Source organism: Vibrio scophthalmi LMG 19158, assembly GCF_000222585.1.
In the GTDB taxonomy this organism is placed as follows: domain Bacteria; phylum Pseudomonadota; class Gammaproteobacteria; order Enterobacterales; family Vibrionaceae; genus Vibrio; species Vibrio scophthalmi.
This window is the reverse complement of sequence record NZ_AFWE01000144.1, coordinates 1-168,529: the sequence shown is the minus strand read 5'-3', so window position 1 is coordinate 168,529 and position 168,529 is coordinate 1. Positions and strand designations below refer to the sequence as shown.

Sequence of the window (168,529 nt, the reverse complement as noted above, 5' to 3'; positions counted from 1 at the left end):
AAAAACCAAAGGGGTCAGGTCTTTCCTTTTGTCACTATGCGGCTAACTCTAGAATAATGAAGTCCAAAAAATTCACCAATTTCTTTTTGTGTATAACCTCCACTATTAAATGCCGCAATGATCGCGCCATCCCTCGTCTCTTCCATTTGCTGATAGTCAACTAATGCTCGTGGCTGCTTTCGACGTTGACACGCTGGCACCTCACTGATATCTCCAGATTCAACTGACAAATCCAGTTGATGACGGGCTATAAACTCATCGCTCCCTAAATACATCTGCTGTTTTAGCTTATCCCATAAACTATCACCGGCTCCTGCATGTACAAACTGTCGATATTTTTCTCTCGCTACAGCACGCTTGCGCCCAAATGGCAGTAAGGTTTGATCAACAGCGAACCAATTTGGCGTTTCTTGATTTCCCATCGTAAAATGCCAACTGCTCCATGGGTATTCTTCTGGAGAGTCCACCATATATGCACGAACGGGGTTAAGTACAATGTATCGACCGACTTCGAGCAGATATGCATATTTATCAACGAGTACCGCTTTATAGCGGCCTTGATATAAGTGGCCGACTCGGCAGTGTTTACGGTTAAATTTTTGGGTGTACACTCCATTCAATTGGCGCATACCTTTGCTTAGATTCCCATCAGGTGTTTCAAGTAATAGATGGTAATGATTAGTCATCAAACAGTAACTGTGTATCACCCAGTTAAATCGCTCACAAGTTTGGGAAAGCACCTCAAGAAACAAGTCAAAGTCTTGCTCATCAAGATAGATGGGCTGCCGAGCATTACCGCGTGAGGTTACGTGATACAGCGCACCTGCATACTCTATCCGTAATGGTCTACTCATCCTCTTCTCCCTTGAACAAAAAACGGACTAATTAAAAACTAGACCACCCTAAACAAGAAAGCAAAAAGCAAGACCTGACCCCGATCTTATATTACATGGTGCTCTCTCTTTATTACGGCGCATTAATTCACTACCTTTAAATTTGCATAAAGATCTGGGATTCGCAGTGAAGACATCAAAAAAACTTCTTATCTTCGTTCGCTTGTCTACTCACGTTCTTAACGTAAATATCAACAAGTGCGTGCTCACGCTTTAACACTTCTTCAAGTCGCTGTTCAAAATCTTCAGGTTTAGGGTCTTCACGTAGAAAGAAATATTGAGAGCGATGGAATTCATCACCTTTAATAATCGCATTTTTCCCCTCTTCCATAAACTTAAGCGCGGTGGCAAGAAAGTAGCTGTTATCGTCTTCAGTAACAAAGTAGCCTTTTTCTGTTGGTTGCATAAAACGGTGTACATGTTGATATGTCCCTCGCTTTGGGAACTCTCCATACATAAACATCGACAACCCGAATTTATTCTCCATAATGCCTAAATTCTCGAATCTACAGGCTATCACTCTATTTTGATGCCACGTGTAAACTATTTTCCGCTCTCGATCAAAATAGAAATCCGCTAGGCGAGGTAAGAAAACCACATAATATGTTGCATACAGTGCAAGCAATAGAGCCACGATTGAACATATCAATTTTATTATCAAACTTTGATATCCGCCCTCTTGATTTTTACGATAATCTAGGTACTCATGAAAGCTCATTTTCCCATCTTCGCCAACCTCTTGATAAATCTCAAGCACTACCTCATCCTTAGTTATTTCAAAATAATCATTACCATATTTTTTTTTCGACATTTCTATAAAACGATTTGTGCTTTTTTCTATATTTTGAATATTAACCGGATAAAGAATGTCCACACTGATATAGAATACAAACCAAGTGAGTAAGACTAACGGTAAAATATAAACAAGACGCGCGATTTGAGTGACACCTTTCACCGCCATAATCGTATCTGTTACTGACATAACCGGTGGTAACGGTTTGTCCATCGGTTCAATATTTACATTGCTGCGTAAATCATTCCACCAAGTAGACAAGGGGCGAGCATATATAAGCTTCCACGGTGCTCTTTGAGGGCTACGGCGCATTAACGTTCCTCCATAAACTGTTCATTTACCATTCCTACAGCAGGTGATTCTAATTCACCATCATCATTTAGCCAACGCAGGGGAACAATGACCCCCGAAGTAGGCGCATACGTCCACACTAATTTAATCTCTTGTTTCGTCCGCATGGTTATATCTAGGTGCAGTTTGCCATTTTCGTACTTCGATTGAGATGTATTTCCTAGCGCTTGTCGGACAAGCTCCTTAAAGGCACTAGTGAGCTCAGCATCGTACGCGCTGACTGTTTTGGGCAGATACTCATTTGAGGTGGAACGAGTATATATACCTGCATGTAGCTCTGAAATTCCAGGTTGAAATTGTGGTAGCACAAATTGAAAACGGTAGGTTCGTTCTTCCTCAATCATGTCATTCCAATGATTGTACGTTGGTTTATTTTTGAACAGCGTATCGAACGTGAGTTGGGGCATTGCTAATAAATTCATAAACTCTTGTAATTCGATCTGATAAGCATTGTTAACCAACTGATCTGTATTCAACAATCTGGCTCGAGGAATTCTCTTACCAACTGAAAGTTCATTACCATTCGTGAACTCCCAAAACGGATATCGTTTGCTTTTTCCCCAAAAGCAATAATAAAGAAGCGTCTCAAGCGCATTTTTCTCAAAGGTGAACACTAATCCTACCCCCGCAATCATGATTGCAATCCCTGCACATGCCACAGCAGCCGGCACTCCTACACCACTAATCGTCAGGCCCCCCGCTAAATTCATGAAAAATTTAGTGCTGCCAACAAATAGAAGTGACAAACCAATCCCTGTTGCTGCTTGGCCAATTGCCACCTCAGTCTGACCATCATGAAAACTATGCCAAGAATCATAAAAAGATGTTGCTGCCGCTGTAAAATTGGCCACCGCAATTAATCCTAGAGCGATTCTACCCGCCAATAGCTTACTCAGCTGCTCTGCACCACTGTTCAAGCCTGGTAGTAACCGAAGTGCTATACCCGAAGGTAACAGTTTGGTTGCCACTTGCCCTACGACCATTCCCGTTCGCGCAACGGCTAATGTATCAACAGTAAGAGCCGAAATAGTAGAAACCATCTGAATTGCTTGATAACGTTGCCCTGCATGTTTTAAAGGTTCTCTCTCATCGTACTCAGTCTGAAAAACAATCGATTTTATGGTCGTGATGTTGAAAAAAGCAGATAAGCCAGCAAAGCTGCCATCAAACAGTATGCCAATTTTTCCCGTCGTCGATTGATTTGTCGAATCTGTAATATCAGTTAGAAAAGCAATACGCTCTGAAGATGAGTGAATTGATTTGACCTGCGCCAATGCCCACTTTTTAACCTTGCTATCATATTCAGCCATTGCGCCATGTTTTTCTGACTGCCCCCAATCAAACAGATATTGACCCGTTTTCATTTTGCTTTTGGCTGCCTCTATAATCGATTCACTCGCTTGATTTCCTTTGCTAGTGCCGTGTTTTACTTGCTTATTAATCGCATTCGCTAATGACTTCCCCAACTCATCGCCAGTGAGTTTAACTGTAGAACCATCAAGTTTAAGTCCGAGTACTTCTAATACCTTTGGTATCAATACATCGGCAGTGTGTTGCAATGCATTCGCCTTTGCTCGGCTCCATTCGCTCGGTTTTCCATATAAGTAATCGGCATACATCAATGCCCACTTTGGACCGATCCATAACAGCGTTTTATCAAGCGCTTTGTGAATCGTTTTGTCCCAATCAAATCCACTTTGAGGTGTGGTGACTAAACGCCCAAGAGACTGCGTGAATAGCGCATAAGAATTAACCGTGTTTGCTGCTTTAAGATCTTCATCATAGGCCTGATAAATCATTTCGGTGAATTGAGAACCACCTTCCGACGAAGTCGCAATACCTTCAAAGATCGCACAGCCAAGCTCTGTTAGTTTTTGAATTTCCTGCTCTCGGTTAGTCTTAACTGAAGGTTCTAAATCGATAAAGTTCACCAAATAGGCCGACAATGACCCAATATCACTCTTTTCTGTCTTTCCGGTAGCAAACTTTTTGTATAGATTAAAAACTTCCTCTCTCCGTAAACGGAATAGCTCACGCTCCTGATGCATAGCTGACCAATACTGCTTGTGGCTAACAGTGTCGATATTCTCAGCAGCCATTTCCCTAACATCTGGATTTTGGTGGGTTAAAAATTTGTTTACTATTTCTCCGATGGTATACGGGTACAAATTCATCGCGTTGTAGTCATTTTCCCAAATTGCCAACTTGGCATGAGTCTGAGATAGCTCCATTTGCCTGCCAACCGGATCAAATAGCGTGACTATTCGCGCTCGTTCTTGGCTACAAGAATCTTTCTCTAGCTGCTTAACGATTAAATCGGTAGCAAGCTCATAACTTGGTTGAGTGGTAAGAATATCAAGGCTAAATTGTTCTAATTTGTCACCATCGCCTGCTATTTTCGTTAACATTCGATCCTGGAAATCACGGTAATCTTCAACCAAACTTTTTAGGTTGTCAGCCGTGGCTGAAATAGAATGGTTACTTTGCTCTGGTATCAGATCGATTAACTGCATCGAGCGAGTGCGCACCTCTTGATTGCTGTGCATCTTGTCAATCAAGTTGGGGGACAATTCATGCTCAGTGTAGACGATGGAGATTTTAGACGTGTTAGCAGAAACAAAGGCAAAGGGCAGTTGTTTTACTGAGCTATCAAGCGTTAAGCCATCTTGCGCATTGGTTTTGTTTTTAAATAGATATTTTTCGAAGCACTCAGTAACCGACTTTCCATTCTGTTTTTGCGTGTATTTGAAAATATGCAGTAATTGATTACTGTCTTCTTCTCGTATATATACCCACCCCTCACGCAGCAACCGAATGGCATAACCTTTTGTTTTAGAGGCTTCTCTACTATTCATCATCGCGGCGACATCTGGCGGATTATCAGCGGGAACAAGGTCATCAAATATGTTGATATACGCGTATCGGACAGGGTAAATAGGGATAATCGGTGCACACGCGGGGTTAGAGGCAAATTTAGCTGACATGATTGATGTCCTTCATCCTTGTTTCTAATAAGTCTACTTTTTGGCTGTCTGATAACGTCTTGATATCACTCATCTCTTCTGAAAAGTTAGGTATCGCTTTAGCGCTACCAGTAACAAATGAAAAAATTCGCTTAACGTCATTTAATTGCGTTATATCCAATTGATCCGACAGCACGTAGGCACTGCGTAAACGATCCCAGTCTACAGAAGCCACCTGCTCAGCTTGTGCCCATTGCGCGATGAGTTTATCTACCCATTGTTGATTCAGTTTTTCTTCTTGAGCGGGCGTTAAAAGCCAATCCTTACTTTTTTCTGAATACCATTCATTGTTGATATTCAGCCATTCTGGTTCTTGGCCTGCAATTTGATTAAACCATTGCACTCCCGTTAACATACCCAGCCAGTCCGCGGTGTCATTCGAATTTGCCGAAAAAAAGTAGCTCGCTATTTCAGGCAGATAGTAGTGCAACAGTCCTTTTTTATTGCCATCAAAAATAATGGTCATTCGCTGGCGTAAGTGATCAACAACTTGCCTTGAGGTAACCTCTGTAGATGCTGCGAAAAGAACCATTTTTTCCTTAGGCAAGGTATTAATAATCTCATCATTTTCTAACAGTTCAACAATATAGGGGCTATGTTCGAGTAACCTGTCTAAGGCGGTTTTTACATACAATGGCCAAACGTTATGGCCTTTTATCGAACGAAATAATATTTGATGCATCTCCGGATAAAAACCGATTAAGGCGTACCAGCGAATTGATTCATTTTTACTGTTGTGCCATGCGAGTTGAGCTTTCATTGGTTTTTCCCACATGGGCAATCAGATAAAGGACAGGTGTCGTCTGGCCTTTTTTGGCAAACTTGTGTGATGGGTGTACCGGCTGCTAAGTCCGCTAAAACCTGTTGATGCAGTAACATTGTTTTTTCTGGCGACATCGCCAACGGCGTAGCGGTTGACGAGCCAATTAGCGGTGATTGAACCTCTAAAGCCTGCACTTGAATCTGCTGGATCTCGAGTGGATTATCTGGCGATTCTACCCCCAGCGGCAGCGCTGCCACTTGCCCTGCATAGCCACTACCGCTACTTGCGCTGCCGCCTGAATTTAGATTGATTGCTGCGCCAACAATGTGCACGCCCGCGGGGTCGATTTTGACAAAGCTGCCGCCCGCTTTGACGGTGATCTCGCTACCCGCTTCTATGACGACTTTTTCCCCGGCTTTTACATGAACTTCACTACCGACATCATTGACCCATAACTTGCCCGTTTTAATGTGCATGGAGCCATCAACAATCAGCGTCTGATCTTTGCTGATCTTGCTGCGGCTTTCACCTGTTACTGTTAGGTGATGATCGTTTTTTATTTCGCTAAAACGGTCGTTATCAATGGTGAGGTGCTTGTCATGTTTAATGTGGGTGGTACTGTCGTTAAGTACATCCGCTTCAAAGTCTTTTTGCGCATGCAGGTAGATTTTTTCTGCATCCGATTGATCTTCAAAACTGAGTTCGTTAAAGCCTTCACCTTGGTGGGTTTCGCTGCGTAGCACCGTTTTGGTTTTGTGATCAGGTAACGTATAAGGAGAGACGTTGGTGGCATGATAAGTTCGACCAGTCACAATCGGCTGATCAGGGTCGCCATTGAGAAACTCAACAATCACTTCATGACCAATCCGCGGTATTGCCATCATGCCATATTGCGAGCCCGCCCAACCTTGTGAAACTCGTACCCAGCAGGAACTATGCTCATTGCCGTTGGAATAGCGATCCCATGGGAAATGCAGTTTTACGCGGCCATGCTCATCACAGTAAATTTCTTCACCTTCTGGCCCCACCACCAGCGCAATCATCGGCCCATCCACTTGTGGTTTGGGTTGAGGAACGGCGCGCCATACTTGCGTAGCTGGGATTAGTTTGAAATTATTGGTATAAGTTGTTGCGCCGCTGCCAGCCCCTTCTTCGAGTGCTTGTGGTTGTTCGCCTTTATGCGTAACAGAAACTACCAGCCACTCGCGGTTAAACTCTGGGTTTAAGTAATCTTGCAGATCAAATCGGTAGCCCGCTCGAAGCAAAGGCTGATTACTTTGTCCATTGGCGGTGTGCGCTTCTCTTCTCAGGTAATCCAATCGAATCTGGTTAAACGCCTTACCACTTTGATCCTGTTTATAACGCCCTGGAAAATCAAAGTGCTCGTAGTCATCACGCTGATAATCCAGCTCGCTTGCTTGGGCATGTTGGGCAAAACGGTAGGTTGGTTTTTTAAAGCTACGATCATGCAGCGTCACTTGCGCCACTTCTGCTTGCGTTTGGCTTTGTAGAGCATGGATATACGGCGTGTCAGCAACCCCACCAGCCTGCGCATTATAGGTAATGGGCATCTCCAAACTCGGCAACAACTCGGTTGCATCACTAAAAATTACCGAGTGTTTCCCATCAACATGTTCAAAGTTGTATACCAGCCCCTCTTCAGCCGCTAGGCGCTGAATAAACGCTAAATCAGTTTCTCGATATTGAATGCAGAACTCTCGCGGCAAACACTCTCGCGTTAAGGCAAAGGCGTAATCTTGAATACCCATCTCTTGCAATAGCACCGAGATGATTTCAGGTACGGTTTGCAACTGGAAAATACGGCTATTTTGCCTTAAAGATAAACGCTCTAGCGCGGGGACTATCGTAAGAGAATAGAAAGTATGATGATGACCAATATCCCCTTGAGAAAAGCTGCGCACAATACCATGCACCCGCTGCACACATTGGCCATTGCGATACATTGTTAACTCGACGGGTTGATCGACGATGTCATCCGGCGTTAAGTCTGAACGGCGACTGGCAAGCTCAACTTGGTAGCGAAAGCCATAGCAAGACTTATTGGCAAACTCACCCTCAGAGAGCGTCTCATGACCTTCAAATTGACGAACAACTAAAGTGTCATCTTCCAAGCCATTAATTTTAATGGTGAATGCTAATGTTGCCATCACTATTCCTTATGATCTAAACAGCAAAATCTCTCAAGAAAAATGAATCTTAAGAGGTAACGGCCACTTCGATATTTAGACATTCGGTACAAAAACCACCGATTTAGAAATAACGTTATGCTATTGATTAGCGATTGGGTTAAGTGACACTCCGTTTGATGAGTAAATTCAAGAATAATGCCAAAGAAAATAACAATTAATATCAATCAGTTAGACTTGGCCGCTAGTTTTACTGAGCAAGTTATTGCCCTAACAAGCAAGATCTTGCCCAGCAGGGTAAGAACTTGCTTGCGGATCTTCACCCACAGCATAAGATGACACTCGTCGATCACAACGATTGATTAGCCTACAGATGCATCCGCCCGTGAGGAGACTCCAAATCTAATTGCGGCCCTTGCGGCACAATTTGAGTGGGATTAATACTGGTATGGCTAAAATAATAATGACGCTTGATGTGGTAAAAGTCTGTCGTTTGCGCGATCCCATCTACCTGATAGAGCTCTTTAAGGTAGCCATTTAGATTAGGATAGTCTTGGATGCGCTGCTTATTGCATTTGAAATGACCTACATAGACCGCATCGAAACGAATCAATGTGGTGAACAAACGCCAATCCGCTTCGGTGATTTGGTTACCCGCAAGGTAACGATGCGTTTCAAGATGACGATCTACTCGATCAAGCGCCTCAAACAACTGCTGATACGCTTCTTCATAAGCCTCTTGGGTAGTGGCAAAACCACAACGATACACGCCATTATTAATGGCCGGATAAATATAATCATTCCACTCATCAATTACGCTACGTAGATGCTGCGGATAGTAATCATCCACATTACCAGTAAGGCAATCAAACTCGCGGTTAAACATGCGGATGATCTCTGATGACTCATTACTCACAATCGTTTGAGTTTTCTTATCCCATAAGACGGGCACCGTCACTCTACCCGTGTAATCAACCTTCGCTTGGGTGTAAATTTGATGCAGCAGGGTGTGACCAAATAAGGGTTCAGGCAAGCCCATTTGCCAGCCTTCACTGAGCATATCAGGGCAGACAACCGTCACATCGATGTGTGGCTCTAGCCCTTTTAGCGTTCGTAAGATAAGCGTGCGGTGAGCCCAAGGGCAAGCAAGGGAAACATAAAGATGGTAGCGACCGGATTCTGGTTGAAACTTGGCTTGTGGGTTGTCCTGCACCCAATCACGAAAACCCGCGTCTTCACGGACAAACTTGCCGCCATTATTTTTGGTGTCATACCAGGTATCGTGCCAAACGCCGTTAACCAATTGTCCCATTTTATTCGCTCCTTAATCGTATTCACTATTAATCAGTATAATCAGCGAATCACGATAGATAAGCGGAAGAAATTGCCGAAGATGGTCAGTTTTTTCAAATGAAGCGAGGGTAAATACGTCGCTGGATCCCCAAATAAAAAAACGCCCACTTAAAGTGGGCGATTATCATGCATTCCGTATTCAGAACTGACTTACGCTGGAGAGTTCATATAACCATCTAATACTGCGACTGTATTATGGCCAAGGTCATCCACCGCATAACCACCTTCAAATACAAACAAGGTTGGCAATTGCAACTGGCCTAATTGACGACCAATTTCAGCATAGTTATCGCGATTTAGTTTGAAGTAACTGATTGGATCGTGCTCGTAGGTATCCATACCCAAAGAGATCACCAAAGCATCCGCGCCAAACTGTTGGATTTTTTCCAACGCGGTTTGTAATGCTGGGCCATACAACGTCCAGTCGGTTTTACCTTGTGGTAACGGCAGATTGAGGTTATAGCCTTCACCTGCCCCTTCTCCCACTTCATCAGCAAAGCCAATATAGTGCGGGTAATCGTAGTCAGGGTCGCCATGAATCGACACAAACAACACATCATCACGTTCGTAGAAGATGCTTTGCGTACCATTACCATGATGGTAATCAACGTCCAAAATCGCGACTTTCCCTTTGCCTTGACGACGCAGTGATTCAGCAGCAATCGCAGCATTGTTGATGTAGCAGTAACCGCCCATTAAATCAGGCGCTGCATGGTGACCCGGTGGGCGGCACAGTGCGAATACTGCTTGCTCACCTTGCATGATCAAATCAGCAGCGGTTAAAGCACAATCTGTTGCAGACTGAATCGCTTCCCAACTGGTTTTGGTGATCGCAGCCGTCATGTCGAAACTGTAATAGCCCAACTTTCCTTCGATATCTTTCGGGATACGATGGCGCAAATGACGTGGGCTAATAAAACAATAAGGCGAAGCATCGTGTTCGCTACCAAAACGCGCTTCCCACTCTGACCAAGCCGATTGCAGGAACTCAACATAATCAGCGGTATGAACCCACTGCATTGGTTCGGTGCCATAACTATTAGGCGCAATCACACTAAAACCACCATGCTGATCAATCGCGTTTAGCACCATGTCAGCACGTTCAGGTTTTTCAAAGCACGCGGTTGGTTCACCGGAAAGAAACTCATACTTCACTCGGTGTAAACGCTGCTTCTCGCTGTAAATAACTTTCACTACTTTTTGAGCTCCATCCAGTAACGCTCATAAGATCCTACTGCGTCACCGACACTACCAAGAAATTGGCCTTTTTGTTTAACGTCCGCTGGCGGGAAAATGATTTCGCTATCGCGAATTTCTGTCGGCAAATGTGCCAGCGCCTGTAAATTTGGCACAGCATAACCGATCTCTTTTACCACCGTCGCCTGATTTTCTGGCTCAAGTAAGAAGTTAATGAAAGCGTAAGCCGCTTCTTTATTCTGTGCTTTTTCTGGAATCACGATGTTGTCCATCCAGAAAATCGCCCCTTCGCGTGGGTAAACAAAGCGAATCGCTGGATTTTCTTGCTGGGCGCGGTAAGCCGTACCATTCCACTGCATACCCACATTCACTTCACCGGTGATCAGTGGCACGTGCGGTGCATCGGAGTTAAACACCATAACGTTAGGTTTTAAGCTGGTTAAGCGCTCATACGCTTGTTGCAATTCATCGGTATCTTGGGAGTTCACGCTATGACCGCCTAAGATCAATGCCATGCCCATTACATCACGCACGTCATCGGTCAGCAGCAGTTGGCCTGCGTACTCACTGTTCCACAAATCTGCCCAACCAGTCAGTTGACTACCGTCGATCACTTCAGAATTATAACCGATGGCAGTACTGCCCCACATGTAAGGCAAAGAGTAGTTGTTCTGTGGATCAAAGCTTTGATTCATGATGCTTGAATCTAGCTGTGCGAAAGTGTCGATTTTCGATTTATCAATACGATGCAATAGTCCATCGTTCGCCAATTTGGATACATAGTAGGTCGATGGCACTACGATATCGTAACCTTCACCATCGATAAGCTTAAGCTTAGCGTACATGGTTTCATTACTTTCAAACGTAGCGTAATTAACTTTAATACCGGTTTCTTTTGTGAAATCTTCAATGATCGATTGAGGAAGATACTCAGACCAGTTGTAGATATTAAGAGTGGTAGCGGACCAAACAGGAGAAGAAGAAAGAAGGCCGACTAGGGCCGAAGCAACAAGAGTATTTTTCATTTACGTTAACATGCTATCAATGTGTCATAACGCGATATTGCGCGCCGCGGATTAAATAGCAGTCTAAGAGTGAGATCAAGCGCACGCCATACAGATTGTTGATATAGTTCACAATTATAATAAAACCACAATTTAACAGTGGCTTTTAGTACCAATTTAACGTTTGCATTATCATCAGATAAAAAAAGCGCGACCTACAAAGAAGCCGCGCTTATGCCTGTCACAGGCGAAATCATCACAATGATTTAATGCAAACCACCTAAACGCTGACGTTCAAACAAGCCACAGCGTGAACATCTGAACCTTGTAATTGTGGCTTTTTCTGCGCACAAATCTCGGTAGCTTGTGGACAACGGGTGCGGAACACACAGCCAGATGGAGGATTGATTGGCGATGGCAAATCACCTTCCAGCATTTGTATTGTCTTCTCGCGTTCCAACTTTGGATCAGGGATTGGTACAGCCGACATCAAAGCGCGCGTGTAAGGATGCTTAGGATCGGCAAATAGCGCGTCCGATTCACCCAACTCCACTTCGTTACCCAAATACATCACCAACACGCGATCAGAGATATGCTTCACCACGGATAAGTCATGAGCAATAAAGACCAGCGACAAACCAAGCTCTTTTTGCAACTCTTTCAGCAGGTTAACTACCTGAGCTTGGATTGAAACGTCCAGTGCAGATACCGGTTCGTCACAAATGATCATTTTTGGTTTTAAGATCAGTGCTCGTGCGATACCAATACGCTGACATTGACCGCCAGAAAATTCATGCGGATAGCGGTTAATCACGTTCGGTAGCAGGCCAACCTTAGTCATCATCTCTTTTACGCTATCTTTGACCTGTTGCTTTGAAAGCTCTGGGTAGAAGGTTTCTAGTGGCTCAGCAATGATGTCGCCAACGGTCATACGCGGGTTGAGTGACGCCAGCGGATCTTGGAAGATCATCTGGATTTCTTTGCGCGTTTCACGGCGTTGCACACTGCGCATTTTAGTCAAATCTTGACCTAGCCACACCACTTCGCCTTCCGTCGCTTCAACCAAGCCGATAATGGCGCGAGCAAAGGTGGATTTACCACAGCCGGACTCACCCACAACGCCTAAGGTTTCACCCTCATACAGGCGAACATTGACGCCATCCACCGCTTTCAAGCTGGCAGGTTTAGCCCATGGCCATGCCGATTTAGAGGCAATGCTGAAGTGAACTTTAAGATCTCTAACGTCCAGTAGTAATTTTTTATCTGTGCTCATCGGTTCCAAGCCTCCCAATCAGAAAAACACGCGCGCTGACGATCATCGCCAAATGGCAACAAGATAGGCGCTTCTTTAGAGCAACGCTCGGTAACTCGGTGACAACGCTCTTGATACGGGCAGCCAGTTGGCAAACGTAGTAAGTTTGGCGGGTTACCCGGGATGGTTGGGAGTATTTCACCTTCCGTATCTAAACGCGGGATCGCTCTTAACAGACCTTCCGCATACGGGTGGCTTGGGTTGTAGAAAATATCGTCCACCGAGCCATATTCCATGGTACGGCCAGCATACATTACCAGTACTTTGTCACATGAACCGGCAACCACACCCAAGTCGTGCGTGATCATGATAATCGCCGTGTTGAACTCTTGTTTCAGCTCATTAAGCAAATCCATGATTTGCGCTTGAACCGTCACATCCAGTGCGGTGGTTGGTTCATCGGCAATCAGCAACTTAGGGCGACACAGCAGTGCCATTGCAATCATCACACGTTGGCGCATACCGCCTGAAAACTCGTGCGGGTACATGGTGATACGTTTACGCGCTTCAGGGATTTTTACCGCTTCCAGCATGCGTACTGATTCTTCAAACGCTTCTGCTTTCCCCATACCTTTATGCAGCATCAGTACTTCCATAAGCTGGTCACTGACTTTCATGTATGGGTTAAGTGAGGTCATTGGATCTTGGAAAATCATCGCAATTTGCTCAGCACGAACTTTGTTTAGCTCTTTTTCTGGCAAATTAAGAATTTCACGACCTTCAAACTTAGCACTACCGGAAATAATGCCGTTTTTCGCTAGCAGACCCATAATGGCAAACACCGTTTGTGATTTACCAGAGCCTGACTCACCCACAATACCAAGGGTCTCACCTTGATTGAGTGAAAAATTCAAATCGTTAACTGCGGTTACAATACCATCTTGAGTGGTAAACTCGACGCGCAGATCTTTGACATCTAATAAGCTCATCTTCGCTTCCTTATCATCGTTATTATTGATTATCTGTCTTTAGGATCCAGCGCATCGCGCAGGCCATCACCAACGTAGTTGAAGCAGAATAGAGTCACAACCATGAACGAGGCTGGGAACGCCAGCTGCCAGATTGCAATTTCCATCGTTTGCGAGCCTTCTTGTAGCAGCGCGCCCCAACTTGTCATCGGCTCTTGAACACCAAGACCAAGGAATGAAAGGAAAGATTCCGTCAAAATCATACTTGGGATAAGTAAGGTTGAGTAAACCGCTACAATACCCAAAACGTTCGGCACAATATGACGAGTGATGATCTTCCAGTTACTGACTCCACACACATGCGCCGCTTCGATAAACTCTTTGCTACGTAAACTCAGTGTTTGACCACGTACAATACGCGCCATGTCGAGCCACGCAATCGCACCGATCGCAACGAAAATCAGCACGATATTACGACCAAAGAAAGTGACCAAAACAATCACAAGGAACATGAATGGTACGGCGTATAGAATCTCGAGAATACGCATCATGATGCGATCCACTTTACCGCCAATAAAACCAGAAGCAGCGCCGTAAAGCGTACCAATAAGGACGGCAACAAAAGCGCCCATCACACCCACCATCAAGGAGATGCGACCACCCACTAACGTACGTACGTATAAATCACGACCCAAACTGTCGGTACCAAACCAGTGTTCAGCATTCGGCCCAACGTGCATCGCATACCAATCAGTATCATCAAAGGCATACGGTGAAAACATTGGCAAAAAGACTACTGCCAATGTCATCAACACTAAAATAAACAAACTCACCATTGCCGCTTTGTTACGCATAAAGCGGATACGAGCGTCTTGCCATAAACTGCGACCTTCAATTTCTAAGTTCTCTGAGAACTTTTCGATCGCTTCAAGGTTTTCTTTTTTCGTCAACATAACCATACATCCCTGCTAGTAGCGAATTTTCGGGTCGATCATTGCTAGTAAAATATCAACGATGGCGTTGAATAAAATAAAGAGGAAACCAATTAAAATGGTGACACCCATTACTAGCGAATAGTCACGGTTGAAGGCAGCATTCACAAACAGCTTACCTATACCTGGCAGACCAAAAATGGTTTCTACCACAACCGAACCGGTGATAATGCCGACAAACGCAGGCCCCATGTATGACACAACAGGTAACAATGCAGGTTTCAGAGCGTGTTTCACCACGATATACGGGTAGCTCAAACCTTTCGCACGTGCGGTACGAATAAAGTTACTGTTTAAGGTTTCAATCATTGAACCACGCGTAATACGAGCGAAGGTTGCAACGTAAAGTAAAGACATGGCGATAACAGGCAGAACGAGATATTCGAAACCACCATCTTGCCACCCACCAGCAGGGAATATTTTCCAATGCAGTGAAAATAGATAGATCAGTGCTGGCGCTAATACAAAGGAGGGCAATACCACCCCAAGCATCGCCGTCGACATAATGGCGTAGTCAACGATGCTATTTTGCCGCAGGGCAGCAAAAGTACCGATCGAGACACCAAGAATGACGGTGAAGATAAAGGCAATCACCCCCACTTTCGCCGAGACAGGCAGTGCATCCGCCATCAACTCGTTAACTGAGTAATCAAGGTATTTAAAAGACGGGCCAAAATCACCTTGGATAACGTTTGTTAGGTAGGTGAAATATTGCTCAGCGACCGGCTTATCTAGGCCGTATTTCGCTTCAATGTTAGCCATGACTTCTGGTGGTAAAGGACGTTCGCTTGAAAATGGGTTACCCGGTGCGAAACGCATGAGAAAGAAAGATACTGTGATCAACACCAACATAGTTGGGATCGCTTCAAATATCCTTTTTGCGATGAATTTAAGCATAAACTCACTCTTTCAGTCTGTGACAGTAAAATGTATGAATGTGTACCTGGCGACAGGCGCAGCTATCCTGCTTAGCCTCTCGATAAACCAAGGTACAATTGGCCACTGCATGCGCTTAACGCGTTATGCAGTGGCTCTATTTTTATAGTTCTATCGGGTGAAGAATTACTCGATGATGTACAGATCTTTCGAGTAGATTTTCTCTTCTGGGTTGTTTGCTGGGAAGCCACCAACCTTAGGAGAAAGTAGACGTGATTTCACGTACTGGTAGATAGGAGCGATAGGCATGTCTTTCGCCATCAACTTCTCAGCTTCACTATAAAGGGCTTTACGCTCTTCTTCAGATGTTGAGGTGATCGCGCGTTCCATCAAATCGTCGTACGCTTTGCTATCGTAGTGAATACCACCGGTCGTGTTACCACTCTTCATTAGAGTTAGGAACGAAGACGCTTCGTTGTAGTCACCACACCAGCCAGCACGAGCAATTTCGAAGTTGCCTGAATCTTTAGTTGATAGGTAAGTTTTCCACTCTTGGTTTTCAAGCGTAACATTAAGGCCCAGTGATTTTTTCCACATAGAACCTAATGCGATCGCCACTTTTTTGTGGTTCTCTGACGTGTTGTAAAGCAGAGTGAATTTCAGAGGGTTATCTTTTCCGTAACCCGCTTCTTCCAATAGACGCTTCGCTTCAGCGTTGCGCTCTTGTTGACTCATCTGACCGTATGCTGGCATTTCAGGATCAAAACCAGCAGTGATTTCAGGTGTTAGGAAATATGCAGGTTTTTGACCTTGTCCCATGATCGCATTCGCAACGATGTTACGGTCGATGGTGTAAGAAACTGCCTGACGAACGCGAACGTCATCAAACGGGGCTTTCTTAGTGTTAAATAGGTAGTAGTAAGTACAAAGGTTACCCACGACAGAAACTGATTCTGGGTGCTCTTTGCTTAGGCGTTTGAAATGCTCCAACGGCAGTTCGTTAGTAAAATCAATTTCGCCTGACAAGAAACGGTTCATCTCCGTTACTTGGTTTTCAATTGGCAAGAACGTAACTTGGTTCAGTACGGTCTTATCGTTATCCCAGTATTGCTCGTTACGCTTAAGAACTAGACGCTCATTCACAACCCATTTATCAACGACAAATGCACCATTACCAACAAAGTTTTCTGGCTTCGTCCATTGATCACCAAACTTTTCAACGGTTGCTTTGTGAACCGGTTTGGTTGTGGTGTGCCCCATCATCATTACGAAGTATGGTACTGGCGAGTCTAACTCAACCACCAAAGTTTGGTCATCGAGCGCTTTCACACCTAAGGTGCTCTTATCGGCTTTACCTGCAATGATATCCTTTGCATTTTTCATCTTGGTGTATTCCATGTACCAAGAGTAAGGAGATGCGGTCATCGGATCGACAGAACGCTGAAAACTGTAGACAAAATCGTGCGCGGTTACTGGATCACCATTTGACCACTTCGCATCTTTGCGTAGGTGGAAGGTAAAGGTCTTGTTGTCTGCCGTTTCCCAACTATCGGCAACACCAGGAATAATATTACCGTTTGCATCTTGACCCACTAGGCCTTCAAGCAAATCAGCAATAACATGAGACTCTGGTACACCTTGAGATTTATGTGGGTCGATCGTTGCAACTTCAGTCCCGTTACCACGAACCAACTCTTGTACTTGCGCAAGTTTAGTACCAGCAGGAACATCTGCCGCGATTGAAACAGTCGAAGTGGCAGCTACGGCCAGACCAGCGCCTAGAAGAAGGGCTTGGGTGATTTTATTCTTATACATGTGTAAAAACTCCAAGTTTTTTTATTGCATCCATGACTCCTTTGCAAGCCCACCTGAACGATAGTGGTTTAGTTTTAAATAGCTCAATAAACAAGCATAAATAACTAAAACCTTACAAAGGTTGTGGCACACATTAGCAATCCCCAAAGTAATTTTCCATAAAAATGTATTAAAAAATTGAATAATTCCTCACAATTCGTTAATGACCACAACAAACAACCACATTAAACCCAAAAGTAGGCATATAACTCCGACTTACACCAGAGTTACAGCTTGAGGCTCTAAAATCACCTGTTTTGTTGAGATTTTTCGCACAAACCACAACCAAAGCCCGACAGGTATTAACATCAGGCTTACAAGGCATTCATCAATCACCGTCATTTCTTTAAAGTCAGCTAGAATTGGCTGATAAAAACGAAAATAAAACCAAAGTATATAAATCCTATAAATGTATAATTATTTAGATTTAGTCACTAATTACTCACAAACAAAAAAGCCCCTCATATTGAGGGGCTCAATTTTAGATCTCTCATTAACTAGAGCGATCGATTAAGGTTGTTGACGTGTTGGCGCGATAACTACTTCACGTACACACACGCCTTGCGGCTGTGCATAAGCATACTCAACAGCACGGGCAATATCGTCAGCCGCGAGTACACCACCCATCTCTTCTTTCCAGTCACCATAACCATCTTTGATCTGTTGATTACTCGTGTGTGACAGTAGCTCTGTCTCAACCGCTCCTGGAGCGATAGTGGTAACACGTACATCGAAATTAGCCACTTCTTCGCGCACATTTTCAGAGATAGCATGTACTGCAAACTTGGTTCCACAGTAAGCTGCATGATTAGGGAAGGTTTTGCGGCCAGCCACAGAGCTAATATTAATAATCGTGCCGCTACGACGTGCTTTCATTGGTGCCAATACCGCTTGCATACCATTCATCAAGCCGATCACGTTCACATCAAACATGCGTTTCCATTCATTAGGATCTTGCACATCTAATTCGCTCAACAGCATCACACCCGCATTATTAACAATACAATCTGCAGGACCAAATTGCGCTTCCGCTTTAGTGATCGCCGCTTCAAATGCAGCTTTATCGAGTACATCGACTTTTTCACACAGAGTATTCGGAAGGTTAAGAGACTCTAAGCGTTCCAAACGACGCGCAATCAACAACAGTGGATGGCCAGCATCGCTCATGCGACGTGCGATTGCTTCACCAATACCAGAACTTGCACCTGTAATAACAACGAGCTTTTTCATGTTGTTCTCCAATGAGTTAAACCATTTTAATAAGAAGTCAGGGCTTATCCCCTGCTGATGGCGCTATATTACGAAAGCCTTTATCGTTGATATATAGCATTTAAGTTCACTCACTGTTGCCTCTGTGCAACAATAAGAGAATAACGCTATTAAACGAAAGACTTGCTGAACTGCCTACCGCTGCTATGTGCCCAGTGATAGGCAGCTATTGCTTTGCCATTAAAAGCGTCCGTTACCACTAAATTTAGGCCAATATGATGCTCAATCAAATTAACCTTGCCGATATCCGTTCGTTCGTACTTATTGCGCAGCTTGGCAATTTCACCAAAGCAGCCGATGCCTTGGCTGTTTCGCGCTCACATGTTTCGCGGCAAATTACCGCGCTAGAAAAACAGATGGGAGTAACACTTCTCACACGTACCACGCGGACTTTACGTTTAACACAAGCCGGTGAACGTTTTTATCGTCAATGTGAAACGGCGTTACATCAAATTGATCAAGCCTTAATTGCCGCGATTGACGACACTGAACAAGTGCAAGGCTTATTGCGCGTTAACTGTGTTGGTGGCTATTTAGGAGAAGAAGTGATCGCGGCAGCCATTGCTGATTTTCTCTCGATCCATCCTCAGGTAACGATAGATTTAGATTTTTCCAGCCATCGGATTGATCTCATTGATGATCAATTTGATATCGCTTTTCGCATGGGCAATTTGGAAGATGCGGGTTTCGTCGCCAAGCATTTAATGGATATCGACATGGTGACACTCGCAAGCCCTGAATACGTCACCAATTACGGTGAACTCACCCATCCTAAACAGCTCCAACAACATCGAACACTTACTGGCTCTGTCACCAAGTGGAGCTTTGTGGACCCTGAATCCACCAATAAATCAGTTGAGATTCACGTTAAAGGAAAGCTGACCTGTAAAAATGGTCGCGCCTTAATTAAGGCGGCCAAAATGGGTAACGGTATTATTCGAGTTCCTAAGGTGTATTGCGAGAAAGAGATTGAAAGTGGCGAACTCATTGAGCTCATGCCAGAGTGGAAAATCGCCTCCGTGCCTTTTTCAGCGATTTTTCATAAAGACCGCTATCAACCTAAACGTTTGCGATCATTCCTCGATTTTATGCGCCACCGATTTCATTAAGAGCAACTTGAAATAAATCTATTCGCTTGCGCAACAAAACAGCAGAACCAGGACGTGTAAGTTAATTCCCACGAACTATAAGCCACTGTTTTTAAAGGTTAAATTTAAGCTTCAATTTTCCTTTGCCCTTGGGGTATTAGCTGATAAAATCGCCGACCGAATTTATCCTGAGTACCCCCCTGAACGTGTTTCGATTTGTCTTAATTTTCTTCACCATTTTATACTCCATCATACTGACTACTCCAAGTTATGCAGACGACGTTAATAGCGATCGTTTGGTAGTTGGCATGCCCGAAGCAAAGTGGGCTCCTTATTGGGGGGGAATCGATAAACCATCAGGGCTATACCATGATTTTCTCATCACTTTAACGGAGGTATTGAATCTCGAGTTGGTCTATCGCGGCTACGATGATTTTGAGCCGCTTTTTAGTGCATTAGATAATCATGAGGTTGATGTCACCATTGGGTTTGCGAGTAGCGAATTACGTCGGAAACACTTCCAATTCTCCGAACCTCTGATCTCCCTCAAGAAAATAATCTGGTTGGCAGATGAAAAACTGCAAGATCAAGACCCAGCTTCGTGGACTTGGGTTTGTGTACGTGGCGGTGAAGATTGTGAAGCATTAGAAAAGTTTGGTGTAACCAAATTCGTTACTTCAAACAAATTAAATGTCGTGGCTCAGATGTTACGCCACAACATGGCCGACGCTACTATTACGACATTGACCGAAGTGAATCAGTACATTCTTGACCCTCGACATTCTAGCGGCCGTATTTTCCTAGATTACAATATGGGCAGTGCTGATATCGGCCTAATGATGGCAAAAGATCGCACAGAATTAAAAAGGACGCTTGATGATGCGATTGAAAATCATCAACTCGCGCTCACTAACATCAAGTTGTCAAACCTCTATGTGCTTAACGAAATAGCCCATTGGCAACTACTACAAAACCAACAAAAAAATTCAACGATTCGCTACACAATTCAAGAGCACAGTTATCCTCTTTCATACCTAGATGAGCAATCAGGTGACATTAGAGGCTATGTGCATGATTTAACCAATCTTTTAGAAAGAAAAACACTCTTTGAGTTTGAATATGTACCGGCTAATGGTCGAAACATAGATGAGATGCTTGAACAAGGTTTGGTCGATGTATTGCCTGGGAAAAATATTTTTAGTGTTGACCTTGAAACACAACTGATGACTGAACAGTACACTGCCGTAGAATACGGCTTAATCAAAGCCAAAAACTCCGGCACCAAAAGAATACTGGCAGTATTAGATCGTACTAATACACTGCAACCGCAAATTGCCGAAATTGAGCGACATGAACCCGTTATCGTTTATTCGAGTGCAGCGGATATGTTGGTTGATTTTAACGCCGGTAAAATTACGCATCTTTTGTTAGACCGCGAGATCATAGAAGACTATTTGTACAGCAACGGTACGAGTACAAGTCATCAGTTTGAATCATTACCAAAACCGAGCTACATGGATTTTGACATTCCACTGGTGATGTCGGTTAGAAAAGATTCCGCACTACTGCTTAATATGCTATCTCGCATGTTGGTTATTACTGACCAAAGCGAAATTGAAACGCTCAAACAGGGCCATAGTAAGCTATTTGTAAACTATGGATACAGCAAAGATATGGTCAATTACTATGTCGTTTTGGCGTTAGTACTGGTGACTGTCTTTGTCCTCATTGGTATTGCTGTCCTTGGGGTATTGTCTGGTCGACTAAAACGTACCCAGAAAATTAACCAATTATCACAAAGTGAAATCAGTTGGCTTTCGACGCTACTCGATAATATGCCCAGCATCATTTTCATTACCGATGAGAATGAAGAGATTGTTTTTACTAACTCCGTTTACAGTGACAAAGTAAAAGATTGTCAGATGAACGCCGCCAATAGCCCCGTAACACCCTGCGGTTTTACTCGTGATGTACTGAGCACCGAAAGTAACGAAGTTTTGTACTACGACGTGAGCGACGGCTCGTTAAGTGGTCGTTATTTTCATATTCGTCACCAAGCGATTATTCATCCTGAGTTGGGCTCAAACCACCGTATGACGATAGTCGATGATATTACCGTCGAGAAACAGTTCGAAGCTGATCTACAACTCTCAAATCAGCAAGCAATGCAAGCCATCGAAGCAAGAAATCATTTCCTTGCAGTGGTTAGCCACGAACTACGCACACCGATTGCTGCGATGCTCGGATTGATGGAGCTACTGCAATTTAACTTAAAGAAACCACAAGATGCGGAGCTGCTCAAAAACGCCGTTCATTCTGCGCAACGTTTAAAAAGTCAGGTCAACGAGATCCTTGATTTTTCGAAAATCGAAGCTCGACAGCTGCAAATAGATATTCGTAGTCATAACGTTTACCAAGAGCTGTGCCCCTCTCTACGAAGTTTTGAGACCGTCGCAAAAGTGAAAGGCTTAAATTTCGTTTTAGATTGGCACCCATCGGCCATCCATCAAATTGAAATGGATGCGATGCGCGTCAATCAAGTGCTGGCTAACTTGTTGTCAAATGCCCTCAAGTTTACCAAGTTTGGTTCGATTACTGTCTGCATCAGTAACACTGAAGAACTGATGACGATTAGTATCGCCGATACCGGCTGCGGCATGACCAGCGCACAGCTTGAAACGGTATTTGAACCTTTTGTCCAAGCAGATAAAGATATTTCACGTCGCTATGGTGGTACAGGACTTGGTATGAGTATTACCAAGAACCTGATTGCTCTCATGGGTGGCGAGATAAATATTTACAGTGATTTTGGCATTGGCACTACCGTGATGTGTATGATCCCAATCATCAGTAAGCCAAGCACGATCCATTTGGGTGAAAACTTGCTAGCTGATACAGAGAGAGAAGCACAATGGCTATCAGCCTGGCTAGGCAAACGTGTGAACGCGACTAATGAGCACAAATGTTTGGGTAATATTTATCCTGACCGACTCTTTGAACGCTGGACAGCAATGACACGTCAAGATGATATTGTCGCAACCAAAGCGATCGAAGACGCTCAAGGCTTAATCCTCGTAGCTGATGACGATCTGATCAACCAGATGCTACTGCACAAACAATTGGCACGGCTTGGGGTTGAGTTCCACATCGTCAGCAATGGCCAAGAAGCTCAGGAATACTTAGAGCAATTTACTGAGCACGTCTCACTAGTATTAACCGATTGTCATATGCCACTGATGAGTGGCTTCGAGCTAGCCAAATCGATTAAAGCGCAGCCTGATAAGTTTGGCTCGCTGCCCATTATTGGATGTACAGCGGAAGATTCTCGAATTATTGCAGAAAAAGCACAGGCTTGCGGTATGAATGATGTACTATATAAGCCATACACGCTCAATGAACTTAGCCAAATATTGACTCAATATATTGTGGCTAAACCGCCTACAGCAGACTCGAGTGAAAATATGAATTGGTTGAATTCTGGCGGCGAAAAAGAACAGATGGAAATGGCTTTGGTGGTTTTTGAAACCTTCCAGAAAGAGATCAAAGCACTAGAAAAAGGAAGCATGGATGACAAAGCGATCATTCATCGAATAAAGGGGTCATCCGCTTTACTTGAGATGAATACGCTTACTGAAGCAGCAAAACAGTACGAAGCAACGGATATTGTAGAAGATAAAGCGGATTTAAAACAAAGCATTATCGAAGAATTACAAGCTATAAATAGCAAAGTAAAATTGTGGCTAGAAACAAGGCAATAACCATGCAAATACTTATAATTGAAGACGACATTATTCAAGCAACTAAGCTTAAGTTGTCACTCATGGCGCTCGGATATCATCACATTGCACTCACTCGTGATGCTCAATCAGCGCTTGAGATCTGTCAGCAACAGAACATCGAATTCATTATTTGTGATATCAACTTGCCAGACATGGATGGTATTCAATTTCTCGCAACGCTCTCTAATCAATCGCTCAATATTGGCATAGCGATCCACAGTGCTATGCGTGAGGACGTGATTGAGTTGACCAGCAACATGTGTATTGCTGCTGGTTTTAAGTTTGTCGATACCATCAATAAGCCCCATTCAGTCTCCGCTTTGCAAGCCATGTTCGAGCGCTACGAAAGCCGTAAGCTACTATCTACTGAAGATGCCAATCATATTTGCTTGAGTGAACAAGAAGTCATTGATGCTTTCGAACAAAATTGGTTCGCTAACTACTATCAACCGCAATTCAGTGTTCATAGCAAACGTATCATCGGTGTAGAGTCACTGATTCGCTGCTTACACCCGCGTTTTGGGGTACTCACCCCTGCCAGTTTCCTAACGACCATTCATAAAATGGGCCTAAGTGACCAATTGTTTTGGCACGTAGCAGAAAAAGCGATCGCTGCTGTGGCACTTCTTCAGCAAGACATCAGCCTATCAATCAATGTTAGCCAATCTAATTTTGAAGATGACATGTGCGACCGCTTACTGGCGTTATGTGAACGATACCAATTCTCGCCAAAACGCCTCGTACTCGAACTAACCGAATACGAAGTGTATGATTACTCACGCAATTCACTGGCCAACTTGGCTCGTTTGCGCATGCATGGCATTTGCTTATCGATCGATGATTTTGGCACTGGCCATGCCTCGCTTAGTCAGTTGGCGTTATTGCCTTTCACCGAACTCAAAATTGATCGTAGCTTTATTAAGGATGTAACGAGTAACTATCGTAATCAACAGTTGACTAGCATGTGTGTGCAATTAGCCAATTCACTTGGCTTACATTGCGTTGTCGAAGGTATTGAAGACGAAGCAACACTGCAATATCTCAACAGTTTAGGGGTCGACAGCTATCAGGGCTTCTATGCCTGTAAACCACTCCCTATTGCTGCCTTATGGGAGTTTGTCTCGCATTATCAGGACTTTGAACGTGAAGCGGAAGATCTGCAACCATTGCATGATGCCGTGATTCTTAGCCCAAACACCTCATCCTCTCACGCCATTACCAAAGCGATGGGTAAGGATGCGATCTTCGGCCGAATCTTTACTTACAAAGGTATCAATCAATTACTTGAAAATGACGAGATACAAAAAGTCAGCTTATTAGTGATTGATATCGATTTTCTTGATTGTGACGTTAACGAATTACTCGCCAACTTGAACTCCACCAATTTCATTGGTTCTGTATGCTTGTTGGAAGGCAACAACCCCGTTGAAATCACGATCACTAATCACAATTACCATTGCTTTAAAGCTAATAAAAATCCGCGCTACATTCAGACAATCGCATCGATATTAAGCGACCGTGATAAAAGCAGTATTCAGAAAATCTATCAATTACTGTCGACGCAAGAAATCAACGTCGCCAATTTATTGCTAAAAGGCTTTAACAACAAAAAAGTCGCCACCACGCTCGACATCAGCGAGAAGACGGTGAGTACCTATAAAAATAGAATTTTCAAAAAGCTGGAAATTCAATCTATTGTCGAGTTGGCACAGTTTAGATAAGAACCAATGAACCACTTTTCCTCCTTAAAGGTACTGATTGTTGATGATGCCTCAATTGTCGTCGTCACAGTAAAAAGCATGCTACTCAAGCTCGGGTTTCATGACCGCAACATTACTTACTGTTCAAGCGCCAAAGCGAGTATTCAACTCGCTCGCCAAGAGCAATATGATCTGATCTTGTGTGATTACAACTTAGGTCGTGGCATCAACGGTAAACAAGTGTTTGAAGAGATGAAACACTACAATTTGCTGCATGAAAAAGCGGTGTTGATCCTAATTACCGGTGAGAGCTCTTCAACTGTCGTCCATTCAATTATCGAATTGAAACCGGATGACTACTTACTCAAGCCGTTTAATATCATGTCGCTTAAAGAGCGTATTCATTCTGCCGTCGCTCGTAAGCATGCCTTATATCAACTCTATACCGCGCAGTTGACCCATCAATATCAAAAAGGCATTGAGCTGTGCGACGAATTATTGCCCTTCTACCCTGAATATCACTTTACTATTTGCCGCTTTAAAGGCGATTTTTTAAGCCGTTTGCAGCTACACGAACAATCTAAAGTTCTGTATGAAAACATATTGATCCGTAAAGAATGTGACTGGGCGACGATTGGTTTGGCTAATTCGCTGATGAACTTAGGTGATAAAAAAGCGGCTAACGTAATGATCAATAAGCTATTAGCAACGAAGCCTAATAGCACTTTGGTTCGCACCGCTGCCGCCAGCATCAGCTTAATGAACAGCGAGATACCCACCGCTATTCGCCACTTTGAATTGGCGAGTAAAATGGTGCGAGGCAACTCAGAGCGCGAACTGGTGATTTCCAACCTGTGTATTTCAGTTGGTGACTATCAAAACGCCCTGGATCACTATCGTGTCTATATGGAAATCAACAAAGACACCTATCGCAATACTATCTTTGCCAAAATCAACTTGGCTCGCATGATTCTCTACACTTGTTTTAACTGCGAACCAGGGCTTAAAGTCGCCCGATTGAACGAGGCAAAGAGCCTTTATAGCCAAATTATTGGTATGCGAGAGGCGACAAAACTCGAAGCTGAGTTAGACCTATTGCTCGCGCATATTGCATTGGAAGAAAGCCAGTATGCATTGGCCGTTAGCAAGCTCAATGAAATACACCGAGGGGCATCATTTAGCCACTTCTATCCATTGCATCAGTTTGCTTGGATATTAAATCGCATGAATTTTGACAGTGAGTTTGCTCGCCTTATTCCTAAATGTACTGAAGCCATTCATAGCAATCAGCATGAGCATATTTTTTCTAGCCAAGTCACTATGCTAAAACAGATCCAACAAGCGAATATCGAAAAGTTGGAGTGGCTCGAGAGCAAACACAAATACATTCAAGCCAACCGTATGACGCTAAGTGAATTAATTAAAATATACATTGAAATTAATCAACGCTGCCCGTTCTTACAATCAGTTTGCATGAGTATTATCAAGCTACTTGCACGCCGTTGGCCCAAAGATGCTGATATGGAATTTTTACTCAAAGTCGTTCATCAGTGTGACACCGTGATTCGTCAGATGATGGATGAACAAGAGCGTGAAAAAGCCAATTACGAACAGCTCTATCAAAATATTTTGGAAGCAAACTGACACTTTTCGCCCCACTCCCTGTGGGGCGATTCATATCCCACGGAACACCTTTTGAACACCCTGCCCAGCGTTGTAAAATAATTCACCACACCCCTCTTATTTTGTCAGTCATTTCCGACAAAATACGCCCACAACAAAAACAACCACCTATCGACACGGTAAATTCTATTAATTGGTTAATTGCGTGCCACACACTTAATATTCATTAAAATTAGATACTTATTATATTAAATGTAATTAATGAAAATAAAAATTATTGCCGCTTTTATTAGCTCAACCCTCCTGCTTGGTTGTCAAGATGAGAACTTACAACTCTCAACTGAATTACCTGAACAACCATTGCCTGAACTGCCAGAACCTGAGTTACCAAATCCAGACCCAGAATTACCTACTATTGTCCGACCAACTCATTACACCACTATTATTAAAAGTGGCACCAAACTTGTGACTGGTCATGTGAAATGTAATGGGCAAACTTTGGGGGAAACTGGCGAGGTACGTCTCAAATTTGATGAAAGCATCACTTGTCAATTAGGTGATGTTGTTCTTGCTGAGTTTAGTCCTATTTGGTCTCAACAGCCTCTCGGTAATTTGCACCGAAATGACGAAGTCATTTTCGAGAGGGTCATTACTCATACAAATGAGAATGAAACGGAAAACTCGCAAGCTATCCTAAACAAAATTGACACCTGCCCGACAGAGAGTAAATTGTGTCTGGATCAACTCAATAGCTTCGACATCAAAGAGGTCTACGCTCAACTTGGCAACGAAGATATCATCGCAGAGTTTTTAGCTCCAAAGCCTGAAGATAACGCAGGCGAAGCACCTTCGTCTCACGTCGATAACACCGTTGTTCCAGAGGTATCTACGGGCACTCAAGATCAAAACTTCGGTAATCCTGACGCCTTTGTCTCTGCAAATGTTGAGGATAGTTTAGCTTATAAACCTACGGCTGATAGCTCAGTTGCGACCAGTGCAGCGCTCACCGATCAAGCGGGGCGTGCTCTCGGTGGCGTACAATTCTATACTCGCTCTCGCCAAGGTATGACCGATAATAACGGTGGATTTGAGTTCATCTGGGGCGAAGAGATCACTTTTGGTATCGACACGTTTACTTTTGGTAAAGTAAAAGGTAACCAAGTTGAATACAAACTAGCCGATGTAAGCAACAACGTTATCACTCAAGCGAACATTCAGCATATCATCGAGCGCTACACCACGACGAATAGTGAAGGTGGTCTCACATTCAATGCCCGAGTACACGAAGTTTTCGCTCTTTACCCTAACGTCATTAACGAAGCGATCAATTTAAGCCTACCGAATGGTGCTCCGCTGAATGACAACGCAGGTAAACCAACCGGATTCTTCACACCTGATGAGTTTACTAATCAATTTAAGAATGGCATCGCCGCATTAATCGATGCCGATTTAAAGAAAACGTCTCGTACTTATGATTCATTCTATTCCGCTCCTACTGCTATTTCGATGGCATCAGGCACTTATGTCACCGATACCTTAAAAGCACTTTTTAATGGCGTTGAACAATTTCATGTCTTCCATGATAGTTATTCATGGTACTACGCGAGCGGAGATGCACGCGGAATACGCGCCTTAAATCTGTCTAACCGCGCCTTTCCAATTATGATGGCACGTAACGACAATAGTCATTGGCTGGCTTTTGGACAAGAAGCCGCTTGGACTCGAGGTTCAGGAAAAGATCAAAAAGCCTATTTTGTTGACGCGACCATTCTGGACAAAGAATCAACCGTCGTTTTACATCGTCCAATGAAATTGGCAAAAGACAATGTTACCTTTAACTTCCCATTTGTTACCGCTGGTCAAATAGGTAAAGGCAACGTAGTTTACTTGGGTAATTCAATGTACCCAAGCATCCTATCCTGCCCAACAAATTACTGGGCAGGGGCTGAACTGACGATTGATAGTACCGATCAAAGCTGCCTTTATACTGGTGGTGATTCCGCACAGTTTACTGACAAGCGCAATGACCATGGTTCAATGGGGTTGTTTTTCACTAACTTATTTAAATGGTTAGATCCAAACTATGTTGGAAAAACTATCGGTAGCAACATTGAACTAGGGCACGCATTCCAAGCATGGAAAGCCAATAAAACTTACCCGTTTTTTGTTCATCCTAGCTTCCAGTTCGAAGGATTTACTTCATACGCTAGCGGCCAGTATGCAGATATTGACCCAGTTACAACACCCATATTGATTATTCAAGGCTATGAACAACTTACCTCCGGCTACGAAACAAAGGCGACTCAAGCTAATATCGAAGCCCCACTGCTCGACCAAGATGACATCACCGATTTAATCACCTATGTCTCTCAAGGTGGGAACATCATTGTAATGGAGGCCATTGGGCCACGAAACCCAGAACCAATCGCACGACTATTTGATTCAGCGGGCATGGCGGTAGGGGGTAGCAATACTGTAATAACACGCCAAGCGTATTGCGGTTCGAGTTTTTTCTGTCCAGACTCCATCCCAAATCTTCATGCCCAACTCGAACATGATATTGTGGTATATGAACGTTATGATGACACATCAAAATTCGTCGTTAATGCAGATGGTTCGATGACTTGGCCTGGAGATGTCGATATGCCATCGTTGTCTATTGCTCGCTTCAAAGATGAGAATGGCGAAGCAAATGGCCGTTATGCATTCTACGAAGTCATAACAGAGCAAGACAAGCTTGATGCTATCGCCGCTATCCAGGCGGAGTTCCCTAACGTTCCAGTTTGTAAAGATTCGTATCAGTACGAAGTCAACTGTATCGAATATCGTCAAGGACACGGCCTAACGACAAGAGGTAACTATGCTCGTCCAGATTTCACCCGTTATCCTATGAACAACGATGTTGTTGAAGCGATGGTTAAAGCAGCTAATTTGGGCGATAACATCAAAGCGCTATACAATCATGAGCTCTATTACCGAACCAAAGCGGTACAGGGTACACGTTTAGCTAGCGCAGAACTAAACGCTGTCTATGACAACCTATCAATTTGGCTATGGAACGACGAACAATACAAATATGAGAGCAATATTCAAGACGAGCTAGGATTTGATACACTAACTCAATTCCTAAACTGTTATACCGACAATAAACATAATGGCGGAAACTTTTGCCCTGAAGCCTTACGTCACGAATTAGTTCGTAACGATATGGTGCACGAAAATGGTGAACTAAACCCAAGTTACCCATTAAACTACATGGAAAAACCATTAACGCGAATAATGTTAGGCCGCTCATTCTGGGATCATGATATCACGGTCGATACCTCCGCCTATCCAGGACGTCCTCTAGCAAATGGTAGCTCTGAAACCATTGATATTCAGACCTATAAAAAACCAGTTACGTATACAGCAAGTAACCGACAACCAACGGGGCTATGGGCTCCACAATTGCAAGATGTCACTGTATCCGGTGGTGTTGCCGCGACGATCACAGTGGCTCTTGTTGATGATCTAACTGGCCGTAATACACACGAGCAAGCTCTGAACCGACCTCCTCGCGTTGAAAAAAGCTTCTCTTACGATGGCTCATCGTTAACGCTTTCCGTGCCTTACGGTGGTTTAATTTACATCACTCCAGAAGCCAACAACGAATTAGGCACCGTCAGTTACCACTTTGATAACGTACTAAAAGCCTCTTATTGGAAACAAGGGCAATGGGTACACCCATTTAATAGTGACGTTCCACTTGCTGATATTGATACTGGCCATTTTATCTATACAACGCCAGTAAATAACGTAAGCAACAGTGAGAGTGTCGCTGAATTTGCCCAGCAAATTAACCGATTCGCTGAAGCTGCCAGTGATTTCTATGGTCGAGATCAAGTACCTGCGATTGTAAATCAGCAGGATAAACACCGCCGTTTTACTTATTTCGATTTACCAGAACATCGCCATCATTTTGTGAACGACCGACAAATTTCAATCGGTGCCGCTCACTCAGGCTATCCAGTTCAAAGCTCTAGCTTTGATGTAAATCGAAATTCGATTCCAACTCAGCCTATGGATGACTGGTTACTATGGCACGAAGTAGGACATAACCTTGCCTCTGCACCTTTTTCTGTTGCAGGTTCAACGGAAGTGACCAACAATATTCTGGCGCTATACATGCAAGAAATGCGACCAAATAATCCAACGATGACGCGAATCTCTGCAGATATCCAAAAGGTGCCAACATGGATGGCCTTACATAGTGGTCACGCCTGGAGTGAAGCAAACTCAGGAATTCGCTTGGTCATGTTTGGGCAATTGAAGTTGTGGGCAGAAGAGCATTTTACGATCGACGACTGGTACTCTAATAACTCTCGTCCTGTCATTTTTAACCAAGATCAAGGTTGGAACCTATTCAAACTTATGCATCGAATGGCTCGCGGAGAAGTTTTTGGCTCAGACCAAAACTACTGCACACCGCAAGATACTGGTTTAAATGCCAGCGACACAATGATGCTTTGTGCTTCATATGCATCTGGCTATGATCTGTCTGATTTCTTCCAACTATGGAATCCGGGTGAAACCAAAGCTGATATGCCAAATGGAGAAAACGATTACAGTGGCGGTATTACTAATGAGGGGATCTCTCAGGTTAAGGGCTTGAAGCTGCCAAAACCACAACGTTCACCACTCTCCTACACACAATTGTAAGTGTTTGATCGCCATAGGGCGGTTGTCTAAATATAAAAAGGCCGATAGATAATTCTATCGGCCTTTTTATATCAATGCTATTGGCGGAGTTTCTTTGGTTATTCACTTAGCCTAGTTAAAAAGCCCACTAAACCATGACGTTTCGACAACCTCTACCTCTTCGTCAAACACGTAGCGGCTTTCTTCTATCATCGCTTTTGGTACAGCAACTCGGGTTAACGGATTATCCTTAAATGCAGAAGGATAGATCTCGGTCACCGACTTTGGAATGGTCACAGTGGTGAGCTTGTTTTTATAGAAAGCATACCGACCTATCGTTTCCAGCTTGTCATTCAACATCACGGTTTCTAACTCGTTTTCAGCAAAGACTTCATCTTGGATATAAATAAGCTCATCAGGTAACTCTACGTTAACCAGTTTATTTTGATAAAAAGCGCGAAAACCAATCACTTTCACAGAATCAGGAATCACAACACTCGTGAGATCATTTTCAGAAAAAGTATAATTATGAATATGTGATATCGAGTTAGAGATAGTCACACTGGTGAGCTTATTTTTAGCAAACGCTCGGGTCAGTATCGTCTTAACCGAGTTAGGGATGACCACATGGCTCAGCTTATTTCTCTGAAATGCGTAGTTATCTATCAATTCTACGGAGTCAGGAATAATGACTTCCGTGAGTTCATTGTCAGCCAACATTCCGTGGCTGATCGCACGTAGTGAGTTTGAGAGTTTGATGCTCTTGAGATCATTTTGAATAAAAGCCCCGTCCCCGACAAAAGTGACTGAATCGGGGATATCCAGATGAATAAGATTATTGTTTTGAAACGCTTGATGCCTTATTGATGTTAGAGAATCCGGCAGGATAATATTGGTCAAGTAGTTATTGGCAAAAGCCTCATCATCGATTTTCTTGATCGTCTCAGGCAAAACAACCTTGGTGAGTCCTTGATTTCTGAACGCCCTTTTGCCAATGATCGCCACTGGGACACCGTCCAAATGAGTAGGAATGATGATATCCCGATACTGAGCTAGATACGCCCTTATCGTACCTTTCGACCTATCAAACTTAACATCGTCTATCGTCAGTACCTGTGCTTGCACACTGCCAGTGGCAAACGCGACCATGACTATCAAGAAGCTCCACAAAGAATGAGGCTTTTTCATCTGTTATCCTTAACTCAATCAAATCAAAAGCAAAATTTGCGGCAGTATAGCACTGGCAAGAAAAACTGCGGCCTATCCGCTTGAGTTAATTGAATATATAAGGAATCAGTCGCAAACTGTTGTGGTGAATAACAATAATGGCTAATTGCAAGGTGATTGATTCATGATTAAAAATCATAAATGTCAGATAGCAAAAAGCCGCTCATAGAGAGCGGCTTTTCTAAATTGGGTGGAGACCCAGCCACATCCCGGCACACAAGTCACTCGCTGCGGCTGCTTCCTTCCGGACCTGACCGAGTTCACGAGTTATTGTTGCGGGAGGACCAGGCCTCCATTGAGCATCTCTGTTGTTCCAGAGAGTGCGAGAATTATCAGGCATAGCCGTTAGCTTTGCAACCCTATCTTATTAGAAAACTTCCAATTTCGAGCCAAGTGAACACAGAACAACCAACAACCACCAAAAACGTCGCTTTTACCATCACTTATTATGGTTGAATCATATTGAGTTCTTGTTCTATCTGCTGTTTGGCCACGTTAATCTCACGTTCCGTCACTTTACGCTTATGCGAATACATTGAAAGATCGGCTTGATGCATCACATCTTCTAACGTCATTGCCTCGCGTCTTGGCTTGGAGACCCCAAAAGCAACCGAGACATCTAAAGTGATACGATGATCTTGTGAGGTGAATTGCAGCTTCTGTAAATTCAATAACGCATAACTGAGCGTAACACTGTCGACGGAGCCGATCAGAATGAACTCGTCACCACCAATGCGGTAACTCTGGCCTTTCCAATAGCGCGATATTTGCTTGGCGATGTGCTTTAACACTTGGTCGCCGATTTCATGGCCAAACGTATCGTTAATCGGTTTGAAGTTATTAACATCTAGATAGACCAAGGTTAAATGCGGACTGATATCTTTGCTATAGCGACGCTGCAATGCACGGCGATTCTTTAATCTCGTCAAGTTATCTGTATTGGATTGATGGTGCAGATACAAACTGACGAGAATCGAAGCAATCAGTCCCAATGCGACCACGGCAATACTACGACGAGCTAAGCGCTGTTCACTCTGTAAGGCGGCTTTCCAATCAGGTTGAACGTAGTGCGTATTGGTGATTTTTTCCAAATCGAGCATTTTGATCGCGCGATCAAACAGTGGTACGAGAGCCTTACCACGCGCATTCTTGGTAAAGCCAATGGCCACATTAGATGTATAAAATTCACCAATCAATTTATCTTCAGCCAACGGCAACAAGGTTTTCGATTCACGCAGTATCTTGTTATAGCTTGAGCGAGTGATAATTACATAATCAATTTCTTTTGCCAGTAGCGCAGCAATTTGCTGTTCAGCATTACGGTAGGTAATCAGTGTTTTCTGGGGTAGCAGACTTTCTAATAACTCTTGATAAAAGTCATCTTTTACCACGCCAATACGTTCAACAATTAATTCCGACACATTGCTGTAGACGTTATTTTTATAACCCTCACGCTTGATCATGATTGCCGTGGATTGATAATACGGCACACTGAAATAGGCGAATTGCTTCCGCGGTTCAGATTTCGCAAATGGCGAAATTAGATCAATTTCTTGTGCAAGAAAATCAGCATACATATCTTCCCACGTTTCATCACCACGACTGACCAATTTACAATTCAGCATCAAAATATCACATGCAGAAAAAAGCACATCAGGAGTAATTCCTGTGACCTGACCATCGTTATGGTAAGTGGCATATTGACCCGCGTGTTCAATTTTAACTTTTAACGGGCGGTTACGATCAATCCCGCTCTCTAACACCAAATCACGCAACGATTTTTGGCGAATATCAAACTGGTATTGATTCACTGTTTCACGCAATAGCTTTTGCACTGGCGCACTGTGTAAATGCTGCTCGAACGATTTGAGCTGCGATTGAAACTTGTCTTTGGTACCGATCAAGGATACGGGCTTAATGGATATTTGATGATTAAGGAGTTGTGCATCCAATCCAGCCAACAACATCGGCTTAAGCTGGTTAATGGCATCGACAACACCATCAACCTGACCACTATCAAGGAGATGGCGCGCTTGTTGATGACCGCTATATTCTATTTGAGTTAACGAAGGAAAATACTTTTTGATCAGTTCACCATAAATAGTCCCTTTAGGGATCCCGACTCGCTCAATTGTTTCTAATGTGGCATTGGTATAGCTGTAGAGGTAGGTATATTCGATATTGGTCGGGCTAGAATAATCAAATCGTTCCGCACGCTGCGGTGTATAGGTAACGTTGGCAGCAAAATCACTCTCGCCACTTTCAACTGCCGTAAGAATATCATTAAAGCTTGGGTAGTAAACGTAGACAATATCTACCTCAAAGCGCTGAGATACGGCATCAAATAAAACGCGAGTGACTACATCATCCGCTTCTATCGCAACTCGATATTGCTCGCTCGCATACGCTGACATGCTCAAACAGCAAGTCGCAAATACAGAAACAATCGCGAGAACAAATCCTCGAAGTAATCCTAACCTAACCATATATTTTTGCTTTTGGTTACCCTGTTGGTATGGTCTTACACTTCTTATTTAAGCCGCCGCCAAGGCGGCACAAAGTAAATGCAACATTCCATTGAGCATTAATCGAACAATTCTGTCATATTCTTGTCACCATTCCAATTATTGACAGCAATACGATTCATATTTCTTCGTTATATTCGACGCTCTGCAAGATATAGTCAGTAATCCATGCCGTACCAAGTAAACACAACCAAACCACAAAAACAGGATTGGGGACTTCCACATGAGGACTAATCACCAAGGCAGCAAAGGCGACCGTAGGGAGAGTCCAACACAACAATTTACCCCAACGAAAATCTTTTAGTTTGGATAAATTTTCTAACGCACCCACAATACCAATCACCGCCAATGCAAACAGTACCGCGTAAGCCATTTGTGTAATCCATAACGGTAAGAGCAACAATAATGCCCACCAGCGATGCTGTTTGATTGGCTTCCAATGGCTCATTGACCACCAAATCATCACTACCGCGACCGTTTGAATAGCAGTCAGCGCAGCATCGCCTTCAAGCTTGCCTGCATTTTGCGTAACCATAATGCCTACTTGTAAGGTAATTACGATCAAGGCAGCAACAAACACGACCCAAAAGTGACTTCGGTGTGAAAACGCGACCATCATGAGTGGAAATAATATCCACACACTGACCGATAAGGTGATGGGTTGATGAGGCAGCGTTAATCCATACGCCAGTACACTGACGAGAAAAACTGCTGAGGCAAAACCTCGTTGAGGAATAAACCAGAGAACGGGCGCAACCATGGCTAATAGCGGTATATCACCCTCGCTAAAACCAATCACCCGCGCACAGATGACCGCCAATAAAGTCGCAATAAAAAATTGTAAGGTAGAAAATAGCATTCCTGCTCCTTATTCCATCCTGGAATCGACGAGTTAGGATATGATGACCATAAATCACAATTATCGCTGCTGAAAGTCATCCTGCTAACAGCAACTATCGAAAACTAAATTATCAATAAATGAGTATGGACCAGTTTTTAGTGCAAATCTTTGCTGTAATTCACCAAATTCCGCATGGAAAAGTCACAAGTTATGGTGAGATCGCAAAATTAGCCGGTTATCCCGGTTATGCCCGTCACGTTGGGAAAGCGCTTGGCAATTTACCTGAAGGTTCAAAATTACCTTGGCACCGAGTTGTGAACAGCCAAGGGCAAATTTCTCTCAAAGGAGAGGATTTACAAAGACAACGCCGTCAGTTACTGGCGGAAGGAATAGAAGTGAGTGATAGCGGGCGAATTAGCCTCAAGAAACACAAATGGCAGCCCTAAAGCTGCCATTAACTTATCCTAGTTATTCTTAGGCTATTTGATTAACGCGTACCAACCAACATTAGGTTTAGTTGCTGAGTTTGGTTCTCATCGGTAATTACCGCATTCATCGTATCCGTGATGAAACGTAGCTCACCCGCAACTTCAATGCGTGCGCTTACACTGTAACGGTGGCCAGGTTTGATATCGTTTGGATTGTAGCTTAACTCAAACGCAACAGGCACTTGTGCGCCGTTGGTTTCGATCACTTGCTCAGAAATCAGCTTAGCAGGCGCATCCATTAGCGACACATCTTGCAGACGAACCGTTACCACTGCGTTATCAGGCAGCATAATACGTTCGCGGTAAGCGACATTACCGGTAATGGTTTGCTGTGCTTGTACTTGTTCCTGCTGTGCTGCAGGCTCATTTTGACAACCCATTAAAACAGTCCCAAATAAAACCGACGTTGCTAACATCAGTGTCTTTTTCATAACGCCTCACAATGAGAATAGTATAATTAACTTGCTGAATTATAGTCGTAGTTTTGCATACTGTCATGAGAGGGAATTCACTCTTGACCAATTTCTGACGCAACGCCGTTATAATGAGCTTTTACTCTATACTGGTGTTAACCGTGAGTGGCTTTAGCCATGATCATTGCGTGCAATAATGACACTACGTAGAATGCTTAAAGAATTAATTTTGGATAATACATGATGAGTAAACCACTGAACGAGCTGCTAAATCTTCTGAAACTTGAAAAGCTAGAAGAAGGATTGTTTCGCGGCCAAAGTGAAAACCTAGGCTTGCCTCAAGTTTACGGGGGCCAAGTCATTGGCCAAGCGCTCTCTGCAGCGCGTTATACCGTCGACGACGAACGCACCGTCCACTCATTTCATAGCTACTTTCTCTACCCAGGCGATCCGGAAAAGCCGATTATTTATGATGTCGAAAATCTACGTGATGGTCGTAGCTTCAGTACTCGACGCGTTAAAGCGATTCAAAATGGCCGTCCTATTTTCTACCTCACCGCCTCTTATCATGGCGATGCGCCTGGTTTTGAGCACCAAAACACCATGCCAGATATCCCTGGGCCAGAAAATTTCGCATCAGAATCAGAGCTCGCAGCACGCGTTGCCGACTTCTTACCCGAAAAATTACGCCAAACCTTTTGTGGCGAAAAGCCCATTGAAATGCGCCCTGTCGTCGTGGTAAATCCGCTAAAACCAGCTAAGACAGAAGCTAAACAATATTTGTGGATCAAAGCGAATGGCGCGTTACCAGACAATCAGTTGATTCATCAATACCTGTTGGCTTATGCGTCAGACTGGGGCTTTTTAACAACTGCACTTCATCCTCACGGCGTATCGCTGCTCACGCCTAAATTCCAAGTTGCGACCATTGACCACTCAATCTGGTTCCACCGCCCATTTAAGATGGATGAATGGTTGCTGTATGCGATTGATAGCCCAACCGCAAGCAACACTCGCGGCTTAGTCCGTGGCGAGATTTATGATCGTCAAGGCAACTTGGTGGCCAGCGCAGTACAAGAAGGTGTGATGCGCTTTATTGACTAAATCAGCACCTCGTACCACAGCGTCTACCGGATTAAATCGGTAGCGCTGTGGTGTATTTTAAAGGTTCCATCGCAAACGTCGACGTCACATCCGAAATCCCTTTCACTGAGTTAACCAGTTTTTTGTAAAAACGGTCAAAGCTTTGCATATCTTTAACCAGCACTTTCATCATGTAGTCGTACTCACCCGCCATACGATAAAACTCCATCACCTCTGGAAATTCAGTCGCAGTGGCAACAAATTGGCTATACCACTCATGAGAGTGATCACGCGTTTTTATCATCACAAAAGCATTAAATGATAAGTCGAGTTTATCTGGATTGAGCAACGCTACCCGCTTTTGGATCACCCCGCTCTCTTCCAGCTTTTTGAGCCGCTTCCAACACGGTGTCGTGGTTAGATTCACAGCATCGGCCAGATCACTTAAAGACAAGGTGGCATCACGTTGCAGCAAAGCGAGTATTTTTCGATCAATTCCATCCAGTTCCATTTCACAACCCAATCAATTTGGAGAAAATATTTCTCTAATATAAGAAAAATAGAACAAAAAATGCAAAGGTTTTCTCCCTAATTGTAGGTAAATTATCAGCATAACGATATTTAAGGAGATAGCCTAATGTGTACCGATCATGATTGGATTAACAATGCGGTTAGAAAAATCGAAGCCGACTACCAACGCTCAGCAGATACCCACCTAATTAAACTCGACCTACCAAGTGTTGAGGGTATCGACATCTATCTAAAAGATGAAAGCACTCACCCAACCGGTTCACTAAAGCATCGCCTTGCTCGTTCCCTGTTTCTTTATGCCATTTGTAACGGCTGGGTTGGTCCTGAAACAACCATCATTGAATCTTCATCAGGTAGCACCGCTGTTTCTGAAGCCTACTTCGCTCGCTTGTTAGGATTGCCGTTTATTGCTGTTATGCCAAAAAGCACGGCATGTAAAAAGATTGAACAAATCGAATTTTATGGCGGTAAAGCGCACTTGGTTGAGCGTTCAGATCAGATTTATGCGGAATCACATCGCCTAGCCGAAGAGCTAAACGGCCACTATATGGATCAGTTTACCTACGCAGAACGCGCAACTGACTGGCGTGGTAACAATAACATTGCCAATTCCATCTTTGACCAAATGCAACTGGAAGATCATCCAGTTCCAGCATGGGTTGTGATGAGCCCTGGTACAGGCGGTACATCGGCAACCATCGGTCGCTTTATTCGCCATCAACAGCACGATACCAAATTATGTGTTGTTGACCCTGAAAACTCAGTGTTCCACGAATTTTATCGTACCGGTAACAAAGCGATCACGGGCGAAAACGGCAGTAAAATTGAAGGTATTGGCCGCCCACGTGTGGAGCCAAGCTTTATCCCTGGGGTAGTGGACGAAATGCGCACCATTGAAGATGCAGCTTCAGTAGCGACGGCCCATTGGCTAGAAAAAATTCTCGGCCGAAAAGTCGGAGCCTCAACAGGTACCAACTTATATGGCGTATTGCAACTTGCCGGAGAAATGAAACTGCGCGGCGAGAAAGGGTCAATTGTCACGTTATTGTGTGATAGCGGCGAACGTTACCTAGACACCTACTACAACCCAGAATGGGTACAAACAAACATTGGTGATCTACAACCGTTTATGGCAAGACTTGAGCGCTTTGAGGCTACTGGCCAGCTTGATTAATTGACGCGATATTCCAAGCTCAATTAGCAATACAGCAAGGTGGGCGGGGAAACTAGTACAAAATAAAATGGCACTCACAGGAGTGCCATTTTTTATCTCTGTCGTGCAAACACCGCAGCTATCGGTTAATTACTTTGCTTTTTCACGCGCTTCAAATGCTGCGAGTTGCTCTGGGGTTGCCGCGGGTTGATGGTTTTGTTTCCACTCATCATATGTCATGCCATACACACGTTCACGCGCATCATCAATATCCAGATCTAACTGCTGATTTTCAGCTTCGGCTTTGTACCATTTACTAAAGCAGTTACGGCAAAAACCCGCCAAAATCATCAAATCGATGTTTTGCACATCTTTATTATCATCAAGATGCGCGAGCAAACGGCGAAAAACCGCGGCATCGAGTTTGTCTTGCTGTTCTTGCGTCAGGTTTTTATGTTTGAATTCAGCCACTTTACTTTCCTTATCTTTCTAATTCTTCAGAGAGCTAGTATACGCGATAGATAAAAAAACGCCCAAGCGTTCGGCTCGGGCGTTTTTGAAAACTGTGCTCTCAGTAACGAAGGATTATCCTTGGATGCCCACAATCAACCATGGTGCATTCTCAACCGTTAGGTCACGCTCTAAGTGCCATACGTCTTCGATATCTTCTTCAATACCTTCCGCAGCATCACGGTAGCGGCCACTAAACTGTAGGCTTAGCTGTGCTTTGTTTGCATCGTAATCAGCACGAACAATTTCTGCATCGACGTACATTACGTCGGTGTGCTGTTCGCCATCCAATTTTGCGCGCTCTTCTTGCAGGTCTTGATACAAGCTCGGAGAAACATACTCTTCGATCGTTTCAAGCTGGTTGTGGTTCCACGCACCTTGGATAATACGGTAGTGTTCACGAGAACCGTTTACAAATGCCGCTTGATCAAAGCTTGGTGGAAAGTTATGTGGTACGTCTGTTTGCGCACCAAAACCACCAAAGCCACCTTGGTTTACGTTCTGTGGTTGCTCAAAGTTATGAACATTTGGCTGTTCAAACTTAGGCGCAGAACTACCGAAAGCTGGTTGCTGTCGATGCTGATTCATACTGCCCTGCTTCGCCCCCAGCATACCGCGCATGAGTTTGAAGATCACAAAGGCAATAAGGCCGATGATCAGAATATCCATGAACTGGATACCTTCGAATGCGCCACCGCCAAGCAACGAACCAAGTAAACCACCAACCAGCAGACCACCTAGAATGCCACCCATCAAACCTTTTTTGCTTGATGACTGCTTCGCTGCTTGCTCTTTACCAATGGTATTGGTGTTCTGTTTTTGCTGTTTAGGCGCTGGTGCTGTCTTAAAGCTTTTACCGAAAGACTTGCCACCACCAAACTTCTTAGCTTCCGCTACAGGCGTGATGGCTACAGAAACCATCAATAACGCCACTAGAGAAAAAAGTCGTTTCATGTTTTTCCTTTAGGGTACTTTATTTAGTTTAATATCCAGCCCATTGAAGGCTCTGGTTCTTTAATCTTAGCGCTCTCTACAAGAGAAAGATACATCCCACAATCGAATTCATGTATCAGAATATTGCAAATTTGATAATTGAGGTTGTTGACGCTTGAGGTAGTAGCTCATTAGAATATCGAACAATGTTCATTTTTGATTTTCCATTATGGCACGAAGAAACGATCACACACGCGAACAGCTTATCTCACTGACCTTAGAGACGGTAAAGCGCTTTTTGGACGAGCACTCTTATCATGAGCTAAGCTTGCGCAAAATCGCCAACATGATTGGCTATGTACCGAGCACGCTGGTGAATGTGTTCGGGAACTACAACTTATTGCTACTTCATGCCGTAGCACAAACGCTGGATGAACTGTCAGCGGAAGCAAAAGCGGTGGTGACGAAAAGCCAGGATCCGAACCAAGCTCTGTATGAGCTCGCTTATTGCTATCATGAGTTTGCTCAGCGCCATCCACATCGTTGGCAGCTTATTTTTGAGCACAACATGAATGGAGAAGTACTGCCAGAGTGGCAAAGTGCGCGTATTGATAATATGACCGGTATGCTCGAGCATTTATTACGTACCCTCGCCCCTGCGCGCAGCGACACAGAAGTTCTTCAAGCTAGTCGTGTTCTATGGTCGGGTGTGCACGGCATTACTCTGCTCAGTGTCGACGACAAATTTTTCGCCGCGGAACCGATTGATGGTAAAGAGTTGATTGAAAATTTACTGTCGAACTACTTGAAAAACTGGTAACGCACAAGGATCTGCAATGCCACAGCAAAGCCAAACCTCACTGCTGACTCAACGTCGCTTTCTGCCCTATTTTATTACCCAATTTTTTGGCGCATTTAACGACAACATTTTCAAAAATGTCCTGCTGTTGTTTGTTGCGTTCGCAGGCGTTGGGGTTTTGCCCGTTTCAAGCCATCTGTTTATCAATCTGGCTGCTGGTCTGTTCATTTTACCGTTTTTTCTGTTCTCTGCCTCCGCTGGAGTACTGGCCGATAAGTATGAAAAATCGGGCTTTATTCGTAAGGTAAAATTGGCTGAAATTGGCATCATGTTGCTTGGTGCTGTTGGCTTTATTACCGAAAGCTATCTGGTACTGTTAGTGCTGCTGTTCTTAATGGGCACCCAATCGGCCTTCTTTGGTCCAGTCAAGTACGCCCTCTTGCCACAGCAACTCAAAACTAAAGAGCTAGTCCCAGGCAACGCGCTGGTTGAAACCGGTACTTTTTTGGCCATTTTACTCGGCACGCTAGGCGCAGGGGTGATTGCCTCTGCTGACAATGCTAACTACCTTGCCGCCGGCTGTGTGGTGCTATTCGCCTTGTTGGGTTATTTCGCCAGCCGTTCGATTCCCGAAGCCGCCGCTTCAGCGCCTAATATAAAATTCCGCTGGCAACCGATTAAGCACACTAAGAAAACCATCGCTATCGCCAAATCGGATCGCGTTATCTTCCAATCCATCATGGCCATCAGTTGGTTCTGGTTTTTAGGCGCAGCCTACCTCACCCAGTTCCCTAATTTTACGAAGATCTATCTTAATGGCAGTGAAAGTGCCGTTTCCTTTCTATTGGCACTATTTTCTGTCGGTATCGCCTTTGGTTCATTGGCGTGTGATAAGCTCTCTAATCACCGAATTGAAATCGGCATCGTACCGCTGGGCAGTTTAGGTATCACTATTTTTGGTTGGCTGATGGCCAGCTCAGTACCTGACTCATTACCTACCTTCGACAATTTTAGCGCGTTTATTACCTATCAACCCTTGTGGCCTGTCTTTGCCTATTTACTGTTACTAGGAGCTTCTGGTGGGATATTTATCGTACCGCTCTACGCCATGATGCAAAAGCGAGCCAAAGTGACTGAACGAGCTCAAGTGGTTGCGGCATTGAACATCTATAACTCATTATTCATGGTTGGCAGTGCCATCTTAGGCATTGTCTGTCTGAGCATCATTGAGTTATCGATACCACAGTTTTTCCTGCTTTTGGCGGCGTTAAACTTATTGGTTGCGTTCTACCTATTTGCTCAAGTACCGATTTTTGTGGTGCGCTTTTTGGTTTGGATCATCACTCACACCATGTATCGCGTCACCCATAAAAACTTACACAACTTGCCAGAACAAGGCGGTGCACTGATTGTTTGTAACCATGTCAGCTATATGGATGCACTGCTACTTAGTGGCGCTTATCCACGCTTGATCCGTTTTGTGATGCAAGAAGAGTACGCCAATTTACCGCCAATTCGTCGTTTTTTAAAACGAGCTGGCGTGATCCCTATCTCCTCGACCAATCGTGGTTCAATTCGACGTGCATTTAATCAAGTAGAACAAGATCTCAATAACGGTCACATCGTATGTATTTTCCCTGAAGGGCACCTCACCAGCAGTGGCGAAATCGAAAAGTTTATGCGCGGAATGGACATTATTTTGCGTCGTAGCCCAGTCCCCGTTATTCCGATGGCGCTTAAAGGCTTATGGGGTAGCTATTTTAGCCGCTACAAAGGTCACGCTTGTAAGGGGCGACCAACACGATTTTGGTCTAAGGTTGAGATTGAAGCGGGAGAGCCCGTCATGCCAGATCAAGCAACAACTCAAACAATGCATCAAAAAGTCAGCCAGTTACGCGGCGATTGGCGCTAATCGATAACCAGTGACTGGACAGTTGTTTAATTTTTCTGAACAGCTGTTCAATTCATTCAGACTTACTGACCGAGCGCTATTATGTAAAATGGCGTTCTTTATAAGTGAGCAATGATGTTCACTGCCCCCTTTAGACGCATAAGCGCATGTAAACCATGAAACCATATCAACAAACTGTTCCTTTTATTATTGGCCTGCTTGCCTGCCTAACCCCTTTCGTTACATCACCAACCGCCTTAGTGATTGGCTTTCTATTGGCTTCCTTCGGTTTAGTCCCAAGCCACGTTAATCTCGCGAAAATCACTAAAAAGCTCTTAGCTTATTCGATTGTCGGCCTCGGTTTTGGGATTCACTTTGAAGAAGCTCTCACGGTTACCTCCGATGGTATTGGCATTATCATTACCACTATTGTCAGCACTTTAGTTGTCGGTTGGTGGCTAACCAAATTATTAAAACTGGATAAGAAGCTCGGCTATTTGATTTCAGCAGGCACTGCCATTTGTGGCGGTAGCGCGATTGCGGCAGTTTCACCCGCGATTCAAGCGGAAGATGAAGAGATTGGTCTCGCTTTAGCAACGGTCTTTGTGCTCAACTCTATCGCTCTGTTTATCTTCCCGGTAATTGGCCATGCGCTCAATTTGGATCAGCACACCTTTGGCACTTGGGCGGCGATTGCTATCCACGATACCTCGTCTGTTGTTGGTGCAGCCTCTGCCTATGGTGAAGAAGCACTTACCACCGCGACAACCTTAAAGCTGGCGCGCGCATTGTGGATCATTCCCGTTGCTTTCGTTAGTGCGTTTATCTTCCGTAGCGATTCGAAAAAAATCACCATCCCATTCTTTATTCTTTTTTACTGTCTAGCGATTGGGGTTAGTGACGCTCTACCGCAATTTGAGGCGATCTATAACGTTATTTTTGATGTCGCTAAACGCGCGTTGGTGGTGTGTTTGTTCTTGATTGGTTGCGGGATCTCAGTCAGCAAACTCAAAGCTGCGGGAGCAAAGCCGTTACTGTTTGGCGTGACCTTGTGGGTATTGATCTCGACCAGTTCGCTGGCTTGGCTAACACTGGCATAGAAAAAACACTCCAAGAGCCCTTAAATATCTTCAGGCTCAATCGATATTTTTTGGCGTTTCTCTTTGCGGTAATGAATCACTAGCGCTGCCACGAAGAGAAACGCAGATAACTCGGCTAACGCTCGATAGAGTCCTTCTACTTGCGTTGCCGTAGCAATCAGTAACACCGCACCTACTGTCAGTATCAACTTCATTTTTATATCCTTATCGCTATCCATCGGGTTTTATTATGAGTCAGCGTTATAAGGTTGAGAAATTCGGTTTTGTACTATGACATTGCTAAATTAACTAAGTTGGCTTTCCAACCACTTAATGAAGGTGTGCACTTTCGGTCTTTTCTCTGCGCCTAATGGGCATAACACATCATAACTCATCTCAGTTTCCATACTCGGATAAGGTGTCACAAGCTCGCCAGTATCAATGTACTGCTTCACAAACTGATAGCGCCCCATCGCCACACCAACGTCATGCAGTGCGCTTTGTACGCCCATATCACGGTGACTTACGCAGTAGAAATGTTTGAATAAATTAACGTCCAGATCAAAGTGCTTAATCCAGCGTTGCCAGACATTGGATTCTAAGGCGTGAATAAAATTCACTCGATGCAGCGAGGCTAATCCATCATCATAGATCTTAAGCTCTTTCGCATAGGCAGGGGTGCACACCGGAACATATTTCTCGCCAAACAGACGCTGTCGATACATATCTTTTAACTCACTTTCACCATAGTAAATTGCGATATCTAAATGATTTTTATGAAAGTCTTGCTCTTCTTGAGAAAAGATATTGAGGTTAAATCGAGGGTAACGACGCTTAAAATCCCCAATCCGAGGCAGTAACCAGCCATTGGCAAATGCCGGGCTCATGCCGATGTTTATTTTGCCATGCAATTCCGTGCAATTAATGTCTTCAATTTCGCCAAAAATAGAACTGAGCGACTTCGACAAGGTGTGCTGAAAACGCTCGCCTTCAGCGGTTAGCTCCAGCTTGCGAGTGCCGCGCACAAACAAATTAAATCCAAGTTCATTCTCCAACACTTTGATGCGATGACTCACTGCCCCTTGTGTTAAGTGCAGCTCTTTTGCCGCCAAGGTAAAACTCATGCTTTTCGCGGCGACATTAAAAGTATGTAGGTTGCGCAGCAACAGTTGTTGGTTAGCCATCTTAATCCATGCATTAAAAATTTTAATTCATGCTACTAGCCAATTGGTTTGTTTGCAGTAACAAATAAGTTTTAAATATACCCAGTTGCTTAAATTGTTAGCCAGATCAATTAATGACTTACAGTTCGATTTGGCCATTAGATTAAAAATTTTGATTTATTAAACACTTTCTAAATTACTAGGGGCATACATGAATATACTCGGATATATGCAAAAAGTCGGTAAAGCACTGATGGTTCCAGTGGCAACCTTACCTGCCGCTGCGATCCTTATGGGGGTTGGCTACTGGCTCGATCCCGTCGGTTGGGGTTCAGAGAGCATTCTCGCGGCATTTTTGATCAAATCAGGCAGCGCCATCATCGATAACATGGCGGTCTTGTTTGCCGTCGGGGTCGCTTTTGGTTTGAGCCGCGATAAAAATGGCTCTGCGGCGTTGTCAGGCTTTGTGATGTTTCTCGTTGTCACCACGCTACTTGCGCCCGGTTCGGTAGCGCAGTTGATTAACGTGGAGTTAAGTGAGGTGCCAGCCGCTTTTGGTAAGATCAGTAACCAATTTATCGGCATTATCGTCGGTATTATCTCGGCTGAAATTTACAACCGCTACTCAACTGTTGAACTACCACAAGCGTTGGCGTTCTTTAGTGGTAAGCGCTTAGTGCCAATTCTTACCTCAATTGCTGGCATGTTCTTATCGTTTGCGCTGCTTTACGTTTGGCCTGCAGTATACGATGCTCTGATCCTACTCGGCATCAAACTGGAAAGTATGGGCGCCATTGGCGCGGGTCTATTTGGTTTCTTTAACCGCCTATTTTTAGCCGTTGGTATGCACCATGCTCTATACCCTGTGTTCTGGTTTGATGTGGTGGGTATCAATGATATTCCTAATTTCCTTGGTGGCGCACAGTCTATTGCCAACGGTACCGGTATTCCGGGTAAAACAGGCATGTACCAAGCCGGTTTCTTCCCAATCATGATGTTTGGTTTACCGGGTGCGGCATTGGCGATGTACCACTGCTCAGATGCGAAAAACAAGAATCAAGTGTTTGCTATTATGTTGGCAGCCGCGATGGCTTCATTCTTCACTGGCATCACAGAGCCACTTGAGTTCAGCTTCATGTTCTTAGCACCACTGCTGTTCCTATTGCACGCAGTACTAACAGGCCTTTCTCTTTACATCGCAGCAAGCATGGAATGGATGGCAGGCTTTGGCTTCTCGGCAGGATTTGTTGACTTAGTCCTATCAAGCCAAAACCCATTGGCGGTGAAATGGTACATGTTGATTGCACAAGGCATTGTCTTCTTTGCGCTTTACTATGCGGTCTTCCGCTTCGCAATTATCAAGTTCAACCTCAAAACGCCAGGGCGTGGTGAAGAGATGGAAGCGGAGAAAAAAGACGCGACACCTGAATCACTCAATGGCCTGGCTTATGACTATATCGAAGCTGTTGGCGGCGCAGACAATATTCTTGAAGTCGATAACTGTATAACCCGTTTACGCTTGAGCGTTAAAGATTCAGCCAAAGCAGACAGCGCGAAACTAACCCAACTAGGCGCTATGGGTGTGGTGCCGATTGGCAAAGGCGGTTTGCAGGTTATCGTTGGTCTAGGCAAGGTGGATAAAGTGGCTGAGCAAATGAAGAAGGTGCTCGCCAGTTAAAGAAAAAAGTGATGACTCACCATCATCACGCCCCCCTAAGTGCAGAGCGATTAGTCACCGCATCTGCACTTTTTTTCGTCGCAATGTTTGTCTCAACATTTTTCCGGGGCATATAGCAAGAAGAAAGGTTATATGATCAGCCATTGCATATTGGGTTATTTAGCAAGCGTTACCGATTAACCACAGAGATTGAAATTAGCGACTGCCTTTTAGCTGAGTGGCAAGCCAATCTTTAACTTGCTTACGCGACACTTTAATCCCGCTACCTAATAGAGACTCGGGCAGCAGAAAGTACGCGACTGGCCATTTAAATTTCACCAGCTTTTGCTCAAGGTGCTGTTCAATGCGCTTTTGCTCTGGAAGCCCATCAGTTTGCAATACGGCGACTGGCCGTTGACCAAATTCTTCATCGGCAACAGGCACGACAATTGACTGCGTGATCGCCTCCATCTGATTAAGTACCGCTTCAATTTCCTCGCAGTGAACGTTCTCTCCACCAGAGATGAATTGATTGTCTGCCCGTCCTTTGATCACCAGTTCGCCATTAGCAAGTTGCTCGCCGAGATCTTTGCTGTCAAACCAGCCCTGTGCATCCACTATTGGGGTTACAACACCTTGTTCAAAGTAACCACTGGCCAGCGTTTCACCACCAATGTAAATTCGCCCGTCTCTTAATTCTAAACGACGATTAGGCAATACCGTTCCAGCACTGTAGGTCGCATCAATTTGCTTTGCGGTCACGGTGGAGGCCGCTTCCGTCATGCCGTAACCGAGCCAAGTTTCAATCCCTTGCTCAGCCGCTTGCTGACTTAACGTCAATGGCACATGGCTACCACCTAACAATACATGGCTTAAATCAAGCGACGTGGCTGAATTCAGTAATCGATCTAATTGAGTAGCAACGAGAGAGGCGTGCGTCACACCTTGAATATCTTGCAACAGGTCACCACCACCCACTTTCAATTGTGCCCCCGCAGCCAACCAACGATAGACAATGGCCAAACCAGAAACGTGATACATAGGTAGGCTGAGTAACCAGCAGTCTGAAGGCTTAAAGTGGAACTTTAGCAGCAATCCTTTAGCGGAGGCGAAATGCTGAGCATGAGTGTGGACTACAGCTTTGGGTTTACCCATTGAGCCGGAGGTAAAGATGATCGAGGCAAGTGAGTCAGTATGGTAGCGACTGGTTATCTCTGCTTGAGAACATGATTGCACCGTTTCTATTTGAGGGACTGCGATTTGAGTCGCCTTCAGTAACGAGTCATCGATCCCATCACTGGCGTCATGCCGCCAAACTTTGGCTGATTGGCTCGACGAATAGAGCGTACCCAACTTGCCATCAAGAGCCAACTGAGGTTGTGGCATGGTGAGCGCACAAATCGCTCCAAGCTCAGCGCAAGCTAGATAGATCAGCAGCATCTCTGGGCTGTTTTTCCCCACGCAAGTCACGACACTGCCTTGGGTGACTTGTTGATCAACTAACGCTTTAACATAAAGGGAGACCACTTGTTCTAATTCAGACCAAGTATAACAACGCTGGGGAGTCATCAGCGCTAAACAATCTGGGCTCATAAGAGCCCAGTATTTTAAAGGTGAATCGTGCATTATGCCTGCCAAATCAAAGCCTGATCGGATAGCTTTTTCAGTGGTAGTGGGCTCTCAGGCCATGGTACTTCCAACTGTTCAGCGTATAAACCGATAGTATCTAAACCGGGTACTTCGTCAGGTAACTGCCACTTGGCAAAGCGCGCTAACTGAGTTAAACCTAAACTCGTTTCAATACTTGAGCTGATCACCGTTTTGATGCCTAGGAGTTTCGCCGCCGCAATGAGCCCAATACAAGTTTGTACAGAACCAATTAAGGTTGGCTTTATCACGATAGTTTTTACACCAGTGAAATCCGTCAGCTTAAATTCAGGTTTACGCACTGCATGTTGCAGCGTCTCATCCCACGCTAAAGCAATCCCCGTATCAATAGCAAAAGAGAAACTGTCACCTGGCACTTGGCACGGTTCTTCAATAAATTCAATGCGTTGTCGATAAGAAGGTGTCACATAGCTAGCAAACTTGAGTGCCTTCTCTTTGGTCCATGCTCGATTGGCATCTAGACGTAGATTCAAATCTGGGATGGATTCTAAGAAGAGGTTCACCAGCATGCCATCACGAATCGGTTCGTAAAGACCCACTTTGATCTTAGCGACCTTTTTACCTTCCATTGCGTTTAGTTTTGGCAATAGCTCATCAGGATCGCCGCTGCACAATGGCGCAGAACGATACATACCTTCGCTCGGTAAACCACCCTCTAGCTCTAGTTGTGCCATAGAGAGACCAAATGCCACTGAAGGGTACAGTTCGCTTTCATCAAGCGCAGGCTCACCATTTTTCCAACCATTTAACTGCTCGATAAGTTGAGTGTAAACCTCTTCCATCGTTTCACAGCTAAAGCCCGGTAGAGGTGCCACTTCACCACGACCGATACGTCCATCTTCAGCAAGTTCGATAACAAAACCTTCACGCTCAGTCAGTCGACGTTCACGCAAAATCACCCCACTGTCCATTGGCAAAGCGTAGCGATACAGTTTGGCTGATCTCATACCCATATTCCCTTGTTTATTATTTTTATAACTAGCCGATTGTAACCACGTTGAATGTAGAGTTGGCTTGTAGGCCATTGTCGGAAGAACGAGGAACAAGCGCGCAACTTATCAATATAAATGCGCACTTGTGACGCCGCTATCGCAACAATGACAGCCAAGACAACACTAGATTATGGGTTGCGCGGAAACTTGTTGAAGTCTGGACGGCGCTTCTCGTTGAACGCATTGCGACCTTCCTGACCTTCTTCAGTCATGTAGAACATCATCGTTGCGTTACCCGCAAGCTCTTGTAGGCCCGCTTGACCATCACAGTCTGCGTTTAATGCAGCTTTCAAGCAACGCAGAGCCATTGGGCTGTGTTGTAGAGTTTCACGAGACCAACGAACCGCTTCTTTCTCAAGATCTTCAACCGGTACTACCGTGTTCACTAAGCCCATATCCAATGCTTCTTGTGCATCGTAGAAACGACATAGGAACCAGATTTCGCGAGCTTTCTTCTGGCCGACGATGCGAGCCATATAAGATGCGCCCCAACCACCATCAAATGAGCCCACTTTAGGACCTGTTTGACCAAATTGTGCGTTTTCCGCAGCGATGGTTAAATCACACATCATATGGAGAACATGACCGCCACCGACTGCCCAACCCGCAACCGCTGCGATCACTGGTTTTGGACAAGTACGAATTTGACGTTGGAAGTCCAATACGTTTAGGTGATGTGTACCGCTGTCATCTCGGTAACCGCCGTAATCGCCACGGATTTTTTGGTCACCGCCAGAACAGAAAGCTTTTTCACCAAGACCAGTCAAAATAATCACACCAACACTTTCGTCGTAACGCGCGTCTGCGAGTGCATTGATCATCTCTTTTACAGTATTAGGACGAAACGCATTGTGAACTTGTGGACGAGCAATGGTGATCTTCGCGATGCCATCTTCTGACTTATGGTATTGAATATCTTCATATTCACCGCTGCAGTCATTCCAGTTTACCGGTGCGTATAGTTCTTCTTCTGAAATACCTACTGTTTTAGCCATGGTGATTCCTACTTTTGTTTATCACTCACTCTCGTGAGTTTGGATTAGATTTTTTATTACACTAGCAAAAGCGTGCGGCTGTTCGTGATGTACGTTGTGCCCCGCTTGCGCTACTTGACTGAAAGACAAGCCACTTTGCTCGGCCAACTGGCTGAACTTGCTGTCTTTCTCGCCGCAAATATAGTGAATAAGTACTGCGCTACGAGCGAGCGGCTCAAGTAGCGCTTGTTGCTTCGCCAATGAAGTGGCAAGTAACATCTGACTGATTGCAGAGCCAAGATTAGCACTGCGCTTAGCGATCAGAGTTTGTCTTTGCTCATGATTTAATGAAGAAAATACCGCTTGCTGATACCAATCGTTCAATACCTGCTCAATTGGCTCACTTTTGAACCTTATCGTCCAACCCTGATCATGTTGCCAACGCGCTTTTCGGGCAGATTCACTGGCAAGGCCAAAATTGCCACCTTCAATGAAGGCCATACTAAGGTTTAGTCGATCAAAGCGATGATTGGCAATGCCATGCATCGCAATTCGACCGCCTAAAGAGTAGCCGACCAATATCAATTTTTGTTGGGGAGGAAGAATAGATTGAAGCGTAAGGGTAATTTGTTGGCAGGTATCATCAAAGCCATCGGTGCTAATGGCGATACTGCGTCCATGGCCGGGTAAATCAAGCGTCACCGTCGAGTAGTCACTCAGAGCTTCAATACACGCTTGCCAATCTTCACCGCTGCCCAGCAAGCCATGCAGAAATACCAATACTGGCATTTCTGCATTCGCTGAGCCTGACTCTCGGTGGCTATAAGCTAGCATGGAAGCGGTTAACAACCTCTTTGATGTGCGCTGAAGCTTGCTCTGGTGGCGTTGTCACTTCAATAAGTAAACAGCCTTGCCCTGACGTCAGATGCTGCTCTAGCTTAGCTTGGTAGGCTTCCTGTTGGTCAGCTTGATAGTAAGCCAGTTTAAATTGAGCGGCTGCGGCAGAAAAATCATAACCATGAGGCATTTGATAAAGTTGCTGCTTTTGCTGTTCAGGAACCGGTAGCAAACCAAAAATAGCCCCGCCATCGTTATTAGTCACCACAATCACACATGGAGTTTGTTGATGGGTAAACAGCGCCAATGAATTGAGATCATACAACAACGATGTATCACCAATGTAGAGCACAGTTGGCTGATTGGTGGCTCTCGCCGTCCCTGCGGCCGTCGCTACTAGACCATCAATGCCCGATGCTCCACGGTTAGAGTAGACTTCATGAGCCACTTCGCCAAACATATCAACTAAACGCACAAATAAGCTGTTGCCTAAGAAGATATTCACCACAGAAGGCAGTTGGTTTAACGTGGTCGCTAACGCAACTTCGTTCAGTTCCACCGATGCTTCAACATGCCACTTAGCGGCACGATTCACGGCACCGCTAAACTGGCTCAGCTCATTCGCCCAATCACAAAGCGGTTCATCCGCTTCAAACTGTTTAATAGCATGCGTTAACCAAGTGGAGGTATCAGCATGATGATGAATCTGCATCAAATGATCTTGGTTATTACGATCAATACTTGGGCTGAGATAGTGATACTCAAATGGCGCTTTAGTTAAGGCATCAGTACCCAATTGAGTTTGCGATAGCCAGTGATTCAAACGCTTAGATATAACGCGCGAACCAACTTGTAAAACCAATTCAGCTTCACTCAGCGCCTTTTGGCCTGCTTCGCTTTGCAACCAAATATCAAAATGCGCCCACGCACTGCTCGTACCCGATTGGACATCGCATAAAATAGGCCAACCTAAACGCTGGGCGAGGGTGTGCGCTAATTTCGCTTCTGCTTGCGATACACTGCCAACCACGATCAAGCCTTTGCGCCCACGCCATGTTTGACAATCAAAGTGTGCTCCAGCACCAGATAACTGTTGGCTATAGCGTTGATTGCTTTGCTGCCATAAGGCAACATCATCGAGATAACTCTGATAGATCGACTTTGGTTGCTTGGAATAAAGCGGCTCAGGGAAAGCACAATTAATATGCACTGCACTACCATCACGATCTTGACGATACATGACATCATCAATCGAGGTTAACAACCAACGCAGTGAAACTTGCTCATTTGGACTAGGAAGGTTGAGAGCCGCAGTCACATGGCTAGAAAAAATACCTTGTTGCACGATCGCTTGATTGGCACCACAAGCGACAAGCTCTACCGGGCGGTCTGCAGTGAGCACCACCAGCTTTTCACCCGTCAGTTTTGCTTCAGCTATCGCAGGCAATAAATTAGCCACCGCGGTGCCGGATGTTACAACAATAGCAACGGGCTTATGGCTCGCTTTGGCAAGACCTAAAGCCAAAAAACCAAGCCCACGTTCATCATAATGTGTGTGCAGGGTTAAATTCGGGTTTTCATCGGCTTCAAGCGTTAGCGGCGTAGAACGAGAACCTGGTGCGACACAGATGTGTTCAACCTCAAAACGGGTCAATTCTTCCAATAACACCTGACACCAAATACGGTTCATCACCGCTTGGTCACGATTGGCAATTCTGTTCATGACGCAACACCTAAAGGAGGATGATCGGAAATCAGTGACAGCAGAGTCGACATTTTCTTGTCCAACTCCTGCCATTCATGCTCTGCAATAGAACCGGGAACAATCCCCGCGCCAGCATAAAGTTGAATCACTTCATCAACGATCTGAGCACTGCGTATCGCTACACAAAATTCCGCACGTTGTTGGCTAATAAAGCCCATAGAACCGGCGTACCAGCTACGTGCAAAAGGCTCGTGTTGCTGAATAAAATCCATCGACTCTTTGCGTGGCAAGCCCGCAACCGCGGCGGTTGGTTGTAGAGCAGACAATAGCTGAACGCCATTAACACCCTGATTCAAATGCGCGTGAATACTGCGTTTTAAATGCTGCACTTTACGTAAGCGAACTAAACGCGCTTCCGATTCCACTTCAACTAAATCAGAATAAGGCTTGAGGCGATCGATAATATCATCCACCACATATTGGTTTTCATTCAGGTTTTTGCTGTCTTGCGTTAACCAGTTCGCCAACTCCATATCTTGGCTGGCATTGTTACCACGGCCAATCGTTCCGGCAAGTGCTTCAGTATAAAGATCTTTACCTTGACGAGAATACAGACGCTCAGGCGTTGAACCAATAAAACTATGGCGTTCATTTTGAGCCAGCATAAAGTGAAAACTGTGTTGGTTATGCTCTGCGCTTGCCTTTAGTAGCTGAGCTGCGCAAATAGCGGAATCAAGCTCAAGCGTCGTTTCGCGAGCTAATACCACTTTCTTAAATTGATTATCAGCAATGCCAGTGAGCACCTTTTCAACCAAACTCTCCCATTGAGGTTGAGTCGGGGTGTGCTCAATATGCTGAATGTGCGCAGAAACAGGTAATAACTTAGGAATCACCGTTCTTAATTGCAGTAAACTCTCAATCGTTTGTTGTTTACAGCCACTAATATTGGCGGCAATCACCCACTGCTGATCTTGACGGCAGAGCTCGACTTTAGGCAAAAAGAAAAAAGACGCTGGGCAGCGCGGGTTTTTAGCACTTTGGCCGTCGAATGAGCGCCCACCCCAGATCCGTTGTTCACCTTTTAGAAAAGCGTATGCAGGAGCAGGGTCGTTAAACGTACTCAATTGACCAAGCGCAACCACTTCTTCACGCGTATCGCGAGATTGCCAATAAAACTTGGGGAAAATAGGCTGAGCTTGCAACCAATCGATGAAAGCAAAGTCAGGCTTTGTCGGCAGAACTTGAACCAAACGAGTCACCTCGTCCGTTGCATCCTTTACACGTTCAATCAGTTCGGTAATGGCTTGCTGAAAATATGACAAATAAACCTCGTATAACTAGAACCAATAGGTCTTACGCTTGCGCTGCGTTGAAAATAACGTGCTTTGATATCGCTAAGAGTTAACGCCAAACTATTGTAACGAAAACAAGCACAACAAAACACTTTCATCCAATCCGAAGATTTGCATCTATCACTTTATTCTACGCTTTTATTACTGTGATATGCAGAGGATTCAACGTATACGTGTGCTGTCTGTATAAAAAACCGACGGATAGCGACAAATCTTATTGCAAGCTCACAAATCGATTCAACCGGTGAACATACAATGCGCGGGCTAATGTATTTCTAGCGCGCAGCCAAATCAAGGTTGTGGCCCATCTTTTACGTAATCCTGTGATTGGCATCTGAAGTGTAAAGTGGAAAAAAAGCCACAATCATAGATTTTTATTCTACCAAACGTTATTTTGGTGTACTTTAATAAAGAAATTCAATTATTTTTAGGTTTTACACAATGCAAAATATCGGGATGTCGTCAAAACTCGACAATGTCTGCTATGACATTCGCGGACCAGTACTCAAACATGCTAAGCGCATGGAGGAAGAGGGGCATAAAATACTAAAACTCAACATTGGTAACCCTGCCCCATTTGGTTTTGACGCCCCTGATGAAATTTTAGTCGATGTAATCCGTAACTTGCCAACATCGCAAGGTTACTGCGACTCAAAAGGCATCTACTCTGCGCGTAAAGCCGTCGTACAGCATTATCAGAAAAAAGGCATTCGCTCACTCGACGTTGAAGATGTTTACATCGGCAACGGCGCCTCTGAGCTCATCGTTATGTCAATGCAAGCGCTATTAAACAATGGCGATGAAATGCTCGTACCTGCACCTGACTATCCATTGTGGACAGCATCTGTCGCGCTATCAGGTGGCAAAGCGGTACATTACATCTGTGACGAAGAAGCAGATTGGTATCCAGATCTCGACGACATCAAGAGCAAAATCACACCAAAAACACGTGGTATTGTACTGATCAACCCGAACAACCCAACGGGCGCAGTTTACAGCCGTGATTTCCTACTAGAAGTCATTGAAATCGCTCGCCAGCACAAACTGATTATTTTTGCCGATGAGATCTACGACAAGGTACTTTACGATGGCGCAACGCATACTTCAGTGGCAACGCTTACTGAAGATGTTTTGGTTGTGACGTTTAACGGCCTATCAAAAGCGTACCGCGTTTGTGGTTTCCGTGGTGGTTGGATGTTCCTAACCGGACCTAAGCATCTTGCTCAAGGTTACATCGCCGGTTTAGAGATGCTCTCTTCAATGCGTCTGTGTGCCAACGTGCCAATGCAACATGCTATTCAAACGGCGCTGGGTGGCTATCAAAGCATTAATGAGTTGATTCTACCGGGTGGTCGCCTGCTTGAGCAGCGTGACCGCGCTTGGGAGTTGATTAACCAGATCCCAGGTATCTCTTGTGTGAAACCAAAAGGGGCAATGTACTTGTTCCCGAAAATCGACACTAAGAAATACAAAATCCACAATGACCAAAAAATGGTGCTCGATTTCTTGATTCAAGAAAAAGTGCTATTGGTACAAGGTACTGGCTTTAACTGGCCAAAACCAGATCACTTCCGCATTGTGACTTTGCCACACGTAGAAGATTTGGAAACGGCTATCGGTCGTTTTGAGCGCTTCATTTCAACTTACAGTCAGTAAGTAGCATTTCGCTCTCAAGTTTCATATTCTTAAAGGCACTCTAATGAGTGCCTTTTTTATTACGACTCTCCTCATTGGAAAAGGATGTAGCTATGAAAGAAAGTCATTTTTTTGCCCATCTAGCACGCATGAAGCTTATCCAGCGCTGGCCTCTGATGCGCTCTGTCTCAAGCGAAAACATTTCAGAACACAGCCTGCAAGTCGCTTTTGTTGCGCATGCTCTGGCACTGATCAAAAACAAAAAATTCGGCGGTAACTTAAATCCGGAGCGGATTGCTCTGTTGGGGATGTATCACGATACCAGTGAGGTATTAACCGGTGATCTGCCCACCCCGGTGAAGTACTACAGCCCAGAAATCGCTAAAGAGTACAAAAAGATTGAAGCGGCGGCGGAAAAGAAACTGCTGGCCATGTTGCCAGAAGAGTTTCAGCAAGACTTTGCCCCGTATCTGATCTCAGAAAGTGCCCACAAAGAAGATGAAGTGATCGTCAAACAGGCTGACACCATCTGTGCTTACCTGAAATGCTTAGAAGAGCTCAGCGCAGGTAACCACGAATATGCGCTGGCAAAAAAACGCCTCGATATCACCTTGAAAGAGCGCTATACACCGGAAATGGATTACTTTCTCAATACTTTCGCACCCAGTTTTGAATTATCACTGGACGAAATTAGCTAACTGGCAGTAGTGTAAAGGCTAAAGCGTAGAAAGGAGTGCAGAATGACATTTGAGATCAGTGAGTTATGGCAACAACGCCATGATGATGAACACAAACTTCGCCGCGATGATCACCGCAGCCCTTATCAACGTGACCGTGCTCGTATTTTGCACTCCGCAGCCTTTCGCCGCTTACAAGCCAAAACCCAAATCCACGGTACCAGTATCGATGATTTCCACCGCACTCGCCTGACCCACTCATTAGAAGCGGCTCAGATCGGTACTGGCATTGTGGCGCAAATCAAGAAAAAGCAGCCTGAATTTCACAGCCTATTACCGACGGATAGTCTCATCGACTCTCTTTGCCTTGCGCATGATATTGGCCACCCACCCTATGGTCATGGTGGCGAAGTGGCACTCAACTATATGATGCGTGAGCATGGTGGTTTTGAGGGCAATGCACAGACGTTTCGCATTGTCACTCAGCTTGAGCCTTACACCGAAAAATTTGGTATGAACCTCGCCCGTCGCACATTATTAGGTTTACTCAAATACCCAGCATTACTGAGTAATACCTGCGCCCAGCAACAAGCGCCAGCGGTCAGTCATCAACGTAAATTACGTGCAAAAGATTGGGCTCCGGCAAAAGGCATTTATGACTGTGACAAAGCCCTGTTCGATTGGGTCATTGCGCCACTCAAAGACGATGAAAAAGCGCTGTTTTCACAAATGCGTAGTGAAGATGTATCCGTCACAAAGCATAAGAAAACTCGCTTTAAATCACTAGACTGCTCAATCATGGAGTTAGCGGACGACATCGCCTATGGCGTGCATGATCTCGAAGATGCCATCGTGCTGGGCATGGTGAGTCGCCATCAATGGTTAGAAGCGGCGGCGAGTCAATTAGCAGAATGTGGCGACGCTTGGTTTGAACAAAATATCGCTTCGGTCAGCGAGATGCTCTTTGCTGGGCCGCACCACAAACGTAAAGATGCCATTGGCGGTATCGTCAACGCATTGTTGACCAGCATCTCCGTTAAACCGATTGATGCACCTTTCACTTCCCAGCTACTCGCATTTAACGCGGTACTTGAGCCAAGCATGGCAAGAGCATTAGAGATTTTAAAAACATTCGTCAGCCAATATGTCATTCAAGCCCCCCACGTCCAATTGATGGAATACAAAGGGCAGCAGATTATTATGGATATTTTTGAAGCGCTTAGCGCTGACCCAGAACGTCTATTGCCGATTGAAACGCGCCAAGCATGGCAGATAATTGACTGTGAAGCGCAAGGGATGCGGATCATTGCTGATTACATATCATCGATGACAGATGGCCATGCGAAACGCTTCCACCAACAGCTTTTCTCTTCTCATTAAAACGCAAAACCGCCATGCTTTATCAAAGCGATGGCGGTCATCTAAATTCTTGAGCCAATCTTACATCATTCGCTACGGTAGTTTTTCTCAAACACACCGGCTGGCATTTGATCAATTTGAAATTGAATCATACGCTCAAAAGTGTCGATAAGCGGCGAAAAATCATTCTCCGGCTGCATAATGGAAAGAATATAATACCCCGCCTCAACCGTTGATAATGCATTGTCACTCGGCGCTTTGCGAATACGATAGTTACCCTTCAGCTCTATCGGTAACCGCAACAATGGCAATGAATGTAAGTTGCTCGAAAGCTGCCACATTTTAAACGCTTTCTTCCAAGTCCCATCCAATAGGATCACTCGCACCTTACCTTCACCACTGACCATCTCCGGCTGTGCTTCAATCGAACCTTCACCTGGGTACAAGACAAAATGGCGCACATCGGGCTCGTTGAGTAACTGATTAAGCTCTTCATGATCGGAGAAGTTTTCCCCTTCAAAATAGTGGCTGCTTGGCAGCGAAAGCGTCAGAATGCGAGCGGTCCCCATTGGGCGTTTTGCTTCTGATGGATGTTGAAGGATGATTAACTCAACATTCGATGCTAGGCTATGTATCCACTGACAAATACACGCTTTGAGTGATTTTCCGCATTGAGAACAATATCGAGACATGACGTGCAATTAATCTTCCTAGTAATGGGCGTAAGTGTATTGTGCTTCGGACTACAATTTGAGCCTTTGGCTTCACTCTCCGCCTGGCGATACGATTTAATCCCGGCGGGACAATGGTTGCGCATCCTAACAGGAAATTTCACTCATACCAACTTCAACCATCTGGCGATGAATTTAGCTGGCTTATGGATCATCTGCTTTATCTTTCGACCCAGTGTCCGTTCATTAAGTACATTACTCATTTTCATCAGCCTTAGCGTCGGAATTGGAATGCTATTTAGTGATGTTCAAAGCTATGTCGGCCTATCTGGTACACTGCATGGACTCTTTACTTATTACGCTTTGCGTGAAGCGTTGCAAGGTCGCTCATCCAGTTGGTTATTAGTCGTGGGAGTGGTCGCAAAAGTGAGCTGGGAGCTGACTATGGGGGCGAGTCAGTCCAGTATGGAACTGATCGGAACCCGCGTCGCCGTCGAGGCTCATCTCTTTGGTGTGATAAGCGGTATTGTCTTCGCGCTTATCTCCTATCCACTGTATAAAAATGCTCGCTAGCTCGCACTCAATCAGCGTCTAATTGTTGCCTAAAAGCAAAAGCTTGATATGCTCATGATCTCGTAATTAGCCATACACAAACATAGTTATACACTCTCAATGACTACTACCGCTCAACGCCGTGAAGAGATCCTTCAACACATTCAAACTCATCAGAAAGGTGAAGTAAATTACTTTGCGCAGCATTATCAACTGTCTGAAGTCACTATACGTAACGATCTTAATTATCTTGAGAAAACCGGCTGTGTCACACGCTGCTACGGCGGTGCATTGCTCAATAATACATTTGCCTTTGAACAACCGCTTAATGACAAAAAACAACTCAACTGCAATATCAAAGCAAAGTTAGGTGAGTATGCAGCCTCGTTGATCCATGATGGCGACAAAGTGATTCTCGATTCAGGTTCAACAACCGAGCAAATTGCTCATCATTTAGCGCACAAGCAAGACGTGACGGTAATGACCAACGGTATCCACATTGCTTACCACTTAGCCAATAAACCCAACATCAGCGTGATGCTTACCGGTGGAGTGATTCGCGATAACTCTTACTCACTCCATGGCAAGAGTGCCGAGAGTCTTCTTAACGAGTTTCGCTTTAACACCTTGTTTATAGGCGTCGATGGCTTTGATATAGAGAGCGGCATTACCACGCCCCATCAAGGTGAAGCAGATATCAACCGAAAAATGATTGAAGCAGCTCAAACCATCATTGCAATCACCGATTCTTCGAAGTTTAACCGACAAAGTTTTTGCATGATTGCGCGACCAGAGCAATTGGATATGTTGATTACTGACAGCGGTATTCCACCGCATTATGTCACCAAGCTAACAGAGCTGGGTGTGGATGTGAGGATTATCGATGCGGGATAGAAAATATAAATACCGCAGATCGATTGAATGAAGTGGCTGGAACAAGATGAGGAGAACTAGAAACTTACCTCAAAGTCACCAATAACTTGTTGATGTCTATTGATGATTTCTCCACGAGACAGCCTCTCATCATAAGTAAAACCAATATCAAAATCAGAGACTTGACCTCGTACCAAGACGTTTCTTAGTAAAATATCACTGTTGATTTGATGAGCCGTTGCTGACCAATTTCTACTGTTTTCAAAAATTGTAAATTCTATTCTCATTTCGTACCTTGTGATTTGTTGAACGAAGCTGTTTTAACTTTGGCTTTGTGGAACCAAAAGCGATGACGACCAGATGAACGAGACATAATGTTTTTCCTTTGATTTATAATATGCACTTAAGCGTATAATTGTTTTATTACAAAAAAATTATGCTAAAGCAGAAAAGTAATTGGAGTGAGTATGACGTTAGAACTTGACGAAAGAAGGCTCAGCAAACGCAGATATTGATTGAACAAATCACGATGGAACACAATCTGGCCAAGATTACTGATTGATTAGCTCATTTGACGATTCGTTAAATTGCGAATATTTAATGCCGAAAATCAAATACAGAGAGTTAAATACAGAGAGTTAAATACAGAAAGTGGGATGCAGAGAATGAGCTCATAAGCTGTGAGCAAATGAGTGCGAGCATCATATTGAAACAGTTGAAACGAAAGTGAGGAGGTTTACAGATACTTAGAGGTAAGATAGACACAAGCTGAACGAATCAACTTGTGTCTGATCAAAAGATTACAGAGCTGTCACGTTAGACGCTTGTGGACCTTTTTGACCTTGCTCAACTTCGAAAGACACTTTTTGGCCTTCAGAAAGAGTTTTGAAACCTTCAGATGCGATAGCACGGAAGTGAACAAATACGTCTGCGCCGCCGTTGTCTTGAGAAATGAAACCGAAACCTTTCTCTTCGTTAAACCATTTAACGATACCAGTAGTTTTGTTTGACATGAGATGTCCCTTTTTAAAATTGTTTGTAATTTCGCTAAACGCGAGGACACTGTCTGATAAATTATTTAATCGCACGATGAAGCTAAGGGAATAACAGAGGTTTACAACACAAGAAGTATTCTGAAGATTTGCTTTACTAAATTGTTTCTTAAATAACTCTATCTAACAGAGCTGCGTGCATGATACATGAGAAAATCAGCTTGTAAAGCATTTTTAACCTTTATTACACTCCAATACGCCCCCTGAGCTGCACTTCAGCCCTATCATTTACTATTCATACTTAGCTGCTCATTTTCTCACAAGCGCTAGCCAGGATCATCGATAGCGACTGGGGCTACGGGCCTACACACCCCAGTACAAATGCAACCTGCATCATAAGCTCACACTACCATACCGTTCTGAGAACCCTAACATGCCTTTAGTTAGACTAAGTCATGAATTTTCAGCTCATCTCGCAATAAAAAATTAGCGTAATTTAAAGCGTAAATGTTTTTTTGTGATCTCACGCACTCTTCACTTCGAAACCCTTTCGTTTTATCACTTTTATCACCCCCTTTCGGTTTTCCAATCAATAAAGTTAGCACCCACAACCCTCTAGCCGCTCAACTCACGCTTTCAATTGAAAGAAATCCCTTTCACTTTACGCAAAGCGAAAGAGAAAAAAGCCGCAAACCGAAAGGTTAGTCGCTGTGATCTAGCTTTCACTTTTATTTTTCCTGCCCTGCTTTAATACCAATCAAAAGGAATCGAAGTGTTTCCATTATGAAATGAAACACAACGAAAGAAGAGGTAGTTCAATGACCAGTGCAGAGCGAAGACAGAAAATCATGGCGCATATCCGTAACCACGGAACTGGCAAAGTGGATGAATTTGTCAGCCAATTTAATGTGTCTGCAGTGACCATTCGTCATGACCTTAACTTACTGGAAAAAGAAGGCTGCGTTTTTCGTTGTTATGGTGGCGCCAATCTCAACCCCAACTTTGCCTTCGATCAACCACTTTATCGTAAAGACCAACTCAATCGCACTGCCAAACAATCCATCGCACTGGCTGCGGCGAATTTAGTTGGCGATGGTGAAGCGATCATCCTCGACTCCGGAACCACCATTGGCTTGATGCCGCAATACCTAACCAATAAGAAGCAATTAGTGGTAATGACCAACGCGCTCAATACCGCGTATCAACTCAGCGGCATTGAGACCATCGACTTACATGTTGTTGGTGGCAGCTTACGCCGCGCATCGTGTTCTTTAATTGGCCATCACGGTGAACAACAGATTCGCTCTTATTTATTCGACAAGTTGTTTTTAGGTGTTGATGGCTTCGATCTTCAGACTGGCATTACCACCCCAGACAATCACGAAGCACAAATCAACCGAGCGATGTGTGACGTTGCGCGACAAGTTATCGCCGTCACAGACTCCAGCAAATTTGGCCGTAAGAGCTTTTGCATGATCCGCGCCGCCAACCAAATTGATGTGCTCGTCACTGACAGCAATATTCCACACGCCACTCACCAAGCCCTGCTTGAAATGGGTGTCGACGTCATTCTCGCCGACCAAACCGTAAATTAGGAATCATCATGAAATCGTTACTTGATCTAATAGAACAGCATAAACAAGGCCAATCGATCGGCATTTACTCCGTCTGTTCTGCGCACCCACTGGTTTTAGAAGCCGCGATTAAACAAGCAGCACAAGACCAACAATTGGTGCTGATTGAAGCGACATCGAATCAAGTGAATCAGTTTGGTGGCTATACAGGCATGACGCCACAAGATTTCGCCGACCATGTTTTTGCTTTAGCTGAACGTCTAAGTTTTCCAGCAGAAAAGATTGTCTTAGGTGGCGATCACCTTGGTCCTAACTGCTGGCAAGATCTTCCTGCACAACAAGCGATGGATTACTCAGAGCAAATGATCCACGACTACGTCTGCGCTGGCTTTAAAAAGATTCACCTTGATTGCTCAATGTCATGTGCCGACGATCAAACCCCATTGAGTGAATCAGTCATGGCTGAACGTGCCGCTCGTCTGTGTTTGATTGCAGAGCAAGCATGGAAGAAAACAGGCGGAGAGGCACCACTTTATGTGGTCGGGACTGAAGTTCCTACACCTGGCGGTGCATTAGAGTCTCTCGAAGAAGAAGCGCTTGAGGTTACCAAACCAGAACAAGCATTAGCGACATTAGATGCCCATCATCAAGCCTTTAGCGATTTAGGCCTTGGCTATGTGTGGCCTCGCGTTATTGGCCTAGTGGTGCAACCGGGGGTCGAGTTTGATCATCACAACGTGCATCACTATGAGAGTGAAAAAGCACAATCGCTAAGCCGCATGATTGACAGCCAGCCTCACCTTGTCTTTGAAGCGCACTCAACCGATTACCAAAACCCAAGCGCCTACTCGCAGCTTGTACGTGATCATTTTGCGATTTTAAAAGTGGGCCCAGCTTTAACTTTTGCTCTGCGAGAAGCGTTATATGGTCTTGATCGTGCAGAGAAAGAGTGGCTTGGGACGCATCATGCCTCTCACCTGCGTGACACCATTGAGCAAGTCATGCATGAGCAACCTAACTACTGGCGCTCACACTATGCCAGCAAAGGCCATCAACAATTTCTTGATTGCAGCTACAGCTTAAGCGATCGCATTCGCTACTACTGGACACATCCAGAAGTTCAAGCTGCACAACAAGCCCTATTTGACCATTTAGCCGCTAAGCCATTACCGGTCACGCTACTGAGTCAGTATTTACCAAATCAGGCGAAAGCCATTTCTCAACAACAAATTGAAAACCAGCCCGCTGACATTGTAATTCACAAGATTATGGAAGTGACTGAGGTCTATTCCGCAGCCTGTTATTCAAATGCAGTGGTTTGCAAGGAGACGATGTAATGAACCTATTTCTAGGCTACGAACAGCCATGGTTAGAGCAACATAATGGCATTCATACCGCAAAAGAAATTAGCCACCAGCCACGTCTATGGCGCGCATTGGCGGATATTTTAGAGCAGCAATACGATGCCGTTAGTGCCTTTTTAAATCCACTGCTCGCTCAACCAGAATTGCGCATCATTTTAACCGGTGCAGGCACGTCAGCCTTCGTCGGTGACGCCGCTGTTCCGTTTATTCAAGCCGGGTTACGTTTCCAAGTTGAATCGATTCCAACCACGGATATTGTCTCAAATCCAGAACAGTATCTAGATAGTAATCGACCAACCCTATTGGTTTCCTTTGCTCGTTCTGGCAATAGTCCAGAAAGCGTAGCTGCCGTAGCATTGGTCGATCAACTGGTGCCAAATTGTCACCACCTCTTTTTAACCTGTAATGGCGAAGGTGCATTGGCCCGTTATGCAGAAAATGCCGATAACGCCTACTGCCTGCTGATGCCTGAGGGGTCAAACGATAATAGCTTTGCCATGACATCAAGCTTCACCTGTATGTTGATGTCGGCATTCACCCTCTTTAGTGGTCAAACGCTCACGCAATGGCGCGATCAAATTGAAGCCACTGCCCACTTATGTGATTGCAAACTGCAACAGTGGCCGCAAGCCATCAAACCGTTATCTCAACAGCCTTATGAGCGTTTAATTGTACTTGGCAGTGGCGGCTTTGCTGGCCTTGCCCGTGAAGCGTCGTTGAAGTCTTTGGAATTGAGCGCAGGCAAAGTGATGACTACCTTTGATTCTTCCCTAGGTTTCCGTCACGGACCTAAATTCAGCATCAATGATAAGGCGCTGGTAATCCAACTATTTTCCAGTGACGAGTACACCCGCCAATACGATTTAGATCTGTTCAATGAAATCCGTCGCGACAAACAAGCGCTGGCTCATATCGCGATTTCAGAAAGCGCACTCAATGAAGAGGACGTCTTTGAGCTTGGCCAATTAGGTTTGGGCGATCAATGGCTCTGCTTCCCATACGTGCTGTTCTGTCAAATTTTGGCGTTTGAAAAGTCACTCCAACTGGGTTACGGCCCTGACAATCCATGCCCAACCGGTGAAGTCAATCGCGTTGTGCAAGGTGTCACGATTTACCCATTGAATAAATAACCGATTTTATAAGGAATTTACCATGCCAAACATCGTATTAAGTCGCATTGATGAGCGTTTAGTCCACGGCCAAGTCGGCGTGCAATGGGTCGGTTTTGCTGATGCAAACATCGTGGTTGTCGTCAATGACGAAGTAGCTGAAGACTCCATCCAACAAAACCTGATGGAAATGGTGCTGGCAGATGGCATTGCCATTCGTTTCTGGAGCGTGCAAAAGACCATCGACACCATCCATAAGGCTTCTGATCGTCAACGAATTCTTCTTGTATGCCGCACACCAAAAGACTTCCGTCAATTGGTCGAAGGTGGCGTAGCAATTAGCAATATCAACGTAGGTAACATGCACTACGTCGAAGGAAAAAAACAAATTGCCAAAACGGTTTCAGTGGGAACTGAAGACGTCGCGGAATTTGAAAAACTAAAAGCACTAGGGGTGAAGTGCACCATGCAAGGTGTGCCGACCGAAAGTGCAACAGACCTCTTTACTCTTATCTAATAATAAGGACACCAACCATGGAAATAGGACTCTTACAGGCAGTAATGCTCGGCATTCTCGCCTTCTTTGCTGGCCTAGATATGTTCAACGGCCTGACTCACTTCCACCGCCCAGTGGTACTTGGTCCGCTCGTTGGCCTAATTTTAGGCGATGTGCAAACCGGTATTCTTGTCGGTGGTACGCTGGAACTGATTTGGATGGGGCTTGCACCGCTTGCCGGCGCTCAACCACCAAACGTCATCATCGGCACCATCGTCGGAACGGCTTTCGCGATCACAACCCAAGTCGAGCCTAACGTTGCCGTTGGTGTTGCTGTACCGTTCGCCGTCGCTGTTCAAATGGGGATCACCCTACTCTTCTCAGCAATGTCTGCTGTGATGTCTAAATGTGATGAATACGCACAAAACGCGGATACCGATGGTATTGAACGTGTTAACTACATGGCGCTTGCTGTGCTGGGTAGTTTCTACTTCTTATGCGCATTTTTACCAGTCTACCTTGGCGCAGAACACGCAGGAAGAATGGTCGAAATTCTACCAAAAGATCTGATTGATGGCCTAGGCGTTGCGGGCGGCATTATGCCTGCGATTGGTTTCGCTGTTCTGATGAAGATCATGATGAAAAATGCCTACATCCCTTACTTCATCCTTGGTTTTGTTGCAGCCGCTTGGCTACAACTGCCAATCCTAGCGATTGCTGCAGCCGCAACTGCAATGGCAATTATCGACTTCATGCGTAAATCAGAACCAACTCCTGCACCAGCAGCGGGCTCAGCAGAGGACTTTGAAGATGGAATCTAATGTAAGCAAAGAGCTAAACCTAAACGTCACAGATCCTGCAGTACAACCTGCACCTGGTGTTTCTTCTGATGAATATGAAAACAAGGAAATTGGCGCTGAATTAAGTAAATCTGACATCAATAAGATGGCGTGGCGCTCACTACTACTCCAAGCCTCTTTTAACTATGAACGTATGCAAGCATCAGGTTGGTTATACGGCCTACTGCCTGCACTGAAGAAGATTCACACCAATAAAGCCGACTTATCTAAGGCGATGCAAGGCCACATGGGCTTCTTCAATACTCACCCATTCTTGGTGACCTTCGTGATGGGTATCGTACTGGCGATGGAACGTTCAAAACAGAACATCAACAGTATCCAAAGTACCAAGATTGCCGTGGGCGCACCAATGGGTGGCATCGGTGATGCGATGTTCTGGCTGACCCTATTGCCTATCTGCGGCGGTATCGGGGCTGATCTTGCGTTGCAAGGCTCAATCATGGGTGCGGTGTTCTTTATCGTCCTATTTAACGTGGTGCACTTTGGTCTGCGCTTTGGTCTTGCGCACTACGCCTACCGCATGGGTGTGGCGGCCATTCCAGTGATTAAAGCCAACACCAAGAAAGTTAGCCATGCCGCCTCAATGGTCGGTATGACCGTCATTGGCGCACTGGTTGCGACCTATGTTCGCTTATCAACCACGGCTGAAATTACAGCGGGCGACGCGGTAGTGAAACTACAGGCAGATGTGATTGACAAGCTAATGCCAGCCTTCCTACCACTGGTATACACGCTCACGATGTACGCCCTTGTGAAACGCGGTTGGAGCCCACTAAAACTGATAGGTCTAACCGTAACGCTCGCCATTGTTGGTCGCTTTATGGGCTTCCTATAGCGCTTAGCCACTTTCTGTAAACGAGAATTTAAAACGATAAAAGGGGCTGGCACACCAGCCCCAAATAAGGAACGACAAATGATTGCTGTAATTTTATCTGGTCATGGTGGGTTTGCTTCTGGTATCGCGCAGGCGATTCATCAGGTGATTGGCGAGCAAGCTCAGTTCAAATTTATCGACTTCCCAGAAGAGTCAACCACCCCACAACTGGAAGCACAAATGCGCCAAGCCATCACGGATATCGATTCGGGTGAAGGGATTGTGTTTCTGACAGATTTATTAGGTGGAACGCCATTTCGCACCGCATCACTCCTGAGCCAAGAGCGCAATGATATCCAAGTGGTGACAGGAACTAACCTACAAATGGCGGCAGAAATGCTGCTCGAACGTGATGAACTCAATCTCCTTGAATTTCGCGATCAAGCGCTAGAGTGTGGCCACCGTGGTATCACTTCTTTAGCCGCTGAGATGGCATCACGTAATGAAAAAGAAGCCGTGGTAGAAGACGATGGAATCTAAACCCCGCCATTATCGAGCTCAGCGCCTACTGAATGGTGAAACTTGGCTCAATGATGCCGTTATCTCCGTCAATAGTGATGGCGTAATTAGTGCGATTGAGGCCTTTGATGCCGCCAAGCATTCAAGCGTGATTCACTTAGGTGACATTAGCCTAATGCCCGGCATGATCGATAGCCATGTGCATGGTGCGAAAGGCTGTGATGTTATGGATGCAAACCATGAATCACTCAACACTATGTCTGAGTTTTTTGCCAGCCTTGGCGTCACCGCCTTCGCAGCTACCACAGTGACGGCGCCAGTTGCAAAAATTCGCGCAGCTCTAAAGCAAGTAGCCAAAAGCAAACAACAAGGGGTTAATGGGGCAGAAATTCTTGGTGCGTATTTAGAAGGGCCTTACTTCACCGAGAAAAACAAAGGTGCACACCCAACGGAATGGTTTCGTGAACTCTCGGTTGAAGAGCTCGAAAACTGGATTTCGTATTCTGATAACCAATTAATCACCGTCGCACTCGCGCCAGAAAAACACGGTGCGATTGAAGCCATTCGCTACTTACATGAGCAAGGTATCAAGGTCATGCTAGGTCATAGCGATGCCAGTTACGACCAAGTTAAACAAGCACTTGATGCCGGTGCAAGTGGCATTGTGCATTGCTACAACGGAATGCGTGGATTGCATCACCGCGATCCGGGAGTGGTTGGCGCAGGGCTTCTTCATCCAAACAGTTATGTAGAAATGATTGCCGATGGTCATCATGTTCATCCGGCGGCTATCGAAGTGGCTCACCGTTGTTGTGGCGCCCGTATGACACTCATTACTGATGCGATGTGCGCTGCGGGCATGCCCGATGGTGAATACACCCTCGGTGAATACCAAGTGCAGATGCAAGATGGTGTCGTCACCACTGATTCAGGCGGTTTGGCAGGCAGCACGTTGACCATGCTAACTGCGGTACAAAACATTCAACGTTGGCTCGACATTCCTCTTGAGCAAGCGTGGCTGATGGCGTCTTTGACCCCAGCAAAATCCTTAGGCTTACAACATCAATTAGGCACTTTAGAAGTCGGTAAACGCGCTTCAATGGTGGCTATTCATTCAGATTTTTCAATTGCAAAAACTTGGGTTAACGGACGTCTCGTATTCGATGCCATTGCAACACCAAGTCAGGAGGCTTTATGTATCTAATCTCTTCTCGTGAAATGCTTAAACGTGCTCAACAAGGCGGCTACGCGGTTCCTGCATTCAACATTCATAACCTTGAAACCGTTCAAGTGGTCGTCGAAACGGCTTCAGAAATGGGATCGCCTGTAATTCTTGCTGGCACGCCTGGCACCTACGATTACGCTGGTACAGATTATCTGATCAGCATCTGTAAAGAAGCGGCGCACAAGCACTCGATTCCTTTAGTATTGCACCTTGATCACCATGAAGATCAACAAGATATTCAACGTAAGGTACAACAAGGTATTCGCTCAGTCATGATTGATGGCTCGCACTATGCCTTCGACCAGAATATCGATATCGTTCGCTCTGTGGTGCAATACTGTAACCGTTTCGATGCCAGTGTCGAAGCAGAGTTAGGCCGCTTAGGGGGTCAAGAAGATGATTTAATCGTCGACAGTGCTGATGCCTTGATGACCGATCCAGCCTCCGCGGCAGAGTTCGTTCGCCGCACTGGTATTGATTCACTTGCAGTGGCGATTGGTACCGCGCATGGTCTTTATAAAGCAGAGCCAAAACTCGACTTTAATCGTTTAGAGAAAATTCGTTCCGTCGTCGATATTCCATTGGTATTGCATGGCGCTTCTGGCGTACCCGATGAGATGGTACGTCGCTGTATTGACCTTGGCGTTTGTAAAGTGAACGTGGCAACGGAGTTGAAAATTGCTTTCGCTGATGCGGTAAAACAGTACTTCGTGCAACATCCAGATGCGAATGACCCTCGTAAGTATATCATTCCAGGTAAAGCGGCAATGAAAGAAGTGGTGATGAGTAAGATTCGCGTATGCGGTAGCGAAGGAAAACTTTAAACCTAGCTTAATCGGCTTGATGTGATTGCCCGCCGAATCGATATATCGCTCCTGAATATAAAGACTCGTCATCACCTTACATCAAGTCGGTAAGAGTAACACCATCCCCCTATAGTCGGTGTTATAACAGGGAGCCTCTAGTCAAGGCTCCCTTTTTTATTCTGTTGCTGATTTAGCGTAGAGATAAACTATCAAACAATCGGGCGTTGACCACGGTCGATAAGCTTCATCAATACATTGTCTGCCGCTTCGCCCATTAGCGCAGCCAGCTTCGACGTGATTTTTTTCTTCTCAACATAATGAATCGCTAGCACTGTCTTGTCTTTACACGCTTCAACCACCAAATCATCTGAGGTTTTGATCTCATCGACTAAGCCAAGGCTTAGTGCTTGAGTACCAAACCAGTGCTCACCGGTTGCAACGTTTTCAAGATCAAGATCAGGGCGACGTTCACGAATAAAGTCTTTAAACAATACGTGGGTCTCTTCCAGTTCTTGCTTAAATTTATCACGCGCTTTATCGGTGTTTTCGCCAAACATGGTTAGGGTGCGCTTAAACTCACCTGCGGTGATTTGCTCGTATTCAATATCGTATTTTTTCAGCACTTTATTGAAGTTAGGCAGCTGAGCTATCACGCCAATCGAACCGACAATCGCAAACGGAGCCGAAACAATCTTATCAGCGATACAGGCCATCATGTAGCCACCACTGGCTGCCACTTTATCAACGGAAATCGTCAATGGTAGACCAGCTGATTTAAGGCGATCCAGTTGAGATGACGCAAGACCATAGCCATGCACCATGCCGCCACCAGATTCGAGACGAAGCAGAACTTCATCACCTTCACGAGCTACGGCCAAAATCGCCGTCACTTCTTCACGCAGTGACGCGACTTCTTTTGCATCGATGCTGCCTTTGAAATCAAGTACAAACAAATGAGCTTCACGCTTGCTTTCTAGCTCACCCTCTTTCACTGCTTGTTTGATCTCTTTTTCGCGCGCTTTGTGCTTCTCTTTCTCTTCTTTCTTTTCCGCTTTGTCACGCGCTTTTAGAAAGGCTTCATCATGTAAATGATGCTCTAATTGCTCAACGGTGTGTTTGTGTTGCTCGGTTAAATTAGTGATTTCTAGCTCGCCTTTCGACGCACCACTTTTACCACCAACACTTTTTACAATGATTAAAATCGCCACCAATGCGACTACCACAGTCACAATCTTGGCCAAAAATAGGCCGTAGTCCAACAAAAATTCCAAGCTGAATATCCTCTCACTGTGCGAATTGCTGTATTGTAACCATCTTGTCACGAAGACATAAAGCAGTTCATAACAATAAGGAAGCATAGCGTGGATTATTCAGTAGCTGACAACGCCTTAAAAGATAAAGTCATTCTTGTTACAGGCGCTGGAGCTGGTATTGGAAAACAAGCCGCCATCAGTTTTGCCCAACATGGCGCAACCGTCATATTATTAGGGCGTACCGTTAAAAAGCTTGAACAAACCTATGATGAGATTGAGCAAGCTGGCTACCCACAACCGGCCATCATTCCGCTCGATATGAAAGGCGCCAGTAAGCAAAACTACTTGGATATGGTCGATACCATTGAAAGTCAATTTGGCCGACTTGATGGCGTACTGCATAACGCCAGTATTCTTGGTGTGATTAGCCCATTTGATCAAATTGGCGAAGACAGCTTTGATGACGTAATGCAAATCAACGTAAAAGCGCAATTTCTTCTCTCACAAGCGGTACTACCATTGCTACACAAAGCATCGGATGCACGCATGGTGTTCACTTCATCCACTGTGGGTCATGTCGGTCGTGCTTTCTGGGGCACTTACGCGATGTCAAAATTTGCCACCGAAGGCATGATGCAAGTTCTCGCAGATGAGCTCAGCGATACGAACATTCGCGTCAATGCGATTAATCCGGGCGGCACTCGTACGGGTATGCGTGCAAAAGCCTTCCCCGCAGAAGATAGTGATTTACTGAAAACACCGTTAGATATTATGCCACTCTACCTCTATTTGATGGCGCCTGAGGGCAAAGCGATTCACGGTCAATGCATCGATGCTCAACCGAAAAAATAACTAGCCTAACTTCAACGCCTTGTGATCCCACAAGGCGTTTTTCATTCTATCCCCTCTTGCAGTGTTTACAGGATAAATTATACTGTATATGTATACAGGTACATTTATTCAACAACTGCCTATGTCTGAACTTATCGAACACCTAAAACAGAAACACGGATTGTGGCAAGGTAACGCCCAACATCAGCCTATAGACGCTCACCCAACGGGCTTTGCGTTGCTGGACTGCAAATTAGAAGGTGGCTTTCCAAATCAGGGTGTCATTGAACTGCAAAGCGTGACTGGTATTGGTGAACTGAGGCTACTATTGCCGCACCTGTTAAACAGCAGCAAAGAGCGTATGAGTGTTTTCATTCAGCCGCCTGGCTACCTCTGCGCAGAAATGTTGGTCGAGCAAGGTTTCGATCTCGACCAGATATTGCTCATCTACCCAGACAACCCACAACATGCGTTATGGGCCGCCGAGCAATGCCTCAAAAGCGGCGCTTGTAGCAATGTATTACTTTGGCAATCTGAGCTGGAAGTACACCAAGCGCGTCGTTTACAAGTCGCCAGTGAAACTGGCCGCTGCTTGCACTTTTTATTCAAACAGCCACAACAACATCTATTCTCTCTTCCTGTGAGTTTAAGTATGCGCTTAGAGCCGCATCATCACGGACTAACCGTGACTATCACCAAACGTAAAGGGGGTTGGCCACATGGCAGTTTTGTCCTCGATATGCGTTCGCGCTGGTCACAATTAGTGATTGCAGAGCCACAACCGGTCGTGATCCCTTTCCCGCTGCGCAAACAAGGCTAAACGATGCAATTATGGCTTTACCTACATTTTCCAACCCTGCAGTTGGATGCCCTCTTTGCTGAGCAAAACAGCCAAGCGATGGTGATCGTGGATGGGCAGCACTTTCAAATTGTGCAAGTCAACCCAGTCGCATTAGAGCTTGGCATTAAGGCCGGAATGGGGCTTGGTAGCGCCAGTGCCCTTTGCCATGAATTACAAGTACACCCTTATGATGCAAAGCAAGAGCAGCAAACCTTGGTCGATATCGCTCAATGGCTCTACTTGGTCACCTCAGATATTGTGTTACTTCCCCCGCAAGGGCTGTTACTCAAGGTTACCGATATGCTGTGCCTGTATGGGGGCATTGAGGCTTATTGGCAAACTTTATCGCAACATCTGGATAAGCTGGGCTATCGCTACGACTATTCCACTGGTTTTTCTCCCTATTCTGCGATGTTATTCGCCAAATCGGCCACCATGCTTATCTGTGATGATAAAGAACAGCTCATGGCGACCTTGCAACCTTTCTCGCTCACTTGCACCGAACTGGCTGAGAAACAAGTCACCGCTTTGCAACGAGTAGGCGTAAATACCCTCGCGGATTTACTGAGCTTACCCATGTCTGAGTTAGCGCGCCGCTTTGATATCGATTTAGTCAATTACGTCGGTAGATTACTGGGGCAATTCAAACACCCATTGGCCTTCTATCATCCACCCGAGAAATTTCATAGCTATCTTGAGTTACTCTACGAGATTGAGAATATTCAGTGGTTAGAAAGACCACTCAAAAAGTTACTTGAACGCTTAGAGCTGTTCTTAACTTTGAGAAATCATATCGCCTATGAGTTGCAACTCACTTTGCATCAACGAGATAAACAAAACGATACCATCATTTTTACCTCGGCCTGTGGCGATGCAATGGCCAAACATTGGCTGAAGCTGTGCCAACTCACATTAGAATCACTCAAACTCACCGCACCAGTACAAGGCTTAACCTTAGCGATCGTGAGGGGGGGCGCGTTAGAAGCCACCAGCAAAGATATGTTTAACGGTCCACAAGGCCAGCAGTCACCACTGGAATTGGTTAGCCTATTGCAAGCCAAGTTAGGCAAAGAGAAAGTTCGTAAAGTGGCACTAAGCCAAGATCCGCGTCCAGAAAAGGCAACTCAACTGTGTGACCCAACACAATCAACACCACCGATTACTCGTCGTAACATTGCATGTTGCCGCCCCAGTTTTTTATTCCCTGAACCCACACCTTTGCAAGAAAAAGTTTCGATTATTCAGGGCCCTGAACGCTTTGTCACTGGCTGGTGGGATGGTGGCGACATCACCCGTGATTACTTTATTGCCCGTAGTGAACAAGGTCGCTGGTTATGGGTTTTTCGCAACCAAGACAAACAGTGGTTTCTCCACGGTCAATTCAGTTAAACGGGGAAAACCATGGCCTACGCTGAGCTTTTTTGTCAGAGCAATTTCTCATTTCTTAGTGGAGCTTCACACGCTGAGGAACTGATTTTACAAGCGGATTTTCTCCGCTATCGCGCACTCGCCATTACCGATGAATGCTCGGTCGCAGGCGTAGTGCGAGCGCATACTGCTATCAAAAATCACCAACTTGGCGTGCAATTAATTATTGGCAGTATGTTTTGGCTTAACGAGGAGTGCCAAGTTGTGCTGATCTGCCCTAATCGGCAGGCCTATGCCGAGTTATGCCGCATTATTACCAATGCCCGCCGTCGCAGTGAGAAAGGCCACTATCAGCTTTCTGAGTGGGATCTGATGTCCATTCGCCACTGTTTCATCCTCTGGTTGCCCGCTCATCCACAGCCGGAGCATAAACAAACCGATCTCAAGTGGGGTCAATGGCTAGCTCAGCATCATCTGCATCGCTTATGGATTGGTGTACAACGCCATCTTGGCAGTAATGATCACGCCTACCTACAACGCTGCCAATACTTAGCGGCCGAATTGCAATTACCTATCACCGCTTGTGGTGGCGTATTAATGCATACTGCCACTCGTCTGCCTTTGCAGCATACGCTCACGGCCATTAAACATGGCGGCAATCTTGATACTATTAGCGGTCATCTTTTGGTCAACACAGAGCGCTCACTGCGCAGCATCGATAAACTCAGCAAATTGTTTAAAGCTGAATGGTTGGCAGAAAGCAGCCTCATTGCTCAGCGCTGCAATTTCAGTTTGGCCGAACTCAAATATGAGTACCCCAGCGAACTGATCCCAGATGGTGAAACCCCAATGAGCTATTTGCGCAGATTAGTTAACGATGGCAAGCGACGACGCTTTGTTGATGGTATACCCCGTGATATTGAACAGACGATAGAAAAAGAGCTGAGCTTAATCGAAGAGCTCAACTATCCTTTTTATTTTTTAACCATTCACGACATTGTCATGTTTGCGAAACGGAGCAAAATCCTCTATCAAGGCCGAGGATCTGCGGCCAATTCTGTGGTTTGCTACTGCTTAGAGATCACCTCGGTGGATCCACGCCAAATATCAGTATTGTTTGAACGCTTTATCAGTAAAGAGCGTGATGAACCGCCAGATATTGATGTTGATTTTGAACATCATCGACGCGAAGAAGTGATTCAATACATTTATAAAAAATATGGTCGTGAACGTGCAGCACTTGCCGCTACCGTCATCTCATATCGTTTTAAGAGCGCAGTTCGTGATGTCGGCAAAGCGCTGGGAATCGAAGAGAGCCAACTTGATTATTTTATTAAAAATATCAATCGCCGCGATCGCGCTCAAGGCTGGCAGGCACAAATCGTTCAACTTGGTATCGAGCCAAGCTCACTCAAAGGCGAGCAGTTTATCGGGTTGGTTAACGAAATCATGGGGTTTCCTCGCCACCTATCTCAGCATGTAGGTGGTTTTGTCATATCTTCTGGGCCTCTCTACGAGCTTGTGCCCGTTGAGAATGCCTCTATGCCTGATCGCACTGTTATTCAATGGGATAAAGATGACCTCGAAAGCCTTTCCTTACTCAAGGTCGATGTTTTAGCACTTGGTATGCTTAGTGCAATCCGTCAATGTTTTGCACTCATAGAGCGCTTTCATGGCGAGTCGTTATCGATCGCGGAAATCACCCGTCGCCAAGATGATGCTAACGTTTATGGCATGATCCAACGTGCCGATACCATTGGCGTCTTTCAAATCGAGTCACGGGCACAAATGAGCATGCTACCAAGGCTCAAACCTGCCAGTTACTACGACTTAGTGATTCAAATCGCCATTGTGCGGCCGGGGCCAATACAGGGTGATATGGTGCATCCATTTTTAAAACGTCGCCGTGGTGAAGAAGCCATTAGCTATCCATCAGAAGAAGTGAAACAAGTGCTTGAACGCACCATGGGCGTCCCTATTTTCCAAGAACAAGTGATTAAACTGGCGATGGTTGCCGCCGGTTTTTCCGGTGGTGAAGCGGATCAACTACGCCGCGCCATGGCCGCTTGGAAGAAAAATGGCAATCTGGTTAAATTTAAAACCAAACTGATTAACGGCATGATCAGCCGTGGCTACGAATTGGACTTTGCTGAACGCCTCTTTGAACAAATACTAGGCTTTGGTGAATACGGCTTTCCAGAGAGTCATTCCGCCTCCTTCGCGGTGTTGGCTTATTGCTCTGCATGGCTCAAATTTTATTATCCTGAAGCCTTCTATACCTCGCTACTCAACAGCTTACCAATGGGGTTTTATAGTGCCTCACAGCTGGTGCAAGATGCACAGCGCCACGGCCTCACTATTTTGCCAATCTGCATTAATCATTCACTCTACGATCATCAAGTGATCGCACAATCGCAAGGGTTGGCTATTCGCCTTGGTTTTCGCCAAATTAAAGGGCTAAGCCAAGCCAGTTGTCAGCAATTACTCAAAGCCCGAGGACAAGGACACTTTAGCCATCCGCAGCAGCTAAAACATATTGGACTGAATAAGCGAGACATCGAGTTACTAGCGTCAGCCAATGCATTTCATACCATCGCACACAACCGTTATCAAACTCGTTGGTCGATGATGGACTCACTTTCTGATTTACCGCTGTTTCAACACATTGAAGATGCCACGACGACCCATATCAGTGCGCCTAGCGACACACAAACCTTGATCGAAGATTACTCTGCTACGGGGTTATCCTTAACTCAACATCCGATTCGTCTATTAGATCAAGCGGGCGTATTGGGCCGCTTTACTCGCATGAATCAGCTCGCCAATAAAGTGCATCAATCATTGGTAACGGTCGTTGGTGTTGTAACGGGGAGGCAGTCACCAGGAACAGCCGCTGGCGTCACCTTTTTCACTCTCGAAGATGATACAGGAAACATTAATGTCGTGGTATGGCAAGCCACCGCCAGAGCGCAGCAACAGGCATATTTAGCCGCGAAAGTTTTACGGGTGAAAGGCATTTTAGAACGCGAGGGCAACGTAATACATGTCATTGCAGGCCGACTGGAGGACTTAACCAATCAACTCCATGAACTCGATAGCCGATCTCGTGATTTTCATTAATATCATCAGCAAAAAGCAAAAAGCAAAAAGGAGCCAAAAGGCTCCTTTTAAAATTACCTATGACAAGTTACAACTCGTCGTCAGCGTCCGTACTTCTTTTCTTGTATTCCCTATACAATAACAAGCCTAAGGTCATCACAACCTTCGACGTTAACCATATCATGCTTAGGAACTACCTTAAGGTTTCTGATGAAAAGTTGAATTTGATAGTTACACTCCATTTTAAATAACAAAATAGAAACCAAATACTACCACAAAATCAACCTAGCTGCATGACAAATGGCCAAATAAGGAAAAATCAATCTAGAGGCCGAGCACTTCTCTTAGACGGTTCTGCGTTACTTCAACCAGAAGATCAGGCTGGAATTTAGAAATAAAGCGATCACAACCGACTTTTTTCACCATCGCCTCGTTAAAGCTACCACTTAATGACGTATTCAGAATGACATGCAAATCCTTCATTTGCGGATCATTACGAATTTCATGCGTGAGTTTGTAACCATCCATCTCTGGCATTTCAGCGTCAGTGATCATCAATAGTAGTTCTTTGGTGACGTCTTTGCCTTGATCTCTCCATGACTGAAGTAATCTGAGTGCTTGTAAGCCATCACAACATTCAATGATGTTAAGACCTAGTTGGGAGAGCGTTCCCTTTACTTGCGCACGTGCTGTTGAGGAATCATCGACGATCAGAACATTACGTCCAACCATTTCCACGCTCAAACGCTCGTCTAATACACCTTCAGAGATCGACACATCGTAGTCGATGATCTCAGCCAAGACTTTCTCAACATCAATGATTTCGATAATACCGACCTCATTGTTGTCTTTAAGCTGAGTAATCGCGGTAAGGTAATTTGAACGACCTGCGGTTTTTGGTGGTGGTTGAATATCACTCCAAGTGGTATTCACGATGTTACGCACTTGGCCAACCAAAAAGCCCTGAACCGTACGGTTGTATTCGGTAATGATCAGGTTTTCTTCTTGATTTTCAAGACGAGATGGTGGAAAACCAATCGCCGCGCGCAAATCAATAACAGGCACAGATACACCACGTAGAGAAGCCACGCCGGTGATATTGTAATGAGCACCTGGCAATTTGGTTAGAGGAGGGACTTTTATCACCTCACGAACCTTAAACACATTGATTGCAAACATTTGTCGGCTGTTCAGGCTAAACAACAACAGTTCCAAACGGTTTTCACCCACCAGCTTGGTTCGTTGGTCTACAGTGTTTAATACTCCGGTCATAACAATTCTCTACAGCAGTTATTTACGTCACACAAGCCTTGGTTAGTAAGGCTCAGTTGATTCATCCAAAAGTGCTAATATAGCAGCGTATTACCCTTCTATCACTTTCATAAGCAATAAGCCATCATATAGTGCCTGTTTTACGAGAGCCGCACCAGTCATTGTTGCTTGTTTATAAAAGCGTGACTCAACTAACTCAAGGTCTTGATGGTAAACAGGTAAGCTCTGCTCTCTAATGCATTTTTGAATTGCCGGATAAAGAATCTCTTTGGCTTGATTGATCGCCCCACCAATCAAGACTTTTTCTGGATTGAAAAGGTTAATTACTAACGCAATAGCGAAGCCTAAATGTGCGGCCAATTTTTCAATCACATCTATTGCTAGTGGATCACCATTCGCTGCCGCTTCACAAATATCTTCAACCGAGATTGATTCGATATCGGCCAATGGTGATGCTTCTCCGCGGGCAATGCGCTCGGTCACTTCAGTACGAATGGCTTGCGAGCTTGCCACCGTCTCTAAACAGCCGCGATTACCGCATTGACACATTTTCCCTTGTGGATCGATTTGAATATGCCCTAACTCACCAATGTTGCCATGTCGCCCTTGTAACACACGACCATCTAGAATTATCCCCGCGCCCAAACCATGGTGAATCGAAATCAAAACGGAATTTTCGTTCTCTTGCGAATGGCCAAATAACTTTTCAGCAAGCGCCCAAGAACGGGTATCGTTGGCAATGAAAACCGGTAATCCCGTGGCCTTATAAATCTCAGGACCCAAAGCGAGATTTTCAACATTGTAGTGCGGCATTTGCAATACGATACCTTCCTCGGCATTGACAAGGCCAGGTAAAGTAATCGCAATACTGGTGACACGATCGAGCTGATCGGAATAGGTTTGAAAGAACTCATCGATTTCATGCAGCAGACGAGCAAGTACATCTTCTTGATCAATTTCATGAATATCGATTTTGGTATCGATAAGCACGTCACCACCAAGCTCGTGCAGTGCGATCGTTAAATACCCACGTCCAAGACGCATCGACAGGAATTGCCAACCTTCATTGTTAACCTGTAGGCCAACCGCAGGACGTCCACGACTGGTGGCTTCTTGCACTGTCGTTTCATGGATAAGATGGGCATCAATCAATTCACGGGTAATCTTGGTGATACTCGCAGGTGCAAGTTGGCTCTCTTTCGAGAGATCAATACGGGATATTGGCCCTTTTTGGTCGATGAGTTTATATACACGGCCAGCATTGACTTGCTTGATATGATCAATATGGCCAGGTTGAGCCATGTACATAAGGTAACTCCAATATTCAACAACTAAGTAATTTTTTTACTTTGCGAAGTAATTGTGAAGCCCCTTGATAAATCGCCGTGACAACCGTCACGTATAAACCGAATTGTTTGTGTGCCCTGTCATATAGCGCAATGATATTTGCCAATAATAATCGGTTATTTTGCGATGATAAAAATCAAGATATTTTGACTTAGCTCACGAGTAATCTAAGCGAAATACTAAGCATTCTCATAATAACCTCGATGAGGTCGCGCTAACTTGCCCGATTGAGGCTGGCATTAAATTGTGTCAAACCACAGCGATCAAAGGTGGCTACACAGCGAAATCCAGCATCAAGGCCTAACTGGTAGTCATGCCGCAATTCTTCTTCACTGCTCATTAACGAACTCGACAATAACGGTTGTTCTGGCTTGATCTGAACAATAAAACAATCGTCTGGTGGCTGGTTGAGGAAATCTTGAGTCAGTGAATAAGTCTGATAATGCACCATCAGCATATCCGCTAAGCCCGAATCAAAATTGTCACCTAACAAATGACTAAGTCGGTAGATATCATCGGCGCCAAATAACCAGCGCCCACCATTAAGAGAAACAAGATGATGATCTTTCAGTTTTTGCAACTGAGATCGGCTAATACGTTCGTTTAAGAACTGGTTCCAATCAAGTTTCCACTGAGTCAATTTTTGCTGCCAGTGTTCTTGCGCTACATTCAGCGAATCTCGATACCACTCAACCTCTGAACGCTCTGAAACCAATGGTTCCGCGTCTGGCACATCATCGCTTTCAGTACGAATCACCACAATACAACGTGAACCTTGTCGCCATGCTTCTTGCACCGGAATTGAAGCGGATACTCCACCATCAATATAACGGCCATGTTCAAACGCTACTTCATGTTCATATAGACGAGGAATAGCACAACTGGCAATCAGCACTTTCTTCCAATCATCATTCAGCATCGGTAAATAGCAATCAATCAGGCGGCTACTGTCGGTAACAGCAGCAAAAGCCTGCCGATTCCCCAACGTGCGACGTCCCATATCGATATCAAGCTTGTAGGGATATTCACTGATCTTGTCCAACGCCCAATCAAGTCCTAAATAGCGCTTACGACGGATATAGCTAAATAAGTGAAAAAATTCGGATGACGTAGTGAGATCGAGGATAAAAGAGCGGCCAATGCCTTTTTGTCGACAAAGAAAAGCCGATAAGTTTAGCGCCCCTGCTGAGGTACCGTAAAAACGGTGAAAAGGGTCAAAATCAGAGAGTAGGAAGGCATCCAATACACCGGATGTAAAAATGCCTCTCTGGCCACCGCCTTGTGCAACAAGTGCGTTTAAGCCACCGGTGTATTTAGACAGTCGCTCAAGGTCGACTAGGCTTGCAGTGTTTGTAATGACACCGCTGTTATTCATTACAACTGCGCCTTAAGCGGTCGCAATAGCAATAACACCAAAGCCGATAATTACAGCAAAAATAGATGCGGTAATCAGTAAGGCATACTTCAATTCAAGTTCCATAAGCACCTCCATATACGCTTAACAAAAAAATAACACCTAACTGGAGCATATTCAATTTTTGTCGTTTTTTTGTGCAGAAATGTGGTGCTAACATCACAAATACTAAGGATTTAGTTGATACATTTTATCTTAGCTTTTCTTTGTCCCTTATATGGTGTTTTACGCCAGGGTACTCTTGCTCAGTTTGGTATTATCCGGAAAAGCGTGTCAATAAACGCTCTCCTGCAACTTTCGACCATTCAAGTTGAACTCATTATGCTTTGGCAACCGCCAGCATCTAAAAACATCAATGCTAAGGAATAAAACGTAAATTTTGATTGTTTTTCTATTTTGCGACTAATCAGTAAAAACGAAACCTCATTGGGTGTTTTTTAGTCATACCGCCTAATTTTTACAAAAAGTTGATCAAACCGACATTTTTAACTTATAAAGAATCATACAAACAAACAACGCCAAATAAACCATACAAAACACTACTCATACCCAGAAAATACATCAATCACACCAACATTAAACTTATCACTAACATTTACAATCTATTGCGTTAACCATTTTAAATCGTTAGTCTCTTTAGCATGCGTAGCTGAAAATGTCAGTTTTCGCAAACACACATCGTAAGTTCAAGAACAATATTCTGAGTTTTCTTTAGGCTGACAATATTTAAATCTAAACTTTTGCCAAGTCACGGATGGTAGCGCAAAGGACAACGCTTGCTAAACAGCACTTTGCCCCTTCATCCCTTTCTGGCGAATAAGCCAAAGAAAAGCTTCATACCTCAGGGAGTTGTATACAGGAGTAATCTATGAAGCGAGAACAATGGGGATCAAGAGCTGGGTTTATCTTAGCTGCTGTAGGATCGGCGATTGGATTGGGTAACATTTGGCGTTTCCCATACATGGCCTATGAGAATGGTGGTGGCGCCTTTTTCATTCCTTATCTATTTGCCATGATCACTGCGGGTATTCCATTTATGATTTTGGAATTCAGTATGGGTCAAAAATATCGTGGCAGTGCACCAAAAACCCTCTCTAAAATCCACGCTAAATTTGAGTGGTTAGGCTGGTTCCAAGTGGGTGTCGCTGCGGTTATCGCCGTTTACTATGTGGCGGTTATTGGTTGGGCTATTTCTTACTTTGGTATGTCGTTCAGCCAAAGCTGGGGCACTGATACCAACGCCTTTTTCTTTAGTGAATACCTAAAGCTCGGTGGTGACAATTCCCCGACAGCATTAGGCAGCATCCAATGGAATATTGCAGGCGCTATGTTGCTAGCATGGGCGATTACTTACGCGGCAATCGTCGGTGGGGTTAAAGCAGGTATCGAACGCGCTTCAAAAATCATGATGCCAATTCTTTTCATCATGGTGATCTTACTGATTGGCCGCATGATCTTCCTTCCTGGTGCTCTAGACGGTGTGAACTACATGTTCGAACCTGACTTCAGCAAAATCTGGGATGTCAAAGTTTGGGCTGCTGCATATGGCCAGATTTTCTTCACTCTAAGTATCGGTTTTGCCATCATGTTGGCCTACTCTAGCTACTTACCAGAGAAGTCAGACATCACCAACAACGCTTTCATGACGGTTTTGATCAACTGTGGCTTCTCTATCCTAGCCGGTATTATGATCTTCTCTGTATTAGGCTACATGGCGCAAGAACAAGGAAAACCAATTACAGAGGTCGTTACCGCGGGCGTCGGTCTGGCGTTTGTAACGCTACCAGCAGCGATTAACTTACTGCCAGCACCTTATATCCTTGGCCCACTGTTCTTCTTCGCTCTAGTCGTGGCCGGCTTAAGCTCTCATATCTCAATCATGGAAGCGGTAACCTCAGCCATCATCGACAAGTTGAACTGGAGCCGTAAGAAAGCCGCCAACATCGTTATCGGTACAGGTGTCGTGGTTTCAATGGCCTTTGCTACTAATGGTGGTCTACTGCTCCTTGACTTGGTGGATCACTTCGCCAATAACATCGGCATCATGTTTGGTGGTCTGGTTGAAATTGTACTAATGGCATGGTTGCTGAACAAAGTACCTAGTGTCCGTGAATACGTAAACTCAACCTCAGATTTCTCTATCGGCCAATGGTTTGATATTTGTTTACGCTTTATCACTCCAGTTATGCTGGCAGTGATTCTAGCAACCAAAATTCAGGCGCTATTTACCGATGGTTACGGTGGCTACGACCTAACACTAGGTTGGGCTGTGATGGGTGCACTATTGGTGTTCGGTCTTATTCTTAACGCTGCGAGCAGCAAGCAGGAGGCATAATCATGACAACTGGTGCAATTATCATGTTAGTTCTTGGTCTTGGCATTACTTGGGGTGGCGCGGCCATCTGTATTAAGCGAGCAATGAACAAGCAATAATGAGTCAGCAGTCACGACTGCATCATTCATTCACAATGCCGGCCTCTGAGCCGGCATTGTTTTCTCGGGTGTCGACTCGAAATAGCAGCGAAGCTAAATAAGTGCTGCGCCTAAAAATGATATTTAGCACCAAGGGCGGCACCAATTTCTAACTCCCATCCTCTATGCATATTCAGCTCAGGGTGAACTTGTCCATACACTTGCCAACCTTGACTCACCTGATAGCTGACCCCCAATGGTACTCGCGCTCCAAAGTCACCATCCCATTCACCCCAACCACCAACACCAACGTACCAATCGATCGGTTCTTCAGTGTTAAATTGACCTCGCTTTGCAATGTAATCAAACGCACCACCTTGGTTGCCGATAATAAAACGATACTGATTGTCCAGCTCAACGACGACACTAAGCTGTTGATCGACAGCTATGCCAACCGCAAGATCTGTCGGTTGTTCGCTGCTTGCCAGCGCTTGAGCGCTTAACGCTGTCGCTCCTAAACCCATCACCAAGCGATACCACTGCTTATTCATACCCCTACTCCAAAATTTGTCAATAAAGGACCTATTGTCTTAAAAGCCCACTTTCGAACGTCAACACAAGGTTAAGTGGCGGCTAGAATCGTGACAAACGCGTAAGAAGTGAGAAAGTGAGAAAGCGAGAAAGCGAGAAAGCGAGAAAGCGAGAAAGCGAGAAAGCGAGAAAGCGAGAAAGCGAGAAAGCGAGAAAGCGAGAAAGCGAGAAAGCGAGAAAGCGAGAAAGCGAGAAAGCGAGAAAGCGAGAAAGCGAGAAAGCGAGAAAGCGAGAAAGCGAGAAAGCGATCATTAGGGTGGTTTGGTTGTCCCTACGGAATCAACTCAAAATAACAAAAAAATCGCATTTACCACGACAACAAACGGCAATCCCCAGACGTAAAAAAAGGAGGCTAAAGCCTCCTTTTATATTGATACCTATAGGGGAAGGTATTGATATCGATTAGTGGTTACGAATCCACTCATCCATGTCAGTTTTTAGGTTGTCAGACTTAGTACCGAAGATAGCCTGAACACCACCAGCTACGACAACAACACCTGCTGCGCCTAGCTGTTTAAGTTTGTCTTGGTCAACCGCTGCAGTATCTGCAACAGCAACACGTAGACGAGTGATACATGCATCAAGACCAGTGATGTTTTCTTTACCACCGAACGCTGCAACAAGCTCACCAGCCATTTCTGAACCAGTTACTGCTACTGCTTCTTCTGAATCATCTTCACGACCTGGAGTTTTTAGGTCAAGTGCTGTGATTACAGTGCGGAATACGATGTAGTAAATCGCAGCGTAAGCTAGACCACAAGCAACCATCAGACCCATTTTTTGAGCGTGACCAGATAGTACTAGGAAGTCAATCAAACCGTGAGAGAATGAAGTACCGTGTACAAAACCTAGCGTGTTAGCCAATACGTATGCAGAACCCGCTAGTAGAGCGTGGATTGCGTATAGGATTGGCGCTACGAATAGGAATGAGAATTCGATTGGCTCAGTGATACCGGTAAGGAATGAAGTCAAAGCAGCTGATGCCATGATACCCATTACTTTCGCGCGGTTTTCAGGTTTAGCACAATGAGCAATCGCGATTGCTGCCGCTGGTAGACCGAACATCTTGAACATGTAGCCGCCAGCTAGCTGACCGAAGCCATTGCCTGCTGCACGAGAAACTTCGTCAGCAACTAGGTAACAAGTAAGAACACCGTTTTGTGTTTCGCCAGCTGCGTTTACACAAGTACCCGCTTCAAAGAAGAATGGTACGTTCCACACGTGATGAAGACCGAATGGGATAAGTGTACGTTCAACAACACCGTAAATACCAAACGCTAGTTGTGGGTTTTGGTGTGCAGCCCAATCAGAGAATGCTGAGATTGCACCGCCAACTGGTGGCCATACAACAGATAGCACAACTGCAAGGCCGATCGCTGTAAAACCAGTGATGATTGGCACAGCACGCTTACCAGCGAAGAAACCAAGGTATTCAGGAAGCTGAATCTTGAAGAAGCGGTTGAATGCCCAAGCAGCCACACCACCAACAAGGATACCACCAAGTACACCTGTGTCGATTTTCTCAACACCCATCACACCAGCCATTACGCCAAGCGTCGCTGTCATGATGCCGTAACCAACGATTGCAGCAAGACCTGCTACACCGTCGTTATTTGTAAAGCCAAGCGCTACGCCCACAGCAAATAGCAATGCCATTTGACCGAAGACTGAGCCACCCGCTTGTTCCATTAGATTAGAAACGATGTCTGGGATAAAGCTAAGATCGGCTGCGCCCACACCAAGTAGGATACCTGCAACAGGAAGTACTGATACTGGTAGCATCAGAGACTTACCTACTTTTTGCAGGTTAGCAAAAAGGTTCTTAAACATGTATATGCTCCTGAAAGAATTATTAGAGTTATCTGGGCTCTAACGGCACACCCCCGTAGCCTAAATGTTAGCACCCATAGAAAATGTAACCACTTGTTACGTTATATTTTCTGGCTCTAAATATATCTTGATACTCGCCGCACTTTCTAGGCGCTTGGTCAATTTAATTTCAAAGTAATAGATAGATCACACGCATTTTTTGTAAATGGAATGGATTACACTGACGCAAGTTGTTGAATTTTATGGTTAATGCAGGCTTGGGAATTAATTTTACTGGGTAAATAAAATAGACCCGATTGTTATTTTTTGTAACGAATTTACAATTCATAGTGAAGCGACCAATAAATTCAACATTTTTGGTAAACATGACGAGTGTAAACGTTTAGCTGTGATTTCAAGCACAAAAAAAAGGAGCTTTCGCTCCTTTTTTAAACAATGAATGATTTCTATCTCAAAAAAAGATTCCGGAAATTATCGCTGGTTTTTTGGCCAACTTCACTTAAGGATATACCGCGCAGTTGAGCAATGTATGCCGCAACCTCAACCACATAAGCGGGCTGGTTCTGTTTTCCACGATGTGGCACCGGCGCAAGGTAAGGAGAATCCGTTTCAATCAATAGGCGCTCTAAAGGCAGGGCTTTTACTACCTCTTTCAGCTCGGTTGCCTGTCTGAATGTTACGATACCTGAAATAGAGATATAAAATCCAAGCTCCATCGCCGCTTGAGCAAACGCTAAGTCTTCCGTAAAACAGTGAATCACACCACCGCATTTTTCTGCACCGCCTCGACGCAAAATATCGAGGGTATCTTCACGGGCATTGCGAGTATGAATGATCAGCGGCTTGTTAAGCTCCACCGCTAACGCAACTTGCTGCTCAAAACGCTGCTGCTGAAGTGCTTTGGTTTCCGGTTGGTAGTGATAATCAAGGCCAGTCTCACCAATCGCCACCACTTTGGTGTGAGAAGCATATTGATGCATCAACTCAAATGAAAAATCACTTTCAACGTCCAAAGGATGAACACCGCATGACGCATAGACGTTATCGTAAGGGGCGATCATTTCCATCATATTAGGAAACGCATCGAGGGTAACACCAACAGACAGTAGCTCAGTGACATTCGCCGCCTTCGCTTTCGCCACAACGTCACCAATTCCTTGGTGTAGATCTTGATAATCCAGTTTATCGAGATGGCAATGAGAATCTACAAACATACTTCCCCGTTAAATTTAATTAGCCAATCTAGAATAAGTAGCTCTCGGTTAAGCCCCGAGTGCGTAGTAAGCTGCTCAATCAACTCGCGCAATGCTTCAGACTGAGTATAGAGCAGGTCATAACTCACCTGTTGCGCAAGTACACTCGCTCCAGGGATCGCGGTCGGTAAAGCCAGGCCGAAATGGCATTTTTGCGCATCTGTCAGCAGATACCACAACCAACTCAGTGACTGCTCGGTTTCAGTTGCCAACTCCTTTGCCAATTTCACCACGTCACCTTGTTGGCGAGTCACCGCTAAAAGCTGTTGTTCAATAGCTTGGTAGCGGCTTTGCTCTTTACCTTCAATGAAGCGCAGGGTTTGCAACGGTGAATGACCATTAAGATGCGCAGCATAAGCAGGCACTGGCAGCTCTGTCTGTTCAGCCAACCATTGAGTTAACACGACTGAATCCGGCTCTCCAACATGCCATTGTTGGCAACGACTGGTGATAGTGGGTAATAGCTGACTCGCGGATGTTGCGACCAATAAAAATAGACACTTTGCTGATGGCGTTTCCAATGTTTTTAGCAAAGCATTGGCAGCCGACTCGTTCATCGCTTCTGCAGGCTCAATGACAATCAAGCGATAACCCGCGAGTTGAGAAGACTCTTGTGCAACACGATTACATTGACGAATCTGATCAACCGTAATGGCTTTGCCTTCTTTTTCAGGCACTACTCGATGAAAGTCAGGATGGTTGCTCGAAGCCATCAGCTGACAGCTATGGCAAAACCCACACGGCTCTGCTGCATAATTGCTGCACATTACCGCCTGACTAAATTGACTCACCAGTTGATCGACCCCAAGACCCGCTTTAGCGATCAACAAAGCGGCATTAGGAAAACGATCTTGCTCTAAGTGCGCTTGCCATTGCTGCCACAGTGGTGCGAACCAAGGATAAAGCGGTGACATTAGTTTGATTCCAGCCACTGTTGCAGTGCAGAGTGAATATCCGCTGCGACTTCATCCATGCTTTGATTGGCATTAATGATGACCACAGAGTCATCACTATTCGCGATCTCTAGGTAACGCTCTCGAGAGCGATCGAAAAAACTCATGTCCATTTTTTCAATACGGTCGAGCTCTCCGCGTCCACGAGCGCGTTCTAAACCGATGCGTGGGTCGATGTCTAGATAGAGAGTAAAGTCAGGCTTAAAAGCCCCTAGCGTAGTATCGCGCAGTGATTGCATGGTTTCACGAGCAATTTGACGACCACCGCCTTGATAGGCTTGAGAAGACATATCATGGCGATCACCGACCACCCAAGTCCCCGCAGCAAGCGTAGGTTTAATTACATTTTCAACCAGCTGAACACGAGCTGCATACATCAGTAGCAGTTCGGTCATATCTTGCAGCGTTTCACCTTCATGCTCTTGTTTCACCAACTCACGCAGTTTTTCAGCTAACTGAGTGCCGCCAGGTTCGCGAGTATTTTGGATAGAATCAATTCCCGCCGATTGCAGTGTTGCAAGGACCGCTTGGATAGCAGTGCTCTTACCCGCCCCTTCAAGGCCTTCAATAACGATAAATTTAGCTTGGCTCATGAGTTATTTATTACTTCTTAATTGTTTTAAGTAAGCACGAACCGCTCGGTTGTGTTCGGCCAACGTTTTCGAAAATACATGACCACCCTTGCCGCTCGCGACAAAGTAGTAGTATTTACTATTTTCAGGATTCAATGCCGCCAAAATTGACGCTTCACCCGCCATCGCAATTGGCGTTGGTGGTAATCCTGAGATGGTATAGGTGTTGTATGGTGTCGGTGTGCGTAGATCTTTCTTACGAATATTACCATCGTACTTATCACCCATGCCATAAATCACCGTTGGATCGGTCTGCAGACGCATGCGCTTGTTTAAGCGGTTAACAAACACAGATGCGACACGTTCACGCTCTGACTCCACCGCAGTTTCTTTTTCGATAATCGACGCTAAGATCAGCGCTTCATAAGGTGTTTTCAGCGGTAATTTCTCTTGGCGCGCTTGCCATGCAGCATCGAGTACCGATTTTAACTTGTCTGATGAACGTTTAAGAATATCAAGATCTGACGTTCCGTAGGTGTAATTGAACGTTTCCGCCAAAAATAAACCTTCGAGCTTGTCGTGTTCAATACCCAACTGTTTCGCGATTTCCGCTTCCGACATTGCAGACGTTTTATGCTCAAGATATGGCGCATTTTCTAAAATGGTTCGCCATTCACTAAAACGAGACCCTTCGACAAACGTCAGGGAAAATTGATGCTCTTTACCGGTCTTAAACAACAATAGCGCCTGAGTCAGATTCATCTCTGGCGTGATCAGGTAGGTTCCCGCTTTAATTTGTGTCAGTTCAGGATGAAAACGACGCACTAGTGGCATCACATCATTCGATTCAATTAGCTTTTCAGAAATAAGTTGATTAAGCACGCGGGCAAAACTGGAACCTGGCTTAACGGTAAAAATTTGCTCTTGTGACAATTGCAAAGGTTGGCTAACAAACTGTTCAACTTGCTTAGTCACATAGAAAAAGGCGCCTGCGGCGATCACCGCAAGTAAAATAAGCAAAAAAGTGATCTTCTTAATCACGAGGCTAACATCTCCTGAATACGTCGTGTCAATGTTCCTATAGGGAACCTATGACTTTCAATCGCCCGAATAGGCACTGCGCCCAATAAAGAGTTAGTAATAAACACTTCATCGGCATCTAATATATGGCTCAAATCATATTCGCCTATTGCAACACTCATACCTGCACTTTGCACAAACTCTAACACCACTCTCCTCGCGACACCCGCCACGCCAGACATGGCCAAGCTTGGAGTATAGAGTTGATCGTCTTTACGCCAGAAAACATTCGCCATACTGGTTTCAATAACATGGTTATTAAGATCCAGCACCAAGCCATCCATCGCACCCGAGTTCTCCAAATCCGCTTTAACCAGAATCTGTTCGAGTCGATTATTATGCTTATGGCCGGCTAAAAGTGGATTTAGCCCTAGCTTAACCTGACTCACGCCAAGTGTTATTCCCTGTTGGTGCCATTGCGGATAATGTGCAGGATAGGCAAAGTCGCTAATAGTAACATTAGCGGCACTCACTTGAGTAGGGCTATAACCGCGCCCGCCTTCACCTCGGCTAATATGTAATTTCAATCCAGCCTTTGAGTCTAAGCTCGCAGCCTGCATCATCCATTGCTCGACCTGCTGCCAATCCGGCTGTTCAATTGCAAGCGCGGTTAAGCATGCTTGCATACGCTGTTTATGATAGGACCACTGGCAAAGCTTACCATGCTCGGTAAGCACGGTAGTAAAGCCACCGTCACCATATTGAAAAGAACGATCGAGAAGAGAAATTGAATCTGCAGGTTGTCCGTTAAGCCAAAACACAATCAGTCCCTAAAATAAAAAACGGCCCAATGCCAAAAGCATTGAGCCGTTTTATCATATCTTCATACTTTACCCAAGATAATTGGACTTACCGCGAACAACGCTGCGAGTCCTGATATTTTGGGTTAGTTCGATTAAATCTTTTTGAAGACCAGTGAACCGTTCGTACCGCCGAAACCGAAAGAGTTACAGATCGCATATTCCATATCTACTTTTTGAGCAACATGTGGAACAAGATCGATATCTAAACCTTCTTCTTGGTTATCGAGGTTGATCGTTGGTGGTACGATTTGGTCAACAAGAGACAACACAGTAATGATCGCTTCAACTGAACCTGCAGCACCCAATAGGTGACCTGTCATTGATTTCGTTGATGATACTTTTACTTGTTTCGAGCCTTCTTCACCAAGAGCACGTTTAACACCCTTGATTTCAGCCACGTCACCTGCCGGTGTTGATGTGCCATGTGCGTTTACATAACCCACTTGAGTACCAACAATGCCTGCGTCACGCATCGCCGCTTCCATCGCAAGCGCACCGCCAGAGCCGTCAGGCGTTGGAGACGTCATGTGGTAAGCGTCACCAGACATACCAAAGCCAACAAGCTCAGCATAAATCTTAGCACCACGCGCTTTCGCGTGTTCGTACTCTTCGAGAACCATCATGCCTGCACCGTCACCAAGAACAAAACCATCACGGTCTTTATCCCAAGGACGAGAAGCTTTTTGTGGCTCATCGTTACGAGTCGATAATGCTTTTGCCGCACCAAAGCCAGCCATACCAAGAGGCGTAGACGCTTTCTCAGAACCACCTGCTACCATTGCGTCTGCATCGCCGTAAGCGATCATTCGAGCCGCATGACCGATGTTGTGCAGGCCAGTGGTACACGCTGTTGAGATAGCGATGTTAGGGCCGCGCAAACCACGCATGATAGATAGGTTACCCGCAACCATATTTACGATGGTTGATGGTACAAAGAATGGGCTAACTTTACGTGGACCTTTTTCGATCAGTGCATCGTGACCTTTTTCAATCAGGTCAAGACCGCCGATACCCGAACCAATCGCTACACCCACACGAGGAGCGTTTAGTTCATTAATTTGTAAGCCAGAGTCGTCTAGAGCTTGAATGCCCGCTGCGATACCGTACTGGATAAATAAATCCATTTTACGTGCATCTTTCTTAGACATGTACTCTTCGCAGTTAAAGTCTTTAACTAGGCCAGCAAAGCGAGTAGAGAAATTAGTAGCATCAAAGTGATCGATATTAACGATACCGCTTTGACCTTCGAGCAGGGCTTTCCATGATGATTCAACAGTGTTGCCTACCGGTGACAACATACCCATGCCAGTGACAACAACACGACGCTTGGACACGATTTTATTCTCCGGGAAATGAAATGATTCTATGAGAGAGATAGAAGAGTTAAAAAAGAACTCAGGCGGCCAGAAGGCCGCCTGGGGGAGATATTACTGAGCGCTGTTCACGTAGTCGATTGCAGCTTGAACAGTAGTGATCTTCTCAGCTTCGTCGTCTGGAATCTCAGTGTCGAATTCTTCTTCTAGAGCCATTACTAGTTCAACAGTGTCTAGAGAATCAGCACCTAGATCGTCAACAAATGAAGCTTCGTTTTTAACTTCTGCTTCGTCCACACCTAGCTGTTCAACAATGATTTTCTTTACGCGTTCTTCGATGTTGCTCATTTTTCTTTTCCTTTACAGATTTCGCCTAATGCGATGATTCCGTAGTTTATTAGAACTATTGAAAGTTGCAAGGGGGACCTTGCTGGTCAAACCACAATTTTAGCGATTTTAACCGAAATTCAATACAACTTTGACTTAAGTCATGCACAATTGTTGTGCAATTCAATAGCAAGTTTCACACTTTACTGATAGAAAGACGTTAATCTGGAATATCAGCAAAGCTTTTTCGAACTTGGCTATTAAACCATATACATGCCGCCATTGACATGCAAAGTTTCACCTGTGATGTACGCCGCTTCTGGCGATGCTAAAAATGCAACAGCCGACGCAATTTCACGAGGATCACCTAGACGACCAGCAGGAACGTTAGCAAGTGTCGCTGCACGTTGGTCATCATTTAATGCTTTAGTCATGTCAGTTTCAATGAAACCCGGAGCTACAGTGTTTACCGTTACGCCACGTGAAGCGACTTCGCGTGCCATAGACTTAGTAAAGCCAATCACACCCGCTTTTGCTGCTGCGTAGTTAGTTTGACCTGCGTTACCCATCGTACCAACCACTGAACCTACATTGATGATACGACCAGCACGTTTTTTCATCATGCCACGCAGTACTGCTTTAGACATACGGAAAATAGGCGTTAAGTTGGTATCGATAATATCGTTCCACTCATCGTCTTTCATGCGCATAAGCAGGTTATCACGGGTGATGCCAGCGTTGTTGACAAGAATATCGATCACACCAAACTCATCATTGATGGTTTTTAGTGTCGCTTCAATAGACTCTACATCCGTTACGTTTAGCGCGAGACCTTTGCCATTGTCGCCAAGGTATTCGCTGATTGCCGCAGCGCCGCTTTCAGACGTTGCAGTACCAATTACCGTTGCACCGCGCTCAACAAGAAGCTCAGCGATCGCACGACCGATACCACGGCTTGCGCCAGTCACTAGGGCAATCTTGCCTTCTAGATTCATCATTATCTTCGTTCCTTTCGATTACTTAGCAGTGTTTACTTTGCTGCTTCAAGCGACGCAATGTCGTTCACTGCTGCTGCATCTAATGTCTTAACAATACGTTTTGTTAGACCAGTCAGTACTTTACCAGGACCAACTTCAAACAGTTTTTCAACACCTTGCTCACTCATCAGTTCCACACACTCAGTCCAACGAACTGGGCTGTATAGCTGGCGAACGAGTGCAAGTTTGATTTTTTCAGGTTCTACTTCAGCCATCACATCAACATTGTTGATCACTGGTAGCTGAGGAGTATTGAATACGATTTCTTCTAGTGCAATCGCAAGCTTGTCGGCTGCTGGCTTCATTAGTGCACAGTGCGATGGCACTGAAACAGGAAGCGGCAATGCACGTTTCGCGCCCGCTTCTTTACACAATACGCCTGCGCGCTCAACCGCTTCTTTGCTGCCTGCGATAACCACTTGGCCTGGCGAGTTGTAGTTTACTGGAGAAACCACGTCACCTTGCGCTGCCTCTTCACACGCTTTTGCAATTGCGGCGTCATCAAGCCCGATGATCGCGTACATTGCACCCGTACCTGCTGGTACCGCTTCTTGCATTAGTTGACCACGTAGCTCAACCAATTTAATCGCTTGTTTAAAGTCGATAACACCCGCACAAACCAGCGCTGAGTACTCACCTAGACTATGGCCAGCAAGGTTTGCAGGCTGCTCTAGGCCAAGCTCTTGCCATACACGCCAAATCGCTACTGACGAAGCCAATAGTGCTGGTTGAGTACGGAAAGTTTGGTTTAAATCTTCTACAGGACCATCTTGAACCAAAGCCCAAAGATCGTAACCTAGTGCTTCAGAAGCTTCGGCAAAAGTTTGTTTAACTACGTCATATTGTGCGCCAAGCTCTGCAAGCATACCTAATGCTTGTGAACCTTGACCGGGAAATACGATAGCAAACTTGCTCATGTTCTTTTCCTTAAAACAAAGTAAGAAAGAAAAGATGCACCTATGTGCACCTTAATTTTGAATTCTGTTGACTTAGAACTTAACGAGCGCAGAGCCCCAAGTAAAGCCGCCACCAAACGCTTCTAGTAGTAACGTTTGACCACGTTTAATACGACCATCACGAACCGCTTCATCCAGCGCAGTTGGTACTGTCGCCGCTGAAGTGTTGCCGTGCTTATCAAGCGTCAGCACAACTTGGTCTAGTGACATCGATAGCTTTTTAGCCGTCGCTGAAATGATGCGGTAGTTCGCCTGGTGTGGTACCAACCAATCCAGTTCAGACTTATGCATATTGTTGGCTTCAAGCGTGTCTTTAACTAGCTTAGAGAGCTGGGTTACCGCCACTTTAAAGACTTCATTACCCGCCATGTACAGCCACTTATCAGCATCTGAACCATCACGAGCAGCAACCGGTAGACTTAATAAATCACCAAACGCACCATCAGCATTAATATGAGTCGACAAGATGCCCGGCTCTTCGCTTGCGCCAACGACAACCGCACCCGCAGCATCACCAAATAGGATAATGGTAGAGCGATCCGTCGGGTCACACGCTTTCGACAATGCATCAGCACCAATCACCAAGATGTTTTTACACATACCCGTTTTAATGTGTTGATCAGCAATAGACAAAGCATAAACAAAGCCTGAACATGCCGCTGCAAGATCGAATGCTGGGCAACCTTTAATGCCTAGCATGCCCTGAACCTGACACGCCGACGATGGGAATGTATGGCTGCTGCTGGTCGTCGCCACGATGATCATATCGATATCGTTTTTGTCGATAGCGGCCATTTCGATCGCGTTTAGCGCGGCATGGTAAGCCATGTCGGCAACAGTCTCATCTTCAGCAGCGATGCGGCGTTCTTTAATACCAGTACGAGCGACAATCCACTCATCTGATGTGTCTACCATTTTCTCTAGGTCTGCGTTAGTACGCACCTGAGATGGCAGGTAGCTGCCAGTACCTAATATTTTGCTATACATGAAGACTAATAGTGCCTCTCGAGTAAAACCGCTTCCAAACGATCGCTAATACGGCTTGGTACCTGTCGTTTGACCTCATGCAGGGCTTCGCCAATTGCGTTGACGACCGCCTCTACATCAGCACTTCCGTGGCTTTTTATTACAATGCCGCGCAATCCTAGCAAACTTGCGCCGTTATACTGGTCGGGGTTCAATGTTTTTAGTTCATTAAATAACCCAGAAAACAATTTTCTTGCAATCCAGCCCTTTATTGATGAAGCCATCATATACGATTTCAATCTATCAATAAAAAGTTGCGCGGTTCCTTCGCATGTTTTTAAACAGATGTTACCGACAAAACCGTCGCAAACAACGACGTCAGCGGCATCATGCAATAACTGATTACCTTCAATATAGCCGACAAAATTGACCGACTGAGTTTGCGATAGCATTTCCGCACAACGCTTGACAAGATCATTACCTTTTATTTCTTCAGCGCCGATATTGAGAATCGCAACCCTAGGCGGGCGTTGTAAGTATTGTTCAGCGAGAGCACTGCCCATAATGGCAAATTGAAATAGCGAATCGGCGTCACTCGACACGTTCGCGCCGAGATCCAACATCCACGTTCGATTGCCAGAAACGGTTGGCAGTGCAGAAACTAATGCTGGTCGTTCGATACCCGGTAATAGTTTTAGACGAAAGCGTGACAACGCCATCAATGCGCCTGTATTACCCGCACTTACGCATGCATCAGCCTGGCCGACTGAAACGAGATCGATCGCTCGACCCATAGAGCTGTCTTGGCCATTACGTAATGCTAGAGAAGGTTTTTCTGAATTGGAGATCACTCGGTCACAGTGTTTAATGCTCAGCCGAGCATCTGGCTGATAACCAAGATTAGATAATTGAGATGTGATCGAAGTCCGATCACCTAGTAGGACCACTTTTAGCTCTGGGAAATACGACAGTGCCTGCACGGCGGCAGGCACTGTAACACGGGGACCGAAATCACCGCCCATTGCATCAAGCGCAACGGTTATATTATGCAAAGGTCAACCTTACTTGTTGATAACCTTTTTGCCGCGGTAGAAACCTTCGGCAGTCACGTTGTGACGTAGGTGAGTTTCACCTGAAGTTGCGTCTACAGAAAGTGCAGCTGTAGTAAGCGCATCGTGTGAACGACGCATGCCACGCATTGAACGTGATTTCTTGCTCTTTTGTACGGCCATTGACCCTACTCCTATGTAAATTCCTAAAGATACTTACTTATTGATAAGTTAGCGCTTTAAGCTTTTTAAGATATCAAATGGATTCGGTTTCTTTTCTTCCTCAATTTCTTCAGGAATTTCACCAAACACCATGTTATTTGAGTTAACGCTACAATCCGCTTCGTCATGCATTGCTACTAGAGGCAATCCAAGGATGAACTCGTCTTCAACTAATTGAATAAGATCTACTTCACCGTACTCGTTTAGATCTACCAAATCGTACTCTTCCGGTGCTTCTTCTTCACTCTTCTCGCTGTAAACAGGAGTATAAGTGAATTGAACTTCACACTGATGTGCGAAAACCTTATTACAACGTTGACACTCTAAATCAACTTCGACGTTAGCTTTACCAGAGATAACGACGAGTCGCTGTTCATCAAGCCCAAATGACAATGAGACTTGCGCGTCGCGTTTTACGCCTTCGGTTGTTGCACTTAAACGCTTTAGGAGACTGGTTTGAATGATACCATCTATATCCAATCGCTTTTGAGCAGTTCTCGCGGGATCAACCGTTCGCGGTATTTTTACCTTTTGCATAGGGCGCAAATTCTATCTTCCAAATTGTTTAGAGTCAAAGAAAAAGGCTAAAAAGTTATACTTTTTTTCCTTTCCACCAAGAGCGCTATCATAAGCGCCATAATATCTATTATGCTTCAATCAAAGCCTATTGCGATTGTAAATAAAAATGCCAAATTACCAACTAGTTTTAGCTTCAACCTCACCTTTTAGACAACAACTGCTCAATAAACTAGCAATTCCGTTTAAAACCGCCAGTCCTGATTTTGATGAAACCCCTTTAGACGGAGAGTCACCAAGTGCATTAGTTTTGCGCTTAGCTCAAGGCAAAGCGCAATCTTGTCCTAGCGATATCAGTGATGAGGAAAAGACCACATTAATCATCGGCAGCGATCAAGTTTGTGTGATTGATGGTGAGATTATTGGCAAACCACATACTCGTGAGCGTGCTATCGAACAACTTCGCCGCCAAAGTGGTAAAAGTATCATTTTTTATACCGGGCTCGCACTGCACAATAGCAAAACCCAAGAAACCAAGGTTAAACTTGATACATTTGTGGTGCATTTTCGCCAACTGACCACGGCGCAAATCGAAAGTTATGTTGATAAAGAACAGCCCTTCTTCTGTGCCGGCAGCTTCAAAAGTGAAGGGTTGGGTATCGCACTGTTTGAACGCTTAGAGGGTAAAGACCCCAACACATTGGTTGGCCTACCCTTGATTGACCTTATTGATATGCTTGAAGCACAAGGGTTTGCTGTGCTTTGAGAAAGCGAGAATTAAAGGCGCTTCGCTTGAGATTTGAGAAGCGAGAAGCGAGAAGCGAGAAGCGAGACTACGGGCTTTCAGCCCTGTAGGGAATCTAAGCAATAAAATAAAAAAGGGAGCTGTCCGCTCCCAATCTATCGAATCTCGATTCAAAAATCTCAACTCTATTTTGTCGACGCTACCGTCTCAATTCTCAATTCTTCGTAAGCTTTCTTAATCCAGCCAACACGCCTTCGAGTTTTTTACACATTGGCGCATTGATTTCCATCCACTCATCATTCGATGGGTGTTGGAACTTAATATTGGCCGCATGTAAGAACAGACGATCAAGACCCACTTTTGCTGTGTAGGCATCAAAACGGCGATCACCATAGCGATCATCCCAACCAATTGGGTGACCAGCGTACTGTACGTGCACGCGGATTTGGTGCGTACGTCCCGTAATTGGACTGGCTTGAATCAAAGTCGCATCAGGGAATCTTTCCAGCACTTTAAAACGCGTTTCTGACGGTTTGCCGTTTGGATTCACTCGCACGATACTGTTCACTTCGTTCTTCAGCAATGGTGCGTTAACGACTTTGCAGCTCGCTTTCCACTCCCCCATCACCAACGCGAAATAATACTTTTGTACCGTCTTTTCACGGAATTGAGCTTGTAAATGACGGAGCGCGGAACGCTTCTTCGCCACCAACAAAATACCTGAAGTATCGCGGTCAATGCGGTGAACAAGCTCAAGGAATCGCGCTTGCGGGCGCAAAGCACGCAGTGCTTCAATCGCGCCAAACTTTAAGCCACTGCCACCATGAACGGCGGTACCTGATGGCTTATTTAGGATCAACATATGTTCATCTTCATAGATGATCATATCTTCTAATTCAGCCACTTTATTAAGCTTGGTACTTGGTGCTACTTCCGGCGCTTTCTCTTCTACCGTCACCGGTGGAATCCGCACCACGTCTCCAGCTTGTAATTTGTATTCCGCTTTTACGCGTTTCTTGTTAACACGAACTTCCCCTTTACGCACGATACGATAAACCATGCTTTTCGGGATGCTTTTCAATTGATTGCGCAGAAAGTTATCAATGCGCTGGCCTGCCATATCTTGGTCGATATCGACAAACTGGACTTGGGTTCTAATTTCGCTCATTGCATCATTCTATCACTCAACTCAGAGCAAATTCACATTTTCTTCGCCACAAACGCTGAGATCACTCAATTTGTCATCCATAAGCAGTAAAATCGGCATCACTCACTTGTTAAAAAGCCTTTAAGTAAATAAAAAACATGTTTCAACACGATATTATCAAACATAAACGGCTATTCTTGGCCCTTTTACAATAAAGCCGATTGCTGACTTTACTGGGTACTGCTATAGTTCACACCTGCAAAGAGTGATCTGATTTAATTATGTACAAATCAAATCATTTAGACGCAAAAATAATGAGTAGAATGCTAACGAAAAGAGAGCGCAGCACACGGCGTAAGACCTTTCCACCGTTGGTTTCTTGTTGCTCTACTCATCTCCTTTCATGTTGAGTATATTCCGCCGACATCGCGGCTCACACGTTAACTGCATGTGAGAACTGGAGTGCCCCAGAGCATCCCTCCAGCCGGGAGGCTGCACTGAATAAACCATGGGATCTGGCACCGTGAAAGAGACAACAAAGCAACAAGCACAATAAAAAATGACAACGAGATTTATAAATGAAAAGAATGCTAATCAACGCAACTCAAAAAGAAGAGTTGCGTGTTGCTTTAGTGGACGGTCAGCGCTTATTCGATCTTGATATCGAAAGCCCAGGTCACGAATCTAAAAAAGCAAACATATACAAAGGACGTATCACTCGCATAGAACCAAGCCTTGAAGCGGCTTTTGTTGACTATGGTGCAGAACGACACGGCTTCCTCCCTCTTAAAGAAATTGCTCGCGAATACTTCCCTCAAGGTTATACCTACCAAGGCCGTCCAAGCATTAAAGAAGTGCTAACGGAAGGACAAGAAGTAATCGTACAAGTTGAGAAAGAAGAACGCGGCAACAAAGGTGCAGCGTTAACCACTTTTATCTCTCTTGCGGGTAGTTATCTAGTTCTTATGCCTAACAACCCTCGCGCCGGTGGTATTTCTCGCCGTATCGAAGGTGACGAGCGTACTCAACTTAAAGCAGCACTAAGCACTTTGGAACTACCGCAAGGTATGGGTCTAATTGTGCGCACAGCTGGTGTCGGTAAGAGTGCAGAAGAGCTTGAGTGGGACCTAAACGTTCTTCTTAACCACTGGAGTGCCATCAAACAAGCGTCTGATAGCAACCCAGCACCGTTCCTTATTCACCAAGAAAGTAACGTCATCGTTCGCGCGATTCGTGACTACTTGCGTCGTGATATCGGCGAAATCCTAATCGACAGCAACACTATGTACGATCGCGCTCTTGAGCACATTCGTCTGGTACGTCCTGATTTCGTTAACCGTGTGAAGAAATATGACGGTGAAGTGCCGCTATTTAGTCACTACCAAATTGAAAGCCAAATCGAATCTGCGTTCCAACGCGAAGTTCGTTTGCCTTCTGGCGGCTCGATCGTTATCGACCCAACAGAAGCACTAACCTCTATCGATATCAACTCAGCTCGTGCAACTAAAGGCGGCGATATCGAAGAAACAGCGTTAAATACCAACTTAGAAGCAGCAGACGAAATTGCTCGTCAGCTACGCCTACGCGACCTTGGTGGTCTAGTGGTTATCGATTTCATCGATATGACCCCTGTCCGTCACCAACGTGAAGTTGAAAACCGTCTACGTGACGCGGTTCGCATGGATCGTGCTCGAGTGCAGATTGGTCGTATTTCTCGCTTTGGTCTACTTGAGATGTCTCGTCAACGCTTGAGCCCGTCTCTTGCTGAAGCAAGCCACCACATTTGTCCTCGTTGTACAGGTACTGGTGTTATTCGTGATAACGAATCACTGGCACTTTCGGTACTGCGTTTGATCGAAGAAGAAGCATTAAAAGATAACACCGCGCAAGTTCTTGCAGTTGTGCCTGTTCCAATTGCTTCTTACCTATTGAACGAAAAACGCCGTTCAGTGAACCATATTGAGAAGAACCAAGACGTTAAAATCTTAGTTGTACCTAACTCAGATATGGAAACTCCGCACTTTGAAGTGGTTCGTGTTCGTGAAGGCGAAGAGTTTGACTTGCTGTCTTACCTTCTACCGAAGAAACTCGATGCAATTAAAGAAGCGGAAGGTAAGGAATTACCGGTCACTGAAATCAAACCGAAGAAGATTGAAGAACCGGCTCTACGTGGTTTTGCAGCACCTTCGCAATCGGCGCCAACACCCGCTCCTGTGGCTGCACCAGCAAAACCTGCTGCGCCAGCTAAAAAGGCACCAGAAGCAGAAGCGCAACCAGGTCTGATTAGCCGCTTTGTGAAAGCGCTTGGCAGCTTCCTATTTGGTTCAACCAAAGAAGAAGAGAAGAAAGAAGAGCCGAAAGAGAACGAGCGTCCAAACCGTAACAATCGTAATCGTCGCAATAACCGTAACGATCGCAACAATCGCAATGACCGCAATAATCGTGGTGATCGCAATGAGCGTGGCGAGCGTAACGAACGCGGTGATCGCAATGAGCGTAATGATCGCAACCGTCGCAACCGTGACGACAAGCGTAATAAGCCTAACCGCGAAGAAGCGAATGTTGAGCAAAAAGCACAACAAGCTGAACCTAAGCAACAAAACCGTAAGCCTCGTCAAGACCGCCGTAACAAGCGTGAAGATGTTAAGCCGAACAAAGTTGCTGAAGAAGGCCTAAAACTTGCTGCTGAAGCTCAAGTTGATGCTGTCGAGCCTCGCGTTGAAGAAAAAACAGCGAAAGTGAAAGAGCGTCGTCAACGTCGTAAAATGGCTAAGCATGTTCGCGTGAAAGATCAGCAAGCACAATCAGAAGAGATTGTTGAGCTAATCATCGACGCTACGGCTGAAACTCCTGTTGCTGTAGAGCCAGCTGTTGAAACAACAAAAGCTGACAACAATGACAACGATGCAGACAATGGCAAACAACGTCGCAACCGTCGTTCACCTCGTCATCTACGTGCAAGTGGTCAACGTCGTCGTCGTGGACGTGATCGTCGCCCTAACCCATTCCGCCTACGTAAAGGTGGTGTTGCCTCTCCTGAGATGGCAATGGGTAAAGTGATGCCTCGTTTCGATCTAGCAAAACCAGCGCCTCGTTCTCAACACGCACAGCAAAAACATGCTGAGCCAGCTGTAGTTGAAGTCGCAACGGTAGCAACAGAGACATTAGGTGGTTTCGCTTGTCCTGAAATGGCAATGGGTAAAGTGATTATCCAACGCGAAGAGAAGATCGCTTCTCCAGCGGCTATCGCAGAGACAGTAGTAGAAGCAGTGATCGCTGAAACGGTTGTCGAAACACCTGTTGAAACTGCAGTTGAAACAGTAACTGAAGCGGTTGTCGAAGCGGCTCCAGTCGCAGCGCCAATCGTAGAAGAAGTTGTGGTTGAAGAAACCGTTGCTGAAATCGCTGTTGAAGCACCTATCGCAGAAGAAGCTACCGTAGCTGAAACTGTCGTAGTTGAAGAAGTCGTGATTGAAGAAACGATTGAGCCAGTTAAGGTCGAAGCAAAAACAACAGAACCTGTTGTAACAGTTAAAGCCCACGCAAGCTCACCAATGGCGAAAGCGCCAGGTCCTCAAGAACTACGTGAGATTGCTGTTCACGCTGCACCGTTCCGCACAGAACGTTACCAAGCCATTGGTGCTGGTAGCCAATCTGCTAAGAACCAAGCAGGCGCAGGAATGACGAAGCCAAGCTTCTAATCCGAACATAAAAGAACAAAGGCTGCTAGTAATAGCAGCCTTTTCTTTATTCTCACTTTTCTCTTTCAAGAAATACTACTCATCGAAATAGCACATTCTTAACTAAGAATTTATTTCGTACATATATCGGTTAACATCTGCTTCATTCTTGAACTTAATCACAGTTTTCGGTAGCATGCGCCGACTCGATCTGAATTTTACCTTACGTTACGCTGCTCTTTTACATCCAGTTTGCTCTAGTAACCGACAAGTCTAATTCAGAATAATTTTAAACACTTAGCCTAACTGAGCAAATATGTTTGAATTCCCTCAATTTTCAAAACACTCCGTAAAAAACGATGTGTTATCAGGTTTAACCGTTTCTCTAGCATTGGTTCCTGAGGCTGTAGCGTTTGCCTTCGTTGCAGGTGTCGACCCTATGGTCGGCCTTTATGCCGCTTTCATTGTTGGCCTTATCACCTCTATTTTTGGCGGCCGTCCGGGTATGATTTCCGGTGCAACTGGCGCAATGGCCGTAGTAATGGTCGCACTGGTTTCATCACATGGCGTGCAATATCTTTTCGCGGCTATTATGCTGGCAGGTCTGCTGCAGATTACCGCCGGCCTATTCAAGCTGGGCAAATTTATTCGCATGGTGCCACACCCTGTAATGATTGGTTTCGTTAACGGTCTTGCTATCGTTATCTTCCTAGCACAGCTAGGCCAATTCAAAGCGCCTGATATGAGCGGAGCATTAACCTGGTTACCAACCGACCAAATGATGCTGATGCTAGGTTTAGTCGCGCTGACGATGGCGATTATTCACTTCCTACCTAAGTTTACTACTGCTGTGCCTTCATCATTGGTTGCCATCGTAACGGTAACCGCGCTAGTAGTGGGTTTAGATTTAGATACTCGTACTGTGGTGGACTTCCTGCGTACCATGTCTGGCGATGAAGCAGCGACATTGGCAGGTTCACTACCAACGTTTTCGATTCCGATGGTTCCATTCAACTTGGAAACACTGCAAATTATTCTGCCTTACGCCATCATTCTTGCGGCGATCGGCTTAATTGAATCACTGCTAACTCTGACTGTATTGGATGAAATGACCAATACCCGTGGTCAGTCTAATCGTGAGTGTATGGGCCAAGGTCTTGCGAACGTCACCTGTTCTGTATTCGGCGCAATGGGTGGCTGTGCGATGATTGGTCAATCAATGATCAACGTAAACTCTGGTGGCCGTGGCCGTCTATCTGGCATCGTTGCCGCAGTCGCGCTACTTTGCTTCATCTTGTTTGCTTCATCACTGATTGAAATGATCCCACTTGCCGCTCTGGTTGGTGTAATGTTCATGGTTGTTATTGGCACCTTCGAGTGGGCTACGTTTAAGCTGGCTCGCCGCGTACCAAAACAAGATTTCTTTGTTATCGTATTGGTGACTGTTGTTACCGTACTGACTGACCTTGCGGTTGCCGTTGCAGTGGGTGTTATCGCCTCGGCGCTGATGTTTGCTTGGCAACACGCTAAGCACATTTATGCATCAAGCAAAACCAATGAAGAAGGAGCTAAGGTTTACCATATCCATGGCCCTATCTTCTTCGGTAGCGCAGCTAACTTCCTTGAGCTATTCAATCCAAAGAATGACCCAGCAGAAGTAATTGTCGACTTCGCTCATTCACGCGTGACTGACCACTCAGCGATTGAAGCCATCGAAACGCTAGCCGAGCGTTACGCCGCCGCTGGCAAAACACTACACTTGCGTCACCTAAGCCAAGATTGCCGAGCGCTACTGCACAAAGCGGGTAGCCTGGTTGAGATCAACGTAAAAGAAGATCCAAGCTACAAGGTTGCTACCGACGTACTTGCTGGCTAAGCGATCAACAGGCTAAGCCTCTCGCTAACGAATGGCTTTCTAGTTACTAGACTATTTTTAAAAGGCTTCCCAAGGGAAGCCTTTTTAATGGTTGTAATGGCCTACAAAGAATAACAACAGAAACAACAATGTTTGCTGGGTCTCAGACTCACCGCGTCGTCATAACATTTTTGGTAACGTTATGCTTAAATCGACATTACTACTGAACTCGCTTCGTTGAATATTCACCAGTCAGGACGACTTACCCCGTTATGTTTAGATCACGACGCACTATATTTCATACCACTTCTCGCCCAACGCGTCGCTTTGGGTTTTATCTTCGAACCGGCGTTCTATTACTCATCACGGTATTGGTTGCGACTGCGCTCTATGCGCATTTTTCACGACCTGACTCGGTCATCAAAGCATCATCCTTGACGCTACCACTCAACCCAAACACCAAGCTAGGCCAGTTAGCTACCCACTACATGAGTGAGAATCAAACTAGCGCGGCAGACCAGAGTGGCTTTTACCCCCTTAGTGATGGCCAAGAAGCTCTACTCGCTCGAATTGCGTTGATTGAAAACAGTGAACAATCTCTGGATTTACAGTACTACATCTATCGTGATGACAGCACCAGCTCATTGCTCACTCATGCTATTTTTCAGGCTGCAGAGAGAGGTGTAAGAGTTAGGATCTTACTTGATGACATGCAATCACGCAGCGATAGCGATATGGCTGCACTTGCAGCGCATGACAATATCGAACTGCGTCTCTTCAATGCCTTTGATAATCGCGTACTGCGCATGCTCGACTTCCTAACCAACTTCAGTCAAATGAATCGACGTATGCACAATAAAGCACTGATTGCCGATAGTGCTTTTGCGATTGCGGGTGGACGTAACATTGGTGACGAATATTTTGCCGCCAATCATGATGTTGATTTTGGCGATTTTGACCTGCTGTTAGCAGGTAATAGCGTCGCGGAAATTAGTCACCAATTTGATCTTTACTGGAATAGTACTCCGGCCACGCCTATAGAAGCACTCGTTGAAGTGGGCCAAGCACCAACGGCTGAACAAGTGACGCAGTGGCAACGCCAATTGAGAAACCATTTCGACGGTTCAGAGTATTCAGCCAATATCAATCAACTGCCACTAATGAGGGCGCTCAACGGCAAAACACTCCCGCTCTATTGGGGCGAAGCAAAGGTCTACTATGATCAACCAAGTAAGGTCTATCAACCAGATCAAAGCCAGTTGATGCTTCATTCGCTAGGCGATATTTTGAGTCAGGCTGACTCTTCATTTGTGTTAGTTTCCCCTTATTTTGTCCCCACTAAAGCGGGCACGGATTTACTCACTAAAGCGGCGCAAGAAGGATTAGACATTACCATTATTACTAATTCACTCGCTTCCAATGATGTCTTTGCCGTTCATGGTTGGTATGCTAAATATCGCAAGCAACTCATCGAATCAGGCATCAATTTGTACGAAGTCAAAGCCGATCCACAAGCGAAAAAGAACTACTCTTGGCTTGGCAGTTCCCGCACCAGTCTGCACGCGAAGACTTTCGTCATTGATGGACGTAAAATTTTTGCAGGCTCATTCAATTTCGATCCTCGTTCGGCATTCTTGAACACTGAAATGGGTGTACTGATCAACGCGCCTGAATTTGTCACTGATGCCCTGATGAATGTGGACGATATTTTGCACAAAAGCGCTTATCAGCTAATGCTTGATAACCAAGGTGACCTTCTTTGGATCAATCATCAAACCCACCGTCGTTATGATAGTGAACCAGACGCCAGTATTTGGCTACGCATTGGAGCGTGGATAGCAGGCATTTTACCGATTGAAACGCAACTCTAAATCGGGCAGCCGAAACAACACCAGTCAGATAACAAAAGAGCTTCCATTTGGAAGCTCTTTTGATTTACGGATTAATTTTGACTCTCAAGCAGTTTTTCTACCGCCCTGCGCACTTGAATCGAATCATCACACAGGAATGCTTCTAAGCTCGTTCGATAACTGGTGATATCACCTGACGCTAACATTTCAAGCAGTTTTAGGCGGTTCTCTACGGTTAACCACTCTTGTAGATCAGGAATTCTTCCCTCTTTGGCTAAGCGTTGAACAAAATTTGCCGGTTTACGAGCCTCATGAGTCGCAAAATGTAGCAACATCAATTCACTCACACCAGCTCGATCAAGCCAGTCTAGCGCCCACTCTTCTTGGGCATAAAGCAGCGCCATACCATAGCTTTCTTTACTGATGGTATTGTGGCCTAAATGCTCATCACTCCAACGCTCGGTTAAACTAACCTCGCTGTTGATAATACGCTGAGCAACATAGGCGTCCTCAACAGTGTGGCAACACACCCAATGTAAGCCTCGCTTGCCTAGTTGACTGAAGAACACTGCGAGACGCTGCGCTTTTTTCTCGGGTAGCAACCAGATAAGATCGGAAGGACCAACTTGCTTTCGATAAGAGGCATACGGATCCCAACCTTGCAGCTTTGGCACACCAAGTGCTACTGGGCTCAACGACTCCACCCCCTCACCAGACTCTAAATAATCAAGGATCTGAGCGCTAATTTTGGTTGCTTTTTCTTCATCTAACTTTTCAATCAAAGCGGTGATTAACGTCGATTGGAACCAACTCTCAATCGGCAACTCAACCGCCGGATTCACCACTCTTGCATGCTGAAAAAATAGGGCTATTTGACTTGGGTAACAGCGTTCAAAGGATTTGAGCAGTTTTTCTCGTTCGGCCCATTGATGACGACCTATCATACTGTTGTCATCAGATTCGGCCCAAGCAAATGCTTTGACACGTTCACAATAGTACTGCCAAAAACGGGCATCCGCTGGTCGATAAGAAGCGACATCTTGATACGCCAATAATAGGTAAACATCGATATCCGCTTGAGCCACCCCTGTTGCGTGCAAACGCTCACTAATCTGCTGCTCTAATTCGACACTGTTCACCACCGCATACAAAGGATAGTCGGCCCAAAAACTGAAGACATGCTCAATAACACTCTGCGGAGCAATGGCATTCCATAATTGCCAATGGCGTTTTACTAAGATGGCTAAATCCGATTCAAGCTCGCCACTGGCAAAGGCTTCCATTAACCAAAATAGCGTTAAGATGGCGCGCTGATAACCATCGTAATGGTTTAGCAATGCATAAGCAGGTTGCGTTGGACTAATCATATCGCCAGCTCGACCGCCGTCGCAAAATAAACGGCTGCCCAACAAAGTGATCATTTGTGCATCATCGCTAGCGCAATCCACTTGAGTTAGCCACGTCCGCGCCTCCTCCTTTTGCGCCTTATCTAACTCGGAAAATCGTATAAGTGGATCGGTTAAAGCCGTCGGTAAGTGCTCTTCAAGCCATTCAATCAATTCATACTCTTCTGGCTCGTTTTCCATATGATCATTGAGGCGCCATGTGGCATAAAGGCACCCGCCAAGATGAGTCGGCAAGTGTTCCAATATCAACTCGTCTAGGCCGTTGATTTTATCGTCTATATTGTCCAATCGACTCCGCGTTATTTTTTCTAAGCGGGGGTTAAGCGGCTGATAACATGAACGCCACTCTTGTTCTGACCATACCTCTTCTAACGGGATCTCCTCTTCTGGTTCCTCATCACGAATTCGAGTATGTTCCCATTGCTCATAGCGGTTCTCCTGCTGCCACGATGCCGGTACCTGACTTAAATTAACCCCAGGATATTGCAATTTAACTTGCTCAAGCAAACCGATGGCTTCTTCATCAACACGCAAGCCTAAAATCAACTGCTGCTTTACTTGGTCTTGATACGCTTCGTGTTGATAATACGGCGCTTCTACCTGCCAAAGCCCTAAGCTGTAGTAAAAGCTCAATGTCGGATGCTCGGAGTCTGTTCTCGGCGTTGATAGCAAAGGTTGCTGACTTAAACGCTCGATCAACTGCTGCTTGAACCATGGATAATCCTCAGGATGGGCTGCAAAGTGGCTAAGTAGATCCATTTGATGTTGATAGCCATCACGATCCAGATAAAAATGACGACGAAGATGCTCCGCATCTGACCAAATATAAGCTTTGATTAGATCGCGGCTCCAACCAAATTCATCGACCAGTGCCATCAACATATCAAACGGCACTGTCCAAGACTCGGTATTCCAATAAGGCACCACAAAGCTACTTAGATAAAAACTGTGGGCGGGATTCACCTTGGCGAGCAAAAACAGCGCTTCGATACCAAAAAGATTGTTATCACTAAGCATTAAGTCACTGTAATCATTACGGCTACGTGAAAAATCCACCATTGCTTGCGCGGTCAACTCTAACTCTGGCTGTAACTGTGGAAAATTGAGTGCGCAAGCAAATAGCACCGGCTCACTCACATACTGATTCTTCTCATACTGTCGATACGCCTCAAAGACACAATTGACCAAATTACGATTAGCCCCCGCATCATCCACCTTTAACACTCGCCCAGAAGGATCAACAAATTCAATGTTGAACAAGGTGTTCATATGAAGTCGAAATGCGGTGCCATCAACTAAGCGCTGACGATATTCACGAAACGCACTTGCAATGCTGTCGGGATCATGAGGATCAACCGAAATAAAAACCGTTTTATCGAATTCTGACATGACACACCTTAAAGCTCTCGTTGGTTAGAAAGAGTATTTATTCAATTAGATAAGATGCGCAGTATAGGCTTCAAGTCGCATAAATCCATGACGTGCGACACAGCTATCGGATTGCACTGAGAAAAACCGACCAATTGCACAATAAAGCAGCACTAACAAACTAAAACCATAAAAAATGGCCAAGTGCTTCAACACTTGGCCATTTCTTTAATGTATTCAATTTGAAGAGAGACTCGACGAGAAAACTTATTTAACCAGCTTATCGAGTTTTTCACCGAGCAGCTCTAAACGCCAGCCTTGCATCAAATCAGGGCGCTTGGCTTCATCACGATTACGGCGCCAAACCCAAGTTAACAAGCTATTAAGTTGTTTTTTAGACGCAAGAAATTCTGTGGCTAAACCGCTCTTGTCAGACGCTTTTTTCACTTCATCTTTAAGCACTTTGAACAGTTGCTTATAACCCGGCATATCCATCAGACGCTCAATGCTTTCTGGATATTGGTCTGCCGGTGTTTCTTTAGCCGCTTTGACTAATGAAATAATACGTGCGCTGTGGCGCTGAGCTGAACGAGGATCAACCCCTTCTTGCTCCATTTGATGACGATTTTGAATACCTAAGCGCGCGACGGTCAATAAATCATTTTCTTTGAAGACAAAGTTTAATGCGAGATCACGACGAATCGCTTCTTTATAACGCCATGCTGCTAAAGGTTTAAGAATTGCCAATTCGCGCGGTCTTAATTGCCACGCACCTTTAATATCAAGATACGCTTTGTCAGTATCGACTTGTTTGATGCGCTTTGACGCAATTAAAGCACACTCTTGTTTTGCCGCAGGCCACCAGCCGGTAGGTTCAAGCTCGCTGAGTAGTTTTTCGTACAAAGGCTTCAGGTAGTGAACATCAGCCGCCGCATAGTCGAGCTGCTTTTGTGTTAATGGACGAGCCATCCAGTCTGTACGTGATTCGCTTTTATCTAGCTCTACGCCTAAGTTAGCATTGACCAACGCAGCAAAACCGGTTGAAAGGCCATTGCCTAAAAATGCCGCCATAATCTGTGTATCAACCATAGGTTGCGGCAAACAACCAAAGCTATTGTTGAATACTTCTAGGTCTTCACCGCAAGCATGCAAAACCTTAGTCACAGAGGTGTCTTGTAGTAGATCGACAAAAGCGCTCATATCATCAATCGCCAGAGGGTCGATTAATGATAACGTTTGGCCATCAAATAGCTGAATTAAGCCTAACTGAGGATAAAAGGTTCGGGTACGGACAAATTCGGTGTCTAGCATCACGGCTTCTACCGTTCTTGCTTGCTTACAGACAACTTCTAACTCGGTACTCTGGGTAATAATCTGATAGTTCACTTAATTCTCGCATAAAAATGCCGGCTACATGAGCCGGCATTCTATCACTAAATGTTCGCGGTTGCTTGGCTTACTCAGCGTTTGCTTGCGCCGCTTTTTCTTGTGCCGCTTTCGCGAGATTTGCGTCGTTTTCTTCACGCAAAACTCGACGCAAGATCTTACCTACGTTGGTTTTTGGTAGTTCATCTTTGAACTCAACCAATTTCGGGATCTTGTAACCTGTCATATGTTGACGACAGTGAGCGATCACTTCTTCTTTGGTCAAGCTTGGATCACGTTTAACCACATACAGCTTAACGACTTCACCTGAGACTTCATGCGGTTGGCCAATTGCAGCCACTTCCAACACTTTGCCATGCAGTGACACCACATCTTCAAGTTCATTCGGGTAAACGTTAAAGCCAGAGACCAGAATCATGTCTTTCTTACGGTCGACAATGTACAGCAAGCCTTCGCTATCAAACTTAACGATATCGCCGGTTGATAGCCAACCATCTTCGGTTAACACTTCTTTGGTCGCTTCTGGACGCTGCCAGTAGCCTTGCATTACCTGTGGGCCACGAACTTGTAGCTCACCGACTTCAGTATTGGCTAGCGTGTTGCCTTCTTCATCGACAATTCGCACTTCTGTTGAAGGTACAGGTAGGCCAATCGCCCCTGTGTAATCGGTCAGGTCGTACGGATTGCCCGTCACCAGTGGTGCACATTCTGTTAAGCCGTAGCCTTCTAGCAGGTGAACACCCGTGATCTTCTTCCACTTGTCAGCCACGCCACGTTGCACGGCCATACCACCGCCAACCGATAGCTTCATGTTCTTGAAGTTTAGCTCGTGGAAGTCTTCGTTATTCACCAAAGCATTAAACAGCGTATTTACCCCAGTAATGGCAGTGAAGGCGTATTTTTGTAGCTCTTTGATGAAGCCTGGAATATCACGAGGGTTGGTGATCAGTAGGTTATTGCCACCGATTTCAATAAACAGTAGGCAGTTAACCGTTAAAGCAAATACGTGATATAGCGGCAATGCCGTTACAACAAGTTCACGGCCTTCAGAAAGCACGGGGCCATAGGCACCTTTGGCTTGAAGCACGTTTGAAACCATATTGCGATGAGTCAGAATCGCGCCTTTTGCTACACCAGTGGTACCACCGGTGTACTGTAGGAACGCAATATCATCACCTGACATGAAAGGTTTCACGTATTGTAGACGACGACCTTTGTGCAGCGCTTTACGCATTGAAATTGCACCAGGTAAATCGTACTTAGGCACCATACCTTTAACGTACTTAACCACAAAATCTACTAACGTGCCTTTTGCACGTGGCAGCATTTGACCAAGACTGGTCAAAATAACATGCTTAACCGGCGTATTTTCTACTACTTGCTCAAGGGTGTTAGCAAAGTTAGAGACAATCACGATCGCTTTCGCGCCCGAGTCATTTAACTGATGCTCAAGCTCACGCGGGGTATAAAGAGGGTTAACGTTAACCGCAATACAACCTGCACGAAGCACACCAAACAATGCAACTGGGTATTGCAGCAAGTTCGGCATCATCAGTGCTACACGATCGCCTTTCTTTAGCTTCAGATCGTTTTGTAAGTAAGCGGCGAATGCACGGCTGCGCTCTTCCAATTTACGGAAAGTCATCACAGAGCCCATATTCATGAACGCTGGCTGATCAGCATATTTTTGTACTGACTGCTCAAACATTTCAACCAGTGATGGGTACTGATCTGGGTTGATGTGCTCAGGCACTTCATTTGGATAACGAGACAACCAAGGTTTATCCACGATAACTACTCCTCGAAAAAATCAGGTGTGGTAATAACATAGAGAATGAACAGCGCTTATAGCACGTCATTTATATGGCTAATTACAACACAGGCGAAGGGTTCGAGCACGAAACACTCAAACACTTGTTTAAATTTTGTTAACTAAGCCAAAAATCCGCTCTGCGACGGCTTGTGGCTGCTGTAAATGGCAGTGATGTCCACCTTCAATGTAGACAACATCGGTAAAGTTGTCGTTATCTTGTTGAAGATGCTCATAGCCCATTGTCCCCAAAATAATCAATTGAGGGCAAACTATCTGTTGGCGAAACTGTGCGGCATGCACACTGGCCATGCGATATAACGAATCACTTTGCAGTTTTACATCATGTCGCCAAGCCCAACCATTTTCGCGCTCACACATACCTCGGCTAACCACTGGCTTAATCTGCTCTGCCAGCAAATGGTTCACTCGAACACGCAAAGCAATGGCGTCGTCTAAGGTAGAAAAAGTACGGAGAGGCTTATTGCGAATACGTTGTCGACTTTTAATTCCAGCCCGTAAACGTGTCACACAATTGTGCGGTTCTTCGGCTAATGGACCATTGCCTTCAATCTGCACTAATCCTGCAACTTGTTCAGGAAAGGCGGCACTATAGCAACTTGCTAACAAAGCACCAAGGGAATGTCCAACTAACAGCAACTTGTTTGGCGAAATATTCACCAAAAGCTGGTAAAGGTCATCTAAATAGTCAAAAAACAGATAGAAGTTATCCGCGGATTTGTGGCTGGAAAAACCGTGCCCAGGTAAATCAATCGCACAAATATGCATGCTTGGATTGAGAGTAATTAGCGCTTCAATGGTCGTTTGAAAGCTAGCGGCATTATCCAACCATCCATGCAGTAATACTAATGAGCAAGAAGACGATTGCGCGTCCCCATACTCTAGCGCCGCAATTGAGCCTGATGAGGTCGTATAGCAAGTGGATCGGAGCATCTATCTCACTTCTTGGATCACTCTGCCTTGGCGAGTATTGTAATGGATATCACGGCAATGAATACTGCGGCAAGGGTAGATATAACTGCCAATGTCATCAACAATCACACGTTCTTCAATACGCCACAAATGATAGCCAGTTGCTTGCATGACTGGGAAAGTATAATCAAACTGCCCCACCTTACCCTGTTCAGAACCATCAGCGGCCCCTAACAATGTCACGAGGCGGCCTTTACTCAAGGTAACAGGATCGGCAAAACCCTCGACGTAAGCAACGAAGCGGCCATTTGGCTCTTGATTAATATCAGGTTTACCAGAGCCGTTGATTGGTAAGTTGACCACTTCAATACGCGTCTGCTGAGGCAAATTCGTCACTGCCGCAATCACCCCACCTAAGCGCAATTCATTGGGCGCTTGAGGCGATGCTTGCCAAGTTTGGTAATCAGTCACAATGTTAGGATTATCACTGGTTAAATTAACTGGCAAAGAAGCACAACCAAGCATTGCTAGAGAGAGTATGCCCACGGTAAAAAATCGAACGAAAAGGGAAATGTTCATACTGCTGTCACTCTTAGTAGATCTCAGTAAATAGTACCGAGGATTGAATATTCATACCGATTAGATATAGATATCGACACCGAGCATTTGGATCAGTTCATCCCGTTTAGCCTGATTCATCACTCGCATATACTCTTCTAGTGCTTTACGACTGCGACCTTCAGGAAGGTCGTATTGAATTTGGGCTTTGTGAATATCGGATTCTTGGACATGACGAATGGTATGGGCAACCGCATTAGCCACCTTTGATGGCTGGCTGGTCGATTGCTGACTTTGCGACTTATTAATCTTGCTTTGTTTACTGGCCTTATTGGCTTTCTTTGGGCCAGGAATCGCAGCCGGTAATCCATTAATCGACACCATACTATTCGCCATTATCCTCTATCGAAAACTCACGAAAACGACTATTCGCGTCCTGGCAGTTTTTTCCACGCGACGTTATCACGTAGGTAAACCGGCGTGGAATCTTCAACCGCCACTGCTTCACCATTGGCGAATGCAAACTGAGCAAGGTGCACGATATCTTGCGCATCTGGATACAATACACCACCGTCCACACAACTCAGTGGTAAGGTCTCCATCGCTTCGTGATAAGCCGCCCAACCAGTACCAACAGTGGCCCACTCAGATTCATCCGCTTGGATCTGCTGTGCCAACTCATTCGGTGCAATGACACACTCTTGATCAACCGCAATCCATGAGCCGTTCTCTTGGCGAACGTAACGTCCCCAGTACACTTCATTCATGCGCGCATCAATCGCACTGGCAACTTGAGTTGCGCCATTTAAACGGTATGCACCTTGCGCCATCGCTTCTAACGTTGAAATCGCCAACATTGGCAATTCCGCGCCGAACGCTAAGCCTTGTGCGATACCAATACCAATACGTACACCGGTAAAGCTACCCGGGCCGCGGCCAAAAGCCAATGCGTCAAGATCAGTCAAACTGATGCCCGCTTCTTTCAACACTTCATCGACCATAGGCAAAATTAATTTAGTATGGTCACGAGGGGCAACAGCACTACGAGAGTAGACTTTGTCATTAATTAGTAAGGCAACCGAGCAATTTTCTGTTGCAGTATCTAGGGCAAGAATTTTTGCGCTCATTCAATTCTCTAATCTTGGTTATTTGTTTCTGAAATCTGTTGAAGAAAGTCTTCTATTACCCCCAAGTCTCGCGTACGCGGAATTGGCGGTAAACTGCCAAGGAAGACGCCACCATAATCACGTGTCACCAATCGGTTATCGCAAATGATCAACGCCCCTTTGTCTTTCTTGTCACGTATTAAACGCCCGACACCTTGTTTGAGTGTAATCACCGCATCGGGTAATTGCACCTGCGCAAAGGGATCGCCACCTTTAAGTCGGCAATCTTCGATACGTGCTTTAAGCAACGGATCATCCGGCGCGGTAAACGGTAATTTGTCGATAATAACACAGCTAAGGGTGTCACCTCTAACATCAATCCCTTCCCAAAACGCCCCTGTTGCCACCAGCAAAGCATTTCCTAGCTCCATAAACTCGGCTAAGGTTTTTTGCTTACTGGTCTCGCCTTGCATTAATACAGGAACAGTAAGCACCTCTCGGAAACGCTCCCCCAAGTCTCGCATCATGCTATGCGAAGTACAGAGGAAGAAACAACGGCCTTGGTTCTGCTCAATCAAAGGAGCAAGCATGGAGACTAATTTTTCTGCCATCCCCGGACTATTCGGTTCTGGTAGGTAGCGCGGCACGCACAAACGCGCCTGAGTGGGATAGTCAAACGGGCTTGGTAATGAAAACTGTGCTTGTGGCTTAATACCCAAGCGCTCGGTAAAGTGGGAAAAGTCGCCATTCACTGCCAAGGTTGCCGAGGTAAAAATCCACGCCCCTTGCTTAAGTTCAATTTGTTCATTGAACTTATCCGCCACACTCAGCGGAGTAATATGCAAACTAAAATGGCGCGGCGTAGTATCAAACCAATAAGAATAGCCGGTAATCGAAACATCGCAGACACGGTCAATACGTCCTTTAATGGTATGAGCACGTTCAAAAGCGGTATCCAGTAATTGGCACCGACCCAGCGCTATTTTTAGTACTTCGATGGTAAAATCGATCGCCTCTCGAACGCGCTCTAACTCACGTGCAACCGGAAGCGACTTAATCGCTTCACGCCAGTTGCCACGAAACCCAGGCTCGCCAAGCACGATGCGCATATCCATCGCCGACTGGTTGAGTTTTTCCGCCACTTTTTGCAATTGGCGCATATCTTTCGCTTCAGTGCGATAAGCAATCTCAATATCTTTACTCAGCTCTTGGATCTGACGACTCGACACTGACTGACCAAAATACTGGCTGGCAATATCGGGTAACTGATGCGCTTCATCAAAGATAAAGACTTCAGCCTCTGGAATTAACTCGCCAAAACCGGTTTCTTTGATCGCCAAGTCGGCAAAAAACAGATGGTGGTTAACCACCACGACATCGGCGTCTAACGCGCGCTTACGTGCTTTGAGCACGAAACAATCGGTATAGCTCGGACACTCTTTGCCTAAGCAGTTGTCATTGGTTGAGGTAATGGTTGGGATCACAGGGCTATCTTCAGCGATCGCATCACAATCGCCTAAATCGCCCGTTTTGGTGGCGGAAGACCATGCTCTGACTTTAACCAGTTGCGCCAATAATGTGGGATCGGAATGATTACCATGGCTTTCAATCATTTGACGGCTAAGACGATCCAAACATAAATAGTTTGCCCGCCCCTTTAGCAGGGCAACTTGACCATAAAAGCCCAGAGCGCTGGTCATCAAAGGTAAGTCACGGTGAAAAAGCTGTTCTTGTAGGTTTTTCGAACCGGTACTAATAATAGTTTTTTTCCCACTCATCAACGCAGGAACAAGGTAAGCAAATGTCTTACCGGTACCCGTACCCGCCTCGATCACTAATTGACCTTGTTCTTGAATCGATTTTCTGACTGACTCCGCCATATCAAGCTGAGCTTGGCGCGGCTGAAAACCCGGTATCGCTTTACCGAGAGCACCATCTTGAGAAAAGGTTTTTGAGATCATGCGAATGTGATGTGATGAAAAAAGTCAGTATACCCTAATCAAAGCGCGATGGAGAGAACCGTCAATTGACTGCTGACGAAAGCACCAATTGGACCGCAACTCCTCCGCCGATTGAGCCACTAATTTCTTCATCATGTACTGAGCATTGGCAATAAAAAAACGCGACTCACTCGAAGTCGCGTTTAGACAATTTCCTGTCGTGTTTATTTAACGGCATACTAAGCATATCGCTTTGCCGATAGACGATTATAACATTATCGGCGGTGTAGGTAGCGCGCTAACCAAGCTGGACCATCAAAATCATTTTGACTGTCGATCATTGCTCTCGCCGCTTCGCTCGGAGATGCTTTGCAATCCCACTTTTCAGTGAGTATCGTTTGATCTAATTCGCAATCACCCAGCAGTGCGTTCACTCGTTCTGAATATAACTTACGGGCTAATAGTTCTTTATCCATACCTACCACCTTAAGACGCTCAAATGAGGAAAGAAATCTTTAACTAACTCGATAACCAACTCTGTTTTAAGTAGATTATTTGTTGAATTCAAGTCGATATTAGTTTAATTGTTACTCAATTATTGCGGGATAGCTCACTGTTCGGAAGCCCCGAAAAAATTCACCATACGAAAAAAATAAATCACGGAAGTAATTACAAAATGGAAAAGAAAACACTGCTAACTCACTGTAGTGATGCCCCTGGACTGATTTCGAAGATCACCAACATCTGTTACAAGCATCAGTTGAACATCATCCACAACAGCGAATATGTGGACAATCCGAGCGGTCACTTTTTTATGCGTACCGAGTTGGAAGGCTATTTTAATGATCAAACCTTCCTTGCCGATCTTGATCAAGCCCTGCCGACCGGGGCAAAACGTAAGTTAATGGACGCGAGCCGCAAACGTGTCGTGATCTTAGTCACCAAAGAAGCCCACTGTTTGGGTGACATTTTAATTAAGAATTACGATGGCAGCTTAGACATTGATATTGCCGCCGTTGTTGGTAACTACGACACCCTGCAGGGCCTGACGGAAAAGTTCGATATTCCTTATCACTGCGTCAGCCACGAAGGCCTCTCACGTGAAGAGCATGAGCAAGCGATGCTGAAAGTGATTGAGCAGTATGAAGCTGACTACCTAGTACTGGCCAAATACATGCGCGTGTTAACGCCGAGTTTTGTCGACCAGTTCCACCACAAAATCATCAATATCCACCACAGTTTCTTACCGGCATTTATTGGCGCAAAACCATACCAACAAGCGTTTGAACGTGGCGTAAAAATCATTGGTGCAACAGCACACTTCGTGACTAACGATTTGGATGAGGGGCCAATCATCAAACAAGATGTTATCCCTGTCGATCATACGTTCAGTGCTCGTGACATGGCGCAAGCGGGCCGAGATGTCGAGAAAAGCGTATTGAGTAAGGCATTAAATAAAGTGGTTAACGACCATGTGTTTGTCTATGGCAATAAAACCGTCATCTTATAATCGCCTTCATCTGTGAATTTCAGCTGAACAGATTTCAACCAATGTTCAGCTGATATTTTCACCGTCAGAGAAAAACCTTTTTTAAATCAGTGAAACGTTTGCGTTCTCAGCATATCATGATGCTGTGTTGATACTTTTGCCACTAGCAATCGTTCAACATTGTAAAAAATAACATACTGAAAATTATATTAATAACGAGTCACAAGATGAAAAAAGTATTCCTTATCGCTGCGGTTTCAGCGGCACTGTCATTCCCTACAGCATTGTTTGCTGCCGAGCCGGTTGAGTTTCAACAAATCCCCCAGATCATGAGTCAGTTTGAGACGGCACCACTGTACGTTAAAAAAGCACCCACCCTTGGTCGCCTGCCAAAACAACAAGAACTCGGCCAAGACTTTCCAACTTATGTCGCTGATGGTAAGGGTGGTTATACACTTGAAACCAATAACGTCATGACCAAAGATGTCATCGTCGCCAGCATGCACACCCCTATCGTAGGTGATGTTTACAACCAATGGTTAATCCCAACCAATGTATGGGTAGAAACTTACGGTAGCCTGCCAACCTCGAACGAATTCCAGTCATTTAAGCGCATTACCACCATCAAGGCGATTAAGATTGATGAGCAGATGCTCGATCTTCTTGGCAGCACCGATGGCGAAACGGCTGTCATCAAGGTCAGTTGGGATGATAAAGGCATGAAGGTCTACAAAGATGGCTACCTAGCTGACTACGAATATGGCATTGCGCCAAAAGAGATGCACGAAAACTACGAGTTGGCGAAATAATCCGCCAATAAAAACGACAATCCCTCCAACGGGAGGGATTGCAAGCAACTAGGATCAAATCAAACTCTGAATTACAGCTTCAAGCCTAATTCGACTCCCTGACGAATAGCACGAACAGCATCTAACTCACCGGCATGATCAGCGCCACCAATCACATGCAGTTTTTCACCAAATTCAGGCCACTGAGACTCAAAAGGACGTACCGATTCTTGTCCGGCGCAAATCACCACTTTATCTGCTGGGATCAACTGGGCTTCGCCATCTTGTTCTATATGCAAACCCGACTCATCAATCGCCTGATAACGCACACCGCCAAGCAGATGCACTCCCCGCTTTTCAAGCGTTCGCTTATGAATCCAACCGGTGGTTTTACCCGGACCTTTGCCAACTCTGCCTTTACGGCGCTGTAATACCCATACTTCAGTATCACTCGAAGTGTCTGGGAATGGGTAGAGACCGCCAGGATGAGCGATTTCTTTGTCTATCCCCCAATCGTGCAACCAGTCATCGAGCTGATTTTCTAGTGGCTCCGTGATCATGGTAGCGATATCAACACCAATCCCTCCGGCACCGACAATCGCAACTTTGCTACCTAAAAAAGTTTTCTCTTTAATCAGCGTTTGATAATCGATAACTTTGTCTGGATTATCGATACCTTGAATATCGACATGGCGTGGTTTTACCCCCGATGCCATGATCACTTCATCGTACTCTTTGAGTAAGTCAAAGTCGGCTTCGGTTTCCAAATGCAATTTCACGCCCGTTTCATCAATCTGGTTGGCAAAGTAACGAATGGTTTCTCTAAACTCTTCTTTACCCGGTATTTGCATCGCAAGGCGAAATTGACCGCCAATCCGATCGCTACGCTCAAACAGATCAACCTGATGACCTCGCCTTGCTAAGGTCGTCGCACAAGCAAGCCCCGCAGGCCCCGCGCCCACCACGGCAACGGTCTTCAAGCAGGTGGCACTTTCTTCTACCAATTCTGTCTCACGGCATGCATAAGGGTTCACCAAGCAACTGGCTCGCTTGCCCTTAAACACATTGTCTAAACACGCTTGGTTACAGCCAATGCAGGTATTGATCAAATGCGCTTGTTGCTTTTCAGCTTTGATAACAAAATCAGCATCGGCGAGAAATGGCCTTGCCATTGATACCATGTCAGCTTGACCGGAAGCTAAAATGCGCTCCGCTTCTTCTGGGGTATTAATACGATTACAAGTCACAATCGGCACGGAAACATGCGGGCGGACTTTTTCTGTCACCCAAGTAAACGCACCGCGCGGTACTTGAGTGGCAATGGTGGGAATACGCGCTTCATGCCAACCGATGCCAGTATTAATAATAGTGACACCCACTTGCTCCAAGGCCTTAGCCAGCTCCACCACTTCATCAAAAGTGCTACCTTGCTCGACCAGATCCAGCATCGATAAGCGGAATATAATGATAAATCGCTCGCCGACTGCCTGACGAATCGCCTTAACAATTTCGAGCGGTAAACGCATACGATTTTGGTAACTGCCACCCCATTGGTCGTAACGATTATTGGTGCGTTGACAGATAAACTGATTGATCAGATAACCTTCTGAACCCATCACTTCAACACCATCATATCCCGCTTGCTGAGCAAGCTTGGCACTGTTAGCAAAAGCATCAATTGTTTTCACTATTTGTCGTTCACTCATTTCACTTGGGGCGAAGCGAGCAATTGGTGCTTTGATTGCCGAGGCACTTTGAGCGAAGGGGTGCATTGCATAACGCCCAGCATGGAGCAACTGTAGTGCTATTTTACCGCCATGTAGATGAACCGCTTCCGTAACAATACGATGAGCATCAGCGTGTTTTGCTTTACTAAATTCGGCGCTAAATGGATGTAAACGGCCACGTAAATTCGGAGAGAAGCCTCCCGTTACAATAAGACCAACACCGCCCTTCGCTCGTTCAGCATAAAAGGCTGCGAGCTTATGGAGACCTTGCTTATCTTCTTCCAATCCGGTGTGCATTGATCCCATCAAAACGCGATTACGTAACTCAGTAAAACCAAGATCGAGTGGTTTGAGCAAATTCGGATACATAACGGAGGCTCTCTTTATTGGTCTGGTCTGACCACAATATGCATAAGCAACACAAAAATCAAACATGTGTTTACATTTTTGAAACATCAGTCGAATTATCGTGGCAGATCTTCAAATCACGGCCACAACCTGTGAGTGATTGACTAAATTTATATTTGAAACTGCTTAATCGGTCTGGCTTGAATCTATGAGTTTCAGTAGGATGTATTTATAAACTAACCGTTTAACGGCAACCAACCTGTCGTTTTATCGAATAAATACCTTGGCCACCCAGATATTTAGTTTACTGGGTTGTAAAAGGAATGCGGGTTACCTGTGTCACACACAGCGGAGAAATAATGAAAACAATCTTTAAGTATATAGGCCTCTTTTTTAAAGGTATTTGGAAACTGATTACCTTTGTTCGTTTGGCCATCGCCAATTTGCTTTTTCTCGTTGTGATTGCGACTCTCTATTTTATTTACTCGGGTGCAGAGTCCCCAGAACCGGCGCAGCAGCAACCATCCGCGTTAATCCTGAACCTATCGGGCCCTATTGTTGAGCAGTCAACCTATAACAACCCGCTTGACTCACTGAGTAACTCACTATTCGGTAATGATTTGCCACGTGAAAATGTCCTATTCGATATTGTGGAAACCGTGCGTCACGCCAAAAATGACCCGATGATTTCGGGTATCGTGTTGTCGCTCGGTGATATGCCAGAAACCAATCTAACCAAGCTACGATACATTGCTAAAGCGTTAAATGAGTTTAAAGCCGCTGGCAAGCCAATTTATGCTGCGGGTGGTTTCTACAACCAGAGCCAATATTATCTTGCTAGCTATGCTGACAAAATCTACCTTGCGCCTGATGGCGCGGTGATGATCAAAGGCTACAGCGCTTACTCAATGTACTACAAAACCTTGCTTGAGAAGCTCGATGTCAATACGCACGTCTTCCGTGTGGGCACGTATAAATCGGCCATTGAGCCATTTATTCGTGATGATATGTCACAAGAAGCCAAAGAATCGGCCTCACTTTGGTTAGGCCAATTGTGGGGCGCTTATGTCGATGATGTCGCAACCAACCGCTCGATTGATGTCGCAACACTTAACCCAACTATGGATGATTTTCTTGCCCAGTTAAAAGACGCCAATGGTGATCTTGCTGCGCTGTCGTTAAAAACTGGCTTAGTCGATGAGCTCGCAACGCGCCAACAAGTACGCAAAGCGATGATCGATGCCTTTGGTAGCAATGGGGAAGACAGCTATCACTACGTTGACTACTACCAATACGCGACCACTATTCAACCAAGCTTTAATGCCAACAGTGACGACATCGCTGTCGTGGTGGCCAGCGGAGCGATTATGGATGGCACTCAACCACGCGGCTCGGTTGGCGGTGACACTGTCGCTTATTTATTGCGCGAAGCGCGTAACGATAGCAAAGTCAAAGCCGTAGTGCTTCGCGTCGATAGCCCAGGCGGTAGCGCTTTTGCTTCTGAAGTGATTCGTAATGAAATTGAAGCACTAAAAGAAGCCGGTAAGCCGGTGGTTGTGTCGATGTCTAGCCTTGCCGCTTCTGGCGGCTATTGGATTTCAACCAGCGCTGATCGTATTGTTGCCCAACCCACCACACTTACTGGCTCAATCGGCATCTTCAGCGTGATCACGACCTTCGAAAAAGGATTGAATAATATTGGTGTCTATACCGATGGGGTGGGCACTTCACCATTCTCCGGCATCGGAATTACTACCGGCATTCCAGAAAAGGCGGCCGATGCCTTCCAACTTGGTATCGAGCATGGTTACAGCCGTTTCATCAATTTGGTCAGCCAAAGCCGAAACATTGCCTTAGATAAGATGGACAGCATTGCTGAAGGCCGAGTGTGGACAGGTCAAGATGCGCTACGCCTTGGCCTTGTCGATAAGATGGGGGATTTTGATGACGCCGTGGCATTGGCCGCAGAGCTCGCTAAGCTAGATAGCTACAACATCTACTGGGTTGAAGAACCACTAACACCCGCACAGCAGTTTATTCATGAGTTTATGAATCAAGTGCAGGTGTCCCTTGGTCTTGATGTCAGCGCGATGTTACCACCAGCATTACAACCTGTTGTGCAACAAATCAACCAAGATGCTAGCCTGTTACAGAGTTTCAATGACCCGAAAGGTCAATACGCATTTTGTTTAAATTGCCAAGTTCAGTAGCGGTACATAATTTGTTCGATTGAGCATTTTGCTAATAAGTTAAACCACAAAGGGGCACTTGCTGTAGGCAGTGCCCCTTTTTATTGGCTAATATTTCGTTATAATCCTCGGCTCTGTTCCCCCTACACTTCACTGGTCTCGAGCAATGGTAAGAAAACACATTTATATCGCCTACACGGGCGGCACCATTGGTATGCAGAAGTCACATGACCACGGCTACGTGCCGGTTGCAGGCTTTATGGAAAAGCAGCTTGCAAGCATGCCAGAGTTTCATCGCCCGGAGATGCCGGAATTTACCATCCACGAATACGATCCTCTGATTGATTCGTCAGATATGACGCCAGCTGATTGGCAGCAAATCGCCGATGATATTCGTGACAACTACGATAAATACGATGGTTTCGTCATTCTGCATGGTACCGACACGATGGCGTATACCGCCTCGGCTCTCTCTTTCATGCTTGAAAACCTCAGCAAACCAGTGATCGTGACCGGCTCACAAATCCCATTGGCTGAACTGCGTTCAGATGGCCAAGCTAACCTGCTTAATGCCCTACACATCGCGGCGAACTACCCAATCAATGAAGTGACTTTGTTCTTCAATAACAAATTGATGCGTGGTAACCGCAGCACCAAATCGCATGCCGATGGTTTTAATGCCTTTACTTCGCCAAACTTGCCACCACTGCTTGAAGCAGGCATCAATATTCAAATCAGTAACGACATTACGGTCGATGCCCAGCCTGAAGGCGAATTCAAAGTCCATGACATCACCCCACAACCGATTGGCGTGATCACCATGTACCCTGGCATTTCGCACGAAGTGATTCGTAATACACTAATGCAACCGGTTAATGCCATGATTCTGCTGACCTTTGGCGTTGGCAATGCGCCACAAAACCCAGATCTACTGGCGCACCTAAAAGATGCTTCTGAACGTGGTGTGATCGTGGTTAACCTAACACAGTGTCTTGCGGGCAAGGTGAATATGGGCGGCTACGCAACAGGCTGTGCATTGGCAGAAGCTGGTGTTATCAGTGGCTTTGATATGACGCCAGAAGCAGCGCTGGCAAAACTGCATTACCTGCTTAGCCAAGGCTTAAGCTATGAGCAAGTCAAACAACAGATGCAGCAAGTATTACGTGGTGAGATGAGCCTTTAATACCCATCGTCGTAATGCAAAAAAACCGGCAAATATGCCGGTTTTTTATGTTCGTTATCCCTACTTTCGTTTCATAAACTGAGGGATCAACTTGCCATCGGTGCGATAGAGAATTAAAGAAAACAGAATCAAACCACAACCAATCAGCTTATTACGAGACAGTTCTTCACCATACCAGATGACACTCAGAAACACTGTCCATACCGGCTCTAAAATCATAATAAGCGCCGCATTGCCTGGGTTAATCTGCTTTTGCGCCATCGTCTGCATGACATAGCGCATCGCGGTCGCCAAAATAGTACTGGCGGCAAACCACCCCCAAATTGATGGTTCAACCGACACAGGCACTGTCTCAAACAACGCACTCGCGGCTAAGCCAATCATTCCAGTAACAAACAACTGAATACAGGTGAGTAGCATGATCGGCAAAGTCTGCGAGTACTTGCTGTTGATGTTGAAATAAATCGCCAACATGATGGCATTGAGCAAGAACCAAAACTGGCTGGTTGAGCCTTGCCAGCCATCTTTCAGTGATAAAAATGCCAGGCCGATAAAGGCAATCGGTAACGAGAACCAAAAGATGCGCTTCGGTTTTTGTTTAAACAATATCCACGCAACAAACGGCACCATCAACATCGACAGACTGAGGATAAACGCACCTTCACCTAGCGTTTCGCTGATAGAAATCGCATGAATCCAACTCATCAGCGCCATAGCAAGGAGACAGCCCACCATCGCGGCTGAACGCATATCATGCCAACTGGCACGACGCAGCGCTTTATAGCAAAACGGCAACAAACATAACGAAGCAACGGTAAACCTTAAACCGACAAAACCAAATGGCGGCAAGCCTTGAATGGTTTCCTTGGAAAATATCCAACCGAACGCCGACAAGACCGTTGCGGAAATTAAAATTAGGACAGCTTTGCGTTCTGCATTCAAAATGGTTTACTCGTTATTGTGCGAAGACAGCATTCTTCATTTTGGGCGATGATGCCAGTTTGGTACCGCGAAGGCGAGATGAGTGGTTATTCTATTCTCACCGTTTAAGAATGTACTGGATTACTTTTGTTCACTGTATTTAAGCTGAATATTAATCGTGTTCTAAACGACGAATAAGTTTAGCTGGCGTGCCGCCATACAAGCAGTCTGGCTCGACATTTTTATTGACCACTGAGTTCGCCGCAATCACCGAACGAGCCCCGATGGTGACCCCTTGGTTGATCACTACGTTGCCGCCGATCCAAACATCATCTTCCACTACAATCGGCAAACAGATGGTTTCCCATTGGCGACGACTGCGGTAATCCAATGAGTGGCTGGCGGTATAAAATTGAGCATTAGGCCCAATTAGCACGTGGTCACCAATCGTGATTGAAGCCCCGTCAAGCAACGTGGCATTCATATTAATGAAGGTATGACTACCAATCGACACGGTCTGACCGAACTCGCAAGAAAATGGGGCGCGAACAATGCTGTTTTCCCCCAACGAGTGGACTAATGCCGTCAAATGTTGAGTACGTTGAAGCTCGTCCGATGCTTGATTAAACTTCGCTAAAGAAGCGTACGCCTTATCTCGAACGTGGTTGAGACTTTCATCTGCGCCATCAAATAGCAAACCTTGCGTCATTTTTTCATATTCAGTCATATCGCTCTCCTACTGCTTGAGCACACACTTTGTTTGACTTGTCATTGTCATTTCCCGGCAGAGCATAGTGTCTCATGCCGAACTCAGCCATGTTTCACCTCGCAAATTGATAAAAATGACAGTTAATTTACATCACATGATGCTCTTTCAACCAAACCAGAATAACAGGCATAAAAAAACCGGCTACGAAAGCCGGTTTTCTCAATCTACCATCAGTGATTAACCGATGTATTCAGCACCGTTCATGTATTTCTGCAGTACTGCTGGGATGCGGATGCGACCATCAGCTTCTTGGTTGTTTTCTAGGATAGCAACCATAGTACGACCTACCGCTAAGCCAGAACCGTTTAGCGTGTGAACCAATTCAGGTTTCTTCTCGCCTTTACGACGGAAACGCGCTTGCATACGGCGAGCTTGGAAATCCCACATGTTAGAACAAGAAGAGATTTCACGGTAAGTTTCTTGTGCTGGTACCCAAACTTCTAGATCGTAAGTTTTGTGAGAGCCGAAGCCCATGTCACCAGTACAAAGCACCACTTTACGGTAAGGAAGTTCTAGCAACTGCAGTACTTTCTCAGCGTGACCAGTCAGCTCTTCAAGCGCAGCCATAGAATCTTCTGGTTTAGTGATTTGTACCAGTTCCACTTTGTCGAATTGGTGCATACGGATAAGACCGCGAGTATCACGACCGTAAGAGCCTGCTTCTGAACGGAAACAAGGAGTATGCGCTGTCATCTTAAGTGGTAGGTCCGCTTCGTCAGAAATGGTGTCACGCACTAGGTTTGTTACTGGCACTTCCGCAGTTGGGATCAGTGACAATTTACGTGGCTCTTCGTCGTTCACTTTTTCAGTTAGCGGCTCTGTATGGAATAGGTCTTTACCAAATTTTGGTAGCTGACCAGTACCAAACAAGCTGTCTGAGTTCACAAGGTAAGGCACGTACATTTCAGTGTAGCCATGCTCTTCAGTGTGTAGGTCTAGCATGAACTGAGCAATCGCACGGTGTAGACGTGCAAACTGACCTTTCATTACGATAAAGCGAGCACCGGTGATTTTCACCGCGCTTGCGAAATCAAGACCATCAGCCATTTCGCCCAAATCAACGTGATCTTTCAGATCGAAGTCGTAAGCTTTTGGCTCACCCCAACGAGAAATTTCAACGTTATCATTTTCATCTTTACCATCTGGCACTTCATCAGAAGGGATATTTGGTAGAGATAGCGTAATTTCGTCTAGTTGTGCCATTACTGCATCAAGTTCAACTTTTTTCGCTTCAAGATCGCTACCAAGAGTACCAATTTGCTTTTTAATCTCTTCAGCACCCTCTTTATCGCCAGCTGCCATTTTTTGGCCAATTTGCTTGGAGATCGAGTTACGCGTGGATTGTAAATTTTCAACTTCGACTTGAATCGACTTGCGTTGTTCTTCAAGGGTACGGATTGTCTCTACGTCTAGCTTAAAGCCACGGCGCGCCAGTTTAGCAGCTGTATCATCCAGCTCTGTACGAAGTAATTTAGAATCCAGCATTGTTAATCCTATGCTTTGAGTTGTGAAAACACGCGTACGTTCCACACACACGCGTTATATAATTTAACCGAATAAATGTATCCAAAAACGGCTACTTTTCATAGCGCTTTTGTGGGCTATTTGCGTCTAAATTAGCCAAGTAATCTAACTTTTCGCCGATTTTGCTTTCTAAACCGCGATTACTCGGCTGATAGTAACGTCTGCCTAACATTTCCGGCGGCAAATACTGCTCGCCAGCGGCATAAGCTCCTGGTTCATCATGGGCGTAACGATACTCCGCGCCATAGCCAAGATCTTTCATTAAATTGGTCGGTGCATTGCGTAAATGATGCGGCACTTCATACTCAGGTAAGTTGTGCGCATCCGTCAGAGCTTGTGCCCAAGCGGTATACACCGCATTACTTTTCGGTGCACACGCTAAGTAAACAACCGCTTGAGCGATCGCTCGATTTCCCTCTGCTGGACCAAGTCGAGTAAAACAATCCCAAGCTGAAATAGCCACTTGCATCGCTCGTGGATCAGCATTACCAACATCTTCTGAAGCAATCGCCAATAAACGGCGAGCGATATACAGCGGATCGCACCCTGCACTGATCATTCTTGCCGACCAATATAAAGCAGCATCAGGATTAGAGCCTCGAATCGATTTGTGTACCGCAGAGATAAGATCGTACCAAATATCACCTTTGTTATCGAAGCGTGAGACTTTTTCACCCGCCACTTCCGCTAGCAACGGTAAGGTAATCTGCTTTTCACCTTGCTCATTTTCCTGCGCCATATCGTAGAGCAACTCAAGATAGTTGAGCGACATGCGCGCATCACCATTCACCAGCTCTGCTAAACGGTCGAGAACATTATCAACAAACGAGGCTGGCACCTCGCCTAAACCGCGTTCTTTATCGCCAATCGCTTGCTGCAACGCCAATTTAATATCGGCAGTAGCCAGTGAGGTCAGCTTGTAGACACGTGCACGAGAAAGCAATGCGTTGTTAAGCTCAAACGATGGGTTTTCTGTGGTGGCGCCAATAAACGTCACTGTGCCATCTTCGATATGTGGCAGAAAAGCATCTTGTTGAGATTTATTGAAGCGATGCACCTCATCCACAAACAAGATGGTGCGGCGACCGGCGAGTTTATTCTCACGCGCACGCTCAATTGCCGCTCGGATCTCTTTCACACCGGAAGTGACCGCAGATACACGCTCAACTTCGGCATTGGCATAATTTGCCGCCACTTCAGCCAAAGTTGTCTTGCCAGTACCAGGGGGGCCCCATAAGATCATTGAATGGATATGACCCGCCTCTAACGCTCGGCGCAGCGGCTTACCCACCCCCAGAATATGTTGCTGACCAATATATTGATCCAACGTTTGTGGGCGCATTCGGGCTGCAAGGGGACGAAAATCTTCGTCCCCTGAAAAATCAAATAAGTAATTACTCAACGATTAGTTCCTTTGGTCGTCCACCTCTACACCTTGCGGAATAGTAAAGGTAAAGCGATCCGCCTTAGGCTTGTTCAGATCAATATTAGTAAAGCTAAAATTGCTTGTTTGGCCATCTTGCTCAATCACTTGGAAACCTTTAACCGCCCCTTTGGTGTCAATTTCCAGTTTAAATTGACCTTGATTGCTATCTAATGCGGTTGGTGTAAGCGTGAACATGTCACCTTGCTGGCTAACGTGGTAGTTATCCCAATCACTGGCACGATTACGAGTTAGCAATACAAATGGTGTTTGCTGTGTCGCTTGTTCCTGCCAATAAATGCTCACCTGCTCAATAAATGGGCTGTAATACCACAAGGTTTTACCATCAGAAACCAGCACATTTTCATCCGGTAACGTCGTGGTCCAACGGAATAGACTTGGGCGTGCAATTTCTACATCGCCTTGCCCTTCCATCACCACTTCCCCTTCAGGGCTAATTACCTGTTGCGCGAAGTCCGCACTAAATCCCTCTGTTTTTTGTAGACGGTCACTCAGCTCTTGTTGCGGAGTTGCCCATACCGAGAAACTAGTCAAAAGCAGTAGTAATGTTTTTTTCATGGTTTCATTCCTGAAATTTGTTCACCTGATGGTTATCGACCCAACCGACACCGCTGCAACGTCGAATAAGACTGCGTTGGCATGTCAGCAATTGAGTTATGACCGAAGAAAATCCACTTTGTTGCGACTATTTCCCGCAGCACTGCTTAAATTTTTTGCCGCTGCCACAGTTGCAAGGATCATTGCGGCCAATCTCTTTGTATGGATTGACACTTTGGCCTTTGGCACCCACTAACGACTCATCTGCCGCTAATGCCACTTCATTGATCATTAAATCCAGTTGGTCGATGAAGTCCGCCAACGCCGGTGGCGTCTCAATACCCGCTTCTTTCATCTGCGCTTGGGTTTGTTCTTGATCAATCGCCAGCATAAAAGTGGTAAGTAGCGCTTGCAGCATGCGCATCGTGCCATCACTAATATTGGTCTCAAGCCATTGAGTTTCAATGGTTGGCCATAGCGTCATAAAGCCTTGAGCAAACTCAGCCAACTGCGCTTGTTGCTCTTCACCTTGAGTTAAATCGAGTAATGAATATTCGTTGCACTTCAAGAAACTGTATTGGTGGTTAATCTGGCCGACGATCACCTTGTTAAGCTCGTCACTGCTCTCACCAAACACATCGGCTAACCAAGTTTCTGGTTGTAATGCTTTGGTGGCCATGTTGGCGGCAAGTACTACGCCTTCAACAAACATAGACGATTCTTGATGAGTGGTTTGGGCTAATGAGGCTAGTTGATATTTCATTACATTATTCATTCTAAAATTCGTAGCCGATGATTATACCTTGCCGACGTTCTTCGGTCACTGATTAGCAAGCCTAGCAAACGCAGATGAACCTCAGCTGAATTGAATAAATTTTACACAAGCTTGACTTTTGTTTTCTCAAAAACTGGCGCATCATTTATCTGAAACAAATATTTACATTTATATCTTGCTGCGAAAATACTATGAATAAGAATAATCAATCCGGCTTTACGCTCATCGAGCTAGTGGTGGTCATCGTGATCCTAGCGATCCTTGCGGTGGTCGCATTTCCTCGTTTTGTTAGCTATCAAAGAGATGCGCACCTTGCTCGTGCCGATGCGGCATTTGCCAGTTTTGAAAATGCCGTGCATCTTTTTCATAATAAGTGGCTCACGCAAGGTGAACCATCACCAAATCAAGTGGTCGATTACGGCCAAGGCGATATATTTCCATCTCAAGCTGGATTCCCCTTGTCAGTAGGAACGGCTACCCATCCTAACTATCCGGTGACAGGCGAAGATTGTGCTGAGTTATGGGAAGCTCTAATGAACGTTGATTTAACGATTCGTGCCTATGGTGCTTCTGGAGAGACAGGAACAATCTTGCCATCTAGCACAGATATCGCGACTTGGTACACCGGCAGCCAGCAATGTACTTATCACTATACAACTGGATTTGAAATTGATGAGAAAATGCCGACGATGCTGTATTCACCTCTGACTGGTGAATTTGAGTTCACAATGCAAGGTACTAACGCCACTAGTAGCAACTAATCCCTTTTGATAAAGGCTGATCGCACTAAACAGTGACTTCAAAGGTATTAATCATTAAAATCACGCCTCCCTAACTGGAGGCGTTTTTGTATGCGAGTTGTTTTGGGCCCTATGGAGGGCGTTTTAGATCACCTAATGCGTGAGATTTTAACAGACATCAATGACTACGATCTGTGTGTCACTGAGTTTGTGCGCGTGGTCGATCAGCGCTTACCCGAACACGTCTTTAAGCGTCTTTGTCCTGAATTAGATCAAGGCTCACAAACCAAATCGGGTGTGCCCGTTCATATTCAATTGCTTGGACAAGATCCACACTGGATGGCAGAAAACGCGGTAGTGGCGGCTGAACTTGGCGCTCGAGGTATTGACCTGAACTTTGGTTGCCCAGCCAAGCTGGTCAACAAAAGTAAAGGCGGAGCAGCGTTATTACAGCACCCAGAGCTAATTCATAGCGTCGTCAAAGCCTGTCGCGATGCGGTTGATCCGGCTATTCCTGTCACAGCAAAAATCCGTTTAGGTTGGGAAAACCCTGATGATTGCTTTGAGATTGTCAGTGCGATTGAATCAGCGGGAGCGAATGAACTTACCGTGCATGCTCGTACCAAATCAGGTGGTTATAAAGCCAGCGAAATTAAGTGGGATTACATTAACCAAATTCGTCAACGTAGCTCTATTCCACTGATTGCCAATGGTGAAATTTGGGATTACCAAGCGGGACAAGCGTGTATTGAAACGACCGGGGTCGATTCCCTGATGGTGTGCCGTGGCGCTTTCAACGTGCCAAACCTAGGTAACGTAGTCAAACACAACGCGACTATCATGCCATGGTCGGAAGTGGTCGAATTGATGCTGGTATACTCGCAGTATGAAATGAAAGGCGATAAAGGGTTGTACTACCCAAATCGCATCAAGCAGTGGTTCGCTTACTTACGTAATCAATACCCTGAAGCGGCAGACTTATTCCGTGAAATTCGCACCTTCAACAAAGCTGAGCCGATTGTTGAACGCATCAAGCACTACCGAGACAGTCTACAGGCATAAGTCATTGAAATCGTTTTAGCGAATCCATGCCTAACGATAAAAAGAAACCCATCATCGCGCCCGCTATGATGGGTTTTTTCATTGTTCTAACTGAATTGATGACTCGATTGGCTTAGCTTAACAGCAAGCTATCATCAGCCAATTCTTCACCGCGCACTTTGGAGAACATCTCCAGTAAATCTGGTACTGCCATATTGGCGCGCTCTTCACCCGTCACATCCAACACAATTTCACCCTGATGCAGCATCACCGTGCGATCACCACAGGCGAGTGCATCTTTCATTGAGTGCGTGACCATCATTACTGTGAGATTAAATTCACTGATAATACGTCGCGTCAGATCCAGCACAAAAGCGGCCATACGTGGGTCTAGTGCTGCGGTATGCTCGTCAAGTAACAACAGTTTACTCTCTGATAACGTAGCCATCACCAAGCTCACCGCTTGACGCTGGCCACCAGAAAGTAAACCAATATTGTCACCAAGGCGATCTTCCAAGCCAAGTCCAAGAATACTGATCCGTTCTTGGAACAATTTACGCCGGTTGGTTGAAAGTGAATGACTCCAGCCACGACGTTTTCCACGCATGTAGGCCAGCGCCATATTCTCCTCAATCGTCAGATCGCCACAGGTACCTGCGAGAGGGTCTTGAAACACGCGCGCACATTGATTGGCACGTTGAGCGACGGTTTGGCGAGTAACGTTAAGCTCGTCAATCAACACCCGTCCTCCAACAATTGGAGTTTCTCCGGTCACTGCGCCAAGCAGAGTCGACTTGCCTGCACCATTCGAGCCGATCACCGTCAGAAACTGATGCTCTGGCACTTCCAAATTAATCCCTTTCAACGCTCTGTTTTCAAGAACAGTACCCGGATTAAAAGTGACTTGAATATCTTCTAGTCGAATCATACCACTTCTCCTGATCCTTTGGTTTCTGTCGTCGCCACACTGGACGAGCTACGCTTTTTTACTCGCATATTACTCCTCACTTTTGGAGCAATCAGCGCCAGCGCAACCAAAACCGCCGTGACAAGATTCAGATCCGAGGCTTGAAGGCCAAACATGCCAGAGCTCAACGCAAACGCAACTGCGAGTCGATAAAGTACCGAACCGACAATCACCGCGACCACAGCAATCCAAATTTTACGGCCCGGGATCAGAGTTTGCCCTAAGATGACCGCGGCGAGACCCACCACAATCGTACCGACACCTGAAGTCACATCAGCAAAACTATTGGTTTGAGCAAATAGCGCACCAGCAAAGCCAACAAAACCGTTGGAAAGTGCTAGGCCAAAGTAGGTATAGAAAGACGTACTACCGCCTTGAGCGGAAACCATGCGAGCATTCACACCAGTCGCACGAAGACCAAGGCCAAAATCACTATTTAGCAGACGCACGACAAACCACGCAGAAATGAGCACCAACACACCGACCACTAAAGGACGTATGTAAACCGGATCAGCCAGTGCTTCAAACGGGGTTAAAATAGTTTCTTGCCCAAGTAGCGGTGTATTCGGGCCCCCCATGATGCGAATGTTAATTGAGAACGCCGCGATCATCGTCAAAATTGAAGCTAAAAGATGTAAAATACCACAGCGAACCGCTAAAAAAGCCGTCACCCAACCCGTCATTGCGCCAGCAATCACTGCCATACCAGTGGCAAGCCAAGGGTTGATTCCAGCAACAATCGCAGTGGCCGCAACGGCTGCGCCCATCGGAAAACTACCATCAACACTCAGGTCAGGAAAATCAAGTACGCGAAAAGTTAGGTAAACGCCTAGCGCTACCAAGCCATAAACCAGGCCAATTTCAAGCGCACCGAAAAATGCAAAAGCAGACATACGAACTCCCTTCTCTGCTTAATACCAATCTAAACGATGATTAAAATCACCCTCGATTGGCAAAATGGGCAACACGAGTATTGCCCCATCATTGCGATGCTTTACTTAACGCTGGTTGCGCGCTCTAAAACAGACTGAGGAATGTCGATACCAAGATCTTGCGCGACTTGAGTGTTAACCACCAAATCCGACCCTTTAGCAACTTTAACATCTAAAGTCCCCGGCGCTTTACCTTCGAGAATATCCGCTACATAAGCGGCCGTTTGCACACCAACTTGGTAATAATCAAAGCCAAGTGCAGCGATAGCGCCCTTTTCAACATAAGACGTAGCACCACCTAACACGGGTGTTTTTGATTGGTTTGCAGCGACAATCATGCCTTCAAATGCACTAGCAACGGTATTGTCAGTAGCGGCGTAAATAACGTCAGATTTAGCGGCAATCACTTGCGTTGCTGATTGTACATCTGCGCTCTTCAACGCTGTCGCTTCAACAATTTCAAGACCATGTTGTTGAGCGCTTTCTTTTAGTAGATTAACCAAGGCTACGGCATTTGCTTCACCTGGGTTGTACACTACACCAATCGTCTTAACATCAGGCAGCAATTCTTTAATCAGTTCTACGTGCTGGGCTACCGGAGACAGGTCCGACAGACCGGTGACATTTTTACCCGGCTGCTCAAGTTGATTAACCAATTTAGCACCAACAGGATCAGTCACAGCAGTAAAGACAACCGGAATATCACGCGTGGCGGCAACCAAAGCCTGTGCTGTAGGTGTTGCAATGCCGACTAACACATCAGGTCTTTCACCGACAAATTGACGGGCGATCTGCACTGCAATAGCTGGATTACCTTGCGCGGTTTTATAATCAAATTCGAGGTTTTTTCCTTGCTCATAGCCGCGTGCTTTCAGGCCATCAATCAGACCTTCACGAGTTGCATCTAGTGCTGGATGCTCAACGATTTGTGAAACAGCAACCGTGGCGGTTTTCGCCAAGATGCCTTGAGAAGAGAGTAATGCCGCACTCGCAAGAACGGCGGTTGCGATGACTTTGCCTGCTTTCATCTTAACTCCTTGATTTAAGCAATGGTTTGGATGTTGTGTGTGCCTATCATACTGGCTAATATTTTTTGTTATACCTGCACACTTTTTGTGCGCATCACTAATTATTACCAATTAGTAAAACAAATTGGAAGCAAGTTTTAACATCCAAACAACAAAAAGAGAGGTAAATGTTTATATTTATCCTCTCTTTCTATTGCGAATAGGTTATTTTCATCACATTAGGTGGGTCATCATTCACGCTGAGCTTGGATCAGCAGATTTCTTGGCGTCACTTCGCGACTGCAAAATTCACTCACAGTCACCTTATAGCCACTTTGCTGCAGATAGAGCGCTTTATCGAGCACCAACCACAACTCAATCGCGCGTTTAAACAACTGCTGAATTAAGCTCAATTTTTCCATTTGCCAATAGCGCTTGGTGCCTTGCTGTAAATAAGTATCAAAATTACATTGCGGCAAAGTAAACCCTTTCTGTTCTGCAGCCCATTGGCAAAACGGCACAAAGCCCGCCGATAGCTGTGATTTTTTAATACTCGGTACAGGTTGATAGTCCGCAAAACCAAGCTCTTGTCGCAACAATATATCCAAGCCTAAACGATAACTCATTTCCAAAAGACGATGGCGTTTAACTCGTTCGCCTCCCGTGACTAACTCTTGTAATGGTATGCGCAGTTCTGATTGGTTAAGTCTAAGAGCAGAATGGCGGCCTAACGTTGAGAGCGCTCGGTAGTGCTCGCTAGCCGTTAAGTGATAGCAGCATGGTGAAATAGTCATCGCCGACAGATGGTGGGCAACCCCCTTCTCAAGTAAAGTAGCATGCAGATCACCACACGCATGTAGCGCAACCGCATGCTGCTCTGAGTTAAAGACGTTATTTACCTCATCACTCAACGCATCACCATGCACAAACGTCATTGATAGCCCTTGCTTATCCGCTTCTTGCTGACCGGAGTGACAAAGCAACGCTTGATACTCAAGGCTGGTGACTTTTTGTTGGCTTTGACTGGCCAAAATACGCCCTAAGAAGCCTTTGCCAGAGCACCACTCCAGCCACTCTTGTGCTTGATGATTTTGCAGCGCAGCTTCACCCATCGCGGTAATTTGCGCCAGCTTACGCCCGGGAATGCCGTTATCCACGCCACGCGTGAGCGACAAGCCATGCAGCGTGACCGAAGGCACCACCAATTGCGCCAGAAAATTAGCTAAATCGGGAAAATAACCGCTAACCACTTCAACCAGTGCTTGCTGGTTTTGCTTATAGAACTCAATTTGTTCATCCGTAAGAGTGTTCAGCCATTGACATAAAGAGGGGTGACTTTGCTGCCAAGGCAACTCGGAATATTGTGAGACAAAAAATGGCTCAAAGCGCCAATAATCTTGATACTGAAGAAGGTATGTATCGATGGAGTTAAATAGAGTATGCATGCTTCCCTCTAATGAGCCACGTTGCGAGGCGCTAAGTTTAGAGGGAAGTGACGTGATTTTATAGTGAATTAACGCACTGGCAATTCGATGTCTTTGAACATTTCTTCAATTTCTGCACTCGATTTAAGCGACAATGCTTGTTCAACCACTGGACGGGTTAAGTGTGGTGCAAAGCGCACCATAAAGTCGAACATATAAGAGCGCAAGAAAGTACCACGGCGGAAGCCAATACTGGTGGTGCTGGCACTGAAGATATGACTAGCATCAATCGCAACCAAATCATGATCTTGTTCTTTGTCGATCGCCATACTCGCAATCACACCTACGCCCATACCCATACGTACATAGGTCTTAATCACATCGGCATCGGTTGCCGTGAAGACCACTTTTGGTGTCAAACCTACTTTGTTAAACGCGGTATCCAACTCTGAGCGACCAGTAAAGCCAAATACATACGTGACCAACGGGTACGAAGCAAGATCTTCAATCGTCACTTTGGCTTTTTGCGCCAGAGCATGATCTTTAGGCACCACAATTGAGCGGTTCCAGTGATAACACGGCAGCATAATCGCATCTTGGTAAAGGTGCAGCGCTTCAGTCGCAATCGCAAAATTAGCGGTGCCCTTGGCAATCGCCTCAGACATCTGGCTTGGCGTGCCCTGATGCATGTGCAGCGACACTTTTGGGTAACGAGCAGTAAAGCCTTTAATCACATCTGGCAGCGCATAACGAGCTTGAGTATGCGTAGTGGAGATATTCAATGTGCCCATCTCAGGGTGAGTATGCTCACCAGCGACCGCTTTAATGCTCTCAACGCGAGCCAAAATTTCTTGTGAAATACGGACAATATCTTCACCCGCCGTAGTCACTTGAGTTAAGTGTTTACCGCTGCGCTCAAAGATTTGAATACCCAGTTCATCTTCTAATAAACGAACTTGTTTACTGATGCCAGGCTGAGAGGTGAATAGACTCTCTGCGGTAGCGGATACGTTTAAATTGTGATTGACTACTTCAACAATGTACTTCAGCTGTTGTAACTTCATTCTCGACCTCGTAATCCCTTATCGACGTGCAGATTAATATAACAAAGTCATCACTCTATAGTGAGAGAGTTCAAGAATTCGTTACATAGATTATAATATTTAGTTATAACGCCTCTGAGTTCAAATTGGTAGCGAAAATGCCCATTTCCCCCGATTAACGGGGCTGTGTTGAATTTATAAACACGAATTTTGCAATCGAAAGCTCAGTTTCTCGTCTGAAATTATCTTTTCAATATGAATCAAACCAGCAACACGCAATAATAGCGGAGTGTCAGAATATTTGGTGCCTTAGGCTAGCAGAATCGTGTATGCTTACTGGCTAGCCATCATAAACTAAAGATAACGGAATTTATGAATATTGGTTTAATCATTGCTTTAGTCGCCATCTTGTTGGTACTTGTTCTCGGTTACAACATCATTCTCCAATACAACGCAAAAGTTGCTACGGCGAGAAAACAAGAAAGCGCGCGCTATATTGCAATCATCGATGCCACTGAAGAGTTGATTGGCCACGCCCATCACATGCCTTTCAGCAAAGAATTATTGCTTTGCCTCAACAACCGTATTCTTGACGCTGTGCAAAACATGCATGAGCTGGATCCAAAGAATAAGCAACTTGAGCAAAGGGTCGAACACGTAAAGCAGCAGATCGAAAACCTGAAAACGAATTTTCAAGGTGGCGAAAGCGCTGCATTCAAAGTTCCAAGCAGCGATAAACAAGCGATTGTGATGCTGAAATTGGTTAAACGTCTACGTGACACCGTACGTAATGAACACAACAAAGGCCGCTTTGATACCGAAGCATACGTCGCCGAAAATGCGCGCCTTGAAGGCATTCAAGTACGCATTAACATCGAAAACGTAGTAAAGCGTTCCAAAGATGCGATTGTTCGTGGTCAACCTGGCACGGCGATTCAATTGTTGCGTAAAGGCTTAGATGTCCTAGCAACCAAAAATGATGCTTACTCAGCTACAGCGCGTGAAAAGCTGCAAACTATGTATGATGAGATTGAAAAGCGCCGTCAGAATCAAAGCGCAACCGAATTGCAGCAAATCGCTGACAAAGAGCGTGAAGAAGATATGGACGTTCTATTCGGTGAAAAGAAGAAGTGGTAAACACTGCCCTACTATTCTCAATAGCTCATACCAAAGGTCGCATCCGCGGCCTTTTTTTATCATTTCAAATAAGAGTTTTAGAGAGCCGATAAAACAAAAGGCCAGCTCTCGCTGACCTCTTTTCAATCTAATCTCGCTAAGTGCCAGTACAATTACGCTAGTGTCGCGTTAATCTCAGCCAAAACTTGTGCTGGATTGATAGCTTGCGTGATAGGACGACCAATAACAAGGTAATCAGAGCCGGCTTGAATCGCTTCTACTGGCGTCATGATACGGCGCTGATCGCCTTGTTCTGAGCCTGCAGGGCGAATGCCCGGAGTGATCAATTTGAACTCTTGGCCTAGCTCTGCTTTCAGCATCGACGATTCATGCGCTGAACAAACCACACCATCCAAACCGGCATTCTTGGTTAAGCTTGCAAGACGAATCACTTGATCTTTTGGTGCCATATCTAAACCGATGCCCGCAAGGTCACTTTGCTCCATACTGGTTAATACCGTCACACCAATGAGTAGCGGACGATCTTTGCCATACGGCCCGAGGATTTCACGCGACGCAGCCATCATACGCTCACCACCACTGGCGTGTACGTTAACCATCCATACACCCATCTCTGCTGCGGCACGTACTGCCTTCGAACAAGTGTTTGGGATATCGTGGAATTTCAGATCAAGGAAAACAGAGAAGCCGCGCTTATGCAGCTCTTTGACGAAATCAGGACCAAACAGCGTAAACATTTCTTTGCCTACTTTCAGACGGCATGACGCAGGGTCAATACGATCTACAAAGGCAAATGCGTCCGCTTGGTTGTCATAATCCAGTGCTACGATGACTTTTTGGTCGATCATTTCATCTCCTAATTAACTTATTATTGTGCTTAAACGTTTTTTATTTAAAAAAATGCAGCTAATAAATTAGCTGCATTAAAATCCATTATTCGCCATCCAATCCGCGGATTGGCTTAATCGTGCCCCAGCCCTTACATGAAGGACAGTGCCAATACATTGAGTGGGTTGAGAAACCACATTTACGGCATCGATAATGCGGTTTAACTTTAAGTTGTTCGCCCACAAGCTTTTGTAAGGTAGCCAAACTCTCTTTCGCTCGCCCTTCTTCAGCATTGATCAAGTGGTAATCCATCAAGCGGAAGAAGCCCTTCATGGTTGGGTTCTTAACTAACTGGCGAGTTAATAGCTCTTGAGCTGCACCTGGCCCTTCATGCTGAGCGACAAGTTGTGCCAACATCAATTCGGCAGATACACCAGCTTTGCTGGCGATACATTGACGTAAGAACTCAAGCAACTCATCTTCTTGTCCCAGATGATGGTAACAGTCAGCTAACGTTGGCAGCACTTCACTAATGAAATCGATATCTTGCTCAATCACCGTCGTAAGATATTTGATGGTGTGCAGATAGTCTTCACTCTCAAGATATAACTTACCTAATGCGATACTGGCTCGCACACATTTAGGATCTTCATTGAGAGCGCGTTTGAAATGAGTAATCGCCTCTTGACGGTCGCCTTCAGCTTGATCTTGCATTGCCATTTCACAATAGAAGTGAGCAATGCTGCTACGCATGCGTTTACGGCCTAATTTCACCAACAACTGAGCATAATGCGTCGCCTTATGCCATTCTCGTGTCTGCTGGTAGATTGCGACTAACTGCTGCAGTGCCGCTTCACGATGATCCGGCTCTTCAACCAACTGCTCGAAGATTTTTTCAGCACGGTCAAGAAAACCTGAGGCCATGTAGTCTTTAGCCAACTGCTGCAAAGCAATATTTTTTTGATCGATCGTCAAACCAGAACGAGAGATGAGATTTTGGTGAATGCGAATCGCACGGTCTACTTCACCACGCGAGCGAAACAAGTTACCCAACGCCAAGTGAGTATCAATGGTGTCGTCATCCACTTGAAGTAGTTCGATAAAGTGATCAACAGCCTTATCAGACTGATCTGATAACAGCAGGTTAAGACCCATCACATACTGGCGGGATATTTGATTCGAGTGTTTCTGCTTGTCTTGCTGGGCGCTACGATTACCCATATACCAGCCGTAAGCGGCGGCAATTGGCAATAACAAGAAGAGTATTTCTAGCATTGAGGAAAAAGTCTACCTATCTCGATTACGCTTTATTCTGTACAACCTCAGTAGAGGCTGGAGTGAGCTTTTTAAGCTGCTTGTTCAGTTTACGGATCTGAAGCTGTGACTTCAGATGAAGAGTGCCAAAAATAATCCATGCGACTGCAAAGCCGGTAACAAAAACCACACCAAGCAAGGTTGATAGATGAAAGTCTCCCTGAGCTAACAGGTAGTTAAAATTCACAACCGCTTGATTTTGCGAGCCTAACGCCAACGCGACTAGAAACAAAGCTAATACGATAACGATTTTTATAATTTTCATAGTCCATTACCCATCCGAAAATCTGCTGCTAAGATTATGCAGTAAAACCTATAAACACTCCATGGTTATCTTACCATAGGCAAAAAAAGGCGGTGTGCTAGAAGCAAACCGCCTTTTTATTATTCAATTCGAATTAACCTAGGTTCACTCGTTCACGCAATTCTTTGCCTGGTTTGAAGTGAGGTACGTATTTACCTTCTAATTCAACTTTATCGCCGGTCTTAGGGTTACGACCTGTACGTGGCTCACGGTAGTGAAGTGAGAAACTACCAAAACCGCGAATCTCGATGCGATCGCCCTTTTCAAGCGTTGATGCCATATGTTCAAGAATGTCTTTTACCGCATCTTCGACTTCTTTTGCTGAAAGATGTGTTTGCTCAGCGCAAAGTCTTTCAATCAATTCAGACTTAGTCATAATTTCCCTCGTAGAGTAATTTATCACTTATTATAGTAACTAATACCAATTCCAACAAACACTTGCTATCAATTCTAGACAATATTTGAACAACATGCGCAAGTATGATTCAGCTTGTTGACTCGTTGTTGCAGAAATTGGTTTTAGCCCACACAAATAAAAAAGGAGCCTTGCGGCTCCTTTTTGCTATAAGGGAATAAAATTATTCGCCTTTAGCTGCTTTGAAAGCGTCTGCCATAGCGTTACCGAATGCAGCGTCATCTTGCTTGTTGATAGATGCCATTGCTTCTTGCTCATCAGCTTCATCTTTAGCTTTGATAGATAGGTTGATTACGCGGTTCTTACGGTCTACACCAGTAAATTTCGCTTCAACGCTGTCACCAACGCTTAGGATTAGAGATGCGTCTTCTACGCGGTCACGAGCGATTTCAGAAACGCGGATGTAACCTTCTACGCCTTCTTCAAGCTCGATTGTTGCGCCTTTAGCATCAACAGCAGTAACAGTACCGTTAACAAGAACGCCTTTCTTCTTCTCTGCAACGTAAGCATTGAATGGGTCATTTTCCATTTGCTTAACGCCTAGAGAGATGCGCTCACGCTCTGCGTCTACTGCTAGAACAACTGCAGAGATCTCGTCGCCTTTCTTGTACTCACGTACAGCTTCTTCGCCAGCAACATTCCAAGAAATGTCAGATAGGTGAACTAGACCGTCGATGCCGCCGTCTAGACCGATGAAGATACCGAAGTCAGTGATAGACTTGATCTTACCAGTCACTTTGTCGCCTTTAGCTTGCGCTTCAGCGAATGACTGCCAAGGGTTAGCTTTACACTGTTTTAGACCTAGAGAGATACGACGACGTTCTTCGTCGATCTCAAGAACCATAACCTCAACTTCGTCGCCAACATTAACAACTTTAGATGGGTGGATGTTCTTGTTAGTCCAATCCATTTCAGAAACGTGAACTAGACCTTCAACGCCTTCTTCGATTTCAACGAAGCAGCCGTAATCAGTTAGGTTAGTAACACGACCAGAAAGCTTGTGACCTTCTGGGTAACGTTTAGCGATTGCTACCCATGGATCTTCGCCAAGTTGCTTAAGACCTAGTGATACGCGAGTACGCTCACGATCGAACTTAAGAACTTTAACTAGGATTTCGTCACCTACGTTAACGATTTCTGATGGGTGCTTAACGCGTTTCCATGCCATATCAGTGATATGTAGAAGACCGTCAACACCACCTAGATCAACGAATGCACCGTAGTCAGTAAGGTTCTTAACGATACCTTTAACTTCTGCGCCTTCTTGTAGGTTTTCAAGTAGCTCATCACGTTCAACGCTGTTTTCAGATTCGATAACTGCGCGACGAGAAACAACTACGTTGTTACGCTTCTGGTCAAGCTTGATAACTTTGAACTCTAGCTCTTTGTTTTCAAGGTGAGCAGTGTCACGGATAGGACGTACGTCTACTAGAGAACCTGGAAGGAAAGCACGGATACCGTTTAGTTCAACAGTGAAACCGCCTTTAACTTTACCGTTGATGATACCAACAACAGTTTCAGCTTCTTCGTAAGCTTTCTCAAGAACGATCCAAGCTTCGTGACGTTTCGCTTTCTCACGAGAAAGTTGAGTTTCACCGAAACCATCTTCAACAGCGTCTAGAGCTACGTCTACTTCGTCGCCAACAGCAACTTCAAGTTCGCCAGCAGCGTTCTTGAATTGCTCTGCTGGGATAGCAGATTCAGACTTAAGACCAGCGTCAACAAGAACGAAACCGTTCTCGATAGCTACTACAGTACCTTTAACGATGCTGCCTTGTTGGAATTCAGTTTCGTTCAGAAACTCTTCAAAGAGTTGAGCAAAAGATTCAGTCATTTATTTGATCTTCAATAAATTAAACGTCCACGGGTATCCTACCGCATGGGGTTATTAAATTCGCCAGCCATCATCCTTGCGGCCGACGCTCTGAGCTGACCCCGCGAATTACGCAGTCAGTTTAGATTCGATATATTGTAGTGCTTTTTCGACCACTTCGTCGATACCCATCGACGTAGAGTCCAGCACAAGCGCATCCTCTGCAGGGCGCAACGGCGCCACTGGGCGATTACGATCACGATCGTCACGCTCTTGGATCTCGCTTAAAAGGTCAGCAAAGTTAACATCTAACCCTTTCTCTTGCAACTGTTTAAGACGGCGCTGAGCACGTTCATCGGCACTTGCATCGAGGAAGATTTTCACTTCAGCTTGAGGAAAGACCACTGTACCCATGTCACGACCATCGGCCACTAGGCCTTTGCCATCAGCGAACGCACGCTGACGACGTAGCAATGCTTCTCGCACTCGAGGTAGCGCAGCAACCTTAGATGCCGCCATGCCCGTTTGCTCTTTACGCAGCTCACCCGAGACATCTTCGCCTTCAAGGATGACCTTAACCAATTCGCCTTCAGCAATAAACTGCACATCTAAGTGCGTTGCCAATGCAACCAGTGAATCTTCAGTTTCAAGATCAACACCGTGGTGAATTGCGGCTAAAGCAAGTACGCGATAAATAGCACCAGAATCTAGCAAATGAAACTCTAGCTTGTTAGCGAGTTGCATACAAAGCGTGCCTTTACCCGCACCACTTGGTCCATCAACGGTGATAACCGGCGTATGAGAGGACATGAATTACTCCAAGTTGTTTGCGCCACTGCAATGCTGCTATGGCTTTCGGCGAGAAATTATAGTGCTATTTGCCGCTAGGTTCTAGGGAAGTTTTAGCTAATTAGTTGGTCATTTAAAGAGAAAAGAAAAACCCAAGGGAAATTGGTTATCCCTTGGGCATTTTGCTGGCAATCTGGATTGATAGATTGCTAAAACGTGGCCTAAGCCGTGATAACCGCAGAGGTCATCGTCACCGAACGATGAACACCTCAGCAGTCAGTGCCGTTTCAACTCGCCACTTTACAGTTCAATCCGGCCAACATTTTTGGCCACAGTAGCCTCACCCACTCCGCTTACTTTCGCCAGATCTTCAATTCGCTTAAATGGCCCTTGTTGGTCACGATAATCGACAATCGCCTGCGCTTTAGTTAAGCCGATGCCCTTGAGCAAATCCGCTATTTCTTGTGCCGATGCTTGATTAACGTTAACGACAATTTCAATGCCATCATATTTTGGGTTTTCAGGTGGAGAATCTGGTTGTTGTTCTGCCAAAACGGCAGTAAAAGGAAGCGAAAAAGTGAGTACAACAGAAAGAACAAGCGCTTTGATATTCATGACAATTCCTTATGTTCATAGTGGTGGAATAGCCAGCATAATCAGTTCAGAAGCATTTGTTGATTGCAATAGTGAGAAACAAAACGGGCTGCCAAAGCAACCCGTTTTAATATTTATATCATTTACATTGATAAGACTTATTGAGTCACAGCAAAGTATTCGATATCCGTCGTTTTACGCAGAATGCTAATCAAACCACTTAGGTCTTGTTGTGCATTCATTTGTACCATCTGTTCAGCGATTTGGTCGTTGTATTGCGTGGTAAACATATCTGAAACCGACAGCAACTCAACAATAGCAACATCGCCATTGAAGACTTTTGCTTGTGCATATTCAACTTTGCCTTCCGCAGGTTTCGCCATCGCGAACACAACGTCAGCAAGGTGTGAACCACGGTCGATGTTTTCAATATCACCAAACGCTAAGCCGTTCTCAGCCAATACTGCTTGATTGCCCGCTTTTAGCTCAGCAACCACTGTCTTAGCCAACTCAATCGCGTTCTGTTCACCTTTCACTTTTGATAGTTGCGCGACAACTTGATCACGTACAGCTTCAAGCGGTAAAACGGTCTCATCACGTGCATCTTCAACACGAACCACGATAACGTGCTCTGGTGCAATTTCGATCACTTCAGAGTTCAAACCATCTTCTTTCACTTCTGGGCTAAGAATCGCTTGAATCACTGCTGGTGATTTTAGGATTTCTGGCGCATCCACTTGAGAAATAAAGTCTGTCGTTTCGATCTTCGCGTTAACCGCTTCAGCGGCATCGTCCAGTGAATCTGGGTATTCAAAAGCGACTTTTTCAAGTTCGCTTTGCAACTCGTAGTACTGGTCGATCGCTTGCTGATCACGCATTTCTTGTTTGATGGTTGCCGCAACTTCAGCCAATGGCTTCGCCACTGAATCTTTCAACGCATCAAGCTTGATGATGTGGTAACCAAAGTTCGATTTCACTAAGCCAGAGATGTCGCCTGGATTTTTAAGCGCGAAAGCGGCTTCTTCAAAGGCAGGATCCATGGTGTCACGTTCGATAAAGCCAAGTGAACCCCCTTCTTCTGCACTGCCAACATCTTCTGATTTTTCTTCAGCAAGCGTTGCGAAATCAGCACCAGCATTCAATTCATCTAGAATCGCTTGCGCTTTCGCTTCGTCGTCACCTTGAACAAGGATGTGGCTTACTTCACGCTGCTCTTCAGATGAGTATTTATCAAGATGCGCTTGGTAGTACGCTTGTACGTCAGCATCATCAATCTGAATGTTTTGTTTTAGCGCTTCTGCAGACAACTCAATGTAGGCAACCTTCACTTGTTCTGGACGAGTGTAGCGCTCTGGATTTTGCTTGTAGTATTCGGCAATTTCTTCGTCAGTCAGTTGCACTTTTTGTGCGAAATCCGCCAACGCTAGGTTGATGGTTTTCACTTCACGTGTTTGCATCAGCAGTTCGCTTTGCGCGTTCACTTCACCTGGAAGAGAAAAATCACTCGCTTGGACTGCCGTCACTAACTGGTTACGTACGAGATCACGACGTAGGTATTGAGCAAAGCTCTCAGGGCTAAAGCCTGCACGACGTAGTGCTGATTGGTACACTTCTTGGTTGAAGACACCTTCAACTTGGAATTGTGGCATTGATAGCAATAGCGCACGAACCTGTGCATCACCCACTCGTAGACCTAGTGTTTGAGCGTGTTGCTCTAACAAGGCATCATTCACCATACGGTCAAGAACAGATTGGCGGAAAGATTCTACGTAGCTTGGATCAGCCAGTAAGTTTGAGAAATAATCACCAAGCTGAGCTTGCATACGATTACGTTCGTTTTGGTAAGCCTGTTCGAAATCACCACGACTGATTTCGACATTCCCAACTTTAGCCGCAACGTTGTTAGTACCACCAACGATGTAGCTACCTACTCCCGCAAATACGAAAGACAGGATAATCAGGCTTAGGATAATTTTAACCGCGATGCTATTCACGCCTTCGCGTAATCGATCCATCATACTATTGTTACTCTCCGCGAATGATCCGTTATCGTCTCGGCATGAGACAACACGGCTTCTATTTAAAATAATTTCGGTAGCGAGATGATATCAGAAAAAGAAATGCGCATCAGTAGGATGCGCATAAATTAAAACGGTTCTAACAAACTACTGACGCGTAGCTTGTTTAGATTAGTTGCAAGAATCTTTTAGTGCTTTACCAGCTTTGAAAGAAGGTACTTTCGCTTCAGCGATTTGGATTTCTGCGCCAGTCTTAGGGTTACGACCTGTGCGAGCTGCACGAGTACGAACGCTGAAAGTACCAAAGCCAACTAGAGCAACTTGGTCGCCTGATTGTAGAGTACCGCTTACCGCCTCGATGAATGCGTCTAGGGCACGGCCAGCTGCTGCTTTAGATAGGTCTGAGTTTTCTGCGATTTTTTCTACTAATTGAGTTTTGTTCACGGTATTTCCCCTTTGGGCCGTCTGTTATTATTTTGTAAGACGGCTATTCGTTCCATTTAGTTTCAAATTCAGCTCTACCCCTTATCTATCAAGGGTTCAAGCTACAGTGGCTAAAGTTAGCTTCCAAAAAAAACGCTGACAAGCATTTTTCAGCTAATCAGCGTAATCTTTTACTTATTTTTGCTGCACATCACTATTTTTCAGTAGTGAACTCAACACCGGATGGATCTCTTTCCAAAGCAACGCTCAGAACCTCATCAATCCACTGTACTGGAATGACTTTCAAGTCTGCGATCACGTTCTCAGGAATCTCTTCCAAATCACGTTCGTTGTCTTTCGGGATCAGCACGGTTTTGATGCCGCCACGGTGCGCAGCAAGCAGTTTTTCCTTCAAACCACCGATCGGTAAAACTTCACCACGCAGGGTAATTTCACCTGTCATCGCCACTTCTGCTTTTACAGGGTTACCCGTTAGGCTAGAAACCAATGCGGTACACATTGCGATACCCGCACTTGGACCATCTTTTGGCGTTGCACCTTCAGGAACGTGCACGTGGATGTCACGCTTCTCGTAGAAGTCTGAGTTAATACCCAGTTTTTCCGCACGAGTACGGACCACCGTCATCGCCGCTTGAATCGACTCTTGCATCACTTCGCCAAGTGAACCCGTTTGAGTTAACTTGCCTTTGCCCGGCATAGATTCAGTTTCAATCGTCAGCAAATCGCCACCGACTTCTGTCCATGCAAGACCCGTGACTTGACCAATACGGTTGCTGTCATCCGCTTTGCCGAAGTCAAAACGTTGCACGCCCAAGTACTCTTTCAAGTTATCAATTGAGACAGTCACCGACTTCAGTTCGCTGTTAAGCAAGATGTTCTTCACTGCTTTACGGCAAATCTTCGAGATTTCGCGCTCTAAACTACGTACACCCGCTTCACGTGTGTAGTAACGGATAATGCCGATGATCGCAGAATCTTCGATGGTGATTTCGTTAGGCTTCAAACCATTGCGTTTTACCTGCTTATCCAACAGGTGACTTTTCGCGATGTTTAGCTTCTCATCTTCGGTGTAACCCGATAGACGAATCACTTCCATACGGTCCAATAGCGGCCCAGGAATGTTCATCGAGTTTGATGTTGCAACGAACATCACATCTGACAAATCATAATCCACTTCTAGGTAATGATCGTTGAACGCATTATTTTGTTCAGGATCAAGTACTTCAAGTAGTGCTGATGATGGATCGCCACGCATGTCTGATGACATTTTGTCGATTTCGTCCAATAGGAACAGTGGGTTTTTCACGCCAACTTTCGACATTTTCTGAATCAGTTTGCCTGGCATAGAGCCAATGTAAGTACGACGGTGACCACGAATTTCCGCTTCGTCACGAACCCCACCCAGCGCCATACGGACGTATTGACGACCCGTTGCCGAAGCAATTGAGCGACCGAGTGACGTTTTACCCACACCTGGAGGACCAACCAAACATAAGATTGGGCCTTTAAGTTTGTTGATTCGGTTTTGTACCGCCAAGTACTCAAGAATACGTTCTTTCACGCGCTCTAAGCCGTAGTGATCTTCATTTAAGATCTCTTCCGCTTTGGCAAGGTTCTTTTTAACCTTAGTGCGTTTAGACCATGGCACACCGATCATCCAATCAATGTAGCCACGAACCACGGTCGCTTCTGCTGACATTGGCGACATCATTTTTAATTTTTGCAGTTCTTGTTCGGTTTTCTCGCGCGCTTCTTGCGGCATTTTTGACTCTTCGATTTTCTTTTTCAGAACTTCGAATTCATCAATGCCATCTTCGCCTTCGCCAAGCTCTTTCTGAATCGCTTTCATTTGCTCATTCAGATAGTACTCACGCTGCGATTTTTCCATCTGCTTTTTCACACGAGTGCGAATACGCTTTTCAACTTGCAGGATATCGATCTCTGATTCCATCTGGCCCATAAGGAACTCAAGACGTTCAGTGATATCAAGGATCTCAAGAACTTTTTGCTTATCGACTAATTTAAGCGGCATGTGAGCGGCGATCGTATCGGCGAGACGAGCAGCTTCATCAATACCGTTTAATGAGGTCAATACTTCTGGCGGGATCTTGCTATTCAGCTTGATAAAGCCTTCAAATTGATTGATCGCACTACGTACAATGACTTCTTGTTCGCGTTCATCCAGATCATTAGTCACCAGATATTCTGCGTCTGCCAAGAAGAATTCGTTTTCGATAAACTGATGAATTTTGGCGCGTTGTTGACCTTCAACCAGCACTTTAACTGTGCCATCTGGAAGTTTTAGCAACTGTAGAATAGTCGCCACTGTACCGACAGAGAACAAATCGTCTTTGGTCGGTTCTTCAGTGTCGGCTTCTTTTTGCGCCACCAACATTACCTGCTTATTGGATTCCATCGCGGCCTCTAAGCAAGCAATCGACTTCTCTCGGCCAACAAACAAAGGAATTACCATGTGCGGGTAAACTACTACGTCTCGTAGAGGTAGTACGGGGATCTCGATACGTTCGGAACGTTCCAAGTTCATATTATTCTCTCTTCCGCTTAGTCTTATCAGAAATATATGGGGGCTAATTGATTGGATTCAATAGAGGAATAAAAAAAGGAGGATTTCATATCCTCCTTTTTTATTGGCTGTAACTAGTGACGAAATTACGATTCCGCGCCAGCAGCTTGGCTGTCTGTGTTGCTGTAAATTAGCAGTGGTTCAGACTCACCATTGATTACTGATTCATCAATCACAACTTTACTTACGTTGTCCATTGAAGGCAGTTCATACATGGTCTCAAGCAATACAGCTTCTAGAATTGAACGTAGACCACGAGCACCTGTTTTACGATCCATCGCTTTTTTAGCAATAGCACGTAGTGCATCTTCGCGGAATTCCAATTCAGAATCTTCAAGTTCAAATAGCGCAGCGTACTGTTTCGTTAGTGCGTTCTTTGGCTCACAAAGAATTTGGATTAACGCTTCTTCATCCAATTCAGTCAGTGTCGTTGTTACTGGTAGACGACCGATGAATTCAGGAATAAGACCGTATTTAACCAAATCTTCAGGCTCAACTTGCTTAAACAGTTCGCCAACGGTTTTGTTTTCGTCTTTTGAACGCACTTCTGCGCCAAAGCCGATACCAGCACCGGTTGCAACACGTTGATCAATGACTTTATCTAGGCCAGCAAATGCGCCGCCACAGATGAAGAGGATCTTCGATGTATCAACTTGAAGGAATTCTTGTTGAGGGTGCTTACGGCCACCTTGTGGTGGAACTGAAGCAACGGTACCTTCGATAAGTTTTAGTAGCGCTTGTTGAACACCTTCACCAGACACGTCACGCGTGATTGATGGGTTTTCAGCTTTACGAGAGATCTTATCGATTTCATCAATGTAAACAATACCACGCTCTGCTTTCGCCACGTCGTAATCACATTTCTGAAGTAACTTCTGGATGATGTTTTCTACGTCTTCACCTACGTAACCTGCTTCTGTCAGGGTAGTAGCATCCGCCATAGTAAACGGTACATCTAGGAAGCGAGCCAACGTTTCTGCAAGCAGTGTTTTACCACTACCGGTTGGACCGATAAGCAGAATGTTACTCTTACCAAGCTCAACACCTTCGCTCGTTGTATCACCATTACGCAAACGCTTGTAGTGGTTGTAAACGGCTACGGCTAGCACTTTTTTAGCGTAATCTTGGCCAATCACATAATCATCGAGGTGCTCACGAATCTCGCGTGGCTTAGGCAACGCTTCAGATTGTTTCTTAGGAAGCACATCTTTGACTTCTTCGCGAATAATGTCGTTACATAGATCAACACATTCATCGCAAACGTAGACTGACGGACCGGCGATTAACTTGCGAACTTCGTGCTGGCTTTTGCCGCAGAAAGAGCAGTACAGCAGCTTACTGCCGCTCTCTTTGCTTTTATCTGTCATTCGCTAACCTCTTAGCCTTAACTCTATACGCTTTGAGTGTATAACAGTTTGGGGTAACTTTCCCCTCAGAATTGAGCAGAACCTCCGCTCAATTCAGCTAAACTGGACTCAAAGCAAGTTTCATTAACCGCGGTGGGTTAACACTTGATCGATAATACCGTATTCGGCCGCTTGCGCCGCTGACATGAAGTTATCACGATCAGTGTCACGCTCAATAATATCCATCGGCTGACCAGTGTGCTCTGCAAGCAAGTTGTTCAGCTTTTCTTTGATAGATAGAATTTCTTGGGCGTGAATTTGGATATCTGACGCTTGGCCTTGGAATCCGCCTAGTGGCTGGTGAATCATGACACGTGAGTTAGGCAAAGCAAAACGCTTACCTTTCGCGCCACCAGCAAGGAGGAATGCACCCATAGAACAAGCTTGACCTGTACATAGCGTGCTCACATTTGGCTTGATGAACTGCATGGTATCGTAAATAGCCATACCTGCAGTAACGCTGCCACCTGGAGAGTTGATGTAAAGGAAAATATCTTTATCTGGGTTTTCAGATTCAAGGAAAAGCAACTGGGCAACCACTAGGTTCGCCATGTTGTCTTCCACTTGACCTGTCAAGAAGATGATGCGTTCTTTTAGCAAGCGAGAATAAATATCGTAAGAACGTTCACCACGGGAAGTTTGTTCAACCACCATCGGCACTAGTGCGTTCATGATAGTATTTTGTTCTTGGTAGCTCATATTCTGATGTCCCTAAAATAAATGGCCCGGATGATGAATATCACACGGACCATTGTTAGCAGAATAGTTAATGCTTAGTCAACTTTTCTACGCAAGATATTGCTTATTAAGCAGGCTGTTGGTTCATAAGCTCGTTGAAGCCAACTGCTTTTTCAGTAACCTGAGCTTTAGCGATGATTGCGTCAATAGCTTGCTCTTCTAGAGCGATGTTGCGCATGTTGTTCATCATTTGCTCGTTTTGCTCGTAGTAAGCAACAACTTCAGTTGGATCTTCGTAAGCAGTCGCCATCTCTTCGATTAGAGATTTCACTTTAGCATCATCCGCTTTAAGTTCTTCAGACTTGATTACTTCACCTAGAAGAAGACCTACAACTACGCGACGTTTAGCTTGCTCTTCGAACAATTCACGTGGCAGTTGAGCTGCTGCTTCTGGGTTACCACCGAAACGTTGAGCTGCTTGTTGACGAAGAACTTGGATCTCTTGGTCGATTAGCGCAGCAGGTACGTCGATGTCGTTTTCTTTAACTAGACCGTCGATTGCTTGCTGTTTGATGCGGTTCTTAACAGCTTGCTTAAGTTCGCGTTCCATATTCTTACGAACTTCAGCTTTAAGTGCGTCAATGCCGCCTTCAACTACGCCGAACTTAGCAACGAATTCGTCGTTTAGTTCTGGAAGTTCACGAGCTTCAACTTTGTTTACTTTGATTGCAAACTTAGCTGCTTTACCTTTTAGGTTTTCAGCGTGGTAATCTTCTGGGAAAGTCACATCGATTTCGAATTCCATACCAGCTGTTTTACCAGTGATACCGTCTTCAAAACCAGGGATCATGCGACCAGCGCCCATCTCTAGTGGGAAGTTCTCAGCTTTACCGCCTTCGAACACTTCACCGTCGATAGAACCAACGAAATCGATTGATGCACGTTTGCCTTCTTCAGCTGCTTCTTCAACTTCTTTCCAAGTTGCTTGCTGCTTACGTAGCGTGTCGATCATTTCTTCAACGTCAGAATCTTGTACATCCGCTTGTGGTTTTTCTACAGCGATGTTTTCAAGACCTTTAAGAGCGATCTCTGGGTACACTTCGAAAGTTGCGTTGAATACTAGATCAGCGCCTTCTTTTGTCTCAACAGGAGCAAAAGTTGGAGTACCAGCTGGGTTGATCTTTTCTTTAACGATCGCTTCGATGAAATGACGGTGCATTACTTCACCCATCACGTCTTGACGTACTGCTTTACCGTACATCTGAGCAACCATCTTCATTGGCACTTTGCCTTTACGGAAGCCATCGAAACGACGGTTTTTAGCGATGTTGCGTAGTTCAGCAGTAACAGCGTCTTCGATGTTTGCAGCTGGAACAGTAATGTTTAGACGGCGCTCTAGGCCTTCTAGCGTTTCAACAGTAACTTGCATTATAAATTAACCTCAATACTGGCTCGGTTAAACCGAGCGTATGAGCTACCGAAGCAAAGCTTGGTAACTGCATCCTTGTTTGTACTCTAAGAGCACCTATTTAGATTCGAGAATCGACAACACTGATTCGCGCTATCGAACTAATTAGCGATATCTTTTCTGTTCATCGCCGTTCAAGCCATTTCAGCTATCATCACAGCGCACCCAGCGAAAGGTATCTCCGATTAGTCTCAGGATATAAATTTAGACGCAGCATTCTAACGACCTAGGCCATAGCTGTCGAGCCGATCCCATCCAACATTCAGGGAATATCCTAAATTCTCATTTAACTGCTACAAAAACGAACGATAAAGCAGTCAATGTACACAGAAATGGGGACATTAATGTGTTTTTCAATAGAAACTAGCGTTTTTTTTAATTGGAGTAATAAAAGGAGATCTAAGTCCGGTTTTATCGCCCATTTTCACAAAGCGGTACAACACCTTGATAACAAAACCCGATAGGCTGACGCTAAAAGGATTGATAAGGATTTTACATCTTGGCTATTCGACGCGTGAATCTCTACATTTTGGTGCTGTTTTTTCTCTGCCTAGTCTTGGGAGGTCGTTGGGTGTGGAACCTGAACTATCAAGCCCAACTTGAGCAACATCAGGCACAATTAGATCGCTTTGCTAGCCACATTAACACCAAACTGGATAAATACGCCCACTTGCCACAGCTGCTCGCGCAAGATAACGAAATTATTTCCGCCCTACTCAAACCGAAGAACTCAGCACAGATCGATATTACCAATCGCTACTTGGCCCAGGTCAATCAAGTGATTAATGCCGCCGATAGCTATTTACTCGATGCCCAAGGTACAACTTTAGCGGCCAGCAACTGGAATTTACCACGCAGTTTCATCGGACGTAATTTCGCATGGCGGCCGTATTTCTCACAGGCCATACAGGGCGATAGCAGTGAATATTTCGCTTTAGGATCCACCTCTGGGCAACGTGGTTATTACTACAGTTATCCGGTGGTCTATGCAGCGGAAATCATTGGCGTCATCGTGATAAAAATGGATCTCACCGCCATCGAAGGGAACTGGAATAGTGAGAACAATTACTTCGTCGCCACCGACGTCAATCAAATCATTTTTATGTCGAGCAATCCTCAGTGGCTATTTCACAGCTTGAGTGATATCGATCAGCAAACCCAACAACAGATCGTTCAATCTAGGCGCTATCTCGATTCTGCCCTCCCTTCACTTGGCCTACAAGGTGATTTCAACCTCGGTCAAACAGAATTTCAAGACGTAACCAAAGGCGGAGTGCAAGGCGATTATATTGTGTCGTCCCGAGCACTGAAAGATGTCGACCTCATCATTCGCGTGCTCTCGCCAAAACGAACGGTGCTTTGGCCTACGTTGAGCTTCTTACTGGTACTGACACTGTTTTTCACCATTGCGATTCTCTCCTTACAACTCGTCCACCAGCAAAATCAAAGAAAGCGCCAGTTTGAACAGTTACAGTTAGAAGCCAAACAAAAACTAGAGTTTTTAGTCATGGAACGCACCGCAGAGTTGCATGCTGAAAACCATGAAAGAGAAAAAACCGAACAGGTATTACGACAAACCCAAAATGAGCTAATTCAAGCTGCCAAACTTGCGGTGTTAGGCCAGATGTCGGCCAGTATCAGCCATGAACTCAATAACCCACTCGCGGCCATTCGTAGTTTTGCAGATAACGGTCGACGCTTTTTAGTGAAAGGCGAGACTGAGCGAACAGATGACAATTTAAGCCGCATCTCAGCACTGACAATACGGATGGCAAAAATTAGCGAGCAACTCAAATCCTTCGCCCGTAAATCTGACAGTGCAGAGCGGCACACATTAAATCTCATCCCTGTGGTTGAAGCAGCACTGGCGTTAACTTCTCCTCAATTGAAAGCCAAACAAATAACGGTAGCAACCGAGTTTGCTGATGATTCAATTAAGGTTGAGGTCAACCCGATCCAGCTTGAACAAGTGCTGGTTAATTTAGTCAGTAATGCCATTCAGGCCATAGAGACACAAGCCGAGCGCAAAATAGCACTGAGTATTGAAACAACAGACACTGAAGTACATGTTCATATTGATGACAATGGGGATGGCATTGATGACAAAACAAAAATGAAACTGTTTGAACCCTTTTACACCACCAAAAAGAATGGTCTTGGCTTAGGTCTGTCTATCTCACAACAAATCATGCATGCCATGGAGGGGGACCTCACCTCCTCTTCTTCGCCACTTGGTGGTGCGCGTTTTACCTTGTTACTGAGTAAAAGTGCTTCGTCTCACACGGCGAAAACCATTGATATAACGAACCCACAACCGATGAAGGACGAATGATGGACGACGTTTTTTTTATCGATGACGAAAGCGATATCCGAATTGCCATCGAGCAAAGCTTCGAGCTGGAGAATATTTCTGCGCGTTTTTTTGCCGATGCAGAGCAAGCGTTATTGGCCATCAAAGCCGATGGCTTACCAAAAGTCGTCATTAGCGATATTTGTTTACCAGGCATTTCTGGAGAAAACCTACTCTCAACCATCCTTAACCAAGATACTGATGTCCCGGTGATCTTAATAACCGGTCATGGCGATATCGCGATGGCCGTAAAAGCACTGCGTAACGGCGCCTACGACTTTATCGAAAAACCTTTTTCGGTTGATCGTCTCATCGATACCACTCGGCGAGCGCTCGATAAGCGTAATCTGACTCTCGAAAATCAAGCATTAAAACGTAACCTCAAAGCAAGCCAGACTTTAGGGCCTCGTATCATCGGTGATAGCCAATTGATGATCACTCTCCGCGATACCATTACGCATATTGCTGATACGCAAGCGGATATTCTTTTATTTGGTGAGACAGGCACAGGTAAAGAGCTGTTTGCCCGTTCAATTCATGAGCAAAGCGCACGTCGAGAGCAAAATTTCGTTGCCATCAATTGCGGCGCGGTGGCTGAAAATTTGATTGAAAGTGAGCTTTATGGCCACGAAAAAGGCGCATTTACCGGAGCCGATAGCATTCGTATCGGCAAACTCGAACATGCCAATGGCGGAACGCTGTTTTTAGATGAAATCGAGTCCATGCCGATGCAGGCACAAATTCGCTTATTGCGAGTATTACAAGAACGTAGCATCGAACGAGTGGGATCAAATTCGCTCATTCCGATTGATATTCGCGTGATCGCCGCGACGAAAGTCGACCTAAAACTAGCTGCCGAGCGCGGGGAGTTTCGTCAAGACCTCTATTATCGTCTAAACGTAGTGACATTAGATCTGCCGCCACTCCGCAGGCGAAAAGAGGATATTCCGGCCCTATTCCATCATTTTTTGTTGGTGGCCGCCGCCCGCTATGGCAAAGACGCAGCCTCAATTCCGCAAGCAGATCTGCAAGCGTTACTTGGCCATGACTGGCCGGGTAACGTCAGAGAGCTAAGAAATAGTGCGGAGCGATTCGTTTTGCTAGGCAACTTAGGCCAACTGGATAACGTGAATTCTGCCGAATTAAATGCGCCAACGCTAACAGACCAAGTGGCAGAATTCGAAAAATTGGCTATCGAACAAGCGCTAACCAGCAATGCCGGTCGCATCAATGAGACGATGCAACAACTGCAGGTGGCTCGCAAAACCTTATACGATAAGATGCAGAAATATGGGTTGGATAAGAACGATTATAAATAATAAAGGGCACCACGTGCCCTTTAAAATAAGTATCTAAACAATGACTTAAGATCGACTAAAAATCATACTTAACCGTAACGGCCCAATTGCGGCTCGCTTGAGTTAAATCTTTATCAACAACGGTTTCACCCTTAACATCATTCCAGCTGTAATACTCTTCGTCAGTTAAGTTGAAGACACCAGCTCGAAGTGTTAAATCCTCCATTGGCTTGTAGTAAGCGGTTAAATCAACCACGGTCGCGCTCGAGATAGGCAGAATATCGGACTCGTCAGTATTGATATCACTCTTTTTCTTCGCTGCGGTATAACTAAGGTTTAAAGAAGTTCCCCACTGATTAATCGAATCATAATTCAATCCAATCACGGCATTCCATGGATTGACATCGTTCAGAGGTTTACCTTCGCCATCTTTTCCTTCCGTATAAGCGGCCGCAACTCGCGAACTGAAACCTTCAACAGGCATAAAACCATCCCACGACAGACGATTGGATAATTCAATGCCTTTAATCACTGCCTCTTCGACATTCACGTATTGAATGATTGCAGGATTCATTGGATTTCTCATTTCACCAGAGACTTGCTTAGATTCAATAAAGTTATCGTAATCACTGTAGAAAACAGCAATTTCACTCTGTGAAATATCGTTATTGTGTCTCCAACCTAATTCGTACGAGATACTTTCTTCAGCTTTCAAATCCGGATTTGGCTTATTGATATAACCATGATTCGGGTTACCGAAAGAGTAATAGAGCTCTTTAAATTCTGGAGCGCGGAAACCTTGACTCACTTGAGCAAAAATTCGGTGTTCTTGGTTTAATTTGTAGATCGCCCCTAAGCGCCCCGTCACTGCTGAATCAGAAAACTTGGTGTAATCACTTTGGGCATTGCCGCTTGGGTTGGCAGTTGCATCACCTGGATCGGTGTTAAATGAGTCAAAGCGTAATCCTGGAGTAATAATCCAATCACCCATGGTAATTTCATCTTGAACGAACAGACCATAGCGACTTTCACTGGCACTCGGCATATAGAAAATTTCTTTATCTGCGCCTGGATTATTGCGTTCTTTATTGATGTTTTTTATGTCTTTATCTTGGTAAGACATACCATAAACAATGTAGTGTTCGGTCGAACCTAGTGAAAGGAATTTATCTAACTGAATATCAAACTGGTAACCTTTATCACTGTAGATATAGTCTTTGGTTTGAGCGATAGGAATGGCCCCTGGATTGTTAGGTTCAACCGTTCGATTTGTTAGCGCGCTTTCATCTTTATTGAGATAGCTCAATTGCCATTCAATCGCATCAGCGATTACAAGATCGCTCCCCCAAATATGTTTGATGCCAAGTTGATATTGTTTAGTTGTGTCATTACTCGATGCATTTGAGTAGCTTGAGTAACGATTCGACTCGTAAGTCTGCTGCCCTGTACTCTCATTGCGAATATAGTTACCACTGAACTCGATTCTGTTGGCTTGATTAAGTTGATATTGCAACTTGACCAATAAGTCATTAGCTTCACTATCCAACGATTCCGGACTGCCAAAGTTTTCTAGTTCTTTACCATCTCGTCGCGTATAGGCCACAAGTGATTCTAATTCTCCGACCTTGTTCGCTAGAGCGACAGATTCACTAAACGTTCTATCCGCTGAGGAGTAATTAAATTTCGCATGACCACCAACATCTCGCCCTTGGAGGAAATCGGCAGGATCTTTGGTTTCAAAAGCAACGATACCGCCAATTGCATCCGAACCTTGCAATGAGGAAGCCGCACCTTTAACCACTTCAACAGATTTCAATAAATCTGTATCCACTTCAACTCTTGATGAATTGAGAAACGTGCCACCAGAATCAAATTGATTCCCTTGTGATACTCCATCAACCAGTACTTTGATACGGTTTCCTTCAATACCGCGGATATTAATGCCCTGCACACCTTGACGAGCATTGGTTTCCACCGTAACACCCGGAGTATATTTGAACAGGTCATCAAGACCTGTAACCATATCATTTTCAATCTCAGTATCTGTTATAACAGATACTGAGGCAGCAACATCGTCTAGTTGGTTGTTTGTACGTGTCGCTGATACCACTACTTCATCGAATGAGTAGACTTCTTCTGCCAATGTTGGAGCAGATAAAACAGCGCTGATTAACAGCGCAAGTTGAGTTTGCTTTATCATCAATATATCCATTTAGAATGATTAAAAAACTCCCTCGATTTAGAATATTATTAATAGGGAGTCTGAGAGTTCCGCAAGGCGCAATTATGCCGTACGGGCTTTTTCGGCTTGAACGTGTCCTTCGGCGAGATGAACAAAATCCAGTAAATCATTACCCGAAATTTCAAATGCCTGGCCGAATCCTTTTACATAACGTCCCGACTCTGGCGTCAGACGATACAAATTAAAGTCCCCAAGCTGGCTTAGGTTGTCGATGATCTCGCCAAAACGAGCTTGTAAAGCCGCAACACCGCGTTGCCAAGTGGGTGAGTGTCTTTTAACCAATTCTGCTGTGGTGTCGAATGTTAAACGCTTACGCGCATAGATCTGTTTTGCTTCACTCTCGTCTTGCACCATCATGATCGAGACATTGCGATTGGTTTTGAGATTACGCCCATGAGAGGCGATATCACTCACCAAGATATAATAGGCTTGGCTATCAAAAGCGAACGGTGCGTAAGTGGCATTAGGAATGCCTTCTGGGCTGATCGTTGCAAGCTGAAGTGTTTGGCGAGAATCTCTAAATTCTTGTACTTCTGGCTCTAAACGATTTTGTAGACGCTCTCGACGTACCTCTTCTCTTTGAGAGGTTTGGGCTTGATTATTTTCTGGCTGACTTTCTAAACTCATGCGCTTAATTGCTCCTTCATTTTGCCAAATTCGATCACTTGTTCTACGAGTAGTTGACGCTTTTTGTCACGCCCAACATAGACTTTAAAAATGCAGTTACCCTCAGCATCGAAAAAACCAATATAGTGGCTTTCCATACGACGAAATGGCTTACTAACAAACGCGATATGGGCAACTAAGTCGAGGCGCAAGTGACCATGCAACTCACCTTCTCTCCCCATAAGATTGTAGTAACCATGGGCTTCCTTTCCTTTTGGAAATGGGGCTTTAGTTTCAAATATTGACCCAAACGAGTGGACAATCGTGGTAACGTTTCCCCAAGCAGGCAATTGCTCTAAGATCGCTTGAGCATGCTGTCCATCAACCTGCGTCAACATCGCTTCTGGCAATGCAAAGGTGATCGCGCCTTCGCTCAATGCAAGTTGCTGAGACATTTCAGACACTGGCGTGGCGGCATCAAGAGCCAGTGCTGCAGTTACTTTCTGTTTTACTTCTGTCATTGAACATGTGCTGTACATGCTTTCTCCTTAGGTTCGAATTTATCTAACGGTTGTTAGCCAGCTAAAGCCAAGCGATTCGCTTGATCGTTCTGGATAACTTTAATGAGATTCGTCGCCAAATTAACCGACCAAAATTGGCCAGCTTGTGTGAGTGCAACCGCCTGTTCGGTTATCGTCACAAGTCCCCGTAACTGCCAAGCTTCAAATAGCGGCATCAATCGCTCAAACCATGGGATAAAGTCATGTTTTAGCAACACTCCTAGGTCAAATGCGGCTTTGAATTGGTTCAGAGAAGCGTTGTTTGGGTCACTTTTAAACGCCATACCAACAGGGAACTGCTGCTGTTGAATAGCCTCGATGTATGCATTCATATCGCGGTGCTGCATCGCACTTATGCCATTGAAATTACCACCCGCACCTGCACCGATAGGCAATACTTCCGCATTGGTTTTCGCTAAGCTGTTATAAATACTTCGCTCACGATTCGTTGAAGCCCAATGGTTCACACTCAAGCGACGTTGATGAAAACGGGCCATAAAGTCCGCTCCCATTTTGTACATTTCAGCTTTGGTTGCCGTATTGGCGGGTTGAGGAAGTTTCCCCTGTTCGATCAAACGTGCCATTGGCAAGTTTTGCAATTCAAGTAATTGGTAGAGATCGACACCATCAACGCCTGTTTCGAGATACATCTGCAAATCACTTTGCCAAATGTCTAGCGTCTGATATGGCAAACCATAGAGCAAATCGATCACGATAGGCGCAGCGTTATAACGCACCATCTTTTGTAACGTCTCAATGACTACGTCGCCATCATCAAGACGTTTAGCCGCCCGACGAACCTTGCTATCAAAGCTCTGCACACCTAGAGAAAATCGGTTAAATCCCCCTTCAAGCGCTGACTCAAACTTTGCCTCACTAAAGCGGTTCACTCGGCCCTCTAAGGTAATTTCACAGTCCGGTGTCAATGGGAAGTACTGGCGAATCATCTGGCCTAGCTGTTTGATTTGCTCAGCACTTAGATCCGTTGGCGTACCACCACCGACGTAAACGGCTTGAAAAGGCATGCTTTGTGTCCAAACAAATGCAGATTTACGCTCAATCTCTAACGTTAATGCAGCAAAGTATTCGGCGATCAATGACTCACTCGAGGCGTACTGGAAAAAGTTGCAGTAGGTACAACGAACTCGACAAAAAGGAATATGAATATAGAGACAGCGTGCTTTGTTCATCGCTGGCGTATTGAGCGCATCTAAAACGCTATCTTGTGTTTTACTTTGCGCTACAGGTACTGAGCCCCCACCAACATGAGGGCCCGTTTTACCGCTAAAAGCAAAACGAAGTGGATCGGGAGTATTCCGACCAACGATAGATTCATCATGACTATCAAACGTAATTACGTCAGTAGCAGGCACATCTAAGCGAGCGACCTCTATAGGGGAAGCTCCTGAGGCGATTGGATTCATAGCGTCTTCATGGCACCTATTTCACTGCACACAAATTGACGAAATGTCAGCAAAAGCATTCAGATTGCTTACTCACTTAGTGGAGAAATGCATCCTGCTGCCGTGCCATGTTCGACGTGAAACTTGTGGGTGAAATCTTATAAAGAAAGTTGTAAATAAGAATTATTCTCGACATAATATAGATCGCAAGTGATAATGCAAATGATATTTGATCTCATTATTATTTAGTGGATAATAGGTCTCGTTGTTCGGTGTCGGTTTGCTTTCTCACACCATTTTATTACGTCAATTGTTTGTGGGTTTCCTCATGGCAAAGCTTCGCTACTTCATTGCTGGATTGATTGCATGTCTTATTCAAGGCGTGGCGTTGTCATATGCTCCACAAGAGAAAATTCTGCAGGTATCCATAGACCAAGGTATCAATGCCGTGCAGATTCAACTGCTTGCCCAAGCGGCTGCCAAACCCATTGAACAAACAAAAAGTCACCTTGATGACATCAGCAAGCAACAAGAACTCGAACGCCCAACAGAGCCGGAAAAGCCGCAACAAAACAAGCTGAAGACGAACGCTAGCAAGCCTAAACCTGTCGTGGCAAAAAAGCCTACGCTAGAGCCTGCAAAAACGGAGACATCAAAACCTGCTCCTCTAAAGCATCAGAAAACGGTTATGCCAAAGAGCAAGTCAGATTCTCAAATAACCAATGTGAAGAAGATTGAAAAATCAGTCACTAAGCAAGACATTCCGCCACCAGCTAAACCAAAACTGAAGCCGCAAGAAAACGCAAAAAAAACCATCGAACAAACCGATGAAATGAACGCCGATCCACACCAGAGCGCCGCACAAAATCGTGAACCGATGCTCGTAAGTAAGCCGCAATTCAGTGCCAAACCTGTTCCCGTTTCTTATCCAAGGCTCGCACGTAAAAAAGGACTCGAAGGGAAAACATTGATTGAAGTATGGCTCGATAGAGAAGGAAAACAGGTTAAGCAGAAAGTTATCTCATCCAGCGGCCACTCCATACTGGATCAGCGAGCATTGAATACCATCAAGCAATGGCAATTTTCACGCCGAATAGAGCAAGGCCAAGCTATTGCTCATCGTGTGCAAATTCCGATTAATTTCAAACTACAGTAGTACAACAAATCATGATGCAAACATTGAGTCATCTTCAAAGCCAACTCGGTATCATGACATGGCCACTTATCACCATGTCATTTCTCACTCTGGTTATCTTAATTGAGCGAACCTTCTACATGCTGCTCAATGGTCGAACCTACACCAAACAAATTTTGCAGCAGGTGCATAAACTCGACTTCAATCATGCGGATGAAGTGGATCGTTTTATTACGCAAAAATTAAGTGGCCGCCAGCTCGCATTCCAATCCATGCGTATGCTACTTAACCATCGTCACTTCACTAAACCTTTGCGTGAAGAGGCGGTCAGTATTTGGCTATTTAAGAAACGCCAGCAATTTCGCTCTGGTATCCGTTTGCTATCGATGATTGGTGTTATTAGCCCGCTCATCGGTTTACTTGGTACCGTGTTGGGGTTAATGGAGATGTTCAAAGGTATCACTTCAACTCAAGGGGCAATTTCTCCGGCAAATCTAGCCGATGGTCTCGGCCTTGCGATGACCACCACCGCCGCGGGTTTATTGATTGCCCTACCCGCTATTATGGGAGCGCAACTGCTCAGTATGTGGGTGGAGAAAACCTTAGCCAAAATTGAATACACGCTCAATCATAGCAATTTACATATCGAAGGTATCTCGGTAGACCCTTGTGCAGAAAGTTGCTGTGATAAACAAGAATGCGCTAAGCAAAAAATCTTTATCACGCCTACCACTGAAGAGGTGGTTTGATGATTCAATCACATTCCCAATTCAGCGATGAGGAATTTAAACCCGACTTAACTCCGATGCTCGATATCATCTTTATTGTGATGGTTTTTCTGTTACTTACTGCCAATGTTAGTGTGCAAACACTCAATGTCGACATTCCTAAAACAGAAGAAAGCAACACACTGACCCGACCTGACAAGCCGGTGATCTCTGTAGCGATTCTCTATTCAGATGACCGTTCTGAGTCGGCGAATCAGTGGGCTGTCGATGGATCAGAATTTCACGATTGGAAACAGTTTACTGCGGCGCTACTCAAAGCTCGTAATGAAACCCCCGATAAAGCGATTGTCATTGCGGCGGATAAGAAAGCCAACGTCGAATCCATGCTTAACTTACTCGCTTTTATGCAAACAAATCATATCTCCGCCACAAACATTGTTATGGAAGAACATTAATGAAAAAGCTCGCTTTTGCTTTTGGCCTATTGGTAGCATCAAGCTCTCTAATGGCACAACAACACACCGAGTCTCAATCCGCGCAAACGAATCGCATTATTAGCGCAGGCTCTAGTATCACTGAGCTTATCGTTGCCTTAGGAGCAAAAGAGCAGTTAGTTGCACTCGACGTAACCAGTAAAAAATACAACCAGGATGAGAAGCTGCCACTGGTCGGTTATCACCGTCAACTCTCTGCCGAAGGGTTAATGGCCTTATCGCCAACTCACCTAATTGGTTCGCATGAGATGGGGCCAGATAGTACGTTAACACTGCTTAAAAATGGCGGAATTGATGTCGAAACCGTTCAATCTGGTGATACTGAGCAAGATCTCTTTAATCGCATCGATAAAATCGCTGCGATTACCGGCACACAAGACAATGCGGTAGACCTAAAAGCTTCAATTCAGTCAAAACTCGATACGATGCAGCAACGAGATGTTGCGGATGCACCAAAAGTTCTGTTTGCGATGCTCAGCAAAGGACGTCCGGCAACGATTGCTGGTGATAAAACCACTATTGATGTCATCGTTAAGCTCGCTGGCGGGCAAAACCCTGCCAAAAGCATGATGAGCTCATACAAACCTGTCTCACAAGAAGCAATGGTAGAGATGCAACCCGATTATCTTTTGGTCACCAAACGTGCATGGCAAGCATTGGGCGGTAAAGAAGGTATTTTAAAAGAGTTTCCATTATTAGCAGCGACCCCCGCTGGAAGCCAAGATCGTATTATTGCCGTAAATGGCAGCGCAATTATCGGTGGGCTGGGTATCGAGAGCTTGGTACTGGCTGATGACCTGTTCAATCAGTTTCACCCCAAAGAATCACAGTAACGATTCACAATGGCAGTTTCCACAATGACAGCGTCACGTCTACTTAGCGCAAAATCACTGTGTATTATCGCAGCGATTTCTCTTTACTTTGCCACGGTCGCATCCATCAGTGTTGGTCCGATGAATATTGGCTTTTTTGATAGCATTAAATCACTGCTACCTAACCTCTTTTTTTCCAGTACCAAGGCTGATCTACCGCCTCATATCACTATGGTCGTGCAACAAGTGCGTTTACCTCGCACTTTGCTCGCGATCGCCGTTGGCGGCATTTTAGCGATTAGCGGCGCGGTAATGCAGGGTTTATTTCGCAATCCATTAGCGGATCCGGGAATTATCGGTGTCTCATCGGGTGCCGCGCTTGGTGCCGCAATCGCGATCGTTCTGTTTGGTGAACTCGCGACCCATTATCCGACTTTACTATTATTTGGTACGGTTCCCGTCTTTGCCTGCCTTGGAGGTACGGTGATTACCTTTGTCGTCTATCGCTTGGGAACTGGTGCCAATGGCACATCAGTGACCATGATGTTACTGGCAGGGGTTGCGATCGCCGCCTTAGCAGGCGCGGCCTTAGGTTTACTTAACTATTTTGCCGACGATCAAGCATTACGTGACCTGTCATTATGGACAATGGGGTCTTTAGCGGGAGCGAACCCTCGCGGTCTATGGCTGGCCTTCATTACTCTAGCGATACTGTTCATCGTTTACTACCGCGACGCAGATAAACTCAATGCGATGTTATTAGGTGAAGCCGAAGCTCGCCATATGGGCATCAATGTGCAATCACTAAAACGACGTTTAATCATTCTTGCCGCTGCAGGGGTGGGTGTCACCGTTGCGCTAGCCGGTATGATCGGCTTTATAGGGTTAATTGTGCCACATCTAGCTCGAATGCTCATTGGACCCAATTTTCGTTCTCTACTACCTGTAACCTTGCTTATGGGTGGTTTGTTACTTTTAGTCGCCGATATGCTCGCTCGCACAGTGGTTGCCCCATTAGATATGCCCGTAGGTATTGTGACCGCTTTACTGGGCGCCCCCTTTTTCATCTGGTTGCTTATCAAACAAAAGGGGCGTTTATAATGTTGTCTCTGTTTTCATCCCATCAAGCTGCTCAAGGCCATTCGATCGACGAATATCGCGCACAAACGACGGTCGCCATACAGAATTTATCCATCGCTTTAAGTGGCCGAACCATTCTAGATGACATCAATCTGTCTCTCAATCGAGGTGAATTTACCGCGTTACTTGGCCCTAATGGCACTGGCAAAAGTACATTGCTGAAATCACTTACCGGGGAGATTAGCGCGCGAGGTAATTTTGCATTATTCGGCCAGCCACGTGAACAATGGCGTTCAAACCAACTCGCAAAACACTTTGGTGTATTACCGCAAAGTAGTTCTTTGTCGTTTAATTTTAGCGCGCGTGAAGTCGTTGCACTGGGAGGGCTGGGGCTGTCGATGTCACGCGAGGAACTAGATGGTGTGATTGATGGTTATATGCAACAGACCGATGTTATCCATTTAGCCAACCGAGATTATCCAACATTGTCAGGCGGAGAAAAGCAGCGCATTCATCTCGCCCGAGTTCTAACGCAACTTGAACAAAGTGGTAAGAACAAGATTTTACTCCTTGATGAGCCGACCTCAGCTTTGGATATCCATCATCAACACAGCACACTCGCGCTCGCACAAAAATTGGCACAACAAGGCGCTACCGTCGTTGCGGTATTGCATGATTTGAACTTAGCCGCCCAATACGCCGATCGTATCGTGATCTTAAATAATGGTTCTATCGTTGCTGATGATATTCCCGAAAAAGCGCTGAGTTCTACTGTCATTGAACAAGTTTATCAACACAAGGTGTCGATCATCACTCACCCAAGCCTAGGACACCCAGTAGTGATTGCGGCTTAATAGCCTGACGATTGAGCAATGTACTTCTTCTACTCGGTTAATAAACCACATTGATATCAGTCCAATTTGGCAAAGTATTGAAATATCGATAATACTTAAACAAAAAGCCGAGGAGGAATACGATGGGAGAAAAAACCAAAGTAAAAGTCATCGCCGAGACGGTATTGATTGATGGTGTCTACCAACCCGACCAGCGTTCAGGTGAAGATAGACGTAAAAATCGCCAAGCAAAATGGCGATTTTACGAACGTAGGCAAGGGGGTTGTGACCCGCGAAACGAAGGAAAAAA

The 168,529-nt window shown here is 45.2% G+C and carries 141 protein-coding genes, 1 other RNA gene and 1 pseudogene; 51 read left to right on the top strand and 92 right to left on the bottom strand.

All coding sequences use genetic code 11. From position 1 onward, the window contains the following. Positions 1–14 precede the first annotated feature (14 nt). From RH88_RS11550 to RH88_RS11485, 14 genes are all read right to left on the bottom strand, one after another. A complete protein-coding gene (locus tag RH88_RS11550) occupies positions 15–854 on the bottom strand; it encodes an REP-associated tyrosine transposase (RefSeq protein WP_005596069.1) in 840 nt (279 codons plus the stop codon). A gap of 175 nt (positions 855–1,029) precedes the next feature. Beyond that, positions 1,030–1,998 (bottom strand): hypothetical protein, encoded by a 969-nt coding sequence (locus RH88_RS11545; protein WP_005596068.1) that lies wholly within the window; start codon positions 1,996–1,998, stop codon positions 1,030–1,032. Further along, positions 1,998–5,021 carry a toxin VasX gene (locus tag RH88_RS11540; RefSeq protein WP_005596067.1) on the bottom strand — a complete coding sequence of 1,008 codons (3,024 nt, stop codon included), beginning with the start codon at positions 5,019–5,021 and terminating at the stop codon, positions 1,998–2,000. The genes RH88_RS11545 and RH88_RS11540 overlap by 1 nt, the downstream gene beginning before the upstream one ends. Then, on the bottom strand, positions 5,011–5,820 hold the full coding sequence (locus RH88_RS11535) for a DUF4123 domain-containing protein (protein WP_005596066.1): 810 nt from the start codon (positions 5,818–5,820) through the stop codon (positions 5,011–5,013). Before RH88_RS11535 ends, RH88_RS11540 begins: the two co-directional genes overlap by 11 nt. Then, entirely contained in the window at positions 5,817–7,991 is a 2,175-nt protein-coding gene (locus tag RH88_RS11530) for a type VI secretion system Vgr family protein (RefSeq protein ID WP_005596064.1), read from the bottom strand. The genes RH88_RS11535 and RH88_RS11530 overlap by 4 nt, the downstream gene beginning before the upstream one ends. A gap of 346 nt (positions 7,992–8,337) precedes the next feature. Then, the gene (locus tag RH88_RS11525) at positions 8,338–9,282 is read right to left on the bottom strand and encodes a glutathione S-transferase family protein (RefSeq protein WP_005596063.1); all 945 of its coding nucleotides are present in this window, start codon (positions 9,280–9,282) and stop codon (positions 8,338–8,340) included. Positions 9,283–9,473: 191 nt separating this feature from the next. Further along, positions 9,474–10,517, bottom strand: a complete 1,044-nt coding sequence (locus RH88_RS11520) for a histone deacetylase family protein (protein ID WP_005596062.1) — start codon at positions 10,515–10,517, stop codon at positions 9,474–9,476. Continuing rightward, the gene (locus tag RH88_RS11515; RefSeq protein ID WP_005596061.1) at positions 10,517–11,545 is read right to left on the bottom strand and encodes an ABC transporter substrate-binding protein; all 1,029 of its coding nucleotides are present in this window, start codon (positions 11,543–11,545) and stop codon (positions 10,517–10,519) included. Before RH88_RS11515 ends, RH88_RS11520 begins: the two co-directional genes overlap by 1 nt. A 259-nt stretch (positions 11,546–11,804) precedes the next feature. Further along, the gene (oppF, locus tag RH88_RS11510) at positions 11,805–12,797 is read right to left on the bottom strand and encodes a murein tripeptide/oligopeptide ABC transporter ATP binding protein OppF (RefSeq protein ID WP_005596060.1); all 993 of its coding nucleotides are present in this window, start codon (positions 12,795–12,797) and stop codon (positions 11,805–11,807) included. Continuing rightward, a complete protein-coding gene (gene oppD, locus RH88_RS11505) occupies positions 12,794–13,765 on the bottom strand; it encodes an ABC transporter ATP-binding protein (RefSeq protein WP_005596059.1) in 972 nt (323 codons plus the stop codon). Before oppD ends, oppF begins: the two co-directional genes overlap by 4 nt. A gap of 29 nt (positions 13,766–13,794) precedes the next feature. Beyond that, positions 13,795–14,697, bottom strand: coding sequence for an oligopeptide ABC transporter permease OppC (gene oppC / locus RH88_RS11500; RefSeq protein ID WP_005596058.1), 903 nt, complete (start codon positions 14,695–14,697; stop codon positions 13,795–13,797). A gap of 15 nt (positions 14,698–14,712) precedes the next feature. After that, the gene (oppB, locus tag RH88_RS11495) at positions 14,713–15,633 is read right to left on the bottom strand and encodes an oligopeptide ABC transporter permease OppB (RefSeq protein WP_005596057.1); all 921 of its coding nucleotides are present in this window, start codon (positions 15,631–15,633) and stop codon (positions 14,713–14,715) included. A gap of 165 nt (positions 15,634–15,798) precedes the next feature. Then, complete coding sequence (locus RH88_RS11490) at positions 15,799–17,427, bottom strand: ABC transporter substrate-binding protein (RefSeq protein ID WP_005596056.1); 1,629 nt, start codon at positions 17,425–17,427, stop codon at positions 15,799–15,801. Positions 17,428–17,976: 549 nt separating this feature from the next. Then, complete coding sequence (locus RH88_RS11485; RefSeq protein ID WP_005596055.1) at positions 17,977–18,696, bottom strand: SDR family oxidoreductase; 720 nt, start codon at positions 18,694–18,696, stop codon at positions 17,977–17,979. A 257-nt stretch (positions 18,697–18,953) separates the two neighbouring features. Here RH88_RS11485 and RH88_RS11480 point away from each other — a divergent pair, with 257 nt between their 5' ends. The 5 genes from RH88_RS11480 (at position 18,954) to RH88_RS11460 (ending at position 31,623) form a co-directional block, all read left to right on the top strand. Then, on the top strand, positions 18,954–19,844 hold the full coding sequence (locus RH88_RS11480; RefSeq protein WP_005596054.1) for a LysR family transcriptional regulator: 891 nt from the start codon (positions 18,954–18,956) through the stop codon (positions 19,842–19,844). 287 nt (positions 19,845–20,131) lie between these two features. Continuing rightward, positions 20,132–23,581, top strand: coding sequence for an ATP-binding protein (locus tag RH88_RS11475; RefSeq protein ID WP_005596053.1), 3,450 nt, complete (start codon positions 20,132–20,134; stop codon positions 23,579–23,581). 2 nt (positions 23,582–23,583) lie between these two features. Beyond that, positions 23,584–25,323 carry an EAL domain-containing protein gene (locus RH88_RS11470; RefSeq protein WP_005596052.1) on the top strand — a complete coding sequence of 580 codons (1,740 nt, stop codon included), beginning with the start codon at positions 23,584–23,586 and terminating at the stop codon, positions 25,321–25,323. Between the two features lie 6 nt (positions 25,324–25,329). After that, the gene (locus tag RH88_RS11465) at positions 25,330–26,946 is read left to right on the top strand and encodes a response regulator (RefSeq protein ID WP_005596051.1); all 1,617 of its coding nucleotides are present in this window, start codon (positions 25,330–25,332) and stop codon (positions 26,944–26,946) included. A gap of 240 nt (positions 26,947–27,186) precedes the next feature. Then, positions 27,187–31,623 (top strand): SslE/AcfD family lipoprotein zinc metalloprotease, encoded by a 4,437-nt coding sequence (locus RH88_RS11460; protein WP_005596050.1) that lies wholly within the window; start codon positions 27,187–27,189, stop codon positions 31,621–31,623. Positions 31,624–31,734: 111 nt separating this feature from the next. On the opposite strand, the gene RH88_RS11455 is transcribed toward RH88_RS11460, so the two are convergent. The 4 genes from RH88_RS11455 to RH88_RS11445 form a co-directional block, all read right to left on the bottom strand. After that, on the bottom strand, positions 31,735–32,790 hold the full coding sequence (locus RH88_RS11455; RefSeq protein WP_005596049.1) for a leucine-rich repeat domain-containing protein: 1,056 nt from the start codon (positions 32,788–32,790) through the stop codon (positions 31,735–31,737). A gap of 232 nt (positions 32,791–33,022) precedes the next feature. Next, positions 33,023–33,119: signal recognition particle sRNA small type (ffs, locus tag RH88_RS22960), an RNA gene on the bottom strand. Between the two features lie 156 nt (positions 33,120–33,275). Next, positions 33,276–35,243, bottom strand: a complete 1,968-nt coding sequence (locus RH88_RS11450; RefSeq protein ID WP_005596048.1) for a transporter substrate-binding domain-containing diguanylate cyclase — start codon at positions 35,241–35,243, stop codon at positions 33,276–33,278. 229 nt (positions 35,244–35,472) lie between these two features. Then, entirely contained in the window at positions 35,473–36,213 is a 741-nt protein-coding gene (locus RH88_RS11445; protein WP_005596047.1) for a VP0952 family biofilm-associated protein, read from the bottom strand. Between the two features lie 125 nt (positions 36,214–36,338). Between RH88_RS11445 and RH88_RS11440 the strand changes: the two genes are divergently transcribed. Next, the gene (locus RH88_RS11440) at positions 36,339–36,641 is read left to right on the top strand and encodes a DNA base-flipping protein (RefSeq protein ID WP_005596046.1); all 303 of its coding nucleotides are present in this window, start codon (positions 36,339–36,341) and stop codon (positions 36,639–36,641) included. 41 nt (positions 36,642–36,682) lie between these two features. Here the strand turns inward: RH88_RS11440 and RH88_RS11435 are convergent, their stop codons facing one another. Continuing rightward, a complete protein-coding gene (locus RH88_RS11435) occupies positions 36,683–37,114 on the bottom strand; it encodes a YbaY family lipoprotein (RefSeq protein ID WP_005596045.1) in 432 nt (143 codons plus the stop codon). Positions 37,115–37,339: 225 nt separating this feature from the next. Here RH88_RS11435 and tesB point away from each other — a divergent pair, with 225 nt between their 5' ends. Beyond that, complete coding sequence (gene tesB / locus RH88_RS11430; RefSeq protein WP_005596044.1) at positions 37,340–38,200, top strand: acyl-CoA thioesterase II; 861 nt, start codon at positions 37,340–37,342, stop codon at positions 38,198–38,200. 31 nt (positions 38,201–38,231) lie between these two features. Here the strand turns inward: tesB and RH88_RS11425 are convergent, their stop codons facing one another. After that, positions 38,232–38,690, bottom strand: coding sequence for an Lrp/AsnC family transcriptional regulator (locus tag RH88_RS11425; RefSeq protein ID WP_005596043.1), 459 nt, complete (start codon positions 38,688–38,690; stop codon positions 38,232–38,234). A gap of 126 nt (positions 38,691–38,816) precedes the next feature. On the opposite strand from RH88_RS11425, the gene RH88_RS11420 reads away from it, so the two are divergent. After that, complete coding sequence (locus RH88_RS11420; RefSeq protein WP_005596042.1) at positions 38,817–39,884, top strand: PLP-dependent cysteine synthase family protein; 1,068 nt, start codon at positions 38,817–38,819, stop codon at positions 39,882–39,884. A 129-nt stretch (positions 39,885–40,013) separates the two neighbouring features. Here RH88_RS11420 and RH88_RS11415 read toward each other — a convergent pair whose 3' ends face one another. Both RH88_RS11415 and RH88_RS11410 read right to left on the bottom strand, forming a co-directional pair. Continuing rightward, entirely contained in the window at positions 40,014–40,334 is a 321-nt protein-coding gene (locus RH88_RS11415; RefSeq protein ID WP_005596041.1) for a DUF1244 domain-containing protein, read from the bottom strand. Positions 40,335–40,448: 114 nt separating this feature from the next. Further along, entirely contained in the window at positions 40,449–41,327 is an 879-nt protein-coding gene (locus RH88_RS11410) for a Tim44 domain-containing protein (RefSeq protein WP_005596040.1), read from the bottom strand. A gap of 208 nt (positions 41,328–41,535) precedes the next feature. Here RH88_RS11410 and RH88_RS11405 point away from each other — a divergent pair, with 208 nt between their 5' ends. The 3 genes from RH88_RS11405 (at position 41,536) to RH88_RS11395 (ending at position 45,096) form a co-directional block, all read left to right on the top strand. Continuing rightward, positions 41,536–42,126 (top strand): TetR/AcrR family transcriptional regulator, encoded by a 591-nt coding sequence (locus RH88_RS11405; RefSeq protein WP_005596039.1) that lies wholly within the window; start codon positions 41,536–41,538, stop codon positions 42,124–42,126. A 16-nt stretch (positions 42,127–42,142) separates the two neighbouring features. After that, a complete protein-coding gene (locus tag RH88_RS11400) occupies positions 42,143–44,017 on the top strand; it encodes an MFS transporter (RefSeq protein ID WP_005596038.1) in 1,875 nt (624 codons plus the stop codon). A 155-nt stretch (positions 44,018–44,172) separates the two neighbouring features. After that, positions 44,173–45,096 carry a YeiH family protein gene (locus RH88_RS11395; protein WP_005596035.1) on the top strand — a complete coding sequence of 308 codons (924 nt, stop codon included), beginning with the start codon at positions 44,173–44,175 and terminating at the stop codon, positions 45,094–45,096. A 20-nt stretch (positions 45,097–45,116) separates the two neighbouring features. On the opposite strand, the gene RH88_RS23725 is transcribed toward RH88_RS11395, so the two are convergent. Together RH88_RS23725 and RH88_RS11390 are read right to left on the bottom strand one after the other, a co-directional pair. After that, entirely contained in the window at positions 45,117–45,290 is a 174-nt protein-coding gene (locus RH88_RS23725) for a hypothetical protein (protein WP_005596034.1), read from the bottom strand. A gap of 90 nt (positions 45,291–45,380) precedes the next feature. Continuing rightward, a complete protein-coding gene (locus RH88_RS11390; protein WP_005596032.1) occupies positions 45,381–46,259 on the bottom strand; it encodes a LysR substrate-binding domain-containing protein in 879 nt (292 codons plus the stop codon). Between the two features lie 208 nt (positions 46,260–46,467). Between RH88_RS11390 and nagE the strand changes: the two genes are divergently transcribed. Continuing rightward, positions 46,468–47,916: an N-acetylglucosamine-specific PTS transporter subunit IIBC gene (nagE, locus tag RH88_RS11385; RefSeq protein WP_174269647.1), complete on the top strand. Its 1,449-nt coding sequence runs from the start codon at positions 46,468–46,470 to the stop codon at positions 47,914–47,916. Positions 47,917–48,111: 195 nt separating this feature from the next. On the opposite strand, the gene menE is transcribed toward nagE, so the two are convergent. The 6 genes from menE to RH88_RS11355 form a co-directional block, all read right to left on the bottom strand. Further along, positions 48,112–49,521: an o-succinylbenzoate--CoA ligase gene (menE, locus tag RH88_RS11380; RefSeq protein WP_005596029.1), complete on the bottom strand. Its 1,410-nt coding sequence runs from the start codon at positions 49,519–49,521 to the stop codon at positions 48,112–48,114. Next, positions 49,521–50,510 carry an o-succinylbenzoate synthase gene (gene menC, locus RH88_RS11375; protein WP_005596028.1) on the bottom strand — a complete coding sequence of 330 codons (990 nt, stop codon included), beginning with the start codon at positions 50,508–50,510 and terminating at the stop codon, positions 49,521–49,523. The genes menE and menC overlap by 1 nt, the downstream gene beginning before the upstream one ends. A gap of 173 nt (positions 50,511–50,683) precedes the next feature. Beyond that, positions 50,684–51,550, bottom strand: coding sequence for a 1,4-dihydroxy-2-naphthoyl-CoA synthase (menB, locus tag RH88_RS11370; RefSeq protein WP_005596027.1), 867 nt, complete (start codon positions 51,548–51,550; stop codon positions 50,684–50,686). 21 nt (positions 51,551–51,571) lie between these two features. After that, positions 51,572–52,363 carry a 2-succinyl-6-hydroxy-2,4-cyclohexadiene-1-carboxylate synthase gene (gene menH / locus RH88_RS11365; RefSeq protein ID WP_005596026.1) on the bottom strand — a complete coding sequence of 264 codons (792 nt, stop codon included), beginning with the start codon at positions 52,361–52,363 and terminating at the stop codon, positions 51,572–51,574. Beyond that, positions 52,350–54,089 carry a 2-succinyl-5-enolpyruvyl-6-hydroxy-3-cyclohexene-1-carboxylic-acid synthase gene (gene menD / locus RH88_RS11360; RefSeq protein ID WP_005596025.1) on the bottom strand — a complete coding sequence of 580 codons (1,740 nt, stop codon included), beginning with the start codon at positions 54,087–54,089 and terminating at the stop codon, positions 52,350–52,352. The genes menH and menD overlap by 14 nt, the downstream gene beginning before the upstream one ends. Then, positions 54,086–55,393, bottom strand: a complete 1,308-nt coding sequence (locus RH88_RS11355) for an isochorismate synthase (protein ID WP_005596024.1) — start codon at positions 55,391–55,393, stop codon at positions 54,086–54,088. The genes menD and RH88_RS11355 overlap by 4 nt, the downstream gene beginning before the upstream one ends. Before the next feature lie 471 nt (positions 55,394–55,864). On the opposite strand from RH88_RS11355, the gene RH88_RS11350 reads away from it, so the two are divergent. The 3 genes from RH88_RS11350 (at position 55,865) to RH88_RS11340 (ending at position 59,115) form a co-directional block, all read left to right on the top strand. Beyond that, positions 55,865–57,079: a pyridoxal phosphate-dependent aminotransferase gene (locus tag RH88_RS11350; RefSeq protein ID WP_005596023.1), complete on the top strand. Its 1,215-nt coding sequence runs from the start codon at positions 55,865–55,867 to the stop codon at positions 57,077–57,079. 92 nt (positions 57,080–57,171) lie between these two features. Continuing rightward, complete coding sequence (gene yfbR, locus RH88_RS11345) at positions 57,172–57,756, top strand: 5'-deoxynucleotidase (RefSeq protein WP_005596022.1); 585 nt, start codon at positions 57,172–57,174, stop codon at positions 57,754–57,756. Between the two features lie 42 nt (positions 57,757–57,798). Further along, positions 57,799–59,115 (top strand): anti-phage deoxyguanosine triphosphatase, encoded by a 1,317-nt coding sequence (locus tag RH88_RS11340; protein WP_005596021.1) that lies wholly within the window; start codon positions 57,799–57,801, stop codon positions 59,113–59,115. 65 nt (positions 59,116–59,180) lie between these two features. On the opposite strand, the gene RH88_RS11335 is transcribed toward RH88_RS11340, so the two are convergent. Beyond that, positions 59,181–59,786, bottom strand: a complete 606-nt coding sequence (locus RH88_RS11335) for a tRNA-uridine aminocarboxypropyltransferase (protein ID WP_005596019.1) — start codon at positions 59,784–59,786, stop codon at positions 59,181–59,183. Between the two features lie 24 nt (positions 59,787–59,810). On the opposite strand from RH88_RS11335, the gene rrtA reads away from it, so the two are divergent. Together rrtA and agaR (RH88_RS11325) are read left to right on the top strand one after the other, a co-directional pair. Then, a complete protein-coding gene (gene rrtA, locus RH88_RS11330; RefSeq protein ID WP_174269646.1) occupies positions 59,811–60,338 on the top strand; it encodes a rhombosortase in 528 nt (175 codons plus the stop codon). 99 nt (positions 60,339–60,437) lie between these two features. Then, the gene (agaR, locus tag RH88_RS11325; RefSeq protein ID WP_005596016.1) at positions 60,438–61,211 is read left to right on the top strand and encodes a transcriptional repressor AgaR; all 774 of its coding nucleotides are present in this window, start codon (positions 60,438–60,440) and stop codon (positions 61,209–61,211) included. A gap of 56 nt (positions 61,212–61,267) precedes the next feature. On the opposite strand, the gene RH88_RS11320 is transcribed toward agaR (RH88_RS11325), so the two are convergent. Together RH88_RS11320 and cspE are read right to left on the bottom strand one after the other, a co-directional pair. Further along, entirely contained in the window at positions 61,268–61,477 is a 210-nt protein-coding gene (locus RH88_RS11320; protein ID WP_005596013.1) for a hypothetical protein, read from the bottom strand. A gap of 513 nt (positions 61,478–61,990) precedes the next feature. Next, positions 61,991–62,203 carry a transcription antiterminator/RNA stability regulator CspE gene (gene cspE / locus RH88_RS11315; protein ID WP_005596011.1) on the bottom strand — a complete coding sequence of 71 codons (213 nt, stop codon included), beginning with the start codon at positions 62,201–62,203 and terminating at the stop codon, positions 61,991–61,993. A 797-nt stretch (positions 62,204–63,000) separates the two neighbouring features. Here cspE and agaR (RH88_RS11310) point away from each other — a divergent pair. The 9 genes from agaR (RH88_RS11310) to RH88_RS11270 all read left to right on the top strand — a co-directional run bounded on the left by agaR (RH88_RS11310) (position 63,001) and on the right by RH88_RS11270 (position 70,967). Then, a complete protein-coding gene (gene agaR, locus RH88_RS11310; RefSeq protein WP_005596009.1) occupies positions 63,001–63,777 on the top strand; it encodes a transcriptional repressor AgaR in 777 nt (258 codons plus the stop codon). An 8-nt stretch (positions 63,778–63,785) separates the two neighbouring features. Beyond that, positions 63,786–65,093, top strand: coding sequence for a D-tagatose-bisphosphate aldolase, class II, non-catalytic subunit (locus RH88_RS11305; RefSeq protein WP_005596008.1), 1,308 nt, complete (start codon positions 63,786–63,788; stop codon positions 65,091–65,093). After that, on the top strand, positions 65,093–66,250 hold the full coding sequence (locus RH88_RS11300) for an SIS domain-containing protein (protein ID WP_005596006.1): 1,158 nt from the start codon (positions 65,093–65,095) through the stop codon (positions 66,248–66,250). The genes RH88_RS11305 and RH88_RS11300 overlap by 1 nt, the downstream gene beginning before the upstream one ends. A gap of 22 nt (positions 66,251–66,272) precedes the next feature. Next, positions 66,273–66,746, top strand: coding sequence for a PTS N-acetylgalactosamine transporter subunit IIB (agaV, locus tag RH88_RS11295; protein WP_005596004.1), 474 nt, complete (start codon positions 66,273–66,275; stop codon positions 66,744–66,746). 17 nt (positions 66,747–66,763) lie between these two features. Further along, positions 66,764–67,546, top strand: coding sequence for a PTS N-acetylgalactosamine transporter subunit IIC (gene agaW / locus RH88_RS11290; RefSeq protein WP_009387204.1), 783 nt, complete (start codon positions 66,764–66,766; stop codon positions 67,544–67,546). Then, positions 67,536–68,420 carry a PTS N-acetylgalactosamine transporter subunit IID gene (gene agaE / locus RH88_RS11285; protein ID WP_005596001.1) on the top strand — a complete coding sequence of 295 codons (885 nt, stop codon included), beginning with the start codon at positions 67,536–67,538 and terminating at the stop codon, positions 68,418–68,420. The genes agaW and agaE overlap by 11 nt, the downstream gene beginning before the upstream one ends. A 78-nt stretch (positions 68,421–68,498) precedes the next feature. Continuing rightward, positions 68,499–68,939 (top strand): PTS galactosamine/N-acetylgalactosamine transporter subunit IIA, encoded by a 441-nt coding sequence (gene agaF, locus RH88_RS11280; protein WP_005596000.1) that lies wholly within the window; start codon positions 68,499–68,501, stop codon positions 68,937–68,939. Continuing rightward, the gene (gene nagA, locus RH88_RS11275; protein WP_005595999.1) at positions 68,929–70,122 is read left to right on the top strand and encodes an N-acetylglucosamine-6-phosphate deacetylase; all 1,194 of its coding nucleotides are present in this window, start codon (positions 68,929–68,931) and stop codon (positions 70,120–70,122) included. The genes agaF and nagA overlap by 11 nt, the downstream gene beginning before the upstream one ends. Continuing rightward, positions 70,113–70,967, top strand: a complete 855-nt coding sequence (locus RH88_RS11270) for a tagatose bisphosphate family class II aldolase (RefSeq protein WP_005595998.1) — start codon at positions 70,113–70,115, stop codon at positions 70,965–70,967. The genes nagA and RH88_RS11270 overlap by 10 nt, the downstream gene beginning before the upstream one ends. Positions 70,968–71,158: 191 nt before the next feature. Here RH88_RS11270 and sohB read toward each other — a convergent pair whose 3' ends face one another. Beyond that, positions 71,159–72,220 carry a protease SohB gene (gene sohB / locus RH88_RS11265; RefSeq protein ID WP_005595997.1) on the bottom strand — a complete coding sequence of 354 codons (1,062 nt, stop codon included), beginning with the start codon at positions 72,218–72,220 and terminating at the stop codon, positions 71,159–71,161. 90 nt (positions 72,221–72,310) lie between these two features. Here sohB and RH88_RS11260 point away from each other — a divergent pair, with 90 nt between their 5' ends. The 4 genes from RH88_RS11260 to RH88_RS11245 all read left to right on the top strand — a co-directional run bounded on the left by RH88_RS11260 (position 72,311) and on the right by RH88_RS11245 (position 78,362). Beyond that, complete coding sequence (locus tag RH88_RS11260; protein ID WP_005595996.1) at positions 72,311–73,054, top strand: YciK family oxidoreductase; 744 nt, start codon at positions 72,311–72,313, stop codon at positions 73,052–73,054. A 121-nt stretch (positions 73,055–73,175) separates the two neighbouring features. Next, a complete protein-coding gene (gene imuA, locus RH88_RS11255) occupies positions 73,176–73,853 on the top strand; it encodes a translesion DNA synthesis-associated protein ImuA (RefSeq protein ID WP_040757939.1) in 678 nt (225 codons plus the stop codon). A 3-nt stretch (positions 73,854–73,856) separates the two neighbouring features. After that, on the top strand, positions 73,857–75,263 hold the full coding sequence (locus RH88_RS11250) for a Y-family DNA polymerase (protein ID WP_005595994.1): 1,407 nt from the start codon (positions 73,857–73,859) through the stop codon (positions 75,261–75,263). Between the two features lie 12 nt (positions 75,264–75,275). Then, positions 75,276–78,362: an error-prone DNA polymerase gene (locus RH88_RS11245; protein ID WP_005595993.1), complete on the top strand. Its 3,087-nt coding sequence runs from the start codon at positions 75,276–75,278 to the stop codon at positions 78,360–78,362. 303 nt (positions 78,363–78,665) lie between these two features. On the opposite strand, the gene RH88_RS11240 is transcribed toward RH88_RS11245, so the two are convergent. From RH88_RS11240 to cydH, 4 genes are all read right to left on the bottom strand, one after another. Next, entirely contained in the window at positions 78,666–79,613 is a 948-nt protein-coding gene (locus RH88_RS11240) for a chemotaxis protein CheV (RefSeq protein WP_005595992.1), read from the bottom strand. Between the two features lie 90 nt (positions 79,614–79,703). Beyond that, on the bottom strand, positions 79,704–80,921 hold the full coding sequence (mlc, locus tag RH88_RS11235) for a sugar metabolism global transcriptional regulator Mlc (RefSeq protein ID WP_005595990.1): 1,218 nt from the start codon (positions 80,919–80,921) through the stop codon (positions 79,704–79,706). Between the two features lie 253 nt (positions 80,922–81,174). Then, positions 81,175–82,335 (bottom strand): patatin-like phospholipase family protein, encoded by a 1,161-nt coding sequence (locus tag RH88_RS11230; RefSeq protein WP_005595988.1) that lies wholly within the window; start codon positions 82,333–82,335, stop codon positions 81,175–81,177. Positions 82,336–82,347: 12 nt separating this feature from the next. Next, the gene (cydH, locus tag RH88_RS23435) at positions 82,348–82,440 is read right to left on the bottom strand and encodes a cytochrome bd-I oxidase subunit CydH (protein WP_005595986.1); all 93 of its coding nucleotides are present in this window, start codon (positions 82,438–82,440) and stop codon (positions 82,348–82,350) included. 802 nt (positions 82,441–83,242) lie between these two features. Here cydH and RH88_RS11225 point away from each other — a divergent pair. Together RH88_RS11225 and RH88_RS23240 are read left to right on the top strand one after the other, a co-directional pair. Further along, complete coding sequence (locus RH88_RS11225; RefSeq protein ID WP_005595984.1) at positions 83,243–84,709, top strand: sodium-dependent transporter; 1,467 nt, start codon at positions 83,243–83,245, stop codon at positions 84,707–84,709. Between the two features lie 2 nt (positions 84,710–84,711). Next, positions 84,712–84,807 carry a MetS family NSS transporter small subunit gene (locus RH88_RS23240; protein WP_005595982.1) on the top strand — a complete coding sequence of 32 codons (96 nt, stop codon included), beginning with the start codon at positions 84,712–84,714 and terminating at the stop codon, positions 84,805–84,807. 110 nt (positions 84,808–84,917) lie between these two features. Here RH88_RS23240 and RH88_RS11220 read toward each other — a convergent pair whose 3' ends face one another. From RH88_RS11220 to yceD, 15 genes are all read right to left on the bottom strand, one after another. Further along, entirely contained in the window at positions 84,918–85,337 is a 420-nt protein-coding gene (locus RH88_RS11220; protein WP_005595980.1) for a hypothetical protein, read from the bottom strand. Between the two features lie 442 nt (positions 85,338–85,779). Beyond that, positions 85,780–87,207 carry a PTS glucose transporter subunit IIBC gene (gene ptsG / locus RH88_RS11210; protein WP_005595976.1) on the bottom strand — a complete coding sequence of 476 codons (1,428 nt, stop codon included), beginning with the start codon at positions 87,205–87,207 and terminating at the stop codon, positions 85,780–85,782. Between the two features lie 446 nt (positions 87,208–87,653). Next, positions 87,654–88,421, bottom strand: a complete 768-nt coding sequence (locus RH88_RS11205) for a TatD family hydrolase (RefSeq protein WP_005595975.1) — start codon at positions 88,419–88,421, stop codon at positions 87,654–87,656. Next, a complete protein-coding gene (gene holB / locus RH88_RS11200; protein WP_005595973.1) occupies positions 88,412–89,374 on the bottom strand; it encodes a DNA polymerase III subunit delta' in 963 nt (320 codons plus the stop codon). Before holB ends, RH88_RS11205 begins: the two co-directional genes overlap by 10 nt. Continuing rightward, positions 89,374–90,006: a dTMP kinase gene (tmk, locus tag RH88_RS11195; protein ID WP_005595971.1), complete on the bottom strand. Its 633-nt coding sequence runs from the start codon at positions 90,004–90,006 to the stop codon at positions 89,374–89,376. Before tmk ends, holB begins: the two co-directional genes overlap by 1 nt. Before the next feature lie 3 nt (positions 90,007–90,009). After that, on the bottom strand, positions 90,010–91,026 hold the full coding sequence (gene mltG / locus RH88_RS11190) for an endolytic transglycosylase MltG (protein ID WP_005595969.1): 1,017 nt from the start codon (positions 91,024–91,026) through the stop codon (positions 90,010–90,012). Continuing rightward, positions 91,023–91,826, bottom strand: coding sequence for an aminodeoxychorismate lyase (gene pabC / locus RH88_RS11185; RefSeq protein ID WP_005595968.1), 804 nt, complete (start codon positions 91,824–91,826; stop codon positions 91,023–91,025). The genes mltG and pabC overlap by 4 nt, the downstream gene beginning before the upstream one ends. Before the next feature lie 134 nt (positions 91,827–91,960). After that, the gene (fabF, locus tag RH88_RS11180) at positions 91,961–93,202 is read right to left on the bottom strand and encodes a beta-ketoacyl-ACP synthase II (RefSeq protein ID WP_005595966.1); all 1,242 of its coding nucleotides are present in this window, start codon (positions 93,200–93,202) and stop codon (positions 91,961–91,963) included. Between the two features lie 93 nt (positions 93,203–93,295). Continuing rightward, positions 93,296–93,529 (bottom strand): acyl carrier protein, encoded by a 234-nt coding sequence (acpP, locus tag RH88_RS11175; RefSeq protein WP_005595964.1) that lies wholly within the window; start codon positions 93,527–93,529, stop codon positions 93,296–93,298. Between the two features lie 239 nt (positions 93,530–93,768). After that, complete coding sequence (gene fabG / locus RH88_RS11170; RefSeq protein WP_038219961.1) at positions 93,769–94,503, bottom strand: 3-oxoacyl-ACP reductase FabG; 735 nt, start codon at positions 94,501–94,503, stop codon at positions 93,769–93,771. A 35-nt stretch (positions 94,504–94,538) separates the two neighbouring features. After that, positions 94,539–95,462: an ACP S-malonyltransferase gene (gene fabD, locus RH88_RS11165; protein WP_005595960.1), complete on the bottom strand. Its 924-nt coding sequence runs from the start codon at positions 95,460–95,462 to the stop codon at positions 94,539–94,541. A 72-nt stretch (positions 95,463–95,534) separates the two neighbouring features. After that, positions 95,535–96,488: a beta-ketoacyl-ACP synthase III gene (locus RH88_RS11160; RefSeq protein WP_005595958.1), complete on the bottom strand. Its 954-nt coding sequence runs from the start codon at positions 96,486–96,488 to the stop codon at positions 95,535–95,537. Between the two features lie 5 nt (positions 96,489–96,493). After that, the gene (gene plsX, locus RH88_RS11155) at positions 96,494–97,519 is read right to left on the bottom strand and encodes a phosphate acyltransferase PlsX (RefSeq protein ID WP_005595956.1); all 1,026 of its coding nucleotides are present in this window, start codon (positions 97,517–97,519) and stop codon (positions 96,494–96,496) included. Positions 97,520–97,528: 9 nt separating this feature from the next. After that, entirely contained in the window at positions 97,529–97,699 is a 171-nt protein-coding gene (rpmF, locus tag RH88_RS11150) for a 50S ribosomal protein L32 (protein WP_004737376.1), read from the bottom strand. A 48-nt stretch (positions 97,700–97,747) separates the two neighbouring features. After that, positions 97,748–98,275 (bottom strand): 23S rRNA accumulation protein YceD, encoded by a 528-nt coding sequence (gene yceD / locus RH88_RS11145; protein ID WP_005595954.1) that lies wholly within the window; start codon positions 98,273–98,275, stop codon positions 97,748–97,750. 148 nt (positions 98,276–98,423) lie between these two features. Here yceD and RH88_RS11140 point away from each other — a divergent pair, with 148 nt between their 5' ends. Continuing rightward, positions 98,424–99,020: a Maf family protein gene (locus RH88_RS11140; RefSeq protein WP_005595952.1), complete on the top strand. Its 597-nt coding sequence runs from the start codon at positions 98,424–98,426 to the stop codon at positions 99,018–99,020. Between the two features lie 193 nt (positions 99,021–99,213). Here RH88_RS11140 and rluC read toward each other — a convergent pair whose 3' ends face one another. Then, positions 99,214–100,167 carry a 23S rRNA pseudouridine(955/2504/2580) synthase RluC gene (gene rluC, locus RH88_RS11135; RefSeq protein WP_005595951.1) on the bottom strand — a complete coding sequence of 318 codons (954 nt, stop codon included), beginning with the start codon at positions 100,165–100,167 and terminating at the stop codon, positions 99,214–99,216. Between the two features lie 557 nt (positions 100,168–100,724). Between rluC and rne the strand changes: the two genes are divergently transcribed. The 3 genes from rne to RH88_RS11120 all read left to right on the top strand — a co-directional run bounded on the left by rne (position 100,725) and on the right by RH88_RS11120 (position 107,552). After that, positions 100,725–103,847 carry a ribonuclease E gene (gene rne, locus RH88_RS11130; protein ID WP_005595950.1) on the top strand — a complete coding sequence of 1,041 codons (3,123 nt, stop codon included), beginning with the start codon at positions 100,725–100,727 and terminating at the stop codon, positions 103,845–103,847. 295 nt (positions 103,848–104,142) lie between these two features. Further along, positions 104,143–105,702, top strand: coding sequence for a SulP family inorganic anion transporter (locus tag RH88_RS11125; RefSeq protein ID WP_005595948.1), 1,560 nt, complete (start codon positions 104,143–104,145; stop codon positions 105,700–105,702). 251 nt (positions 105,703–105,953) lie between these two features. Further along, the gene (locus tag RH88_RS11120; protein ID WP_005595947.1) at positions 105,954–107,552 is read left to right on the top strand and encodes a phospholipase D family protein; all 1,599 of its coding nucleotides are present in this window, start codon (positions 105,954–105,956) and stop codon (positions 107,550–107,552) included. 71 nt (positions 107,553–107,623) lie between these two features. On the opposite strand, the gene RH88_RS11115 is transcribed toward RH88_RS11120, so the two are convergent. The 9 genes from RH88_RS11115 to RH88_RS11075 all read right to left on the bottom strand — a co-directional run bounded on the left by RH88_RS11115 (position 107,624) and on the right by RH88_RS11075 (position 118,514). Beyond that, a complete protein-coding gene (locus RH88_RS11115; RefSeq protein ID WP_005595946.1) occupies positions 107,624–110,326 on the bottom strand; it encodes a hypothetical protein in 2,703 nt (900 codons plus the stop codon). A gap of 246 nt (positions 110,327–110,572) precedes the next feature. Further along, entirely contained in the window at positions 110,573–111,691 is a 1,119-nt protein-coding gene (rnd, locus tag RH88_RS11110) for a ribonuclease D (protein ID WP_005595944.1), read from the bottom strand. A 70-nt stretch (positions 111,692–111,761) separates the two neighbouring features. Next, positions 111,762–113,480, bottom strand: coding sequence for a long-chain-fatty-acid--CoA ligase FadD (fadD, locus tag RH88_RS11105; protein ID WP_005595942.1), 1,719 nt, complete (start codon positions 113,478–113,480; stop codon positions 111,762–111,764). Between the two features lie 129 nt (positions 113,481–113,609). Then, positions 113,610–114,455, bottom strand: a complete 846-nt coding sequence (locus RH88_RS11100; protein WP_005595941.1) for an alpha/beta fold hydrolase — start codon at positions 114,453–114,455, stop codon at positions 113,610–113,612. Continuing rightward, complete coding sequence (locus tag RH88_RS11095; RefSeq protein WP_005595939.1) at positions 114,456–115,013, bottom strand: Slp family lipoprotein; 558 nt, start codon at positions 115,011–115,013, stop codon at positions 114,456–114,458. Between the two features lie 60 nt (positions 115,014–115,073). Then, positions 115,074–115,376 (bottom strand): hypothetical protein, encoded by a 303-nt coding sequence (locus RH88_RS11090; protein ID WP_005595937.1) that lies wholly within the window; start codon positions 115,374–115,376, stop codon positions 115,074–115,076. A gap of 41 nt (positions 115,377–115,417) precedes the next feature. Beyond that, on the bottom strand, positions 115,418–116,119 hold the full coding sequence (gene tsaB / locus RH88_RS11085) for a tRNA (adenosine(37)-N6)-threonylcarbamoyltransferase complex dimerization subunit type 1 TsaB (RefSeq protein WP_005595935.1): 702 nt from the start codon (positions 116,117–116,119) through the stop codon (positions 115,418–115,420). A gap of 8 nt (positions 116,120–116,127) precedes the next feature. Then, positions 116,128–118,059, bottom strand: coding sequence for a DNA repair helicase YoaA (locus RH88_RS11080; RefSeq protein WP_005595933.1), 1,932 nt, complete (start codon positions 118,057–118,059; stop codon positions 116,128–116,130). Between the two features lie 254 nt (positions 118,060–118,313). Then, positions 118,314–118,514: a hypothetical protein gene (locus tag RH88_RS11075; protein ID WP_005595931.1), complete on the bottom strand. Its 201-nt coding sequence runs from the start codon at positions 118,512–118,514 to the stop codon at positions 118,314–118,316. A 200-nt stretch (positions 118,515–118,714) separates the two neighbouring features. On the opposite strand from RH88_RS11075, the gene purU reads away from it, so the two are divergent. Beyond that, positions 118,715–119,548 carry a formyltetrahydrofolate deformylase gene (gene purU, locus RH88_RS11070; protein WP_005595929.1) on the top strand — a complete coding sequence of 278 codons (834 nt, stop codon included), beginning with the start codon at positions 118,715–118,717 and terminating at the stop codon, positions 119,546–119,548. 206 nt (positions 119,549–119,754) lie between these two features. After that, on the top strand, positions 119,755–120,336 hold the full coding sequence (locus RH88_RS11065; protein ID WP_005595927.1) for a hypothetical protein: 582 nt from the start codon (positions 119,755–119,757) through the stop codon (positions 120,334–120,336). Positions 120,337–120,407: 71 nt separating this feature from the next. Here RH88_RS11065 and RH88_RS11060 read toward each other — a convergent pair whose 3' ends face one another. Continuing rightward, positions 120,408–122,411 carry an NADPH-dependent 2,4-dienoyl-CoA reductase gene (locus RH88_RS11060; protein ID WP_005595925.1) on the bottom strand — a complete coding sequence of 668 codons (2,004 nt, stop codon included), beginning with the start codon at positions 122,409–122,411 and terminating at the stop codon, positions 120,408–120,410. A 338-nt stretch (positions 122,412–122,749) separates the two neighbouring features. Here RH88_RS11060 and sppA point away from each other — a divergent pair, with 338 nt between their 5' ends. Next, on the top strand, positions 122,750–124,600 hold the full coding sequence (gene sppA / locus RH88_RS11055; RefSeq protein WP_005595924.1) for a signal peptide peptidase SppA: 1,851 nt from the start codon (positions 122,750–122,752) through the stop codon (positions 124,598–124,600). 145 nt (positions 124,601–124,745) lie between these two features. Then, the gene (ansA, locus tag RH88_RS11050) at positions 124,746–125,762 is read left to right on the top strand and encodes an asparaginase (protein ID WP_005595923.1); all 1,017 of its coding nucleotides are present in this window, start codon (positions 124,746–124,748) and stop codon (positions 125,760–125,762) included. Between the two features lie 60 nt (positions 125,763–125,822). Here the strand turns inward: ansA and RH88_RS11045 are convergent, their stop codons facing one another. From RH88_RS11045 to RH88_RS11020, 6 genes are all read right to left on the bottom strand, one after another. After that, positions 125,823–126,704 carry a DMT family transporter gene (locus tag RH88_RS11045; RefSeq protein WP_005595922.1) on the bottom strand — a complete coding sequence of 294 codons (882 nt, stop codon included), beginning with the start codon at positions 126,702–126,704 and terminating at the stop codon, positions 125,823–125,825. Positions 126,705–126,855: 151 nt separating this feature from the next. Next, positions 126,856–127,410 carry a sugar O-acetyltransferase gene (locus tag RH88_RS11040; protein ID WP_005595921.1) on the bottom strand — a complete coding sequence of 185 codons (555 nt, stop codon included), beginning with the start codon at positions 127,408–127,410 and terminating at the stop codon, positions 126,856–126,858. Positions 127,411–127,629: 219 nt separating this feature from the next. After that, positions 127,630–128,937: a serine--tRNA ligase gene (gene serS / locus RH88_RS11035; RefSeq protein WP_005595918.1), complete on the bottom strand. Its 1,308-nt coding sequence runs from the start codon at positions 128,935–128,937 to the stop codon at positions 127,630–127,632. A 91-nt stretch (positions 128,938–129,028) separates the two neighbouring features. After that, positions 129,029–130,378 (bottom strand): replication-associated recombination protein A, encoded by a 1,350-nt coding sequence (locus tag RH88_RS11030; RefSeq protein WP_005595913.1) that lies wholly within the window; start codon positions 130,376–130,378, stop codon positions 129,029–129,031. 3 nt (positions 130,379–130,381) lie between these two features. Next, positions 130,382–130,978 (bottom strand): outer membrane lipoprotein periplasmic chaperone LolA, encoded by a 597-nt coding sequence (gene lolA, locus RH88_RS11025; protein ID WP_005595911.1) that lies wholly within the window; start codon positions 130,976–130,978, stop codon positions 130,382–130,384. A 127-nt stretch (positions 130,979–131,105) separates the two neighbouring features. Then, positions 131,106–131,720 (bottom strand): YecA family protein, encoded by a 615-nt coding sequence (locus tag RH88_RS11020; protein WP_005595909.1) that lies wholly within the window; start codon positions 131,718–131,720, stop codon positions 131,106–131,108. A 203-nt stretch (positions 131,721–131,923) separates the two neighbouring features. Between RH88_RS11020 and RH88_RS11015 the strand changes: the two genes are divergently transcribed. Then, the gene (locus tag RH88_RS11015; RefSeq protein ID WP_005595907.1) at positions 131,924–132,493 is read left to right on the top strand and encodes a type II secretion system protein; all 570 of its coding nucleotides are present in this window, start codon (positions 131,924–131,926) and stop codon (positions 132,491–132,493) included. A 90-nt stretch (positions 132,494–132,583) separates the two neighbouring features. Beyond that, positions 132,584–133,534 carry a tRNA dihydrouridine(16) synthase DusC gene (gene dusC / locus RH88_RS11010; RefSeq protein ID WP_005595905.1) on the top strand — a complete coding sequence of 317 codons (951 nt, stop codon included), beginning with the start codon at positions 132,584–132,586 and terminating at the stop codon, positions 133,532–133,534. Between the two features lie 112 nt (positions 133,535–133,646). Here the strand turns inward: dusC and RH88_RS11005 are convergent, their stop codons facing one another. The 5 genes from RH88_RS11005 to cysB form a co-directional block, all read right to left on the bottom strand. After that, on the bottom strand, positions 133,647–134,441 hold the full coding sequence (locus RH88_RS11005) for an ABC transporter ATP-binding protein (protein ID WP_005595903.1): 795 nt from the start codon (positions 134,439–134,441) through the stop codon (positions 133,647–133,649). Next, the gene (locus RH88_RS11000; protein WP_005595901.1) at positions 134,438–135,373 is read right to left on the bottom strand and encodes an ABC transporter permease; all 936 of its coding nucleotides are present in this window, start codon (positions 135,371–135,373) and stop codon (positions 134,438–134,440) included. The genes RH88_RS11005 and RH88_RS11000 overlap by 4 nt, the downstream gene beginning before the upstream one ends. Positions 135,374–135,474: 101 nt before the next feature. Further along, the gene (locus RH88_RS10995; RefSeq protein WP_005595900.1) at positions 135,475–136,440 is read right to left on the bottom strand and encodes an ABC transporter substrate-binding protein; all 966 of its coding nucleotides are present in this window, start codon (positions 136,438–136,440) and stop codon (positions 135,475–135,477) included. 230 nt (positions 136,441–136,670) lie between these two features. Then, positions 136,671–137,864, bottom strand: a complete 1,194-nt coding sequence (locus tag RH88_RS10990; protein WP_005595898.1) for a methyltransferase — start codon at positions 137,862–137,864, stop codon at positions 136,671–136,673. A 68-nt stretch (positions 137,865–137,932) separates the two neighbouring features. Next, complete coding sequence (gene cysB / locus RH88_RS10985) at positions 137,933–138,907, bottom strand: HTH-type transcriptional regulator CysB (protein WP_005595897.1); 975 nt, start codon at positions 138,905–138,907, stop codon at positions 137,933–137,935. A 351-nt stretch (positions 138,908–139,258) separates the two neighbouring features. Here cysB and RH88_RS10980 point away from each other — a divergent pair, with 351 nt between their 5' ends. Beyond that, positions 139,259–140,023 (top strand): hypothetical protein, encoded by a 765-nt coding sequence (locus RH88_RS10980; RefSeq protein WP_005595896.1) that lies wholly within the window; start codon positions 139,259–139,261, stop codon positions 140,021–140,023. A 152-nt stretch (positions 140,024–140,175) separates the two neighbouring features. On the opposite strand, the gene pyrF is transcribed toward RH88_RS10980, so the two are convergent. From pyrF to tig, 13 genes and pseudogenes are all read right to left on the bottom strand, one after another. Further along, positions 140,176–140,871 (bottom strand): orotidine-5'-phosphate decarboxylase, encoded by a 696-nt coding sequence (gene pyrF / locus RH88_RS10975; protein ID WP_005595895.1) that lies wholly within the window; start codon positions 140,869–140,871, stop codon positions 140,176–140,178. Positions 140,872–140,956: 85 nt separating this feature from the next. Further along, positions 140,957–142,126, bottom strand: a complete 1,170-nt coding sequence (lapB, locus tag RH88_RS10970; RefSeq protein WP_005595890.1) for a lipopolysaccharide assembly protein LapB — start codon at positions 142,124–142,126, stop codon at positions 140,957–140,959. Positions 142,127–142,151: 25 nt separating this feature from the next. Next, positions 142,152–142,430 (bottom strand): LapA family protein, encoded by a 279-nt coding sequence (locus RH88_RS10965; RefSeq protein WP_005595889.1) that lies wholly within the window; start codon positions 142,428–142,430, stop codon positions 142,152–142,154. Between the two features lie 133 nt (positions 142,431–142,563). Next, positions 142,564–142,845: an integration host factor subunit beta gene (ihfB, locus tag RH88_RS10960; protein ID WP_005595888.1), complete on the bottom strand. Its 282-nt coding sequence runs from the start codon at positions 142,843–142,845 to the stop codon at positions 142,564–142,566. A gap of 202 nt (positions 142,846–143,047) precedes the next feature. Beyond that, positions 143,048–144,718, bottom strand: coding sequence for a 30S ribosomal protein S1 (rpsA, locus tag RH88_RS10955; RefSeq protein ID WP_005595887.1), 1,671 nt, complete (start codon positions 144,716–144,718; stop codon positions 143,048–143,050). Between the two features lie 108 nt (positions 144,719–144,826). Further along, positions 144,827–145,507 carry a (d)CMP kinase gene (cmk, locus tag RH88_RS10950; RefSeq protein WP_005595886.1) on the bottom strand — a complete coding sequence of 227 codons (681 nt, stop codon included), beginning with the start codon at positions 145,505–145,507 and terminating at the stop codon, positions 144,827–144,829. Positions 145,508–145,786: 279 nt separating this feature from the next. Beyond that, positions 145,787–146,101 carry a ComEA family DNA-binding protein gene (locus RH88_RS10945; RefSeq protein ID WP_005595884.1) on the bottom strand — a complete coding sequence of 105 codons (315 nt, stop codon included), beginning with the start codon at positions 146,099–146,101 and terminating at the stop codon, positions 145,787–145,789. Between the two features lie 137 nt (positions 146,102–146,238). Continuing rightward, positions 146,239–148,098, bottom strand: coding sequence for a peptidylprolyl isomerase (gene ppiD / locus RH88_RS10940; protein WP_005595883.1), 1,860 nt, complete (start codon positions 148,096–148,098; stop codon positions 146,239–146,241). A 171-nt stretch (positions 148,099–148,269) separates the two neighbouring features. Continuing rightward, positions 148,270–148,548: pseudogene (locus RH88_RS10935) on the bottom strand (HU family DNA-binding protein); the annotation flags it as partial. A 187-nt stretch (positions 148,549–148,735) separates the two neighbouring features. After that, on the bottom strand, positions 148,736–151,087 hold the full coding sequence (gene lon, locus RH88_RS10930) for an endopeptidase La (protein WP_005595880.1): 2,352 nt from the start codon (positions 151,085–151,087) through the stop codon (positions 148,736–148,738). 125 nt (positions 151,088–151,212) lie between these two features. After that, a complete protein-coding gene (gene clpX / locus RH88_RS10925) occupies positions 151,213–152,493 on the bottom strand; it encodes an ATP-dependent protease ATP-binding subunit ClpX (RefSeq protein ID WP_005595878.1) in 1,281 nt (426 codons plus the stop codon). Between the two features lie 123 nt (positions 152,494–152,616). Then, positions 152,617–153,231, bottom strand: a complete 615-nt coding sequence (gene clpP, locus RH88_RS10920; RefSeq protein ID WP_005595876.1) for an ATP-dependent Clp endopeptidase proteolytic subunit ClpP — start codon at positions 153,229–153,231, stop codon at positions 152,617–152,619. A gap of 106 nt (positions 153,232–153,337) precedes the next feature. Beyond that, positions 153,338–154,639 (bottom strand): trigger factor, encoded by a 1,302-nt coding sequence (tig, locus tag RH88_RS10915; protein WP_005595874.1) that lies wholly within the window; start codon positions 154,637–154,639, stop codon positions 153,338–153,340. 535 nt (positions 154,640–155,174) lie between these two features. On the opposite strand from tig, the gene RH88_RS10910 reads away from it, so the two are divergent. Both RH88_RS10910 and RH88_RS10905 read left to right on the top strand, forming a co-directional pair. Beyond that, entirely contained in the window at positions 155,175–157,010 is a 1,836-nt protein-coding gene (locus tag RH88_RS10910; RefSeq protein WP_050798504.1) for an ATP-binding protein, read from the top strand. Further along, the gene (locus RH88_RS10905; protein ID WP_005595872.1) at positions 157,010–158,347 is read left to right on the top strand and encodes a sigma-54-dependent transcriptional regulator; all 1,338 of its coding nucleotides are present in this window, start codon (positions 157,010–157,012) and stop codon (positions 158,345–158,347) included. Before RH88_RS10910 ends, RH88_RS10905 begins: the two co-directional genes overlap by 1 nt. Before the next feature lie 55 nt (positions 158,348–158,402). On the opposite strand, the gene RH88_RS10900 is transcribed toward RH88_RS10905, so the two are convergent. The 4 genes from RH88_RS10900 to hutW form a co-directional block, all read right to left on the bottom strand. Next, complete coding sequence (locus tag RH88_RS10900) at positions 158,403–160,526, bottom strand: TonB-dependent hemoglobin/transferrin/lactoferrin family receptor (protein WP_005595867.1); 2,124 nt, start codon at positions 160,524–160,526, stop codon at positions 158,403–158,405. Between the two features lie 84 nt (positions 160,527–160,610). Then, a complete protein-coding gene (gene hutZ, locus RH88_RS10895; RefSeq protein WP_005595865.1) occupies positions 160,611–161,195 on the bottom strand; it encodes a heme utilization protein HutZ in 585 nt (194 codons plus the stop codon). Next, complete coding sequence (hutX, locus tag RH88_RS10890; RefSeq protein ID WP_005595860.1) at positions 161,192–161,713, bottom strand: heme utilization cystosolic carrier protein HutX; 522 nt, start codon at positions 161,711–161,713, stop codon at positions 161,192–161,194. The genes hutZ and hutX overlap by 4 nt, the downstream gene beginning before the upstream one ends. Positions 161,714–161,748: 35 nt before the next feature. After that, positions 161,749–163,158: a heme anaerobic degradation radical SAM methyltransferase ChuW/HutW gene (gene hutW, locus RH88_RS10885; protein ID WP_005595858.1), complete on the bottom strand. Its 1,410-nt coding sequence runs from the start codon at positions 163,156–163,158 to the stop codon at positions 161,749–161,751. Positions 163,159–163,465: 307 nt separating this feature from the next. Between hutW and RH88_RS10880 the strand changes: the two genes are divergently transcribed. From RH88_RS10880 to RH88_RS10855, 6 genes are read left to right on the top strand one after another with little or no spacing between them, the layout of a single operon-like run. After that, positions 163,466–164,293, top strand: coding sequence for an energy transducer TonB (locus RH88_RS10880; protein ID WP_241212184.1), 828 nt, complete (start codon positions 163,466–163,468; stop codon positions 164,291–164,293). An 11-nt stretch (positions 164,294–164,304) separates the two neighbouring features. After that, complete coding sequence (locus tag RH88_RS10875; RefSeq protein ID WP_005595851.1) at positions 164,305–165,021, top strand: MotA/TolQ/ExbB proton channel family protein; 717 nt, start codon at positions 164,305–164,307, stop codon at positions 165,019–165,021. Then, entirely contained in the window at positions 165,021–165,455 is a 435-nt protein-coding gene (locus RH88_RS10870) for an ExbD/TolR family protein (RefSeq protein ID WP_005595850.1), read from the top strand. The genes RH88_RS10875 and RH88_RS10870 overlap by 1 nt, the downstream gene beginning before the upstream one ends. Further along, positions 165,455–166,327, top strand: coding sequence for a heme/hemin ABC transporter substrate-binding protein (locus tag RH88_RS10865; RefSeq protein WP_005595848.1), 873 nt, complete (start codon positions 165,455–165,457; stop codon positions 166,325–166,327). Before RH88_RS10870 ends, RH88_RS10865 begins: the two co-directional genes overlap by 1 nt. Before the next feature lie 24 nt (positions 166,328–166,351). After that, entirely contained in the window at positions 166,352–167,407 is a 1,056-nt protein-coding gene (locus tag RH88_RS10860) for a FecCD family ABC transporter permease (protein ID WP_005595846.1), read from the top strand. Then, positions 167,407–168,240 carry a heme ABC transporter ATP-binding protein gene (locus RH88_RS10855; RefSeq protein ID WP_005595844.1) on the top strand — a complete coding sequence of 278 codons (834 nt, stop codon included), beginning with the start codon at positions 167,407–167,409 and terminating at the stop codon, positions 168,238–168,240. Before RH88_RS10860 ends, RH88_RS10855 begins: the two co-directional genes overlap by 1 nt. The last annotated feature ends 289 nt before the right edge of the window (positions 168,241–168,529 follow it).

Bases quoted from the DNA above. Each gene is read 5' to 3' on its own strand.
- agaE (WP_005596001.1), top strand. From the start codon at position 67,536: ATGGAATCTAATGTAAGCAAAGAGCTAAACCTAAACGTCACAGATCCT.
- RH88_RS10880 (WP_241212184.1), top strand. From the start codon at position 163,466: ATGGCAAAGCTTCGCTACTTCATTGCTGGATTGATTGCATGTCTTATT.
- RH88_RS11240 (WP_005595992.1), bottom strand. From the start codon at position 79,613: ATGACCGGAGTATTAAACACTGTAGACCAACGAACCAAGCTGGTGGGT.
- yfbR (WP_005596022.1), top strand. From the start codon at position 57,172: ATGAAAGAAAGTCATTTTTTTGCCCATCTAGCACGCATGAAGCTTATC.
- hutX (WP_005595860.1), bottom strand. From the start codon at position 161,713: ATGTACAGCACATGTTCAATGACAGAAGTAAAACAGAAAGTAACTGCA.
- RH88_RS11120 (WP_005595947.1), top strand. From the start codon at position 105,954: ATGTTTAGATCACGACGCACTATATTTCATACCACTTCTCGCCCAACG.
- RH88_RS11340 (WP_005596021.1), top strand. From the start codon at position 57,799: ATGACATTTGAGATCAGTGAGTTATGGCAACAACGCCATGATGATGAA.
- RH88_RS11435 (WP_005596045.1), bottom strand. From the start codon at position 37,114: ATGAAAAAGACACTGATGTTAGCAACGTCGGTTTTATTTGGGACTGTT.
- RH88_RS11550 (WP_005596069.1), bottom strand. From the start codon at position 854: ATGAGTAGACCATTACGGATAGAGTATGCAGGTGCGCTGTATCACGTA.
- RH88_RS11465 (WP_005596051.1), top strand. From the start codon at position 25,330: ATGAACCACTTTTCCTCCTTAAAGGTACTGATTGTTGATGATGCCTCA.
- serS (WP_005595918.1), bottom strand. From the start codon at position 128,937: ATGCTGGATTCTAAATTACTTCGTACAGAGCTGGATGATACAGCTGCT.
- RH88_RS10990 (WP_005595898.1), bottom strand. From the start codon at position 137,864: ATGCATACTCTATTTAACTCCATCGATACATACCTTCTTCAGTATCAA.
- sppA (WP_005595924.1), top strand. From the start codon at position 122,750: ATGAAAACAATCTTTAAGTATATAGGCCTCTTTTTTAAAGGTATTTGG.
- RH88_RS11300 (WP_005596006.1), top strand. From the start codon at position 65,093: ATGAACCTATTTCTAGGCTACGAACAGCCATGGTTAGAGCAACATAAT.
- tesB (WP_005596044.1), top strand. From the start codon at position 37,340: ATGAGTAAACCACTGAACGAGCTGCTAAATCTTCTGAAACTTGAAAAG.
- RH88_RS11470 (WP_005596052.1), top strand. From the start codon at position 23,584: ATGCAAATACTTATAATTGAAGACGACATTATTCAAGCAACTAAGCTT.
- RH88_RS11075 (WP_005595931.1), bottom strand. From the start codon at position 118,514: ATGGATAAAGAACTATTAGCCCGTAAGTTATATTCAGAACGAGTGAAC.
- RH88_RS11530 (WP_005596064.1), bottom strand. From the start codon at position 7,991: ATGGCAACATTAGCATTCACCATTAAAATTAATGGCTTGGAAGATGAC.
- tsaB (WP_005595935.1), bottom strand. From the start codon at position 116,119: ATGAGCGCAAAAATTCTTGCCCTAGATACTGCAACAGAAAATTGCTCG.
- RH88_RS10870 (WP_005595850.1), top strand. From the start codon at position 165,021: ATGATTCAATCACATTCCCAATTCAGCGATGAGGAATTTAAACCCGAC.
- ppiD (WP_005595883.1), bottom strand. From the start codon at position 148,098: ATGATGGATCGATTACGCGAAGGCGTGAATAGCATCGCGGTTAAAATT.
- RH88_RS11270 (WP_005595998.1), top strand. From the start codon at position 70,113: ATGTATCTAATCTCTTCTCGTGAAATGCTTAAACGTGCTCAACAAGGC.
- RH88_RS11140 (WP_005595952.1), top strand. From the start codon at position 98,424: ATGCCAAATTACCAACTAGTTTTAGCTTCAACCTCACCTTTTAGACAA.
- clpP (WP_005595876.1), bottom strand. From the start codon at position 153,231: ATGAGCTACCAAGAACAAAATACTATCATGAACGCACTAGTGCCGATG.
- ihfB (WP_005595888.1), bottom strand. From the start codon at position 142,845: ATGACTAAGTCTGAATTGATTGAAAGACTTTGCGCTGAGCAAACACAT.
- agaR (WP_005596009.1), top strand. From the start codon at position 63,001: ATGACCAGTGCAGAGCGAAGACAGAAAATCATGGCGCATATCCGTAAC.
- agaR (WP_005596016.1), top strand. From the start codon at position 60,438: ATGACTACTACCGCTCAACGCCGTGAAGAGATCCTTCAACACATTCAA.
- yceD (WP_005595954.1), bottom strand. From the start codon at position 98,275: ATGCAAAAGGTAAAAATACCGCGAACGGTTGATCCCGCGAGAACTGCT.
- fabD (WP_005595960.1), bottom strand. From the start codon at position 95,462: ATGAGCAAGTTTGCTATCGTATTTCCCGGTCAAGGTTCACAAGCATTA.
- RH88_RS11080 (WP_005595933.1), bottom strand. From the start codon at position 118,059: ATGATCTCAAAAACCTTTTCTCAAGATGGTGCTCTCGGTAAAGCGATA.
- clpX (WP_005595878.1), bottom strand. From the start codon at position 152,493: ATGACAGATAAAAGCAAAGAGAGCGGCAGTAAGCTGCTGTACTGCTCT.
- lolA (WP_005595911.1), bottom strand. From the start codon at position 130,978: ATGAAAAAAACATTACTACTGCTTTTGACTAGTTTCTCGGTATGGGCA.
- RH88_RS10980 (WP_005595896.1), top strand. From the start codon at position 139,259: ATGAATATTGGTTTAATCATTGCTTTAGTCGCCATCTTGTTGGTACTT.
- RH88_RS11230 (WP_005595988.1), bottom strand. From the start codon at position 82,335: ATGAATAACAGCGGTGTCATTACAAACACTGCAAGCCTAGTCGACCTT.
- mlc (WP_005595990.1), bottom strand. From the start codon at position 80,921: ATGTACATGGCTCAACCTGGCCATATTGATCATATCAAGCAAGTCAAT.
- RH88_RS11350 (WP_005596023.1), top strand. From the start codon at position 55,865: ATGCAAAATATCGGGATGTCGTCAAAACTCGACAATGTCTGCTATGAC.
- nagE (WP_174269647.1), top strand. From the start codon at position 46,468: ATGCAAAAAGTCGGTAAAGCACTGATGGTTCCAGTGGCAACCTTACCT.
- RH88_RS11335 (WP_005596019.1), bottom strand. From the start codon at position 59,786: ATGTCTCGATATTGTTCTCAATGCGGAAAATCACTCAAAGCGTGTATT.
- RH88_RS11090 (WP_005595937.1), bottom strand. From the start codon at position 115,376: ATGGTGTCGATTAATGGATTACCGGCTGCGATTCCTGGCCCAAAGAAA.
- hutZ (WP_005595865.1), bottom strand. From the start codon at position 161,195: ATGAGTTTAGAAAGTCAGCCAGAAAATAATCAAGCCCAAACCTCTCAA.
- menB (WP_005596027.1), bottom strand. From the start codon at position 51,550: ATGGCTAAAACAGTAGGTATTTCAGAAGAAGAACTATACGCACCGGTA.
- tmk (WP_005595971.1), bottom strand. From the start codon at position 90,006: ATGAGCCAAGCTAAATTTATCGTTATTGAAGGCCTTGAAGGGGCGGGT.
- RH88_RS11065 (WP_005595927.1), top strand. From the start codon at position 119,755: ATGAAAAAAGTATTCCTTATCGCTGCGGTTTCAGCGGCACTGTCATTC.
- RH88_RS11485 (WP_005596055.1), bottom strand. From the start codon at position 18,696: ATGAAAAAGCTCGTTGTTATTACAGGTGCAAGTTCTGGTATTGGTGAA.
- agaV (WP_005596004.1), top strand. From the start codon at position 66,273: ATGCCAAACATCGTATTAAGTCGCATTGATGAGCGTTTAGTCCACGGC.
- purU (WP_005595929.1), top strand. From the start codon at position 118,715: ATGGAAAAGAAAACACTGCTAACTCACTGTAGTGATGCCCCTGGACTG.
- RH88_RS11015 (WP_005595907.1), top strand. From the start codon at position 131,924: ATGAATAAGAATAATCAATCCGGCTTTACGCTCATCGAGCTAGTGGTG.
- ptsG (WP_005595976.1), bottom strand. From the start codon at position 87,207: ATGTTTAAGAACCTTTTTGCTAACCTGCAAAAAGTAGGTAAGTCTCTG.
- holB (WP_005595973.1), bottom strand. From the start codon at position 89,374: ATGTCACCGCTTTATCCTTGGTTCGCACCACTGTGGCAGCAATGGCAA.
- RH88_RS11005 (WP_005595903.1), bottom strand. From the start codon at position 134,441: ATGATTCGACTAGAAGATATTCAAGTCACTTTTAATCCGGGTACTGTT.
- RH88_RS10965 (WP_005595889.1), bottom strand. From the start codon at position 142,430: ATGAAAATTATAAAAATCGTTATCGTATTAGCTTTGTTTCTAGTCGCG.
- oppB (WP_005596057.1), bottom strand. From the start codon at position 15,633: ATGCTTAAATTCATCGCAAAAAGGATATTTGAAGCGATCCCAACTATG.
- RH88_RS23240 (WP_005595982.1), top strand. From the start codon at position 84,712: ATGACAACTGGTGCAATTATCATGTTAGTTCTTGGTCTTGGCATTACT.
- agaW (WP_009387204.1), top strand. From the start codon at position 66,764: ATGGAAATAGGACTCTTACAGGCAGTAATGCTCGGCATTCTCGCCTTC.
- RH88_RS11545 (WP_005596068.1), bottom strand. From the start codon at position 1,998: ATGCGCCGTAGCCCTCAAAGAGCACCGTGGAAGCTTATATATGCTCGC.
- RH88_RS11040 (WP_005595921.1), bottom strand. From the start codon at position 127,410: ATGACTGAATATGAAAAAATGACGCAAGGTTTGCTATTTGATGGCGCA.
- rne (WP_005595950.1), top strand. From the start codon at position 100,725: ATGAAAAGAATGCTAATCAACGCAACTCAAAAAGAAGAGTTGCGTGTT.
- dusC (WP_005595905.1), top strand. From the start codon at position 132,584: ATGCGAGTTGTTTTGGGCCCTATGGAGGGCGTTTTAGATCACCTAATG.
- RH88_RS11060 (WP_005595925.1), bottom strand. From the start codon at position 122,411: ATGTATCCGAATTTGCTCAAACCACTCGATCTTGGTTTTACTGAGTTA.
- RH88_RS10860 (WP_005595846.1), top strand. From the start codon at position 166,352: ATGACAGCGTCACGTCTACTTAGCGCAAAATCACTGTGTATTATCGCA.
- cydH (WP_005595986.1), bottom strand. From the start codon at position 82,440: ATGGAACTTGAATTGAAGTATGCCTTACTGATTACCGCATCTATTTTT.
- RH88_RS11525 (WP_005596063.1), bottom strand. From the start codon at position 9,282: ATGGGACAATTGGTTAACGGCGTTTGGCACGATACCTGGTATGACACC.
- rpmF (WP_004737376.1), bottom strand. From the start codon at position 97,699: ATGGCCGTACAAAAGAGCAAGAAATCACGTTCAATGCGTGGCATGCGT.
- RH88_RS10900 (WP_005595867.1), bottom strand. From the start codon at position 160,526: ATGATAAAGCAAACTCAACTTGCGCTGTTAATCAGCGCTGTTTTATCT.
- RH88_RS11395 (WP_005596035.1), top strand. From the start codon at position 44,173: ATGAAACCATATCAACAAACTGTTCCTTTTATTATTGGCCTGCTTGCC.
- lon (WP_005595880.1), bottom strand. From the start codon at position 151,087: ATGAACTTGGAACGTTCCGAACGTATCGAGATCCCCGTACTACCTCTA.
- lapB (WP_005595890.1), bottom strand. From the start codon at position 142,126: ATGCTAGAAATACTCTTCTTGTTATTGCCAATTGCCGCCGCTTACGGC.
- RH88_RS11445 (WP_005596047.1), bottom strand. From the start codon at position 36,213: ATGCTATTTTCTACCTTACAATTTTTTATTGCGACTTTATTGGCGGTC.
- fabG (WP_038219961.1), bottom strand. From the start codon at position 94,503: ATGAATCTAGAAGGCAAGATTGCCCTAGTGACTGGCGCAAGCCGTGGT.
- agaF (WP_005596000.1), top strand. From the start codon at position 68,499: ATGATTGCTGTAATTTTATCTGGTCATGGTGGGTTTGCTTCTGGTATC.
- imuA (WP_040757939.1), top strand. From the start codon at position 73,176: ATGTCTGAACTTATCGAACACCTAAAACAGAAACACGGATTGTGGCAA.
- menH (WP_005596026.1), bottom strand. From the start codon at position 52,363: ATGCTAGCTTATAGCCACCGAGAGTCAGGCTCAGCGAATGCAGAAATG.
- cysB (WP_005595897.1), bottom strand. From the start codon at position 138,907: ATGAAGTTACAACAGCTGAAGTACATTGTTGAAGTAGTCAATCACAAT.
- RH88_RS11320 (WP_005596013.1), bottom strand. From the start codon at position 61,477: ATGAGAATAGAATTTACAATTTTTGAAAACAGTAGAAATTGGTCAGCA.
- RH88_RS11460 (WP_005596050.1), top strand. From the start codon at position 27,187: ATGAAAATAAAAATTATTGCCGCTTTTATTAGCTCAACCCTCCTGCTT.
- oppF (WP_005596060.1), bottom strand. From the start codon at position 12,797: ATGAGCACAGATAAAAAATTACTACTGGACGTTAGAGATCTTAAAGTT.
- tig (WP_005595874.1), bottom strand. From the start codon at position 154,639: ATGCAAGTTACTGTTGAAACGCTAGAAGGCCTAGAGCGCCGTCTAAAC.
- pyrF (WP_005595895.1), bottom strand. From the start codon at position 140,871: ATGATCGACCAAAAAGTCATCGTAGCACTGGATTATGACAACCAAGCG.
- RH88_RS11245 (WP_005595993.1), top strand. From the start codon at position 75,276: ATGGCCTACGCTGAGCTTTTTTGTCAGAGCAATTTCTCATTTCTTAGT.
- RH88_RS11160 (WP_005595958.1), bottom strand. From the start codon at position 96,488: ATGTATAGCAAAATATTAGGTACTGGCAGCTACCTGCCATCTCAGGTG.
- cmk (WP_005595886.1), bottom strand. From the start codon at position 145,507: ATGTCCTCTCATACGCCGGTTATCACCGTTGATGGACCAAGTGGTGCG.
- RH88_RS11225 (WP_005595984.1), top strand. From the start codon at position 83,243: ATGAAGCGAGAACAATGGGGATCAAGAGCTGGGTTTATCTTAGCTGCT.
- RH88_RS11410 (WP_005596040.1), bottom strand. From the start codon at position 41,327: ATGAAACGACTTTTTTCTCTAGTGGCGTTATTGATGGTTTCTGTAGCC.
- RH88_RS11440 (WP_005596046.1), top strand. From the start codon at position 36,339: ATGGACCAGTTTTTAGTGCAAATCTTTGCTGTAATTCACCAAATTCCG.
- RH88_RS11000 (WP_005595901.1), bottom strand. From the start codon at position 135,373: ATGTCTGCTTTTGCATTTTTCGGTGCGCTTGAAATTGGCCTGGTTTAT.
- acpP (WP_005595964.1), bottom strand. From the start codon at position 93,529: ATGAGCAACATCGAAGAACGCGTAAAGAAAATCATTGTTGAACAGCTA.
- menC (WP_005596028.1), bottom strand. From the start codon at position 50,510: ATGAGATCAGCCAAACTGTATCGCTACGCTTTGCCAATGGACAGTGGG.
- RH88_RS11490 (WP_005596056.1), bottom strand. From the start codon at position 17,427: ATGTATAAGAATAAAATCACCCAAGCCCTTCTTCTAGGCGCTGGTCTG.
- RH88_RS10905 (WP_005595872.1), top strand. From the start codon at position 157,010: ATGGACGACGTTTTTTTTATCGATGACGAAAGCGATATCCGAATTGCC.
- RH88_RS11400 (WP_005596038.1), top strand. From the start codon at position 42,143: ATGCCACAGCAAAGCCAAACCTCACTGCTGACTCAACGTCGCTTTCTG.
- RH88_RS11420 (WP_005596042.1), top strand. From the start codon at position 38,817: ATGTGTACCGATCATGATTGGATTAACAATGCGGTTAGAAAAATCGAA.
- RH88_RS10945 (WP_005595884.1), bottom strand. From the start codon at position 146,101: ATGAATATCAAAGCGCTTGTTCTTTCTGTTGTACTCACTTTTTCGCTT.
- RH88_RS11480 (WP_005596054.1), top strand. From the start codon at position 18,954: ATGCTCAATCAAATTAACCTTGCCGATATCCGTTCGTTCGTACTTATT.
- RH88_RS11115 (WP_005595946.1), bottom strand. From the start codon at position 110,326: ATGTCAGAATTCGATAAAACGGTTTTTATTTCGGTTGATCCTCATGAT.
- RH88_RS11535 (WP_005596066.1), bottom strand. From the start codon at position 5,820: ATGAAAGCTCAACTCGCATGGCACAACAGTAAAAATGAATCAATTCGC.
- RH88_RS23725 (WP_005596034.1), bottom strand. From the start codon at position 45,290: ATGAAGTTGATACTGACAGTAGGTGCGGTGTTACTGATTGCTACGGCA.
- RH88_RS11405 (WP_005596039.1), top strand. From the start codon at position 41,536: ATGGCACGAAGAAACGATCACACACGCGAACAGCTTATCTCACTGACC.
- RH88_RS11515 (WP_005596061.1), bottom strand. From the start codon at position 11,545: ATGAAAAATACTCTTGTTGCTTCGGCCCTAGTCGGCCTTCTTTCTTCT.
- RH88_RS11540 (WP_005596067.1), bottom strand. From the start codon at position 5,021: ATGTCAGCTAAATTTGCCTCTAACCCCGCGTGTGCACCGATTATCCCT.
- RH88_RS11475 (WP_005596053.1), top strand. From the start codon at position 20,132: ATGCCCGAAGCAAAGTGGGCTCCTTATTGGGGGGGAATCGATAAACCA.
- rpsA (WP_005595887.1), bottom strand. From the start codon at position 144,718: ATGACTGAATCTTTTGCTCAACTCTTTGAAGAGTTTCTGAACGAAACT.
- rrtA (WP_174269646.1), top strand. From the start codon at position 59,811: ATGGGCGTAAGTGTATTGTGCTTCGGACTACAATTTGAGCCTTTGGCT.
- RH88_RS11450 (WP_005596048.1), bottom strand. From the start codon at position 35,243: ATGTCAGCGTATGCGAGCGAGCAATATCGAGTTGCGATAGAAGCGGAT.
- RH88_RS10855 (WP_005595844.1), top strand. From the start codon at position 167,407: ATGTTGTCTCTGTTTTCATCCCATCAAGCTGCTCAAGGCCATTCGATC.
- RH88_RS11100 (WP_005595941.1), bottom strand. From the start codon at position 114,455: ATGCTCCGATCCACTTGCTATACGACCTCATCAGGCTCAATTGCGGCG.
- RH88_RS11390 (WP_005596032.1), bottom strand. From the start codon at position 46,259: ATGGCTAACCAACAACTGTTGCTGCGCAACCTACATACTTTTAATGTC.
- RH88_RS11305 (WP_005596008.1), top strand. From the start codon at position 63,786: ATGAAATCGTTACTTGATCTAATAGAACAGCATAAACAAGGCCAATCG.
- oppC (WP_005596058.1), bottom strand. From the start codon at position 14,697: ATGTTGACGAAAAAAGAAAACCTTGAAGCGATCGAAAAGTTCTCAGAG.
- RH88_RS10995 (WP_005595900.1), bottom strand. From the start codon at position 136,440: ATGAAAGCAGGCAAAGTCATCGCAACCGCCGTTCTTGCGAGTGCGGCA.
- RH88_RS11455 (WP_005596049.1), bottom strand. From the start codon at position 32,790: ATGAAAAAGCCTCATTCTTTGTGGAGCTTCTTGATAGTCATGGTCGCG.
- nagA (WP_005595999.1), top strand. From the start codon at position 68,929: ATGGAATCTAAACCCCGCCATTATCGAGCTCAGCGCCTACTGAATGGT.
- RH88_RS10865 (WP_005595848.1), top strand. From the start codon at position 165,455: ATGAAAAAGCTCGCTTTTGCTTTTGGCCTATTGGTAGCATCAAGCTCT.
- rluC (WP_005595951.1), bottom strand. From the start codon at position 100,167: ATGAGCGAAATTAGAACCCAAGTCCAGTTTGTCGATATCGACCAAGAT.
- oppD (WP_005596059.1), bottom strand. From the start codon at position 13,765: ATGAGCTTATTAGATGTCAAAGATCTGCGCGTCGAGTTTACCACTCAA.
- cspE (WP_005596011.1), bottom strand. From the start codon at position 62,203: ATGTCAAACAAAACTACTGGTATCGTTAAATGGTTTAACGAAGAGAAA.
- ansA (WP_005595923.1), top strand. From the start codon at position 124,746: ATGGTAAGAAAACACATTTATATCGCCTACACGGGCGGCACCATTGGT.
- RH88_RS11020 (WP_005595909.1), bottom strand. From the start codon at position 131,720: ATGAAATATCAACTAGCCTCATTAGCCCAAACCACTCATCAAGAATCG.
- RH88_RS11220 (WP_005595980.1), bottom strand. From the start codon at position 85,337: ATGAATAAGCAGTGGTATCGCTTGGTGATGGGTTTAGGAGCGACAGCG.
- hutW (WP_005595858.1), bottom strand. From the start codon at position 163,158: ATGAATCCAATCGCCTCAGGAGCTTCCCCTATAGAGGTCGCTCGCTTA.
- RH88_RS11250 (WP_005595994.1), top strand. From the start codon at position 73,857: ATGCAATTATGGCTTTACCTACATTTTCCAACCCTGCAGTTGGATGCC.
- RH88_RS11095 (WP_005595939.1), bottom strand. From the start codon at position 115,013: ATGAACATTTCCCTTTTCGTTCGATTTTTTACCGTGGGCATACTCTCT.
- RH88_RS11125 (WP_005595948.1), top strand. From the start codon at position 104,143: ATGTTTGAATTCCCTCAATTTTCAAAACACTCCGTAAAAAACGATGTG.
- menD (WP_005596025.1), bottom strand. From the start codon at position 54,089: ATGAACAGAATTGCCAATCGTGACCAAGCGGTGATGAACCGTATTTGG.
- RH88_RS11205 (WP_005595975.1), bottom strand. From the start codon at position 88,421: ATGTTTGTAGATTCTCATTGCCATCTCGATAAACTGGATTATCAAGAT.
- menE (WP_005596029.1), bottom strand. From the start codon at position 49,521: ATGCACGATTCACCTTTAAAATACTGGGCTCTTATGAGCCCAGATTGT.
- RH88_RS11425 (WP_005596043.1), bottom strand. From the start codon at position 38,690: ATGGAACTGGATGGAATTGATCGAAAAATACTCGCTTTGCTGCAACGT.
- RH88_RS10875 (WP_005595851.1), top strand. From the start codon at position 164,305: ATGATGCAAACATTGAGTCATCTTCAAAGCCAACTCGGTATCATGACA.